Consider the following 220,571-nt stretch of genomic DNA (forward strand, 5'->3'; position numbering starts at 1 on the left):
CGGAGCTGCTGGGTTCGGCCGAGACGGCCGACCGCGACAGCGACCACCAGTAGCCGAGCAGGATCACGCAGTAGAGCGAGCGGGCGACCGCCGGACCGATCCCGTCCGGCGGCCACTCGGCGTTCCACGAGACGGGGATCAGTGCGACCGCGAACGCGACCGCCACGAGCGCCGTCCGGCCCCTGGCCAGCAGGATCAGCATGCCGGGCCACAGCAGCATCAGGTAGTTGTGCCAGGCGATCGGGGAGAACAGCAGGCTGGCGGCGATCACCGCCCACATGGCCGAGCCCGTCGGGTCGACGTCGGCGCGTCGGCGCCCCAGCCAGGCGAGGGTGCCGATCAGCACGACCGCGCCGAGCAGCATGCCGGCGACGGCGGTGAGCGCGGGCGAGAACCCAGCAGCGTAGGCGAAGCGGACGGCGAGGCCGGGCAGCGACGCGTTGTCCACCGTGTTCGGGACGCCCTCGGTGAACGCGATCCGCAGCCATCCCCACGCGCTCGCCGGGCCGGCGACCGCCACCCCGAGGAGGCTCGCGCCGGCGGCCCCGTAGATGCCGGCTCGGAACTCCGGCCAGCGCCGCAGGACCGCCGGCAACAGCAGGATCGGCGCCAGTGACGGCTTCAACGCCACCGTCGCGCCGAGCAGCACCGCCCCCAGCAACGGCCGGTCGTGCCGCTGCGCGATCCAGCCGGCGACCAGCCCGACCAGCAACAACGGATAGATCTGCCCGAGCACGAGCGTGCCGTGCACCGGCGACGACGCGACCACGGCCACGAGCACCAACGCCGTCGCCGCCGGGTGCAGGCGCAGCTCCCGCGCCACCGCCCAGATGGCCCCGACCACCATCAGCAGCGTCAGCACCATCCAGATGCGGTACGCGGTGAGCGCGTCGAGCGCCGCGAACGGCGTGAGCAGCACCGACAGCAGCGGCGGGTTGAGGTTGCGCAGCTTCGCGCCCGTCACGTAGATGTCGCCGCCCTGGGTGAGGGCAACCGCGGAGTGCCAGAAGGTGTCGAAGTCGACGTGCAGATCACGCATGTCGGGCAGCGGCAGCATCGTCACCAGCGCATCGGGGTGCCGCACCGTCAGCACGACCGCGGTGACGAGCGAGGCCAGCACCACCACTCCGGCACTCACCTGGCCCACGACCGGCGGCAGCACAGCAGTAGGCCGGCGATCCTGGGACGGAGATTCCTGCGGCACGGTGTTCGACGGTATCCCGGTCGTGCCAGCGCCGCGGCACCGGACCCGGCCGTGGCCCGCCATGATGGGCGCATGCATCGGGTGCCGCGGCTCGTGGCGGCGATCGCGGCGCTGGCCGTCGTGCTGCTGACGGCGGGGTGCGCCCAGGTCGTCGCGGGCCGTGCCGTGGCCGTGGACGGCCCCGCCGGCACCGTGCCCACGCCGGTCCCGCTCATGCCCGGCGACGTCGACCAGCTCAGCAGCGCGATCGCCGAGCAGGTCCAGGGGTACTGGCGCACGGCGTTCCCGCAGGCGTTCGGCACGCCATGGCGAGACCTCGCCATCGTCCGGCCCGTGCACCCCGGCAACCCGTCCGAGCAGCGGCCGCCGTGCGTCGACGCCCTGCGCGAGGTCGAGTCGCAGGCCTTCTACTGCCCGCAGGCCGACGCCGTCATCTGGGACGCCGACCACCTGATCCCGAAGCTCGACGGCGACTTCGGAGCACCCGGCGTCGTCGTCGTGATCGCGCACGAGATCGGGCACGCGGTGCAGAACCGGTTGGGCGTGAGCGCTGCGGCCCGCGCCGACCCGCAGCGGTACCCGACGATCCTGCTCGAGGCACAGGCCGACTGCTACGCCGGCGTCGCGCTCGCCTCCTTCACCGACCGACCCGTCGCCGGCACCCGCATCGGCCCCGCCGAACGGGACGCCGCGCTCCTCGCCATGATCGGGTTCCGCGACCCGGTGGGCGTGTCACCCGGAGACCGGCGAGCACACGGCAACGCGTTCGACCGGGTCTCCGCGTTCCAGGACGGCTACCTGGGCTCCGCGCAGACATGCGCAGGCATGACGCTGGAGAACCGCGCCTTCACCCAGCGGCGGTTCGGGTCGGCCGAGGACGCCGCCCGTCGCGGTGACCTGCCGCTGCGCAAGCTGTTGACCGCCGTCGACACCGACGCCCGCGCCTGGTTCGGCTCGCTCGCGCCGACGTACGCCCCGTCGTGGGTGCCGCCGCCGCTGCAACCCCAGGCGAGCACGGCCTGCCCCGCCGAGGACGTGCGCGCGCAGGGGCCGGCGAGCTTCTGCCGGGCCGACGGGGGCGTGGCGATCGACCCGGACGCCGTCGCCACGGTCCACCGGTCGATCGGCGACTACGCCGCCGGTGTCGTCGTGGCCAGCCGCTACGCGCTCGCCCTCTGGGTCGCGCACGGAGGCGCCCCGACCGGGCCGGCCGCCGGTCGGGCCGCGCTGTGCCTGTCCGGGGCGTACACCGCTCGCTTGATCGACGCCACCGGCTCGTTCTCCCTGTCCCCCGGCGATCTCGACGAAGCCGTGCAGGCCCTCGTCGCCGACACCTGGGCCGGCCGCGACGCCGCAGGCGCCGCCGACCCGGCCGCCCACGGCTTCGACCGCATCGCCGTCTTCCGCGAGGGCGCGCAGGGCGGCCCGCAGGCGTGCATGACGGACTGACGCACTTCCGGCCGCCGTCGGCGTCGGCGTCGGCGTCGGCTCAGAAGAGCGCGCGGGCCAGCCCGCGCCGCGCCTTCGTGACCCGCGGATCGTCGGCAGGGAACAGCTCGAACAGCTCGACGAGGTGTTGGCGGGCGCGTTCCCGCTCGTCCCCCACCGTGCGCTGGACCAGCCCGAGCAGCCGGGCGAAGGCAGCGTCCACCCGGTCGGTGGCCACCTCGGTGTCGGCGGCGGCGAGCTGGGCGTCGACGTCGTCCGGCGCCGCGTCGGCCTTCGCGACGGCCGACGGGTCGGCCTGCTCCGCGCGAGCGAGGAACCGCACCTGCAGCAGTGCTGCGGCGGCGTCCTCGTTGGCCGGCTCGCTGTCGAGGATCTTCTGGTAGGCCTGCTCGGCCGCTGCGTAGTCGCCTCGCTCGATCGCGTCCTCGGCCGCGGTGAACCGGGGGTCCTCCGGCTCCTCGACGGGCTCGGCCGCGCCTGCGCCGCGCTCGGCCTCGGCAATGGCCGGCATGCGGTCGCGGAGGGCGTCGAGCAGCGCGCTGATCCACTGCCGGACCTGGGGCTCGGGCAGCGCACCGGTGAACGCGTCGAGGGGTTGCCCGCCGGCAACCGCGACGACCATCGGGATGGACTGGGCGCCGAACAACTGCGCGATGCGCTGGTTGGCGTCCACGTCGACCTTGGCGAGGATCCACGCTCCGTTGGCCGCAGCGGCGAGCCGTTCCAGCACGGGCGAGAGCTGCTTGCACGGCCCGCACCAGTCGGCCCACAGGTCGACGATGACCGGCACCTGCAGTGACCGCTCCACCACCTCGGTCTGGAAGGTCTGCTCGGTGACGTCCACGACGAACGCGCTGCCACCGGCGGCCGGCGGACCACCCGCGGCGGGCGGCCCCTGCTGCGCGGCGCGCGCCGTCGCTTCGGATCGCGCCTTGAGCGCGGACAGGTCCACCGCGCCGGCCATGGCCGACGAGAGAGCCGCCGACTGCGCGGCGCGTGCTCGCGGGTCAGGTCGGGTCACGACGCCTCCTCGCTGACGCTGGTCGGCGCCGTGCCCGGCGGTGCTGTGCTGAACGGTGCAGTCACGAGCTCGGTCACAGCTTCATCCTGGCACGCCCCGTCGATGGGTGCTCCGGGGCTCACCGGCGGACAGCGGCTACCCGTCGCCTGCCAGACCGATCGGGTCGACCGCGGGGAACGCACCGGCCAGCACCGCCGTCCGCAGGGGCAGGGCGAGCTCGAGGAGCCGCTCCGCCGCAGCTTCACCGACCGCGTCCCACGGCGGACTCGCGAGCTCGTCCGTGCGCGCCTCGATCTCGCGGCGCAGTTGTGCACCGGCGGCGGTGACGGCGGCACCACCCGGTTCGACCAGACCGCGGCCGGCCAACCGGACCGCCCCGGCCACCCATTCCTCCTCCGTCCACCCGCGCCAGGTGCGCCAGTTCGCCGGATCGCGCACCGCTGCACGTTCCGCCGGTGCGGCGGCCGCCACCAGCACCAGTGACTCGACGGGGTCGATCCCCGCCGTCAGGAGCGCGGCCACGTGCCCGTCGCCGCGCTGCTCGCGCAGCACGGTCTGCGCGTGCCACAGCGCCAGGTGCGGTTCCTCGGGCACCGGCAGGGCGGCGTTGGCGGCAGCCAGTGCCCGACCCGCGGTCGGCGCTGCGGCCGCGGCGGCCGTGGCGATCTCCGCGGCCTCGGCGAGCCCGCCGGAGGCGATCACGTCGGCTCCGAGTAGACGACGCAGCGCCACGTCGACCGCGGCCAGCCGGGCTGCGACGAACCGCTCCGGCGACGCCACCGCCCAGGCATCCGGCACTGCCCGGGCCACCCGGCCGGGGGCGAACCCGTAGAACAACGCCCCGACCACGTCCGGCCCCACCGCGCCCAGCGGGGCCGCCCGCTGGGCGAAGTAGCTCATCCAGAAACCCTTCGTGCCCAGCGCCGTGCAGTACTGCAGCGGCTCCGGTTCGAAGTAGGTCACGGCATGTATCGGTTCCAATGCCCGCCACATCCGCCGCGCGCGGAGTTGTCGCTGGTCGCCCACGTCGTTGTGCACGGGACGAAGCCTAGGACGCGGATCGACGGCCTCGCCTGCGTCACCCGATCCGGTCGACGCAACCGGCGGAAGATCCACGCAGCGTGCGCGACACGCCGTCACCGGACCGCAGGTGGATCACCGGTATAGCCGAGCACCGCAGGCCCCGACCGGTTCGTTCTCCATACGAGAGTGACCGCACGATCGCTCTGCGTACATGACCGTCTGGCGTCGCACGGCGCCCACGTCCCGGAGGACGACCCACGATGAGCCCCGACAACTCCGTCACCGACCGACTCCTCAGCGAGGCCCGCCGGAAGACCGCGCGCCAGGAGAGCTCGACCGTGGGCAAGGTCGCCGTGGCCCTCGGCGCGCTGGCCCTGCTCGGCAGCCCGATCTCGATCGTCGGCTGGGTGCTCGGCCTGGCCGCGGTGGGCACCGGGATCTCCGCCGTGAACCGCCCGGCGACCGCGCAGCTCGCGAAGATCGCGATCACCCTCGGCGTGCTCGCCATCCTGGTGGGCGTCTTCTTCTTCACGCTCAACATCGCCCGCAGCTGACGACGGCTGCCGACCGCGCGACCGCGGCGAGCCCGACGCTGGCACCCGGGCTCGCCGCGCCCGGTCAGGAGTCGTTGCGGCGCAACGCCTCCTCCACCCGGTCGACCTTGGCCGTGAGCTGGCCCGTCCAGCCCGGCCGGATGTCGGCCTTCAACACCAGGCTGACCCGCGACGACCGCGCCTGAACGGCCTCGACGGCGCGCTTCACCACCTCCATCCCCTCGTCCCAGGTCTCCGCCTCGATCGTCGTGAACATCGAGGTGGTCTCGTTCGGCAGCCCGGACTCGCGCACGACGCGGACGGCCTCGGCCACCGCCTCGCTGACCCCTGCCTGAGCGCCGTCGGCCGGCGCGATGCTGAATGCGAAGAGCATGCAGCCAGCCTGCCCGACGATCGGGGTCCACGAACATCGACACTGCTAATGTCGCTGGTCGTGGCCCCGCGCGATCCCCTGCCGTTCGACCCGATCATGCGAGCCGCCGAGCTGTGGGAGAAGCGGATCGGCCCCTCCCGGACGATGGCCGCCGTGACCAGCGTGATGCGCGCCCAGCAGATCCTGCTGAGCGCCGTGGACACCGCGCTGCGGCCGCACGGGCTCACGTTCGCCCGCTACGAGGCGCTGGTGCTGCTCACGTTCGCGCGAACGGGGAAGCTCCCCATGCGCGTGATGGGTGAGCGGCTCCAGCTGCACCCGACGAGCGTGACCAACATCGTGGACCGCCTCCAGGCCGACGGCCTGGCCCGGCGGACCCCGCACCCGACCGACCGGCGCGCCACCCTGGTGGAGATCACCGAGGCGGGCAGCGCCCGGCTCGAGAGCGCGACGGCGGCGGTGACGGGGATCGACTTCGGCCTCACCGGTCTCTCCGCCGAGGAGGAGACCACACTCACCGATCTCCTCGCGAAGGTGCGCAGGTCGGCCGGCGACTTCGGCTGACAGTCGCACCGCCGGGCTCACGGCTCACCACCGGCCGTGCCGTCGTCGCCATCGCCCGGCGCGGCCCGCGAGGGGCCGCCGCGGCGGCCTCCGTGCGACTGCCCGCCGGGCCAGCTGCGCATCGTGCGCCCCCTGCTGCGCCGGTCCGCGGCCCGCCGGCCGCCACGATGCGTGCTGCACCGCCCGGCCAGGTACCCGACCACCGCCACACCTCCCGACCCCACCAGCGTGCACACGTTGCAACCCAGGAGATCCACGACCGCCTCCTCACGACCTGTTGACGCACTGTTGCGTCAACGTCGTTGACAGTAGCCGCGACCCCCGACATTCTTGACGGCATGACCGAACAGACGATCGAATCCGCCGCCGCTCCGGGAGCGCCGACCGAGTCCACGCGGGGGTTCGCGATGCGCGCCGATCGAACGACCCCGCTGCGCGCGGCGCGGACCGCGGCCGGGCTGTCGCAGTCGGCCGCCGCCCGAGAGCTCGTCGCACTCGCGCAGGCGCGCGGAGCACCGGTGGCCGGCGCCGTCAGCCTCAAGACCCAGCTGTCCCGCTGGGAGAACGGCCACGCGCTGCCCGAGCCGCACTACCGCGAGCTGCTCGCCGAGCTGTACGGCCGCAGCGTCGCCGAGCTGGGCCTGGCACCCGCTGATCCGCCACCGGAGGGCGGGCTGAGAGCGCGCCTCGCCGCGGCGGCGGCCGTCGACGAGGCGGCGATCGCGGTCTGGCGCGAGCAGCTCGCGCTCACCGAGCGGCTCGACGCACAGCTCGGCGCAGCCGGATCGGCCGGTCCGCTGCAGGCGCTGGTGGCGCACCTCGATGGCGTCCTGATGCACCGCACCACCGCGGCGCACCGGCGGCCGGTCGCGGCCGTGCTGGCCGACGCGGCCGCCCTCGCAGGTGAGCAGGCGCTCGACACCGGCGACACCGACACCGCATGGACCACGCTGCGCACGTCGCACGCGGCGGCCGTCGAAGCAGCGACCGCCACCAGAGCGCGTGCCGCTGCGGGGTTGGCCGCCGTCCTCGTGGACGTCGGTGAGCCGGCCGCGGCTCTGGAGCTCATCGCGGAGGAGCCCGAACCGAGCGACGGGACGTCGGTCCACCTGGCGGTGGCGCGCGGCCTCGCCGCTGCGGCGAGCGGCGACCGCCCGGCATCTGAACGCGCGTTCCGCCGCGCCCGCACGCTGGCCGGGGCGGTCGACCAGGTGCATCCGGCGGCTCAGGTCACGGTGGACTTCTGCTGGGGCCACGCCCTGCTCGCGATGGGCGACGACGAAGCGGTCACCCCGCTGCAGCGCGCACTCGACGCGGGTCCGCCGACCGTTCGCGCCCGTGCCGGCATCCACGCGGACCTGGCCCTCAGCCTCGCCACCAGTGCACCCGAGAGCTCGGCCGAGCACGCCCGCGCCGCCGACGAGCTGGCCACGCGGATCGGTTCCACCCGCATCGCGGCGCGGCTACGGGCACGGTGACCCATGTCCGGAGCGACGACGTCCTCGCCGGCCCAGCATCAGCGGAGGGCGGCGCCCGCGGCCTGCTCGAGCTCGTCCGCCGCCGCGTACGGATCGAGTTCCCGGCCAGCCACCCGGGCAGCGAGGTCGGGCAACGCGCCGCGACCGCGCAGATCGCCGAACCGCACCCGCACCCGCTCCAGCGCGATGGCCTCGATCTCAGCAGCAGCGCGATCGCGGCGACGCCGCTCCCGCACGCCGTGCTCGTCGATCCAGGTGCGGTGGCGGTCGAGCTCGGCGACGAGCTGGTCGACACCGTCGCCACGGGAGGCGACGGTCCGCACCACGGCGGGCCGCCAGCCGCCGCCGGCGCCGGGATCCTCCGGGTTGCCGTCCTCGCGACCGAGCGACAGCATGTGCCGCAGGTCGCGCACGGTCTGGGCGGCACCGTCGCGATCAGCCTTGTTCACCACGAACAGGTCACCGATCTCGAGGATGCCGGCCTTCGCGGCCTGGATCCCGTCGCCCATGCCCGGCGCCAGCATCACGACGGTGGTGTCGGCCAGCGCCACCACGTCGATCTCCGACTGGCCGACCCCGACGGTCTCCACGAGCACCACGTCGAAGCCCGCGGCATCGAGCACACGCAGCGCCTGCGGGGTGGCCCACGCGAGCCCGCCGAGATGGCCGCGGGTGGCCATCGAGCGGATGAAGACCCCGTCGTCGGTGGCGTGCTCGGACATGCGCACGCGGTCGCCGAGCAGCGCCCCGCCGGAGAAGGGCGAGGAGGGGTCCACCGCCAGCACGCCGACGGTCCGGTTCTGCTTGCGCAACGCCGCCACCAGCGCCGACGTCGTGGTGGACTTGCCGACACCGGGCGGGCCGGTCAGCCCGACGACGTGCGCGTGCCCCGTGTGCGGGGCGAGCGCCGCCGCCACCTCGCGCAGCCGATCGTGCCGGCCGCCGCGGTCGGTGTCGACGAGCGAGATCAACCGGGAGACGGCGAGCGGCTCGCCCTTCCGAGCTCGTCGGACGAGCTCGGGCAGGTCCGGGCCGCTCCCCATCCCGGTGGGATCAGCTCGCGGCCGGCACGCGCAGGATCAGCGCGTCGCCCTGGCCGCCCCCGCCGCAGAGCGCGGCCGCCCCGACACCACCGCCACGGCGTCCCAGCTCCAACGCGAGGTGGAGGGCCAGCCGCGCACCCGAGGCCCCGATGGGGTGCCCGAGCGCGATCGCCCCGCCGTTCGGGTTGACCTTCTCGGGGTCGACCTCGAGCTTGCGGGTGGAGACGATGCCGACGGAGGCGAAGGCCTCGTTGATCTCGATGACGTCGAGGTCGGCCGGCGAGATGCCCTCCTTGGCGCAGGCGGCGATGATCGCGTTGGCCGGCTGCTCATGGAGGCTGGAGTCGTCCGGCCCGGCCACCATCCCCTGGGCGCCGATCTCGGCGATCCAGGCCAGGCCCAGTTCTTCGGCCTTGGCCTTGCTCATGACGACGACGGCGGCAGCTCCGTCGGAGATCGGCGACGACGAGCCGGCCGTGATGGTGCCGTCGGCGGCGAACGCCGGACGCAGCTTGGCGAGCCCCTCGGCAGTGGTGTCGGGTCGCACGCCCTCGTCGGTGTCGATCACGATCGGGTCGCCCTTGCGCTGCGGCACCGAGACCGGAGTGATCTCCTGGGCGAACAGACCGTCGGCGATCGCCTTTCCGGCCCGCTGGTGCGACGCGGCGGCGAAGGCGTCCTGATCCTCGCGGGAGATGCCGTACCGGGCGTTGTGCTTCTCGGTGGAGGCGCCCATCGAGACCTGGTCGAACGAGTCGTGCAGGCCGTCGTACGCCATGTGGTCGAGCATGGTGACGTCGCCGTACTTGAAGCCCGAGCGGGACTTGCCGAGCAGGTGCGGGGCCTGCGTCATCGACTCCTGTCCACCGGCGACCACGATCTCGGCCGCACCGGCACGGATGAGCTGGTCGGCGAGGGCGATGGCGTTGAGTCCCGAGAGGCACACCTTGTTGATCGTGAGCGCTGGCACGGCCATGCCGATGCCGGCGGCGACGGCGGCCTGCCGAGCAGGGATCTGGCCGGCGCCGGCGGTGAGCACCTGCCCCATGATCACGTAGTCGACCTGGTCGGGCCGCACGCCGGCCTTCTCCAGCGCACCCTTGATCGCGAAGCCGCCGAGCTGCGCGCCGGTGAAGTCCTTCAGGTTGCCGAGCAGCCGACCCATCGGCGTGCGGGCCCCATTGACGATCACGGTTCCGGACACGTTTCCTCCTGCGACTCCGACGGCCAGGTGAAGCGACGATACCCGCGGGTAGGAGCCCTTGCCGCGGTGACGAGGCGCACAACCCCGCAGCTCGCGCCGTTGCGGGTTAGTGTCCGCCCATGTCTGAAACCCTTGCCCGACACGGCGTGCTCGCGGTCGACCACGTCGGCATCGCTGTGCCTGACCTGGACGCGGCGATCGCCTGGTACGCCTCCACGTTCGGCCTGGTGGCCACGCACGTCGAGGAGAACGAGGAGCAGGGCGTCCGGGAGGCGATGTTGTCCCCCGAACACGGCGGCGACACCCAGATCCAGCTGCTCGCCCCACTGCGCGCGGACTCCCCCATCGGCAAGTTCCTCGATCGGAGCGGGCCCGGCATCCAGCAGATGGCGTATCGGGTGGCCGACATCGACGCCACCAGCGCGGAGCTGCGGGAGAAGGGTGTGCGCCTGCTCTACGACGAGCCGCGGCGGGGCACCGCGGATTCGCGGATCAACTTCGTCCACCCGAAGGACGCGGGCGGGGTGCTCGTGGAGCTGGTGGAGCCCGCCGCGGGGGCCACCGCGCACTGACGTGGCGACCACCACAGCAGAACGGCACCGGAGCGGTTACTATACTGCGCGGTAGCATTTGGGATGCCAAGCAACGACTGAGCCATCGGAGGCCGAGCCGTGCAGGAGATCCGCGACGCCATCCTCGCCGGGCAGTTCGACGCCGTGGGCGGTCTGCCCGTGCCCGACCACTACCGGGGCGTCACCGTGCACGCCGACGAGGCCGAGATGTTCGCGGGCATCCCGTCCCGCGACAAGGACCCGCGCAAGAGCCTGCACGTCGACGACGTGCCCACCCCGGAGCTCGGGCCGGGCGAGGCGATCGTTGCAGTGATGGCGAGCGCCATCAACTACAACACCGTCTGGACGTCGATCTTCGAGCCGGTGTCGACGTTCGGGTTCCTCAAGCGCTACGGCCGCGTGTCCGAGCTGACCAAGCGCCATGACCTGCCCTACCACGTCGTCGGCTCCGACCTGGCCGGCGTCGTGCTGCGCACCGGACCTGGTGTGAACCGGTGGAAGCCGGGCGACCGCGTCGTCGCGCACTGCCTCTCGGTGGAGCTGGAGGCCCCCGACGGCCACAACGACACGATGATGGACCCGGAGCAGCGGATCTGGGGCTTCGAGACCAACTTCGGCGGCCTTGCCGAGCTGGCGCTGGTGAAGGCCAACCAGCTGATGCCGAAGCCGGCCCACCTGAGCTGGGAGGAGGCGGCGAGTCCCGGCCTGGTCAACTCGACCGCGTACCGCCAGCTCGTCTCGGGCAACGGGGCCGGCATGAAGCAGGGCGACACCGTGCTCATCTGGGGTGCCTCGGGCGGGCTCGGCTCCTACGCCACCCAGTTCGCGCTCAACGGTGGCGCCACACCGGTCTGCGTCGTCTCCTCCCCCGCCAAGGCGGAGATCTGCCGGAAGATGGGCGCCGAGCTGATCATCGACCGGAGCGCCGAGGGCTACCGGTTCTGGAAGGACGAGCACACCCAGGACCCCAAGGAGTGGAAGCGGTTCGGCGCGCGGATCCGCGAGCTGACCGGAGGCGACGACCCTGACATCGTGTTCGAGCACCCCGGTCGCGAGACGTTCGGCGCCAGCGTCTACGTCGCGCGCAAGGGCGGCACGATCGTCACCTGCGCGTCGACGTCGGGGTACGAGCACTCCTACGACAACCGCTACCTGTGGATGAACCTCAAGCGGATCATCGGCTCGCACTTCGCGAACTACCGCGAGTCGTGGGAGGCGAACCGGCTCATCGCGAAGGGCCAGATCCACCCGACCGTCTCGAAGGTCTATCCGCTGGAGGAGACCGGCCAAGCGGCGCTGGACGTGCACACCAACAGCCATCAGGGCAAGGTCGGCGTGCTCGCGCTCGCGCCCGAGGAAGGTCTGGGCGTGACAGACCCCGAGTTCCGCGCCCGGCACATCGACGCCATCAACCGCTTCCGAGGCGTCTGATCAACGCGCACCTGATTGAGTGACGAACAACACCACGGTGAGCGGGCGTCCGCTCACGGGCGGTTGTTGACCGGTACGGTGACCGCCATGTCCGCAGATCCACACGAGCTGTCCGACGAGGCCGGCTTCGCGATCGTCCGGCGGGGCTACGACCAGGGCCAAGTCGACGCACACATGCGCCGGCTCGACGCCGAGATCAAGATCCTGCACACGGACCGGGCCGCTGCGGTGGCACAGGCCGAGGGGATGCAGCGCGAGCTGGAGGCGGCGAGAGCCCGCGCCGAGCGGTTGCGCACGCACCTGCAGAACCTCACCAGTCAGCCCTCCACGGTGCGGCACATGAGCGAGCGGATGCGCTCGATGCTGCGGCTCGCCGAGGACGAGGTCGACGAGATGCTGGCCCGCGCCGAGGCGCAGGCCGGGCAGCGCATCGCGGCCGCCGAACAGGCCGCCCGCGGCATCATCGCAGCGGCCGAAGCGGACGCGGACGCCGTGCGGGCAGCCGCCCAGGCCGACGTCGACGCCGCCATCGCCGGACACCACCGCGCGCGCGACGAGCTCACCGAGGAGCGTCGGGCTGCCGCCGTGCAGCACGAGGAGACCTCGGCCGGGATCGCCGACGAGCGCGAACGGATGCTCGCCGAGGTCGCTCAGCTCCGCGGCTCGGCGGAACGCGAGGCGGCCGAGCTGCGCAGTGCTGCCGAGCGCGAAGCAGCCGAGTTGCGCAGCGCCGCGGAACGCGAGGCGGCGGAGCTGCGGGCTGCGGCCACCGCCGACGCCGAGCGGATCCGGGCGGAGCTCGCGAGCGAGCAGGAGCGTGTGACGGCGGAGATCGCCGAGCGCCGGGCGGCGGCCGAGTCGGCCATCGCGGCGGCGGCGATCGAGGCCGAGGCGCGCCGCAGCAGCGCGTGGGCCGATTCGGAGTACCGCCGCGCGATGGTGGAGGAGGACTTCAAGATCGCGATGGATCAGCGGCGCAAGGAGGCTATCGCCGCACTCGGCACGCAGGTCAGCGACGCCCGCGGCGAGGCGGCGCAGCTGCGCAGCGTCGCAGCGGCGGAGGCCGAGGTGACGGTCGCGGCAGCGCGTCAGGAAGCAGCCGAGATCGTCGCGGAGGCTCGAAGGTCGCTGGAGGGTCTGACCGCCCTGCGCCAGCGCATCGCCCGGCAGTTGGGACAGGTCGGGGCGGAGCTCGACCAGTCGATCGCCGCACTGGGTCCGCTGCCGGAGGAGCGCTCGTCGGGCACGCCGGTCGAGTTCCCGGCGCCGAGCGCCTCCCCGGAGAAGGCGGGCGCGGAGAGCGAGGAGCCGTCGGCCGCGCGACGGCCGTCCCCGACCCGACGGCCACTGCGGCCCCAGGCAGCGCACCGCTGACACCTGCACGGTGTTGGTCGACGCCGATCGACACTGACCGGCGCTGGCCGACGCGAGCGACAGTGCCCACTGACGCCGATCGGCTGTGAGGCACCTGGCTCTGCTGCCTGCCCGGCACCGCTGCTCCGCCCGCACCCGTCCACGGGGCGCGCGTGCCAGGCCCGCGGCGGCACCCGCACGGGGGAGATCAGACTGGCCGAAGCTCTTTGATCCCACTCTCGGGGCTCGCTCTCGCGCTGCGATGCCGAAGCGCGAGCGACCGGCGTGCGCCGGGTCGCATGTAAGTGCCTCCCGGCGCGGCCCCGGATGCCTGCAACGGCTCGTCGCCAGCTCGTGGCACCCGGCCGCCTCGGCGCGGTCAGTGCCGCCCGGGGCGACGGCGCAGCCGTGCGGCCCAGCACGGGCTGTGCCAGTGCCGGCGGTCAGCCAGGGAGCCGTGCTCCTCGGCCGACCACACGACGACGTGGGCGATGCCGCGGGCGATCACCTGGTCGCAGCCGGGGCATCGGTAGTCCTTGGCCGCGGCGGTGCCGGTGACGGTGCGGACGTACCAGTCGCCGTCCGGGCCGGACTCGACGCGGGTGAACGCAGCCGACCGCAGCGGGACGTGGTGGCCCCGCTCGGGTCGGCGACGCACCATCAGCGCGCGGCGTAGTCCCGGAAGCCGTGCCCGGTCTTGCGGCCCAGCCGGCCAGCGGTGACCAGGTGCTCGAGCAGCGGGGCCGGGGCGAACCCGGACACCCGGAACTCGCGGTAGAGCGAGCGCTCGATGGCCAGCGAGACGTCGAGGCCGACGACGTCGAGCAGCTCGAACGGGCCCATGGGCAGCGCGCAGCCGGTCTTCATGGCGGCGTCGATGTCGTCGGCCGTCGCGTAGTGCGCCTCGAGCATCCGTACGGCGTCGTTGAGGTACGGGAAGAGCAGCGCGTTGACGATGAAGCCGGCGCGGTCGCCGCAGCTCACCGGCACCTTCCCGATGCGCTGGCAGATCGCGAGGACGGTCGCGGCGACGTCCGGCGATGTGGTGATCGGCGAGACGACCTCGACGAGCTTCATCACCGGCGCGGGGTTGAAGAAGTGCATGCCGATGACGTCGCCGGGGCGCGAGGTGGCTGCAGCGCACTCGACGACCGGCAGCGACGAGGTGGTGGTGGCGAGGATGGCGCCGGGCTTGCAGATCTCGTCGAGGGCGGCGAACACGGCGCGCTTGACGTCGAGTTCCTCCGCGATGGCCTCCACGACCAGGTCGACGTCGGAGAAGTCCTCGAGCCGGGTGGTGCCGCTGATGCGGCCCAGGGTCACGTCGCGCTCGTCCTCGGTGAGCTTGCCGCGGACGACGGCCTTGTCGAGTGACTTGCGGATGCCCGCGATCGCGCCCTCGACCTTGGACTCGCTGCGGCCACGGACGACGACGTCGAACCCGGCGGCGGCGAAGACCTGGACGATGCCGGACGCCATGGTGCCGGTGCCGACGACGCCGACGCGGGCGATGTCGCGCACGGTGGCGTCCTCGGCCACGGTGCCGGACGGGGTGAGCGCGTCGTCGACGACCTTCGGGGAGTGCGGGGCCTCGTAGGTGTAGAAGCCGCGGCCGCTCTTCCGACCGAGCAACCCGGCCGTGATCATCTGCTTGAAGACGGGGTTGGGCGCGTGCATGAGGTTGCGCGACTCGGCGTACATCGTCTCGAGGATCTCGTAGGCGGTGTCGAGGCCGATCAGGTCGAGCAGGGCCAGCGGCCCCATCGGGTAGCCGCAGCCGTAGCGCATGGCGGCGTCGAGGTCCTCGCGGCTGGCGTAGCGCTCGGCGTACATCTTCGCGGCGTGGTTGAGGTAGCCGAAGAGCAGCGCGTTGGCGATGAACCCGGCGCGGTCGCCGATCACGACGGGCACCTTGTCCAGCGTGGCCGCGAAGGCCTTGATGTCGTCGATGACGTCGGGCTCGGTGACGACCGTGCGGACGACCTCGACGAGCTTCTGCACCGGTGCCGGGTTGAAGAAGTGCATCCCGACGACTTTGCCGGGCCGGCCGGTGCGCACGGCCAGCTCGGTGACCGACAGCGACGAGGTGTTGGAGGCCAGCACGACCTCGGGGCGGCAGACCTTGTCCAGCTCGGCGAGGATCTGGGCCTTGAGCTCGAGGCTCTCCGGCACGGCCTCGACGACGAGGTCGGCATCGGCCAGGTCGGCGAGCGACGTGGTGGTCGTGATGCGACCGAGCAGGGCGTCGGCATCGTCCTGGCTGAGCTTGCCGCGGCCGACGGCCCGGCTGGTGGACGTGTCGAGGTGTTGGCGACCGGCCGCCACCGCCCGCTCGTCGACCTCCACGGCGATCACCTGCAGGCCCTTGCGGGCGAACACCTCGACGATGCCCGCGCCCATGGTGCCCAGGCCGACCACGCCGACCGTCCGGAACTCGCGTGCCACGCGTCTACCTCCGCCGTTGGGGGACGATTCGGCGGACATCATCCCATCCTCAGTGCTTGGTATGCCGAACGTGTGATGCCGGCCTCCCGGCTCAGCGGCCGCGCAGCAGCTTCACCGTGCGGAGCAGCAGACCGAAGCCCTTGCTGGTGCGCGCGAAGCTGGTGACGGCGATCGGCAGGGCGAACCGCTGCCGCGCCACCGACTGCGCGCGCGTGAACTCGCGCAGTCCGTCCTCGCCGTGGATACGGCCGAACCCGGACTCGCCGACGCCGCCGAAGGGCAGGCTCGGGATGCCGGCGAAGGAGATGACGCTGTTGATCGCGACCATGCCGCTGCGCAGCCGCGACGCGATCGCCTCGCCGCCGGACCTCGAGAACACGGTGGCGCCCAGCCCGTAGCTGGTGGCGTTGGCGCGGGTGACGGCGTCGTCGACGTCGTCGACCGTGTTGACGACGAGCAGCGGTCCGAACGTCTCCTCGGTGACGGCGCAGCTGTCCTCCGGAACGTCGACGATCACGACGGGGTCGATGAACGGTGCCCGCACCGACTCGGCCCCGCCGACGACCGCCTTCCCACCCTTGGCGAGCGCGTCCTCGACGTGCCGGCGCACGACCTCGACCTGCGAGCCCATCGTCATCGGCCCGAACGCCGCGCCCGGATCACCGCCGGGCCGCAGCTTCTCGGCCTTGGCCACCACGCGCCGGGTGAACTCCTCGGCCACGTCCTTCACCACGTACACGCGCTCGACGCCGACGCAGGTCTGCCCGGCGTTGGACATGCCGCCCCAGACGGCCGCGTCGGCGGCGGCTTCGAGGTCGGCGTCGGCCGCGACGATCAGCGCGTCCTTGCCGCCGCACTCCATGAGCACCGGGGTGAGCCGTTCGGCGCACGCCGCCATGATCTTCCGGCCGGTCGCCGCCGAGCCGGTGAACGCGATCTTCGCGATGCCGGGCGCCCTGCAGAGCGCCGCACCGGTGGCCCCGTGCCCGGTGACCACCTGGAACAGCGGCCGCCCGTCGACGATCTCGGCGAGCGAGTCGGCCAGCGCCACACCGACGCCGGGGGTGAGCTCGCTGGGCTTGAACACGACGGCGTTGCCGGCCGCGAGCGCGTAGGCGATGGAGCCCATCGGCGTGAAGACCGGGTAGTTCCAGGGGCCGATCACGCCGACCACGCCGAGCGGGACGTAGCGCAGCGTCGCCGCCTGGTTGGCCATCAGCATCCCGGACGACACCTTGCGCCGCCCGAGCACCTTCTCCGCGTGCTTGGTGGCCCAGTCGAGGTGGTCGATGGCGAGCACCAGCTCGAGCTTGGCGTCGTCGAGCGGCTTGCCCGTCTCGGCGCGCACGACCTCGGCGATGTCGTCGAGCCGGCGCACCAGCGCCTTGCGCCACTCCACCAGGCGCGCGCGGCGACCGGCGAAGCCGAGCTCGGTCCACCACTGCGCGGCGTCGACAGCTCTGGTGACGGCCGCCTCGACGGCCGCGGCGTCGTGTTCGGGGTAGGTCCCGACGACGTCTCCCGTGCGGGGGTCGAGCGACGTGAACGTCGCGGGCGCAGCAACCGGCGAGTCGGTGACGGTCATTACCGCAGGGTAACCGTTCCGCGGCGTCCCGGAAGGGCCGATCGCGGCCCGTCCGGGCCGTTACGGTGGGCTCCGTGCGCACGTTCCGCGTCTACCGTCCGACGCTGCCCGAAGGGCACTACCCGGGTCCTCCGCCCGACCAGCCGCACACCGAGGGTGTCGTCTTCAGCGACGGCACCTGCGTCACGCGGTGGATCGGCGACCATGCCGGCACCGAGGTGTGGGCCGACTTCGCCGACTTCGACCACGTGCACGGACACCCCGAGTACGGCTCGTACTACGTGTGGTTCGACGGGGTGGAGAGCGCCGCGCAGAACCCACAGCCGGGACCAGCCTGACGTGCGCAACCTGATCTTCGTCGACTGCGAGGCCGCCGGCCCCAGCGTGGTCTCCGGGGTGCTCGCCGAGTTCGGCGCCGTCCACTACGGCACCCGGCGGACGTTCCACGGGCGGCTGTTCGAGTGCACGCCGGATCCGGCGAACCCGGCCGTGCCGGTCGTCGGGGCACGGGTCGCCGAGGACGCCGACGTGGCGCGCGCCTTCGCCGACTGGCTCCAGGACGTCGCCGGGGGCGAGCGGGTCGCGTTCGTCAGCGACAACCCGGCGTTCGACTGGCAGTGGATCGCCGCGCTGTTCGACCGCGGCGGGATCGGCAACCCGTTCGGGCACAGCGCGCGCCGCATCGGCGACTTCTGGGCCGGGACCCGACGCGACTTCTTCGCCCGCCAGAGCTGGAAGGACTGGCGGCGGACCGCGCACGACCACAACCCCGTGCACGACGCGCTCGGCAACGCCGAGGCGTTCGAACGGATCCTGCAGGAGCTGCGCGGCCCGGAGTCGTCCTAGATCCTGACGGGGAATCCCGTGCGGCCGGCTCAGAACAGCCGCAGGTCGGTGCTCTCCACGCCGCGAAGGGCGTCGTAGTCGACGACGACGCAGCGGATGCCGCGGTCCTCGGCGAGGGTGCGCGCCTGCGGCTTGATCTGCTGGGCCGCGTACACACCCTGGACGGGAGCGAGCAGCGGGTCGCGGTTCATGAGCTCGAGGTAGCGCGTGAGCTGCTCGACGCCGTCGATCTCGCCGCGGCGCTTCACCTCGACCGCCACCGAGCCGCCGGTGGAGTCGCGGCACAGCAGGTCGACGGGCCCGATCGCCGTCATGTACTCGCGGCGGACCAGCGTGTACCCGTCGCCGAGGGTGCCGGGGTGGGCGGCGAGCAGCTCCTGGAGGTGCGCCTCCACGCCGTCCTTCACCAGGCCGGGGTCGACGCCCAGCTCGTGGCTGGAGTCGTGCAGCACCTCGTCGATGGTGATCACCAGCGACTCGTCGGCCTTGTTGCGCACCGTCCACACGCCCGGCTGCTCCTCCAGCCAGCACGGCGGGCTCATCCAGTTGAGCGGCTTGTAGGCGCGGTCGTCGGCGTGGATGCTCACCGACCCGTCCGCCTTGACGAGCAGCAACCGCGGCGCCATCGGCAGATGAGCGGTCAGTCGCCCCACGTAGTCGACCTGGCACCGAGCGATGACGAGACGCACCCGCGAGAGCCTAGCGGCGAGCCGGTGACCGACTGCCCGTTCCCCCACCTTGTGTCCTGGGCCACACTCGCCGGATGCGCAGACTGGCGATCCGGGCGGCCCGGCTGTTCGACGGCGTGACCTGCGCGTCGGACCCGATGGTGCTCGTCGAGGACGGCCGGATCACCTCCGTGCAGCACGGCGCCACCCCGCCGCCGGACGCCGAGCTGCTCGACCTGACCGGCGCCACCCTGCTGCCCGGGCTGATCGACCCGCACGTCCACCTCGGTTTCGACGCCGCGCCCGGTCCGATCGACCGGCTGGTCGCCCGCAGCGACGCCGAGGTGCTGGAGACGATGACCGTTGCAGCTGCCGCGCAGCTCGCCGCCGGCGTCACGACCGTGCGCGACCTCGGCGACCGCGACTACCTGGCAGTCCGGCTGCGGGAGGCGGGCGCCACCGCGCTCCCGACGATCCTCGCGGCCGGCCCGCCGATCACCTGCCCGGACGGCCACTGCGCAGCGTTCGGCACCGTGGTGGCCGGCGAGACCGCGCTGCGGTCGGCCGTGCGCGAGCGCGCCGACCGCGGTGCGGACGTCGTCAAGATCATGGCCAGTGGCGGCGGGATGACCCCGTCGACGCAGATGCACATGCCTCAGTTCACCTGCGCCGAGCTGGCCGCCGCCGTGGACGAGGCACATCGGGTCGGGCTGCCCGTCACCGTGCACGCCCACGCGCTGGAGGCCATCCGCAACGCGCTGGCCGCCGGCGTGGACGGGATCGAGCACTGCTCGTTCCTGACGGCGGATGGCGTCCACGCCGCCGAGGACGTCGTCAGGGAGCTGGTCGAGCGGCAGGTCCCGGTCACGTCCCCGCTGGGTCAGCGACCGATCGAAGGTGCCCCGCCGCCCCCGCCGGTGGTGCAGCGGAACATGGGCGCGATGCAGGCGGCGATGGCCGCGCTCTTCCGCCGCGGCGGCCGCGTCATGGCCGGTCCGGACGCCGGCATCGCCCCGCAGAAGCCGCACGGGGTGCTGCCGTATGCGCTCGTCGACATGGTGGGCGCCGGCCTCGACCCGGCCGCCGTGCTCCGGGCCAACACGTCCGTCGCGGCGGAGGCACTCGGGCTGCCCGCGAAGGGTCGGGTCGCGCCGGGCTGCGACGCCGACGTACTGGCCGTCGAAGGCGACCCGATCAGCGACATCACCGCACTGCTGACGCCCGTCGCGGTGCTCGTCGGCGGGCAGCGGATCCGCTGATCACGGCGTGTTGCGCGCCACCAGTGCCGCGCCGTGCGCAGCGAGCGCCGCACGCAGCTCCGGCGGCTCCAGTGCCTCGACCTGGTCTCCGAGCGCGACGAGCTCGTGGCCGGCGATCTCCACGGTCTCGACGTCGAGCTGCAGCTCGCGCCAGCCATCGGCATCGGCGGGACCGGCCGTCGCGATGGCGCGGACGGCCGCGTCCGCGTCGGTGACGTGGACGAGCCACTTGAGCCCGCGCGGCCCCACCCGCAACCGCACGGTGGCGCGCAGCATCTGGGCCTCGAAGCGGGCCGCCGCCTCCGCCCAGTGCTCGGCGAGGTCGAACCCGTCCGGCCGTTCGAAGTGCTCGGCGGTGCCCTCGGCGGTCGTGATCCGGTCGACCCGGTAGGTCAGGATCACCGGCGCGCGACCGCCGACGCTGCGCGCGACGACGTACCAGACCCCGGCCTTCGCGACCAGGCCGAGCGGCTCGATCAGGCGCTCCACCACATCGTCACCCTGACGAGAATTCCGCCGGTAGCCGATCCGCAGCCGCTGCTGCTCCCACACCGCCTCCGCGACCGTGGTCAGCTCCGGGGCCGCGCGCGAGCCGTGGAACCAGCCGGGCGCGTCCAGGTGGAAACGCTCGGCGACGGTGCGGGCGTGCTCGCGCAGGTCGGCGGGCAGCGTGGCCAGCAGCTTCGCCTGGGCACCGGCCAGCGCTGCGCTCATCCCCAGCTCGGCCAGCGCCTGCGGGGCGCCGACGGCGAAGAGCGCGGCCGCCTCCTGCGCGGTCATGCCGTCGAGGCGGGTGCGCCAGCCGTCGACGAGCCGGATGCCGCCACCGCGGCCCGGCTCGGTCCACACCGGCACGCCGGCCTCGGTGAGCGCGGCGATGTCGCGGTAGACCGTGCGCTCGGACACCTCCAGCTCGCGCGCCAGCTGAGCGGCCGTCGCGCTGCGCAGGCGCTGCAGCGTGAACAGCAGGGTCATCAGCCGGGACGCGCGCACGGCGTCAATACTCCCGCGTGTGGAGACGATCAGCAGCCGGCAGGTCTACGCCAACGCCTGGATGACCGTCCGCGAGGACGCCATCCGTCGACCCGACGGCTCCGATGGCATCTTCGGCGTCGTCGACAAGCCGACGGCGGCCGTCGTCATCCCGTTCGACGGAGAGCGGCTGCACCTGGTGGAGCAGTTCCGCTACCCCGTCGGGCAGCGGCGCTGGGAGTTCCCGATGGGCACCGCGCCCGACCGCGCCGAGCAGGACCCGGCCGAGCTGGCCGCGCGCGAGCTCGCCGAGGAGACCGGGCTCGTGGCGGGCCGCATGGAGCTGCTCGGCGACCTCGACATCGCGCCCGGCATGTCGAGCCAGCGCGAGCACGTCTTCCTCGCGACGGAGCTGACGTCCGGGCCCGCCCGCCGCGAGCACACGGAGCAGGACATGCGCACCGCGTGGTTCACCGTGGCGGAGTTCGAGGCGATGATCCGTGGCGGTGAACTGGTGGACGCGCAGACGCTGGCGGCCTACCTCTTGCTGAGGTTGCGCCGGGCTTAGGGGCTCAGACCGTCAGCACCAGCTTGCCCACCGTCCGGCCCAGCTCCCCCACCTCGTGCAACCTCCCCACCTCCGTCAGTGGGGCCGTCTGCGCCACCTCGACGCGCAGGGCACCCGTTGCGACCAGTGCCGTCAGCTCGTCGAGGCCGGCTCCGTCCGGCTCGACGAGCGGCCAGATCACCCGCACGCCCGGCTTCGACGGCAGCTCGCCGCCGAGGATCGTCACCAGCACCCCGCCGTCGCGCAGGACGGCGAGGGAGCGGTCGGCGACCTCGCCGCCGACGGCGTCGAACACGACGTCGACGTCCTCGACCTGCTCCTCGAACGGCCGGTCCCGGTAGTCGACGACCTGCTCCGCGCCCAGTGACCGCACGAACGCGTGCTTGCCGGCCGACGCGGTCGCCACGACGTGGGCGCCACGGGCCGCGGCCAGCTGCACCGCGAGGTGCCCGACGCCACCGGCGCCGGCGTGCACGAGCACCCGCTGCCCCTTCTCCAGGCCGGCGGCCGCGAGGGACTGCAGTGCCGTCAGCCCGGCGAGCGGCAGCCCCGCCGCCTCGACGACGTCGAGCCCGTCGGGGATGCGGGCGAACTGCCGCGACGGCGCCGTCACGTACTCGCCGTAGCCACCGCCCTCGTGCGGGAAGCGCGGCATGCCGAGCACGCGGTCGCCGACGGCGAACCGGGTGACACCGCCGCCCAGTGCGACGACCTCGCCGGCGACGTCCCAGCCGAGCACCCACGGCGCCGGGCCGAGCAGGCCGCCGACCCCGCCGCCTGCGCGGGTCTTCCAGTCGACGGGGTTGAGGGCAGCCGCCCGTACCCGCACCAGGATCTCAATCGGCTCGGGCTCGGGCACCGGCCGTCGCGCGGGCTGCAGCACCTCGGGGCCACCGGGTCGGACCGTTTCCATCACCAGCATCGATTCGCTCATGGCCAGCGCAACGGCGGCGCGATCGAGAGCAGTCCCGCACCAACGCTCTGAGACTTATGCTCTCCAGCTATGGATCCGGTGCGCCCGCTGCGGTACGTCGTCGCGGTGGCCGACGAGCTGAGCTTCGGCCGGGCCGCTCGCCGTCTCGGCATCGCGCAGCCCACCCTCTCCCGTGCCGTCCGGGCCTTCGAGGACGCGCACGGCGTGGTCCTGTTCGACCGCACCACCCGCAGCGTCGAGCCGACGGGCGCGCTGCGCGCCGCGATCGACGACTGGCGGGCCGCGATCGCCGCGGCCGACCGCGCGCTGGCCGCCGCGCGCGGCGAGACGGGCGGTGAGGTCCGCGTCGGGTACGTCCTCGGCGTGGCCAACGGGATCCTGCCCGCGGCGGTGCGCGCGGCCCGCGAGCGCGGCATCACGCTGGACCTCGCCCACCTCTCCGTCGACGAGCAGGTGGCGGCGCTGCGGCAGCGCCGCATCGACCTGGCACTGCTGCGGCTGCCGGCCGAGGTGGTGACGACCGCGCTGGTCGTGGTGCCGCTGCACGACGACGAGCTGGTGCTGTCGGTGCCGGTGGACCATCCGCTGGCGACGGCGCCCGAGCCCGTACAGGGAGCGCTGCTGCGCGCCGAGCCGATCGTCTTCTGGCCACGCGCGATAGCCGCCGGCCTGCACGACGCGATCAGCGATCAGTGGTTCCGCCGGCACGGCTTCCCGCTGCAGATCGTCGCCGAGACCAGGGACACGACGGCGTTGCTGGCCCTGGTCGCGGGCGGGCTGGGCTGCACGCTCGTCACCGCGAGCACGGCGGCGTCGATCACCAGGGCCGGGGTGGTGCACAAGCGGCTGGACGGCGCGCCGACCACCACCGTGGCCGCGGTGCACCGGCGCACCCCGGACGCGGCGACGGTGGCGGCATTGGCGGCGTTCCGCGCCGCCGCTCAGGCCTGACCGAGGACGCGCGGCGGCCGCGCGGTGCGTAGCGTCTGCCGCGTGTCCCTGTCCGCGACGCGCGGGCTGCTCCCGGTGAGCATCCCGCAGCACGTCGAGAACCTGCTGCGGCGATGAGGATCGTCGACGCGGCCGTCGTCGTGACGAGCCCCGGCCGCAACTTCGTCACGCTGCAGCTCCGCACCGACGCGGGCCTGACCGGCCTCGGCGACGCCACACTCAACGGCCGCGAGCTCGCCGTGGCCGCGTACCTGAGCGAGCACGTCGTGCCGCTCCTGATCGGCACGGACGCGCACGCGATCGAGCACACCTGGCAGTCGCTCTACCGCGGCGCGTACTGGCGGCGCGGGCCGGTCACGATGGCCGCGATCGCCGCCGTCGACGTCGCGTTGTGGGACATCAAGGCCCAGGTCGCCGGCCTGCCGCTCTACCAGCTGCTGGGTGGCGCGAGCCGCGACCGCGTCGCGACGTACGGGCACGCGTCGGGGCGCGATCTGCCCGAGCTCTTCGACAGCATCCGGGCCCGCCTGGCCGAGGGCTACCCGGCGGTCCGCGTCCAGACCGGGGTGCCGGGGCTGCAGCGCGTCTACGCGGTCGCGCAGCCCGACGCCGACACCGTGCTGCCCGTCGTCGAGGACTGGGACAGTGCCGCCTACCTGCGGCACCTCCCCGGCGTGTTCGAGTCGGTGCGGAACGAGTTCGGCCCCGACCTGCCGCTGCTGCACGACGTGCATCACCGGCTCAGCCCGCAGCAGGCGGCGCGGCTCGGCCGGGATCTGGAGCCGTACGACCTGTTCTGGCTGGAGGACGTCACCCCGGCCGAGGACCAGTCGGCGCTGCGGCTGGTCCGGCAGCACACCACGGTGCCGCTGGCGATCGGCGAGGTCTTCAACACCGTCTTCGACTACCAGACGCTGATCACCGAGCGACTGATCGACTTCGTGCGCTCCCCCGTCACGCACTTCGGCGGGATCACCGCGGTGAAGAAGCTCCTCGACCTCGCCGCCGTCTACGGCATTCGCAGCGGGCTGCACGGCCCGGCGGACATCTCCCCCGTCGGCATGGCGGCAGCGGTGCACCTCGACCTGGCCGTGCACAACTTCGGCATCCAGGAGTTCACCGGCCACCCGCCGGCGGCCGCCGAGGTGTTCCGGGGCGGCTACACCTTCCGCGACGGGCACCTGCACCCCGGGGAGGCGCCCGGCCTCGGCGTCACGCTCGACCTCGACGCGGCGGCTGCCTACCCGTATCGCCGCGCCTACCTGCCGGTGAACCGGCTCCACGACGGCAGCGTGCATGACTGGTGATCTCTCATGTTAGTCGCTAACATGTTAGCGACTAACACAGGGAGATGGCCATGAACACATCCGTGCTCGTCGTCGGCGCCGGCCCCACCGGCCTCGCCCTGGCCTGCGCACTCGCCGCGGCCGACGTGCCCGTGGAGGTCGTCGACCGGGCGACCGGGCCGGCCACCACGTCCCGCGCGCTGGGCCTGCAGCCGCGCGGGATCGAGGTGCTCGACCGGATCGGCGCGCTCGGCGACCTGCCCGAGCACGGGCGGGCGATCGAGCACACCGTGGTGCTGGTCGGCGGCCGGCAGTTCGCCGACCTGCGGTTCGCCGGCGCCGGACCGCTCGTCCGCCGGCGGGCGCTGATCGTGTCGCAGACCGAGATCGAGTCCCGGCTGCGCGCCCGGTTCGCCGAGCTGGGCGGCACGATCCGCTGGGCCGCCGGCGCGACCGGCCTGCACCAGGACGCCACCGGCGTCGACGTCGCGCTCGCCGACGGCAGCACGGTCCGCGCGGCGTGGGTCGTCGGCTGCGACGGCGCGCACAGCGCGGTGCGCGAGGCCGCCGGCATCGGCTTCCCCGGCGTGCCGCTGAACGAGCGCTTCCTGCTCGCCGACGTCCACGCCGACCTGCCGATCGACCGCGACTCCGTCACCGTGTGGCTCGAGGGCGACCGGATGCTCGCGGTCTTCCCACTGCCCGGCGCCGACCTGTGGCGGCTGATGGCGCCCGACCGGCGGCCCGCGGGCGGGCACCTCGCCGCTGCCGACGTGCGCGACGCGCTCGCCGCACTCCTCGAGTCCGACGCGGGGATCCCCCGCGCCGCGGTGGGCGCGGCCGAGTGGACCTCTGTCTTCGCCATCCACCGCCGGCTCGCGGACACCTACCGGGCCGGCCGGGTCCTGCTGGCCGGCGACGCCGCGCACGTGCACAGCCCGTTCGGCGGGCAGGGGCTCAACACCGGGATCGGGGACGCGGAGAACCTCGCCTGGAAGCTCGCGCTGGTCGCCTCCGGCCTGGCCGGCGAGCAGCTGCTCGACACCTATCAGGCGGAGCGGCGGCCCGTCGCGGCCGAGGTGTTGGCCGCGACCAGTGCGGCGACCGGGGTGGCACTGGGCGACAGCGCCCCCGCGCGGGCGCTGCGCCGGCTCGCCGTCCCGCTGCTCGATCACGACGTCGTGCAGCGCGCCCTCCTGGAGCGCGCCTCCCAGCTGCGGATCTCCTACCGGCACGGGCCGCTCGGCCGGCGGTTCGGCCGCGGACTGCGAGCGGGCGACCGCGTGCCGGACCTGCGCTGCACGCGCACCGACGGCACGCCGACGCGGCTGCACGCCGAGCTGGGCGACACCTGGGCGCTGCTCTGCCCCGCAGGCCTCGACGACATCCGAGCGGCCGTTGCCGAGCGCCTCCCCGTCGCCGTCCTGCGCGGCTCAGGGCGCGACGCCCTGCTCGTCCGCCCCGACGGGCACCTGGCGTGGCGCGGCCGCGAACCCCGCGGCATCGCGGAGTGGCTGACACGCGCACTCGGACCGGCCGTGGCGCCGCGGGTCGGAGCATCCGCCGCGTGACCCGACCCGATCGACACGCCGAGCGCCGCGCCCGCACCCGGGAGAACCTGCGCCGCCACGCCCTGCGCATGTTCCTGACCGAGGGCTACGAGGCCGCGACCGTCGAGCGCATCGCGGCCGCGGCCGGCGTCTCGCACATGACGTTCTTCCGGCACTTCCCGACGAAGGAGGCGGTCGTCTTCGCCGACGACTACGACGCGATGCTCGAGGCAGCGATCCTCGCGCGCCCGGCCGCGGAACCACCGCTCGAGGCGGTGCGGCGCGCGCTCGTCGGGGCGATGCGCGGGTTCGGGCCGGCCGAGATGGAAGCCGTCGCAGCCCGCACCCGGCTGGTCAAGGACACACCGGCGCTGCGCAACCGGATCTGGGAGAACGAGTACCGCGCCCAGCAGCACATCGCCGCGGCGCTGGCGCAGCGCGCCGGCCTCCCGGAGCCCGGCCTGCGGTTGTCGGTGCTGGCCGCGGCAGCGCAGGCAGCCCTGCTCACGGCGCTGTGGGCGTGGGCCGACGACACCGACGCGCAACCGCTCGCGGACGTCGTCGATGCGGCGTTCGCCGCCCTCATAAACAAGCAGTCTTGACTGTTTGTTTTCACTGAGGGACGCTCCGCAGGTGGCGACCCGGCAGAAGGAACGCAGCGAGACCACGCGTGCCCGCCTGATGGACGCCACCGTCGACTGCCTGGTCGAGCTGGGCTGGTCGGGCACCACGACCACGATCGTCGCCCAGCGTGCCGGTGTCTCCCGCGGCGCCCAGCTCCACCACTACCCGACCCGCACGGACCTCGTCGTCGCCGCCGTCGAGCACCTCGGCGCCGCCCGCTTCGCCGAGGCCCGCGCCGCGGCCGCCGCGCTGCCCTTCGGGCCGGAGCGCACCCGCGCGGTGCTCGACATGCTCGCCGAGCTGCACACCGGCCCGCTCTTCCGCGCCGCGCTGGAACTGTGGGTCGCCGCCCGCTCCGATCCCGACCTGCGGGCCGTCGTCGTGCCGTTGGAGGCCGAGGTCGGGCGCGACACGCACCGCCTGACCGTCGAGCTGCTGGGAGCCGACGAGACACGCCCCGGCGTCCGCGCGGCGATCCAGCAGACCCTCGACATGGTGCGCGGCCTGGGCATCTCCGCCCTGCTCACCGACGACTCCGCCCGACGCTCCGCGATGCTGGACGACTGGGCCCGCCAACTCGACACCCGCCTGGGAGGACGGCCCTGATGGACCTGCGAGAGACCGACGAGCAGCGGCTGCTGCGCTCCTCCGTCGCCGCCATGGCCGCCAAGTACGGCCACGACTACCTGCAGGAGAAGGCGCGCACCGGCGGGAAGACCACCGAGCTGTGGCGCGACGCCGGCGAGGCCGGCTACCTCGGCGTCGCCGTCCCGGCCGAGTACGGGGGCGGCGGGGCCGGCATGGTCGAGCTGGCGATCGTCGCCGAGGAGATCGCGGCGGCCGGCTGCCCGCTGCTGCTCATCGTGGTGTCGCCGGCGATCGCCGCGACCGTCATCGCTACCAGCGGCACCACGGACCAGAAGGAGCGGTGGCTGCCGGGGTTCGCCGACGGCACCGTCAAGATGTCGTTCGCGATCACCGAGCCCGACGCCGGCTCCAACTCGCACAAGATCACCACGACGGCTCGACGCGACCCGGCGGGCGGCTGGCGGCTCTCCGGCCGCAAGTACTACATCTCCGGCGTCGACGAGACCGACGCGACGCTCGTCGTCGCGCGGCTGGAGGGCGCGCAGGGCACGCTGCGGCCGGCCATGTTCATCGTGCCGACCGACTCGCCCGGCATGACCTACCAGCAGATCGACATGGCGTTCACGGCCGCCGAGAAGCAGTTCACCGTCTTCTTCGACGACGTGCACCTGCCCGACGACGCGCTGGTCGGCGGCGAGGAGGCCGGCCTGGCAGCCCTGTTCGCGGGCCTCAACCCGGAGCGCATCACCGTCGCCGCCTACTCCAACGGCCTCGCCCGCTACGCCCTCGACCGCGGCATCGCCTACGCGAAGGACCGCACCGTCTGGAAGACCCCGATCGGCGCCCACCAGGCGATCGCGCATCCGCTGGCCAAGGCGCACATCGAGGTCGAGCTGGCCCGCATGGCCACCACCCGCGCCGCCTGGTTCTACGACGCGGGCGACCACGCCGCCGCCGGCGAGGCCGCCAACATCGCCAAGTACGCCGCCGCCGAAGCCGCCATCAACGCCGTCGACGCGGCCGTGCAGGCGCACGGCGGCAACGGCATGTCCGTCGAGTACGGGGTGGGCACGCTGATCGGCGCCGTCCGCACCGCACGCATCGCCCCGGTGAGCCGGGAGATGATCCTCAACTTCGTGGCGCAGCACTCGCTGGGACTGCCGAAGTCGTACTGAACGGCGGTTGCGGACGAGCCGGCTACCCCAGACGCACGGGGAGCGCCGTCAGCCGGCGCACGCCCGGAAGCGGGAGCCACTGCGGTGCCTCCCCCGCGAAGCTGATCCGCGGGTAGCGCTCGAACAGCATCCGCAGGCCCACCTCGCCCTCCTGCCGCGCCAGCGCCGCCCCGAGGCAGTAGTGCGGCCCGTGCCCGAACCCGACGTGGCCGTCGCCGCGTCCGGCCGGGTGGCGGGTGACGTCGAGGCGGGTGGGGTCGTCGTAGGCGCGCGGGTCGCGGTTGGCCGCCACGAGCACGGGCTGGATGGCGTCGCCCTGCGGGATGGTGACGCCACCGATCTGGAGGTCCTCGGCCGCGTACCGCACGCGGGCGATCTGCACGGGACCGCTGGTGCGCATGAGCTCGCCGACCGCGGTGGTCCAGCCGGACGGGTCGGCCAGCAGCCGCTCCAGCTGCGGGCGCTCGCTCGTCATCAAGGCGTACGCGCTGTTGGCCAGCAGGTGGGCGGTGGTCTCGTGGCCGGCGAACACGAGCGTCAGGAGCATCGTGACGATCTCGACGTCGGTGAGCCGGTCGCCGTGCTCGTCGGTGGCGACGACGAGCGCGCTGAGCAGGTCGTCCTGCGGTTCCGCCCGCCGGCGGTCGGTGAGCTCGTGGCAGTGGGCGATCATCTCGGTGGCCGCGGCCGGGACCGCCTCGGGGTTCATCGAGACGAGCGTCGCACCCCAGCGGCGCCAGTTGGGCCGGTCGGCCTCGGGCACTCCCACCAGCTCGCAGATCACGGTGATCGGCAGCGGGTAGGTGTACTGCTCGAGCAGGTCGGTGTCATCTGCTCGATCCGACAAGCTGCGCTCGGCTGGGTCGGGCAGCCGATCGAGCAGATCGGCGGCGATCTCCTCCACGCGGGGTCGCAGCTCGCCGACCCGGCGCACCGTGAACGCGCGGGAGACGAGCTTGCGGAGCCGGGTGTGGTCGGCGCCGTCGTGGTCGATGATCGAGCCGGTGAGGTAGCCGATCGCGTCCTCGGGCATGCCGATCTGGCGCAGCTGGGAGGCACGAGCGTCCTGAGCCGCGCCCGGGATCCCCGTCGGGTCGACGCGGACGCGGGGATCCGCCATGACCTCGCGCACGTCGGCCTGCCGGGTCACGAGCCAGACGGGGTTGCCGTCGAGGGCGATCGCGCGGCGGACGGGCCCCTCCTCGCGGATCCGGTCGTAACCCGCGTACGGGTCCGCGACGAGCTGCGGATCGGTCATGGCGACGACAGCAGAGCCGGCAGCAGAGCCGGCAGGGGTGGTGGCAGGCGCGTTCATGGATCTCTCCTTCGTTCGGTCCGGGATCACCGGACGCGGCGACGCCATTCCTCGTCGATCAGCGCGACGAAGGACTGCAGGCCGGCGACGACCCCCGCACTCCCGGCGGACAGCGCGGCCGGGGACGGGTCGGCGGTCTCCAGTGCCGCCGCGACGGTGTGCGCCAGCAGGTCGGCCTGGACGGCCGGATCGGTGCCGGCGTCGGCGCTCATGAAGAAGCCGACGCCGACGGCCGTGAGCACGGCCAGCTGACCGTCGACGCTCAGGTCGGTGCGCAGGGCCCCGACCTCGCGGAGCCGGGTCAGGTAGCCGCGCTGCACCTCGGTGCGTCGGGCGGCGATCGCGCCGAGGGTCTCGCCGGCCTCGTGGACGAGCCGGCCGAGCACCTCCGCGTCACCGAGGTACAGCACGCGGGCGACGGGGTCGGCGGCGACGTCGAGGTACGACCCACGCAGCATCCGCGACGGGAGCATCTCGAGCGGGTCGGCCTCGATCCGCTCGATCAGAGCTGCGGACAGCCGCCGGTGAGAACGCAGGAGCACGGTCAGGAACAGCGCGTCCTTCGTGCGGAAGTGCAGGTAGACCGTGCCCTTGCCGATGCCGGCGTGCTTCGCGACGTCGTCGATCGTCACGCGCTGGTAGCCCCACCGCAGCAGCAGCTCGGCGGCGGAGTCGAGGAGTCGCTCCGCTCGCCCCGAGCCCGACTCGTTGACCAGAAACGCAGATTCGGTCACGAAGTCAGACTAGCGCGACCCGATCGTCCCGTCGACCTTCTGCATCCGCAGAGCTACCGTCGCAGGCATGGCCGACCACGAGCACATCACGGTCGAGCGCGACGGCGCGGTCGTCCGCATCACGATGAACCGCCCCGACCGCCGCAACGCGCTCTCCGAGCCCCACCTGCGCGAGCTGCTCGACGCGTTCGAGGCCGCCGGCCGCAGTGACGCCACCGGGATCGTCCTGGCCGGCGCCGGCCCGGCGTTCTCCGCCGGCCACGACTTCGCCGACGTCGCGGCCCGCGACCTGGCCGGCGTGCGGGAGCTGCTGCGGCTGTGCACGCGGCTCATGCAGACGATCCACGAGGTGCCGCAGGTGGTGATCGCCCGGGTGCACGCGATCGCGACGGCCGCCGGCTGCCAGCTCGTGGCCTCCTGCGACCTGGCCGTGGCCGCCGAGTCCGCCCGCTTCGCGCTGCCCGGCGGGAAGGGCGGCTGGTTCTGCCACACGCCCGCCGTGCCGGTGGCCCGCAGCGTCGGCCGCAAGCGGCTCATGGAGCTCGCGCTCACCGGCGACCCCATCGACGCCGCCACCGCCGCGGACTGGGGTCTGGTCAACTACGCGGTGCCCGACGCCGAGCTCGACAAGCACGTCGACGAGCTGCTCGCCCGCGCCACCCGCGGCAGCCGCTACGGCAAGGGCGTCGGCAAGCAGACGCTCTACGCGCACCTCGACCGGCCGGAGGACGCGGCCTACGCCGTCGCCGTCGAGGTCATGGCGGCCATGTCGCAGACCCCCGGCGCCCGCGAAGGCATGGCGTCGTTCCTGGAGAAGCGACCGGCCGTGTGGACGGACTGACCATCAGTCCGGCGCCGTGACCCCGAGCAGGTCCTGCGCGGAGCCGGCAGCGGGTGGCAGCGCGTTCAACGCGTCGACGATCCGCCGCTCCTCGAAGGTGAAGTGCGACTCCAGGATCGCGGCCAGGCCGCCGAGCTCGGCGCGGATGCGGCGCGCGTCGGCGTCCGTCGGCTCGGCGGGGATGCCTTCCACCAGGGCGGCGAGCTGCTGCAACAGCCCCGCGACCAGCTCGTGGTCCTCCTCCAGCTTCGTCACGATCGGCGCGAGCTCGGGGAACTCCGCGCGCAGCGCCGGGAAGGCGCCGGCGTCCTCGCCGCGGTGATGGCGCCCGACCGCCGAGCAGAACGACAGGCAGTGCGCGGCCAGCTGCCGCGGCCGCTCGGCCAGGTCCGCGTCCAGGTCGGCGGACAGCGCCGCCAGCTCGCCGCGCAACCAGCGATGGACCCGCACCATCTCCTCGCCGACGGCGACCAACCTCGCATGCGCGCCCACAGGACCAGCGTAGTGATCAGGGATCGCTAGTCTGTCGCGCGATGACCGACCGGCGGACCTTCCTCGCCGCGGCGCTGGTCGCGCCGCTGCTCGGCGCCTGCGCCCCGGCTGCGTCCGGCTCGACGCTGGAGCGGGCACGCCGCGACGGCGCGCTGCGGATCGGGATCTCCGGCGAGCGTCCCTTCGGCTACACCGACACCGACGGGCACGTGACCGGCGCCCAGCCGGAGGTCGCGCGGCTCGTGCTGCGCAGGCTGGGGATCGGCGGCATCGAGGCCGTCCAGGTGCGGTTCGACCGGCTCGTCCCGACGTTGCTGGCCGGGCAGTGCGACCTCGTCGCAGCCGGCATGACGATCACCCCGCAGCGGTGCGCGCAGGTGGCGTTCTCGCGGCCCGACTTCGTCTCGCCGCCGGCGTTCCTCGTACCGGCCGGCAACCCGCAGCGCCTGCGCACCTTCGACGACGCCGCGCGCCGCGGGATCCGGGTCGCGGTGCTGGTCGGGTCCGTCGAGCTGGACCGGTCGCGGGCGGCGGGTGTGCGCGAGGACCGGCTGGTGGTCGTCGACGACCAGCGCGAGCTGCTCGAGGCCATCACCGGCGGCCGGGCGCGCGCCGGCGTGATGACCGCGATCTCCCTGGCCGACGAGCTGCGGCGCAACCCGGGCACCGGGCTGGAGGTGACGCCGCCGATCACGGCGCAGAGCTCCGTGCCGCCCGCAGGCGGGTTCGCCATGCGGCCGGCCGACCTCGACCTGCGGGCCGCGTTCGACCGCGAGCTCGACGCTCTGCACGCAGGGGACGAATGGCTGCGCGTCGTGGCGCCGTTCGGGCTAGGCCCGGACAACGTTCCCCCCGCGTCGCTCACGACCGACGAGCTCTGCCGGGCGTAGCGCTCAGAGCTCGCGGATCACGCGCGCCGGTTTGCCCGCCACGAACGTCCGGTCCGGCACGTCGCGCAGCACCACGCTGCCCGCGCCGACCACCGCGTCCGCGCCGATGGTGACCCCGGGGCAGACGAGCACCCCGGCGCCGAGCCAGGCGTTGGCGCCGATCGTGATCGGCAGGGCCCGTTCCCAGCCGTCCCGGCGGCGGTCGTGGTCCTCCATCGGGTGGATCGCGGTGAGGAGCTGGCTGCCCGGCCCGATCCGCACGTCGTCGCCGATCGTGATCGGTGCATCGTCCATGAACAGGCAGTTGTGGTTCACGAAGGCGCGGGATCCGAGCCGGACGTGGCTGCCGTAGCTGCAGCGGAACGGCGGCAGCACGAGGGCGTCGGGACCGGCCGCGCCGAGCAGCTCCTCCAGGATGCGGCGCCGCTCGGCGTCCTGATCGGCGGTCGTGGCGTTGTACCGGTCGAGCGTCCGCCAGCACTGCCGCAGGCTCGCGGCGAGGTCGTCGTCGAGCAGGTACCACTCGCCACGGGCGAGGCGTTCGCGCTGATCACTCACCGGCGACCAGCATTGACGCGCGTGATGGGCCGGGTTCCGAGCGTCCTCCGATTCCGGTCATCAGAGGTCGGGGCGGTCTCGTGCCGGGTGTTGACCTGACCTCGAACCGCGCCCTCTACGAGCTGCACTGAGTTCCTTCCGGACGTCGACGATCATCCGCATCACGAGGTCGTCCGTGCGTGGTTCGCGAACCTGATGGCGGGCGCCGAACCGTTCACGGTGCCGACCATCGTATGGGGCGCGTTCCCACGGTTGGCGACCCACCGACCGATCCTCGTCCAGCCGACGACACTGAGGTCATGGTCGCGGCACGTGCCGCGGCCTTGCGCCATCATCGGGGTCATGGCGTTGCGCATCGGCGGTGTCCCGGTCCTCCTCAGCCCCTCGGACGTCGCGAGCGGCATCCGCGCCCTCGTGGGCTGGACCGACGACGCGGTGGAGCTGGTCGCGGACCTGCCGGCGCGAGTCGACCGCCTGCTCGGCGAGGCGGAGGCGTTGCTCGGGGAGATGCGCCGGCTCGCCGAGCGCGTCGAGCACGTGGCCGCGAGCGCCGAGCAGGTCGTGTCGACGGCGACGGCGGTCACGGCGGGGGCGGAGTCGGTGATCGCCCAGACCACGGAGTCGGTGCGGCAGGCCGACGAGGCGATCGCACAGGCCGCCCGGGCGGCTGCGGAGGCCACCGGGGTGCTGGCGCTGTACCAGCCGATCGCGGAGAAGGCGGCGCCGATGGCCCGGCAGTTCGTCGAGGAGTTCTCGACCGAGGAGCTGCACGCCGCCATCCGCATGGTCGACACGATCCCGCGGCTCACCGCGCACTTGGAGCAGGACGTGCTGCCACTCCTCGGCACGCTCGACCACGTCGGGCCGGACCTGCGCGAGCTGATCTCGCTGGTCACGGACGTGCGCAACGCGCTGGCGTCGGTGCCGGGGTTCCGGGGCTGGCTGCGCCGGGAGGAACCGCGGCCGGGGAACGGCTGACCGGTCGGGCTCAGACCCGGCGAATCCGAACCCGAACCTCGCGAACCGCCATCAGGTGCGCCAGATCCTTCGGGTCACTGGTGAGGATCACGTCGCCAGGACGGGCGAGCAATGCGATGTGCGCGTCGACCACGTCCACAGTGCCGCTTCTGCCCAGCAGCTCACCGAGCGGACGGGCGTCGTCCGGCGCAATGCCGATGGACTCCACGCCCGCGAGCAAACGAGCGAGACGCGCCTGCCGCGGGCCGCCCCGCCAGACCTGCGCCACGGCTCCGGCGCTGGTCAGCACCGGGACCTGCTGCTGCGCGGCATCCACCAGGAGGGCGCCGAGCACCCGGTCGGCACGCTCGAGCGCGACGAACGCTCCCGCATCTAGCAGGAGCCTCACGCGGCCGTGCCGGCCGCGTCATCACTCTCGAGAAGAGCCCTCGCGGCGGCGTGCTCCGATTCCGTGAAGGCACCGTCCTCGGCCTGCCACTCGTCGAGAGCCTCCATGAGCAGCTGATTGCGCAGCTTGTCGGCGACCGCCCCAGCCACCCATCCGGACACGCTGGACTTGGCGGCCTCCGCCGCTGCCCGCACAGCGGCGCCCAACTCGGCGTCCATCGTCACGGTGATGCGATCCAGCTCCACGACACCAGACTACTGCATACTGGAGTATGCAGTCACGGCAAACCGTGCGCCGCCCGCACCAGCGTGACGATCTCGTCCATCATCTCGGTGAGCTTGTAGTCCTTGGGCGTGAAGACCTGCGCGACGCCCTTGGCCCGCAGCGCCTCGGCGTCCTCCGGCGGGATGATCCCGCCGACGACGACCGGCACGTCGTCGGCACCGGCCGCGCGCAGCCCGTCGACGACGGCGGGGACGACCTCCAGGTGGGACCCGGAGAGCACGGACAGCCCGACGACGTGCACGCCCTCCTGCACGGCGGCCGCGACGATCTGCGCCGGGGTGAGCCGGATGCCCTGGTAGATCACCTCGAAGCCGACGTCGCGGGCACGCACCGCCACCTGCTCGGCGCCGTTGGAGTGCCCGTCCAGCCCGGGCTTGCCGACGAGCATGCGCAGCCGGGTGCCGAGGTCGTCGCCCGCGGCGCGGACCCGTTCACGGACGGCGGCGATCTCGGTGGCCGCCTCGCCGCTCACCGCGGCCGCCGACACACCTGTGGGGGCGCGGAACTCGCCGAACACCTCGCGCAGCGCACCGGCCCACTCCCCCGTCGTCACCCCGGCCTTGGCGCAGGCGATCGAGGCCTCCATCAGGTTGGTGTCGGTCTTCGCCGCGTCGCGCAGTGCGGCGAGCGACTCCTGCACCTGCGCGGCGTCGCGACCGGCCCGCCACTGCCGGATCGCGGCGATCGCGTCGACCTCGACCTGCGGGTCGACGGTCTCGATGGCCGCAGCACCCTCCGCCTGCAGCGGGCTGGGCTCGGTGGTGTCGAACTTGTTCACCCCGACGACGACCAGCTCGCCGGACTCCATCTTCCGCCGCCGCTCCGACAGCGCGGCCACCAGCTGGCCCTTCATGTACCCGGACTCGACGGCGGCGACCGCGCCACCCATCTCCTGCACGCGGTCGATCTCGGCCCGCGCGTTCTCCACGAGCTCCGCCACCTTGGCCTCGACGACGCGGCTGCCGTCGAAGATGTCCTCGTACTCGAGCAGGTCGGTCTCGTAGGCGAGCACCTGCTGCATGCGCAGCGCCCACTGTTGGTCCCACGGCCGCGGCAGCCCGAGCGCCTCGTTCCAGGCCGGGAGCTGCACGGCGCGGGCGCGGGCGTCGCGCGAGAGGGTGACGGCGAGCATCTCCAGCACGATGCGCTGCACGTTGTTCTCCGGCTGCGCCTCGGTCAGCCCCAGTGAGTTGACCTGCACGCCGTAGCGCAGCCGTCGCTGCTTGGGGTTCTCGACGCCGTAGCGCTCGCGGGTGATCTCGTCCCAGAGCCGGGCGAACGCGCGCATCTTGCACATCTCCTCGACGAACCGCAGCCCGGCGTTGACGAAGAAGGAGATGCGGGCGACGACGTCGCCGAACTCCTCGGCAGGCACCTGGCCCGAGTCGCGCACCGAGTCGAGCACGCCGATCGCCGTGGACAGGGCGTAGGCCAGCTCCTGCGCCGGCGTGGCCCCGGCCTCCTGCAGGTGGTAGCTGCAGATGTTGATCGGGTTCCACTTCGGGATGTTGGCCACCGACCAGGCGATCGTGTCGGTGATCAGCCGCATGCTCGGTGCCGGCGGGAACACGTAGGTGCCCCGCGACAGGTACTCCTTGACGATGTCGTTCTGCGTGGTGCCGGCCAGCGTCGCGCGCGGGGCACCATGCTCGTCGGCGACGGCGACGTACAGCGCGAGCAGCCACATCGCGGGCGCGTTGATGGTCATCGAGGTGTTGGCCTCGGCCATCGGGATGCCGTCGAAGAGCGTGCGCATGTCCCCGATGTGGCTCACCGGCACACCCACCTTGCCGACCTCACCCTTGGCCAGCTCGTCGTCGGGGTCGTAGCCGGTCTGCGTCGGCAGGTCGAACGCCACGGACAGGCCCGTCTGGCCCTTGGCGAGGTTGCGCCGGTAGAGCGCGTTCGACTTCTCCGCGGACGAGTGCCCCGCGTAGGTGCGGATCACCCACGGCCGGTCGCGTTCGTGGTCGCTCGGGTACGGCACGAGGGCACCTTCCGCCGTTGGTCGGGATACTTATCGTACTGTCTGGTAACCCGTCCGGCCGCCCCGGACGACGTCCGTCACACCCGAGATCGATCCAGCTCAGCTGATCCGGTGGTAGCGGGCGTCGACGATGCCGTACACGCCGTACGCGATCAGGCCCAGCGCCAGCGCGACCAGCAGGTACGGGCCGTACGGCTGTCCGGCGAGCCCCTTCAACGCCGCGTCGAGCCCGTTCGCCTGCTGGGGGTCGAAGCGGATCGCCGCGACCACGATCAGCACGCCCACCAGCACCAGCGTGAGGCCCTTCGCGACGAAGCCGATCAACCCGGTGCGGTCGGCGAACCGGTGCACCCGCAGCGATGGGGGCAGCGCGAGGTTCTCCATGAATCGGCGCGTCCAGCCGCTCCACACCGTCCAGCCGCCGACGACGGCCGTGCCCACGCCGACCAGCGCGACGAGCACCTGACCGCCCGGCAGCCCGAGCACACCGGCCGTCGCCTTCTCGGTGCCGCCGCCACTGCCGCCGACCAGCGTCGTCACGCCGAGCACCGCCAGCGTGCCCGACACGATCGCCTGCCCGCCGGTCTGCGCCCGGCGCATCAGCGTGGCGCGCCGTTCCTGCACCCAGGAGAAGCCGCGCACCGCCTCGTAGACCCGCCAGAGGGTGGCCGCGGCGAACCCGATCACCAGCACCCACAGCAGGACCAGTCCGAGCGGTTGGTGCGCCAGCGCCTCGAACGCGCCGGACTGGTCGGTGCGCTCGCTGGTGTTGCCGAACGCGAGCTGGATGGCGAGCACCGCGACCACCAGGTGCGTGACGCCGTAGGCGCCGATCCCGACCCGCGCCCCGAGGCGGACCGGCGCGCTGTCGACGACCTCGTCGACCTCCTCGGCAGCATCGTTCTCGCCGCCCCCGTCGGCCCGGTCCACCCGGTCGACCTCGTCCGCCTCGTCCGCCGCAGTCATCGGACCTCCCACCAGCACGGTGGCACGACCGTGCGGACCCCGCACGCGGTACTGCGCCGTCCGGCTCAACCACGTCACACACCCAGTGCGGTCCGCACACACGTCGCAGCATGGGTGAGGACCGCACTCGGTGTGTGAGGTCAACCCACCTCGGCCGGCACGCGCTCGGCGCGGCGCCGGCGGACCGCCCGCACCACCAGGACCCCGACCACCGCCGCGACGACGAGGCCCGTCGCCGTCGGCCCGACCAGGTGCGCGACGTGCCGGATCGCGGCCGACGCCGCGCTGCCCAACCCCACGTAGACGAGCGCCCAGGCGGCGGCCCCGACGACGGTGCAGCGGAGGAACCGGCCGACGTCCATCCGCAGGCTGCCCGCGATCACCGGCACCAGCGAGTGGGCGACGGCCAGGAACCGGGCCCCGACGATCGCGCGCGACGCGCCGCTCGCGACGAGGTCCTCCGCCCGCTGCCAGTTCGGCTCCCCGATCCACCGGCCGGCCCGCGACTCGCGCAGCCACGGCCCGGTGCGGCGGCCGATCAGGTAGCCCCCGGTCTGCCCGACGATCGTCCCGACCGTCGCGACGGCGGCCAGCGCGGCGAACTCCCACCCGCTGCCGACCGTCGTCGCGGCCGCGAGCAGCACCACCTCGCCGGGCGTGACCAGCCCGACCAGCGCCGTCGTCTCCAGCACGAGCAGCACGCCGACGACGGCGAACAGCTGCCAGGTGGGGATGGCGTCGAGCATGGCGAAGAAGGAGGCGAACCAGGAGTCCATGCGTCGAGCCTCGCCGGGCGGGCCCGTGCCGGACATCCGGTGATCGCCCTGAACGAGGTGGGGGAATCCCCCGTCAGGACGCGAGGAGCTTCGGCAGGTCGTCGAGCACCTTCCCGACGCCCGTCGGGCCGAGGCCGAGGAACCACACCTCGTCGTCGACCTGCTGGGCGTGCCCGGCCTTGACCGCACCCAACCGCGCCCACAGCTGCCCGTTGACGACGGCGCCCTGTGCCGTGTTGGCCGGCGGCCCGTAGCTGGAGTAGAAGATCCAGTCCGCGTCGGCGGTGTCGATGCGTTCCTCCGACACCTCGATCGCGAGCTCCGGGAAGTCCTGGGCCGGCGGGCGCCGCAGCCCGACATCGCGAAGCACGACGCCGAGCATCGACAGGTTCCCGTACAGCCGGATGCGACCGGGCTGGAAGCGCACCAGCGAGATCGTCGGCGGGTTCGGGCCGATCGCCGCCTTCACCGCGTCGACGCGGCGCTGGTAGTCGTTCAGTGCCCCGACGGCGGCGTCCTCCTTGCCCAGTGCCGTGCCGACGAGCAGGAAGTCCTCCTTCCACGGGAAACCCGGCCGGATGCTGAGCACGGTGGGCGCGATGGCCGACAGCTTGTCGTAGAGCTGGTCGACGCGCAGCTTGCTGCCCAGGATGAGGTCCGGCTTGGCGGCCGCGACGGCCTCGAGGTCGACCGTGCCGACGTCACCGACGATCGGCACGCCCTTGACCTTGTCGGCCAGGTAGGACGGCACCGTCCGGTTGGGCACGGCGATCGCCACGGGCGTGACGCCGAGCGACAGCACGCCGTCGAGCTCGCCGCTGTCGAGCACCGCGACCCGCTGCGGCGCGGCCGGGATGGTCGTGGTGCCGCGCGCGTGCGTGACCGTCCGGGGGAACACGCCCGGCCCGACGTCGGCCTTGAACTTGGCCGTCTCGGAATCGGCCGTCGCGAACAGGCGGCCGCCGGTCGCGACGTCGGCGTTGCCGGTGCCCGGGTCGGGCGGCGGGCCCGCGCAGGCCGCCAGGCCGAGCAGGACCACGGCCATGACCACGAGTTTCCGCACGGAAGGTGAACCTACCCTCAGGGCGTCGGCTCGCCCTCCACCCGGGCGATGTCGGCACCGAGGGAGCGCAGGTTCTCCACGAACCGGGGGTAGCCGCGGTCGATGTGGTCGACGTCCCAGAGCTGGGTGACGCCGTCGGCGCACAGTGCGGCGAGCGCGAGCCCGGCGCCGGCGCGGATGTCGCTCGCCCAGACCGGCGCGCTGGACAGCCGCGGCACGCCGCGCACCACGGCGTGGTGGCCGTCGGTGCGGGCGTCGGCGCCCAGGCGCACCATCTCGTCGACGAACCGGAAGCGCGACTCGAACACGTTCTCGGTGATCATGGACGTGCCCTCGGCGACGGCGGACAGCGCGATCGCCATGGGCTGCAGGTCGGTGGCGAAACCCGGGTAGGGCAGCGTCACGAAGTCGACGGCGCGCGGCCGGCCCGGCATCGCCACCCGGAACTCCTGGGCACCGAGGATGTCGGTGGTCGCGCCGGCCGAGCGCAGCTTGTCCAGCACGAGGTCGAGGTGGTGCGGGTCCACGCCGCGGACGGTGACCTCGCCGCGGGTCATCGCGGCGGCGAACGCCCAGGTGGCCCCGACGATCCGGTCGCCGATCACGCGGTGCCGGGTCGGCGCCAGCACGCTGACCCCGTGCACCGTCAGGGTCGACGAGCCGATGCCGTCGATCTTCGCGCCCATCTCGGCGAGCATCGTGCAGAGGTCGACGATCTCCGGCTCGCGGGCGGCGTTGTCGATGACGGTCGTGCCGTCCGACAGCACGGCCGCCATCAGGATGTTCTCGGTGGCACCGACGCTCGGGAAGTCGAGCCAGATCTGCGCGCCGGCCAGGTGCTCGGCCTCCGCGACGACGCGCCCGTGCTTGATCTCGGTGGTGGCGCCGAGCTTGCGCAGGCCGGCCTGGTGCATGTCGAGGGGCCGCTGCCCGATCGCGTCACCGCCGGGCAGGGGCACGACCGCGCGCCGGCAGCGCGCCACCAGCGGGCCCAGCACGCAGACCGAGGCCCGCAGCCGCGACACCGACCGGTAGTCGGCCTCGGCACCCAGCTCCGCGGGCACGTCGATGGTGACGGTGTCGCCGTCGACCGTCACGGTGCAGCCGAGGCTGCGCAGCACGTCGGCCATGAGCGGCACGTCGAGGATCTCGGGGCAGTTCGTGATCGTCGTGGTGCCTTCGGCCAGCAGCGCCGCCGCCATCAGCTTCAGCACGCTGTTCTTCGCTCCGACCACGTCGACGGCGCCGACGAGGCGGGCGCCGCCACGGATCGCGAAATGCTCGACCACGGGTGCCGACGGTATCCCCCCGGCCGCATGTGCCGGTGCCCGGCCGTGCCCTGAACTGCAGAGGTTAGGCTCACCTCATGCGTCGTTCGTACAGGTTCTCCCGGGTCGCGGTCGCCGCCGCGCTCACCGCCGCCCTCGCCGCCTGCGGGGCCGCGCCGTCCGGCGCCGGCCAGCCGGCCGCCGCCGGGTTCCCCGTCACGCTGACCGACGTCTACGGGCAGGTCACCGTCCCGAAGCAGCCGGTGCGGGTGGCGGCGCTCGACCAGAGCTACGTCGACGCCACGATCGCGCTGGAGACCCCGGTCGTCGCGTTCACCAGCTACCGCGGCGTCGGCGACGAGCTGCCCGCCTACCTCGGCGCCGACGTCGCGAAGTACGCGGCCGGCGCGAAGTCGGTGGGCACCCTGTCCGCGCCGAACCTGGAGATGATCGCCGCCGCGCAGCCCGACCTCATCGTCTCCGCCAAGGTGCGCCACGGCGACCAGCACGAACGGCTCGTCGGGATCGCGCCGACCGTGTTCAGCGAGTCCACCGGCCCCACCTGGAAGGAGAACATCCGGCTGCTCGGCAAGGCGCTGGGCAAGTCGGCGCTCGCCGACCAGAAGATCGCCGCCTACGAGCAGCGCGCCAAGCGCATCGGCGACGCGGTGCGCGCCAAGCTGGGCCGCAACCCCACGGTCTCGCTGGTCCGCTTCGCCGGCGAGCCGACCGTGCGGCTGTATTCGAAAACGTCGTTCCCCGGCACCGTCCTGACCGACGCCGGCTTCGCCCTGAACGCGACCGCGTCGGCGGTGCCCGCCGGCAAGATCTCCGCCGACGTCAGCCAGGAGAACCTCCTCCAGCTCGACGCCGACCACCTCTTCCTCTCCACCGCGCGCGACGAGAACGGCGCGTCCGCGGCGCAGAAGGCCGCCAGCGCGGCGAACCCGCTGTGGAACCGGCTCACCGGCGAGAAGACCGACGTCCAGGACCTCACCTGGCTCACCGCCGTCGGCCTGCAGGGCGCCGGCGCGATCCTCGACGACGTCGCGAAGACCTTCGGCGTGGCCGCGGACTGACCTGCGGTCAGCCGATCCCCCGCATCGCCCGCTCGACCACCGCGAACAGCGTCGCACGGTCCGCCCCGTCGCGCGCCTGCAACGACATCCCGTACTGCACGGTCGTGACGTACGTGGCGAGCGCTGCGGGGTCGGCGTCGGGCGGGAGGTCGCCATCGGCGATGCCGCGGGCGAACCGCTCGCGCACGGCCTCCGTCGTGGCCCGACGGGCCTCCGCGAGGAAGTCGTGGATGCCCTGCGAGCTGGGCGTGTAGGTGATCGCGCCCAGCACGATCAGGCACCCCGGCGGGTTGCCGGGCGCGGTGTAGCTGACGGCGTTGGCGCGCAGCATCGCCTCGACGGCGGCCAGCGCGGTGGGACCGCCGGCCAGCGCGGCGAACGCCGGCCCACCCTCGATCTCCTCGTAGCGCGCGACCGCCTCGCGGAACAGCTGCTCCTTGCTGCCGAAGGCGGCGTAGAGGCTCGGCGGGCGGATGCCGATGGCGGCGGTCAGGTCGGCGACCGAGGTGGCCTCGTAGCCGTGCTCCCAGAACATCTCCATGGCGAGCTGGAGCGCCGCGTCGCGGTCGAAGCCCCGCGGACGTCCCTTCTGTAGCACTCGCTAAGGATATCAGCTACGGTCTTTAGCGACCGCTAAAGAAAGGGATGACCATGGGGAACCTGACCGGGCGCGCGGCGCTCGTCACGGGCGGCAGTCGCGGGATCGGCGCGGCGATCGCCCGCCGGCTGGCCCGCGAGGGCGCCGACGTCGCGATCACCTACGTCGCCGCCGCGGACCAGGCCGACCAGGTCGTGCGCGACGTGACGGCACACGGCGTGCGCGGCGTCGCACTGCGCGCGGACAGCGCCGACCCCACCCAGGTACGGGGCGCCGTCGACCGTGCCGCCGCCCAGCTGGGCCGGCTCGACGTGCTCGTCAACAACGCGGGCGTCTTCCCGTTCGGGCCGTTCGAGGACGTCAGCGCAGCCGAGCTCGACCACGTCATCGCCGTGCACGTGCGCGCCGCGTTCGTCGCAGCGCAAGCCGCATCGGCGCACCTCGGCGAGGGCGGGCGGATCATCACCATCGGCAGCAACCTCGCCGACCACGTCTCCCACCCGGGCGTGGCGCTCTACGCGATGACGAAGTCCGCGCTGACCGGCCTCACCCGCGGCCTCGCCCGCGACCTCGGCCCGCGCGGCATCGCCGTCACGGTCGTGCACCCCGGCTCGACCGACACCGACATGAACCCGGCCGACGGCCCGTCGGCGGGCGACCAGCGCGTACGCACGGCGTTGGGCCGCTTCCAGCGGGCGGAGGAGGTCGCCGCGACCGTCGCCCACCTGGCCGGGCCGGGCGGGGCCACCATCACCGGCACCGGGGTGCTCGTCGATGCGGGGGCGAACGCCTGAGGCCGGGCCGTACAGACCATCCGGCAACCCTCGGCCAGCAGGCGGCCGCCGACAGCGGTCACGACGTGGCACCGCCGCGCCGCAGGTGACCGTGATCAAGGGCAAAAGGTCGTTTTCCGAAGATCGAATGGCAACCTTTGGCCCTTGATCACCGCAACGGCGGGTCGGGCTCGCATCCGCAACCGCCGCCGGGCGGCGGCACCTGACCGGTCGCCCGCATAGGCTCGCCCCATGGCCGTGCACCTGACCAGGATCTACACGAAGACCGGCGACGACGGCACCACCGCGCTGGGCGACTTCTCCCGCGTCCGCAAGACCGACGTGCGGCTGGCCGCCTACGCCGACACCGACGAGGCGAACGCGGCCGTCGGGGTGGCGGTGACCGTCGGCGGCCTGGCCGACGAGGTGCTGGTGCCGCTGCGGCAGGTGCAGAACGACCTGTTCGACGTGGGCGCGGACCTGTGCGCGCCGATCGTCGAGAACCCGCAGTACCCGCCCCTGCGCGTCACCGAGGAGTACGTGACGCGGCTGGAGGGCTGGTGCGACGAGTTCAACGAGCGACTGCCCAAGCTCAGCTCGTTCATCCTGCCCGGCGGCACGCCAGGCGCGGCGTACCTGCACGTCGCGCGCACCGTCACGCGACGGGCGGAGCGGAGTGTCTGGGCGCTGCTGGAGACCGACGCCGAGCGCACCAACCCGCTCACGGCGAAGTACCTCAACCGGCTGTCGGACCTGCTGTTCATCCTCGGCCGCGTCGCCAACCCGGGCGGCGACGTGCTGTGGCGGCCGGGCGGTGAGTGAGCTGGCCGCGAACCCGGCCGAGGTTTCGTTGATCAAGGGCAAAAGGTTGCTGGTTGATCTTCGCGGGCGACCTTTTGCCCTTGATCACGGTGTCTCGTCGAGACACCGGCCCTTGTAGCGAACCAGGCGACCGGCGCCTATCCCGCCGTGACGCGCGCCGCGGCGGGTGCCCTGTCGGCGGCGAAGCGGTGCTCATCGGCGAACCGGGCCAGGCGCAGCGTGGCCCACGACTGGGGCAGGCTGTGCGCCTCGGCCGCGCGGACCGTCACATCTCGGGTAGCCGAGGAAGCGGCAAGCGCGCCGCCCACAACGACGGTTCGCGGGTTGGCCAGGCCCGGGCCGGCCGAGGAGTGCGCCGAGCATCCCGTTGATCAAGGGCAGAATGTTGCTGGTCGATCTTCCCGGACGACGTTCTGCCCTTGATCAACGCAATCCAGGCGGACCGACCCCTACCCCGCCCGCCGGTAGAACGCGGTGCGCCCGGGCGGCGCCGACTCCAGCCACGACAGGAACCCGGTGAGAACGCCGGGGGCCATGGCGAGCTCGATGTCGTGGCCGTCGATGCGGCAGTGCAGCACCGACGCCGCCTCCGGGATGGCGTAGGCCTCGCCGTCGAGGGGTGGGCGCCGGTCCACGATCTCCAGCGCGGTGCGGTCCAGCACCACGGACGGGCCGGGGCGAAGCGACGTCAGCCGGTACCAGGCCAGCTCGTCACCCCGGTAGCGGCCGACCCCGAAGTGCCAGCCGGCGCCGAGGTCCTGCCGAACGCCGGCGGGGCGGCGGCGCAGACACGCGTCCACACCACCGCCCCGCATGAGACGTACTCGCCGGTAGGCGAGGTATCCGAGGCACACACAGGCGAGCAGCAGCGCAATGCTGACGACGATCGCCGTTGGGCCCAACCTCGGCTCCCGATCTCCTACTCGACGCCCGCGGCCTTGAGCCGGGCCTGGGCGCGGGCCGCCGCGGCGGCCCCTTCGTCCTCGGAGGTGTCGGCGCGGTCCAGCGCCGCCCGGGCGCGGTCGACGTCGATCTCGCCGCCGATCTCGGCCGACTCGGCCAGGATCGTCACGCCCTCGGGCGTGATGTGCAGGAACCCGCCGTGCACCGCCACCGTGGTGGAGTTGCCGTCCGTGCCGTCGATCCGCACGATCCCGGCATCCTCCAGCTGCGCGAGCGTGGGCTCGTGCCCCGGGAGGACGCCGATCTCGCCGACCGTGGTGCGGGCGAAGACGAAGGTCGCCTCGCCCGACCACACCCGCCGCTCAACGGCGACGAGCTCGACCTTCATGTCTGCCATCCGCTCAGCTCTCCTCGAGCTTCTTGCGGTTCTTGTCGAGGTCCTCGAGGCCGCCGCAGAGGAAGAACGCCTGCTCGGGGACGTCGTCGAAGTCGCCCTTGGCGATCTTGTCGAACGCCTCGATGGTCTCCTTCAGCGGCACCGTCGAGCCCGGCTGGCCGGTGAACTGCTCGGCGACCAGCAGGTTCTGCGACAGGAAGCGCTCGATGCGACGGGCCCGGGCGACCGTCTGGCGGTCCTCCTCGGAGAGCTCGTCGATGCCGAGGATGGCGATGATGTCCTGCAGGTCGGAGTACTTCTGCAGGATCCGCTTGACCTCGTTGGCGACCCGGAAGTGCTCCTCGCCGATGTACTGCGGGTCGAGGATCCGGGAGGTCGACGTCAGCGGGTCCACCGCCGGGTAGATGCCCTTCTGCGAGATCGGGCGGGAGAGCTCGGTCGTCGCGTCCAGGTGGGCGAACGTGGTGGCCGGCGCCGGGTCGGTGTAGTCGTCGGCGGGCACGTAGATCGCCTGCATCGAGGTGATCGAGCGGCCACGGGTCGAGGTGATGCGCTCCTGCAGCTCGCCCATCTCGTCGGCCAGCGTGGGCTGGTAGCCCACGGCCGACGGCATGCGGCCCAGCAGCGTGGACACCTCGGAACCGGCCTGGGTGAACCGGAAGATGTTGTCGATGAAGAGCAGCACGTCCTGGTTCTGCTCGTCGCGGAAGTACTCCGCCATCGTCAGCGCCGACAGGGCCACGCGCATGCGGGTGCCCGGCGGCTCGTCCATCTGCCCGAACACCAGCGCGGTGTCGTTGATGACGCCCGACTCGGTCATCTCGGTGATGAGGTCGTTGCCCTCACGGGTGCGCTCACCGACACCGGCGAACACCGAGGTGCCACCGAAGTTCTTGGCGACGCGGGTGATCATCTCCTGGATGAGCACCGTCTTGCCGACGCCGGCGCCGCCGAACAGGCCGATCTTCCCACCCTGCACGTACGGGGTGAGCAGGTCGATGACCTTGATGCCGGTCTCCAGCATCTCGGTCTTGCCCTCGAGGTCGGCGAAGTTCGGGGCCTTGCGGTGGATGCCCCACAGGTCGCCGGTGATCTCCAGGTCGGGCTTGTCCAGGCAGTCGCCCAGCGCGTTGAACACGTGGCCCTTGACCTGGTCGCCGACCGGCACGGAGATCGGCCGGCCGAGGTCGGTGACCTCCTGGCCGCGCACCACGCCGTCGGTGGGCTGCATGGAGATGGCCCGGACGACGTTGTCGCCCAGGTGCTGGGCGACCTCGAGGGTCAGCTTCTTGGCCAGCTGGCCGAAGGTGACCTCGACGGTGAGGGCGTTGTAGAGGTCCGGCACGGCGTCACGCGGGAACTCCACGTCGACGACGGGGCCGGTGACGCGGACGACGCGCCCGGTGGTGGTGCTCGTGCCGGTCTCGGCGGTGGCGGTCATCACTCACTCCCTGTGCTGACGAGAGCGTCGGCGCCACCGACGATCTCACTGATCTCCTGGGTGATCTGTGCCTGACGGGCCTGGTTGGACTCCAGTGTCAGGGTACGGATCAACTCGTTCGCGTTGTCGGTCGCGGCCTTCATGGCCCGCTGCCGGTTGGCCGATTCCGACGCCGCCGACTCGAGCAGGGCGGCGAACAGGCGCGCGCCCACGTACTTCGGCAGCAGTGCGTCGAACAGGTTGTCGGCGTCCGGCTCGAACGTGTACAGCGCTCGCGGCTGGTTCGACTCCGCCTCTTCGCGGGTGGGGCCGGGCTCACCGGGATCGGTGTACTCGATCTCCATGGGCGCCATGCGCCGCGCCTGCGGCACCTGGGTGACCATGTTCTTGAAGGTCGTGTACACGAGGTGCAGCTCGTCGACGCTGCTCTCGTCCTCCTGGTCGGCCATGAACGCCGCGACGAGCGTGCGCGCCGCCTCGGCCGCGTTCTCGTAGCGGGGCTCCTCGGAGAAGCCCGTCCACGACGCCTCGACCTTGCGCCGACGGAACCGGTAGAAGTTCACACCCTTGCGCCCGATCACGTAGAGCACCGGCTCCTTGCCCTGCTCGCGCAGGAGCTGCTGGAGCTGCTCGGCCTCCTTGAGCACGTTGGCGTTGTAGCCACCGCACTGGCCGCGGTCGCTGGTGACGACCAGAACCGCAGCCTTCTTCGGCTCCTCCCGCTCGACGAGCAGCGGGTGGTCGAGCGCGGAGTTGGCGGCCAGCTCCGAGAGCACCGTGGTGATCTGCTCGGCGTAGGGCCGCGACTCCTCGACGCGGGCGCGCGCCTTCGCGATCTTCGACGTGGCGATGAGCTCCATCGCCCGCGTGATCTTCTTGATGTTCTGCGTCGACTTGATCCGCCGCCGCAGCACGCGAATCTGTGCCGCCATGAGTCTTCTACCTCAGCTCTTGGCCGGAGCGGGCTTGTTGACCTTGACCTTCTCCTGGTCGACCTCGTCCTCGTCGAGGGCCTTCTCCTTCGCTTCCCTCGGCACCACGGAGGAGCCGTCGGAGGCGGTGAAGCCCTTCTTGAACTCGTCGACCGTGCGGGTCAGGCGCTCCACGTTCTCGTCGGAGAGCTTGCCGGTGTCGCGGATCTCCGCGAACGCGCCCTCCTCGTTGCGGCGGACGTGCTCGAGGAACTCCTTCTCGAACCGCCCCACATCGGCGACCGGCACCGAGTCGAGCTTGCCCGTGGTGCCGAGCCAGATCGAGACGACCTGCTCCTCCACGGCGAGCGGCTGGTACTGCGGCTGCTTGAGCAGCTCGACCAGGCGGCTGCCGCGGCTCAGCGCGCGGGCCGAGGCGTCGTCGAGGTCGGAACCGAAGGCAGCGAACGCCTCCAGCTCGCGGTACTGCGACAGGTCAAGACGCAGCGAGCCGGAGACCGTCCGCATCGCGCGCACCTGCGCCGAACCACCCACGCGGGAGACCGAGATACCGACGTTGATGGCCGGGCGGACACCCTGGTTGAACAGGTCCGACTCGAGGAACACCTGGCCGTCGGTGATCGAGATGACGTTGGTCGGGATGTACGCCGACACGTCGTTGGCCTTGGTCTCGATGATCGGGAGGCCGGTCATCGAGCCGGCGCCCAGGTCGTCGGACAGCTTCGCGCAGCGCTCGAGCAGCCGGGAGTGCAAGTAGAAGACGTCGCCCGGGTAGGCCTCGCGGCCCGGCGGGCGGCGCAGCAGCAGCGAGATCGCGCGGTACGCCTCGGCCTGCTTCGAGAGGTCGTCGAAGATGATCAGGACGTGCTTGCCCTGGTACATCCAGTGCTGGCCGATGGCCGAACCGGTGTACGGGGCCAGCCACTTGAAGCCGGCCGGGTCGGAGGCGGGCGCCGCGACGATCGTCGTGTACTCCAGCGCGCCGGCGTCCTCCAGCGACTGGCGGACACCCGCGATCGTGGAGCCCTTCTGGCCGATGGCGACGTAGATGCAGCGGACCTGCTTCTTCGGGTCGCCGCTCGCCCAGTTCTCCTTCTGGTTGATGATCGTGTCGACGCAGACCGCGGTCTTGCCGGTCTTGCGGTCGCCGATGATCAGCTGGCGCTGGCCGCGCCCGATCGGCGTCATGGCGTCGATGGCCTTGATGCCGGTCTGCAGCGGCTCGCTCACCGACTGCCGCTCCATCACGGACGCGGCCTGCAGCTCCAGGACGCGCCGCTCCTCGGACTCGATGTCGCCGAGGCCGTCGATCGGGGCACCCAGCGGGTCGATGACCCGGCCGAGGAAGCCGTCGCCGACGGGCACCGAGAGGATCTCGCCGGTGCGGCGGACCTGCTGGCCCTCCTCCAGTCCGGCGTAGTCACCCAGGATGACCGCACCGATCTCGCGCTGCTCGAGGTTCAGCGCCACGCCGAGCACGCCGTCCTCGAACTCCAGGAGCTCGTTGGTCATCGCCGAGGGCAGGCCGGCGACGTGCGCGATGCCGTCACCGGTGTCGGCGATGGTGCCGACCTCCTCGCGGGAGGTGTCCGTCTCCAGCGACGAGACGTAGCTGGAGATCGCACTCCGGATCTCCTCCGGGGAGATCGTCAGCTCTGTCATGGCTGTCCGTCTTTCCTTCTCTTCGCGGAACAGAAAGTTCGTGGGCGGGTGCCGGCCGCGAGGCTCAGCTGGGCAGGGTGCGGCGCGCCGCGGCGATCCGGCTGGCCACACTGCCGTCGATCAGCTCGTCGCCGACCTTGACGACCAGACCGCCGAGGATCGACTCGTCGAGCTCGACCTGCAGGGAGATCGGCCGGCCGTACACGCGCGTGAGCGACTCGGCGAGCTGCTGCTCCTGCGCGGCCGAGAGCCGCACCGGGGTGCGGACGTGGGCGACGTAGCGGTCGCGCCGGGCCGCGGCGAGCTCGGAGAGCTGCTCGGCCTGCCGGTCCAGGGTGCGCCCCTGCGGGATGCGCACCGCCTGCTCCAGCAGCGTCGCGGTGACGGCGGACACCTTGCTCTTCTCGCCGCCCAGCACCTTCTTCAACAGCCCGACCCGACCCTCGACGGGCTGGGTGCGGTCGCCCAGCAGCTGCCCCAGCTGGGGCTCGCGGTCGAGGATGCGTCCGAAGCGGAACAGCTGGTCCTCGACGTCGTCGAGGGTGCCGTCCTTCTCCGCCACCCCGAGCACCGCGCGGCGGGCCAGCGCCTCCAGCGCGTCCTCCAGATCGGACGTGCGCGACCACCGCGCCGACACGATGTCGGAGAGCACGTCGAGCGCGGTGCGCCCGATCTTGCCGGAGAAGAGCTGGTCGGCCAGATGGCTGCGGGCCGCAGCCGGAACCGACGGGTCGGCCAGGTGCCGACGCAGCGCCGGCTCGGACACGACCAGGCGCAGCACGGCGAACAGGTCGTCGCCGAGGGTGGCCAGGTCGGCCGCCGTCGCGCGGTCGACGAGCGCGTCGAGGCGCTTGGTGGCCTCGGCCAGCGACTCCCGGCTGGCGGACTGCATGGCAGTCAGGTTGCCTCCGGCTGCCATCAGGCCCCTCCCCCGGTGGTTGATGCCGAAGACTCGGCCTTCGACCCGCGCTGCGTGAGATCACCCAGCTGTGCGAGGAACGCGTCGACCGAAGCCGACTTCCTGCTGTCGGCGGCGAGCTCCTCGCGCACCAGGCGCTCGGCCAGCTCCATGGACTGCCCGCCGATCTGGCCGCGCAGAGCACGCACCAGCTGGTCGCGCTCGGCGACGAGCTGGTCGGCCCCGCGCTGCTTCATGCGCTCGACCTCGGCCTTGGCCTGCTCGATCAGCTCTTCCTTGATGCGAGTGGCGTCGGCGCGGGCGTCGTCGCGCAGCCGGGCGGCCTCCTGCTTCGCCTCGTCGACAGCGGCGTCGTAGCGGCGCTGCGCCTCGGCGTTGAGGCGCTCGGCCTCTTCGCTGTCCTCGACCTGCTTCTGGACGACGTCCTGCCGGTCGGCGACCATCTTCGCCAGCATCGGCCGGACGTACTTCCACAGCGCCCAGGCGATGATGACGAACGCGACGATCTCGGCGATCTGGTTGAGCATCAGCTCGTCCCTCCCACCGACTGCTTGCCGGAGTCGGCGCTCGCGAGCTCGGCGAGGTAGCTCTCGATGGTCGACTTCCGTGCGCCGTCGGCCGCGATCGGCGTGCCCAGGATGCGCCCGGCCAGGTCGGTGGACAGGCCACCGATCTCGCTGCGCAGGCTGCCGACGGCGGCCGCACGCTGCTCCTCGAGCTGCGCGAGGCCCTCCGCCCGGATCCGGGCAATCTCCTCATCGGTCTCGGCGCGCAGCTGCTGGCGGATCTTCTCCGCCTCGGCGCGCGCCTCGTCCTTGATCCGGGTGGACTCGGCACGGGCCTCGGCGAGGGAGGACTCGTAGCGCTCCTTGGCCTGTTCCAGCCGCTTGGCGGCCTGGGCCCGGTCCTCGGCCTGCTTCTTCAGCATCTCCTCGCGCTCCTGCATGGCCTTGGCCAGCGGCGGCACGATGAACCTGTTGAAGATCCACAGCATCACGACGAAGATCAGCAGGCAGACGACGAACGTGGAGTTGGGCAGCAGGAAGATGTCGTTCGTGCCACCCTCGGCTGCCAACGTCATCGTTCTCACCCGGGGAGGCTGGCGCCCGTGACGAACACGAAGAGCGCCATGAAGGCCAGGTTGATGAAGTACATGCCCTCGCAGAGGCCGATGATCAGGAACATCGTGGTGTTCAGCCGGCCGGCGGCCTCGGGCTGACGCGCCACACCCTGGATCATCGACGCGCCGACCAGACCGTCACCGACGGCCGCGCCCAGGGCGCCACCGCCGAGAGCAAGACCACCACCGACCATGGCCAGACCCAGCAGCGTGGCCCGCGCGCCGGCCTCGTCGGCCGCAGCCTGCGCCAGCACCATCGTTGCGCTCATGTCTCTCCTCGTTCCTTCTCGTCGCGACCGACAGACCGGGCGCGGCGTTCCGTCCTACGTTGGTGGGGGAGCCCGTAGGCCCTAGTGGGCCTCGGCGTGGTCGTCACTTCCGACCGAGTCACTGAAGTAGATGATCGTGAGCAGCGTGAAGATCAGCGCCTGGATGACCCCGATGCCCAGGTCGAAGAGCTTCCAGAGCGCCGTCGGCGCCCAGTTGAGCCACCACGGGATCAGGCCGATGATCGAGACCATGATCCCGCCGGCGAAGATGTTGCCCCACAGCCGCAGGGCGAGCGAGATCGGCCGGCTGCCGAAGACGGTGATGACCTCGATCGGGACCATCGCGACGCCGCCGTGGGCGAGGTGGCCGAACCACTTGGCCGGGCCCTTGGCCCGCAGCCCCGCCACCCACACCCACACGATCACGAACAGCACCATCGCGTAGACGAGGTTCACGTCGGCCGTGGGCGGCGGCAGGTAGTGGTGGATCGGCAGGATCGCCAGCGAGTTGGCGACCAGGATGAACGCGAACGAGGTGACGGCGAGCGCGACCACGCCCTTCGGCGTGCGCAGGCCCATGCCGTCGCGCACCTGGCCCTGCACCCAGGAGGTGAGCGCCTCGAACGCGATCTGCAGGCCGGAGGGGCGGCCCTTCGTGGCGCGGCGGGCCATGTACAGGCCCGCGCCGGTGACGATCGCCGCCGCGACGAACGTCATGATGATCGTGTCCATGTTGAACTTCAGACCGGCGATCACCACGGTCCAGTGCACGCCTGGTTGGATGCCCTCTTCGGCCGCCAGGATGGCAGTCGTCATCTCTTCTTGATCTCCTTGATCAACGGCACCATCGAGCTCATGACGGCGACGAACTGGTAGATCGCGATGCCCGCGAACACCGCGACACCCTGCGGCCGGAAGAGCAGCGCGACCGCGAAGGCGAGCACGGTGATCACCGCGAGCCGACCCAGGACCGACCCGGTGAACCGGCCGCGCGAGGGCTTGGTGGCGGCGAAGTTCACCACCGCGCGCATCACCATGAACGAGTTGAGCAGGCCGAGCGCGAGGCCGACCACGCCGAACAGCGCGTACAGGCCGTAGCCCATGGGGATGCAGACCGCGAACGCGATCACGGCCACGACCGCTGCGATGACCGCCGAACGGCGCACCGTCGCCCGCGTGACGGGCGGCGTGTACGGCGTTTCCATCACCACCACGCGCTCACCTCGTTCCGACTCACGAGAACCTCTTCAGGATCGACCAGACGTACCAGCAGGCAGCGACGATCCCGAGGCCGAGGCCGACGAGTGCGAAGCCGGGGAAGGAGTGGAGGAACGAGTCGACGAGCCAGCCGAGTCCGAAACCCGCCACGACGCACGCGGCCATTCCGCCGCCCATCGCGAGCAGGTCACCCAGCTGTGGGCCATCGCCTGTAGCCACCTAGGACCGATGCTCAGACCGACGACCGGTACATCGTGCCGGCCGGGGAGTGAGTGATCACCAGAAGCTCCTCGCCTCTCTGCGTAAGTCTGGAAGGGGCTTGTCCACGGGGCCCGTCAGGGCCATGCTCGCGGTGACGCCGTGTGAACCGGTGCCAGCACGCGTGATGGCCGTACACCGGCCCGCGAAGGGGACGCTATCACAGCGTCAGCGTGCTGCCCTTCGCCCCCTGACCTGCGACAAACCACTGTCGGCCAGGTCACTCCGTCCCGCGTGTCCGGTTCGGATGGGCACCGTCGGCATTGACCCGGTCGGGTGAACGGGGCGCGCGTTCGGAGCAAGGCGGCGCAGCCGGGGGATGGCCGTGGCGAGCACGGCGAAGATCATCCCGATGCCGAGGGTCACCAGTACGAGCACGGGGTCGCCGATCAGGGTGAGCGCGACGGAGCCGAACGCGAGCAACCCGGCCCACAGGTAGATCAGCAGCACCGCGCGGCGCTGGCTGTGGCCGATCTCCAGCAGCCGGTGGTGCAGGTGCATCTTGTCCGGCGCGAACGGCGACAGGCCCTTGCGCGTGCGCCGCACCACCGCGAGCAGCAGGTCCAGGAACGGCACGAACACCACCGCTGCCAGCACGATCAGTGGGGAGAGCAGCGCCAGCAGGTTGATGGAGCTGCCGGAGCCGGACGGGCTCTGCTTGCCCGACGCGATCGTCGTGGCCGCGGCGAGCATCACGCCGATCAGCATCGAGCCCGAGTCACCCATGAAGATCCGGGCCGGGTTGAAGTTGTGCGGCAGGAACCCGAGGCAGGCGCCGGCCAGCAGGAACGCGATGAGCGCCGGCGAGTAGACCGACGGGTCGTTGCCGGCCACGGTGACCAGACCCAGCGCGAAGAGGCCGGTGGCGGTCGCGGCGATCGCGCCCACTCCCGCGGCGAGCCCGTCGAGCCCGTCGATGAAGTTCATGGCGTTGACCAGCGCGACCGTGAGCAGCACCGTCAGCAGGGCGCCCTGCTCCTGGCCCAGACTCACGTACTGCCCCTCCGGGCCGCCCCACGGCACCCACACCACGGTCCACTGCACGCCGAAGAACAGCAGCGTGCCGGTGGCGGTGATCTGGCCGGCGAACTTCGTCAGCGCATCCAGCTCGTAGCGGTCGTCGATGATGCCGACGACGCACAGCACGACGGCGGCGAGGACCGCGCCGAGCACTTCCTCGGTGTTGGTGTCGAACGCCAGCCGCAGCGCCGGCAGCTGGTAGGCGATCGCGACGCCGGCGAGCACGCCGCCGAGCATCGCGATGCCGCCCCAGCGCGGCGTCGGCGTGGTGTGCACGTCGCGACCCCGCGGCCATGCCACGGCACCCGCCTTGATCGCCAGCAGGCGCACGACCCCGACCAGCAGGAACGTGATGACGGCAGCGGTGAGCCCCGCCAGGAGGTACTCCTTGAGGAGGTACTCCTTGATCGGGAGGCCCATGGCGGGGCTACCGGCCGACTCAGCCGCGCGGGTACGCGGGCGCGCGGCTCACGAGCGCGGACACCTCGTCGGCCACCTTCGCGAGCTCCGCGTCGCCGGCCGGGGTGCCCTGCTCGGCCTTCACCGCGCGGGCCAGCAGCGAGCCGATCTCGGCCATGTCGCTCTCGACCATGCCCTGCGTGGTGACGCTCGGCGAGCCCACCCGCAGACCCGACGGCTTCATCGGCGGCGCCGGGTCGTACGGGATCGCGTTCTTGTTGAGCGTGATGCGGGCGGCGTCGCAGCGGCTCTCCGCCTGGTCACCGGTGATGCCGATGGGGCGCAGGTCGATCAGCGACAGGTGGGTGTCGGTGCCGCCGGACACCGCGCGCATGCCCTCGGCCTCCAGCGACTTGGCCAGCGCCTGCGAGTTCGCGATGACCTGCGTGGCGTACGCCTTGTACGACGGCTGCGCCGCCTCCTTGAGCGCGACCGCCTTCGCCGCGACGGCGTGCATCAGCGGGCCGCCCTGCGAGAACGGGAAGACCGCCTTGTCCAGCGCCTGCGCGTGCTCGGCGCGGGCCAGCAGCATGCCGCCGCGCGGGCCGCGCAGCACCTTGTGCGTGGTGGCCGTGACGACGTCGGCGAACGGGACCGGCGACGGGATGGCCTGGCCGGCCACCAGCCCGATGAAGTGCGCGGCGTCGACCATCAGCTTCGCGCCGACCTCGTCCGCGATCTCGCGGAAGGCGGCGAAGTCGATCAGGCGCGGGTAAGCGGTGGCGCCGGCGATGATCATCTTGGGGCTGTGCTGGCGGGCCAGGTCGCGGACCTGGTCGTAGTCGATGAGCTCGTCGTCCTCGCGGACGGTGTAGCTGACAGCGTTGAACCACTTGCCGGAGAAGCTGACCTTCGAGCCGTGCGTGAGGTGCCCGCCCTGCTTGAGGTCCATCGCCAGCACGGTGTCGCCGGGCTGCGTGAACGCCGCGTAGGCGGCGAAGTTGGCCGACGCGCCCGAGTGCGGCTGCAGGTTCGCGTGCTCCGCGCCGAACAGCTCCTTGGCGCGCGCGATGCCGATCTCCTCGGCGCGGTCGACGACCTCGCAGCCGCCGTAGTAGCGCCGTCCCGGGTATCCCTCGGCGTACTTGTTCGACAGCGTCGACCCGAGCGCCGCCAGCACCGCGGGGCTCGTCAGGTTCTCGCTGGCGATGAGCTGGAGTCCGCCGCGGAGGCGGTCCAGCTCGTCGAGCACGACCTCGGCGATCTCGGGGTCCTGCTGCTGGAGTGCGTCGAAGTCGGGGCCCCAGAAGGGAGTGGCGTCGGCGGTCACGGCCCAACGGTACGCGTCGGGCCCCACAGGACGTCACACAGGTTGCGCCCACCTCACACAGGTTGGCGGTGCAGGACGCCGCATTACCTTTCGGAGCACTGCTCTCGATACTTGTCACCGATCCGTATACGCTCGGCCGATGACCGCCAGCGGAGTCCGGGCGCGGGTGCGCGCCGAGCTGACCAAGGAGATCGCCGATGTCGCGCGGCGGCACCTCGCCGAGTCCGGGGCCGTCGGCCTGTCGCTGCGGGCCGTCGCGCGCGAGCTGGGCATGGCGTCGTCGGCCGTCTACCGCTACTTCCCGAGCCGCGACGACCTGCTCACCACCCTCATCGTCGACGCCTACGACGCCATCGGCGAGGCGGTGGAGGCCGCGGACCGGGCGGCGGGCCCCGACCTCATGGACCGCTGGCGCGCGGCCTGCACCGCCCTGCGCGCCTGGGGCCTGGCGCACCCGCACGAGTGGGCACTGGTCTACGGCTCCCCCGTGCCCGGCTACTCCGCGCCGCAGACCACCGTCGCGTCGGCGGCGCGGCTGCCGCTGGTGTTCGTCGGGATCATCCGGGAGGCGCTCGCCGCCGGCACGATCACCGACCCCGGCGAGGGCAGCGACACCACCCTGCGCACCGGCCTGAACACCGAGCTCGGACTGCCCGAGACGGACGACTCCTCCCTCGGCTCGCGCGCCGTGCTCGTGTGGAGCTCGCTGATCGGGACGATCACGTTCGAGCTGTTCGGCCAGTTCACCAACGTCGTCGAGGACCGTGACCGCTACTTCGCCGTGACCACCGACCGCCTCGCCGCACTCGTCGGCCTCGCTTAGGCGGGCGCCACCTCGCGGCCGATCACCTCGGCCACCTGCTCCGCGGAGACGTCGCCGGTGCGCAGCAGGCGCGGAACGTCGGCGGTGAGGTCCACGATCGTCGACGCGACCGGCTCGCCGGAGGGGCCGCCGTCCAGGTAGACGTCGACGAGGTCGCCGAGCTGCTCGCGGGCGTTCGCCGCGTCCGCCGCCGGCGGCTGCCCGGACACGTTCGCGCTGCTCACGGCCATGGGGCCGACGTCGCGCAGCAGTTCGAGAGCCACCGGGTGCAGCGGCATCCGCAGCATCACCGTGCCCTTGGTGCGGCCGAGGTCCCACGACAGCGACGCCGCGTGCGGCAGCACCACCGACAGCGGCCCGGGCCAGAACGCCTCGATCAGGTCCCGCGCCTCCTGCGGCACCCGGCCGACCAGGCCGTCGATCGTCGTCCAGGAGCCGACGAGCACGGGCACCGGCATGTCCGGCCCGCGCCGCTTCGCCGCCAGCAGCGCAGCCACTCCGGATGTGGAGAACGCGTCGCAGCCGATCCCGTACACGGTGTCGGTGGGCAGCACCACGAGCCGTCCCGCGCGGACGGCGCGGGCAGCGGCAGCGAGGCCCGCCACCCGGGAGTCGGGGACGGCGCAGTCGAACGTCTCGGCCATGGCCGGGAGCCTAGAACCGGCCCACCCGCACCCCCACACCCCCCGTCGAGAACGACGTTGTCGTGATCAACAGGGCTTGTTGATCACGACAACGTCGTTCTCGACGAATGGTTGGGCCGGCCTCAGCTCGGCAGAGGGGTGCGGCGGGCCGTGGCGAAGCGGGGGCGACCCGTCATGTCCGCGTGGTCCTCCACGTCCGTCAACACCTTGCGCCTGCGCAGCAGAGCTGGGACGGCCTCGCCGTGCGTGTCGTCGTGCTCGATGCCCAGGTGGCCGCCGTGCCGCAGCAGGCCGGCGGCGGCCGTGATCACCGCGCGCACGATCTCCAGCCCGTCCGGGCCGCCGAAGACGGCGGACGGCGGGTCCCACGCCACCTCCGGGGCGACCGCGGTGCCGTCGGGCACGTACGGCGGGTTGGACAGCACCAGGTCGACCCGCGCCTCCAGCTCCACCAGCAGGTCTGGCCAGCGCACGTCGGCGGCGTGCAGCGTGATCGAGGTGGCACCCGCCGCGACCTGGGCGGCGGCGTTGCGCCGCGCCCACGTCAACGCGGTCGCGTCGGCCTCCACGGCGTGCACCACCGCGTCCGGACGGGCGGCTGCGACGGCGAGCGCGAGCGCGCCGGTGCCCGTGCACAGGTCCACGACCAGCGGCGACGGCACGTCGGCGATGCGCGCGAGCCCCCACTCGAGCAGCAGCTCGGTCTCCGGGCGGGGCACGAACACACCCGGCCCGACGTCGAGCGTGATCGGCCCGAACGGCGCGGTGCCCATGATGTGCTGCAGCGGCTCGCGGGTGGCCCGGCGTTCGGCGAGGTGGCGCAGCTGCTCCGCGGTGGCGTGGTCGACCAGCGGCGTCAGCATCAGCTTCGTCCGCTCGGCGCCGACGACGTAGGCGGCGAGCAGCTCGGCGTCGACGCGCGGCGAGTCGATCCCGGCCGCGGCGAGCACCTTCTCGGCCTCGGCGATGGCCAGCCGCAGCGGCTGCCGAGTCACGTCACACACCTCCGGGCCCGTTCACACACGTTCGAACGTGTGTGAAGGGGCCCGCCGATGTGTGACGTCACTGCATGGCCTCCGCGCGGTCCGCCGCCGCCAGTGCCTCCAGCACGCCCGACAGCTCCCCGTCCAGAACCGTCGAGAGGTTGTAGGCCTTGTAGCCGATGCGGTGGTCGGAGATGCGGTTCTCCGGGAAGTTGTACGTGCGGATGCGCTCGGAACGGTCGACGGTGCGCACCTGCGCCTTCCGCCCCTCCGCCGCCGTCGCGGCGGCCTCGGCCTCGGCCAGCGCCTGCAGCCGCGACTTCAGCACCTCCATGGCGCGCGCCCGGTTCTGGATCTGCGAGCGCTCCTTCTGGCAGGTCACGACGGTGCCGGTGGGCAGGTGCGTGATCCGCACGGCGGAGTCGGTGGTGTTGACGCCCTGCCCGCCGTGCCCGGACGCCCGGAACACGTCGACGCGGAGGTCGTTCTCGTCGATCTCCAGCGGGGAGTCGTCGCCGGTGTCGGGGTAGACGAGCACCCCGGCCGCGGACGTGTGGATGCGGCCCTGCGACTCGGTGACGGGCACCCGCTGCACGCGGTGCACCCCGCCCTCGAACTTGAGCGTGGCCCACACACCCTCGGGGTCGTCGTCGCGCGACCGGATGATCAGGGTGGTGTCCTTCACCCCGCCCAGGTCGGACGTGACGGCGTCGAGCACCTCCACCTTCCAGCCGCGGGCCTCGGCGTAGCGCGTGTACATGCGCACGAGGTCGCCGGCGAACAGCGCCGACTCCTCGCCGCCCTCCCCCGACTTGACCTCCATGACGAGGTCGTCGCCGTCGTGCGGGTCGCGCGGGCGCATCAGCTCGGCGAGCTTCGTCTCCAACGCGGGGATGCGGGCGGCCAGCTCATCGGCCTCGGCGGCGAAGGCGGAGTCCTCCGCGGCCAGCTCGCGGGCCGCCGCGAGGTCGTCGCGGGCAGCGGCCAGCGCGCGGGCAGCGGCCACGACCTGGCCCAGCTCCGCGTAGCGCCGACCCAGCTTGCGGGCACGTCCGGGATCGGCGTGGATGGCGGGATCGGCGAGCTGCTCCTCGATCTCCGCGTGCTCCATGAGCAGCGCGTCGACCGAACGCTCACCAGCGGTTCCGGTGGTCATTGCGCGCCTCCTCTCCGTACCCGAACACGACGACGGCGCCCACCGATGATCGGTGGGCGCCGTGGTCGGAGCTACTTCTTCGCGGCGCGCTTGCCGTAGCGGGCCTCGAAGCGGGCCACGCGGCCACCGGCGTCGAGGATCTTCTGCTTGCCGGTGTAGAACGGGTGGCAGGCCGAGCAGATCTCGACGGTGATGTTGCCGCTGCGCTTGGTGCTGCGCGTGGTGAACTGGTTGCCGCAGTTGCAGGTGACCTGCGTCTCGACGTAGTCGGGGTGGATACCGGAGCGCACGATGGGTCCTCTCGATGTGGCCGCCGGGTCCCTGAGCAGGGTGAACCGGAGCCGGTACGTGTTCGGTTCATTGAACCACCGCGCCCGCCCCCGAATTCCACAGGGGCGGGCGGGAGGCGGTCAGTCGAGCTCGCTGCCAGGCGCGTTCTTCGCCACCTGCATGAGGAACTCGATGTTGGTGCGGGTCTTCTTCAGCTGGGTGAGCAGCAGGTCGATGGCCTGCTGGTCGTCCAGCGCCGAGAGCACGCGACGCAGCTTCACCATCACGGCGTACTCGTCGGGCGACATCAGCAGCTCGTCCTTGCGGGTGCTGGAGTCGCCGACGTCGATGGCCGGGAAGATGCGCTTGTCGGCGATCTTGCGGTCGAGCTTGAGCTCGGCGTTGCCGGTGCCCTTGAACTCCTCGAAGATCACCGTGTCCATCGTCGACCCGGTCTCGACGAGCGCCGTCGCGAAGATCGTCAGCGAGCCGCCGTCCTCGATGTTGCGGGCCGCGCCGAGGAACCGCTTCGGCGGGTACAGCGCCGTCGAGTCGACACCACCGGACAGGATCCGGCCCGACGCCGGCGCCGCCAGGTTGTAGGCGCGGCCCAGCCGGGTGATGTTGTCGAGCAGCACGACCACGTCGTGGCCCATCTCGACCAGGCGCTTCGCGCGCTCGATCGACAGCTCGGCGACCGTGGTGTGGTCCGTCGGCGGCCGGTCGAACGTGGACGCGATGACCTCGCCCTTCACCGACCGCTGCATGTCGGTGACCTCCTCGGGGCGCTCGTCGACGAGCACGACCATGAGGTGGCATTCGGGGTTGTTCGTGGTGATCGCGTTCGCGATGTTCTGCATGATCGTGGTCTTGCCCGCCTTCGGCGGCGACACGATCAGCGCCCGCTGGCCCTTGCCGACCGGCATGACCAGGTCGATCACGCGGGTGGTGAGCTTGTGCGGCTCGGTCTCCAGGCGCAGCCGCTCGTTCGGGTAGAGCGGGGTGAGCTTGGTGAACTCCGGCCGGTTGCGCGCCTGCTCGGGGTCCTGCCCGTTGATCGAGTCGACGCGGACGAGCGGGTTGAACTTCTGCCGGCTCTGCTCGCCCTCGCGCGGCTCGCGCACCGTGCCGGTGATCGCGTCGCCGCGGCGCAGCCCGTACTTGCGGACCATCGACAGCGACACGTACACGTCGGTCGGGCCGGACAGGTAGCCGGTAGTCCGCACGAAGGCGTAGTTGTCGAGGATGTCGACGATGCCGGCGACGGGCAGCAGCACGTCGCCGTCGCGCACCTCGGTGTCGACGGTGTTCTGGCCGCCGGCGCCGCCGGGGCGCTCGCGGTCGCGGCCCCGCCTGCGGTCGCGGAAGCGCCGCCCGCGGCGACCGCGGCCGTCGCCGTCCTCGTCGTCGTCATCGCCGGGGCGGTTGTCGCGCGGCCCGCGGTTGTCGTTCTGGCCGCCGGCCTGCGGCTGGTTGCCGCCCTGCTGGTTGCCCTGGTTGTTGCGGTTGCGACCGTCGCGGTTCTCGCCGCGGCCGCCCTGCTGGCGGTCGCCCTGCTCCGGCGCCTTCTCCTTCTCCGGGGCGACGGACGGGGCCTCGCCCGCGTCGGCGACGGATTCGGCGCGGCGGCGGCGCTGGCGGCGGCTCTGGCCGTCGGCGGGCTGCTCGCCCTGCTCGGCCGGCGTCTCCGCCGGGGCCTCGACGGGCGCGGCGGCAGGAGCCTCGACGGCCGGTGCCTCGGCGGCGGGCGCGGACCCGTTCGTGCTCGGCTCGGCGGCCGGCGTCGGGTCGGGTGCGCCTGCGGGGCGCGACGCGACGCGCCGGCGGCGGGTCGGGCGCTCGGCGGGCGCCTCTGCCGCAGCGGCGGGCGCAGCGGCGGGCGCAGCGGCGTTCTCGCTGGTGGCGGGCGTCGGGTCGGCCAGCGACAGCTGCCCGGACGGCTCCGCTGCCGCAGCCTTCGCCGGCTTCGCGGCCTTCGGCGCCTTGACGGCCGGGGCGCCGGCCTGGCGCTCCTTGATCGCGGCGATCAGGTCGCCCTTCCGCATGCCCGCGATGTCGGGGATGTTCAGCTCTCCGGCCAGCGCCCGGAGCTCGGCCAGCACCATTCCGGTGAGGCCACCCCGCTTCTTGGGTGCTGCAGGTGCCTCGGTGCTGACGAGATCGGTCTCGCTCAACGATTGTCCTTCCTGACCTACCGGGCGTCGGCCCGGGTCAGCGGATCTCACACTTCGCCCGGGCGGTGTGCCCAGGCGGTGCCGGTCAACGGATCGCGGGAGATGCGGCCGCACCGGCGCTGGCCGGCGATCACTGCGACGTCCGACGGGAGAAGGCCGCTCGGACCGAATGCCCGATCGCGCACACCACAGGTGGTGCGTGCGATACCCCGGTTGATTCGAGCCCGGCTCGAGTGGCCACGCAGGAGACGCGTGGATCGCCGTTGCGCCTGTGAGGGTAGACGGCCCGTCCCGTGGAGGGCAACAAGACCCCCCGGAGTCTGGTGATCAGCCGGTTTCCACGACGACGCCGGTGTTGTCGACGGGCAGCGGCAGGGCGGTGAAGCCGCCGATGTCGATGCCGTCGGGCACCGTCGCGTCACTGGTGAGCGCCAGCACCGTCGGGCCCGCGCCGGAGATGGCGGCGGGCACGCCGGCTGCGCGCAGCGCGTCGACGAGATCGGCCGATTCCGGGTAGGCGGGGCGGCGGTAGCCCTGGTGCAACCGGTCCTCGGTGGCCGCCATCAGCAGCGCGGGACGCTGCGTGAAGGCGAGCACGGCGAGTGCGGTGCGGCTGCCGGTGAAGGCCGCGTCGACCAGCGGCACCCGCTCGGGCAGCAACCCGCGCGTAGTGGACGTGAGCGACTCGACCCCCGCGACGAGAGCCACCGGACGGATGTCGCGGTGGACCTCGAGGGATACAGCGTGAAAGCGCTCCGCGGTATTCCCAGGGGTCTCCCAGGCGACCACGAACCCGCCGTACAGGCTCGCCGCCGCGTTGTCGGCGTGCCCTTCCATACCGGCGGTGACCTGCAGCAACGTGTCGCGCTCCGCCTCGGGATCACGCCCAGAGAGCACGATCGCGGCGACCGCACCGGCCACCGCGGCGGCGGCCGAGCTGCCCAGCCCGCGCGAGTGCGGGACCGCGTTGCGGCAGCGCAGCGCGATCCCGGCGGGCATGCTGCCGTCGTCGGTGGCGCCGCTCATGTTCCAGGCGGTGCGCATCGCGCGGACGACGAGGTGCCGCTCGTCGCACGGGACGGCGCCGGCGCCCTCCCCCGTCACCTCGACGCGGACGTCGGCGGTGTCGAGCGCGCTGACCTCGACCTCGTCGTACAGGCCGAGGGCGAGCCCGAGCGAGTCGAAGCCCGGTCCGAGGTTCGCCGACGACGCCGGCACCCGCACCAGCACCTCGCGCGGGGTGCCCATCAGGCGAGGTCCAGCGCCGCCGCGACCGCGGCCGGGTCGATCGGCACGACGTGCGGCTCGCCGGCCGCGAGCAGCGCGGTGTCGGGGTCCTTGAGGCCGTGGCCCGTGACCGTGCACACGACGAGCGAGCCGCGCGGCAGCGTCCCGTCGGCCGCGGACTGCAGCAGCCCGGCCACGCTCGCCGCCGACGCCGGCTCCACGAACACCGCCTCGCGCGCCGACAGCAGCCGGTACGCGTCCAGGATCTCGTCGTCGGTGACGGCCTTGAACTGGCCGTTCGACTCGTCGCGGGCGGTCACCGCGCCGTGCCAGGACGCCGGGTCGCCGATGCGGATGGCCGTCGCGATCGTCTCCGGGTGCCGCACCGGGGCGCCGTGCACCAGCGGGGCGGCGCCGGCCGCCTGGTAGCCGAACATGCGCGGGGCGGCGGCGATCAGGCCGTCGGCGAGGTAGCCGCGGTAGCCGGCCCAGTACGCCGTGATGTTGCCGGCGTTGCCGACGGGCAGGCAGTGCACGTCGGGCGCGCGGCCCAGCACGTCGCATATCTCGTAGGCGGCGCTGGCCTGGCCCGCGATGCGGGTGGGGTTCACCGAGTTGACCAGCGCGGCCACCGGGTACTCCGCCGAGGTCTTGCGGGCCAGCTCCAGGCAGTCGTCGAAGTTGCCCTGGACCTGCACGATCCGCGCGCCGTGCGCGACGGCCTGGGCCAGCTTGCCGAGCGCGATCTTGCCCTCGGGGACGAGCACGGCGCACGTCATGCCGGCCCGCGCCGCGTACGCCGCCGCCGACGCCGACGTGTTGCCCGTGGACGCGCAGATGACGCCCTGCGCACCGTCGGCCAGCGCCGCGGTGACCGCCATCGTCATCCCGCGGTCCTTGAACGAACCGGTCGGGTTGGCGCCGTCGACCTTCAGGAACACCTCGCAGCCCGTGCGCTCCGACAGGTGCGGCGCCGGCAGCAGCGGCGTGCCGCCCTCACCTAGCGTGACGATCTCCCACCCGTCCTCGACGGGCATGCGGGAGCGGTAGGCCTCGATGACCCCCGGCCATCGGGCAGAAGCCACATTCGTGCTGGTCATGCGCCTGCACCTTTCCTGCCCAGGTCCTCGACCCGCAGCACGCTCTCCACCCCGCGGACGGAGTCGAGGCCGGCCAACCGCTCCACCGTGGTGGCGAGCGCCTCCTCGGGGGCGGCGTGGGTGACCACGACCAGCCGCGCCGAGCCGTCCACCGTGCTGCCGTCGCCGGTCTGGCGGACGGCGGCGATGCTCACGCCGTGCCGGGCGAACTCGCCGGCGATCGCGGCCAGCACGCCGGCGCGGTCGGCGACGTCGAGGCTCACGTGGTAGCGCGTCGGCACGGCGCCGATCGGCTGCACCGGAAGGCTCGCGTAGGCCGAGTCGCGCGATCCGCGGCCCCCGACGACCTGGTTGCGGGCCACCGCCACCAGGTCGCCGAGCACGGCGCTCGCCGTGGGGGCACCGCCGGCACCCTGCCCGTAGAACATCAGCTGGCCGGCCGCCTCCGCCTCGACGAACACGGCGTTGAACGCGTCGTCGACCGACGCCAGCGGGTGCGCCGCCGGGATCATCGCCGGGTACACGCGCGCCGAGACGGCCTCCACCCCGCCCGTCTCGACCCGCTCGCAGATCGCCAGCAGCTTGATCACGCAGCCCATGCCGCGGGCCGCGGCGATGTCGGCCGCCGTGACGTGCCGGATGCCCTCGCAGTACACGTCCGCCGAGGTCACGCGCGTGTGGAACGCCAGAGAGGCGAGGATGGCGGCCTTCGACGCGGCGTCGTAGCCGTCGACGTCGGCGCTCGGGTCGGCCTCGGCGTAGCCGAGCCGGGTGGCCTCCTCCAGCGCATCGGCGTAGCTCGACCCCGACGCCGTCATCGCGGAGAGGATGAAGTTGGTGGTGCCGTTGACGATGCCCGCGACGCGGGAGATCCGGTCGCCCACCAGCGACTCGCGCAGCGGCCGCAGCAGCGGGATCGCCCCCGCGACCGCGGCCTCGTAGTACAGGTCGGCGCCCGACGCGTCCGCGGCCTCGGCCAGCGCCGCACCGTCCTCGGCCAGCAGCGCCTTGTTCGCCGAGACGACCGACTTGCCCGCCTTCAACGCCTCCAGCAGCAGCGTGCGCGCCGGCTCGATGCCGCCGATCACCTCGACCACCACGTCGACGTCGTCGCGCGTGACCAGGCCCTGCGCGTCGGTGGTGAGCAGCTCGCCCAGCTCGGGGTGCTTGTGCGGGCGGCGCACCGCCACCCCGGCCAGCTCGACGGGTGCGCCGATGCGGGCGGCCAGCTCGTCGGCCTGCCAGCGCAGCAGCCGCACCACCTCGGCGCCGACGGTGCCGCAGCCCAGCATCGCCACCCGGATCGGTTCGGGGCTCACGAGTCCACCTCCAGCCGGAACTGGTCCTCGATCGTCTCCCGGCGCAGCAGCACCCGGGCCTCCCCGTCGCGCACGGCCACCACCGCCGGTCGCGGCAGCCGGTTGTACGAGCTCGCCATCGCGTAGCAGTACGCACCGGTGCCGGCCAGCGCCACGACGTCGCCCGGGGCCAGGTCGGCGGGCAGCCAGCAGTCGCGCACCACCACGTCGCCGCTCTCGCAGTGCTTGCCCACCACGCGCGACAGCACCGCCTCGCCGGACCCGTCCAGCTCCGAGGAGCGCGACACCAGCCGGCAGTCGTACACGGCGTCGTAGAGGGCGGTGCGGATGTTGTCGCTCATCCCGCCGTCGACGCTGACGTAGCGGCGGCTGCCGTTCGACAGCGGCACGTCCTTGAGCGTGCCGACGGTGTACAGCGTGACGCCGCCCGGACCGGCGATCGCGCGCCCCGGCTCGACGGCGACCGCAGGCGCCTGGAGGTCCGCGGCCGCGCACTCGCGCTTGACGATCGCCCGGAGCTCCTCCGCGAGCGGCACCACGTCGAGCGGGGTCTCACTCGCGCGGTAGGCGATGCCGAAGCCGCCGCCCAGGTCGAGCGTGGTGAGCGCGACGAGCGCGTCGGAGCCGTGCTCCTTGTGCAGCTGCGCGAGGAAGCGCACGACGCGGTGCGCAGCCACCTCGAAGCCCTCGGTGTCGAAGATCTGGCTGCCGATGTGGCTGTGCAGCCCCACCAGCTCCAACCCGTCGGCGGCGAGCACCCGCCGCACGGCCTCCGCGGCGTCGCTCGCCTCGCCGCCGGCGATGGAGAAGCCGAACTTCTGGTCCTCGTGCGCGGTGGCGATGAACTCGTGCGTGTGCGCCTCGACGCCCACGGTGAGCCGCACCATCACCGGGGTGACCACACCGCGCTCGCGGGCGACCGCGTCCAGCCGGACGATCTCGGCGAACGAGTCGAGCACCACCCGACCCACCCGCGCGTCGACGGCCGCGGCGAGCTCCTCGGTCGACTTGTTGTTGCCGTGCAGCGCGATCCGCTCCGGCGGGAACCCCGCCCGCAGCGCAACGGCCAGCTCGCCGCCGCTGCACACGTCCATCGACAGGCCCTCGGCGGCGACCCAGCGGGCGATCTCCGTGCTGAGGAACGCCTTGGCGGCGTAGTGCACCGAATCGGCGCCGAACGCTGCCGCGAACTCGGCAGCGCGGGAGCGGAAGTCCGCCTCGTCGACCACGAACAGCGGGGTGCCGTAGGTCTCCACCAGGTCGCGGACGTCGACACCGGCGATCCGCAGCACGCCGTCGCTGCCGCGCGCCGCGTTGCGCGGCCACACCGACGGGGCCAGCTCGTCGAGCCCGGCGGCGTCGACCGGCCGCGGGCCGGCCGTCTCCGGCGGGGCCTGGATCCCGGCGTGCAGCGGCCCGGCCGGGTGCGCCCTGGTCACATCCGCTCCGGAGCGCTCACACCGAGCAGTTCCAACCCGTTCGCCAGCACCTGGCGGGCCGCGGCGCACAGCGCCAGCCGCGCCCGGTGCAGCTCGGTGATCTCCTCGTCGCCCATCGGCAGCACGCGGCACGAGTCGTAGAACTTGTGGTACGCGCTGGCCAGCGACTCCAGGTAGCGGGCGACACGGTGCGGCTCGCGCAGCTCCGCCGCCGAGGCCACGACCTCGGGGAACTCGCCGATCGTGCGGATCAGGTCGCCCTCGCGCGGGTGCGTGAGCAGCCCGTACTCCGTGCCGGCGGTCAGCCCGACGTCCGCTGCGTTGCGCTGGAGCGACGCCAGCCGCGCGTGCGCGTACTGGACGTAGAAGACGGGGTTGTCGTTGGTGCGCCGGGCCAGCAGGTCCAGGTCCACGTCGAGGGTCGAGTCGACCGACGAGCGGATCAACGAGTACCGCGCTGCGTCCACGCCGACCGCGTCGACCAGGTCGTTCATCGTGACGACGGTGCCCGCGCGCTTGCTCATCCGCACCGGCTGCCCGTCCTTGACGAGGTTGACCATCTGCCCGATCAGCACCTCGACGGTGCCGGGGTCGTCGCCGAACGCCGCGGCAGCCGCGCGCAGCCGCGCGATGTAGCCGTGGTGGTCGGCGCCCAGCATGTAGATGAGCAGGTCGAAGCCGCGGGCCCGCTTGTCGAGGTAGTACGCGAGGTCGCCGGCGATGTAGGCGGGCGTGCCGTCGGACTTGATGACAGGCCGGTCCTTGTCGTCGCCCTCGTCGGTGGACCGCAGCCACCACGCGCCGTCGGCGAAGTACAGGTTGCCCGACGCCTTGAGCCGCTCGACCGCGCGCTCCACCGCACCCGAGTCGTGCAGCGACTTCTCGTGGAACCACACGTCGAAATCGGTGCGGAAGGCGTGCAGGTCGCGCTTGATCTCGTCGAACATCAGCCCGACCCCGACCGTGCGGAACGTCTCGCGGCGCTGCCCGTCGGGCTGGTCGAGCACCCCCGGTGCCGCCGCCACCACCTGCGCGGCGATCTCGCCGATGTAGGCGCCGCCGTACCCGTTCTCCGGGGTCGGCTCGCCCTGCGCGGCCGCGATCAACGAATCCACGAACCGATCGATCTGGCCGCCGGCGTCGTTGAAGTAGTACTCGCGGGTCACCTTCGCGCCGCGTGCGGAGAGCACCCGGCCCAGCGCATCACCCACCGCCGCCCAGCGGGTGCCGCCCAGGTGCAGCGGGCCCGTCGGGTTGGCGGAGACGAACTCCAGGTTCACCACGCGGTCGGCCAGCTCCGCTCCCGTGCCGAACGCGGCACCGGCGGCCAGCGCGTCGGCGACGATGCCGCCCTGCGCCTCGGCGGCCAGGCGCAGGTTGATGAAGCCGGGCCCGGCCACGTCGGCGGCGGCGATGCCGTCGCGGGCGGCGAGGTCGTCGGCCAGCCACTGCGCGAGGTCGCGCGGCGCCACCCCGGCCTTCTTCGCGGTGCGCAGCGCGACGTTCGTAGCGTAGTCGCCGTGGTCGGGGTTGCGCGGTCGCTCGATGCCGACGTCGGCGGGCAGGGCGGAGAGGTCGAGCCCGCGCGCGGTGAGGACGTCGGTTGCGGCGGCCCGGACCAGGTCGGCGAGCAGGGCGGGGGTCACCGCCCGAGTCTAGAAGGTGGCACCTGTGTGACCCTCGGCACGCTGTGCCGGCTCGTCCCGCAAGCGCCGACCCGACGCCACCTCGTCCGTCGTGTGATGCGGGAGCGAGGCGGACGGGCACCCTTCACACCGTTCTCAGGTTGCGTTCCTAGAATCGCCGCGGGATCGGCAAGCGCCGTCCGGGTGACGGCTTGCAGACGGGACGGTTCATGGCCAGCGGCAAGACATCCAAAGCGGCGCGCCGCACCACCCCACCACCGCTCGCGAAGCGGAACTTCCCGTGGGGCGTCGTCACGGCCGTCACGGTGCTGGTCGCCATGGTCGCCGTCATCGGCACGTACGTGGTCATGCGGCAGGGCGAGCAGAAGGCCACCGCCGCCGCGCTCGCCCCGTTCACGCCGTCGGCTGCCAACCCGGACCCCTCGAAGGCCATCCCGGGCATCGTGATCAAGGAGTACGGGGGCGGGGTGCACGTCGGGCCCACCGAGAAGGTCGCCTACACCAACAGCCCGCCGTTCGGCGGCACGCACGACCAGGTGTGGGCGGCCTGCAACGGCGTCGTCTACAACACACCGGTCCGCAACGAGAACATGGTGCACTCGCTGGAGCACGGCGCGGTGTGGATCGCGTACGACCCGACGAAGGTCAGCGGCGCCGCGCTCGACACGCTGAAGGCCAAGGTCGCCGTCCCCTACACGGTCATGTCGCCCTACCCCGGGCTCGACCAGCCGATCTCGCTGCAGTCGTGGGGCCACCAGCTCAAGCTGGCCGACGCGAACGACCCGCGCATCGACCAGTTCATCACCGCCCTGCGCCTGAACGCCAACACCTTCCCCGAGCCCAACGCCACCTGCCAGGAGCAGCCGCAGGCGTTCAACCAGGACTCGCCTCCGCCCTACGAGCCGGCCCCCGCGCCGGGCACCCCGGGCACGCGCGCCGAGGTCGAGCAGGGCGCAGGCGTCGCTCCCGACGCGCCGGTCGGGCAGCCGACCACGCAGCCGACGAAGTGACGCAGACCGAGGTGCGGCAGACCGTCGAGGCCGGTCCCCGGACCGGCCCGTCCCGCGTGCAGAAGATCGTGATCGGCGCGGCCGTCCTGCTGACGGTGCTGCTCGTCGGCGTCGTGGCAGGCGTGCTGCTGCGTCTGCCAGGGCAACCGCAGCCCCCGCCCGGCGCCGACTCCGTCGACGTCGGGTTCGCGCAGGACATGTCGGTGCACCACACCCAGGCCGTGCAGATGGCGTCCTGGGAACGCGACCACACCACCGACCCCCAGCTCAAGCTGCTCGCCACCGACATCGAGGACACCCAGCACGGCCAGGTCGGCCGCATGCAGGGCTGGCTCGACCTGTGGGGCGCCGCCGCCCTGCCCACCGGGCGGTACATGACGTGGATGGCCGACGCACCCGGCCACGACCACATGGAAGCCGGATCCTCCGGGCCCGGAGTCACCCGCATGCCCGGCATGGCGACCTCGGACGACCTCAACCGGCTGCGCAAGAGCACCGGCACCGAGATGGACGTCATCTGGCTGCAACTCATGCTCCGCCACCACGAAGGCGGCGCGTCGATGCTCGCCTACGCCGCCGACCACGCCCAGCTCCCCCAGGTGCGCAACCTCGCCGCCCAGATGCTCTCCGCCCAGGCCTCGGAAGCCGACTACCTGCGCCAACTCCTCGCCCAACACGGCGGGACACCGCTGCCGAACTGACTAGCGGCGTGCGCTAGGCTGATCCAGGTACCGCCCCCGTAGCTCAGGGGATAGAGCACCGCCCTCCGGAGGCGGGAGCGTAGGTTCGAATCCTACCGGGGGCACCATCCGTTGACCTGCGGGTTCCCCGCGCGATATCGCGCGGGGACACGCCGCGTGGGATGGATCGTGGGATAGCTGGCTCTTAGCTTCGCCCCATGCCTTCTCGCAAGCGCCGCCGGCGTGGCCACATCGAGACCCTCCCGAGCGGGTCGCATCGCGCTGTCGTCTACGCGGGTACCCGCTGACCCGCCGGCCCCGCTACCTTCGCTCGGTCGTCGCGACGTACGACGAGGCCGAAAAGGAGCTCACCCGCCTGCAGGTCCAGGTCGACGAGGATCGGCACCCGAAGTCCAACATCACCGTGCGGCAGGCGGTCGAGCGCTGGATGGAGGTCGTCGAGCTGGAGGACACCACCCCGAGCGCTACGAGGACCTGATCCGGCTCTACGTCCTCCCGACGTTCGGCGACCTCCAGGCCGCGAAGCTCGATGCAGAGCCGCTGGAGCACTTCTACGCGTGGCTCCATCGCTGCCGGCAGATGTGCGGCGGCCGGCCACCGCGCGGCCACAGCTGCCGCCGCTCAGCACCAGCACGACCCGGAAGTGCCACTACATCATCCGCGGCGCGCTCGAACGGGCCGTTCGCTGGCAGCATCTTGGCGTCGACAAGGCCGCGATGGCTCTGGCTGACCATGCTCACCGGCCCGCGCCGAGGCGAGGTCTCAGCGCTGCGTTGGCGCCACCTCGACCTCGACCGCGACGTGCTCCACATCCACCACTCCAACGCGCAGCCGAAGGCCGGCCTCAAGGGGAAGGGCACCAAGACCCACCAGGCACGCAAGATCGCCATCGACGAGCACACGGTCTCGCTGCTGGCGACGCATCGGCAGTTGTTCGAGTCGCGCTGCGCCGAGCTCGGCGTCGCGCTCAGCCCCGATGCCTACGTCTTCTCCCCCGCGGTCGACGGCCGCGAGCCGTATCTCCCCCGGCGCGATCAGCCAGCGGTACCGCCGGCTTGCGATCCGCCTGGAGCTGCGGAGCACCCGCCTGCACTCGCTGCGGCACTACAGCGCGACCGAGCTCGTCGCCGCCGGCGTCGACATCCGCACCGTCGCCGGCCGACTCGGGCACGGCAGCGGCGGGGCGACGACCATCAAGGTCTACGCGGCATGGGTGAACGTGGCAGACCGGCGTGCGGCCGTCGCAATGGCGACGATCGTGCCGAAGCCAGTTCCGGCACCAGCTCGCCCTCGTGGTCCATACGAGTCAATCGCGGACGTACTGCGTGAACAGATCTCCTCCGGTGAACTGAGACCCGTGACCTGCTCCCGCCAGTTGCCGAGATTGCCATCGCGAATGCGGTGGCCGTCGGGACAGCTCACCGCCCTCTATCTCGCCTAAAGAAGCCGGCCTGATCGAGGTCACCCGTGACCGTCGAACCATTGTCGGGAGACAAATATCGGGCCTCGTATTGCAGCAGACCCGAGTGCAAGCTTATTTCGGCCCAGCTCCGACAACAAGGATGTCAATTTTCTCCTCGAGCACACCCTTGATGTACTCCTTAGTCGAGTCGGACGCCAGGTCCTTGAAGCACTCGCAGTCGCGCAGCGTGAGACCTGCGTCAACGCAGACCCACACCCCGCATATTCGAAGGAGACGAGCCGTCAGTTTGAACTTGTATGTCGGCCACCCTGCGACCGCAGCGACCTTGTCGGCCACCTGCCCGGCTAAAGCCTTCGCCAGCCTCTGCTCAAGACTGGAGCGACCCATCAGTTTTGCGACGAAGGCGGCCGCCTTGCCGAGGAGAGTTTTCGGCCCGTCAGCCGCCTGGTCAAGATAGGCAGCAGTAGTCGAGAGGCGCTCACAGAACCGGCGGTCCCCTCTTCGTCGCTGAAGTTCCTCCCACAACCGCTCGTTGAGGACTTCGGCCAGCTGATCCGCGACAGCCGCCGACCAACCGTCTTCAACCGCCTTCTCGCCAACATCGAAGGCCGCATCGAAGATCTTCCGCCTGAGTTCTCGTCCGCTTCCATCCCGGCCGGGCGGCATTGATCCAGAGGAGTGCCGGCCGACATCGCGACCACCAGATCGCCTACGCCCAATCGAAGAACCTGCTGAGGTCCCAATATCGGCAGAGCGACGCTGCGAAGGAATACGTCGCGAAAGATCCGACCACCCCGGAGCCGACGGAGGTGGCGCCATCACCCGCGCCCGTACGGACGAACGTCCTCGCCCCGACTGGCCCCGATGATGGTGACAGAACCGTGCCCGCCTCGCGCTCGACACAGGGTTTCTACATCGATTGCCGTCCTGGGTGATGCCTTCGCAGTACTTGACCCCGCCCGCCACAGGTCAAGCATCAACGCTAGGAATGATCAAAGTCACTACGCCAGTCGAGCCCTTTCATCATCCAGGAGATCTCGAAGATCAAGAATCAAACGAGAATGTCAAACCTGATCATTCAGGGCTGCGACAGGAAATGATCAGATCCTACCGGGGGCACCACGGTCGACAGGCCCGCTGCGGCAGCGGTTCGGCGATCAGGGCAGACGGTTGCCACTCGATCCTGTCGAGCGACCTCTTGCCGTGATCACCGAAGCTCAGCGGCGGCCGCCCACTCGTCCAGCAGCCGGCGCTCCTTCTCCGCCGGGAGACCGAAGGACGGGCTGCCGGGCGCGGGGCGGACCTCGCCGCCGCTCCGCAGCCACTCCCACGTGTCCTGCACGGTCTCCGCGAACGGGCGGGTGCGCAGGCCGGCGGCACGCGCCTGCGCGCCCGACACCGCCCAGAAACCCGCCGTGGTCGGCGCGTCCGGAATCCAGAACGGGAGCTCCGTCCAGGGCGCCGCGCCGTGCGACAGCAGGAACGCCTCGTCGATCCACACCGGATCGGCGGAAGCCCCGGTGGCCTGCACGCACGCGTCGACCAGCCCGCCCATCGTCGTGTTCGGCCCGTCGGCGACGGCGTTGTGCAGGCCGCCCGCCTTCGCCTCGACCTGGTCCAGCACGAACGCCGCGAGGTCCCGCGCGTCGATCAGCTGCAGGCCGCGGCCGGGATCACCCGGGGCCACCATCCGTCCGCCGGCGGCAGCGCGGGCGAGCCAGGCGGGCAGCTGGCCGAGGTTGTCGTGCGGCCCGACGATCGACCCGGCCCGCGCCACCAGGGCGGCGTCCCCGAACACCTGCTCGACGGCCAGCTCGCAGCCCCGTTTGTGGACGGCGAGCTTCGCGAGGTCGCTCGCATCGCCCTCCTGGTCCGCCCGCCCTGGCCAGGTCGGCGCCGACTCGTCCTGTCCCGGCGCCTCCCAGCTCCGGTAGACGGCCGTCGTGGAGACGAACGCGTAGGTGGGGGTCGCGTCGGCGAGCGCGCGAGCCGTGCGCAGGACGTGCCTCGGCACGACCCCACCCGGGGTCGACGACGGCGTCGAAGGTGCGGCCGGCGAGCTGCGCGAGGCCGTCGTCGCGTGACCTGTCCCCGCGCAGCGCCTCGACGCCGTCCGCGTCGGGGCCGGTCACGCCGCGGTTGAAGGTCGTGACGTCGTGCCCCCGGTCGAGGGCTTCGCGCACGGTCGCGCGCCCCACGAACGACGTCCCACCGATGATCAGCGCGCGCATGCCAGTCCCCATTCTTGACAACACTTGTTGTCGAGGCGACCATGGTGGAGGCCGTAAACAAGTGTTGTCAAGGAGCCGCCGTGCGAGGCCTGCCCGATGCGCAACGCGCCGAACTGACCGCCGCCGTCGAGCAGCTGGCGTGGACGACGGTGCGCACGACGCTCGACCTCCCTCCGGACGCCGGCCCGGACGTCGACCTTCCGGACGCCGAGCTGCGGAGCCGGTGGCTCGCCGCGGTCACCGCGCTGCTGGCCATCCGCGACAGCGCGGACCTGCTGGCCGGTTCGGCAGCGCTGTCCGCCGCCGAGCGCGGCGCCGACTACCCCGCCATCGGCGACGCGGCGGGCATGACGCGGCAGGGCGCCCGTCGCAAGTGGCCGGGACTGGCCGGCCTCAGCGACGTGCGCCAGCGCAAGATCGCCTGGTGGCAGCGCCACGGCGCCGAGTTCAGGGAGAGCGCCCGGGCGGTGCTGGCGTCGGACGGGCCGCGGCACGCGCTGCTGCGGGAACGGCTCGCCGACATCGAGCACGCCGACCCGGCTCAGCGGATGGACGCGTTCGACATGGCCCTGGTCGACGCCCACGCGGCGGCGATGAGCACCGTCCCTGGCGATCCCGCAGCAGAGCGGGCCAACGGGCTGCTCGCCGCGATGACGGCCGACGCCTACGCCGCCACCAGTCACGCGACGCCGTCGCTCGATCCACATCGGGCCTGCACCTCGGCCGCGTGCACGTCCGAGCCGCTCGTGGAGCTGTGGGGCACGGATCTCGGCGACCGACCCCTGCCGTTCTGCCGGGCCCACGCCGTCGCGGCGATGCAGCGCACGGGGATCCGGATCGTCGCCGCCTACGCGCCCGACGTCGCCCTGGACGTCTTCACCGAGGCGAGCTGAGGCCGTCCCGACGCTGCTCGAGGAAACGCCGCTCGGCATCGGTGGTGGTGAGCTCGATCGCCCGGTCGTACGCGGCCCGGGCAGCGGACGCGTCGCCGAGGCGGCGCAGCAGCTCGGCCCGGGTGGAGTGCAGGTAGCGGTAATTCCCCAGGTCCAGCGCGTCGACGACGGCGAGAGCCGCGGCAGGCCCGTCGGTCTCCGCGATCGCGACGGCGCGGTTGAGCGCGACCACCGCCGACCCGGTCTCCGCCAGGAGGGTGTCGTAGAGGCGGCGGACCTCGGACCAGTCGATCGGGTCCTCGGTCTGCAGCTCGGCGATCGCGGCCTGCAGCGCGTACGGGCCGCGGGCACCGCGAGCCAGCGCCAGGTCGAGCAGCTCCCGTCCCGCGCCGAGCTGCGCCCGGTTCCACAAGGCGCGGTCCTGCTCGGCGAGCGGCACGATCGCGCCGTCGCGGACGCGTGCCGCGCGCCGGGAGTCGTGCAGCAGCATGAGCGCCCGCAGCGCGGTGACCTGCGGTTGCGCCGGCAGGAGCTCGTCGAGCAGGCCGGCCAGCCGGATGGCCTCGGCGGCCAGATCGGCCCGGCCGTCGCCCCAGCCCTGGTTGAAGATCAGGTAGAGGACGGCGAGGACGGTGTCGAGCCGCCCGGGCAGCACCGCCTCGTCGGGCACCCGGAACGGGATGCCGGCGTCGCGGATCTTGGTGCGGGCGCGGGTGAGCCGCCGCTTCATCGTCTCCTCGGCGACGAGGAATGCCCGGGCGATCTCGTCCGTGTCCAGCCCGCCCACCGCGCGCAGGGTGAGCGCCACCCGCGCCTCGGGGGCCAGCGCCGGGTGGCAGCAGAGGAACACCAGCTCGAGGCGCTCGTCGGTGATCATCCCTACCTCCTCCGGCTCGTGCTCGACGGCTTCCGGCGGATCCAGGAGTCGCAGCTTCTCGGCGTGCCGCCGCTCGCGGCGCAGCAGGTCGATGGCCCGGTTGCGCGCGGTCGTGACCAGCCAGGCGCGCGGCACGTCCGGCACACCGTCGACGGGCCACCGCCGCGCCGCGATCGCGAACGCCTCCTGCGCCGCGTCCTCGGCGACGTGCAGGTCGCCGCAGAACCCGACGAGGGTCGCGACGATCCGCGACCACTCCTCGCGGAAGACCTGCTCGATCACCGGTAGTGCTCGGCCAGCGGCCGGACCTCCACGGAGCCGCCCATGCGGACGGCCGGGATGCGGGACGCCAGTTCGAGCGCCGAGTCCAGGTCGGGTGCCTCGATGAGGAAGAACCCGCCGAACACCTCCTTGGTGTCGGCGAAGGGCCCGTCGGTCAGCAGCCCGCCGGCGCGCATCGTCGTGGCCGTGGCGGCCGGCTGCAAGCGCTCCCCGTGCTGGACGCGCCCGTCGTCGCGCACCGCCAGGTACTCGGCGGTGATCGCCGCCCGCTGGGCGTCGTCGAGGCCGTCGTAGGCGCCGGGGCGCTCGTTGATCAGGAGTGCGTACCTCATCGGCCGCCCTTTCGCGCGTAGACCTGGCGCAGCGCACCCCCGCCCGCTTCCTCGCTCGACACCAGCTCCAGGTCGATGGGCGCGGTGGCGGCATCGAAGATCCGGTGCCCCTTGCCGACCACCAGCGGGAACACGACCAGCCGGAACTCGTCGACGAGATCGTGCGCGACCAGCTGGTCGACGACGCTACCGCTGCCGACCACGACCACGTCCTGGTGGCGGGCCCGCTCCCGCACGACGTCGAGGAGATCCCCGTCGAGCAGGGTCGAGTTGGCCCAGGCGCTGACGTCGGTGAGCGTGCGGGAGACGACGATCTTCTCCATGGCGGCGAGTGCGCGGGCGAAGTCGTCCTCGCGGCTGGCGAAGATCCCGCCCAGCAGCTCCCAGGTGGCGCGGCCGAGCACCTTCACCCCGGTCTGCAGCACGGTGCCCAGCCGGAACTTGTCGCCGGCGACGGCGTCGGGCCCGTAGCGGAACATCCAGCCCCCGTGCGGGGTGCCGTTGGAACCGTCGGGGTCCTCGGTGACCCCGTCGAGCGTGACGAACTCGCCGACGATGACCTTGGGCATGGTGTCCTCCTCCGTGGGGGTCGATTCACCAGGGGGACGAGCGGTCGTCGCGGCAGGGGACAGCTCAAGAATGTGAGCCGGATCACATCCGTCCTCCGAGCTCGGGATGCCGCTCCCCCGCGCGCGGAGGCCCGGACCTGCGCCGATGTGACCGGTGCGGGCATGCACCGCTCCCGAGTCACCGCAGGCCTGGGCGCGCGGCCGCGACGCTCGCCGCCGCGGGCGGCGTGCGTCCGACACCTGCAGGCTCAGACGTCCGCGATCCCGAGCCGCTCGGCGAGCATCCGGCGCCCGTCGTCGGTGACGGCGAGGGCCCTGCGGCGGCGCGTCGGCGCGAGCCAGCCCTGATCGATCAGCGCGCTGAGCAGCGTGGCGCCGAGGCGGCCGCCGAGGTGGTGGCGCTGCTCGCTCCAGTCGAGGCAGAAGCGCAGCAGCGGCCGGCGGGCGCCGTCGTTGCGCAGCGCGTCGACGTCGACGCCCAGCCCGGCGAGGACGGGACCGGCCGCAGGCCCGAGCCGGTACGGATGCGTGCGCAGGGGCGCGGAGATCGGGTCGTCGGGTCGGCGACGCGTGTCGGGCACGTCGTCGGTCGGTTCGAGGGCGCCCCGCTCGACGAGCGCCGCGGTGACGGCGACACCGGCGCGACCGGCGAGGTGATCGTAGCAGCTCCGGGCGTGCCGCAGCGCGGCTGCGTGGTTGTGTTCGCGCAGCGACCGGACCGGCCGCTGCGGTGCCAGCGCCATGAGCGCCTCGAGGGCCGCGGCGACCTGCCGGTTGGCGAGCCGGTGGTAGCGGTAGCGGCCGGAGCGCTCGACCTCGACGAGCCCGGCGTCGTGGAGCTGGGCCAGGTGCGCGCTGGCCGATGACGGCGAGACGCCTGCCTCGTCGGCGAGCACCGAGGCGGCGAGCGACCGCCCGTCGGCCAGCGCCGCGAGGATGCGGGCCCGCGCCGGCTCGGCGAACATCCGGGCGACCGCGGCGACGTCGTGGTCGGTCATGCCGTCGAGTGTCCCGCGCCGACGCTTCGGCCGCGGCTGAACTGTCCGCGGGCCAGACTCGAACGATGCAGAACCGTCCGACAGCGATCCTCGTCGTGATGTGCGCTGGCATGTTCCTGGTGCTCCTCGACGTCACCGTCGTCAACGTGGCGCTGCCGTCCATCGGCACCGACGTCGGCGCCGATGCCGCCGCGACCCAGTGGATCGTCGACGCCTACGCCGTGGCCATCGCGGCTCTGCTGCTCGCCTCCGGCACGCTCGGCGACCGGGTCGGCCACCGCCGCGTCGTCGTCGCGGGGCTGGTCGTGTTCGGCGCGGCGTCCGCCGCGTGCGGGCTCGCCCCGTCGACGGGCGTGCTGATCGCGGCCAGGGCCGCCCAGGGTGTGGGTGCGGCGCTGCTGCTGCCGGGCACGCTCGCCGTCGTCACCGACACGTTCCCCGACCGCGGCGCGCGCGCCCGTGCGCTGGGGATCTGGGCCGGGGTGTCGTCGCTCGCGCTGCCCGCCGGGCCGCTGCTCGGCGGCGGGCTGGTCAGCGCGGCCGGGTGGCGCTGGGTGTTCCTGGTGAACCTCCCGGTGGTGGCCGCCGCCGTGGTCGCGGTGCTGCGGCTCGTGCCGACCGGGAAGCGCCGCCCCGAGCGGCGCGCCGACCTGCCGGGGACCGCCCTCGCCGCGGCCGGGCTGGGTGCCGCCGTGTTCGCCGTCATCGACGTCGGGCACCACGGGTTCCAGGCCGCCGGGATCACGGCGCTGATCGTGGCACTGGGCTGCGCGACCGGGTTCGTGCTGCGCGAGGGCCGGGCGGACGACCCGATGGTGCCGCTCGGGGTCCTGCGCCGCCCGTCCTTCGCCGGTCCGAACGTCGCCGCCGGAACGATGAACCTGGTGCTCAACGGGTTCCTCTTCGTCACGACCCTGTTCCTGCAGCACGTCCTGCACGCCGACCCGCTCGCCGCCGGGATCGCGCTCCTGCCCATGTTCGTCCCGCTCGCGGTGCTCGCGCCCGTCGCGGGACGGGCGACCGCGCGGTGGGGCGCCCGGCCGCCGCTGGTCGTCGGCGCGCTGGTCGCCGCCGCCGGGGCCGCGTGGTTCGTCCGGGTCGATCCCGGCAGCGGCTACGCGGTCCTGCTGCCTGCGCTGCTCGGGCTCGGGATCGGCGCAGGGCTGTTCACCGCGCCGGTGGTGTCGGCGGCCGTCTCCGCCGTGCCCCCGGACCGGTCCGGCCTGGCCAGCGGCATCACCAACACCGCCCGCCAGGCCGGCACAGCACTAGGAGTCGCCGTGTTCGGCGCGGTCGCCGCCGCCACCGCGCCGGCCCCGCAGTTCGTCCAGGGGTTGCACGTGCTCGCCGTCGTCGGCGCGGTGGCGTGGCTCGCCGTCGCCGGGCTCGTCGCCGTGACCGTCAGACGATGACGGCCAGCGCGATCCCGGCGACCCCGCTGTCGTGCTCGGCGGGCCCGAACACGACCTGGTCGGCGCGGGCGGCCGCGCGCAGCGCCTCGGCGACCTCCGCGGCCAGCGTCCGGGCCGGGTCGGCCGGGGCGTCGAGCACCAGCGTCGCGATCCGCGCGTTGGCCGAGAGCCGCTCGCGGGAGCGCAGCACGCGCACCGCGTCCAGCATCGTGACCATCTGCTCGATCGCGCTGCGGTCCCCCACCCACGCCGGGTCCGGCTGCGGCCAGTCCGACACGTGGATGCTCGCGACACCCTCCGTCTCGGCGTAGAACCGCTGGTAGAGGTGCTCGGTGACGAACGGCGCGAAGGGCGCGAACAGGCCGAGCACCACGCGGTAGGCCGTCCAGAGCGTCCACCGGGCGCTGGCGCGATCGGCATCGGTGTGCCGTTCCGCATCGACGAACCGGTCCTTCACCATCTCGATGTACCGGTCGCACAGGATCGACCAGAAGAACCGGGACGCCGCCTTGTAGGCACCGGTGACGTCGAACCCGTCGAACGCCGCCGTGACCTGCTCGACGGTCTCGGCGAGGTGCGAGAGCAGCCACCGGTCGACGGCGGTGCACTCCGCCACCGGCAGGCTCGCCGGCTCGACCCCGTCCAGGTTGAGCTGGACGAAGCGCCCGACGTTCCACAGCTTGACCGCCAGCTTGCGGCCGGCCCGCACGTCCTTCTCCGAATAGCGCAGGTCGTGGCCGATCCGCGCCGAGGTGGCCCACAGGCGCAGCGCGTCGGCGCCGTAGCGGTCGATGACCTGGTCGGGCACGTAGCGGTTGAAGCCGTCGGCGGTCGTGGACTTCTCCAGGTCCCGCTTGGCGATCTTCTTGCCCTGCTCGTTCAGGCCCCAGCCGGAGATCATGACCGTGCGCCACGGCACGCGGCCGAACAGGAACTCCGACTGGACGACCGAGTAGAACAGCCAGGTACGGATGATCTCGAACGCCTGGACGCGCAGGCTCATCGGCGCAAGCGCAGGATCCGGCTCCCCGGTCGCCCACCCGTCGTTGATCTGCGGTGACAGCGACGACGTCATCCAGGTGTCCATGACGTCGCGCTCCGGCTCCAGGTCGGTGCCGCCGCAGTGCGGGCACGCGGCCGGGGCGTCGGTCAGCGGGTCGACCGGCAGCTGCTCCCGCTCCGCCAGGACGACCTCGGCACAGCTGCCGCAGTACCAGACCGGGAACGGGACGCCGTAGTGCCGCTGCCGGCTGATGTTCCAGTCCCACTTCAGCCCGTCGATCCAGTCCTCCAGCCTGCGCTTCATGAACGGCGGGATCCACGTCAGCTCGTCGGCGCGGGCGCGGAACCGGTCGCGGTGCTCCTGGACGGCGACGAACCACTGCGGGCGGATCTGGAACTCGACGGGCGTGAGGCAGCGCTCGTGGACGCCGACGACCTGCCGCAACGACGTGCTCTCCCCCAGCGCGCCCGCGTCCTTCAGCAGCTCGACGACGACGCTGCGCGCGTCCAGGACCGAGCGGCCGGCGAGCGGGCCGGCCAGCTCGTTCAGCCGCCCGTCGGGTTCGAGGACGATGCGCAGGTCGAGCTGGTCGCGACGCCACTTGGCGACGTCCTCCGCGTCGCCGAACGTGCAGACCATCATGAGGCCGGTGCCGAACGCCGGGTCGACCGACTCGTCGGCCCGGATCGGCACCTCGTGACCGAAGATCGGCACCCGGGCCGTGCCGCCGACGAGGTCGCGGTGGCGCTCGTCGGAGGGGTGGCAGTAGAGCGCGACGCAGCCGGGCAGCAGCTCCGGGCGGGTGGTGGCGATGACGAGCCCCTCCCCGAACGCGACCCGGTACATGCGGCCCTTGCGCTCGTGGTCCTCCACGTCGGCCTGCGCGAGGGAGGTGCGGCACTCGGGGCACCAGATGATCGGGTCGTTGCGGCGGCGGACCAGCCCGGCCTCGTGCAGGGTGACGAAGCCGGTCTGCGCGGTGCGCCGGCTGCGCTCGCCGATCGTCGAGTAGAGCAGCGACCAGTCGACCGACAGGCCGACCCGCCGCCACAGGTCCTCGTACCGTGCCGCGGTCGTCCGGGTCTCCGCCAGGCAGAGCTGCACGAACTCCGCGCGGGGCGTGTCGGCGGCCTTGATGCCGTACTTCTGCTCGACGTAGCGCTCGGTCGGCAGCCCGTTGTCGTCGAAGCCCATCGGGTAGAAGATCCGCTCGCCACGCATCCGCCGGTAGCGGACGACGAAGTCGGGCTGCGAGTAGCTCATCGCGTGCCCGACGTGCAGGTGCGACGCCGAGACGTACGGCGGCGGCGTGTCGACGCTGAATACGGGACCGGTGCCGGTGGGGTCGAAGCGGTAGATGCCGCGCTCCTCCCACAGGAGGCGCGCTTGCGTCTCGATGGCGGCGTGGTCGTACTCGTCTGCGTCCATGGTGGCGGCAGGTTAGCGTCGCAGCACAGCCTGTGACGTGCGATTTTCCTGCTCAGCGCTCGCGGGCGGCGCCGGCCGGCCACACCACGACGACGTCCATCCCGGCCTCCCGAGCCCGCCGCACGGCGTCGGCGGTGCCGCCGCGCCCGTCAGGAGGGGAGCCGTCCCAGACGGCGACGAGCCGCTGCACGTGCGCCAGCACATGATCGTTCGCGGCCTCGTAGGCGGCCCGGCACGACGCCGCGAACGGCATCGTCACGATCGAGCGGGCGGCCGCGACGAGCGCGTCGAAACCCGGCCGCTCGTGCGCGGCGACGCGTTCGGCGCGGTAGTCGGCGGCCGGCAGCACCACCTCGATCTCGCCGCCGGCGTCGAGGACGGTGCGGGCGAACACCCGGTCGGCCCCGCGAGCCAGGCAGGTCATGCCGAGCACCGGGCGGTCGATCCCGTCGAGCACGGAGCGGATGGCCGAGGCGACGACCGGTTCACTGTCCGCGGTGAGGTTCGAGTGCCCGGTGACGCCGATCCGCACGGTGGCCCTCCTGCCGACGTTGGCTGAAGTGCCCCAGCGTTGACGGGGTTGCCCGCGTCCACAACACCCGAAGGGAGAGGGTGGCAGGCTCGAGCTCATGACCGCGCCCATGCACGTGCCGCGCTTCTTCGTCCGCCAGCGCATCACCCTGATGGTGAACCGGTACGAGATCACCGCTGCGAACCCGGACGGGAGCGAGGGCGCCCTGCTCGCGTTCGCCGAGCAGAAGCGGATGAAGCTGAAGGAGGAGGTCGTCTTCTTCGCCGACACCGCCAAGACCCGGCCCGTGTTCTCCTTCAAGGCCCGGCAGCGCCTCGACGTGCGCGCAGAGCACGACGTCCGCGACGAGCACGGCACCCCCATCGGCTGGTTCAAGAAGGACTTCGGGAAGAGCCTGCTGCGCTCCACCTGGCACCTGTCCGGGCCTGGCTTCGACGCCGTCGGACAGGAACGGCGACCGGCGATCGCGATCCTCCGTCGCGTGTGGGACTTCATCCCCTACCTCGGCGACATCTGGGTGCCGTTCGTCTTCCACTTCGACTTCACCGACAAGGCGACCGGTCGGCCCGTCCTCAGCAGCGAGCGGAAGAAGACCATCCGCGACCGCTACGACGTCACCGTCCCCGACCCGCGCGTCGACTTCCGGCTCGCCGCAGCCATGGCGGTGGCGCTCGACGCGCTGCAGTCGCGCTGATCAGGGACCCAGCAGCGCCGTGGCGTCCTGCCACATCGTCGTCACGATCTCGCCGGCCGGCGCCACCTTGGCGAGCGCCGCGCTCTGCCCGGACCAGAAGTTGACGCGGTCGACGTCGCGTGGCGTGCCCGCCCGCCACTGCGCCACCAGCCGCCGCTGGTGCGGGTACGGCGCGGGTGGCGGGGCGTCCGGCGCCTCCCACGCGGCGACGTACGGGGTGCGGACCGCCCGGCCCAGCCGCCCCGAGTAGGCGCGCGTCGGCACCGTGCCCTCCGGCGCGAGGTCGGCCAACGCGGCCGACCACCGCTCGTCGATCCCCGCCTCCGGACTGCGCAGCAACGCCGTACCCACCTGCACCGCACTCGCGCCGAGGAGCAGCGCCGCCGCGACCCCGCGCCCGTTCGCGATGCCACCCGCGGCGATCACTGGCACCCGCAACCGGTCGGCCAGCCTCGGCACCAGCGCGAACAGGCCGACGACGGTGCGTTCGGCGTCGGCCGGATCGACGGTTCCGCGGTGCCCGCCGGCCTCCATGCCCTGCGCCACCACGGCGTCGGCGCCGGCATCCTCGGCCGCGAGCGCGTCGTCGAGGGTGGTGGCGACGGCGAACCAGGCGATGCCCGCGTCGTGCACGCGCCGCACGTAGTCCGCGTCGAACCTGCCCATGATCGACGAGACCACCGTCGGACGGGCCTCGAGCATCGCCTCGCACTGGTCTGTGAAGTCGGGAGCCGCAGGTGGCTCGGGACCCGGGTCGCCGAGAGTCGCGAGGAAGCGGGCGGCGTCGGCGACGCCCTCGTCGCTGGGGTCGTCGGGGATCCAGTTGTTCAGCTGGACGGGGCCCTCCGTTCCCGCGCGGAAGCGGCGCATCCAGTCCGCGATCTTGTCGGGGCCGTCCAGCAGCACGCCGTTCGCGCCCATCCCGCCTGCCTCGGCCACTGCGATCGACAGCTCCGGCGGGCACGCGCCGGCCATCGGGGCGGTGAGGATGGGCAGCCGCAGGTCGTAGCGGGCGCAGAACTCGGCTACTCGGGCTGGGATGGGCATGGGGGTGAGGGTAGGTGGTTGCGGTCGTTCGGTCTGGTTTCCGGGGCTCTGCCCCGGGCCCCGGCGCCTCCCTCCGGTGGAGCTTTTACGTGCCGGCTCCACCGTCGCTCGGTCGCCCTTCGGGATGCCACATCGCCGGTGGGGAGGCAAGCGATACCGCGGGCTTGCCTCCCCACCGGCGCTGCGGCCTTGCTGTGCACGCCCGACCGACGGTGGAGCCTCATTCGCGGGGATCCGGTGACTTCGCAGAGGTTCGGTGGTCCTCGCAGCAGTTCGAACCTCTGCGACGACGCCTCAGCTTCTGCGAGGATCCCCGATGCCGGCGGCGTGCTTGTCGCCCGGGGCTAAATGGTGTCTGACCTGCGATAATCGGCAGCAGTTCGAACCTGTGTTCGGGTAGAATCAAGGCATGACCGAGAACCCACTCGCCCAGGCCGCGAGCCTGATCGAGCAGGCGTTCACGGCCATTTCCGACAGCCCCGATCCCCTCGCCGCGCTCCTCGTTCTGGAGGGTGTGGCGCGCCAGGTCGACCGGGCGAAGGTCGCCGCTATCGCTGCCGTGGAGCGCGACGGCGTGTTGGCGGAGAAGGGCTACCGCACCACCCTTGCCGGGTTGAAGGATCTGCTCGGCTGGGACCACGACACCGCCCGCCGGCATGTCACCGTCGCCGAACACGTCGGGCCGCGGGTCGCGTTGGATGGCGAGCCGTTGGAGCCGGTGCTCCCGGCGACCGCGGCCGCGTTCACCGATGATGCGGCCACGATGCGGCATGTGGACACCATCGCCGCGCTGATGAACTCCCGGCCCGCGTCGCGGATCAGTCTCGCCGACCGGATCTCCATCGAGGCCAGCCTCGGTGAGGCCGCCCGCACCTTCACCCCGCGGGAAGTCCGGATCATGGGACTGGAGCTGCTCGCCGCCGCCGACGTGGACGGGCCGGAGCCGGATGAGCGGCCCGGCCGCAACGAACTGCAGATGGGTGCCAACGCTGATGGCAGCGGTTGGCTGCGTGGGCAGTTCGAGGACCCGTTGGCGTTCGCGGCGATCCGCACCGCGATCGAGGCCCGCACCCGGCCGACTCCCGAGAACCGGGGCACGACCGCGGCGGAGCGCAACGCGGCGGCCCTGGCGGAGATCTGCGGGTTCGCCCTCGACTTCGACGACACCGGCGAAGTCGCCGGAGAACGGCCTCGCCTGGTGGTCACCATCAACCTGACCGACCTGGAGAACCGGGCCCGCTCCGCCATGCTCGACACCGGCGGCCAGCTCACCCCCGGCCAACTGCGCCGCCTGGCCTGCGACGCCGGCATCCTCCCGGTGCTGCTGGACGAGCGCAGTGAACCGGTCGACATCGGCCGGGCCAGCCGCACCATCAGCCCCCGCCTGCGCCGTGCAGTTGCCGCCCGCGACGGCGGCTGCGCCCACCCCGGCTGCGACCGACCACCCTCCTGGTGCGAAGTCCACCACGTGATCGAGTGGCAACACGGCGGACCGACCGACCTACGCAACCTGGTCATGCTCTGCTGCCAACACCATGACCAAATCCACTCCACCGAGTGGCGCATCGACATGTCGTCCGGGAAACCGAGGTTCATCCCGCCACCCTGGATGACCGACCTCTGGGCCGCGCCATGACCAGGGCAGCACTGTGCCCAGCGCACGGTCTGAGGCTCCACCGTCGATCGGGCGTGCGCAGCAACGCCGCGCCGGTGGTCGGGGTGCAAACACGTCGTTTCGTTTGCGGCCCGGCCGCCGGTGTGGCATCCCGTCAGGGCGACCGATCGGCGGTGGAGCCGACCGCAGGTTTCCCGCTCCACCAGAGGAGGGCCGGGGTTCGGGGCGGAGCCCCGAGACACCACGGCATCCCGCAAGTTCAGGGGCTAGTTGGTGGCTGGGTCGCCGTCCAGCAGCGCGTCCAGCTTCGGGGGCAGGGCGTCGAGGAGGCCGGGGAGGCTCAGGACCGTGATGAAGCCGCCCATCGCGTCGAGGGCGGAGTCGCCGGTCGCGTCGATGTAGATGGCGCGGCCCTGGGTCGCGGCTCTGGTGGTGGCGTAGCTGGGGCTGGCCTTGATCTTCGCTTCCTGGCCGGGTTCGAACATGACCCAGATCAGGGCGTCGGCGTCGATCAGGTCGGGGCGTTCGAAGCTCACGTAGGCGCCGAAGTCGTCGCCGGAGAGCTTGTCGATCTCCGGGTTGACGGTGAGGCCGAGGTCGGTGAGCAGGCGGCCGCGCTGGTCCTTGGTGGCGTAGCCGTACCACTTGTCGGAGAACCAGCCCGCGGTGAGCGCGGTCCTGCCGGCGTACTGCGGGTGCACCGCCTTCACCTGGGCGATCTTGTCCTTGACGCCCTTGACCAGCGCCGCGGCCTCGGCCGGCTTGCCGAGGGCCTGGCCGATCACCTCGGTCTGGACGTCCCACGGGATCGCGTAGTTCGGCACGCCCGCCGGTTGGGCGATGGTCGGGGCGATGGCGCTGAGCTTGTCGTAGTCGCCCTGCTCGAGGCCGCCGTACAGGTCCAGGATCAGGTCGGGACGGTACGAGGCGACCTTCTCGAACTGGACGGTCTGCGAGCTCGGGATCACCGCCGGCAGCGGAGCCCCGTTCAGCTTCGCCGCCGCCCACGGGAAGAGGGCACCGGGCTTCTCGCCGTACCACTCCGACGTCGCGACGGGCACCGTGCCGAGCGCGAGCACGGCGTCCTGGTCGGTGTAGCCGAGGGTGACCACCCGGACCGGCTTGGCCGGGATCGTGGTGCTGCCGAACTTGTGCTGCACGGTCACCGGGAACGTCCCGCCCGCGGACGGCGACGCAGCCGGCGGCGCGGCCGCCCCGCCACATCCGGCCACCAGCAGCGCAGCGGCGGCGGCCACCGCGGCGAACGCGGTCCGCAGGCAAGATCGGGACATCGAGATCCTCTCCCAGGAGATCCAAGCAAGGCCAGCCTAACCAATCAGAGGAGAGTCCCCCTATGCCCCCACGCAGCGGCCCGGAGCGGCGCGCGAACGTGCTGGGCGCGCTCGCCCACCCCGTCACGGACTGCTGGGTGGCCACCGCGGGCACCGACGGCCCGCACCTCGTGCCGCTCACCCTCGCCTGGCTCGACGAGCGGATCGTGCTCGCGATGGCACCGAGCTCCCGCACCGCCCGCAACCTCACCGACAACGGCGTGGCCCGGCTCGGCATCGGCCCCACCCGCGACGTCGCCATGATCGACGCCGTCGTGGAACGCAGCATCGACGCGGCCGGCGAGCTGGCCGAGCGCTACGCCGCCGTCGCCGGGTGGGATCCACGGTCCCACCTGAACGTCCTCTTCGTCCTGCGCCCGGAACGGATCCAGGCCTGGCGGGAGGTCGACGAGCACCCCGGCCGCACCCTCATGCGCGACGGGACATGGCTGGTCTGATCAGGCGAAACCCGGCACCCACCGCTCGACGATCGCGCGCGCGGCGACGGTGACGTCGAGCTGGGCGAGGATGTTCATCCAGCCGCCCAGCACCCGCAGCACCAGCACGTGCTCGGCGGGCAGGTTGAGGGCGCGGGCGGTCTGGGTGAACGCGCGGTTGGTGGGGTTGGCCACGCGCGCGCCCTGGCGCGCCATCCAGGCCCGCGTGAAGTGGAACGCGGGCACGCGCAACGGGTCGGCGAGCGCCCCGATCCAGCGCAGCACGTCCGCCTCCTGCGCGCTGGGTGCCACGAAGCCCTCCCGCCGCAGCAACGCCATGAGCTGCTCCGACTCGCTGCGCGCGGTGTGCCGGAGGATCTCCACGAGCACCGGCGGGATGCCGTCGGGCAGCTGCGCGACCGCCCCGAAGTCGACCATGGCGAGCCGCCCGTCGGGTTGCACCATGAAGTTGCCGGGGTGCGGGTCGGCGTGCAGCAGGCCCAGCCGGCTCGGCGTGGAGAACATGGTCTCGATGATCGTGTGCGCCCAGCCGTCGCGACGGGCCTGCTCCGCGGCGTCCGCCGCCGGACGGCCGATGGAACGCCCCAGTGGCTCGCCCTCCACCCACCCCGTGACCAGCACCTTCGGCGCCGACGCCACCACCGCCGGCACCGAGACGGCCGGGTCGGCGGCGAACGCGGCCGCGAACGCGCGTTGCCGGTCGGCCTCCAGCCGGTAGTCGACCTCCTCCAGCATCCGCGCGCGCAGCTCCGCGATCAGGGCCTTCGCGTCGAGCCCCGAGAACACCGCGCCGACCAGGCGGGAGAACCGCTGCAGCTGGCGCAGGTCGGCGTCGAGCGCGACGTCGGCGCCCGGGTACTGCACCTTGACGGCGACGTCGCGGTCGGGCCGCCCGTCGCGCCCGCGCCACACGGCGCGGTGCACCTGCCCGATGCTGGCCGCCGCGACGGGCTCGTCGGCGAACTCGGCGAACCGCCCCCGCCAGCCGCTGCCCAGCTGCTCGGCGAGCATCCGGTGCACGTCGCGGACGGGCATGGGCGGGCCCGCGGTCTGCAGCTTCGCCAGCGCGTCGTGGTAGGGCCCGGCGAGCTCGGCGGGCACCATCGCGTCGTACACGGACAGCGCCTGGCCCAGCTTCATCGCGCCGCCCTTGAGCGTGCCCAGCACGGCGAACAGCTGCTCGGCGGTGCGCGCGGCAGCGGCCGCGGAGGCGTCCTCGTCCGGTCCGCGGACCAGCGAGCGACCCCAGCCGGCAACGGCCCGGCCAGCGATCGACAGCGGCAGCGACGCCAGCTGCGCGGACCGGCCGACACCCTGGGGGATCTCGTCGCGAGCCATAGGAAGATCAGGGTACGGACCGGATGACCTGCGCAGCACAGGCGTGCCACGATCTCCGACGTGCAGTTCGCGATCCTCGGCCCGCTCGCGGTCACCGGGGACGACGGCGCGCCGATCACGGTCGGCGGACCCCGCCCGCGCGCTCTGCTGGTGCTGCTCGCGATGGCGGCCGGACGCACCGTGGGCGTCGACCGGATCGTCGACGGCCAGTACGGCGAGCACCCGCCCGCCGGGGCCGCCAACGCGGTGCAGGCGCACGTGTCGCGGCTGCGCCGCGCGCTCGGCGGCGACGCGGTCGAGTTCGGCCCGGGTGGCTACCGGCTCGCCGTCGATCCCGACGACGTGGACGTGGCACGGTTCGCCCGGCTCGCCGCGGACGGGCGGGCGGCGCTGGCCGCCGGACGGCCCGCGGACGCGGCCCGTCTGCTGCGCGCCGCGCTGGCGCTCTGGCGGGGCGACCCGCTGTCCGACCTGCCGGATTCCCCGGCCACGGCCGCTGCGGTCGCCGGTCTCGCCGAGCTGCGCGTCGGCGCGGCCGAGGACCTCGCCGAGGCCGAGCTCGCGCTCCCGGGCGAGCCATCGATCGCCGAGCTGCGGGAGCTGGTGGCCGCGCACCCGCTGCGGGAACGGCTGCGCGGACTGCTGGTCCGGGCGCTGCACGCCGCGGGCCGGCAGGCCGAGGCCCTCGCCGAGTACGAGCGGGTCCGCCGGCTGCTGCGCGCCGAGCTGGGCACCGACCCGTCGCCGGAGCTGGCGGCCGTGCACCGCGCCCTGCTGCAGGCCGACCGACCGGCGGCCGGACCGCGCCGTCGGGTACCCGCCGCCGTCAGCACGTTCGTCGGACGCACCGCCGAGCTGGCCCGGCTCGCCGACCTCGCCGCCGGTGCGCGGCTGGTCACCGTGCTGGGGCCGGGCGGCACCGGCAAGACCCGGCTCGTCACGGAGTGGGCGCCGCGCACCGCCTGCTTCGTCGACCTCGCGCCCCTCACCGACTCCGCGCAGGTGCCCGCGGCGGCGCTGGTCGCGCTCGGCCTGCGCGAGCCGGGGTTCGGTGCGCCTGCCGACCCGGTCGGGCTGATCGGCACGGCGCTCGCCGCCGATCCGGCGGTGCTGGTGCTGGACAACTGCGAGCACGTGCTCGCCGGCGCAGCCGGCCTGGCGAGGGCGGTCCTCGGCGCCGCGCCGGACGCCCGCGTCGTGGCGACCAGCCGGGCACCGCTCGGTGTCACCGGCGAGACGTTGCTGCCGCTGACGCCGCTCCCGGTCGACGACGGCGCCGTCGAGCTGTTCGTCCAGCGCGCCGCGGCGGTGCGCCCCGGGTTCGCCCGCACTGCCGACGTCGACGCGATCTGCGCCGCCCTCGACGGGCTCCCGCTCGCGATCGAGCTGGCGGCCGCCCGGCTGCGGCAGCTGCCGGTCGGGGCGGTGGCACAGCGGCTGGCCGTCGACCCGTTCGGCCTGCTCGGACGCGGCGACCCGACCGTCGCCGAACGGCACCGCAGCCTCGCCGCCGTCGTCGAGTGGAGCTGGGCGCTGCTCAGCCCGGCCGAGCAGCAGCTCGCGGCGGCCTTCGCCGTGTTCTCCGGCGGCGCGACCCTCGACGCCGTCGAGGGCGTCTGCGGGCAGCGGATCGACGAGCTGGCGATGCTCGTCGACCACAGCCTCGTGACGACCGACGGGCAGCGCTACCGGATGCTGGAACCGATCCGGCGGTTCTGCGCAGACCGGCTGGCCGAATCCGGTGCGGAGCCACAGCTGCGGGCTGCACACGCCGCGTACCACCTGCGACTCGCGCAGGAGGCCGACCCGCACCTGCGCCGGGCCGAGCAGCTGGACTGGCTGGCCCGGCTGACCGCGGAGGAGGCGAACCTCGACGCGGCGCTGGCCTGGGCGGTCGAGCACGACCGGCCGACGGCGTTCCGGCTGGTCGCGGCACTGTCGGCGTACTGGTGGCTGTCGGGACGGGCCACCCGGGGCGCCGCCGCGGCGGCCGCGTTGATCGCCGGGCCGGTGCCCGACGGGGTCGACGAGGAGTACGTCTCCTGCGTCATGCAGGCGGCGCCGCGGGCAGGCGCCGAGCACTGGACGCGCGCCCGCGAGGTGCTGGCCACGCTCGACCACCCGCTGCGGTACCCGTTCGCCGCCGCGCTGTGGGGGATGACCGCGGGTCCGCCGGAGGAGGGCACCGAGAACTACACCGTGCGGCTCGGGGCCGACCCGTGGAACGACGCGCTCATGCACCTGTCGCAGGTGTTGCTGGGCGTGCTGCGCGGGAGCCCGGCCGACGGCGAACGCGAGATGGAGTCCGCGCTCGCCACGTTCCGTAGGCTCGGCGACCGCTGGGGCACAGCGCAGGCGCTGGACTGGCTCGCCGTCGTCGACGGGTGGCGCGGCCGCTGGGCGTCGGCGTACGCGCGCTGGAGCGAGGCGCTGGTGCTGCAGGGCGAGCTGGGCGCGGTCGACGAGTGCGCGCAGCTGCTGTGCCACCGCGCCGAAGCGCTGTTGCGTCACGGCGACACGGACGCCGCCGAGGCAGACCTCCGTGCGGCCGAGGACCTGCTGCGCCGCGCCGGGCGGGCCGCTCCCTCGGCCGAGGCGCGGCTGGGCCTGGCCGAGGTGACCGTGCGCCGCGGCCGGCCCGCCGACGCCGCCGCGCTGCTCGCGGAACTGCCGTCCGACGGGCCCGACGTCCGGTACGGCGTCCGCGTCGCGGTGGCTCTGGGCCGCCTCACCGCCGACCCCGAGCAGTTCCGGCAGGCGCTGGCGGACGGGATCGCGTCACCGCTGCGCTCCGACCTCGCCGACGCCGTCGAGGGCGCGGCGGGCGGGATGGCGAGTGGGGCACGCGCAGCGGAGCTCCTCGGCGCAGCGGCGACCATGCGCGGGCTCGCCATCGCCGGGGACCCCTACGTGGCGGCCACCACCGCAACGACCCGAGCCGAGCTGGGCGAGGAGGGCTTCGCCGAGGCCTACGCCCGCGGCGCAGCGCTGGACCGGGCGGCAGCCGACCGCCTGGTTGCCGACCTCCTGTCCTGAAATCGCTGTCAGTGCACTGTCAGCGGCCGGTTCCAACCTCTGCTCATGACCAAGCTGCTGAACCAGACCGTGCTCATCTCCGGCGCCAGCATCGCCGGGCCGTCGCTGGCCTTCTGGCTGGAGCGCTACGGCGCGACGGTGACCGTGGTGGAACGCGCGCCGGCCCTGCGCCCGGGCGGGCAGGCGATCGACTTCAAGGGGGCGGTGCACCGCCAGGTGCTCGAGGCCATGGGTCTGTGGGACGCGATCGCGGCCCGGCAGACCGGCGGTCAGGACCAGACCGTCGTCGACGCCGACGGGCGGGCCCTCGCGGTGCTGCCGGGCGACGTCACCGGCGGGGAGCTGGAGATCCGCCGCGGCGACCTCGCGGAGATCCTCTACGAGGCGACGCGCGAGACCTGCGAGTACGTGTTCGGCGACGAGATCACCTCGCTGACCGAGACCGCCGACGGCGTGCACGTCACGTTCGCGAAGGGGGCGGCACGCACGTTCGACCTGGTGGTGGGCGCGGACGGGATTCACTCGGCGGTGCGGCGGCTGGCGTTCGGGCCGGAGGAGCAGTTCGTGACCTACTCCGGCTGGTACTACGCGCTGGCCGACCTGGGTGTGGCCGGCGACCACCTCATGTACAACGAGCCGGGCCGCATGGTCGCGATCGGCGGCTCCAAGGCGCCCGCGTTCTTCGTGTTCGCCTCGCCGCAGCTGAGCTACGACCGCTACGACGCCGAGCAGCAGAAGCAGGTGCTGCGGGAGGCGTACGCGGGCGGCCGGTGGCGGATCCCGGAGCTGCTGGACCGGCTACCCGAGGCGGCGTCGGTGTACGTGGACTCGATCAGCCGGGTCTCGATGGACCGCTGGTCGTCGGGCCGGGTCGTGCTGCTCGGCGACGCCGGGTACGGGTCGACGCTGGCCGGGTTCGGTTCCGGGCTGGCCGTCGTGGGCGCGTACGTGCTGGCCGGGGAGCTGCTGGCGGCCGACGGCGACCACGTCGTCGCGTTCCGCCGGTACGAGGAGGTCTTCCGCTCGTACGCCGGGGTGGGCGAGAAGGGCCGGCCAGGGGCAGTGCTCGCGCCGCGCACGCGGATGGGCATCCGGGCGCGCAACCTGATGCTGCGCACGGCCTGGATGATGCGGCTGACGCTGTGGATCACCGACCGCTTCGCCACGGCCGTGGAGCTGCGCGACTACCCCGCGCTGGCCCGATCCCGCCAGGTTTAACCCTCCGCTTGCCTGCAGGGGCTGCCGGTCTTACCGGTCGTTCCGTACCGTCGGAACCAGACACAGGAGACCGTGACCGGCGAGGGGGTGCTCGATGCGTCGCTTTCCCGCTGCGCTCTCCGGCACTGCCTCCGGGATCGGGTTCGGCCTGCTGACCTGGAGCATCGCCCACGTCGCCACGCTGATCGGCTTCGCGCACATCCACCCCGGCTTCGTCGTGCACTACCACGGCTGGGCCGGCCCGCTCGCGATCGCGGTGCTGATGCTCGCCGTCACGTCGCTGGTGGCGGTGGGCAGCGCGCTGCGGCACCCGCCGGCGCGGGTCGCCGGATGGCAGAGCGTTGTGCAGGGTGCGCTGGCACCTGCGGTGTTCGTCGGGGTCGAGTTCGCCGAGTTCCTGGCCGGCATGCACGAGGCGCCGCCGGCGGCGCTCCTGGTCATCGGGTCGCTCGTGCACGCGGCGATCGGTGCGGCGTCCCCGGTGCTGTGGGCGGTCTTCGTCGAGCGGGCACGCCGCCAGGCCGTGACGCCGTTCCGGACGATCCGGCCGGTCCGGCGCCTCGTCGTCCGCGCCGCCCAGCGGACGTGGACGAGCGCGTGGGAGCAAGGACCGTGGAGCAGCCGGGCGCCACCGGCCGGACGGGTGTGCCTCGCCGCCTGACGGCGGCCCCTCGTCCACCAGGCGCCCGTCGGCGCCTCGCCCTTCCGGGACCCTCCATGACCTCCACACCTGTCAACCCGATCACCCGGGCCCTCAAGAGGGGCCTGCGCACCGCGGTCGAGAACGCCAACCCGAACGCCGAGTCCGGGGTGCACATCGACCCGGTCACCGCGGCGCCCGACGAGCTGCCGCAGCAGACCGGTTCGGTGCTGCGGTCCACGCCGGAGATGCGGATGTTCCGGCGTGTGCTGCAGCTCGACGACCGCAGCGTCCGCGACTCCGTGCTGGACGACCTCGCCACCTACCACGACATCTCCACCGAGGAAGCGCGTCTGCGCGCCCTGCACTGGGAGGAGGAGAGCGTCGAGGAGTGGGAGGCCGTCAACGGTTCGGCGTCCGACGAGGCCCGTGTCGCGTTCTACCGCACCCAGCAGTCGTGGGGCTTCGACCTGCTGTGGTGGGCCTACCTGCAGTCGGAGGGCTACGCGGACCCCGCGAGCGTGCTGGCCTACCGCTGGCTGCAGCAGTACTCACCGGGTCGCCGGCACCTGGACTTCGGCTCCGGTGTGGGCGTCACCAGCCAGCTGTTCGAGGAGGGCGGCTGGAAGACGACGGCCGCCGATTTGTCCTCGACGCTGCTGGACTTCGCCCAGTTCCGGCTGCAGCGCCGCGGCCAGAAGGCCGAGTACATCGACCTCGCGGAGAGCGGGCTGCCGGCCGGCGAGTACGACGCGATCACCGCCATCGACACCCTCGCCCACGTCCCCGACCTGTACGGGACGGCGCGGCAGCTGCACGCCGCGCTGGGTCGCGGCGGCTACCTGATCGCGAACTTCGACATCCGCGAACCGAGCCGCGAGACGGTCTGGCACCTGTACGACGACGACCTGCGGGCCCGCTACGACCTGCAGCGGGCGGGGTTCGTGCCGGTCGCCGACCTCGGCTACGGGCTGGTGGCCTACCGCAAGGCCGCGGACGGGCGGACCCGCACGCTACTGCGCAACACGTTCGACTGGTTGACGCTGGTCAGCCCGCCGCGGCGGGCGTTGCGGGCGGTGACGCGGCCGGTGCTGCGGTTGCTGGGGAAGCTGCTGCGCCGCTGACCGGGTCGCCGACCCGGACCCTCCCGGAGCGCAGCACCGCGAACTTGGTGCCGAACACGACACCGCCCGTGGGGTCGCGCCGGTAGCGCGCGAACGCCCGCAGCGGCTCCGGGCCTGCCCGGCGGCCCGTCGCCGGGTCGACGAGGGTGACCGCGCACCGGGCGGCGAGCTTGGTCCAGCCCAGCTCGACATCGCCGACGCGCAGGCGGCGCAGCGCGTCCTCGGCGTACGCGGGTGCGCCGGCGACGACGATGTTGGGACGGAAGCGGGCCATCGGGAGCGGCGCGTCCAGCCGCGCGTTGAGGTCGGCGAGGCTCTCCTCGGCGATCAGGTGCACGGCGCTGGAGTCGGCGTACCCGGCGGTGCCGGGGATCGCCCCGTCGGTGACGCGGTCGTGCTCGGGCGGCGCGGCCACGAGCCGGCTCGGGCGGCCGAGCACCGCGCTCACCCACTCCGCGACGGCGTCGCCCTGGTCGATGCCGGTGAGGTGGTGCTTGAAGAGCACGATCGGCCGGCGCGGCCCGGCACGGTCGACGCTGACGGCGATCGGCTCGACGTCCGGCGCGGCGAGCGCGAGCACGCCGTCGTCCGCCCATGCCGGCCGGATCAGCGCCAGCCGGGGATCGGCGCGCTGCGTGCGGTAGACGCCGTCCGTATCGGTCACCAGGAACTGGCGGTCGCCGGCGAGACCGGCCGGCCCGACGTCCGCCGCCTCGTGCGCGATGCCCGCCGCGCCCTTCACGGTATAGCTGTACAGGGCGGTGACGCGCAGGTCGGGCACTCGGGCCTCCGGGTCGAACGGGCCGGTGCGCGGCTGCGCGGTGGCCCCTCCGGCCCGACGCTACCCGAGCAGCGTGAACGCGACCGCCGCGCCGATCGACGCGACCGTGCGGACGTGGTTGGCCACCATCCACCGCGGTCGGAACGCCCGCCACGCCTCGGCTCCGCCGCCGCGCGCCCGGTCGAGCGCGTTGTTGAGCGGGACGTTGACGACCATCGTCAGCCCGAACGTGGCGAGCACGTAGAGCACCGCACCGATCCACGCGAGCGGCGCAGCCGGCGTCGTCACGACCACCGCGACGCTGACGAGCGCCGTACCCACGAACACCAGCAGGAAGATCGGCCTCTGGATCACCCGGTTGATCGCCTGCATCCCCGCGACCGTCTGCTCGATCGGCAGCTGCTCGAGCGAGGCGACGATCGTCGTGGAGAAGATCAGGAAGATGCCGCCGATCAGGCCGGAGCCGATGGCGGCGACGAGGGCGAGGATCTGCGCGAGGGCCATGGCACGAGCCTGGCGAACCGGGCAGCGGCGCGGAATGGATATCGCTCGCACGGCCATCATCGAGCGTCTACGGTCGCGGAGGTGGCGGCGCTCGCGCGGTACAAGGACCTCTGCATCGACGCCGGGGACGCACCCCGCACGGCCCGGTTCTGGGCCGCCGCGCTCGGGCTGGACCTGGCCGGCGACAAGGGTGGCCCATGGCTCCTCACCGGGCCCACTCCCCAGCACGCGGTGTGGGTGAACCCGGTGCCCGACCCGCACACGGTGAAGCGGATGCACCTGGACGTGCACTGCGCCTCGATCGACGAGCTGGTGGCGCTGGGCGCGACGGTGGTGCGGGAGCTGCCGCGCTGGACGATCATGGCCGACCCCGAGGGCGGCGAGTTCTGCGCGTTCGTCCGGGCCGAGCCGCCGCAGCAGCGCCTGTACGAGCTCGTGCTCGACTCGACCGACCCGGTCCCGCTCGGCCGTTGGTGGGCCGAGGTGCTCGGCGCGGGCGAGGTCGAGGAGGACGCCGACTCGGTCGGCCTCGGCAAGGTCCCGGGCGCACCGTTCGAGTACCTCGTCGTGGGTGCCGTCCCCGAGCCGAAGACGATCAAGAACCGGGTCCACATCGACGTGGTGGTGGAGCCGGACGGTGGGCTTGCGGCGCTGGTCGAGCGGGGTGCGACCGTGCTGCGTGAGCGAACTCACGACACTCCGTGGACCACGCTCGCCGACCCGCAGGGCAACGAGTTCGACGCGTTCGAGATCGCTGCCGGCTGATCTCGGAACGATTACACCGAGTGGAGCAGTCCACCGGCCGTTCGTCGCGCGACGCGCCACGGTCGGCCGATCGAACCGGCCGTAGACGGGCATCTCGCCGGCGGGTTGCCTAGCGTTCCCTCTCGGATCCATGACGGCACGGTCACGGAATGGACACGGGGCACTCCCCAGCCCCGCCGGTACCCCCGAACCGGGCGTCCAACCGCGCCGTCGATCCGGAAGGCAGGACGTGGCTCGGCATCGCTCCCCAGGTGGCCGAGGCACGTACCCCGTCCCGACGGCGTCCGTCATCGGCCGCCACTCGCTGGACGACGGTACGCGCCAGTCGGTCGCCGAACTGCTCCGCTCGGCATCCGCAGTGGCGGTCCTGGACCGCCCCGACAGCGACGAGCCGGAGAGCTCCGCACCCCGGATCCCCGCACCGCGCGCCGGTGCCGGCATCGTGCGCCTGCCGGCCCCGGAGCCGGTGGACGAGTTCCCCGGCGAGTTCATCGACGTCACCACCGGCGAGCTGGAGGCGATGTTCGCCGAGCCGTCGGCGCCCGGCCCGACGCCCGCCGGGCTGTTCGAGCCCGCTGCGCCGCCGGACGAAGCACCCGAGCAGCAGCGCCGCGGCCGCCGGCTCGGCACCACCGCGGTGGCGATCGCGGGCGGCGCGCTGTCGATCCTGACGGCCACCGTGCCCGTCGACGCGTTCGCCGGCTACGGCGCGGCGGCGCTGACCGCCGACGCGTCGACCGACTCCGCAGAGGCGAGCACAACGGGCGCCGCGACCGACGCGCTGCCGCCCGTCGCCGACCCCGGCGGGATCGCCGCAGCCGTGGCGCAGGCCCACCAGCAGGTCACCGACCAGATCACGGCCGCGGAGGCCGGCCTGGAGGTGGCGCGCCAGAAGGCCGAGGCCGAGCGCGCGGCGGCCGCTGAGAAGGCGAAGGCCGAGGCGGCCGTCGCCACCCAGCGCAACTGCGGCGTCAGCGAGGCCGGGCTCGGGCCCGTCAAGCCGTTCGTGCGCACCGCAGCGCAGTTGCTGGGCTGCAAGTTCGGCAAGCCGACGATGTACGGCGTCGCGGGTCGCGGCGGCGTGTCCGACCACCCGGGCGGCAAGGCCGTCGACTTCATGGTCAACCGGTCCACCGGCGACGCGCTCGCCGCCTGCGCGCTCAAGAACAAGGCCGCGCTCGGCATCACGTACGTGATCTGGCGGCAGCGGATCAACTTCGGCCAGGGCTGGCAGGGCATGGAGGACCGCGGCGGCGTCACCGCGAACCACTACGACCACGTCCACGTCTCCTTCGGCAACGGGGCGAGCGGGACCTCCCTGCAGGGCTGCGGCTGATCTTCGGGGCTGACTGCGGCCGTTCGGCGCAACGCGCCGAGCACTTGTCTCACACTGCGTGTTGATACGTGCGCATAACGTGACGGTTTCGCTATCGTCCCTGCGCATCGACCCGGCTCCCCGCCGGACACCGGGCCACCTGGCCCGCCGGTTCTCCCCACCGGTCGTCCGCACGGGTCGTGCGCAGAGAAGAGGCACGTCGTGTCCCGGCACCGCTCCCCCGGCGGGCGCCACCGGGGCGCGGGCCGGCCGGTCGAGGGTCACGACCCGGTCGACATCGCGACCCGGCGCACCCGCAGCGCGCCCCGGCACCGTGCTGCGTCCGCGGTGCAGCACGGGATGGGTGCCGCGGCAGCGGGGGGTGTACTCGCGGCCATCGCGCCGACGATGCTGGTCGGCACCGCCATCGGCGGCGACGCCGCCGACGCGAGCACGTCGCTCGCCCTCGCCTCCGACGACCGCCGCGACGTGCCGCTCCCCCCGATCCGCGACGAGCTCGGCCGGCGCGTGCTGGCCAGCATCGCCCCGGTCACCGCGCCCGATGTCGAGCCGGAGCAGGCCACCGTCTCGTCCCTGATCAAGGCCGCCGGGCTCGACGACGCCGCCCAGAAGGCGGAGGAGGCGGTGCACTGCGCGGTCCGCCTGCCGCAGCTCGGCCTGGTCAAGCCGTGGGCGAAGGAGGCCGCCCAGTTCATCGCCTGCCTCTTCGACGAGCACGACGTGCTCGGCATCGGCGGCCGCGGACGCGTCTCGGACCACCCGCGCGGCCTCGCCGTCGACTTCATGACCCGCGGCGAGGACGGCGACCGCATCGCCCGCTGCGTCCTCAGGAACCAGGAGGAGCTCGGCGTCTCGTACGTGATCTGGAAGCAGCGGATCAACTATGGCCAGGGCTGGGAGCCCATGGAGGACCGCGGCAGCATCACGGAGAACCACTTCGACCACGTCCACGTGTCGTTCGAACCCCGCCCGGGCACCGGCACCCCGGACCCCACCGTCTGCTCAGGGTGAACGCCGCACGCCGCCGGTGAACCGCCGCCCGCGCCGGCCCGTGCCTGCCTAGCGTCGGGCGGCATGCACCTCTCCGAGCACACCCCGCCCCCGGCCCTGCTGCACGTCGGCGACCGCCGCTGGTGGTCCGACCCCGACGCGGCGGACGCCGCCGTCAGCGATCAGCTGCTGGCCGAGCGCATCGTCGTCGTCGCCGGCGAGCTCGACGACACCGCCGCGCACCGGCTGGTCTCGCGGCTCCTGCTGCTGGACGCCATAGACGCGCGCCGCGACATCACGCTGCACCTCACCGGCGCCGGCGGCACGACGGCCGCGGCGCTGGCCGTGCGGGACGTGCTCGGCCACGTCCGCGCCGACGTGGCCACGTGGGCCGTCGGCATCGTGTCCGGGGCCGTGCAGGTGCTGCTGACCGCCGGCACCCCCGGCAAGCGTTACGCGCAGCCGCAGGCGCGCATCCAGCTGCGCAGGCCTGCGCTCGGGGGCTCCGCGGGCATCCACGACGAGCTGCGCGCGCAGCTGACGGCACTGGCGGCCGGCGACGCCGGACGACCGGTCGCCGATCTGTCCGCCGACCTCGACGAGGGCCGCTGGTTCACCGCGGCGCAGGCGCAGGCCCACGGCCTGGTCGATCATGTCGGACGCGAGGTCGGGTAGCCGCCGCGCCGTCACGCAGCAGCCGCTACCGTGAGCCCGGTCACGAGCTTCTGCATCGATGGAGAATCCATGCGCGTCGGCGTGCTCACCGGGGGCGGGGACTGCCCCGGTCTCAACGCGGTCATCCGGGCGATCGTCCGCAAGGGCGTCCCCGAGTACGGCTACCAGTTCGTCGGTTTCCGCGACGGCTGGCGAGGCCCGCTCGAAGCCCTGACGAAGACCCTCGACATCCCCGCCGTGCGCGGCCTGCTGCCCCGCGGCGGGACCATCCTCGGCTCGTCGCGCACCAACCCGTTCGCCATCGAGGACGGCGTCGAGCGGATCAAGGCGAACCTGCAGAACCTCGGCGTCGACGCGCTGATCGCCATCGGCGGCGAGGACACCCTGGGCGTCGCCACGAAGCTGCACGAGCTCGGCGTCAACGTCATCGGCGTGCCCAAGACGATCGACAACGACCTGTCGGGCACCGACTACACGTTCGGGTTCGACACCGCGGTGAACATCGCGATGGAGGCGATCGACCGGCTGCACAGCACGGCCGAGTCGCACCACCGCGCGCTCATCGTCGAGGTGATGGGCCGCCACGCCGGCTGGATCGCGCTGCACGCCGGCATGGCGGGCGGCGCCAACGCGATCCTGATCCCGGAGGTCCGGTTCGACATCGAGCAGGTCTGCAAGTGGGTCGAGGCCCGCTTCCGGCTCGACTACGCGCCGATCATCGTCGTCGCCGAGGGCGCGCAGCCCAAGGAGGGCACCGACGTGCTGGTCAGCGGCGAGAAGGACGCGTTCGGGCACGTCCGGCTCGGCGGGGTGGGCGACTACCTGGCCAAGGAGATCGAGGCGCGCACCGGCAAGGAGGCCCGCACCACGGTGCTCGGGCACGTCCAGCGCGGCGGCACGCCGACCGCCCGCGACCGCTGGCTCGCCACCCGCTTCGGCCTGCACGCGATCGACGCGGTGTCGCAGGGCAAGTGGGGCCACATGACCGCGCTGCGCGGCACCGACATCGTCATGGTGCCGCTGGCGGAGGCGACCAAGCAGCTCAAGACCGTGGACCCGAGCCTGTACAGCGAGGCCGAGGTCTTCTTCGGTTAGGAGGGTGCTGAAAAGCTCCGGCCGTAGCGAGCGGCGTCCAGGTGGTGTCATCGCAAGGCGCGCGGATGCGGCGATACCGCTGTTGTATCGACGCATTCGCGCAACGCGGCGAGGGCGCCGCCTGGGCGTCGCGCAGTAGGCCCGAGCTTTTCAGCGCGCTCCTAGGGGGTGGCCGGGGCCGACCGCTTCTCCCGCCACGCCTGGTAGCGGCGGTAGCCTCGGCGCACCCGGGTCCACAGCAGCACGAGCAGCACGATCCCCAGCACGAGCAGCACGCCTGCGACGACGATCGCGACCTGCGGCGCCAGCACGGCCGCGGTCGTCACGCCGGCGACGGCGACGTCCTCACCGATGCTCACCCCGATGTTGGTGACGGGTTCCGGCGAGGTGTTGACGATGAGCCGCAACCCGCCCTTGACCAAGTGGCTGACCAGCGCGGCCGCGCCGCCGCTCGCGGCGAGGACGGCCTGGGTGAGGGTGGGCGCGTCGGGCACGGCGAGCAACCCGATGACCACGCCGACCGTGGGGCGGATCGCGGTGGAGATCGCGTCCCACAGCGAGTCGACGTACGGGATCTTGTCCGTGACGAACTCGAGCAGGTAGAGCACGGCAGCGACGATCAGCACGTCCCAGCGGGTGAACGCCTCGGGCACCATCTCGAAGCCGCCGAAGCGGCCGAGCAGCCCGAGGATGATCACGCACAGGTACGCGTTGACCCCGCTCGCCCACCCGCTGGCGAGCACGGCAGGCAACAGCTCCATCCCCACGCGGCCAGGTTAGCGCCGCTCAGGCCCACGGATCGGTGATCTCGCGCAGCGCGGTGAGCGCGCTGCGCATCTCGTCCATGCGCGCGTCACCCAGGTGAGCCCGCCACTCGGCCTCGATCTCGGCGACCACGTGCGAGGTGTGCGCGACGGCTTCGGCTCCACGGGCGGCGACGCGGACCAGCCGGGCGCGGCCGTCGGCGGGGTCCGGAACGCGCTGGACGTAGCCCTGCCGTTCGAGCTGCTCGACGAGGAATCCGGCGGTCTGCTTGGTGACGCCGGCCTGCTCGGCGAGGTCGGTGGTGCGACTTCCACCAGGGGCGATGCGCTGGAAGACACGGGCCTGCGCCGGGGTGATCGCGTAGCCGGCGGTGGCGAGCGCGGCGAACACGCGCTGCTCGAACGCGCGGTACGGGATGAACAGCAGGAGCCCGGTGTTGAGGTCCACCCCTTGACGATAGTACGAGAGACTGTCTTAATTTGGTCAGATTCTCTGACTTGTTGGAGCGGGACATGGACGCCGACACGATCTGGGCGACCGTCGCCACCGAGCGCCGGTACCTCGCCGACGTCCTCGACGGCCTGAGCGTCACCGACTGGGATCGGCCGTCCCTGTGCAGCGAGTGGCGCATCCGCGACGTCGTCGCGCACGTGGCGTGGACGCCGCAGCCGCCTGGTCCGTGGGACATGCTGACGGCGGCCGTCCGGCACCGGTTCGCGTTCAACGCGATGAACCGCGACATGGCGATCGGGTTCGCGCAGGAACGCACCCCGCAGCAGCTGGTCGACCAGCTGCGCCGCTACGCCGACGTCCACCGCAAGCCGTTCGTCACCACGATGGACAACCTGCTGTTCGACACGGTCGTGCACGTCCAGGACGTGGCGATGCCGTTCGGGATCGAGCACGCGGTGCCCGAACCGGTCACCACCGCGGCGCTGGACCGGGTGTGGGCGATGGGCTGGCCGTTCCACGCGCGGCGACGGCTGCAAGGCCTGCGGCTGGTCGCCACCGACACCGGCTGGACCGGCGGCGCGGGCCCGGTCGAGGTGCGTGGGCCCGCCCTCGCCCTGCTCCTGACGATGACCGGCCGCCCAGCGGGGCACGCGCAGCTCGATGGCCCCGGCGTCGCGGAACTGGCGAACCGCTAGACGATCCCCTGCCGCGTCGCGGTGTAGACGATCTCGGTGCGGCGGCGCACCTCGAGCTTGTCGCGGAGGTTGCGCACGTGGAACTTCACCGTGGCCTCGCTGATGACGAGCCGGCGGCCGATCTCGCGGTTGGACATGCCGACCGCGAGCAGGCGGAGCACCTGGTTCTCCCGCTCGGTGAGCGTGGCGCTGCCGAGGCTGCGCGGCGCGTCGGCGGTCCGCGGGTCGGCGCCGCGGAACAGCTCGGTGACCGGCGCGCTCGTGCCCGCCGGCGCGTCGAACACGCTCTCGCCGCGCAGCAGGGCGTGCGCGGCGCGCTGGATCTCGGCGGTGTCGGCGGTCTTGCGCAGGTAGCCGTGCACGCCGGCGCGCATCGCCCGCATCGTCACGGCCCGGTCGCGGCGGGCGGTGAGCAGCAGCACGCGCACGCCGCGGTGGCGTTCCAGCATGAGCCGGGCCAGGTCGATGCCGGCGGCGTCGCGGCCGAGGTCGAGGTCGACGATGAGCAGGTCCGGCGGGACCCGGTCGGCGACGACGAGCGCGTCGCGGGGGCTGGCGGCCTCTCCGACGACGGAGAGCAGCGGGTCCGCGGCGAACAGCTGGCGCAGGCCGTAGCGCACGATGGGCGAGTCGTCGACGACGAGCACGCGGGCGGCGCGGCGCGGCGCCTCGGCGGCCGAGCGGTCCAGGACGGTGATCCGGTTGCCGAGAGCGACGTCCGAACTCATGCAGCCTCCCAGGTCCCGGAGCACCAGTGCTGGCGGGAGCGTAGGTCGGCCCACGTTGCGCACACGTTGCACCGACCGCACGTGAGGTTGCCCCGCAGGTCCGGCTGGGTGAAGATGGGCCGGTCGCGGGGCCACGCAACCTCGGAGCACCCTTCATGACCGATGACGGTGAGCGGGACCCGTTCGCGCGCGCACGCGCCCTGAGCAGCACTTTCGAGGCCGTTCTCGCAGGTGATCGGGCTGCGCGCCCGCCCAGGCCGCTGATCTCGGCGTCGTGGGAGCGCAGCCTCGCCGCGCACGTCGACCCCGACAAGCACCTGCCGCCGATCGCGATCCCCGAGACCGACGTTCCTGAGCTGCGGAAGACGCATCCGCTCAACGAGGTGATGCCGCTGCTGCGCAACACGCTGGTGAGCATCGCCGACGAGGCCATGCACGTCATGCTGGTGACCGACGCCGACGGCACCATCCTGTGGCGGGAAGGAGCCGCGTCGCTGCTGCGGGTGGCCGACGACTCCGGCCTGGTGCCCGGGTTCAGCGTGGCGGAGGAGGCGATCGGCACGAACGCGATGGGCACCACGCTCGCCGTCGACGCGCCGGTGTCCATCCACTCCGCGGAGCACCTGGTCCGCACCTTCCACCGCTGGACGTGCGCGGCAGCTCCGGTGCACGACCCCGATACGGGCGCGATCCTCGGCGCGATCGACATCACCGGGCCGCTGCACACGGTGCACCCGGCGATGATGCAGCTGGTGGCCGCCACGGCCCAGCTCGCGGAGAACCAGCTGCGGGTGCGCCTGGCGATCGCCGACGAGCGGCTGCGGGTGCGCAACATGCCGCACCTGCGCAGCCTGCTGGGCCGGTCGGGGGCGCTGCTCAGCCCCAGTGGGCGGGTCATCGCCGGCGAGCCGTACGGGGGCTGGCCGGCGCGGGTGACGATCCGGCCGGACGCCGACACCGTCCAGCTCGCGGACGGCCGCGAGATGCTGATCGAGCGGCTCGCGGAGGGCTACCTGCTGCACGCGCCGCGCACGGCGGCGCCGTCCCGGCACCGTTCGGCGTTGTCGCTGCGGTTCATGGGCGAGCAGGCGCCGCGGCTGATCCTCGACGGCGAGGTCGTGCCGCTCACGCTGCGCCCGGCGGAGCTGCTCACCGTGCTCGCGCTGCACCCGGACGGCCTGACCGCGGAGCGGCTCGCGCTGGCCCTGTACGGCGAGGACGGCAACCCGACGACGGTGCGCGGCGAGGTGCTGCGCCTGCGCGGGCTGATCGGCGCGAACGTGCTGCGCACCCGCCCGTACCGGCTCGACGCCACCGTCGACTCCGACTTCGACGCCGTGCGCCGCGCCCTGCGCGCCGGCCAACCGCTGGAGGCGCTGCGCGCCGGCGCCGGCTCGCTCCTGCCCCGCTCCGACGCCCCCGAGATCCGCGAGCTGCGCGACGAGCTGGACGTCAACCTCCGCCGCGCCGCCCTCACCTCGGACGACCCCGACACCCTCGCCGAGTACTGCACCCACGCCGCAGGCCGCGACGACCTCGAAGCCCACGAGCTGGCACTGCAACTCCTCGCTCCCGACGACCCCCGCCGCTCCCAGCTGGAGTGCCGCTGCCGCTCCCTGCAGGCGGAGAGCTGACCGACTAGTCCTCGGGGCTCCGCCCCGAACCCCGGCCCTCCTCTGGTGGAGCGGGGAACGAGCGGGTCGGCTCCACCGCCGATCGGTCGCCCTGACGGGATGCCACAGCCCCAGCCCTGCGGCGTTGCTGCGCACGCCCGATCGACGGTGGAGCGTCACACCGTGCCGTGGGCACAGCGGTGCTCCGGTCATGGCGCGGCCCAGAGGTCGGTCATCCAGGGTGGCGGGATGAACTCCGGTTTCCCGGACGACATGTCTATTCGCCACTCGGTCGAATGGATTTGATCATGGTGTTGGCAGCAGAGCATGACCAGGTTGTCCAAGGCGGTGGCGCCGCCGTGTTGCCACTCGATCACATGATGGACTTCGCACCACGATGGTGGTCGATCACACCCGGGGTGGGCGCAGCCGTGGTCGCGCAGGGCAACCGCCCGGCGCAACCAGGGCGGGACCAGGCGGTGGGTGCGGCCGACGTCGAGGGGTTGGCTGTCGCCGTCGAGCACGACCGGGACGAGGTGGGCATCGCACAACAGGCGCCGCAACTGTCCGGGGGTCAGTTGTCCCCCGGTGTCCAGCATCGCTGTGCGGGCCCGGTCTTCCAGATCGTCGAGCCGGATGGTGACGGTGACCCGGGGGCGTTCCCCACCGACCTCGCCGGAGGCGCCGTGGTCGAGGACGAACCCGCAGATCTCCGCCAGAGCGGCGGCGTTGCGCTCCGCGCTGGTGGTGCCGCGGTTGTCGGGTGTGGGGCGGGTGCGGGCCTCGATCGCGGTACGGATCGCGGTGAACGCCAGCGGGTCCTCGAACTGCCCGCGCAGCCACCCCGACCCGTCGGGGTTGGCGCCCATGTGGAGTTCGTTGCGGCCGGGCCGCTCATCGGGTTCGGGCCCGTCCAGGTCAGCGGCGGCGAGCAGCTCTTGGCCCATGATGCGGACGTCGTGCGGGGTGAAGCTGCGGGCCGCTTCGCCGAGGCTGGCCTCGATCGCGATCCGGTCGGCGAGGCTGATCCGGGAGGCGGGGCGGGAGTTCATCAACGCGGCGATGGTCTCGACGTGCCGCATCGTGGCCGCACCATCGGTGAACGCCGCCGCGGTCGCGGGCAGCACCGGCTCCAACGGAGCGCCGTCCAGGGCGACCCGCGGCCCAACGTGTTCGGCGACCGTGACATGCCGCCGGGCGGTGTCGTGGTCCCAGCCGAGCAGATCCTTCAACCCCGCGACGGTGGTGCGGTAACCCTTCTCCGCCAGGGAGCCGTCGCGTTCGACAGCCGCGATGGCGGCGACCTTGGCCCGGTCGACCTGCCGTGACACGCCCTCCAGAACGAGGAGCGCGGCGAGGGGGTCGGGGCTGTCGGAGAGGGCCGTGAACGCCTGCTCGATCAGGCTCGTGGCCTGGGCGAGCGGGTTCTCGGTCATACCCCTGATTCTACTCGAACACAGGTTCGAACGATGGCCGATTATCGCAGGTCAAACGCCGTTTGGCGCTGGGCGCGAAGCACGCCGTCGGCATCGGGGATCCTCGCAGAAGCTGAGGCGTCGTCGCAGAGGTTCGAACTCCTGCGAGGACCACCGAACCTCTGCGAACTCACCGGATCCCCGCGAAAGAGGCTCCACCGTCGGTCGGGCGTGCACAGCAAGGCCGCAGCGCCGGTGGGGAGGCAAGCACGCGGTATCGCTTGCCTCCCCACCGGCGATGTGGCATCCCGAAGGGCGACCGACCGACGGTGGAGCCGGCCCGAAACAGCTCCACCGGAGGGAGGCACCGGGGCCCGGGGCAGAGCCCCGGACAGAACCTCAACCACCGAAGGCCGCACCCGAGACCACGGCCGAGACCGGTGAAGCCCCACCAAGTAACCCCTCCACCACCCCCCGAGGCCCAACGACCCCGACCGCGAGATACCGCAACTCCCCCCGCCGCACCTCCGCCAGGTACTCGTCATAGACCCGGGCCCGCGAAACCGCCGCGGGAACGTCGACGACAAGCACTTCCTCGGTAGCGACAGCCACGTCCCGCATCGCGACGAGCGAGGCCCCCGAGGCAGCGCGCACCGAACAACCGCCCCACGGCAGCCCAGGGTGGACGGAACCGCCGGCGTCCGTCGCGTCGGGTCCGAGGAGTCCGGCGACGCGCGGCGACGTGGCGGCCGCGACCAACGCCGCCGCGGTGGCGGCCGACGCCGGCGGCAGCGTCTCGTCGACGACGATCACCCAGGCGAGTCGGGCGTGTTCGGCCGGCTGGTCGGTGCGGATCTCGTCGGTGTCGAATCCCGGGTAGCTGGCGTAGACCGTGCGGCTCATGGCCGCAACGCTAATCATGAAGACGGGCGAGGAAGGCGAGATCCGTACGAAGTACGGATAGCGTGCCGCCATGACCCCTCTGGACGAACTTGATACGGCCATCCTGCGCGAGCTGCAGCGCGACGCACGGCGCACCAACCGCGACGTCGCCGCCGCCGTCGGGGTGGCGCCCACCACCGCCCTGGACCGCACCCGCGCGCTGCGTGAGCGCGGGGTGATCCGCGGCGCCCGGCTTGTGGTCGATCTCGCCGCGATCGGGCGGCCGGTGCAGGCGCTGGTGGCGGTGCGGATCCGGCCGCCGTCCCGGCCCGTCATCGAGGGGTTCCGCAACTGGGTGTCGCAGCTGCCCGAGGTGCTCGGGGTCTTCGTGACGACGGGCACGGAGGACTTCCTCGTGCACGTGGCAGTGGCCGACAACGAACGCCTCTACGCGTTCGTCATCGACCGGCTCACCCAGCGCCGCGAGGTCGCCGACGTGCGCACGTCCGTGGTCTACGAGCACCTGCAGGCGGGACTCACCGGGTCATGACCGCGCAGCCCGGCGTCGAGTTGATCACTCGACGGACGGAACGCGACGGGCACGTGTGATGACCGGGGCGGTGGACGGCACCGGCGAGTCGTACGCCGTGGAGCCGAAGTGGGCGGGCGGGATCGACCTGAGCTCCGTCGGCCGGGACAAGCGCGCCTCGTCGATCAAGAACGCGCGCACCGGTACCGGCCCGACGGCCACGCTGTACCTGTACTCCGGCAGCGCCGAGACCTGCTGGAAGCTGCATGCGACTGTCGCCCCCGGGGTCGGCAAGGCATTGCCACCCGGGGTCGACAACCACCTCGTACAACCTCTGCCCGTAGCCGCGGCTACTCCACCGTGACGCTCTTGGCGAGGTTGCGGGGCTTGTCCACGTCGCGGTCGAGCACGACCGCGGCGTGGTAGGCCAGCAGCTGCAGCGGGATCGACAGCAGGATCGGGTCGAGCTCGGGCTCGTTGCGCGGCACGACGATGGTGCGGTCGGCGATCTCGACGGGCAGCTCGCGGTGCGCCAGCGCGATCACCGGGCCCTTGCGTGCCTTGATCTCGGACAGGGTCGAGGTGTTCTTGTCGAGCAGGTCGTCGTCGGGGACGATCGCGACGGTCGGCATCTCGGGGCTGATCAGCGCGAGCGGGCCGTGCTTCAGCTCGGCCGACGGGTAGGCCTCCGCGTGCACGTAGGAGACCTCCTTCAGCTTCTGCGCGCCTTCCCGCGCCACCGGCCAGCCGCGACGGCGACCCACGAACATCACGCTCGCCGCCTGCGCGACGCCCTTGGCGACGTCGGCGATGTGGCCCTCGGTCTGCAGGATCTCGGTGATCTGCTCGGGCAGCCGCTGCAGGCCGGCGATGATCCGCCTGCCGTCGCTGGGCGAGAGGTCGCGCATGCGGCCGAGGTGCAGCGCGAGCAGCACGAACGCCGTCACCGTCGACGTGAACGACTTCGTGGCCGCCACCGACATCTCCGGCCCGGCGTGCAGGTAGATGCCGCCGTCGACCTGCCGGGCGATCGTCGAGCCGACGACGTTGATGATCCCGATGACCCGCCCGCCCTTGCGCTGCAGCTCCTGCACGGCGGCGAGGGTGTCGATGGTCTCGCCGCTCTGGCTCACCGCCACGTACAGCGTGTCGGGCTCGACGACGGGGTTGCGGTAGCGGAACTCCGACGCGGGCTCGGCGTTCGCCGGCACCCGCGCGAGGTCCTCGATGAGCTGCGCGCCGAGCTCGCCCGCGTAGCAGGCGGTGCCGCAGCCGAGGATCTTCACGCGCTTGATCTCGCGCGCCTCTCGCACGGTGAGGTTGAGCCCGCCGAGGTGCGCGGTGTCGAAGCGCTCGTCGAGGCGGCCGGAGAGCGCGCGGGCGATGGTGCGTGGCTGCTCGTTGATCTCCTTGATCAGGAAGTGTGCGTTGTCGCCGATCTCGGCGCCGACGACGTCCCAGTCGATGGTGGACGGCGACTTGGCGGTGGAGCGGTCGTCGATGGTGAAGGTGCGGTAGCCGGTCGCGGTGATCGTGGCCAGCTCGCCGTCGTCGAGGTAGACGACCTGGCGCGTGTAGCCGACGAGCGCCGCCACGTCGGACGCGACGAACATCTCCTTCTCGCCGACGCCGAGCAGCACCGGGCTGCCGTTGCGGGCGACGACGATGCGGTCGGGGTGCTCGGCGTCGAGCACGGCGAGCCCGTACGCGCCGACGACCTGGCGCAGCGCCTGCCGCACCGCCTGCTCGAGGTCCTCGGCACCGGCCTTGAAGGCGGCCGCGACCAGGTGCGCGACGGTCTCGGTGTCGGTCTGCGACGTGAACTCGACGCCGTCGGCGACGAGCTTGGCGCGCAGCTCGTCGGCGTTCTCGATGATGCCGTTGTGCACGACCGCGATGCGGCCGGCCATGTCGACGTGCGGGTGCGCGTTCTCCGGCGTCGGCTCGCCGTGGGTGGCCCACCGGGTGTGCCCGATGCCGGGCGCCCCCTTGAACCGGGCCGGTAGGTCGGCGGCGAGGTCGGCGACGCGACCCGACACCTTGCGCACCTTCAGCCCGCTGCGGGTGCTGACGGCGACGCCGGCCGAGTCGTAGCCGCGGTACTCGAGCCGGCCGAGGCCCTCGATCAGGATCGGGGCCGCGTCCTGCGGGCCGACGTATCCGACGATGCCGCACATGGGTCTTCCTCTCGATGGGGAGCGAGATCAGCCGTACACCATGCGACGCAGCTGGCGAGGCGACAGCTCCGGCGGGGCGAACCGCCGGCTCGCGAGCTCGGCGCCGAGCACGGTGAAGATCTGGTCGTTGGTGTGGCCGCCGCGCTGGAGCTCGGTGTGCCGGCGCTTGACGAACTCGCGCACCGGCTCCGCGAAGTACGCCACGACCTCGTCGACGACGCGGGCCGCCTCGCTCGAGCTGAGCGGGGTGGTGCGCGTCAGGTGGTCGACGAGATCGGCGTACGGACCGCGTGGCACGCGACGACTCTGCACCCTCCGGCCACGAAACGCCAATTTCCTGCCCGAAATCGGGCACAGATCTGGTTAGGTCGGCGTCATGGAGTTCCAGGACGTGGTCCGTCGCCGCCGCATGATCCGCACCTACACCTCGGAGCCGGTCTCCGCGGAGAGCCTCGCCCGCATCCTGGGCAACGCCGTCCGCGGCCCGTCCGCCGGCTTCTCCCAGGGCCAGGCCTTCCTCGTGCTCGACGGGGAGCCGCTCGCCCGCTTCTGGGCCGTGGCCGGCCACATGGCCGCGCCGACCGTACGGGCCGCCCCGCTGGTGATCGTCCCGCTCTCGTGCAAGCGCGCGTACCTGGACCGCTACGCCCGGCCGGACAAGGGTTGGACCGACCGCGACGAGTCCCGCTGGCCGGTGCCGTTCTGGCACATCGACACCGGCATGGCCACGCTGCTCATCCTGCAGACCGTCGTCGACGAAGGGCTGGGCGCGCTGTACTTCGGCCTCGCCCCGGACGCCGTCGCGCCGTTCCGCGCGGAGTTCGGCGTGCCCGACGACCACGAGCCGATCGGTGCCGTCGCGATCGGGCACCCGGCGCCGGACCCCGTCGTGACCTCGCCGTCGCGGATCCGCCGCCGCGACAAGGCCGATGTGGTGCACCACGGCCGCTGGTGACTATAATCCACAACCATGGTTGTTGAACTCAGGGACGAGTTCGTCCACGTCGCACACCGCATCGTCTGGTGCACCCTCGCGACCGTCGACGCGGCGGGCCGACCGCGCTCGCGCGTCGTCCACCCCGTGTGGGAGCGCGCGGGCGACGGCCTCACCGGCTGGCTCTACACCCGGCCCACGACGCCCAAGATCGGCCATCTACGACGCACGCCCTACGCGTCCTGCTCGTACTGGGACCCGCAGCACGAGGTGGCCGTCGCCGAGTGCGCGGCCGAGCTCACCGGCGACCCTGCGACCCGCCGGCACGTGTGGGACCTGGTCACCGGCCTGCCCGAGCCCATCGGGTTCGACCCGCGGATCATGGGTGTCACCGACGTCGACGACGAGGGCGTCCTGCTCCTGCGCCTCACCCCGTGGCGGCTCGCCACCGGCGGGAAGGCCTGGCGGGCGCCCGCGGCCGCCTGACCAGGCCGTCTACCGCCGGGCGAAGGCAGCCAACGCGGCCGCATCGGCGTCTGCGGAATAAATGGACGCCATGTCCACTTACCTCTCGGCATGGACATGAACAGGATCGGGATCGTCTTCGGCAGCCTCACCCCGCCGGAGCAGCTGGCGGAAGGCGCCGCCCTCGCGGAGCAGCTCGGCTTCGGTGAGCTCTGGTTCTCCGAGGACTGCTTCTTCACCGGCGGCCTGTCCGGGCTCACCCAGCTCCTCGCGGCGACGCGGTCGGTGCCGTGCGGGCTCGGCCTCGCCAGCGTCATGACCAGGCATCCCGCGATCCTCGCCATGGAACTCGCCGGGCTGACCCGCATGCACCCCGGCCGCGTGCGCGCCGCCGTCGGGCTCGGCAACAGCCACTGGCTGCGGCAGCTCGGGCTGCTGCCGGACCGGCCCCTCACCGCGGTCACCGAGACGTTCGACGTGCTGCGCGAGCTGCTCGACGGCGCCACCGTCGACCGCAGCACCAGCACCCACGAGCTCCACGACATCAGGCTGGAGTTCCCGCCCGCGCAGCCGCCGGAGCTGTGGATCGGCGCCGTCAACGAGCGCGCGCTCCGCGCGGCAGGTCCGCGGGCGGACGGGGTGCTGCTGTCGGTGCTCGCCGGCCCCACCTACGTGCGCTGGGCCAAGCAGCAGGTCGCCGCCCCGCGCCCGCTCACCGCGTTCGTACTCGCCTCCGTCGCGGACGACGACCGCACCGCCCGCGACGCCGTGCGCGACGCGGTCGGGTTCTTCCTGCGGGCCGAGGCGCACACCGCGCTCGTCGGGCGGTCGGCGCACGGTGCCACGATCCGCGAGCGGGTCGCGCGGCTCGCCGCCGACGAGCCGCTGGTCGTCGAGGACGCCTGGGTCGACGAGTTCGCCGTCGCCGGCACGGCCGACACCGTGGCGGCGCGGCTCGCGGAGCTGCGCGCCGCCGGGGCCGACTCGCTGGGCCTGTGGCTGTTCCCGCCCGAGCACCTCACCGACCAGCTCGAACGTCTCGCCGCGCTCGGCGGCTGACGTCAGCGGGTGCCCATGTCGACGGTCCAGTAGTGCCCTCCGGAGCCACCGGCGACGTGGCCGGCACCGGCCTCCGCCAGGCTGCAGTTCAGGATGAGGTTGCGGTGCCCCCAGTTGAACGGCGCGTCGTCCTGCATCCAGAACCGCACGGCCGCTTCGGCGGTGGGGAACCCGGTGGCCACGATCTCGCCCCGGCCGGCGTTGTAGCCGGCAGCGGCGATGTGGCCGCCGTCCTCCCAGGCCAGGGATCCGTTCGGGTCCTTGTGCATGTTCGGGAAGGTGTTCACCACGTCGATCGGCTGACCGGCGAGGTACTTCGTGTGCTCGAGGGCGACGCGTCCCAGCGCGCTCGACCGGGCGAACGGCGCCGGGCACGCCGCCATGGTGGCCCCCGACGTGTCACCGTGCGGCGGGTACTTCTCCGGGTGCAACCGCGCGTCGTTCACCGCGACGAGCAGCGGGTCCGGCGCCCGGCCCAGCCGCTTGATCGGCTTCGGCGACGGTGCGGGCGGCGGTGCGGGCTGAGGCCCGAACAGCGGCACGCACGACCCGTCGGGGTACTTCGGCCCCGGACAGTCGCCTTCCGTCACGACGGCGGCCGGGGCTGCGGCGAGCGCGGTCGCGGGCATCAGCGCGCCGCCGACGACCAGCGCGGCCGTCAGTGCCGCGGTCGCCAGCAGCCGAGGTGCAGGCAGCTTCCTCATGGTTCCTCCCAGGGCTCCCGAGGCGTCGGCCGACGCCGTCACAGGGGCACTCAGGGTGTGGGCACGAGGGTCGACCCGGCAGTTGCTCCTCGGTGAGGAAAGGCTTGCTCGGCGGCCAGATCACCGCCCGATCAGGCCGCCTCCGGCTCCAGGTTGCCCGCCACCCACAACTGCGCGTACGTCCCGCCCGCCGCGAGCAGCTCGTCGTGCGTGCCCAGCTCGACGATCCGCCCGCCGTCGAGCACGGCGATGCGGTCGGCGCGGGCCGCGGTGGCCAGCCGGTGCGCGACGACGAACGCGGTGCGCCGGGCCAGCACCCGGTCACCGGCCGCCAGCACCGCGGCCTCGGTGGCCGGGTCGAGCGCGGCCGTGGCCTCGTCGAACAGCAGGATGTCGGGGTCGGCAAGCTCGGCGCGGGCCAGCGCGATCAGCTGCCGCTGCCCCGACGACAAGCCCTGCCCGCGCTCCCCGACGGGCTGGCGGAAGCCGTGCGGGAGGCTGCGCACCAGGTCGAGCGCGCCGACCGCGCGCGCGGCCGCCTCGATCTCGGCGGGGGACGCGTCGGGCCGGGCGTAGGCGATGTTGGTGGCGACGTCGCCGGTGAACAGGTGCGGTTCCTGCGGCACGACGCCCAGCCGGTGGCGGTACTCGGAGAGCCGGTGCTGCCGCACGTCCACCCCGTCGACGAGCACGGCGCCGGCGCCGACGTCGTAGAAGCGGGCCAGCAGCTTCACCAGCGTCGACTTGCCGGCCCCGGTGGCACCGACCAGCGCCACCGTCTCGCCGGGAGAAACGGTGAGCGACACGTCGTCGAGGGCGGGCGGGCTGCCCGGGGCGTAGGCGAACGTGACGCCGCGCAGCTCGACCGCGCCCCGCAACCGCTCCGGCACGGGCACGGCGGCACCGTCGGGCACCTCAGGCACGGACGTGGGCGTGCGCAGCAGGTCGCCGATCCGGGTGAGCCCGATGCGCGCCTGCTGGTAGCCGTCGAACACCTGCGACAGCTGCTGGACGGGCGCGAAGAACATGGCGAGGTACAGCAGGAACGCGGTGAGCACGCCGGGCGACAGCTCGCCGCCTGCCACCCGCGCCGCGCCGACGGCCAGCACGGACAGCTGGGCGACGTCGGACAGCAGCGCCACGAACGGGAAGTAGGTGGCGATGAGCCGCTGCGCGCGGATGCGGGAGCGGCGGTAGGCGTCGCTGCGGCGGGCGAACCGGTCGGCCGAGCGCTCCTCGTGGACGTACGCCTGCGCGATGCGGACGCCGGTGACGTTCTCCTGCATGTCGGCGTTGACGACGCTGACGCGTTCGCGCGCCTCCGCGTAGGCGCGCGATGCGGAGCGGCGGAACAGCAGCGTCGCGACGACCAGCACGGGCACGGTGGCCAGCGCCACCAGCGCCAGCTCCACATCGGTGACGAGCAGTGCCACCGCCACCCCGACGACGGTCATCAGGCTCACCACGGCCTGCGCGAGCCCGGTCTGGAGGAACGTCGACAGCGCGTCGACGTCGGTGGTCATCCGGGTCATGATCCGGCCGGAGAGCTCGCGCTCGTAGTAGTCGAGCCCGAGCCGCTGCAGGTGCGCGTAGCTGCGCACGCGCAGCAGGTAGAGCAGGCTCTCCCCAGCCCGCGACGCCAGCACGGTCTGCGCCGCGACGAAGAACCAGTCGGCGGCCACCACGGCCACCGCCAGCAGCGCGGCGACCAGCAGCACCTGCTCGGACCGCGCCGTGATCCCGCCGTCGACGGCGAACCGGGCGACCGTCGGGAACGCGAGTCCGGCCAGCGCGTCGAGGGCCACCATGGCCAGCGCGGCGCCGAAGACGAACCGCACCGGGCGCAGCAGGCGGGCAAGCCGGAACCGCGGGTCCGGCGCCGTGGGATCGATCCCGCGCAGCGGCGGCACCTCGGTGGCCGGTGGCAGCTCCGCCACCCTGCGCAACAGCTCCGGCGAGGCCGGCATCGACATGGCCGCCGCTGCGATGCCGGGTCCGCCGCCGAGCGCCGGCGCGGCGGGACGCTGCGGGCCACCGCTCGGGCTCGCGACCTCGGGCCACAGCTCGGGCGTGGCCCCGTCCGCGACGGACACCGCCGCGTCCGACGTGCTCTCGGCGATGCCCATCAGCTCGCGGAAGAGCGCGTTGCGGGCCGTCAGCTCCGCCTCGGTGCCGACGTCGACGACGCGGCCGCCGTCGAGCACGGCGATGCGGTCGGCCAGCGCCAGCGTGGAGCGCCGGTGCGCGACGAGGATCGTCGTGCGCTCGGCGGTGAGGCCGCGCAGCGTCTCCAGGATGGCGGCCTCGGTGGCGGTGTCGACCGCGGACGTGGCGTCGTCGAGCAGCAGGACCCGCGGGTCGGTGAGCACCGCCCTGGCCAGCGCGATCCGCTGCCGCTGCCCGCCGGAGAGCGTGAGCCCGCGCTCGCCGACGAGCGTGTCGTAGCCGTCGGGCAGCCCGTCGACGAACGTGTCGACGCGGGCCGCGGCGGCGGCCGCGCGCACCTCGTCGTCGGTGGCGTCGGGGCGGCCGTAGGCGATGTTGGCGCGGATCGTGTCGGAGAACAGGAAGGCCTCCTCGAACACGATGCCGAGGTGGCGGCGCAGCTCCTGCAGGCGAAGCTGCGGCAGCGGCACACCGCCGAGGCGCAGCTCGCCCTGCTGCGGGTCGTAGAAGCGCGGCAGCAGCAGCGCCACCGTCGACTTGCCCGACCCCGCCGGACCCACGAGCGCCAGCGTCTCCCCCGGCTCGACGCGCAACGACACGTCGGACAGGACGGGCTCGCGGCGGCTGTAGCCGAACGTGACGCCGTCGAGCTCCACGGCGAGCGGCCCCGCGGGCAACGCCACCGGGTCGGCCGGGTCGACGACCTCGGGCTGGGAGTCGCGCAGCTCGTACACGCGCTCGGCGGCTGCGCGCGTGAGCTGCGCGCTGACCACGAGCGAGCCGAGGAGGCGGGCCGGCCCGGCGAGCTGGGCGACGTAGGTGACGAACGCCAGGAACGTGCCGATGCTGATCTCGCCGCGCAGCGCCAGCAGGCCACCGATGCCGATCACGCCGACCTGCCCCAGCATCGGCAGCAGCTGCAGCGTGGGGTTGAGCCGGGCGGTCATCCAGGCGGCGCGCATGCGCTCGGCGTAGAGCCGGCGGGCGCGGCCCTCCAGCGCGACGACCTCGCGCACCTCCTGCCCGAAGCCCTTCACCACCCGCACGCCCGTGACCGTCTCCTCGACGTGCTGGGCGATGTCGGCGGCCCGCTGCTGCGCCGACCACGTGGCCGGGAACAGCCGCCGCCGCGCCCGCACGACCAGCCAGCCGGCCAGCGGGAACAGCACCACCGTGAACAGCGTGAGGAGCGGGGAGAGCCACAGCATCGCCGCCACCGACACGACCGCCAGCACCAGCGAGCCGAGCGAGATCGGCGTGATCATCAACAGCCCCTGGACGAGCTGGATGTCGGTGTTGGCGCGCGAGACCACCTGGCCGGTGCGCAGCGCGTCCTGCTTCTCGCCGTCGAGCCGGGCGACGGCGGTGAACACCTCCTGGCGCATGTCGTGCTGCACGTCCAGCGCGAGGCGTCCGCCCAGGTAGCGGCGCAGGAACGCGGCCCCGAACCGGACGGCGGCGAGCACCGCGAACGCGAGCACCACGCTGCCGAGCACGGCCGTGGAGCCGGCCACCGCGTCGTCGACGGCCACGCGCGTGAGCAGCGGCCCGACGGCGTCGAGCCCCACCCCGAGCACGGACGCGGCGAGCGCACCGAACATCACCCCGCGATGCCGCAGGCAGGCGCGCAGGAGCCGGCGGATCCAGCCGAGCTCGGTGTCGGGACGAGGCACGACCTCCACGTTAATCGGTGACCCCGACAGAGATCGCGGACGGAGACGGCCGGCCGGCGTCGACGTGCTGGTGGTGGAGCGTGCGGCGGAGGTGGCGGCCTGGCCCGGCTGATCGACGCCACACACGGTCGGGCCCGTTCACACACGTTCGGACGTGTGTGAACGGGCCCGGCAGTGTGTGACGTCGTCCGGACCGCGGGAGACTGTCGCCGTGCTGATCGCGATCTACGCGCTCGCCGCCGTCGTCGTGATCGAGGGCGGCGCGCTGCTCGTGGTGGCGCGCCGGCTCGCCCGCGCGCGGGCGGAGACCGTCGAGCTGACGCGCCGGCTCAGCGCGCGCCGGGCGCTGCTCGCCGGCGGGCGGGAGGCGGTGCGCACGGTGTGGCAGACCGCCGACGTGCTGCGCCGCGAGGGCTTCGGCGCGGCGGTGCGGTCGTCGGTCGAGGAGCTGGCCGGGTGGGCGCTGGTGGAGCGGCCGGACCTCGCGCGGCTGGCCGTCAACGGGCGGGTGGCGATCCTGTTCTCCGACATCGAGGGCTCGACGGCGCGCAACGAGGAGGTCGGTGACCGGGAGTGGGTGCGGCTGATCGAGCGGCACGCCGCGCTCGTGCAGAAGCTCGTGCGCCGGCACGGCGGGCACGTCGTGAAGAGCCAGGGCGACGGCTTCATGATCGCGTTCGCGTCGCCTGACGAGGCCGTGCGCTGCGCGGTCGAGCTGCAGCAGGCGCTGCGCGAACGCTCCGACGGGATCCGGGTGCGCATCGGCATCCACGAGGGCACGTCCGTCCGTCGCGGGGACGACCTGTTCGGCCGCAACGTCGCCCTCGCCGCCCGCGTGGCCGCACTCGCCCAGGGCGGTGAGGTGCTGGTCAGCGAGGCGGTGCGGGACGCGGTGCCGGACGCCGGCTACGACGACGGGCGCGACGTCGAGCTGAAGGGGCTGCGCGGCACCCACCGCGTGTACGCCGTGAGTGTCGAAAACCGCTGACCGCGTTCGTGGACGGGGTGAGACCGGCACCCGGCCGGTCCGTGCACCGGAGGTTTCCGATGACGGCCACCTACACGTTCGACGTCTTCACGACCCTCGACGGCTACGGCTCCTACGGCGGCGACGGCGACTGGGGCGGCTACTGGGGCAAGCAGGGCCCCGAGCTGCTGGCGCACCGCCTGGCCTCGTTCGGGACCGAGCAGCGGATGGTGTTCGGCGCCAGGACGTTCCGCCAGTTCGTGCAGATGCTGGCGGAGAGCACCGCGGACTCGGATGTGCGCGACCCGTGGGTGACCCGGATGCGGAGCATGCCGGCCACCATCGTGTCGTCGACGTTGGACGGGCCGCTCGACTGGCCGGACGCGACGGTCGTGCGCGGCGACGCCGTCGAGGTGGTCACGCGGCTCAAGGAGGAGTCGGACGTGCCGTTGCGCTCGCACGGCAGCCTGTCGCTGAACTGGGCGCTCATGGCCGCCGGCCTGGTCGACCGCCTCCAGGTGACGATCTTTCCCGTGATCTCGGGCCGCACCGGGACGGACCCGGTGCTGGGCGGCGCGGCCGACTTCGACCTCGAGCTGCTCGAGCAGCGGACGCTGGACGGCAACATCCAGGAGCTGGTCTACCGCCCCACGCTGCACCTCCCGGTGACGGCCTGAAGGACTGATGCGGAGGGCGGATTGTCCGTTACCATCCGCCAGCCGCTCTGCTGCAGCAACGCCGCCGCACCCCCAGGGGAGACGCATGACGGACCAGACCGACTTCGCCGCGATCGTCGCCGAGACCGCCCGGCAGCGCCCGGACGACATCGCCCTGAGCTTCGCCGGGACCACCTGGACGTGGGCGCAGTTCGTCGACAGGATCCGCCGCAACGCCGCAGCCCAGCGCGCCGCCGGGCTGCGCCCAGGCGACCGGGTGGCGGTGCTCGACCTCAACCACCCGTCCTGCCTGGAGACGACGCTCGCGTGCGCCCAGGTGGGCACGGTCAACGCCGTCGTCAACTTCCGGCTCGCCCCGCCCGAGATCATCTACGTGATCAACGACGCGGGCGCGAAGATCCTCTTCATCGGCCCCGAGTTCGCCGGCGCGGTGGCGCAGATCCGCGAGAAGCTCCCGACCGTCGAGCAGGTGGTGCACGTCGGGGGCGACGGCGACGAGTACGAGGCGTGGCTCGCCGCCCAGGAGCCGGACACCGACCACTACGACGCCTCCCCCGACGACTGCTTCGTGCAGCTCTACACGTCCGGCACCACCGGCTTCCCCAAGGGCGCGCTGCTCACCCACCGCGGGATGCTCGCGCACGCCAGCAACGTCGCCGCCGACTTCGCGCTGGACCCGGGCTCGGTGGTGCAGGTGGCGATGCCGCTGTTCCACGTCGGCGGCACCAGCTACGCGCTGCTCGCGATGGCCCGCGGCGCCAGGATCTCGATGCTGCGCATGCCCGACCCGAACGCCGTGTGGGACATGCTGGAGCGCGAGCGGATCACCCACACGTTCCTGGTGCCGGCGCTGCTCGCCGTGATGGCGCAGGTGCCCGGCGCGGCCGAGCGGGACGTGAGCGCGCTGAAGGCGCTCTCCTACGGCGCGTCGCCGATGCCGCTGCCGGTGATGCGGGCGTGCCTGAAGCTGTTCCCCGGCGTGATGCACCAGGTCTACGGCATGACCGAGGCCTGCGGCGTCGTCAGCTCGCTCGGCCCGGAGGACCACGACGAGAGCCCCGCGGTCGCGCACCGCCTGACGTCCGCTGGCAAGCCCATCCACGGCGTCGAGATCGAGATCCGCGACCCCGCCACCGGGGAGCCGGTGCCCGTCGGCACGGCGGGCGAGCTGTGGGTGCGCACCGAGCAGCTGATGGCCGGCTACTGGCAGAAGCCCGAGGCCACCGAGGCCGCCATCACTGCCGACGGCTGGCTGCGCAGCGGCGACGGCGGGTACGTCGACGAGGACGGCTACTTCTACGTCACCGACCGGATCAAGGACATGATCATCAGCGGCGGCGAGAACATCTACCCCGCCGAGATCGAGCGCGTGCTGGCCGAGCACCCGACCGTCGGCGACGTCACCGTGATCGGCGTGCCCGACGAGAAGTGGGGCGAGGTGCCGAAGGCGATCGTCGTCCCCGCGCCGGGGCAGACCGTCGACCCGGAGGCGCTCCTCGCGTGGTGCCGTGAGCAGCTGGCGTCGTTCAAGTGCCCCAAGTCCGTCGACGTCATCGACGAGCTGCCGCGCAACCCGTCGGGGAAGGTGCTGAAGAAGGACCTGCGCAAGCCGTACTGGGAGGGTCGGGAGCGCCAGGTGGTGTAGGCACGTCACACACCGCTGGGCCCGTTCACACACGTCAGAACGTGTGTGAACGGGCCCAGCGGTGTGTGAGGTCGGGTGGGTTTGCCGAAACGACCACGTGACCGGCGTTGGCCGGGCAGTCTGCGCGGGTGGACCTGCACCGTCGCAACGCCCTGGTCGACCAGGGCTACTCGCTCAAGGAGCTCCGCCGGTTGCGCGGCGGCGGCCACCTGGACGCGATCCGCCGTGGCACCTACGTGCACGGGCCGCTGCCGCCCGACGCGCTGGAGCAGCACGCGCTCCGCGTGCGCGCGGCCGTCGAGCTGCTGTCGAGCGAAGCCGTGGTGAGCCACGTCTCCGCCGCGGTGCTGCACGGGTTGCCGATCTGGAAGCTCCCCCTCGACCGGGTCCAGATCACCCGGCCGGGGCGGTGCCGGGGCGGCCGCCGCGGCGAGCTGGTCCACGTGCGCACGAACTCCCTCGATCCGGGCGAGGTCGTCGACCTCGACGGCATCGCCGTGACCTCGGTCGAGCGGACGGTGCTCGACATCGCCCGCGCCTTCCCGTTCATGCAGGCCGTGGTCGTCGCCGACGGCGCGTTCGCCCGTGCCGGGACCGACCGGGAGCGGGCGTGGGGCCTGCTCGCGGCCATGCGCAGGTGGCCGGGTGTGCCGTCGGCCAGACGCGTACTGGAGTTCGCCGACGGGCGCAGTGGCGGGGTCGGCGAGTCGCGCAGCCGGGTCCTGATCGCCGCGGCCGGCCTGCCCACGCCGGGGCTGCAGTGGCCGGTTCCCGGCACGCCCTACGAGACCGACTTCGTCTGGTACGAGCAGCGGACCGTCGGCGAGTTCGACGGGCGCGTCAAGTACGGGCGCCTGCTGCGCACCGGGCAGGACCCCGGCGACGTGGTGTTCGAGGAGAAGCGCCGCGAGGACGTCATCCGCGACCAGGGCCTCGCCGTGGTGCGCTGGACCTGGGCCGAGCTGGACGCGTTCGCGCCGGTAGCACACCGCCTCCGCCTGCGGTTGCGCCGCCGCTGACGCGACGTCACACACCCGCGGGCCCCTTCACACACGTCCGGACGTGTGTGAACGGGCCCAGCCGTGTGTGACGTCGCCCGTCAGAGGTCGCGGAACGTCTCGATCCTTGCGCCCAGTTGGTTCAGCCGGTCGGCCAGCTGCTCGTACCCGCGGTTGATCACGTACACGTTGCGCAGCACCGACGTGCCCTTGGCCGCGAGCATCGCCAGCAGCACGACCACCGCGGGACGCAGGGCGGCCGGGCACATCACCTCGGCGCCCGACCAGCGCGTGGGCCCTTCGACGTAGACGCGGTGCGGGTCGAGCAGCGTCACCTTCGCGCCGAGCTTCGTCAGCTCGGTGAGGTAGAGGGCGCGGTTCTCGTAGACCCAGTCGTGGATCAGCGTCGAGCCGGTGGCGGTGGCCGCGATGAGGGCGAAGAACGGCAGGTTGTCGATGTTGAGGCCGGGGAACGGCATCGGGTGGATCTTGTCGATCGGCGCGTGCAGCGGCGCGGGGTGCACGACGAGGTCGACGAGCCGGGTCCGGCCGTTGTCGGCGGTGTACTCCGCCGACGTGTCGTAGCGCAGGCCCATGCCGGCGAGCACGGCCAGCTCGATCTCCATGAACTCGATCGGCACCCGCCGCACGGTGATCTCCGACGAGGTGACGATCGCGGCCGTGACCAGGCTCATCGCTTCGATTGGGTCCTCGGACGGCGAGTAGTCGACGTCACGCTTGATGTCGGGCACCCCGTGGACGGTCAGGGTGGTGGTGCCGACGCCGTCGATGCGCACGCCCAGCTCCTCCAGGAAGAAGCACAGGTCCTGCACCATGTAGTTGGGGCTGGCGTTGCGGATCACGGTCACGCCGTCGTGCCGGGCGGCGGCGAGCAGCGCGTTCTCGGTGACGGTGTCGCCGCGCTCGGTGAGCACGATCGGCGGGACCGGCCCGACGGTCCGGTCGACCCGGGCGTGGTAGCTCCCGTCGGTGGCGGTGACGGCTAGCCCGAACGGGCGCAGCGCCGTCATGTGCGGCTCGACGGTGCGGGTGCCGAGCGCGCAGCCGCCGGCGTAGGGCAGGGCGAACACGTCGTGCTCGCGCATCAGCGGACCGAAGAACATGACGACGCTGCGGGTGCGCCGAGCCGCCTCGACGTCGAGGTGGGTGAGGTCGAGCCGGGCCGGCGGCACGATCTCGAGGTCGTTGTCGGCGTTCAACCAGCGCCAACGGACCCCGATGCTGCCGAGCACCTCGAGGATGCGGTTGACCTCTTCGATCCGCGCGACGCGGCGCAGCACGGTGCGGCCCTTGTTGAGCAGCGATGCGCACAGCAGCGCCACGCCCGCGTTCTTGCTCGTCTTGACGGTGATCTCGCCGGCGAGCGGCTGCCCGCCGACCACGCGCAGGTGCATGGGCCCGGAGTGGCCGAGCGAGACGATCTCGGAGTCCAGCGCGGCACCGATGCGCCCGAGCAGCTCGAGCCCGAGGTTCTGGTTGCCCTGCTCGATCCGGTTGATCGCGCTCTGGCTGGTGCCGATGGCCGCGCCGAGCTGGGCCTGGGTGAGCCCGCGGTGCTTGCGCGCGTCGCGCACCAGCCGGCCGATCCGGGTGAGGTACTGGAGCGACGGTTCCACGGTGTCGACCATGCGGCGGAGCATATCTCACACATGAGATATCGCAGCCGGGACCCCGTCCGCGACGATCGCGGGCGACACACGATGACGCAGCGCGTCGAGCACGCGCAACCCGTGGGCCACGACCGGAGCGACCAGAACCCCCGCCTGCCCTATCGTGCGCCCATGAGCACCGGCAGCTACGAGAAGATCACCGCCGCCGACGGCGGCACCTTCGACGCCTACCGGGCCGGCGAATCAGGCCCCGGTGTACTGGTTTTCCAGGAGATCTTCGGCATCAACGACAACATCCGCGGCCTGTGCGACCGGCTCGCCGAGGCCGGGTTCCTGGCGCTGGCACCGGACGTGTTCTGGCGGATCGAGCCGCGGTTCGAGCGGGCCGACGAGTCGGGCATGGCCGAGGGCATGGCGCACGTCCAGCAGCTGGACTTCGCGCAGGTCGAGTCGGACCTGACGGCGACGATGGCACACCTGCTCGCGCTCCCCGGATGCAGCGGGAAGGTCGGCGGGGTCGGCTTCTGCCTGGGCGGCACGCTCGCGTTCCTCTGCGCGGCGGGCTGCCGCGTCGACGGCAAGGGCCCGGACGCGATGGTGTCGTACTACGGCTCGGCGATCGGCCAGCTGCTCGACCGCGCGTCGAGCATCGAGTGCCCGATGCTCTTCCACTACGGCGACGAGGACCCGTACATCCCGGCCGACCAGGTGGCCGCCGTGGAGGCGGCGATGGCCGACAAGGACGCGCGGTTCGAGCACTACGCCGCCGGCCACGCGTTCTCCAACTGGGACGCCCCGACCCTGTACAACGAGGCAGCCGCGGCGCAGGCATGGCCGAGGACGATCGCGTTCCTGCACGAGCACCTCGACGGGTGAGGTCTTGCCGTCGAGAACGACGTTGTGGTGATCAAAAAGCCCTGTTGATCACCACAACGTCGTTCTCGACGCGGGCATCGGCCAGCTCTCCAGCAGCGCCGGCGTCCACCGCTCCGCCCTCGGGCGCGACGCCCACCACGCCCGCGCGTACAGGCGCAGCAGCAGCGACGGGCGGGCCGCCCGTTCCGCGACGACGTGCCGGCGGTGCTCCTCGGCGGTGCGCCGCAGCTCCTCGGCGCGCAGGTAGGCCAGGTGTCCGTACGGGTCGATCATGATGACTCCTCGTCGTGTGCGGGACCGTCGTACGGGCGGGCCAGCCAGCGGGCCATGAACAGCCGCACCGGGCGCGACCCCGGCGGCCGCAAGGACGGGTCGGTGTTGCGCGGCTCGTACCGCCCGGCGATGGCGAGCAGCTCCTCCTTGAGCGCACGCAGTTCGTCGGGGGTGAGGTAGACGGCGGCCCCGCTGGAGCCGTTCGCCTCGCGCCACTCCTCCGGTTCCAGGCCGCTCCGGCGGAACGCCGCCTTCATCTGCTCCGCGACGTGGTCGATGAACGTCTCGGTGAGCGCCTCGGCGGCCAACGCGCCCTCCGGGTCCAGGCTGCGGGTGGTCCAGCTCTGCTCTCGCTGCAGCAGCCGCCACGGCTTCTCCCGGCCTGGCCCCTCCACCGCCTCGATGAACCCGTACTTGGCGAGCATCCCCAGGTGGTACGAGCAGCTGGCGACGCTCTCCCCGGTGAGCTCGGCGCACCTGGTGGCCGTGGCCGTCTCGTCGATGGCCAGCAGCTCCAGGATGGCCAGCCGCGTGGGGTGCGACATCGCGCGCAGGCGCTGCGGCTCGGTGATCAGGCCCTTCGGCTCCGGCATGTACTCAAGGTATCTTGCTCAAGGAACCTTTAGCAAGGTTTCTGAAGGTTGACTCGCGAGTAACTTGGGGATAGAGACAGCACATGCTGCTCTCGACGATCCTGCAGTACGGCGACGACCCGGTGCGCAACGCGAACACCGTCGTCGAGTGGGAGAAGGCCGGTCTCGACGTCGTCTGGGTCGCCGAGGCGTACAGCTTCGACGCGGTCTCCTTGATGGGCTACCTGGCCGCGAAGACCGAGACGGTGCAGATCGGCGCGGGCATCCTGCCGATCTACACGCGCACCCCCACGCTCACGGCCATGTCGGCCGCCGGCGTCGACGCGCTGTCCGGCGGCCGCGCGATCCTCGGCCTCGGCGCCTCGGGCCCGCAGGTCATCGAGGGCTTCCACGGCGTGCCCTACGACAAGCCGATCGCGCGCACGCGCGAGATCATCGAGATCTGCCGCAAGGTCTGGCGCCGCGAGCGCGTGGAGAACCAGGGGCTCTACCCGATCCCGCTGCCACCCGACCAGGGCACCGGCCTGGGCAAGCCGCTCAAGCTGATCAACCACCCCAAGCGCGCCGAGATCCCGATCTGGGTGGCGTCGCTGGGCGACAAGAACGTCGAGATGACCGCGGAACTGGCCAACGGCTGGCTGCCGCACGTGCTCATGCCCGAGAAGCTGCAGGACGTGTTCGGCGAGGCACTCGCGCGCGGCCTGGCCAAGCGGGCGCCAGAGCTCGGGCAGCTGCAGATCACCGGTGGCGGCATCCTGGCCACCGAGGAGGAGATGTTCGAGCCGGCCCGCCAGCTCGCCCGCGCCATGTTCGCCCTCTACATCGGCGGGATGGGCGCGCGCGGCCGCAACTTCTACAACACGATCTTCGCCCGGCAGGGCTTCGCGGACGAGGCGAAGCTCGTCCAGGACCTCTACCTCGACGGCAAGAAGGACGAGGCGGCGGCCGCGCTCCCGGACGCGTTCATCGACGGCGTCAGCCTGATCGGCCCGGAGGGTCACGTGAAGGAGCGGATCGCCGCACTCAAGGAGGCCGGCGTGACCCATCTGCACGTCAACCCGATCACCGCAGATCAACCGCGGTTGCTCGGGCGGGCGAAGGAGTGGATCTCCTGACTCCCAACCGGTGACGAAGGGGTCACGCGCAACCACGCTCCGCATCCAGTCACACTCTGCAGTGGACTGCGTCCGACACGGAAGTGTCCGCACCGAAGTGGAGCGTGTGTTGCCCGACCTCGCCATCGAGGCGTCCGATCGACCGCTGCGGTCGGACCAGTACACCTACGTCGAGACCCACGCCTGGTGGATGGGAACGTTCGGCCGGCACACCCACCTCACCGAGCACCGGCTGCGCCAGTGGGTCCCGGCCCGCACCGACCGGGAGTGGCTGCTGGTCCGCGAGCTGACTGGCGCGCAGCGGTGGCTGATCGGCTCCGCCGAGGAGGCGGCCGACGACGGGTTCGAGCTGCGCGACGTCGGTCCGGTCGGGCGGTTCGTCGCACGGCACGGCCGCTTCGAGCTGGACGGTGCCGCCGACGAGTTCGGCGAGCCGCCGTGCGCCCCGCCCCCGCCGCGTCGGGGCAGCTGGCAGGCTCCGACGCCGGCGTTCTTCGCCGACCTGCCCCGCGACCCCGACGAGCTGCGGGCCCGGCTCGTCGACGAGAACCCCGGCAACTGGTTCGGCCCGTTCGCCGCCGCGGTGAACGTGCTGCGCACCGCGCTCGTGCCGGCTTCGCTGCGCACCGCCCTCTACGGCGCGCTGCTCGGCCTGCCGGACGTCACCCGCCGGGACGGCGTCTGCGACGTCGACGGGCGCCCGTGCATCGCCGTCGTGCACGACGCCGGACGCACCTGCACCGAGCTGCTCATCGCGCCGGAGGACGGCCAGTTCGCCGGGGAGCGCGACACGCTGCGCACGGATTCACGGTTCGGTCTGCCCGCCGGCACCGTGATCAGCACCACCGCCGTCCGCACCTCGACGGTGGACGGGCTGGGCGAGCTGCCGCACTCGTGACCCGTGGGTCACACCCCGCCGCGGCGCGGTACCGGGCGATTCCGGCGAGGGCTAACCTGGGGTGCAGTCCTCGGCGAACGACGATGCGATCCGATCAAGGCGGTCCTCAGCGTGTCCACCAGTAGTACCTCATCCGGTCCGGCAACCGGCGGCGAAGCCGCGAGTACCTACGGCTCGGGGGGCCAGTTCGGCACCAACGAGTGGCTCGTCGAGGAGATGTACCAGCGCTTCCTCGACGACCCCGAGACCGTCGACCCGGCCTGGCACGAGTTCTTCGCCGACTACCGCCCCGAGTCCGACGAACCCGCGCAGAACGGCACGGCCACCGCCAAGCCCGCCGTAGAGCCGTCGAGCAACGGTGCCGCCGCAGCTCCGGCCGCCGCCCCGAAGGTCGAGCAGAAGGCGCCGGAGCGGCCCCGCCCGGCCACGCCGTCGGCGCCGAGCGCCGCCAAGCCGGCCGCCGGCTCCACCTCGCAGGCCGCGAAGCCGGCCGCCGCCGACTCCACGGGCACCAGCACCCCGCTGCGCGGCGCCGCCGGTGCCGTCGTCAAGAACATGAACGCGTCGCTGACGGTGCCCACCGCCACCAGCGTGCGCGCGGTGCCGGCGAAGCTCCTCGCCGACAACCGCGTCGTCATCAACAACCAGCTCAAGCGCACCCGTGGCGGCAAGCTCTCGTTCACCCACCTCATCGGCTTCGCCGTTGTGCGGGCGCTCGCCCAGTTCCCGGTGATGAACCGGCACTACACCGAGGTCGACGGCAAGCCGACCGTCGTCCAGCCCGAGCACGTCAACCTGGGCCTGGCCATCGACCTGCCCGGCAAGAACGGGCAGCGCTCGCTCGTCGTCGTCTCGATCAAGGCCTGCGAGACGATGACGTTCGCACAGTTCTGGGCGGCGTACGAGGACATCGTCCGCAAGGCCCGCGCGGGCAGCCTGACCGCGGAGGACTTCGCCGGCACCACGATCAGCCTCACCAATCCCGGCACGCTGGGCACCAACCACTCGGTGCCGCGGCTGATGACGGGCCAGGGCACGATCGTCGGCGTCGGGGCGATGGAGTACCCGGCCGAGTTCCAGGGCGCGAGTGCCGAGCGCCTGGCCGACATGGGCATCAGCAAGATCATCACGTTGACGTCCACGTACGACCACCGGATCATCCAGGGCGCCGAGTCCGGCGACTTCCTGCGCCGCGTGCACGCGCTGCTGCTCGGCGAGGACGGCTTCTACGACGAGATCTTCCGCTCGCTGCGCGTCCCGTACGAGCCGATCCGCTGGGTGCAGGACATCCCGGAGGGCCCGGTCGACAAGACCGCGCGCGTGCTGGAGCTGATCGACGCCCACCGCACCCGCGGCCACCTGATGGCCGACACCGACCCGCTGAACTACCGCCAGCGCCGCCACCCCGACCTCGACGTGCTCTCGCACGGCCTCACGCTGTGGGACCTCGACCGCGAGTTCGCCGTCGGCGGGTTCGCCGGCCAGCAGCGGATGAAGCTGCGCGACGTGCTCGGCGTGCTGCGCGACTCGTACTGCCGCACCGTCGGCATCGAGTACATGCACATCGCCGACCCGCAGCAGCGCGCCTGGCTGCAGGAGCGGATCGAGGTGCCGCACCAGAAGCCCAACCAGGCCGAGCAGAAGTACATCCTGTCGAAGCTCAACGCCGCCGAGGCGTTCGAGACGTTCCTGCAGACCAAGTACGTCGGGCAGAAGCGCTTCTCGCTGGAGGGCGGCGAGACCGTCATCCCGCTGCTCGACGCCGTGCTCGACACCGCGGCTGCGCACGAGCTCGACGAGGTCGTCATCGGCATGCCGCACCGCGGCCGGCTGAACGTGCTGGCCAACATCGTGGGCAAGCCGATCAGCCAGATCTTCCGCGAGTTCGAGGGCAACCTCGACCCGGGCCAGGCGCACGGCTCCGGCGACGTGAAGTACCACCTGGGCGCGGAGGGCAAGTACTTCCGCATGTTCGGCGACGGCGAGACCGTGGTGTCGCTGGCGTCCAACCCGTCGCACCTGGAGGCCGTCGACCCGGTGCTCGAGGGCATCGTGCGGGCCAAGCAGGACCTGCTCAACAAGGGCGACGGCGGCTTCACCGTCCTTCCGCTGATGATGCACGGCGACGCCGCGTTCGCCGGGCAGGGCGTGGTCGCGGAGACGCTGAACCTCGCGAAGCTGCGCGGCTACCGCACCGGCGGCACCGTCCACGTCGTGGTCAACAACCAGGTCGGGTTCACCACCGCGCCGGAGAACTCGCGCTCGTCGCAGTACTCCACCGACGTCGCGAAGATGATCGACGCGCCGGTCTTCCACGTGAACGGCGACGACCCCGAGGCGTGCGTCTGGGTGGCCAAGCTCGCCGTCGAGTACCGCGAGAAGTGGCACAACGACGTCGTCATCGACATGGTCTGCTACCGCCGTCGCGGCCACAACGAGGGCGACGACCCGTCGATGACGCAGCCGTCGATGTACGACATCATCGACGCCAAGCGCAGCGTCCGGAAGATCTACACCGAGTCGCTGATCGGCCGTGGCGACATCTCCATGGAGGAGGCCGAGCACGCGCTGCGCGACTTCTCCAACCAGCTCGAGCACGTGTTCAACGAGGTCCGCGAGCTGGAGAAGACCCCGCCGCGGCCCAGCCCCTCGGTGGAGCAGGAGCAGTCGATCCCGGCCGACCTCGACACGTCGGTGTCGATCGAGACCATCCACCGCATCGGCGACGCGCACGTCGAGCTGCCGGAGGGCTTCACCGTCCACCAGCGGGTCAAGCCGGTGCTGCAGCGCCGCCACACCGCGTCGCGCGAGGGCAACGTCGACTGGGCGTTCGCCGAGCTGATCGCGCTCGGCTCGCTGGCGATGGACGGCAAGCTCGTGCGCATCTCCGGGCAGGACACCCGGCGCGGCACGTTCGTGCAGCGCCACTCGGTGATCATCGACCGGAAGACCGGCGAGGAGTACTTCCCGCTGCGCAACCTGTCGCCGGAGCAGGAGCGGTTCCTGCCCTACGACTCGGCGCTCTCGGAGTTCGCCGCGCTCGGGTTCGAGTACGGCTACTCGGTGGCCAACCCCAACGCGTTCGTGGCGTGGGAGGCGCAGTTCGGCGACTTCGTCAACGGCGCCCAGTCGATCATCGACGAGTTCATCTCGTCCGGTGAGGCGAAGTGGGGCCAGACCTCCGACGTCGCCCTGCTGCTGCCGCACGGCCTCGAAGGCCAGGGCCCCGACCACAGCTCGGGCCGCATCGAGCGGTTCCTGCAGCTCTGCGCCGAGGGCTCGATGACGGTCGCGCTGCCCACCGAACCGGCCAACTACTTCCACCTGCTGCGCCGGCACGCCCTCGACGGCATCCAGCGCCCGCTCGTCGTGTTCACGCCCAAGTGGATGCTGCGGGCCAAGCAGGTCGTCAGCCCGCTGGCGGACTTCACCGGCGGCCGGTTCCGGCACGTCATCGACGACCCGCGCTACCGCGACCTCGACTCGCCCGCCCGCGACGTCCACACCGTGCTCCTGTGCAGCGGCAAGATCTACTACGAGCTGGCCACCGCCCGGGAGAAGAAGGAGCTCGACGGCGTCGCGCTCGTGCGTCTGGAGCAGCTCTACCCGATCGCCGACCGGCAGATCGCGGCCGTCCTCGACCGGTACCCCAACGCGGAGGACTTCCGCTGGGTGCAGGAGGAGCCGGCCAACCAGGGCGCCTGGCCGTTCCTGGGCCTGGAGCTGCCGGAGAAGCTGCCCCGGCTCGTCGGGATGAAGCGCGTCTCGCGGCGTCGCATGGCCGCCCCGGCCCCCGGCTCGTCGAAGGTGCACGAGGTGGAGCAGGCGGCCCTCATCGACGCGGCCTTCGAGCGCGCGGAGTAGACGTCGCATCGAGTGAACTCCTCCCGCGTCGATCGCGGGAGGAGTTCTCGTACCTCTGCGCGGCGGCGTGGCCGCGTCAGCGCGACTCGCCCTGCGCCCGTGCGGCGAGGGTGGCCATGGCGGCGGGTGGAACGTTGAGAGTGCCGCTACCCGACAGCTTGGTCAGCTCGTCCAGGGCGCGGGTGTAGGCGAGTCGGCGTTCCGCCTCGTTGTCGTTGTCGGCCGCGAGGTCGAGCAGTCGCAGGACCCGGCGGACGGCGGCGTGCTCGCCGGGTGCGAGCGTGGTGTCGCGGATGCGCCGTGCGGCCTCGCGGGCGGCGACCCAGCTGCGCCGGGCTCGGTCGACGGCGCTGGTGTACTCGCGGAGGGCGGCTACCGACCTAGGCGTTGCGGCGTCGAGGACGAGTGCCGCGGCGAGGTCCTCGACGAACCGCGCGGTGCTGGGCACGGAGACGTCCACGAGCGCGGGCAGACGCAGTACCTGGACGGCGTCGCTCTCGAAGGCCGCGTACTCGGCCCGTAGGGTGGCGAGGCGCCGCCGCGCGGCGCCGTGCGCCTTCGCCAGGTCGGCCGGCCCCATGACGACGGGTGGGGCCGGATCCTGACCACCGATCGCTTCCCTTCGTGTGAAGAACAAGATGGCCGTGACGCCGTAGAAGGCGATGAGCAGAGGCAGCACCGACAGGAAGTTGCCGGGCTTCACGACGAGCACGACCAGAGCTACCGCCGTGGTGACGAAGCTGAGCACTGTCACGAACGCCAGCAGCAGCGCGGCTTCTGTCCTGGTCGGCGGTCTGGGGGTCACGAGGCCAGCTCGCCTCGTGCAGCGGCGTCCAGCGCGGCCTGAGCCGGCTCGGGGACCCGGATCCGACCGGCTTCGGTCAACGCCCGCAGCTCGGCGCGGGCGAGGACGTACGCGGCGCGCCGCTCGGGTTCGCTGTCGCGGTCGAGCGCAGCGGTGAGCAGTTCCCTGATCCGGGTGACCGCAGCTCGGTCCGGCAGGGAGAGCGCGTCGAGGTCGATGCGGTGAGCGGCGTCCCGGGCTTCCCGCCAGGCTCGTTCGGTCTTCTCGACGGCGGCGATGAAGTCGGTCGCGTCGCGGGATCGGGGCGGCGCGTCGGTCCTGAGGGCCTGGGCGTGCGCGAAGGCGGCGACGAACGTGGCGGTGCTGGGCACGGTGACGTCGGCGAGGGCCGGCAGGCGCAGCACTTCCTGCGGATCGCACTCGTACGCGGCGTACTGGGTGCTGACCAGGTCCAGCCGTTGGCGCGCTCGACTCCAGCCCGCCTCGGCGGACCCGGGCCTGGGCCGTGCAAGGGTTGGTCCACGTTCGAACGCCACGAACAGCAGGCCGACCAGACCGATGAACACGCCGCCGATGCCGAGGGGCGTCCCGACGAGCACGAGCAGCGCGATCCCACCGGCGATCACGGCCAGCATGATGATCCGCGCGATCCACGCATCGCCCGCGTCCATCGTCCCCCCCACCAACCTGCGGTGAACCGCAGGACCCCGGCGCAATCCTTCCTCAGCCGCGGCGGATGCGCCACTGACGAGGACTCCCGCACGGGGCTCGCCGGGTAGCAGACCCGCTGGCCCACCAAGTGCGGTCAGCGCTTCTGCCAGCGCCCCGCGAACTCGCCCGGCTGCGGCGCCGGGCCCGGCAGCGGACGGTGCGCGGCGGGTGAGCGCAGCCCGTCGAGCATCATCGCGATGTAGCGCTCCCGCAGCTCCGCCGTGCGCGCCTCGTCGCGGCCGCGGACGGTGGCGAGCTCTTCGAACAGCACCCCCATGTCCTCAGGGACGAGGTCGGTCCGCAGCACCCCGGCGTCCTGCGCGCGCTGCAGCAGCGCGGTGACCAGCTCGCCCGAGCGACGGGCGAGCGCGCCCATCTCCTCCGTGGGGGTGAAGGTGCCGGCGAGCGAGATGGTCAGCGCGTGCGTGTCGGCCTCGACGATGCCGGCCACGAACTGCGCGAACGCCTCCCACGCGTCGTCGACCGCGAGCGCCTTCTCGGCGACGTCGATGTAGGTGAGCAGGCCGTCGTGGCAGAGCCGGCGCAGCAGGTCCTCCTTGCTGCCGTGCCGGCGGTAGAGGGCGCTGATGCCCACGCCCGCGCGCTCGGCCACCGCTGCGATCGGCGCCTCGGGATCGGCGACGAACACCGCGCGAGCGGCTTCCAGGATCAGTGAGTCGTTGCGGGCGGCCTGTGCGCGGCGCCCGTTCATCGGCTGGGCCATGTTCCTGAGTCTAGCACTTGACCGGAACGTTCTGTTCCGCTAACTTGATTGCAGAACAGTTCATTCCGTTCCAAGGAGCCGAGATGACCCTGACAGTCGAGACGCCCACGATCACCCGGGCGCCGCGCGCCGCCAACCGGACCCTCGGCTTCTCCGCCGTCCTCGCGATGTCGGTCATGGAGCTGCTCGACTCCACGGTCGTCTCGGTCGCAGCGCCGACCATCCGCGAGGACCTCGGCGGCACGTACTCGCTGATGCAGTGGCTGTCGGTCGGCTACACGCTGGCCATGGCGGCGCTGCTGCTGGTCGGCGGCCGCCTCGGCGACGTGGTGGGGCGGCGGCGCATGATGCAGATCGGCGTCACCGGGTTCACCGCGGCGTCGCTGCTGTGCGCGCTCGCCTGGACGCCGGACGTGCTGCTGGTCGGGCGGCTCCTGCAGGGCGCGGCGGGTGCGCTGATGATCCCGCAGGCGTTCGGGCTCATCCGCGACCTGTTCCCGCCGGCCGACGTGCCCAAGGCTCTCGCGGCGCTCGGTCCGGTGATGGGGATCGGCGCGCTGCTCGGCCCCGTGGTCGGCGGCGTGCTGGTGGAGGCCGACCTGTTCGGCACCGGATGGCGCGCGATCTTCCTGATCAACGTCCCGATCGGGCTGGCCGCGCTCGCCGTCGCCCGCCGCCACATCCCCGCCGTCGCGCCGACCGCCTCCGGTGCCCGCATCGACGTCATCGGCGCCCTGATCGCCGCTGCCGGTGCCGCGCTGCTGATCTTCCCGCTGGTGCAGGGTGCCGAGCACGGCTGGCCCGCCTACACCGTGCCGATGCTGGTCGTTGCGGTCGCGCTCTTCGCCGTCTTCGGTCGCCGTCAGGTCCGCCTGGTCCGCGCCGGTCGTACCCCGCTGGTGCAGCCGAGCGTCTTCCGCCACCGCGCCTACGTCGCCGGCGCCGGCTTCGCGGTCTGCTTCCTCGCCGCCATGGGTGCGCTGTTCACGATCGGTGTGATGCTGCAGATCGGCCTCGGCTTCAGCCCGCTGACCGCCTGCCTGGTGATGGCGCCGTGGGCGCTGGGCGCGGCGATCGGCTCCGGGGTCAGCGGCACGCTGATGGCGAAGCACGGGCGGAAGCTGCTGCACGTCGGCCTCGCGCTGATGGCCACCGGCATCCTCGGCCTGACCGCGGTCTACCAGCTCGCCGGCACCGACCTGGGCTTCCTCGACCTGCTCCCGGCCGTCACCGTCGGCGGGTTCGGCATGGGCATGATCTTCGTCCCGCTGTACGACATCATCCTGGCCGGCGTCGACGCGACCGAGCTCGGTTCGGCCACCGGGGTGCTGAAGTCGATCGACCAGATCGGCACCACGATGGGCGTCGCCGTCCTCGGCACGGTGTTCTTCCTGACGCTGGGCCCGATCCCGACGCCCGAGGCGGCCCTGCACGCCGGCACGGTCACGGCGTTCGGCGCGGTGACGCTGCTGGTGGTGGCCTTCGCGGTGGGCTTCCTGCTCCCGAAGCACGCGCGCCCGCACAGCTGAGGTTCCGCCGGGTAGGACAGCAAGGCCACCTTCAGGACGGATTCCGCCCTGAAGGTGGCCTTGCTGGCGTTTGCGGCCCGGCCTCCGTGCCCCACGTGCTCAGGCAGAACGGGTGGCCGGCCGGGTCGATCAACACGCGGAAGACGTCCGGCTCCGGCTGGTGGGGGGAGAGCACCGCGCCCGCTGCGACGGCCCTGGCCTGGGCGGTGTCCAGGTCGGGCGTGCTGAAGTCGAGGTGGCACTGCTGAGGGACGGCGGGATCGGGCCACGTGGGTGGTCGGTGGTCGGGATCCATCTGGAAGCCGACGCTCATCCCGTCGAGCTGGAGGTGGGCGAACACTGCAGTGGCGGAGACGATGCGGCCGCCGCCGATGCGCTGGTAGAACTCGGCGAGCTGGAGCGGGTCCGGGCAGTCGAGCGTCACGCCCCACGGTCGGGCGATCGGGTCGTTCCTCATGACGGGATGACCCGGCGGCGGCCCGATCCTCATCGGCGGACCGCACTAGCCTGTCCTCGTGTACTTCACCGACCGCGGCATCGAGGAGCTGGTCGCCCGCCGGGGCGAGGAGGAAGTGACGATCGAGTGGCTCGCCGACCGGTTGCGCGCCTTCGTCGACGCCAACCCCGCGTTCGAGGACTCGGTCGAGCGGCTCGCCAGCTTCCTCGCCCGTGACGACGGGTTCGACGACTGACCGGATCCGACTTCCTCGGGCTCGACGTCGCCGCCGCCCCACCCGGCGGCCGCGCCGAGTGGCTGGCCGCCGCGCTCCGGGCCGCCATCTCCGACGGCAGCCTGCCGCTCGGATCCCGGCTGCCGCCGACGCGGGTGCTGGCCGCGGAGCTGCAGGTCTCGCGCGGCACCGTCACCGAGGCCTACCAGCGCCTCGTCGACGACGGGCACATCGAGGGCCGCGGGCGGGCCGGCACCGTCGTCGTCGCCGCGCCGGTGGCGGCACCCCGGGTCGCGCCCGCCGTTCCGGCACGGCCGTCCGTCGCGGCACCCCACGACGCGATCTTCGACGAGATGCGCGCCGCACCCGCCCGGATCGACCTCTCCCCCGGCGTCCCGGACCTCGCCGCCTTCCCGCGGGCCGCGTGGCTGCGCGCCGAGCGGGCCGCGCTGGACGCGCTCGGCCCGGCCGACCTCGGCTACGGCGACCCGTCCGGCAGCCCCGCGCTGCGCCGCGCGGTCGCGGAACGGCTGGCCAGGACGCGCGGCGTCCGCGTCGACGCCGGTGACGTCGTCGTCGTGGCCGGGGTGGCGCAGGCGCTCGCGCTGCTGGCCCAGGTGCTGCGCGGGACCGGAATCGACACCATCGCCGTCGAGGACCCGGGCTCGCTCGGCACCCGGCAGCAGCTGCAGTCGTGGGGGATCGCGACGCCGCCCGTCCCCGTCGACGAGCGGGGCGCGCGGATCGATGCCCTGCACGCGCTCGACGCGCCGGCCGTGCTGCTCACCCCGGCCCACCAGTTCCCCACCGGCGTCGTCCTGGACGGGGAACGCCGGCGCGCGCTGCTGGCGTGGGCGGCCGACGGCGGGCTCGTCGTCGAGGACGACTACGACGCCGAGCACCGCTACGACCGCTCCCCGGTCGGTGCGCTCGCCGGGATGCTGCCCGACCAGGTCTGCTACACCGGCAGCGTCTCCAAGCTCCTCGCGCCGGCCATGCGGCTGGGCTGGCTGGTGGTGCCACGGCGGCTGCACGGTGCCGTGGTCGCGGCTCGCCGGCGGGCCGACCTCGGCAGCCCGGCCCTCGCCCAGCTCGCATTGGCGCAGCTCATGGACTCCGGCGAGCTGGACCGCAGCCTCCGCTTCGCCCGCACCCGACACCGCCGCCGGCGCGACGCGATGATCGCCGCGCTCCGCACGCACCTCCCCGACGCCGTCGTCCACGGCGCCGCCGCCGGCCTGCACCTGACGGTGACGTTCCCGCACTGCCCGCGCCCCGACGTCGACATCGCGCTGGCGGCCCTTGACGAGGGCATCAAGGTGCAGCCGCTGTCCTGGCACTGCCAGGAACCCCGCGACCCCGGCCTGGTCCTGGGCTACGCCAGCACCCCGACGGCAGCGATCCACGAGGCAATGACAACGCTGTCCCGCCTGGTCGCGTAGCGCCCCACCCCGCTCCGCGAGTTGGCCATCTCAACAGGGCGAGTCAGCCCGTTCGACAGGACGAGCTGTCCGCCTCACCCTTCTGAGAGGGCCAACTCGCCCTGTTGAAACGGCCAACTCGCCCTGTCAAGGCGGCCAACTCGCGGGGTCAGCGTCAGCGGCCGGGGAGTCTGAAGCGGCGGCGCACCGCCGCCAGGAGGGTGTCCAGGGCCTCGGAGACGGCCGCGTCGTGCGCGTCGAGGTCGGCGCCGCGGGCGCGGGGGTCGGGGCCGGGTTTGGGCCGCAGCTTCATCCACGACTCGGGCCAGAGCGCCTCCAGCGCTATCTCCCAGTGCAGGTCGACGACGAAGCGGGTGAGGGCGGCGCGCACCCCGGCGTCGGCGACGGCCCGCTCGAGGTCGACGAGCTGGGCGCGCAGGGCGGTGGCGCGTTCGGCGTCGCGGACGCGCAGGTCGTCGGCGACGGCGTCGAGCTCGGCGATGACGCGTCGGTAGTCCTCCGCGGCGGTCATGGCAGCTCCGGGACGATGACGACGCGGGGTGCGGAGTGCTGGCTGCGGTCGAAGAAGAGTCCGCGCCCCGGCCGCGACGACCAGTCGACGCCGAACGTGGGTGCGAGGGTGCCGAGGTCGTTGCCCTGGACGTCGAGGGCGACCCAGGCGCCGAGGTCGTCGGGGCTCGCGCCGAGGCTGAGCAGGCTGCGCAGCCGGGCGACGCTGCGCCACCACCCGATGACGTGGATGCCGACCTCGGGCCCGAACCGCAGCACGCGTTGCAGCGCCTCGGTTCCGCTGCGGCCGAGCAGTGCGTCGGCGGCGTCGGCCCCGTGCAGGACGACGAACGTGGTGCGCCGCTCGGCGCCCTGCTGCCGATCGGTGACGGACGCGGCGAGCGCGGCGATGCGGTCGGCGATCCCGGCCAGTTCGACGACCTCGACGGCGTGTCCGGCCGCGTCCTCGACGAGTCGGTCGGCACTGCTCGGGTCGACGAGCGGGGCGACGATCAGGTCGAGGCTGCCGGGCGCCCGCCCCCGCAGCACGGACGCCGTGGCCGCCCCGACGACGCGCAGCGCGTCGCGCGGGTCGGTGCCGAGCACCCCGAGGTTGCGGCCGGGCGCGTCCGGCAGCGGCGCGGCGGCCGGGCTGCCCTCGACGTCGATGTACTGCCCGACGAGCGCCTGCGGGACGTCGCCGGCGGGTAGATCGGCCAGCAGGTCACCGACCTGCGGGGATCGGCTGCCGTCGAACAGCCGCGGTTCGGGCCGCCCGGCACCGTACGCGGCGTGCAGCACCCGTTGCACCTCGTCGACGGAGCCCCGGCCAGTGGCGTCGGGGATGCGGACGATCTCGTTGCCGGGCCGGATGCCGGACTCGTGGTTGATCACGGCGTGCCAGCGCGGCAGGTCGAGCGCGACGTCGTTGAGCTCGGCCAGCACCTTCCGCGCCCGCGGCAGCGCGATGCGCAGCACGAACTGCTCGAAGATCGCCGAGCGCCCCCAGAACGCCTCGATGCCGGACACGTCCTGGCTGGCCAGCACGAGGTGGATCCCTTGCGAGCGGCCGCGCCGGGCGACGTCCTCCAGCAGCTGCAGCGCGGCCCGGGTGACGGCGTCGCGCTCGTTGAACAGGTACTGGAACTCGTCGATGACGGCGACGATCCGCGGCCACCGCCCGTCCGGGTCGGCCTCGCGCAGCTCCTCCAGCTTGGTGACCTCGTGCGCCTTCGCGACCTCGGACCGCCGCCGCATCTCGTCGGCGAGGAACTGCAGCAGGGCGAGCCCGAACTCGCGGTCGGTGTTGATGTTGACGCCGACGAGCCGGGCGTGCGGCAGCCAGGTTCGGTCCTTGCGGCCGGGCGCGAACTGGGCGAAGGAGACGCCCTCCTTGAAGTCGAGGAGGTAGAACTCGAGCTCGTCGGGGCCGTAGCGGGCGGCGAGCGAGCCGATCATGGTGAGCAGCAGGTTGGTCTTCCCGGTGCCGCTGGGCCCGCCGATCAGCGCGTGCGGGGACGCGTCGGCGAGCGCGAGGTCGACGGGCAGCACGTCAGCGAACCCGACGGGCGCGCGCAGCCCCGCCTTCGACGACGCGGTGCCCCAGTCGTGCTGGTCGGGCGGCAGCAGGTCGCGGAACGCGCTGACCCGGTGTCGCCACCGCTCGTGCTCCTCGCTGATCACCTGGCAGGCGGCGGAGACGTCGCGGGCGGGCAGTGCCGGGTCCAGCTCGACGGCGACGTGCTCACCCGTCATCGACGTGCGCGTGGTGCCGCCGCGGAGGTGGACGGTCTCCGTGCCCGGGTTGGCCTGCGTCGGCACGTCGACGAGCACGAGGTGCACCCCGCAGGCCGGCCCGCCGCGGGCGATGCGCTGCAGCTGGGCGTACTCCTCGTCGGGCAGGGCGCGGCCGTCGCCCATCAGCACGGCGACGATCCACGGCTCGTGCCGCACACCCGTCGCGGCGCCGAGGGCCTGCAGTGACGGGTACCCGTCGACGAGCAGACGGGTGTGGATGCGCCGGATGCGGTCGGAGAGCTGGTCCAGCAGCGGGGCGAGCCGGCCCGGGTGGTGGACGGTCAGCAGCTCGGTGCGGGTGAGCGGGTAGAGCCCGGGCAGCGCGCCGGCGAGCTGGCCGGTGTCCCACACGTGCACCGCGACGAGCCCGGGCCGGAAGTGCGACAGCACCCGCATGAGCAGGGTCTCGACGAGCGCCTCGGCCTCGCGGCGCCGGTCGGGGTCGGCGCTGATCCGCACGTGCCCCTCGTCGAGCAGCGGGACGGCGACGTCGAACGGGGTGCCGCTGCCGCCGATGCGTCCGGTGCCGATGCGCCACAGCCCGGGGACGGTGCCGAGGGCGTCAGCCTTGCCGAACTGGCCGAGCCACTCGGCCGGTGGGCGCCCCGCCGAGCCGGGCGCCGCGTCGGCGACGATCTCGTCGAGCTCGCGCGGGCCGTGCGCGAGCCAGGTGCCGAGCACGGCGTCCTCGTCCGCCGCGACGCGCTTGACGACGTCGGCGAGGCGCCGGTGACCGGGCGCGAGCAGCCGGGCCATGGCGGGGTCGGCGCGCGCAGCGGACAAGCCGGAGTCGCGCAGCCACAGCTCGGCGAGCGCGCTCATACGGGCGTGCTCGGCGGCGTCCTGCGCGCCCTCGGCAGCACCGAGCGCGCGCCCGACCGCGGCGCACAGGTTGTCGAAGGCGGCGGCGATCTCCTGCTGCCGCCGGTTGCGGCCACGCACTACCTGGTCACAGCCGGGCCGCGACGCCTTCTGCGGCGGTGATCGCGGCCTGCACGGCGCGCTGCGCGTCGCGGACGGCCTCCATCGCCTGGCCGTAGACGCCGAGCGCCTCCGACGCGTCGGCCTGCGGCGTGCCCGCGCAGGCGGCTTGCAGCTGGCCGCGCGCCTGTTCCAGCTGGGCGACGGCCTGCTGCAGGATGCCGTTGGCGTCCTGCGCGGTGTCGTTGGAGCCGCGGATCCCGGCGGCCGCGTCGCCGATGCTGCTGTCGCTCATGTGTGCTGGCTCCCGAGTGGGATCGTGCAGTGCGTTCCGGACGAAATCTACTCGCGCAGCCGTCCCCCCGCGCCGCGGCACTAGATCATCGCGACGAGCATCCCCGACATCGCCACGGCGCTCACGAGCTGAGCGCCGGCGACCGTGCGCGGGTGCCCGGTGCAGGCGATGCGGAAGCGGTCGACGCAGCGCAGCCCGTGCCAGGCGAAGTAGCCGGCGGCGACGAGCGCGACGACCGACACCATGACCAACCCGCTGCCGTGCGCATTGTGCCCGACCAGCATGAACAGCATCGCGCCGCTGCACAGGAGGTGATGGGTGACGTCTTCGTCGCGGGCCGCCAGCAGGAAGGTCCAGGCGGCGCAACCACCGAACACCGCGATCCACACGGCCAGCGGCACCGGGTCGCCGAGCGGGGAGAACATCGCGGCCATCCCGGTCGCGGCCGCCGCCGACGACGCCTCCCCGGCGCGTCCGGCGGGCACGGTGACCAACCGGTGCAGGTGCAGCAGGCCCACGACCAGGCAACCGATCGCCGCCGCCCCCGCGAACCACGCCACCTCGTGACGATAAGTCGACGAGCGGTGACTCAGCCATACGGTCCAGGGGTAGCAATCTGCGGCAGGATCGTCACCCATGCGGCATCTCGTGCGGGTGGGCGACGGGCAGCTCGAGTGGCAGGAGGCGCCCGACCCGGTCTGCGGGCCGACCGACGCCGTCGTCGCGCCGCTGGCCGTGGCCCGCTGCGACCTCGACCTGCCGATGGCGGCGTTCCCGCTCTTCGCCGGCCCGTACCCGGTGGGCCACGAGGTGGTCGGCGAGGTGCTCACGGTCGGCGACGCCGTGGGCCGGCACCGGCCCGGCGACCGCGTGGTCGTGCCGTTCCAGGTCAGCTGCGGGGCGTGCGGACCCTGCCGGGACGGGCGGTTCGCCGCGTGCGCCACGCACCGGGCGAAGGCCGGTGCCGCCTTCGGGTTCGGGCCTGCCGGCGGCGGGCACGGCGGCGCGGTGGCCGACCGGCTGCTCGTGCCCGGCGCCGACCACCTGCTGCACCCCGCACCGGACGGCGTTGATCCCGTCGCGCTGTGCACGCTGCCGGACAACGCGCTGGACGCCTACCGCGCGGTCAGCCCACCGCTCGCCGACCGGCCGGGCGCCGACGTCACCGTCGTCGGCGGGGACGCACCGTCGATCGGGCTGTACGCCGTGGCGTGGGCGGTCGCGCTCGGCGCGGGTCACGTCCGCTACGTCGACCGGGACCCGGCCCGGCTCGCCGTGGCCGCCCGGCTCGGCGCCGAGGCCGTCCCTCAGCCGGACGAGTGGCCGGCCCGGTTCGGACGCGCCGCGATCACGGTCGCCAACTCCGCCGACCCGGCCGGCCTGGAGTGCGCGCTGCGCTCGACCGACGACTACGGCGTCTGCACGCTCACCGCCGTGCAGTTCCAGCCGGTGCCGCTGCCGCTGCTCGCGATGTACACCCGCGGGGTCACGCTGGAGGTCGGCCGCGCGGACTCGCGCCGCCACCTCGCCGCGGTGCTGCGGCTGGTGTCGGCGGGTCGGTTCGACCCCGGCGTGATCGAACCGACCGTCGTCCCGTTCGCCGACGCCGCGCAGGCGTGGCTGACCCCGGCCACGAAGCTGGTGCTGAGCAACGGGGTGTGAATGGGTCTTGCCCCGCAGGCCCCGCTCGTTCGAAGGTGTCCTCTTCCCCACGAGGAAGGCGAACGGCGATGGCGCAAGTGGTACGGGCGGCGCTGGTGCAGACCAAGTGGACGGGCGACACCGCGTCCATGATCGACGTGCACGAGAAGTACGCCCGCGAGGCAGCACAGCAGGGTGCGCAGATCATGGGCTTCCAGGAGGTCTTCAACGCGCCCTACTTCTGCCAGGTGCAGGAGGCTGAGCACTACAAGTGGGCCGAGCCGGTGCCGGACGGGCCCACCACCCAGCGGATGGCGGCGCTCGCCAAGGAGCTGGGCATCGTGCTCGTGGTGCCTGTCTACGAGGTGGAGAGCTCCGGCTTCTACTACAACACAGCCGCCGTGATCGACGCCGACGGCACCGTCCTCGGCAAGTACCGCAAGCACCACATCCCGCAGGTCAAGGGCTTCTGGGAGAAGTTCTACTTCAAGCCGGGCAACCTCGGCTGGCCGGTCTTCGACACCGCGGTGGGCAAGGTCGGGGTCTACATCTGCTACGACCGGCACTTCCCCGAGGGGTGGCGTGCGCTCGGCCTGGCCGGCGCGCAGATCGTCTACAACCCCAGCGCCACCCACCGCGGGCTCTCGTCGTACCTGTGGAAGCTGGAGCAGCCCGCCGCGGCCGTCGCGAACGAGTACTTCGTGGCCGCGATCAACCGCGTGGGCATCGAGGAGTACGGCGACAACGACTTCTACGGCACCAGCTACTTCGTCGACCCGCGCGGCCAGTTCGTCGGCGACGTCGCGAGCAGCCACGACGAGGAGCTGGTCGTCCGCGACCTGGACCTCGGCATGATCGACGAGGTGCGCCAGCAGTGGGCGTTCTACCGCGACCGCCGTCCGGACGCGTACGGCCCGTTGACGGAGGCCTGATGTCCAAGGATCTCCTCGCGCGCACGCGGGCGGTGCTGCCGTCCTGGCTCGCGATCTACTACGAGGACCCGATCGAGATCGAGCGCGGCGAGGGCCGCCGCGTCTGGGACACCGACGGCCAGTCCTACCTGGACTTCTTCGGCGGCATCCTCACCACGATGACCGAGCACGCCCTGCCCGAGGTCACGAAGGCCATCGCGGAGCAGGCCGGCCGGATCATCCACAGCTCGACGCTCTACCTGAACACGCCGATGGTGGAGCTGGCCGAGCAGATCGCCACGGTGTCGGACATCCCGGACGCCAAGGTCTTCCTGACGACGTCGGGCACGGAGGCCAACGACACGGCGTTGCTGCTGGCCAGCTCGCTGCGCCGGTCGAACCAGATCCTGGCGATGCGCAACAGCTACCACGGGCGCTCGTTCTCGACGGTCGCGATCACCGGCAACCGGTCGTGGACGCCGACCACGCTCTCCCCGTTCCAGGTCTTCTACGTGCACGGAGGGCAGCGCTACCGCTCGCCGTTCGCGCACCTGCCCGACGGCGAGTTCATCGCCGCGTGCGTCGCGGACCTCAAGGAGGTGCTCGACCAGACCGGCGACGTCGCCGCGCTGATCGCCGAGCCGATCCAGGGCGTCGGCGGGTTCACGAGCCCGCCCGACGGGCTCTACGGAGCGTTCGCGGAGGTGCTGCGCGAGCGCGGCATCCTGTGGATCGCCGACGAGGTGCAGACCGGCTGGGGCCGCACCGGCGACCACTTCTGGGGCTGGCAGGCGCACGGCGCGACCCCCGACATCGTCACGTTCGCGAAGGGCGTCGGGAACGGCCTGTCGATGGGTGGGGTGATCGCGCCGGCCGAGATCATGGACTCGCTGGGCGCCAACTCGATCTCGACGTTCGGCGGCTCGCCGATCACGTCGGCGGGCGCGCTGGCGAACCTGCGGTACATGCTGGACCACCGGCTGCAGGCCAACGCGGCCCGGCAGGGCCCGCCGCTGTTCGAGGGCCTGCGCGCGATCGGCAGCCCGATCATCGGCGAGGTGCGCGGCAAGGGCCTGATGATCGGCGTCGACATCGTGCGACCCGGCACCACCGAGCCCGACGCGGCCGCGGCCACCGCCGTGCTGGAGGCGGCCAAGCGGCACGGCGTGCTGATCGGCAAGGGCGGCCTGCACGGCAACGTCCTGCGCATCGCGCCGCCGCTCACCCTGACCGCCGACGAGGCCGCGGAGGGGCTTCAGGCGTTGGTGGCATCGATCGAGGAAGTGACCCCATGAGCCGCACACTGATCACGAACGGGCTGGTCATCACCGCGTCCGACGAGCTGGCCGTCGACGTGCTGGTCGAGGACGAGAAGGTCGTCGCGCTCGGGACCGGGCAGAACTGGACCGCCGACACCACGATCGACGCGTCCGGCAAGTACGTGGTGCCCGGCGGCGTCGACGCGCACACGCACATGGAGCTGCCGTTCGGCGGCACGTTCGCCTCCGACACGTTCGAGACCGGCACCCGGGCCGCGGCCTGGGGCGGTACGACGACGATCGTCGACTTCGCCGTGCAGTCGATGGGGTCGTCGCTGCGCGAGGGCCTGGACGCCTGGCACGCGAAGGCCGAGGGCAACTGCGCCATCGACTACGCGTTCCACATGATCGTCGCGGACGTGAACGACGCGTCGCTGAAGGAGATGGAGGCGCTCGTCGGCGAGGGCGTGACCAGCTTCAAGCTGTTCATGGCCTACCCGGGCGTGTTCTACAGCGACGACGGGAAGATCCTGCGGGCGCTGCAGAAGGGCGCCGAGACCGGCGGATTGATCATGATGCACGCCGAGAACGGCATCGCGATCGACGTGCTGATCGAGCAGGCGCTCGCCCGCGGCAACACCGACCCGCGCTACCACGGCGAGGTGCGGCACGCGCTGCTCGAGGCCGAGGCCACGCACCGCGCGATCAAGCTCGCGCAGGTGGCGGGCGCGCCGATCTACATCGTCCACCTGTCCGCGGCGCAGGCGTTGGCGCAGGTGCAGGCCGCGCGCGACGAGGGGTTCAACGCGTTCGCCGAGACCTGCCCGCAGTACCTGTTCCTCTCCACCGACGACCTGGCGAAGCCGGGCTTCGAGGGTGCCAAGTACGTCTGCTCGACCCCGCTGCGGCCGGCGGAGCACCAGGCGGCGCTGTGGCGCGGGCTGCGCACCGACGACCTCTCCGTGGTCTCCACCGACCACTGCCCGTTCTGCTTCAAGGGGCAGAAGGAGATGGGCGTCGGCGACTTCTCGAAGATCCCGAACGGGCTGCCCGGCGTCGAGACGCGGATGGACCTGCTGCACCAGGGCGTCGTCGAAGGGCACATCTCGCGCAAGCGCTGGATCGAGATCGCCTGCGCCACGCCGGCGAAGATGTTCGGGCTCTACCCGCGCAAGGGCACGATCGCGCCCGGCTCGGACGCCGACATCGTGGTCTACGACCCGTCGGCGAAGCAGGTGCACTCGGCGTCGACGCACCACATGAACGTCGACTACTCGTGCTACGAGGGCCGCGAGACCACCGGCCGCGTCGAGACCGTGCTCTCGCGCGGGAAGGTGATCATCGGCGACGGGCAGTACCACGGCGCCAAGGGCGACGGCCGGTACCTGAAGCGGGACACCTGCCAGTACCTGCGCTGACAGCGCTGTGACACCCGCACGAAACAGCTCCCGTCGACGATGCACAGCATGATCCAGGAGGGCCCCATGGACATCGGGTTGGTGCTGCAGACCGATCCACCCGCCCAGACCGTCGTCGACCTGATGGTGCGCGGGGAGGCGTTGGGGTTCAGCCACGGCTGGACGTTCGACTCGCACGTGCTCTGGCAGGAGCCGTACGTGATCTACCCGCGGATCCTGGAACGCACGTCGCGGATGGTCGTCGGGCCGATGGTGACCAACCCCGGCACCCGCGACTGGACGGTCATCGCGTCCCTCCACGCCACGCTGAACGACATGTTCGGCAACCGGACGATCTGCGGCATCGGCCGCGGCGACTCCGCCATGCGCGTGCAGGGCCGGCCACCGACCACGCTCGCGCGGCTCGAGGAGTCGATGCACGTCATCCGTGAGCTGGCCGAGGGCCGGGCCGTCGACCTCGGCGGGACGCAGGTGCAGATCCCGTGGGTGCCGGCCGGCGCGCACCTGCCGGTCTGGATGGCCGGCTACGGGCCGAAGGCGCTGGACCTCGTCGGGCGGTGCGCCGACGGGTTCATCCTGCAGCTCGCCGACCCGTACCTCGTCGAGTGGACGGTGAAGACCGTGCGGGCAGCCGCGGCCGCCGCGGGCCGCCCGTCGCCGACGATCTGCGTCGCGGCGCCTGCTTACGTGAGCGACGATCTGGAGCACGCCCGCGACCAGTGCCGCTGGTTCGGCGGCATGGTCGGCAACCACGTCGCCGACCTCGTGACGCGGTACGGCGAGTCGGGCGCGGTGCCGGCCGAGCTGACCGGCTACATCAAGGGCCGCGACGGCTACGACTACAGCCACCACGGCCGCGCCGACAACGCCTCCACCAGCTTCGTCCCCGACGAGGTGGTGGACCGCTTCTGCCTGCTCGGGCCGCCCGCTGCACAGCTGGAGCGGCTGGCCGAGCTGGCCGAGCTGGGCGTCGACCAGTTCGCCGTCTACGCCATGCACGACGCGCGCGAGGAGACGATCGAGGCGTACGGCAGGTCGGTGATCCCGGGGGTGTAGGGCACGGTCGGCGGTGGCGCGGTCGGCGGTGGCACGGTCGGCGGTGGCACGGTCGGCGGTGGCACGGTCGGCGGTGGCACGGTCGGCGGTGGCACGGTCGACGCCGGCACAGTCGGCGGTGATCAAGGGCAAAAGGTCGTTCAGGAAGATCGACAAGCGACGTTTTGCCCTTGATCACCAACCGTCGGCGCGGCTCGGCCCGCACCGACCGCTCCGCACGCCCCGAGCGGCGCGTCGATCATGGGCAGAACGTTGCCGAGCAAGATCGAACAACGACGTTTTGCCCATGATCAACAGCAGCCTGGCCGGCGGCGTCCGCGAGTTCTCCGGAACGCCCACGAAGAGGCCGCCCACGTTGTTAGCGTCGCGGAGCCCAAGCCGACGACCCGACCGCGGAGGCCCCCGTGCGCACCTTGAGGATCGCCCCCGCGCTGGCTGCGGACACCTGGCACGCCGGCCACGACCCGTCCGGGCTCGTCCGCGTCGAGCTGGACGGACCGGGGCGCGGCGTGCGCGTCACGCTCGCCGAGGGGGCGCCCGGTCCCGAGGACGTGGGCGCGGCGGTGGTCGCGGCGTACAGCGACGCGGTGGTGGTGCGGATGTCGGCGTGGGCGATGGAGAGCTCGCTGCCCGCGCCGGTGCCGTACGACGAGCCGGCGGCCGAGCAGTTCGCCACCTTGCGGGACGCGCACCGCGAGCTGGCCGTGTTCCGGCGCCGGCTCGCCGAGCTGCGCGCGGTGCCGGTCACCGTCGAGACGGCGGGGGTCGCCGTCACCGTCCGCGACGGCCGCCCGGTCGACGTGCGCTTCACCCGGGTCCACGCCGACCTGGCCGACGCCATCGCCGCAGGCCTGCAGGCCGCGCTCACCGCCGTCGCGGAACAGCCGGCGGCCGCACTGGCGCGCTGCCCGGCCCTGCGAGCGGTGCTCGGCACCTCGCGGCTTCCGCTGCCGTTCGCGCTGTGACGTTGTGCGGCAGCATGGAGACATGCGCACGATCGGCAACGTCCTGTGGCTGGTGCTCGCGGGCTGGTGGCTCGCGCTCCTGTACGCCCTCGCCGGGGTGCTGGCCTGCATCCTGATCATCACGATCCCGTTCGGCATCGCGTCGTTCCGCATCGCGGGGTACGCGCTGTGGCCGTTCGGCCGAACGATCGTCATCTCGGGCAACGCCGGGGTGTTCTCCCTGATCGGCAACGTCATCTGGATCGCCCTGTTCGGCTGGGGCCTGTTCCTCGGGCACCTGTTCGCCGGCCTGCTGCTGATGCTCACGATCATCGGCATCCCGTTCGGCATCGCGTCGATCCGGCTGGCGGTCGTGGCCCTGATCCCGCTCGGCACCCGCATCGTCGACACCCACGACGCAGCGCTGCCGTCGTACTCGCGCGGCTGACCGCAATCCGGTAGCGGCGTTACGCATCCTGTATCCGTGGGCGAGACGATCCGGCAGTCCGACCTGCGCAGGAACACTGCTGCGATCCTGCGTCGGGTCGCGGCGGGCGAGTCCTTCACGGTCACCGTGCACGGGCGAGCGGTAGCCGACCTGGTGCCACATCAGCGGGAACAGCCGAAACGCCGATTCGTCCCGCTCGCAGAGATCAACGCGCTGCTGGCCATGGACAACCCCGATCCCGTCCTGTGGCGGCAGGACATGGAACGAGCCGAGGCGGAGACCTTCGCCGAAGACGACTGGGACGATCCGTGGGAACGCGCCCAGCGACAGCAGGAGGAGCGGCGGAACCAGCAGTGAGCTCCTCCCTCGGAGGTCTCCTGCTCGACACCCACACGCCCGCCGGTTCGACCTGCTCATCGCGGCAACTGCAGTTCGCCATGGCTTGTCCCTCGCCACCCGCAACCCCGATGACTTCCGCCACCTGGAACGCGCACTGACCGTGATCCCCGTGAAGGACTGATCACACCGTCCTGATCGTCGCCATCATGGCCATGTCCTCGTGTTCGAGGTTGTGGCAGTGGAAGACGAACCGGCCGCGGTGGTCGGTGAACCGCACCGCCACCTCCACCACCTCGCCCGGCCGCAGATCGACCGTGTCCTTCCAGCCCTCGTCGAACTCCCCCGGCCCACGGGGTCCACGGCGCAGCACCTGGAAGGCGTCGAGGTGGACGTGGACGGGGTGGTGGACATCGGTGACGAACCGCCAGATCTCGGTCTCGCCGAGCGGGATGTCGGCGATGGAGGCGTCCGGGTCGAAGGTGTGCCCGTTGATCGCCCAGCCGGCGTGCGAGCCGACGGAACCGCGGGTGAAGGTGAACTGCCGCACGGTCGCGCCGGCCGCCGGCACCAGCGGTTCGACCGCGGAGAGGGTGGCCGGCACCGTGCTGTCGTCGCGCGCGGTGCGCACGACCCGGAACCGCATGACGTCGGTGGTCGGGCCGACGCCGGCCGCGTTGGTCACCGTGACGGTGGTGCCGACCGGCAGCACCGAGAAGTCGACGACCACGTCGAACCGCTCCCCCGGCGCGACGTCGAGGTAGGTGTGCTCGACGGGCGCCGCGAGCAGCCCGCCGTCCGACCCGATCTGCACGATCGGCAGGTCGGGCGATCCGGGGACGGTCAGCGCGAGCCGGTAGCGCCGCGCGTTCGACGCGTTGAGCACCCGCAGCCGGTACCGGGCGGCGTCCACCTCGTGCTCCGGCCACGGTGCCCCGTTGACGAGCACGACGTCGCCGAGCACGCCCTCCATCCACTGGTCGGTGACTCCCGGCAGCCGCCGCATGGCCTGGTCGAGGCCCGGGTAGGCGAACGAGCCGTCGGCGTTGAACGAGCGGTCGCAGATCATCAGCGGCAGCTCGCGGTCGCCGCGCGGCAACGGCAGGGCGTCCTCGACGTCGTCGCGGACGATGTGCATGCCGGCGAGCCCGCGGTAGACGGCCGGACCGGTGAAGTCCATGCGGTGGTCGTGGTACCAGAGCTGAGCCGCGCGCTGCGTCATCGGGTAGTGGTGCGCCCGCTCGTCGGGCACCGGGTCGCCGGGCATCTCGTGGTGCATCCAGCCGATCCCGTGGTCCCCGACGGGCAGGGTGAGGTCGAGCGGCCAGCCGTCGCTGTCGGCGGGGGTGTGCCCGCCGTGCAGGTGGGTGACGGACGGGACGGGCAGCTCGTTGCGGTACCGCACGACGATCGGGCGGCCGCTGCGCGTCTCGAACGTGGGGCCGGGGAAGATCCCGTCGTAGCCGAGCACCGGGGTGCGCAGCCCGGGAAGGATCTCCAGGTCGGCGACGCGCTGGGTGATGCGGTAGAGGTCGGCGCCGCCCTCCGTGCCGACGGGTCGCGCGACGGGCGGGATCGGCAGCGGCACGCTGAACGGGGCCGGCAGCCGTGCCGCACCGGCGACCTGCCGCCCGGTGTTCCATCCGCGCGGTCCTCCGCACGCGACGAGTCCGGCACCGGCGGCGGCGCCCCCGAGCAGGCCGAGGAACCCGCGCCGCGACACGCCCCTCACGACCGCCCCCGCGCCGCCGCGGGCGTCCACACCAGGAAGCCGGAGAGCAGGGAGAGCGTCACGATCGCGACGCCGAGCGGGACGTGGAACTGCAGCTCGCGGGCGTAGCCGAAGCCGATCTGGAACCCGATGAGCAGGAACAGCGCGACGGCCCCGAGCGGCACCCAGAGCCGGCCGCGCGCGGCGATCGCGTAGGCGATCGCGGCGCCGATCACCAGCATGTCCCAGGCGGCCAGGACGCTGCCGATCGTGCCGTGCACGGTGATCGCATCGATGTCGCCGGTGAGGAACATGCCTGCCCAGATCGGCTGGCTGAGCACAGCCACCACGTGCACCGTCACGACGGCGCGCAGCAACCACAGCGTGACCCGCGGGCGACGCACCACGGGTGGGGTCAAGGTTTCCACGATCCATGACGTTATATGTAGACGGCCTACTTATGAACCGGGGACATCCCCTGCTCGACCCGGATGTTGGACCCCGGCAACATAGGTAGAATCCCTACTCGTGCGACCCGACTCCGTCCGCGGCCACCTCGACGGGCTGATCCTCTCCGTGCTGGAGGGCGGCCCGCTCCACGGCTACGCGATCATCGAGGCGCTGCAGGCGCGCAGCGGCGGCGCGCTCGACCTGCCCACCGGCACGGTCTACCCCGCCCTGCGCCGGCTGGAGCGCGCCGCGCTGCTCTCCGGCAGCTGGAGCACCGTCGGCGGGCGGGAGCGGCGCACGTACACGCTCACCCGGGCCGGCCGGCACGCGCTGGCGCGTCAGCGCGACGAGTGGACCGAGTTCGCCGCCGTCGTCGAGGCCGTGCTGCGGCCTCGTGGAGCAGTGGCGTCATGACCGCGCCGGTGCTCGACGCCTACGTCGCGCGGCTCGGTCGTGCGGTGCACGGTCCGGTGCGGGTCCGCCGCAGCATCCTGCGTGAGGTCCGCGAGGGCCTCACCGACGCCGCGGAGGCCCACGTGGCCGGCGGCCTCGACCCTGGCGCCGCGCAGGCACGGGCGGTGGCCGAGTTCGGCACCGTCGACGAGCTGGCCGAGCTCTACCAGGCCGAGCTCACCGTGCGCCGGGGACGCGCCACGGCGCTGTTCGTGATGCTGGTCTTCCCCGGAATGGTGCTGGCCTGGGACCTGTTGTGGCGCGCGGGCGTCAGCTGGGACCGGGAGCCCGGGCCGGCCGAGCTGGCGATCGTCCGCACGCTGTCCACGATCGTCGACACCACCTCGTTGACCACCGCAGCGGCCGCCGCCGTCATGTTCGCGCTCACCTTCCTCCGCGCCGCCCCCACCCGCCTGCTCACCGGGCTCGTCGGCGCCGCCGCCGGGCTCGGCGCGCTGGTCACCGCCGGGCTGTCGGCGGTGATGAACGTCGTCGGCGGCCACGCCGTGGGCGCCGCGGTCGCCGCACCGGGGCCGGCACTCGTGGCCTACGCGGCCAGCACGGCCGTGCTCGTCGTGTCCGTCGTCATCGCCGTACGCACCCTGCGCATCGCCGTCGCCTGAACCTGGTCTGCCAGATGTGGCCGGCACGCACGAACGGCACCTCCCCCGACGATCTCGGGAGGAGGTGCCGTTCGGTCGCTGCTACTTCTTGGTGCCGTAGTCGGCGAGCGACTTGCCGTACTTGTCGGCGGTCGCCTTCGTGACGACGACGGCGTCCTTGTCCTCGGCGGCCGACTTCTCGAGCACGGTCAGCCCGGCCGGCACGGCTGCCTTGAGGGCGGTGTAGACCTCCTCGGCGGACTTCTGCGGCGCCTTCTTGTCGATGTACTGCAGCGCGGTGCCGGTGTACTCGGGGATCAGGTCGATCGAGCCGTCCTTGAGGCTGGGGAAGTAGACCTCACGGCTACCGATGCCGAACTTGCGGTTCACCGTGAAGCCCTTGGCCTCCAGCGTCTGCGCGTAGATCTCGGCGAGGACGCGGCTCTCCGGGAAGTCGGCGGAGCCGATGATGATCGAGCCACCACCGCCGGCCGCCGGGGCGCCGCCGGCCAGGCCGTTCGAGGTGAGCCAGTCCTTGGCCACCGGCCCGACGTCCGGCTTGTCCGCTCCGCCCAGCTTGGCGTTGAGCCCGATCAGGCCGTCGGTGGTGAGCTTGGCCGACACCGCGTTGAGCGCCGCGGACACGTCCGGGGTCGCCTTCGCCTTGTTGATGAGCGGGACGACGTTCTGGGCCGCGAAGTTGTTCTTCGGGTCCTCGAGGACGACGAAACCCTTCTCCTTGATCGTCGGGTCGGTGGTGAACAGGTCGGCGGCCTGGACCGTGCCGTCCTCCAGCGCCTTCACGGTGAGCGGGCCACCGGTGTCGAGAGCCTTGAACTCCTTGAAGTCGCAGCCGTAGGTCTCGCTGATGCCCTTGAGCCCGTCGGCGCGCCCCTCGAACTCCGGCGGACCGCCGAACACGAGCTGCTCGCAGGCGGGGCCGCCACCGCCGCCGGCGGCCGGCGCCGAGCCACCCCCACCGCACGCGGTGAGAGCGAATGCGCTGATGGCAGCCACTCCGGCCGCGATGATGGTTCGTGTCTTCATCGTTCTGCTCCAACGGTGTCGGGGGTGGAGTCGGTGGGGGCGACAGCGGCCTGCAGGCGGCTGTCGGTGGTGGGGATCTCGGCGACCGGGCTGCGCCGGGATCCTCCGCGGCTGCGCAGGCCGGGGGACACGACGTAGCGCTGCGCGAGCGCGAGCACGCCTTCGACGACGAGCGCGAGCACGACGATGAGCACCGCACCGGCGACGGCCTTGCCGTTGTCGCCGGACTTGAGGCCGTCGATCAGGTAGCGGCCGAAACCGCCGAAGCTGACGTACGCCGCGACGACGGCGGTGGCGATGACCTGCAGGGCGGCTGCGCGCAACCCGCCCATGATCAGCGGCAGGGCGTTGGGCAGCTCGACCTTGACGAGCACCTGCGACTCGCGCATCCCCATGCCGCGGGCGGCGTCGACGACCGAGCGGTCGACGTTGCGGATGCCCGCGTAGGTGCCGGCCAGCAGCGGCGGGATGCCCAGCACCGCCAGCGCCACCACCACGGGGAGGAGCCCGATGCCGACGGCGAGCACGAGCAGCGTCAGCAGGCCCAGCTCGGGCAGCGCGCGCAGTCCGTTGGCACCGCCGACGATCAGGAACCCGCCGCGGCCCGTGTGCCCGACCCAGGCCCCGATCGGGACCGCGATCACGATCGCGACGAGCAGCGCCAGGCCGCTGTACCCCAGGTGCTGCAGCAGCCGGGTGGGGATGCCACCCGACCCGCGCCAGTTGTAGGAGTCGGTGAGGAACTCGAGCACCTCGTTCATCGCGTCGCCCGATCCCAGGGAGCGGCGAGCCTGCCGAGGGCCAGCAGCGCGAGGTCCGCGACCAGCGCCAGCACCACCGTCGTCACGATGCCGGTGATGATCTCGGTGGGGAAGTTGCGCTGGTACCCGTCGGTGAACAGGCCGCCGAGCCCACCCACCCCGATCAGCGCACCCACGCTCACCAGGCTGATGTTGGACACCGTGGCTACCCGCAGCCCGGCGACGAGCACCGGGATCGCGAGCGGCAGTTCCACGGAGAAGAACCGCTTGCCCGGCCGGTAGCCCATGGCGGTGGCCGCGGCCACGACGACCGGCGGCACCGCGGCGAGCGAGTCGGCCACCGAGCGCACCAGCAGCGCGACCGTGTAGATGGCGAGCGCCACCATGATGTTGATCGGGTCGAGGGTCTTGGTGCCGAGGATCGACGGCAGCACGATGATCAGCGCCAGCGACGGGATCGTGTAGAGCAGACCGGCGGCCGGTACGAGCACCGCACGCGCAGCCGCGTTGCGGCTGGCCAGCCAGCCCAGCGGGATCGCCAGCACGAGCGCCACGACCACGGGGACGACCGCCAGCACGATGTGGTCACGCAGCAGGCCGAGGATCAACCCGGCGTTGCGCGGTATCCAGTCCCAGAGCATCGAGGCCTCAGCCCGCCGCGTCCACGGACGTCGCCGCGCGCTGGCGCTCCAGCGCCTGCAGCACGTCGTCGGCGGAGATCGCGCCGGCGACGCGGCCCTCCCCGTCGACCGCCACGCCCTGGCCGGAGGGCGACGAGAGCGCCGCGTCGAGCGCGCTGCGCAGCGTGCCGGATGAGGTGTCGTGCAACGAGCCGCCCGGCACGACGTTGGCGGCCTCGGCGGCGAGACCGCCCGGCAACCAGCCGTTCGGCCTCTGCTCGGAGTCGACGACGAGCCGCCAGCCCTCCGCGGCCGCCGCACCCAGCTCGACGGTGCGCAGCTCGCCCAGCGGCACCTCCGCCGAGGTGAAGCCGAGCCCGCGGTAGCCGCGGTCGCGGCCGACGAACCCGTCGACGAACCGGTCGGCCGGGCGCGCGAGCAGGGTGCCCGGCTCGTCGTACTGGGCGAGCTTGCCGCCCACCCGGAACACCGCGACCTTGTCGCCGAGCTTGATCGCCTCGTCGATGTCGTGGGTGACGAACACGATGGTCTTGCCCAGCTCCGACTGCAGCCGCAGCAGCTCGTCCTGCAGGCTCTCCCGCACCACCGGGTCGACCGCGGAGAACGGCTCGTCCATCAACAGGATCGGGGGGTCGGCGGCCAGCGCCCGCGCCACGCCGACGCGCTGCTGCTGGCCACCGGACAGCTGGGCGGGATAGCGCCTGGCCATGCTCGCGTCGAGCCCGACGGTCTCCATCAGCTCGGTGGCCCGATCCCGGGCCTTCGCCTTCGACCAGCCCAGGAGCATCGGGACGGTCGCGATGTTGTCGACGATCGTGCGGTGCGGGAACAGGCCGGCGTTCTGGATCACGTAGCCGATGCCGCGGCGCAGCTCCGCCGGATCGGTGGACGTGATGTCCTTCCCGTCCACCTGGATGGTGCCCGCCGTGGCGTCGATCATCCGGTTGATCATGCGCAGCGACGTGGTCTTGCCGCAGCCCGACGGCCCCACGAACACCGTGACCTTGCCCGCGTCGACCTTCAGATCGAGCGAGTCGACGGCCACCGTGCCGTCCGGGTACTGCTTCGTCACGCCCAGGAACTCGATCACTCGAGAGCTGCCTCCAGGATCGTCGACGACCATTCGCCGGGCGTCGTGTGACGGGCAGGCTAGCCTCCCGCACCGACAAAGTGCGACGTCCGTGACTGATCCGCGACTCAGCACGAGACGTCGTTCACAATCGGGCGATGGGCACGAACGATCTCCTGGAGCCGGTTGTTGTAGACGGCCGGCATCTGCGCCGATCCGAGGTCGTGGCCGTCGCGCGCAACCGTCCACCGGTCCACCTGCACCCCGGCGGGCGCGCCCGCGCGCGGGACGCGGCCGAGCTCGGTGCCCGGCTCGCCGTCGCCCGTCCGATCTACGGGCGGTCGACCGGGGTCGGGGCCAACCGCGTCGAGGTCGTCGCCCCCGACGACACCGAGCACGGCCTGCGCATCCTGCGCAGCCACGCCAGCGGGGCCGGTGAGCGGGAGCCCGTCGAGCGGGTCCGGGCGATGATGCTCGTGCGGCTCAACCAGCTCGCCGCCGGTGGCGCAGGCGTCGACCCGCAGGTGCTCGACGCGCTCGCGGACGCCCTCGACGCGGGCGCCGTGCCGACCGTCCACCAGCTCGGTGCCATCGGCACCGGCGACCTCACCGCGCTCGCGGAGCTCGCGCTCGCGTTGTGCGGCGACCGGCCGTGGCCCGTCGGCTCGGCTCCCGTCGTGCCGTTGACCAGCGCGGACGCGCTCGCGTTCATCTCGTCCAACGCGGCGACGATCGGCGAGTCGGTGCTCGCCCAGGCCGACCTCGACGCGCTGCTGCGGGCCAGCGAGGTCGTCGCGGCGCTGTCGTTCGTGGCGCTGGGCGGGGCCGCCGAGGCGTACGGCTCACCCGTGCAGAACGCGCGGGCACACCCCGGCCAGCTGCTCGTCGCGACGCGGATGCGGCGGCTCCTCGGGTTCAGCCCCACGTCACGGGCGGGGCGCCGGCTGCAGGACCCGTTCAGCCTGCGCGCGGTGCCGCAGGTGCACGGCACCGCCGTCGACGCCGTCGAGCGGCTCGGCGTGGTGCTCGACGTCGAGTTGAACGCGCGCGCCGAGAACCCGCTGATCGACGCGGCCACCGGCGACGCCTGGCACAACGCCAACTTCCACACCGGCTACCTCGCGCACGCCCTCGACTCGGCGCGCGCGGCCGTCTACCCGGTGGCCGAGCTGTCGGCGGCGCGACTCGGCGACCTCGTGGACCCCGAGTTCACCGGCCTCGCGGCGTTCCTCGCCGACGGGCCGCCCGGCAGCTCCGGGGTCATGGCGCTGGAGTACGTCGCGCAGGACGGCGTGGCGTCGCTGCGGCACACCACCCTGCCCGCGACGCTCGGCAGCGCCGTCATCTCCCGCGGCCTGGAGGACCACGCCAGCTACTCGCCGCACGCCGCCCGCCTCGCCACCGTGTGCGTGCCGGCGCTGCGCACGGTGCTCGCCACCGAGCTGGTCGCGGCCATCCGCGCGATCGGGATGGCCGGCGGGCTCCCGTCCGGGCACGCGCTCACCACGGCGTACGAGCAGGCCAGGACGGCGTTGAGCGACGACACGCGCGACCGCCCGCTGACGGCCGACCTGGCCGCGGCCGGGGTCCTGCTGGACGGCTTGGGCACCCTCCGCTGAGGTGTGAAGGCGCGCGCCGGGTGACCTCACACAGGTAGTGGCCACCTCACACAAGGCCCAACCTGTGTGCGGTGGCCGCGCGCTGTGTGACGTCCGCGCAAGAGCGCCACGCCGGTGAAGCGGGCGTGCCGAGGGCAGCGTGCCGCCGTCCAACCCGCGACCCCACACATCCCGTGGCCCGTTCACACACGTTCGGACGTGTGTGAACGGGCCTGTCCGTGTGTGACGTCGGCCGCGGCGGCCTAGGCTGGACCCGTGGAGCGCCGACGCCGGGCGACGTTGAAGGACGTCGCGGCCGCCACCGGGCTCTCGACGGCCGCCGTCTCGTACGCCCTGCGCGGCCTGCAGGTCCCCGTCGAGACGCAGGAACGGGTGCGGGCCGCGGCCCGCGAGCTCGGCTACGAGGCCAACCCGATCGCACGGGCGCTGGCCAGCGGCCGCACGGGGACCGTCGGCGTGCTGTGCGGCTCGCTGGACGACCTGTGGCAGCAGAGCCTCGCCGCGGCGCTGTCGCGCGGGCTGATGGAGCACGACCGGCACGCGATCATCGCCGACTCCGCCGGCGACCCCGGCCGCGAACGCATGCTCGCGCTGCGGCTGCGCGACCAGCAGGTCGACGGCGTCCTCGCGTCCCCGCTCGACCCGACCGCCGAGTTCTGGGGCGACATCTCCGCCGAGATCCCCGTCGTCACGATCGGCGACGCCATGCCGGCCGCGCCGAAGGCCGGCTGCGTGCTGTTCGACAACCGGTACGGCGTCGCTACCGCGCTCGGGCACCTCGCCGATCTCGGGCACCGCCGGGTCGCGCTGCTGCGGCACGCCGCGCTTCCCACCACCCCCGACCGGCCCGCCGACGCGTTCGCGCTCCAGCGCGGCGCCGAGCTGGGCCTGGACGTGGTCGTCGTGTCGTCGCCGGCGTCGGTGGCCGGGGCGGCGGCGGCCGTCGAGCCGGTGCTGCGCGCCGACGACGCGCCGACCGCGCTGTTCTGCCTGTCCGACTCGATGGCCTACGGCGGCTACCTCGCCGCGCACCGGCTCGGCCTCGACGTGCCGCGCGACGTCTCCGTCCTCGGCTACGACGACCACGAGACGGCGGAACTGGTGGTGCCGGCGCTCACCACGTTCCGGTGGGATGCGGACGGCATCGTCGCGGCGGCCGTCGCCCAGCTGGTGGCCGCCATCGACGGCTCGGGCGAGCACCGCACCCAGGTGTTCCGGCCCGAGCTGGTGGCCAGGGCCTCGACGGCGCCCGTTCAGACGCCGAGCGGGCGCAGCTCCTCGGTGTAGCTGACCGACACGCGGCTCAGCACGCCGTCGTCGTCGACCGAGTACTGGCCGACGCGGTCCAGCGGCGGCGAGTAGGCGTGGATCGACACGGCCTGCGTGTCGGTGCCGGACATGCGGTGGATGCGGTCGGGACCGAACGTGAAGCTCTCCCCGACCCGGTAGTCGCGGGCGGCCGGGGTGCCGCCGAGGCGCGGGGTGGTCTCGCGGACGACCCCGGACACGACCGTGACCGCGCCCGACGAGTCGCCGTGGTCGTGCCAGCCCGTGTCGTCGGTCTCGTTCCAGCAGAGCAGCCACACGTCGACGTCGTCGTCGCGGCGCAGGTTGACGTAGTGCCGGCGGCCGGGGGTGAGGTCGACGAGGTGCTGCCACTCCTCGGGCTGAGCGGCCAGCTCCTCCGCGCACGCGCGCAGCTCGTCGACGGTCATCGAGCGCCTCCCTCGAAGTTTAAGCGATTCAGTGATGCGCTTCAGTTAAGCGTTTAAGCGCAGGCTGGTCAAGAGTGGCGGGACGGGAGACTCGAACGTCCGGGCTAGACCAGCAGCGCCGAGGCGGGGGTGGCGAGGCGCCCCCCGGCCAGCACGACGCGCAGGTCGGCGGGCGGCAGGGAGCGGGAGAACAGCCAGCCCTGGTACGCGTCGACCCCGATCCCGCGGAGCACGTGGAACTGCTCGGCGGTCTCCACGCCCTCGGCGACCGTGGTGCGGTTCATCGCCTTGGCCATGTCGACCACCGCGCGGGCCACCGCGAAGTCGGCGGGGTCGTCGGCGATGCCCGTGACGAACGCGCGGTCGACCTTCACGACCTGCGCGGGCAGGGTCTTGAGCCGCGCGAGGGACGAGTAGCCGGTGCCGAAGTCGTCGACGGCGAACCGCACCCCGCGCGCGGCGAGCTCGCCCATCGCGGCCAGCGCGTGCGGCGCGAGCGCCACCAGGCTCGTCTCGACCAGCTCCAGCATGAGCCGGTCCCAGGCGAGACCGGTCTCGTCGACGATGTCGGTGACGGTCGAGAGGAAGTCGGGGTCGCCGGGGAGCAGCCCGGCCAGGTTGACGGCGACCGCGGGCGGGCGCCCGTCGACGCCCACGGGCCAGCGGGCCGCCTCCTGCGCGGCGCTGCGCAGCACCCACAGGTCCAGCTCGCGCAGCAGCCCGCTGCGCTGGGCGACGGGCAGGAAGTCGGCGGGCGACACCATGCCGCGCTCCGAGTGCGGCCAGCGCACCAGCGCCTCCGCGGACCGGACGGTGCCGTCCGGCGCCACGACCGGCTGGTACTCCAGCGTCAGCCCGTCGTCGGCGATGGCCGCCCGCAGCTCGGCCTCCAGCTCCAGTGCGCGCATGGCCGAGTCGACGACGCCGTCGGTGGCGGTGCCGATGGCGCCGCGCTCCTGCCGCCGCTTCGCGTCGTGCATCGCGACCTCGGCGAACCGCAGCAGGTCGGCGGCCCGCACGTCACCGGACGGGACGGGCGTCGCCACGCCCACCGACGCCGTGACCACGACCGGTCGCTCGTGCACGGTGATCGTGGTGCGCAGCAGGTCGGACACCAGCTTCGCGAACTGGTCGACGCCGCCGACGGCCAGGTGGTCGGCGCAGACGACGACGAACTCGTCGCCGCCCAGCCGGGCGGCCGTGCATCCTGCGGGCAGCTCCCGCTGCAGCCGCCCGGCGAGCTGCACCAGCAGGCCGTCGCCGGCGTCGTGGCCGAGGGAGGAGTTGACGCGCTGGAAGTCGTCGAGGTTGCCGCACACCACCGCGACCCGGTCGCGCCCGGGCCCGGCGAGGTGCCGGTCGAGCAGGGCGAGGATCGCGGCACGGTTGGGCAGCCGGGTCAGCTCGTCGACCGTGCCGACGCGTCGCAGCTGCTCCGCGGCCTGCGCGGCCTGGCGGCGCTCGCTCGTGTCGGTGCACACCATCAGCCAGAACCAGCCGCCGTCGTCGCTCGCCGTCGTGGAGACGGCCAGCTCGCACCACACCGTCGTGCCGTCGCCGCGCCGCAGCGGCACCTCCTCCACGCGGTAGCCGTAGCGCGCACCGGGCGGCACCGGCCGCAGCCAGCTAGGGAGGCTCCCGGCGAGCGGCTCGGCCTGCGGTTCGGCCGTGAGCTCGGCGGCGACGAGCCCGCGCAGCTGGTCGAGCGGGCGACCGAGCAACGTGGCGAGCTCGGTGCTCGCGTCCACCACGACCCCGCCCGAGTCGATCACCGCGACGCCACCGGGCACGAGCGCCATGAGGTCGGCGAACCGGCGCGCCGCCTGCTGCACGCGCGCGTCGGACAGCCGGTGGGTCGACACGTCGCGCACCACCCCGACCAGCCGCACCGGCGCCCCGTCCGGCGTGTACTCCACCTCGGCCCGGCAGGACAGCACGCGGTCGCCGGGCAGCCGCAGCTCGGCGTACCGGTCGCCGCCGCGCTCGCCGTCGCGCAGCTCCTGGTACAGCGCGGCGATCAGGTCGTCCTCGAGCGCCGGCACACCGGCCAGCAGGTCGACCCCGGACGAGCGGTAGAGCTCCTCCAGCGACGCACTGCGGTTCAACTCGCCGGCCGACAGCTCCATGCTCCACATCCCCACCTTCGCCAGCCGCTCCAGCTCGGCGATCCAGCCGTCGGTGCGGGCATCGGGACGTGCATCGCGAGCGGTGCGCTCGACGAGCACGACGATCGTCAGCTCCGTGTCGGGCAGCGGCACCCGCACGACCCGGACGCGCGCGGTGCCCTCGTCGGCGCGCACCACGAGCGCGTCGGTGTCGGGGCCGATGGCGAGCATGTCCAGCCGCATGCCGAACAGGTCGACGCGGTCGCCCACGAGCGCCACCAGCGCCGGGTTGGCCCGCACGATCCGCCCGAACGCGTCGCAGACCGCACTGGGCGGTTCGGGCAGCTCCAGCGTCTCCGCGATCGGGCCGTCACCGAAGACCGCTTCGCGCAGCACGGGCAGCGACCCCGAGCGCGGCCCCTCGGCAGCACGGGCCGAGTTGGCCCGGCCGGCCTCGGCGACGGCCTTGGCGAGCCGGCTCGCGAAGATCGACGCCGGCTGCCCGCTCCCGCCGCCGAGTGCCGCGTTCCGGGCCCGGCGGTACTCGGTGAACCGCGCGGTCTCGGGGAGGACGGGCTCAGCCCCGCAGGGGTCGGTGGCGGGCTCGTCGCCCTGGCCGTCTCCGCTGCGCTGACCGAGCTCGTTCACGCGAATCTCCAGAGGGTGGGGCGTCGTGCGTCACACCCTTCAACGACCCCGAACGAGTCACGATCCGGTCACTTCCCGATCGGCCTACGCCGCCGGGAGTGAGCGAATCCCCTGGTCAGCACGCTACGTGACAGTAACCACTCGGCCGTGGACAAGTGTCCAGGAAACCGCCCGGTAACACGTGACGCTCCGTCAGTGTTCGGTGACAGCCGCCTCGGCGACCGCCCGCGACACGGCGGGCGCGACACGCGGATCGAACGGGCTGGGCACGATCCGGTCGGCCGCCAGGTCCTCGCTCGCGACCGCGAAGATGGCCTCCGCGGCGGCCAGCTTCATCGCCTCCGTGATGCGGCGCGCGCCCGCGTCGAGTGCACCGCGGAACACGCCGGGGAACGCCAGCACGTTGTTGATCTGGTTCGGGAAGTCGCTACGGCCCGTCGCGACGATCGCCGCGTAGCGGGCGGCCACGTCCGGGTGCACCTCGGGGTCGGGGTTGGACAGCGCGAACACCATGGCCTCCGGCGCCATCGTCGACAGGAGCTCCTCGGGCAGCTTCGCGCACGACAGACCGACGAACACGTCCGCGCCGGCCAGCGCCTCGGCCGGGCCACCGGTGAGCCCTCGCGGGTTGGTCTCGGCGGCCAGCAGCGCCTTCTCCCCCGTGACGCCGGCCCGACCGGCCACGACGATGCCGCGCGAGTCGAGCACCGTGACGTCGACGACGCCGGCCGCGCGCAGGATCCGCGCGCACGCCACCCCGGCGGCGCCCGCGCCCGAGATCACGACGCGCAACGACGCCAGCGCGCGCCCCTGCACCGCCGCGGCCCCGCGCAGGGCCGCGAGCAGCACGATCGCGGTGCCGTGCTGGTCGTCGTGCATGACGGGGCAGTCGAGCGCCTCGATCAGCCGCCGCTCCAGCTCGAAGCAGCGCGGCGCCGCGACGTCCTCCAGGTTGACCGCGCCGAAGCTGGGCCGCAGCCGCACCAGCGTCTCGACGATCTCGTCGACGTCGGTGGTGTCGAGCACCAGCGGGATCGAGTCGAGCCCGCCGAACGTCTTGAACAGCGCCGACTTGCCCTCCATCACGGGAAGGGCGGCGCGTGGCCCGATGTCGCCGAGGCCCAGCACGGCAGTGCCGTCGCTCACGACGGCCACCAGCCGGCTCGTCCACGTGTAGCGGGCGGCGAGCGCGGGCTCGGCGGCGATCGCGCGGCTCACCTCGGCCACGCCCGGCGTGTAGGCCACGGCGAGGTCGCGCGCGTCGCGCAGCGGGGAGGTGAGCGCCGTGCCGAGCTTGCCGCCCTCGTGGGCGGTGAAGATCTCGTCGTGGGTGGGCGCGGAGACGGTGCGGTCGGGCAGCGTGGTCATTGCAGGATCCTCAGTGCGGTGGTGGGTGCGCGCGGGGCGCACTCTCCGGGCACCGGAGCCCGCAGGGTGAGGCGGCATCGTCGCGGTGCCGGACGGCCACTCGGCGGCTCCGCGGGATGTCGCGGGCACCGGCCGAGGTTCGGCTGTCGGGTACCCGGCCCATCCTAACGGGTGGGACGGTCGACCGCCCGGAGGTTCTCGTCACCCGCGCGGCTCGTGCAGGACGGCGGCCGCGTGCTCGCCGATCACCGCGGCGAGCCGCTGCGGCGCACCGAGGTGCGCGCCGTGGCCCTGCCCGTCGAGCACGACGGTCCGCGCGCGGGGCAGGACCGCCTCCAGCGCGCGGATCCGCGCACCGAGGTGCGCCGGGCTGCGGCTGCCCCCGATCAGGACCACGGGCTGCGCGATGCCCGCGTACGCGTCGAGCCGCACGCCCAGGTCGGCGACGGCGCGGGCGTCGTCGAGCTGGTGCGGGGCGAACCGGCGCATCCGCGGGACGGCGGCGATCGCGAGTGCCGCACCGTAGGCCTGCCAGGCCGGCACGCGGACGATGTCGCGCAGGAAGACCGCCATCGCGCCCACCGTGGTGCGGGCGGCCCTGGCCCGGGCGAGCGGCGTGTCCCACTCACCCGGGCGGGTGTGCACGACCGGCTCGTAGAGGGCGGCGCCGGCGAACCGGGCCGGCGAGGCGACGAGTGCCTCCAGCGCGACGACGCCGCCGGACGAGTGCCCGACCAGCAGCACCGGCTCGCCGATCGCCTCCGCCAGTGCGACGACGTCCGCGGCCTCCTGGGCGACGGTGCACGGGCCGGCGAGGTCGTCGCGGTACTGGCGGCGGTGCAGCCGGACCACGCGATGGCGCGCTTCGAGGGCGTCGGCGACGCGTTGCCAGGTGGCTCCGTCGTCGAGCCCGCCGTGGACGACGAGCACGGCCGGGCCGGCGCCCTGGTCGAGGGCCCGCACGTCGGCCCCTGTGACGAACGGTCGAGCCATACCGGACCTCCTTTAGCGGCGCTAAGGCAATTTAGCATCGCTAGAGTCCAGGTGTGAAGGAGCGGCTGAACCGGGAGGTCATCGTCGACGCGGCCGTGCGCCTGCTCGACACCGTCGGGCTCGACGGTCTGACGGTGCGCCGCTGCGCAGCCGAGCTGGGCGTGCAGAACCCGGCGCTGTACTGGCACTTCCGCGACAAGCGCGACCTGCTCGACGCCGTCGCCGACGCGATCGTGCGCTCCGCGGGCATGGGGGCGCCGCTCGCGGACGAGACCTGGTCGGACTGGCTGCTGCGCCGCGGCCGGGCCTACCGCGCGGCTCTCTCGGCCCACCGCGACGGGGCGCGCATCGTCGCGAACGCCCGGATGGGCCCGGACACCGTCCGCATGCTGGAGCGGGAGCTGTCCGCCATGGTCGCGCTCGGGTTCACGCCGGTGCTGGCGCTCCGCACGATCACGACCGTCGCCCAGTACGTCACCGGCTTCGTGCTCCAGGAGCAGACGCAGCGGGACGACGTGCCGGAGGGCGGGCTCGGCACGCTGGCCGAGGTGCTGCGGGCGGAGCCGACCGACACGCTGCTGACCGCGATCCGCGAGGGCGGCGACCCGTTCGGCGCGCACACCTTCGACCACGGCTTGCGGGTCATCATCGACGGCACGGCCAGCGCGCTGGAGGCGCTGTGACTCAGCGAGGTCGGCGAGCGCCCCGCAGCAGGTCGACGGTGAACACGGCAAGCGCCACCCACACCAGCACGAAGCCGACCCAGCGCCCGGGCGGCATCACCTCGCCCATCACCAGCACGCCCCACAGGAACTGCAGGATCGGGTTGATGTAGAGCAGCACGCCCAGCACGGTGAGCGGCACCCGGCGGGCCGCCGCCGCGTACAGCAGCAGCGGGACCGCCGTCACGGGCCCGCCCACCACGAGCAGCAGCGCGTGCCCGACGCCGAGCGCCGTGAACGTGCCGGCGCCCGAGACCTCGAACCCGACCGCCACCGCCACCGCGATCGGCGCCAGCGCCAGCGACTCGGCGGTGAACCCCGGCACGGCGTCCATCGGCACCGTCCGCTTGACCAGGCCGTACACGCCGAACGACGTGGCCAGCCCCAGCGCGATCCACGGTGGCGCCCCGTTCTCCACCGCGATCACGGTGACCGCGACCAGTGCCAGCGCCACCGCAGCCCACTGCACCGGCCGCAGCCGCTCGTGCAGCACCACGACGCCGAGCAGCACGTTCACCAACGGACTCATGAAGTAGCCGAGTGCGGCCTCCACGACGTGCCCGACGAAGACCGCGTAGATGTACAGGCCCCAGTTCACCGCGATCAGCAGGCCGGCCGCGCTCGTCATGGCCCAGCTGCGGGCCGACATCGCCCGCACGTCGCGCCAGCCGCGCACAACCGACAGCACCACGACCATCAGCACCGCCGTCCACGCGATGCGGTGCGCCAGCACCTCCACCGGCGCGGACGGGGCCATGAGCGCCCAGAACGCGGGGAACAGCCCCCACATCGCGTACGCGGTGACGGCGGCGGCCACCGCCCGCCCGTCGAGCGCGGTCGAGGTCCGTTGCGTGGCCACCACCCGTCCAGCACAGCACCCGCGGCGGCCGCACGCACGCGGGTTGTCCCAGCCGTACTGTCGACGTGTGCGCGTGGCGGCTCGGGTGGTGCTGGTCGATCCCGCCGGCCGGGTACTGCTGTTCCGCGGGTTCGACCCGGCCCGGCCGGGCGCGACGTGGTGGTTCACCGTCGGCGGCGGCGTGGAGCCCGGGGAGGACCTGCGCGCCGCTGCGCTGCGGGAAGCGCGCGAGGAGACCGGTCTCGACCTCGCCGAGCTGCGCGGGCCCGTCTGGCGGCGCCTGGCGAACTTCTCCTTCGACGGGCGCCGGTACGAGGCCGAGGAGTGGTTCTTCACCGCGACGGCCACCGGCCCCGTCGACACCAGCGGGTTCACCGAGCTGGAGGCGCGCACGGTCGTCGAGCACCGCTGGTGGAGCGCGGCCGAGCTGCGGGCCACGTCGGAGGTCTTCTACCCCGCCCGGTTGCCCGAACTGCTCGACGGGCTCCCCGACCACCCCGACGGGCCGCCGCTGCTCCTCGACGACCGCGAACCCGCGCCTTAGGGTCGGTCGGTGCCCCACGTGTTCCTGCTGCGCCACGGCGAGACCGAGTGGTCGCTGTCCGGCCAGCACACCGGCCGCACCGACATCCCGCTGACCGAGCGCGGTCGCAAGCTCGCCGTCGACGCGGGCAACCTGTGGCGCACCCTGCACCACGACGCGTCCCCGGTGCGCGTGCTGTCGAGCCCCCGCGCCCGCGCCCGCGACACCGCGGAGCTGGCCGGGCTCAAGGTCGACAGCTACGACGAGCGGCTGGTCGAATGGGACTACGGCGACTACGAGGGCCTCACCACGCCGCAGATCCGCGAGTCGGTGCCCGACTGGACGGTGTGGACGCACCCCTGCCCCGGCGGGGAGACGGCCGAGCAGGTCGGGGCACGCGCCGACGACGTGATCGCGGAGGTCCGCAGCGCCGACGGCGATGTCGTGCTCGTCGGTCACGGGCACTTCAGCCGCGTGCTGATGGCCCGCTGGATCGGCCTGCCCGCCGCGGAGGGCGTGCGCGTGACGATGGACCCGGCGTCCTGGTCGGTGCTGGGCGACGAGCGCGGCGTGCCGAGCCTGAAGCGGGTGAACCTGGGAGTTCCGAGATGAGTGTGCGCCGGGTCGAGCCGCGCGACGTGCCCGCCGTCGTCGAGCTCGTGTACGCGCTTGCCCGCTACGAGCGCGAGCCCGACGCCTGCCACCTCACCGAGGAGCAGCTGCAGGCGGCGCTGTTCGCGCCGGCACCGGCCCTGTTCGGGCACGTCGCCGAGGCGGACGGGCAGGTGGTCGGCTGCGCGCTGTGGTTCCTGAACTTCTCGACCTGGACCGGCGTGCACGGCATCTACCTGGAGGACCTGTTCGTCCTGCCCGAGCACCGCGGATCGGGCCTGGGTCGCGCCCTGCTGGCGGCGCTGGCCGCCCTCTGCGTCGAACGGGGCTACGGGCGGCTCGAGTGGTCGGTGCTGGACTGGAACGAGCCGTCGATCGGGTTCTACCGGTCGTTGGGCGCGGTCGGGATGGACGAGTGGACGACCTTCCGGCTGGCCGGCGACGCCCTCGCCGCCCTCGGCTCTAGTCCTGCGGCAGATCCATCGACCACGTCCGCGCCGGCTCGCTGAGCAGCAGCAGGAACGTGCCGGCCACCACGAGCCCGGTGACCACCCCCAGGACCAGCTCCCGCGACGGCCCGATCAGCGAGTAGACCACCGGCAGCAGCAGGAGCTGGATCACGATCGCGGGGGTGCGGGCCCAGCGCCGGCCCGTCACGAGCCCCCAGGCGACGAACCCGAGCGCGGCCGCACCGAGCACGAACAGCGCTGCCTCGCCGACGACGGAGCCGACGGGCAGATCGGCCGTGCCGCTGCCGGTCAGCAGCACCACGGTGGCGATCAGGCCCGCCAGCGCCTCGGCTGCCACTCCCGCCCCGGCGAGGCGCACCTGACGAGGAGTCCCGATCGCGTCCACGGAGCCGAGGATAGGCCCGCGCCGAGGTGCGCCTGGCGGGGTACGAGCGGCGGATCCGTCCGGCGTCCTGCGTTGCGCCGAGCGTCGGATCGAGAGTGGCCAGTCCGGATTCAATGCGTGATCGGCAATGACACAGACGGCAACGTGTCGTCGTCCAGGGAGGCCGCTCGTCGCAGGTACAGCGGCAGGCGTCACCCCTGCGGGTGATGTCGACCGCCATTCACCGATGCACGTGGACCGTCGAGCCCACCGGGGGTCGCACCTGGGCAAACAGTGCCCCAAGGTGGTGCCTGCGCAAGAGTTCGGGTGCGGGGAGGTTTCCTGCACGGTCGATCGGGAACCCGCAAGCGGGAATCCGGTTGGCGGGACGGGGCTCGATCGCTCATCGTGATAACGGCGGCACGTTGCAGTAACCGATCGTGTCGCATGTCGTTGCGAAGAGCAGGTGAGTGTCTTCACCCACCACCGATGCTCTGGCCCTTGAAGATCGAGGGCGCTCGTGAAATCATTCACAAGCGCGGAAACACCGTGATGGACAGACGATCGGCGCGACCCCGATCGCGCAAGTACGAGGAGCTAAGCAACATGGACTGGCGTCACCGCGCTATCTGCCGCGACGAGGACCCGGAGCTGTTCTTCCCCGTGGGGACGAGCGGCCCGGCCCTGCTGCAGATCGCTGAAGCCAAGACGGTCTGCCGACGCTGCCCCGTGGTCAGTGACTGCCTCGCCTGGGCTCTCGAGAGCGGCCAGGACGCAGGCGTCTGGGGTGGGATGAGCGAGGACGAGCGCCGCACGCTGAAGCGCCGCAACTCGCGTACCCGGGCCCGCACGGCCTGAGCAGCGCCCAGCTCGACCGCTCGGTAGCACAACCAACTGAACTCACGCAGTATCGAACACTGCACGAAGAGACAGACTCCCCACTGCGGGCCCGAAACCGGACACCACCCGGTTCCGGGCCCGCAGTCGTTCCTCGGGGGCACGAGGGGGCTCCCGCGGGGACCGAAGACCCGCCATATTTCTGCGACCGCGGGCCTGCGGTCACTGGAGAAGGTTACCGACCCCGCATCGAGAGCCTGATGACGGCCTCGGTTCCGCCGCCCGCACGTGGCCGGACCTGCAGCGGAGAGCCCAGCTCCGAATCCAGCAGCGTTCGGACTATCTGGAGGCCCAGACCGGTCGACGCCTCGACGTCGAAGCCCTCCGGCAGCCCGTGCCCGTCGTCGGCGACGACCACGTCGAGCGCCGCTCCCGAGCGGCGCGCCGACACCACGACCTCCCCCGCCACCCCCGGGTCGTACGCGTGCGCGAGCGCGTTGTGCACCAGCTCGGTGAGCACGAGCACCAGGGGCGTGGCCATCTCGGCGGGCAGGGTGCCGAAGCTGCCGTCGCGGCGCACCTTCGCGCGGACGTCCGCGGTGGCGCCGTCACCGATCGCCGGCAGCACGCGGTCGATCAGCTCGTCGAAGTCGACCATCTCGGCCACCGACGCCGACAGCGACTCGTGCACCAGCGCGATCGAGTTCACCCGCCGCACGCTCTCCTCCAGCGCGCGGCGGGCCTCCGGGATGCCGGCCGTGCGGCGGGCCTGCAGGCGCAGCAGCGCCGCGACCGTCTGCAGGTTGTTCTTGACGCGGTGGTGGATCTCGCGGATCGTCGCGTCCTTCGACAGCAGCGCCTCGTCGCGGCGGCGCAGGTCGGTGACGTCGCGGACGAGCACGAGCGCGCCGGCCGCGTCACCCCGCGGACGCAGCGGCAGCGCGCGCACGAGCATCACCGCTCCGCGGGCCCGGATCTCCATGCGCTGCGAGTACCGCCCGTCGAGCGCTGCCCCGATGCGCGAGGCCACCTCGGCGGCGTCGAACGGGTCCTGGACGAGGGCGCGCGTGGCGTGCCCCAGCGACAGGCCCACCAGGTCGCTCGCGTGCCCCATGCGGTGGTACGCCGAGAGCGCGTTGGGGCTGGCGTAGGCGACGAGCCCCAACGCGTCGAGGCGGATCAGGCCGTCGCCGGCGCGCGGGCTCGTGTTCGTGCCGACGCCCGACGTCTTCGGCGGGAACGTGCCGTCGGCGACCATCTGGCAGAGGTCCGACGCGCTCCCCAGGTACGCGATCTCCAGCGGGCTCGGCACCCGCGGCATCGCCAGGTTGGTGTCGCGCGACAGCACCGCCACCACCTTGCCCGCCAGCCGGACCGGGATCGTCTCCGACCGCACCGGCACCTCCAGGTGCCAGCGCGGGTTCTCGTCCCGGCAGATCCGCCCCTCGACCACCGCCCGGTGCAGCTGCGGGTTGTCCTCGCCGCTGGACTTCGCCCCGACCATGTCCTCGGGGTGCGCCGTCGGCGCCGTCGTCGGACGGGCCTGCGCCACGCACAGGTACGTGCCGGGCGTCGCGGGGAGCGGGATCCACAGCAGGAAGTCGGCGAACGCCATGTCCGCCATCAGCTGCCACTCGGCCACCACCCGCTGCAGGTGGTCCACCACGGCGCCGGGGAGTTCGGTGTGCTCGGCGAGCAGCTCGCTCAAGGTGGTCATCGCCGTCATCCAACCACGTGGGAGGATGGACGCAGATCACTCAGGAGAGGAGTCACCATGTCGAAGCGTGCCCGCAAGCGCCGCGACCGCAAGAAGAACGCCGCGAGCCACGGCAAGCGGCCCAACACCTGAGTCGCGCACAGCCTCCGAACGGCACTCCTGCTCGCAGGGGTGCCGTTCGTCGTGTCGGGGCCGGAGCGGGCCGGGCTGGGTTCTCGGTGAAGGGGAAGCTGGCGGCCGCGACAGCGGGTGAGCGAACGGCGTAGCCGGCGGCACTCGACGCGGACGTCACACACCGTTGGGCCCGTTCACACACGTTCGAACGTGTGTGAACGGGCCCAACCGTGTGTGAGGTCGGCGTTCGCGTCCCCGCCGCCGATACCGGCCCGAACCCCGCACAGCCGACGGCCCGGCGTCCGAGCGCCCCGTCTCCCGACCGGGCGCGGCCTCAGAAGCTCTGGCGCTCCACCCGCGTGGCGCGGACCTCGACCGTCGTGCCCGTGGCCGTCTGCTCAACGGTGACCTCGGCCTGCTCCAGCACCGCGGTGCGGATCTGCTGGCGCAGGCGGTCGCGCAGGCTCTCGGGGGCGTGCTCGCCGCCGCACTTCTTGCCGAGCAGCTCCTTCAGCTTCTCGTCGATGCCGTACTCGCCCAGGCAGGGGGCGCACTCGTCCAGGTGCTGGGCGAGGAGGGCGCGGCGTTCCTGGTCGCACTCGTTGTCGAGGAACAGCCACACCTCGGCGAGCACTTCGGAGCAGTCCGTGTCGTGATGATCGCCGCAACTCATGACCCGACCTCCTGCTCGCCTCGGAGGAACCCGCGCTCCCGCGCGGTGTCGGTCAGCATGTCACGCAACTGGCGCCGACCGCGATGCAACCTCGACATCACGGTGCCGATGGGGGTGCCCATGATGTCGGCGATCTCCTTGTAGGCGAACCCCTCGACGTCGGCGAGGTAGACCGCCATGCGGAAGTCGTCGGGCAGCTGCTGCAGCGCAGCCTTCACGTCGTTGTCGGGGAGCCGGTCCAGCGCCTCCATCTCGGCCGACGGCAGCCCCTGCGACGTGTGCTCCCCGGCCTGGGCGATCTGCCAGTCGGTGATCTCGTCGGTGGGCGACTGCTGCGGCTGGCGCTGCCGCTTGCGGTAGCCGTTGATGTAGGTGTTGGTGAGGATGCGGTACAGCCACGCCTTGAGGTTGGTGCCCTCACGGAACGTGCGGAACGCCGAGTACGCCTTCAGGTAGGTCTCCTGGACCAGGTCCTCGGCGTCGGAGGGGTTGCGCGTCATCCGCAGCGCGGCCCCGTAGAGCTGGTCGAGGAGGGGCATGGCGTCGCGCTCGAAGCGCGCCGCCCGCTCCTCCGCCGTCTCCGTGCTCTCGACAGCCTGCTCCTGAGGCTCGATCTCGGCGGTCTGCTCGGTGCCCGGCAACGTGCTCCTCTCGCGCCTGACCGCGGCGAACGCCCCGGCCACGTCCTGCTGAGAGCCTACGCGCCTTGCCCGGACGCGGCCCGCGGGAGGCGCCTCCATCACTGCATGCGTCACGAACCCGTCAACAAACGACCGGGTCGGGTGATTCCCTGGATCGCCTCAGGTCAGCGGCTTGCCGAGCTGTTCGAGGTCGAACTCCCCTGCGTGCACGCCCTTCACGAACGCATCCCACTCGGCCGCCGTGTAGACGTGCGGCTCGACGGACGGGTCGTCGGCCGGGCGGATCGCCGCCCCACCGTCGGGGAGGCGGGCGACCTCGATCGCGTCGGGGGCGTCGCCGGTGCGCTGCCACACGACGCCGTCGGGCACGCGAGCGGTCACAGCTCGCCCGCGCGCACTGCGGCGAGCAGCGCGTGCCAGGCCGGCCCCGAGTAGACGTGCGGGGTGAGGGTGCGGTCCTTCGTGTCGCGGACGGCGACGCCGGTGGCCACCGGAGCGACCTCGACGCATCCGTTGCCGTCCTCGCCGTCACCGCTGAAGCTGCTCTTCCGCCAGGCGAGCCGCTCGACGTGCATGGCTGCCGTCCCTTCCCCCTCAGGTCGCTGCGGCGATGTCCCGCAGGAGGTCCAGCGAGTCCGCCGGGTTCAAGGCCAGGGTACGCAGCTGGTCGAACTTCCTCCTCGCCATGGCGACTCCCCTTTCGTCCTCCACGAAGGCGGCGCCGAGCGCGTGCTCGACGAAGACCATGTCCGGCTCGTCGAGCTCTCCGAAGCTCAGCACGGTGAAGCCCGACGCCAGCGCGGCGTGCGGACCGGGATGGGCGGGCAGCACCTGCAGCGTCACCGCCGGCAGGGTGGCGGCCTCGGCGATGTGAGCCAACTGGGCGTCCATCACGTCGGGATCGCCGACCGGGTTGCGCAGCGCCGCCTCGCCGGCCACGGCCACGAGTCGCAGCCGCCGTTCGGTGTCGGTGAGCCGTTGCTGGCGGATCATCCGCACTTCGAGCGCAGCCTCGAGTTTGCCGGCCGACCAGCTCTGCTGGTTCGAGGAGAACAGCGCCCGGGCGTACTCACGGGTCTGCAGCAGTCCCGGCACGTAGCTCGGGGCGAAGTCCTGCACCAGCGCGGCGTCGGTCTCGAACTGCACGTAGTTGAACTTGTCACCCAGCCCGTACTGCTTCCACCACGGCTTCTCCCGCGCCTCCTTGACCAGCTCGAGCGTCTCCGCCCAGCGGGCGCCGCCGACGTCGTAGAGATCGAGCATGCTGCGTGCCAGGTGCGAGTCGAGGCCCTGCCGGGCGCCCTCGATGCGGGTCAGCTTGCTCACCGAGCAGTCCAGCGCCGGCGCCGCCACCTCGATCGAGAGCCCCGCCTCCTCCCGCATCCGCCGCAGCCGCCGCCCGAGGATCCGCTGCCTGACCGTGCCGCCAGTCACCCGTGCCCCCCGTCACCGATCACGGACGCATGGTGACATGACCGCGGCCGAAGTGACTGAGTCACTTCTGCCCGGACGGAACTGACCCACGGCTCGTCACCGTGGGTGTCCCCCGGAAGAGGAGACGCCCATGGATCCCATCGCCGCCGAGCTCGCCCGCGCCCCGAAGCTGTGCGAGCGGCTGCGGGCCGAGCACGTCGCCGGGCCGGACGGGCGGTGCGTCGGCTGCCGGTCGGCCGTCCGTATCGCGCCGCGCTGGCCGTGCCGCATCGCCACGCTCGTGCTGCGTGCGACGGAGTGACCGTCAGCCCCAGCCGGGCCCGCCGCCGCCCCACTCGGCCGGGGCGACGTCGCGAATGGTCCGGGTGAACTGCCATCGGTGGCCGGCCAGGTCGACGACCGTGCACTCGCGCTCGCCGTACTCGCGGTCGACGGGGGCCTCCAGCACCTGCGCGCCGTACGCGCGGGCACGCTCGAAGGCGGCGTCGACGTCCGCGACCCGCACCTTGATCTCATGCGTGACGGCGCCATCGGGAGGCTGCCGCTCGCCGCTGGCATCCGCGACGATCACCGCCCCGTCGTCGCCGACCTGCAGCTGCGAACGGTGGTCGACACCGACCCGTACGCGCTCGACGAACCCGAACGCGTCGGCGAGCCAGTCGACGGCGGCGCGGACGTCGGGATACACGAGCACGGGAACGATCGTCGGAGGAGGAGCAGAGCGGTTGATCATGGGCGGTTCCCTTCCGTGCGGGTCGCGCCAATACTCTGCGCACGTGGCAGGAAAGGGCACCCCGGCGACCGCCGCGCTGACCAGGGCGAAGATCGCGCACACGCTGCACTCCTACGAGCACGGCAGCGACGCCGCGTACGGGCCGGAGGCCGCGGAGGTGCTCGGCCTCGACCCCGCCCACGTGTTCAAGACGCTCGTGGCCGAGGTCGACGGCACGCTCACCGTGGGCGTCGTGCCGGTCTCGGCGATGCTGGACCTCAAAGCGCTCGCCGCCGCCGTCGGCGGGAAGCGGGCCAAGATGGCCGACGTCGCCGCTGCGGAACGCGCCACCGGCTACGTCGCCGGTGGCATCTCGCCGCTGGGGCAGAAGAAGCGGTTGCGCACGGTGATCGACGCCTCGGCGGAGACGCTGCCGTCGATGTACTGCAGCGCCGGGCGGCGCGGCCTGGAGGTGGAGCTGGCGCCGGCCGACCTGGCCGCGCTCACCGGGGCCCGGTTCGCCCGGATCGCGACGGAGTAGCGGCGGCCAGGTTGCGGTGATCAAGGGCAAAAGGTCGCCGACGAAGATCAACCAGCGACATTCTGCCCTTGATCACCGCCACCTCGCCGCGGCAGGGCTGCTCCGTGTGACCTGCCGCGCGATCGGCGCGAGGTCGACGTGCCGCACGCCGCCGATCCGCCCCACCGGCAGGAGCACGCCCTCGTAGAGCGCGTCGTCGTCGGTGCAGGCGAGGTAGGCGACGAGGTTGGTCGGGCCGGTGGCGACGGCGGCATAGGCGACATCGGGGTGCCGCGCCAGCGCGGCGGCCGCCCGCTCCAGCGACTCCGGGGCGACGGTGAGCCACATGATCGCCTCCGTCGACGCGCCGAACAGCCGCGGCTCGACGTCCACATCGAACAGCAGCGTGCCGCGTTCGCGCAGCTCGGTGACGCGGCGCGCCACCGTCGTCGGCGACCACCCCGTGGCAGCGGCCAGCGCGGACCAGCCGACGCGCCCGTCGCGGGCGAGCAGTTCGAGGACGCGCCGATCGGGCGCGGAGAGGACGGTCGGTTCCGCTGCGCCGACCTGCGGCGCTCCGGGGCGCAGCGCCGCCACCTCGTCGTCGGTCAGCGCGGCCAGCCGGCGCGGCCAACCGTCCACGCCCGCGACGGCCCGCAGCAACCGCTGCGCCGTGACCTCCATGATCCGCGGGGACCGCGGCATCGTGGCGAGGACGAGCTCGTCGGCGGAACGGGTCAGGCAGGTCAGCTCGGCGCCACCGGACACGATCGCGACCCACGTCGTGTCCGCGCGGGCAGCGAGCACCTCGGCGATCCGGGTGGCCGCCGCCGGGAGGCACCGCAGGCGCACCAGCCACTCCGACTGTCCCAACGCGCGGGCCGCAGGCACCCCGACCACCCGCAGGAGCCCCGCGGCTCGCAGGCGGTGGTAGCGGCGGGCGAGCGTGCGGTCGGTGCTGCCCAGCACCTCGGCGATCCGCCCGAACGACGCGCGGGCGTCTATCTGGAGGGCGTGCACCAGCCGCCGATCCAGTGCGTCGAGGGTGACGGGTTCCACCGGCGAAGCGTAGATCCGTGTCGCGAACCTGCACGGATGCCACGACCGATGGCGGTGGCGCCGGCGGCCGTCGCACGGTGGGCCCATGATCGTCACCTTGGACCCCGTCGCGACCACCTCCCGCGTCACCGCCGCGATGCGGGCCGTCGAGTCCGACCGTCCCGACCGGCTCTTCAGCGACCCGTTCGCCGCCACCCTGGCCGGCGACGCCGGCCGCGAACTCGCCGCACGCATGGGTGCCGGCGACACCATCGCCGTCCGCACCCACTTCATCGACGACGGGGTGCTCTCGGCGAGCGCGCCCCAGCTCGTGCTGGTCGCGGCCGGTATGGACACCCGCGCCTGGCGGCTCGACCTGCCCGCCGGCAGCACCGTCTACGAGATGGACCGGCCCGCCGTCCTCGACCTCAAGGCCCACCTCCTCGCCGGTGCCGCGACGCGTGCCGCGCGCGTGCCCGTCGGGGCCGATCTGACCGGCGACTGGTCCACCGCCCTGCACGCCGCCGGTCACGACCCCGACCGGCCCACGTGCTGGGTCGTCGAAGGCCTCACCCAGTACCTGCCGGAACGCGCTCTGCTGGACCTCCTCGACGCCGTCACCGCCCGGTCGGCAGCCGGCAGCCACCTGCTGCTCGATGTCGTCGGCGCGACGCTGCTGCGCGACCCGTCCGCCGCCCCGCTGCTCGCCGCGATGGCGGCGCAGGGCAGCCCGTGGATCTTCGCCACCGACGACCCGGCGCCGATGCTCGTCGAGCGCGGGTGGACGTGCGAGGTCCGTGGGTTCGCGACGTACACGGCCGAGCTGGGTCGGGAGGCCGGCCTCCGCGGTGACGAGCTGGGATTCCTCGTCCACGCCACCGTTTGACCCGCTCCCTGCGCCGGCGCAGGGTGCGGTGATGGAGATCAACGGACGGACCGCGCTCGTCACCGGGGCCGCGGCAGGGGCCGGGCGCGCGATCGCCGGCGCGCTGGAGTCCGCCGGTGCCCGCGTCGTCGGCGCCGACCTCACGCCGGACGCCGGGATCCGCCTCGACGTCACCGACGACGCCGCGCTCGTCGCCGCACTCGAAGACGTCCGGCCCGACATCCTGATCAACAACGCGGGAGGCGGCGGGCACGTCCTGCCGCACTACCCGGACGCGTCCGTCGCCGAGTGGAGCGGTTGGCTGGACCTCAACCTGCGCGCGCCGATGCTCGCCACGCAGGTCGCGCTGCGGTGCGGCGCCGGAGCCGTCGTCAACGTCGCGTCGATGGCGGGGCTCGGCGCCGAACCGCACCCGTCGCCGGAGTACGCGGCCGCCAAGGCCGGCCTGATCCGCTTCACCACCTCGCTCGCCGACCCGCGCGTCAGCTGTCTCGTACCGGGCTGGATCCGTACCGAACGAGCCGAAGCCGAACTCGCCGCCATGACCCCCGACGAACGCGCCGCCGCCCCCGTCCCGATCAGCCTCGACGCCCTGTGCACGGCCGTGCTGCAGCTCGTCACCGGCCCGGGCAGGGTGCTGGTCCTGCCGTAGCGCGCGCCCCGCCCACCGGCGAGTCGCGCATTCCGCCGGGCGAGTCGCGCGTTCCGACTCGGCGAGTTGTGCGTTCCGCCGGGCGAGTTGTGCGTTCCGGGCCCGGCGAGTCGCGGATCTCGTGACGGCGAGATGCGATTACGGACAGCGAACCCGACGAGTTCGGGCACGACGAGCCGGCCGACGACGCGACGCACCCGTCGCGCCGCCGCACAGCGGTTGGCAGCCCGCGGTCCGAGACCGACGACTCGCCCGGCCGCGAACCACGACTCGTGGAGCCGGAACCCGGCGGCGCCGTCGCCGGAACCGCAGCTCGCCGACGTGGAACCCACGACTCGCCGGACCGAGATCCGCAACTCGCCCGGCCGAACGCGCAACTCGCCCGGACGGAACGCACGACTCGCCCCGCGGAACGCGCAACTCGCCCGACGGAACGCACGACTCGCCCCGCGGAACGCGCAACTCGCCCCGCGGAACGCACGACTCGCCCGGCATAACGCGCAACTCGCCCTCGCCGGCAGCGGGTTCACGGCCGCGTTCGGGGTGACCGTCGGCATGACCGCACTGGCCGCCGCCGGCGCGTGCCGCGGCTCAGCGCAGCGGCGGGCGGCCCGCGCTGATCCACTCCTCGTACTGGTCCTCGAGCTTGTACTGGTTCACCCAGCGATCCCGGCTCGCGCCGAGCTCCGACTCCGCGAACTCCAGCGCCGCGCGCGGAGTGGTCCGAAGGCCGACGTCGCGGCCGAACCCGAACCTCTCGTTCTTGTTGAGGTGCGGCATGTCCTCGAGGCACGGCCGCGAGAACTCGTCGTAGGTCTCGACGACCTCGAACACGGTGACCATCAGCCCATGGGGCTCGTCCGGGGGGAGCCATGGCCCCACTGCCACGAAGGCGATCCCCGGCGGCCCGGACGGGACGTAGCCGAGGAACTGGTTGATCATCTGACCGGCACGCAGGGCACGGATGGCGCGCTGCTCCGCGATGCTCGTGATCATCCCAGCACCAGCGGCAGCCACGCCGCGACGGCGGCGCGGAGGCCGGGCATGTCCGACTTCAACGAGTGGTCGCCGCGCAGCACCACCACCGCGCGGTTGCCGACGGGCTCGGGCACGCCGAACGGGTCGTTCGCGCCCTGCACGACGAGGATCGGCACGATCGGCTCCTCCAGCTCGGGCAGACGCGACTTCTCGGGCCGGCCCGGCGGGTGCTCGGGGAACGCGAGGCAGAGCACGCCGACCGCGCCGCCCTCCGTCGCCGTGCGGCAGGCCACCCGGGCACCAGAGCTGCGGCCACCGAACAGCACCGGCAGCTCGCCGCGCTGCGCCTCGACGACGGCGAGCCACGCCGCGTCCAGCTGCGCGGCGGGCGCGGGGGCGCGCCGACCGGCGACCCGGTACGGCTGCTCGACCAGCCCGACCGACACGCCGGCGTCGAGGGCGACCCGGGTGGCGGCCTGGAGGTCCGGTGCGGTGATCCCGCCGCCTGCACCGTGGCCGAGCAGCAGCAGCGCGCGCGGATCGGCCGCCTCGTGCCGGGTGACGCGGGCGGGCCCGTGCGGCGTGGCGACCTCGACCGGCGCGACGGTGGCGGTCATGCCGGGTTCGGTCCGCCGAGGAGGTCGAGCTGCAACGGCTCCCGGACGTCCTCCGGCGGCAGCTCGGCCAGCAGCTCCGGGCCGTTGTTGCGCACGCTGTTGACCAGCGGCGACACCGGCCGCAGCTCCAGCGCCGCGATCACCTCGTCGGACGGCGGGGCGAGCAGTGCGGCCACCGCGTCGTCCTTCGCGGACAGGTCGGGATCGAGCCACGTGTCCCACGCCGACGGCGGCAGCACCAGCGGCATCCGGTCGTGCACCTGCGACAGCACGCCCACCGCGGCCGTCGTCAGCACGGTGGCCGTGACGAGGCCTTCGGGGTACTCGTTGTCGGGGTCGTCCTTCGGCTTCCAGAACTCCCACAGCCCGGCCATCGCGAGCGACGACCCGTCGCGGTAGTGCGTGTAGTACGGCTGCTTGTGCCCAGAGTTCGACCCTGCACCGCGCTGCCACTCGAACCAGCCGTCGGCCGGGATCAGGCAGCGCCGCGACGCCATCGCGCGCCGGAACGCCGGCTTCTCCGCCGCCGACTCCGACCGCGCGTTGATCATCCGGGCGCCGCCCTTCGGGTCCTTCGCGAAGAACGGCACGAACCCCCACCGCACCACCCGCAGGCTCCGCTCGGTGGTGTCGGGATCGGGCGTGCCCTCGGCGTCGCGCGGGTGCCTCTCGACGACGGCGACGATGTTCTTCGTGGGCGCGACGTTGTAGTCGGCCTGCACCTGCCCGTCGGTCGCGTCGACGGCGTGGAACTCGTCGGCGAGATCGGTGGGTGCCTTGATGGACGCGTACCGGCCGCACATGGCTCCATCTTCCCACCGAGGCCCGACAGTTCGCCGGGGCGCGGTTCAGGCCGGGGCGTGCTCGTCCAGCCACCTGTGCAGCTGGGCGACGTCCGTGAACTGCGCCGGACGCAGCGCCAGCCGGTGCACGCCCAGCTCGGCGTACAGCTCGGGCGCACGGGCGTCCGCCTCCGTCAGCGGCATGGCCGTGATCTCGAGCTCCCCCAGCCGGGCCGGGCGCTCCACCTCCGCCGCGGCCTTCGCCAGGCCGGCGAGGTCGCCGGCGAGGTCCGCAGGCGTCCCGTTGCCGTAGAAGCCGTGGGCGCGCTGCACCGCCCGCCGGTAGGCGCCGGGGCTGCGCCCGCCCACCACCACCCGGATCCCGGACGGGCGGGGGTGCGCGTCCACGGCGGCGAAGGTGACGAACCGGCCGTCGAACGCGGGCTCCGGCGCGTCCCACAGCGCCGTCATGGCGTCGAGGTACTCGTCGGTGCGCGCGCCCCGGTCGGCCATCGGCACGCCGACGGCGTTCATCTCGGCCGCCAGCCACCCCGCGCCGACGCCGAGGACGAACCGCCCACCGGACACCGCGTCCAGGCTGGCGGACTGCTTGGCCAGCACCAGCGGGTTGCGCTGCGGCAGGATGACGATCGCGGTGCCGAGCGTGATCCGGCTCGTCACGGCGGCGACGTGCGCCAGGTGCACGAGCGGGTCGACGATCGGGGTGGTGGCGTCCATGGGCGCATCCGGCCCGGTCGGCAGCACCACGTGGTCGTGCGCCCACCACGACTCGTACCCGGCGTCCTCGGCGTGCTTCGCCAGTTCCGTGACGGCGCCCACCGGCGCCGAGTTGAGACCCTGCACTCCCCGTCGCATCACGCCACCTCCAGCACGGCCTTGCCGGCGACGCGGCGCTCGCGCAGCGCCGTCGCGGCCTCCGCGGCCCGGTCCCATGGGCCCTGCCACCCGATCTGCGGATCCAGCCGGCCCGCCGCGACGAGCCGGGCGAGCGCCTCGATGTCGGGCCCGACGCCGTCGGTGAACGTCCCGACGGTGAACACCTCGACGGCCCGTCGGCCGCCGCGGATCCGCTCGGCCTCGAAGTCGAACGTCGTGGGCTCCCCGCCGGCCTGCCCGACGGCCAGCGCCAGCCCGTCGACGGCGAGCGCCGAGACGGCGGCGGCGAGCATCGGCCCGCCGACGTTGTCGACGACGGCGTGCACCGGTTCGAGACCGTCCAGGTCGTGGACGATCTCGGCGGCTCCGAGCTCGACCAGCCCGGCCGCCCGCTCCGGCGCCCCCACCTGCGCGACGACGTGCGCCCCGGCGAGCGCGCCGAGCTGCACGGCGAACCGGCCGACACCGCCGGCCGCACCGGTCACGAGCAGCCGCCGCCCGAGCAGCGTGCCGAACCGGCGCAGCGCCTGCAGCGCGGTCACGCCCGCGCCGGGCAGCGCAGCGCCGCCGACGAACGTCACCCCACCCGGCAGCACGCCGACGTCCCTGGCCGGGACCGCCCGCTGCGTCGCGAACGCGCCGCCGATGGCGAACGTCGCCACCCGCGATCCGACGGCGGGACCGGATCCGTCCGCCGCCGGGACGACGACCGTTCCGGCGGCGTCCACACCCGGTACCCCACCAGGGCCGTAGACGGAATCGGGGTAGTCGAGGTCGAGCCGGTTGAGCGCGACCGCGTGCACGTCGATCAGCACCTGGTCGGGCGCCGGGACGGGATCGGGGAGTTCGACCCGGCGCAGCGCGGCCGGCGCTTGCGGGTCGTGGACGAGTGCCTGCATGGTGATCACGGTCGACGCGCTGACGCGTGGTGTCCAAGACCCGTTCGCATACCCTTTCGGAATGCCCGACGCCGAGGGCGCGCACCTGCGCGACCTGCGCTACTTCCTCACCGTCGCCGACGAGCTGAGCTTCACGCGCGCCGCGGCCGCGCTGTTCCTGGCGCAGCCGGCGCTGTCGAAACGGGTCCGGGCGCTGGAGACGGGGCTCGGCACCGAACTGTTCACCCGCGGGCACCGCAGCATCGCGCTGACGCCCGCAGGCGCGGCGCTCGTGCCCCACGCCCGGCGGATCGTCGACGAGTGGGCCACGGCCGTGGCGGGGCTGCGGGCGGCCGGGCACACGCTGACCGTCGGCTTCCACACGCGCATCGCCCGCGGACTGGTGCCCGCGATCACCGCGGCGATGGAGGAACGGCTCCCCGGGTGGCGGCTGCAGTTCCGGCAGGTCCCGTGGGGTGATCCGACGGTCGGGCTCGGCGACGGCACCGTCGACGTCGCCATCGCGTGGCTGCCGGTGCCCGGCGACGCGTACGCGCACCGCGTGGCTGCCACGGAGGAGCGCTGGGTCGCCCTGCCGGCGGCACACCCGCTGGCCGCGCACCTCGAGGTGCCGTTCGCGCACCTGCTCGCCGAGCCGTTCGTCGCGCTGCCCGCCTCGTCGGGGCCGATGCGCGAGTTCTGGCTGGCCGCGGACCAGCGCGCCACGCCTGCCCGGGTCGGCGCCGAGGCCGCCACGGCCGAGGAGGCGTTCGAGGCCGTCGCGGCCGGGTCCGGGGTGGCGCTCGTCGCCGCCGGCAACGCCGCCCTCTACCGCCGCGACGACGTCGTGTGCCGGCCGGTCCCCGACCTGCCACCCGCCGAGCTGGCGGTGCTGTGGCGGCGCACCGACACCCGCACGGCCGTCACGGTGGTGGCGGACGCGGCCTGCTTGTGCGTGGCGGAGGGGGGTCCTCGCAAAGGTTGAGGTGTCGTCGCAGAGGTTCGATCTCCTGCGAGGTCGCCCCTACCTCTGCGAGGTGCCAGCAGGCCCCGTTGACCCGCCGATCGTGGCGGCCCTGTCTCCCCGGTCCGGCGCCGAACGCGCCCTACGGTGCGGTGATGGGTGACGTGCACCTCCGCGACCTGCGGTACTTCGTCACGGTCGCCGAGGAGGGCAGCTTCACGCGCGCCGCCGCAGACCGGTTGTTCGTGTCGCAGCCGGCCCTGTCGAAGCAGATCCGGCAGCTGGAGAGCCGGCTGCGGGTCGAGCTGTTCACCCGCGGCGCCCGGGCCGTGACGTTGACGGCGGCCGGCGAGGCGCTGCTGCCCAGGGCGCGCGAGCTCCTCGCCGGGTGGGAGGAGGCGCTGACCGCGGTCACCGCGGCCGCGGAGGCGGCGCTGCGCACCCTCACCGTCGGGCTGCACGCCCGCACCGCGCCGGGGCTGCCGACGGCGGTCGCCCGCGTCGTCGACGAGCGGTTGCCCGGGTGGCGTGTCGAGTTCCGGCAGGTCACGTGGGACGACCCGGCGACGGGCCTGCTGGGCGAGCTGGTCGATCTGGCGATCGCGTGGCTCCCGGTGCCCGACGGGCAGGGTCTCTCGGCCCGCATCGTCGCCCGCGAGGACCGCTGGGTGGCGCTGCCGGCGGCGCATCGGCTGGCCGGGGCGGCGGAGGTCGAGTTCACCGCGCTCGTCGACGAGCCGTTCGTGGCGCTGCCCGTGACGGCGGGTCCGATGCGCGAGTTCTGGCTCGGCACCGAGCAGCGCACCACCCCCGCGAAGATCGCCACGGAGGCCCGGTCGGCGGAGGAGATGTTCGCCGCGGTCGCGGCCGGTACGGGTGTCGTGCTGCTCTCCGCGACGAACGCCGTCACCTACACCCGCCCCGGTGTCGTGACGCGGCCTGTGCGCGGGCTGCCGCCCAGCGAGCTGGCGGTGCTGTGGCGCTCGGCGGACCGGCGTCCCGGGGTGCGGGTGGTGGCCGAGGCCTGCGCGAGGTACGCGCGGTGAGCGGCTCGGCGTCCGTTGATCATGGGCAAACCGTCGCTTCCGAATTGATCCAGGACCACGTTTTGCCCATGATCAACGCCACTCCGAGGCCACGTGGGAACATGGGCACCGTGAGCGAGCACTGGCAGGCCCCCGCGGCCGACGGCCCCGTGTCCGGCCGCGTCGAGGTCCCCGGATCGAAGTCGGTGACGAGCCGCGCACTGCTGCTCGGGGCGCTGTCCGGCGGCCCGGCCACCGTCTCCGGGGCGCCGGCCTCGCGCGACACCGCGCTGATGGTCGGGGCGCTGCGCGCGCTCGGCGTGCCCGTGGAGGTCGACGGGCAGCGCGTCGCGATCGGCGCCCACGACGGCTTCCGCGCCGGCGCCGTCGACTGCGGGCTGGCGGGCACGGTGATGCGGTTCGTGCCGCCGGCGGCCACGCTCGCGTCCGGCCCGGTCGTCTTCGACGGCGACCCGCGGGCACGGGAGCGGCCGATGGCCGTCGTGCTCGACGCGCTGCGCGCCCTCGGCGCCGACGTCGACGGCTCGGCACTGCCGTTCACGGTGCGCGGCACCGGCGGGTTGCCCGGTGGCGAGGTCGTGGTGGACGCGTCGGCGTCGTCGCAGTTCGTGTCGGGTCTGCTGCTGTCGGGGGCCCGGTTCGAGAAGGGCCTGGTGGTGCACCACGACGGCAAGCCCGTGCCGTCGCTGCCGCACATCGAGATGACCGTCGACATGCTGCGCCTGGCCGGGGTGGCCGTCGACGAGGGCGAGCCCAACACCTGGCGGATCGCGCCGGCCCCCATCGCGGCCCGCGACTGGACGGTGGAACCCGACCTGTCCAACGCCGCGGTGTTCCTCGCCGCCGCCGCGATCACCGGCGGCAGCGTCACGGTGGCGGGCTGGCCGGAGGAGTCCACGCAGCCCGGCACGGAGATCCTCGCGGTGCTCGCGCAGGCCGGCGCCAGGATCGAGCCCGGCCCCGACGGCATGACCGTCCACGGGCCGGACGTGCTCGCGCCGATCGACGTCGACCTGCACGACGCCAGCGAGCTCACCCCCACGGTCGCGGCCGTCGCCGCGCTCGCCGACGGCGTCTCGCGCATCCGCGGGGTCGGGCACATCCGCGGCCACGAGACCGACCGCATCGCCGCGCTCGTCGCCGAGCTAACCGCCCTCGGTGGGCTGGCCCAGGAGACGCCGGACGGGCTGGAGATCCACCCCGCACCGCTGCGCGCGCACCCGGAGCGGCCGTGGCAGGCCTACGCGGACCACCGCATGGCGACGGCGGGCGCGCTGGTCGGGCTGGCCGTGCCCGGCGTCGTCGTCGACGGCATCGACGCCACCACGAAGACGTTCCCGGACTTCCCCGCGCAGTGGGCCGAGCTGGTGAACTGAGCAGTTGAGCAGGCGAACGGACGTCGACGAGTCCGACGTCCGCGTGCGCCCCGGCCGGGGTACCCGGCCGCGCAGCAAGCGCCGGCCGCAGCACGCCGACGCCACCGAAGCCATGGTCACGGTGGTCGACCGCGGCCGCTGGCGCTGCGCCCTCGGCGGTGACCCCGGCCGGCCGGTCACCGCCATGCGGGCCCGCGAGCTGGGCCGCACCCCGATCGTCGTGGGCGACCGGGTCGGGCTGGTCGGCGACCTGTCCGGGGCACCCGACACGCTCGCGCGCATCGTCCGCGTCGCCGACCGCAGCACGTCCCTGCTGCGCACCGTCGACGACACCGACGCCACGGAACGGCTCGTCGTCGCCAACGCCGAGCAGCTCGTCGTCGTCACGGCGGTGGCCGACCCGGAGCCGCGCACCGGCTTCGTCGACCGCTGCCTGGTCGCGGCCTACGCGGGTGGGCTCGCGCCGGTGCTGTGCCTGACCAAGACCGACCTGGCCGATCCCGAGCCGTTCGCCGCGCACTACCGCGACCTCGACATCCCGGTGCTGCGCACCCGCCGCGACCAGGCCCCCGACGAGCTGGCCGGGCTGCTCGCCGGCCGGGTGTCCGCGCTCGTCGGGCACTCGGGGGTGGGCAAGTCGACGCTGGTCAACGCGCTCCTGCCGGACGCAGAGCAGCGCACGGGCACCGTCTCCGGCGTCGGCAAGGGCCGGCACACCACCGTCGCTGCCGTCGCGCTGCCGCTCGACGGGCCCGACAGCGGCTGGGTGATCGACACCCCGGGCGTGCGCTCGTTCGGACTCGCCCACGTCTCCCCCGACGACGTCATCGACGCGTTCGACGACCTCGCCGAGGCGAGCAAGGACTGCCCGCGCGGCTGCGGCCACCTCGGCCCACCCGCGGACCCCGAGTGCGCTCTGGACGCTCTCGTCGCGGCCGGGGAGCTGCGCCCCCGCCGCCTCGAGGCCCTGCGTCGCGTGCTGGTGGCGCTGCGCTGAGACCGGGCCGTTACCTGCCCGGTCCCACGGTCGTTGAGTGCGCAGGACACCGTCGGGTGACGGTGAGCGGAGGCTGCCGACATGCGCACGCTCGTGGTCGGACTCGCGGTGCTGCTGCTGGCCGGTTGTTCGTCCGCCGTCGACGCGGCCCCGGTGCACCTGCCGCGCTACGGCTCGCTGTCCGAGCTGGTCAACGGCGTCGCCGAGCGCCAGCGCACCGAGCAGTCGGCGCGGATCAGCCTGCGCGGCGAGATCACCGGCGGCCAGTCCACCCTGCAGTTCACCGGTGAGGGCGTGCTGCGCGGCAGCGGCAACGACGTGTCGGTGAAGTTCACGCAGGTCGTCACGCAGCGTGGCGCCGACCCGCAGGAGACGGGCTTCGTGGTGCTGCCCGACGCGCTGTACCTGCTGCAGCCCGGCCGGCAGAAGGCGGCCAAGCCGTGGACCAAGGTGGACCGCACCTCCACCGACCCGGACGACCAGCGCCTGCTCGCGCTCTCCTCGACCCTCGTGGACAGCGCCGACCCGGCCCGCACCCTCTCCCGCTACGCCGACGCCACGAGCATCAGCGACACCGCCGACGACGTCATCGAGGGCGATCCGGCCGTGCGCTACACGATCGTCGTCGACCTGGCGAAGGCCGCGGCCACCCAGCCCGACGCGGAGGCGCGCAAGCAGCTGCAGCAGCAGGTCGCGGCCGGGCTGACCACGCTCACCAGCAACCTGTGGGTCGATCGCGACTCCCGCCCGGTGCGCACCGTCGTGCGGCAGGACCTGCCCGGCATCGGCACGTTGTCGATCATGGGCAGCTACCGCGACTGGGGCCGTCCCGTCGACATCGAGGCGCCGCCGAAGGCGCAGGTGCGCTGACCCCGGCCGCAGTGGAAAGCTGACGGCATGACGGAGGGGACCGGGCCCGCGGACGCGGTCCCGATGCGCATCGGCAACGCGGAACGCAACGCCGCCATGAAGGCGCTCGACGAGCACCTGAACGCCGGGCGGCTCGGCGTCGAGGAGTACGCCGACCGCACTGCGGCCGCCGCCGGCGCGACCGTGGCGTCGGAGCTGCAGGCGCTGTTCACCGACCTGCCCGCCCCGCACCCCGACCTCGGCGGCACGGTCGACCTCGTCAAACCTGCGGCAGCGCCGGCCACCCGGGACGCCGGCACCGTGGCGCACCGATCGCCGAACCTCCTCGAGACGTGGGGCGGACGCGTCGTCGCCGTCACCCCGATCGTGGCGCTGGCGCTGTTCTTCATCACCGGCCACTGGTGGTTCTTCCTGCTCATCCCCGCCATCGGCGCGCTGGTGTACGGCGGCCACCACGACCGCGACGACAGGCGCCGGGATCGGCGCCGTTAGCGCCGCAGCCACCGCCTGACGAGCGGCAACGCGATGCCCGTGGCGACCATGGCCAGGCTCACGTACATCGCGTACTTGTCGACGAGCAGCACCGCGTCGACGGCGTCCTGACCCAGCGCGTAGCCGAGCCCCGCGACCGCGGCGGTGGTCAGCACGGCACCGACGAGGTCGAGCAGCAGGAACGTGCGGAGCCGGACACCGGTCCACCCGGCGACAGCGAACACCACGGCGCTGGGGATGCCGGGCAGCCCGGCGAGCACGATCGCGACCCGGACCGTCCACGGGTTCAGCTCAGCTGCGCGGCGGCGCACCCGCTCGCTCGTCGCGAACATGCCGACGATGCCGGCGCCCCACTGCCGGCCGGCCCACCAGGTGATCCAGTCGAACTTCACCATGCCGACCGCGCCGGCGACGACGACCAGCCACAGCGGGACGTCGCCGATCCGGGCGATCGCCGCCGCCGCGCCGATCGCGATCTTGTCGCCGGTGAGGAACTCCAGCAGCACCGGCTGCGTGGCCAGCAGGAACGGCTTCAGCGGGCGGATGGCCATGCCGATCCCGACGACGGCGACGACGGCCGCCACCAGCATCAGGTCGGTCGTGGTCGCCTTGCCCTGCCACGGCGTGCGGCGGGTGAACGGCAGTTCGGAGGTCTGCGTCGTCATGCACTGAGCGTGCGCGCGCCGGACGTCCGGACGGTACGTGCGGCTGTCATGGATCGACCATGACAGCGGGCACGCCAGAATGTCCGGTGATGAGCCGCTACCTCAGTCCCCGGCTGGTCGTGCTGGCCGTGCTGGCGTCCAGCTTCGCGTGGGTGCTGGTGTTCCCGGTGCGGCTCACCCGGCCGCCCACGCCGGCGCTGACCGTCGTGTACGGCGCCGGCCTGGTGCTGTTCGTCGCGGCGCAGGCGGTGGTGCTGCGCGCGGCCGTCAGCCTCGATCAGCCCAGGCGGACCCGGCTGCGCGCGATCTCCGGGCTGGTGGTCGTGGCGCTCGCGCTGTGGTGGCCGGCGTTCGCGTGGGCCGAGCCGGACCGCACGCCGTGGGCGTGGCTCGCCGGGTTCGCGGCCGGCGCGGCCGTGCTCGCCCATCCGGCGGCGGGCGCCGGGACGGCGATCGGGCTGGCGGCCGCGGCGGCGGTCGGCGCCGCCGTCTTCGGCGGCTCGCTGCCGGTGAACGTCGCCGTCGTGCTGGGCATCGCCGTCGCGCTGTGGCTCGCCGGGCTCGTGCTGGTGTGGTTGCTGCGGCTGCTCGCCGAGGCCGAGGCAGGCCGCGCCGCCGAGGCGGACCTCGCGATCGCCCAGGAACGGCTGCGGGTCAGCCGCGAGCTGCACGACGTGCTGGGACACCGGCTGGGGATCATCGCGCTCAAGGCCGAGCTGGCCGGCGACCTCGTCACCAGCGACCCGGCCCGCGCCGCTGCGGAGAACGAGCAGATCCGCGAGCTGGCGGCCACCACCCTCGCCGAGGCCCGCCGGGCCGTGCACGGCGAGACGGTCGCCGACCTGGCCACGCAGCTCGCGTCGGCCGAGCTGGTGCTCGGGTCGGCGGGGATCGACACCGCAGTGGATGTCGACGCGTCCGCACTGCCCGTCGGTACGTCGCGCCTGCTGGCGGCCGTCGTCCGGGAGGCGGTGACGAACGTGCTGCGACACAGCGCCGCGCAGACCGTGTCGATCACCTACGCGCACCCCACACTGAGGATCGTGAACGACGGCGCGCAGGGCGACCCCACGATGTCCGGCACCGGGCTCGCCTCCCTGGCCGCCCGGTGCGCGGCCGCGGGTGCGCGGCTCGTGGCGGGTCCGGTGGACGGCGGGCGGTTCGAGGTCAGGGTGGAGCTCGCCCCGTGATCCGGGTGCTGCTGGCCGACGACGAGGACCTGATCCGCGAGGCGCTGGTCGGGCTGCTGGACCGGGAACCCGACATCGAGGTCGTCGCCACCGCGGCCGACGGGCGGCAGGCCGTCGAGCGCGCACTCGCCACCCGGCCCGACGTCGCCGTCGTCGACCTGCAGATGCCCGGCCTCGACGGGATCGGCGTCATCGCCGAGCTGGGGCGCCATCTGCCCGGCTGCGCGGGCGTGATCCTCACCGGGCACGGCCGGCCGCACCTGCTGCGCCAGGCCCTGTCCAGCGGCGCCCGCGGCTTCCTCGCCAAGGGCGCGCCGGGCTCGGCACTGGCCGACGTCGTCCGGCGCGTCCACGAGGGAAAGCGCTACGTCGACCCGATGCTCGCCGCCGACGCGCTCACCGCCCCGCCGTCACCGTTGACGCCGCGGGAGGCGCAGGTGCTCGCGGCCGCCGGGGCGGACCGGCCGGTCGGGGAGGTCGCGCGGACGCTCTTCCTCTCCCCCGGCACCGTCCGCAACTACCTCACGGCGGCGACGGCCAAGCTCGGCGCCGGCTCACGGGCGGAGGCGCACCAGCTCGCCAGGGAGAACGGCTGGCTCTAACGCAGCTCCACCAGGAACGCCACCTCGGACGGGTCGTACCAGGCCAGCTCATGGTCCTCCGCCTCGCCGACGAGGAACTCGGCGTCGAGGTCGCCCAGGTCGGCCTGGTCGACGGCCGCGGCGGCCTGCCGCACCGCGTACTCCGCGTCCTCGGCGTCGACGTGCACCGCAGCGACCTTCTCGAACGGCACCGAGCCGCTGATCCGCACGGCGCCGTCGTCGAGGTCGGGGCGCAGCGTGACGTCGTCCAGGTCGGCCGACACCACGACCCGTCGGGCCGGGGTGGTGTCCTCACCCAGCCCGAACTCGACGGCGAGCAACCGCAGCGACGCGCGCGCGGCCTCGTTCATCGCGGCGTACTCCAGCTCCTCGTCGTCGCCGCTGGTGTAGGCCTCGCGCAGGCGTGGCGTGAGCGCGAACGCGGTGCCCCCGATCGGGTCGAGCACCCCGTTCTTGACGAGGGAACGCAGCATCGGCCACGTGGCCGGGACGTAGACCCTCATGCGACCGTGCCCAACAGTTCCTCCAGCGACTCGTCCACCATGCCGGCCAGCACGTCGACGTCGGACATCGCGTCGCGGTCGCCGTTGAACCCGTAGTACACCCCACCGTCGTACGACGTCAGCCCGATGGCCAGCGCCTGCCCCTTCGCGAGCGGCACGACGGGGAACATCTCCTGCATCCTCGCCCCCGCCGCGTACAGCGGGAACTGCGGGCCCGGCACGTTCGTGACGACCAGGTTGAAGATCCGTCGCGAGATCCCGCTGGCCGCCCGCGCGCCCAGGGCGTGCAGGGTGGGCGGGGCGAACCCGCCGATCCGCACCAGCGCGTCGGCGCTCACCGACTGGCCGCCCGACGTGTGCTCCAGCATGGCGTGCGTGACGTGGTGCAGCCGCACCACCGGGCTCGGCTCCCCGACGGGCAGGTCCACCAGGAACGACGAGACGCGGTTGCCCAGGGACCCCGACGACGTCGGCACGTCCGGTTCGCCGCGCACCGACAGCGGCACCATCGCGCGCACCGACGCGCTCGACGTGACCGGCTCGCCGCGTGTCATCAACCAGTTCCGCAGCGCCCCGGAGATGACGGTGAGCACCACGTCGTTGACGGTGCAGCCGTGCGCCGCGCGGATGCGGCGGTAGTCCTCCAGCGAGTTCCGCGCGATCGCGAAGCGGCGCTGGGTGGAGATCGGCACGTTCAACGGGGTGCCGGGCGCGCGCCGGCTCGCCGCCCACGCCATCGACACCAGCTGCCCGGCGGCCCCGGCCACCTTGCCGACGGTGGCCACCGCGTCGCCCGCCGCCGAGCGCAGGTTCTCCACGATCGCGCCCGGCCGCGCCACCGACTCGGCGAGCGCGTCGAGCACCAGCTGCGAGTCGGTCGGCTCGTTGCGCGGCATCCACAGCTCCTCGGCGATCGGCCGCTGCTCGGCCGAGACGTCGAGGATGACCTGGCCGATGTCGAACGCGCTGATCCCGTCGACCATCGCCTGGTGGGTCTTCGTGAGCACCGCGACCCGGCCGCCGTCCAACCCCTCGACCAGGTACATCTCCCACAGCGGGCGGGTGTGGTCGAGCGGGCGCGACATCAGACGCGCCACCAGCTCGGTGAGCTGGGCGTCCGAGCCCGGCTTCGGCAGCGCCGAGCGGCGCACGTGGTACGCGACGTCGAAGTCGACGTCGTCGATCCACACCGGACGGGCCAGGTTGCCCGGCACGTGCCGCACCTTCTGCCGGTAGCGCGGCACCATCGCGATCCGCTGCTCGACCAGCTCGACCAGGCGCTCGTAGGTGAAACCGGCGTCCGTCTGCTCGAACAACGCGACCGCACCGACGTGCATCGGGGTGGTAGGGGCCTCGAGGTAGAGGAAGGACGCGTCCAGGGCCGACAGCCGGGGCGGCATAGGTTGAATCCTATGCGTTCGCCGAAGGACACGTTCATCACCGTGTACGGGCGCAAGCCCGTGCTCGAGGCGCTGGACGATCAGTCCCTGGCCATCGACAAGATCATCGTGGCCGACAACGCCCAGGGCGACCCCGTCCGCGCCATCCTCGCCGCCGCCCGGCGCCGCGGCGTGCCCGTGCAGCGCGCCACCGCCCAGCGCGTGAAGGTGCTCGCCGGCAACGGCAAGCACGACCAGGGGGTCATCGCCGACGTCGTCGCCCCGCGCATGGCGCCGGTCGAGGACTTCCTCGACGCGCTCGGCGACGGGCCCGCCGCGCTGCTCGTGCTCGACCGGCTCACCAACCCGTCCAACGTCGGGATGATCCTGCGCACCGCCACCGCCGCGGGCCTCGACGGCGTGGTGCTGCCCCGGCGCGGGCTCCCGTCCATCGACCCGTTGATGATCAAGGCGTCGGCCGGGGTGGCGTTCCGGGCACCCGTCGTGCGCTGCGGCACCGTCGAGGACGGGTGCGCGACGCTCGCCGACGCCGGGTTCGTCGTCTACGGGCTCGACGCGGGCGGCGAGTCGCTGCTCACGGCCGAGCTGCCCGACCGCGTCGCGCTGGTGCTGGGCAACGAGACCAACGGGCTCTCCGAGACCGTCCGCGAGCTGCTGCACGGGGTGCTGGCCATCCCGATGCCCGGGGAGGTGGAGTCGCTGGGCGTGGCGAGCGCGGGCGCGGTGGCGGCCTTCGAGCTGGCGAGGCGAAGGCACGGCCTGGGATGAGCGAGCCGGATCGGTGACACTGCAACCATGAGGGACGTGGACGCGCTACCCGTGACCGCCGACGATCCGATGTGCGCGCTGCGCGGCGTGCTCGACCGGGTGGGCGACAAGTGGAGCGCACTGGTCATGCAGCTGCTGCGGGACGGATCGCGGCGGCACTCCGAGCTGCAGCGCGGGATCGACGGCATCTCCCAGCGCATGCTCACCCACACCCTGCGCGGGCTGGAACGGGACGGGCTGGTCACCCGCACCGTCACCCCGAGCACGCCGCCGCAGGTCCACTACACCCTCACCGACGTCGGGACGACCCTCTCGATCGAGGTCGCCGGGTTGATCAGCTGGGCCGAGCGCAACCGCGAGTACCTCGACGCCAGCCGCCGTCGCTTCGACGCGCGGCCCGACGATCACGCGGTGAAGAATCCGTGGGCCGCGGTCACGTCGGCGTAGTAGCGCCAGAACTCGGCCAGCCGGCCCTCCTCCATGCGCATCACGTCGACCACGGTCTGGCCGAACGTGCGCGCACCCTTCCGGCCGCTGATCCGCACGAGCGACGTGACGTACGTGTCGTTCGCCGTGATCGCCGTGATGTCCTGGGTGAAGTGCGGTCCGGCGGCGGCGAAGAACACCTTCCAGAACTCCAGCACGGCGTCGACGCCGACGTAGGTGCCGGAGAGATCGGACTGGCCCCACTCGTGCCAGACGATCCCCGGCGTCCAGGCTTCTCTGATCGCGCGGACGTCGCCCTGTCCGAGTTTCTCGTGCGAATCCACCACGAACCGCACGTTCGGATGCGGATCCGGTCCGATCTCGGCGAGGATCGCCATCACGACTCCTTCGTCATTTCTCGGCGCGTATCGTGTTCACGATCTCACCGATCCCTGTGATCTCCATGCGGACCTCGTCGCCGTCGACGAGGAACTGCGGCGGCTGCATCGTGAACCCGATTCCGGCGGGCGAGCCGGTGAGGATGATGTCGCCCGGCCGGAGTGTGCAGAACTCGCTGACCGACGCGATCAGATCCGCGACGGCGAAGATCATGTCCGCCGCCGATCCGTCCTGGCGGAGCTCGCCGTTGACCCACGTACGGAGGCGGGCCGCGGCGGGATCGCCGAACTCGTCGGGGGTCACCAGCCACGGACCGGTCGGGCAGAACGAGTCGTAGCCCTTTCCCCGCAGGACCTGCATGTACAGCGGGCTGATCGCGCTCTCCCCGAGGAACACGTCCCGCGCGGTCACATCGTTGGCGATCAGGTATCCGCCGACGTGGTCCAGCGCTTCCGCCCGCGGGATCCGCCGGCCACCGCGACCGATGACGACGCCCAGCTCGCACTCGTAGTCCAGCATCGCGGTCTCGTGCGGCACGACGATGTCGTCGCGCGGTCCGGTGACGGACGTGCCCGGCTTCGGGAACAGCACGGGCCTGGTCGGCGCCGTCGACTCGCCGAACTGCGCGAGGTGGTCACGGTAGTTGCCGCCGACGGCGATCACGGCTCCCGGTCGCGGCACCGGCGGGCCGAGCCGGGTGGCGGCGAGCGGCACCGTCGCCGGGCCGTCCGGGACCCGCGCGTGCGGACGACCTGCGAGCGCCGGCAGGAGCCCCAGCACGGCGTTCATGTCGGGCGCGGCCACTCCGTGCGCGGCGAGCAGCGGACCGAGCGGGACGATCGTCTCCTCGTCCCGCAGCAGGCCGGGCTGCTCTGCGCCCACCGGGCCGAAGCTGACGAGCTTCATCCGTCGATCGCCATCAGCTGCTGCGCCGGCACCCCGGACTCCAGCCGGGCCAGCATCGCGTCGGGGTCGAAGTCGATCCCGAGCGGCTGGGCGCGCGTCGTGAGGGTCGCGAGGAACGCGTTGACGTCGTCGTTGTCGTCGAAGACGTCGACCTGCAGCTCGACGTTGTTGCCGTCGGGGTCGCGGTAGTACAGCGACACCGTCGGCCCGTGGTTGACGCACCACCACGGGTCCATGCCGGCCGCCTTGAGCCGCCGGTAGTTGCCCAGGAGCACCTCGAGTGAACCGTAGGTGAAGGCCATGTGGTGCATTCCGACGGTGTTCGGGGGACGCTCCTCGTAGTCCTGCGCGTTGAGCAGCGCGACGCGGTGGTGCTCATCGTCGTAGGTGAGCAGACACATCGGCCCGAATTCCGCCTGGACCCGTGCGCCGAGCAATTGGACGTAGAAGTCGCGCATCTCCGCGGTGCGATTGGTCTGCAGCACCACGTGGGCGAACTTGGTGGGCGAAATCGTCATGCCTGCATGGTGCGGGGCACGTCCTGACCGGGGAAGACGGCACAAAAAGGTGCGGTCGGCACATCGACGTGCCCTGATGAATCGTTTCAACCGCGATCTCGACTCGCCCGTACCCCTCGCCTAGCCTGAGCGCATGGTCCAGCGTCGTCTCCCCCGTCCCGCCGAGCTGCGCGAGCTGCTGCGGCCCGCCCCGTTCGTCCGCGACGCGACGGAGCGGCGGCTGCGCCGCGCCGCCAGCATCGGCGACCTGCGCGCGATCGCCCGCCGCCGCACGCCCCGGGCGGTCTTCGACTACACCGACGGCGCCGCCGACGGCGAGCTGTCGCTGAACCGGGCGCGGGCGGCGTTCGCGCGGGTCGAGTTCACCCCGGCGGTGCTGCACGACGTCAGGCAGGTCGACCTGAGCCGCACGATCCTCGGGAAGCGCTCGACGCTGCCGCTCGCGCTCGCCCCCACCGGCTTCACGCGCATGATGCACACGGCGGGCGAGCGGGCCGTCGTCGCGGCGGCCGAGAAGGCCGGCATCCCGTACACGCTCTCGACGGTGGGCACCACCACCATCGAGGACGTGGCGGCGGCCGCCCCGAACGCCCGCCGCTGGTTCCAGCTCTACCTGTGGCGCGACCGCGCGTTCGGCAAGGACCTGGTCCAGCGCGCCGCCGACGCCGGCTACGACACGCTCATGCTCACCGTCGACACCCCGGTGGGCGGGAACCGGCTGCGCGACGTCCGCAACGGCCTCACGGTGCCGCCGGCGCTGTCGCTGCGCACGTTCCTCGACGGCGCACTGCACCCGAACTGGTGGTTCGACCTGCTCACCACCGAGCCGCTGGTGTTCGCGAGCCTGCAGTCCTCCGGCGGCACCGTCGCCGACCTGATCAACCGCGTCTTCGATCCCGCGCTCACCATGGCCGACGTCGAGTGGCTGCGCGGCACCTGGCCGGGCAAGCTCGTCGTCAAGGGCATCCAGAGCGTCGACGACGCCGTGCGCGTCACCGATGCCGGCGCCGACGCGGTGCTGCTGTCCAACCACGGCGGGCGCCAGCTCGACCGCGCCCCCGTGCCGATCGAGCTGGTGGCGCCGGTGCGCGAGGCCCTCGGCGATCGCGCGGAGGTGCTCGTCGACACCGGCATCATGCACGGCGCTGACGTCCTGGCCGCGGTCGCGCTCGGCGCCGACGCCGCGCTCGTCGGCCGCGCCTACCTGTACGGGTTGATGGCCGGCGGCGAGGCCGGCGTGAGCAAAGCGATCAGCATCCTTACCGGAGAGATGACCCGAACGCTGCAGCTCATGGGGCTGAACAGCGTCGACGAGCTGCGCCCCGAGCACGTACGAATTCGTCCTAATGGGTGACGTTCCGCGCTGCGCGTCCCGCGGGATGGGTGCACGGTGGGTCCATGGGATTGATGGACAAGGCCAAGGAACTCCTCGGACAGCACGACGACAAGGTCGACCAGGGCATCGACAAGCTCGGTGAAGCTGCCGGGCAGAAATGGGGCCATCAGGACCAGATCAACCAAGGGGCCGAGCACCTGAAGCGCATGACGGGGCAGGGCGACACCACCGCCGCACCGCCGCCGGCCCCGGAGGGTGAGGCGCCGCCCCCGCCCCCGCCTCCGCACTGACCCGTCCCCCTCCCCACTGGAGCCCCGGAACCGCCGGTTCCGGGGCTCCCGAACGTTCAACGCCGCCGCAGCCCGTTGAGCACGAGAGCCAGCAGTCGCTCGGCGTCGTCCGGGGCCTCCTGCGCGGCCGCCGAGACGGCGCTGACCAGTTTCAGCACGTCCGCCGCCGGGACGTCAGGGTCGACGACGCCCGCCCGGGCCGCCCTCGCGAGCAACTCGGAACCCACCTCGAACAGTTCGGCGTGCCAGCGCGCCACCGTGGCCGTGTCGCGATCGAGTGCCGAGCTCAGCATCGCGGCGGAGAGCCCGCGGTAGGTCAGGCCGTGCACCATCGTCGCGCGCAGCCAGGTGACCAGCGCCTCGAACTCGTCGTCGGCCACGAGCAACCGCCGACCGAGCGCGACCAGCTCCTCGATCTGCCCGGCGAGCACCACCTCGACCAGGTCGATCCGGGTCGGGAAGTGGCGGTACAGCGTGCCGCTGGCCACCCCGGCCCGGCGCGCGATCTCGTCCAACGACGCGTCGACGCCCGACTCGGCGAAGACGATCCGCGCCTGCTCGACGAGCTCGTCGTAGTTGCGACGCGCATCCGCGCGCCGCGGCCGCTCGGCCACAGGACAACCTCCTTGCTAACCGGGGACACAGTCCGTTACGGTCCCCGCGTAACCGGACCATCTCTCATGTTAGTGGGGAAGCCATGGCACTGTCCGCACAGGACCGGCTCGACATCACCGATCTGATCAGTCGGCACGGCCACCTCTGCGACGCCGGCGAGCTCGAGCGCATGGACGAACTGTTCACGTCCGACATCGTTCTCGACGTGCACGACTTCGGCCTCGGCACGCTGACCGGCCTCGACGCGATCCGCGAGGCATCGCTCGCGATGGGCCCGGCCAACCCGGTGGGCCACCACGTCACCAACATCGTCATCACGGGGATCGACGACCACTCCGCGCGGGTCCGGTCCAAGAGCCTGGGAGTCCACGCGGACGGGACAGCCGGCAGCGCCACGTACGACGACGACGTCGCACGCGGGGCCGACGGCTGGCGGATCACCCGGCGCACGATCCGGGCCCGCCGGACCCCGCTCGGCGGCCGCACCGGCGCCGGCCCGCGCGAGGTCCTCGACCGCTTCCGCACCGTCGTCCTGGAGCAGTCCGTCGAGGGCCTGCGCGAGGTCTACGCCGCCGACGCGGTGCAGGAGTTCCCCTTCGCCTTCCCCGGCGTGCCGACCCGGCTGGAGGGCCGGGACGCGATCGTCGACTGGATCGCCGCGCTGTGGGCGTCCAGCCCGCTGCGGTTCACCGGCTTCCGCACGCTCGCCCTGCACCCCACAACGGCACCCGACACGATCATCGTCGAGCAGGAGTCGCTCACCACCGGCGGCCCCGCCGGCGACGTGGCGCTGCCGAACATCATGGTGTTCACCGCGCGCGGCGGGCAGATCGTCCACCTGCGCGACTACGTCAACGTGCTGGCCGCGGCCGAAGCCACCGGACGCGAGCTCCACGCCGGGTAGGGTCCGTACGGGTGATCACCACCGCCCTGCCCGCCGAGGCGGTCGCGCTCACCCTGCTGGCCGCGCTGCTGCACGCCGTCTGGAACGCCGTCGCCCACGCGGTGCCCGACCGGCTCGTCGGGTTCGCGATGATCGGCACGTCCTGTGCGGTCGTCGGCGGGATCGGGGCGCTGCTGCTGGGCCCGCCACCGGCCGCGGCGTGGCCGTACGTCCTCGGGTCGGCCGCCCTGCACGTGGTCTACAACCTTCTGCTGTGGGCCGGCTACCAGCTCGGCGAGTTCAGCCAGGTCTACCCCGTCGCGCGCGGCACGGCGCCGTGGGTGGTCGCCGTGATCGAGCTGGCACTCGGCCGCACCCTCCCGGCCGCGCAGCTCGTCGGCGTCGCCGTGATCTCGATCGGGCTGCTCAGCCTCGCCGTCGACGGCGGCCGGGTCGCCCGTTCGACGCTGCCTGCGCTCGGCGCCGCCGTGGCCACCGGGATCTGCATCGCCGGCTACACCGTCGTCGACGCCGCCGCGGTCGCCACCACGCCGGTGCCCGTCTACGCGTCCTGGTTGTTCCTGCTGCAGGGCGCGGCCATGCCGGCGATCGCGCTGGCCCGGCGGAAGCGGGCGCTCTTCGCGCAACCCCGGTCCGCGGTGCTCGCCGGACTGGGCGGCGGGGTCGTCTCGGTCGCGGCGTACGGGCTCGTGCTGGTGGCCCAGACCAGCGGAGCCACCGCCGCCGTCGCGGCGCTGCGCGAGACCAGCATCATCGTCGGCGCGCTGATCGGCACGGTGTTCCTCGGCGAGCGGTTCGGGCGCCGCCGGGTGATCGCTGCTGCGGTCGTCGCGGTCGGCATCGTCCTGGTCAACGTGTGACCGGATCCGTCGACGTCGAACGGTACGGCGTCAGGCGTCGCCGAACCGCGTCGGACCGGGCAGCTCGGCCCGCATCATCGCCCACATGTCCCGCTCCGCACCGCCGTCGTGGGCGCCGCGACTGCACCGCATGCACTACGAGCCCGACCCCGGCGACCACCCGATCCCCGCACCCGCACCCGACGTCCGCCGCCCGGCCGCGCTGGGCCGGACCTCGGACAAGGTCCTGGAGAACCAGCTCGGCGACATCCTGCGCACCGCCCTGGAAGTGCTCGACGGCCGCCGCCCACCGACCCAGCTCAGCTCCGGGTTCACCCGGCGCGCGCTGCGGTACTGGCGGGCCGCCACCGTCACGCACGCGCGCACCGCCACCCCGCCCCGGATCACCCGGATACGGATGGACCGCCCGCAGGCGAACGTCGCCGAACTCGTCGCACTGGTCAACTTCAGCGGCCGCTACCGGGCCCTCCCCGCCCGCTTCGAACGCGGCCCCGACCGGGTGTGGCGCTGCACGGACATCCGCCTGCTGTAGCCGCCGCGAGTCGCCCGTCTCAGGACGGCGAGTTCGCCGGTTCAGTACGGCGAGTTGCCCCTTTCAGCACGGCGAGTTGCCCGTCTCAGCAGGGCGAGTTGCCCGCTCCGGTACGGCGAGTTGCCCGTCCTGGTACGGCGAGTTGCCCACTTCGGTACGGCGAGTTGCCCCTCCTGGTACTGCGAGTTGGCCGGTTCAGCAGAGCGAGTCGGCCCGGTCGACAGGACGAGCCTCGCCGTCGGCGGCGGATTACCGGTCGGCCGGCCTTCGGAACGCGGGACTCGCCGCCCGCCGACGCCGGATCGGCCAACTCATCCTGCCGAAACGTCCGACTCGCCGTACCAGGACGGGCAGCTCGCCGTACCGAGACGGGCAACTCGCCGTACCAGGACGGGCAACTCGCCCGGCCGGGTGTGCACGCGCCGAGCCGCGACACCCCACAGGAACCGTCCTGCGGGCGCGCGGAACCGGGCCCTTGGAGCGACCGTCCGGGCTCAGTCCTGGCGAGCTACGGCCGCGCGACCGAGGGGGAGCCGTGGCACTGCTTGTACTTGCGTCCCGACCCGCACGGGCACGGCTGGTTGCGGGACGGCTCCTGCCGCCCCTCCGAGCGCCGGCCGGGGCGGGGCCCGGAGCGCACGGCCTGCCCGTCCTCGGACGGCCCGCTGTAGCTCAGCGCGTCGGGCGCCGGGCCGCCGCGACCACCGAACGCCGTGGGCAGCACGGTGGTGGGCTCGTCCGGCGCGGCGTGGCGGCCCCGCGGTCGCGTCGGCGCAGGTGCAGGTGCCTGCTGCGGCGCGCGGACGACCGGCTGCGGCGCGGTGGTGGGCTCGGCGTCGGCGGCGGGCGCCTCGGCCGGGGTGTCGGCCGCGGGTTCCTCCTCGGCGGGCTGCACCCGGACGTTGAACAGGTGCGCGAGGGTCTCCTCCTTGATGCCCTCGAGCATCCGGTTGAACATCTCGAAGCCCTCGTTGCGGTACTCGATGAGCGGGTCCCGCTGGGCCATCGCGCGCAGGCCGATGCCCTCCTTGAGGTAGTCCATCTCGTAGAGGTGCTCGCGCCACTTGCGGTCGAGCACCTGCAGCAGCACCTGCCGCTCCAGCTCCCGCATGCCGCCCTGCGCGCCGATGATCTCGTCGATCTCCCGCTCGCGGGCCGCGTAGTGGTCCTTGGCGTCGGCCAGCAGCTCGGAGAGCAGCACGTCCTTGGTGATGTCGTCGTGCTCCTCGCTCTCGGCGAGGTCCTGCCAGCGGATCGACGGCGGGTAGAGCATCCCCACCGCTGTCCACAGCTTGTCGAGGTCCCAGTCCTCGGCGTAGCCCTCGGCCGTCGCACCGTTGACGTACTCGGTGATGACGTCCTCGAGCATGTGCTCGATCTGTTCCTTGATGTTCTCGCCGTTGAGCACGCGCCGCCGCTCGTCGTAGATGACGGTGCGCTGCTGGTTGAGCACCTCGTCGTACTTGAGGACGTTCTTGCGGATCTCGAAGTTCTGCTGCTCGACCTGGGTCTGCGCGCTGCGGATGGCCTTGGTGACCATGCCGGAGTCGATCGGGAGGTCGTCCGGCAGGTTGAACCGGTTCATGATCGACTCGACGACCTGGCCGTTGAACCGGCGCATGAGCTCGTCACCGAGGGAGAGGTAGAACCGCGACTCGCCCGGGTCGCCCTGCCGGCCGGAGCGGCCGCGCAGCTGGTTGTCGATGCGCCGCGACTCGTGCCGCTCGGTGCCCAGCACGTAGAGCCCGCCGGCGGCGCGCACCTCCTCGGCCTCCGCCGCGACCTGCTTCTTCAACCGCTCGACGGTGTCGTCCCACGCCGCCTCGTACTCCTCGCGGGTCTCGACGGGGTCGAGCCCCCGCTCGCGCAGCTCGAGGTCGGCGAGGAACTCGGGGTTGCCGCCCAGCATGATGTCGGTACCGCGGCCGGCCATGTTGGTGGCGACGGTGACGGCGCCGGCGTGCCCGGCCTGCGCGACGATCGCGGCCTCGCGCTCGTGGTGCTTCGCGTTGAGCACCTCGTGCGGCACCCGCAGCCGCTGCAGCAGCTTGGACAGGTACTCCGACTTCTCCACGCTCGTGGTGCCGACCAGCACCGGCTGGCCGTTCTGGTAGTGCTCGGCGATGTCGGCGGCGACGGCGGCGAACTTCGCCTCCTCCGTCTTGTAGATCAGGTCCTTCTGGTCGACGCGCTGCATGGGCCGGTTCGTGGGGATCGTGACCACGCCGAGCTTGTAGATCTGCGCCAGCTCCGCGGCCTCGGTCTGCGCAGTACCGGTCATGCCGGAGAGCTTCGTGTAGAGCCGGAAGTAGTTCTGCAGGGTGATGGTGGCCAGCGTCTGGTTCTCCGCCTGGACCTCCACCCCCTCCTTGGCCTCGATGGCCTGGTGCATGCCCTCGTTGTAGCGGCGGCCGGCCAGCACGCGGCCGGTGAACTCGTCGACGATCAGCACCTGGCCGTCGCGGACGATGTAGTCCTTGTCCTTCTTGAACAGCTCCTTGGCCTTCAGAGCGTTGTTCAGGTACCCGACGAGCGGGGTGTTCGCGGCCTCGTACAGGTTGTCGATGCCGAGCTGGTCCTCGACCAGCGCCACCCCGTCCTCGGTGACGCCGACGGCGCGCTTGCGCTCGTCGACCTCGTAGTGGATGTCCTTCTTGAGCATCGGCGCCATCCGCGCGAACTCCTGGTACCACCGGCCGCTCTGCTCGGCCGGCCCGGAGATGATCAGCGGGGTGCGCGCCTCGTCGATGAGGATGGAGTCGGCCTCGTCGACGATCGCGAAGTTGTGGCCGCGCTGCACCATGTCGGCGGCGTTCCAGGCCATGTTGTCGCGCAGGTAGTCGAAGCCGAACTCGTTGTTGGTGCCGTAGGTGATGTCGCAGGCGTACTGCTCGCGGCGCGTGGCGGGCGGCATCTCGGCGAGGATCACGCCGACGGTGAGGCCCAGGAACCGGTGGACCCGGCCCATGTTCTCCGAGTCGCGCTTGGCCAGGTAGTCGTTCGTCGTGACGACGTGCACGCCGAGACCGGAGATCGCGTTCAGGTACACCGGCGCGACCGAGGTGAGGGTCTTGCCCTCACCGGTCTTCATCTCCGCCACGTTGCCCAGGTGCAGCGCTGCACCACCCATGAGCTGGACGGGGAACGGGCGCTGCCCCAAGGTGCGCTTCGCCGCCTCGCGGACCACGGCGAACGCCTCCGGCAGCAGGTCGTCCAGCGACTCGCCGTCGGCGTACCGCGCGCGGAACTCGTCGGTCTTGGCGCGCAGCTCCGCGTCGGTGAGGTCGATGTAGTCGTCCTCGATCGAGTCGATGTGGTCGGCGGCGCGCGCCAGGCGCTTCACCAGCTTCGCCTCACCGGCACGGAGCAGTCGGGTCAGCAGTGCCACAGGTCGACCTCATTCACGGTGCGGTGCGGAGACATCCGGCTCCAGGGTAGCGAAAGCCAACCTGCGCCTTTACGCACAACGGCGGAAGGGCGGCGGCCGTTCCCCGTGGGTCCGGCCGCCGCCCTTCCGGGGGACGGGGATGTGGATGTCTACGTGCCCAGGCGGATCACGCCGTAGTCGTAGCCCTTGCGGCGGTAGACCACGCTGGGTTCGCCGCTCTCCTGGTCGGCGAACAGGTAGAAGTCGTGACCCACCAGCTCCATCTGGGACAGGGCGTCGTCGACGCTCATCGGTTCGCAGGTGTGGACCTTGCGGCGCACCACCCGGCCGGGTACGGGTTCCCCGTCGGCCAGGTACTCGTCGTGGTCACGCGGTGCCGGGACGTACGCATCGGTCTCCGGCTCGGGCTCTGCCTCGGGAACTGCGGCGGTGACCTCGGTGGTCTGCAGCTCGTCGAGGAGCATCGTGCCGCCGCGGGTGGCGGAGACGCGCGCCCGGCGTCCGGTCACGCGGCGACGGTCGTGCGAGCGGCGCAGCCGCCCTTCCAGCTTGGCGACGGCGGTGTCGAGCGCGGTGTAGAAGTCCGGGGCGCACGCCTCGGCACGGGCCACTGCCCGCCGGCCGCGTCCGGTGATCTCCACGCGCTGACAGCTCTTGGACTGGCGACGGTTGGGCTCGTGGAAGAGCTCCACCTCCAATCCCACGATCCGGTGGTCGTACCGTTCCAGGCGGGCGACCTTCTCGTTGACGTGTACCCGGAAATGATCCGGCACCTCGACGTTCCGGCCGGTGACGACGATCTCCACGCAGACTTCCCTCGCTTTCGGCGTCGGGTTGCTTCGCTGGCAGACCGCGCCCGGGGGCAGATCCCCGAGCGCTCGACGAGCGATCCTCCTGTCGGGACTCGTAGGGGGACTCGGTGATGCGCAGCACGGTAACGCGCATCACGGTTCGGCAACAGGGCATCGCCCGAACTAATCCCGGGGAGAGTGGATGCGCCGAACGACATTTGACGTTGGTCCGTCCGAAGGTACGATTTCTCCCCCTGTTCACGCCGGGTCCGGGGCGGTCCGGCGGCGCGGAGTGGCGTCGCAGAGCACCAGGGCGGCGCTCACGGCGGTGCCCGCCTCGGCGAGTGCCGAGCTGCACGCCTGCAGCGTGGCGCCGGTGGTGACGACGTCGTCGACGAGCAAGACCACCGCGCCCGGCGGCGGCAGCCGCTCCGGGCGAACGAGGACCCGGCCGGCGAGGTTGGCCGCGCGCTGCTCCGCGTCCAGACCGACCGACTCCTGTGCCCGCCGATCCAGGCGCAGCGCCGCAGCGACGTGCACGCCCGGACGGGTCGCGGCCACCTGACGGCACAGCCGGGCCGTGTGGTCGCCGCCGCGGGACCGCGCCACCGCCTGACGCGACGGGGCGGGCACCAGCCACCACCCGTCCGGCACGGGTGGGAGCCGGTCGATGGCGGCACCGAGCAGCCCGGCCAGCGCCGCCGCGAGGTCGCGGCGGTTGCGCTCCTTGTAGCGCAGCAGCGCGTGCCGCAGCGGCCCGCGGTAGCGGCCGACGGCCAGGACCGGCGGCCCGTGCGCCAGCACCGGCACGGTGGGTGGCCCGAGCGCCGCCGCACACGTCGCACACCACGGCGACGTGCCCGCCCGACACCCCGCGCAGCCACCGGGAAGCAGGAGATCCACGAGTGCACCCATGGGCGGAGCATCCCGCGACGCACCGACAAAACCGCACGTCACACACCGTTGGGCCCCCTCACACACGTCCGAACATGTGTGAACGGGCCCAGCGGTGTGTGAGGTCGAAGGGCCTCAGCCCGGGTAGGACGGGACCGCGCCGGCCGCGCCGGACAATTGCTGCCGCCACGCGTCCTGCAGACCCCGCTCGAACGTCCACACACCGGTCTGGTCGGTGACGAGCAGGGGGCGTTCCGAGCTGACGGCGAGGGCGGTGAGCGGCTGGGTGAGGTTGGTGGACGGCACGTCCGACAGGGCCAGGCCGTCGACGCCGACCTGGGCGATCAACCGGTCCGGGTTGCGGGTGATCGCGACGATGGAGTCGGTGGTGCGCCAGTCCGCCGACACGACGGAGCCCAGCGACTGGCCGCGCAGCTGCCGCACCTCGGTGATCGCGACGGTGCCGTCGAGGCCGCGGGCGACGGCGCCGACGTACAGGCCGCCGTCGACGACGGCGAGCACCCGCACCCCGTCCCGTGAGAGCCGCAGGGTGGTGACGGGGCCCAGGCCGGTCAGGTCCTCGGCGTCCACTTCGGCGGCCTTCGGGGAGCCGTCCTGCTGCAGCCGCACGCGCAGCAGGTGCCGCCCGTCCGCGACGGTCCAGACCTCGTCGGAGCCCGGTGTCCAGGTGGGGCGGGTGAGGCTGCCACCGGTGACCTCCACCGGGTTGACGACGCCGTCGGCGAGCTGGCCGAGCTCCAGCCGCACCGCACCACCTACGCGGGCGACGACGGCCAGCCGCTGCCCGTCCAGGCCGATCGCGGCGGACTCGACGGCCATCCCACCGTTGCCGGCGGGCCCGGGGATCGGCGCCGCCGGCACCGGCCCGGAGAGGGTGCCGATCCGCCCGCCGGTGGTGATCAGCGCGGGCGAGCCGGGCGCGGCCGCGATGTCGCCGACGAGGTCGGTGACGTCCTCGCGGCTCCATTCCGCCCGGTCGGCGACCAGCGGTTCGCCGTCGATCAGGATCCGCACGCGCAGCACGTTCAGCTCGGATAGCGACAGCACGATCTGGGCCGCGATGAGCCGGCGGGCGGCGTCGTCGGGCGGGGCGATCCGGGTCAGGTCGACGACGACGGCGCTGTCGGCGCCGGCCGCGACGTTGGCGCGCAGCTCGGCGCCGGACAGCAGGGTGGCCGCGGCCCCGCGCAGCGACGAGGACGGCCCGCCGATCAGCATGTCGACGACGCGGGCCGGTTGCGTGCGCGACGGCACGGCCGGCAGGTACCGCAGGTCGGAGACGGCGAGGCGGCGCGCCGGGTCCACGAACCAGACGGGTACGGCCTTGTAGTTGCCGCGGAAGTCGTCGAGCCCGACGACCACACCGGCGGGCAGCCGGGCGATCCGCCACTGGCCGTCGCGCTGCACCATCTGGAGGTCGACCGAGTACTGTCCGACGTCGGACTCGAACGCCCCGGTCTGCGGGACGAGCCGGCCGACCCGGGTGCCGCGGATGCGGACGGTCGCGGTGCCCGCCGGCTGGTCCTCGACGGTGACGGGCACGGTGTCGATCTGCCCCTCCAGCACGGTCAGGGCCTCGCCGTCGTTCCAGTCCTGCGCGGCCTCAGGCGTGAGGAAGCGGCGGGCCGCACCGTGCCGGTCCGAGCTGGACGACGCGGCGGTGACGAAGCCGCGGGCGATGTCGAGCACGTTCGCGCCGGCCACCGGTGCGGGCGGCGGAGCCACCTCGTCGCCGGCGCCGACCTGGCGCACCACCTGCACCGGAAGGTTGGCGGGCACGCCGGCGCACGCGGACGCACCGGCGAGCAGCACCGCGCCCACCGCAGCCGTGACCAGGCGCCTCACGTCCGCTCCACCCCCGACTCCACCTCGTCCGGTTCCACGACGACCGGCCACCCCAGCGGCGGGGTGGGCACCGACGTGCGCGGCCCGGCCGGTTGGTCGCCGCGGTCCGGGGCCAGCGGCAGCGGGCTGGAGACGAGCATCGAGCCGGGATCGCGCGGCAGCGTCAACCGGAACGCCGCACCCTCCCCCGGCTCACCCCACGCCTGCAGCCACCCGCCGTGCAGCCGCGCGTCCTCGACGGCGATGGACAGGCCGAGCCCGCTGCCGCCGCTGCGCCGCGCCCGCGACTCCTCGGCCCGCCAGAACCGGTTGAACACGAGGTTCGCCTCGCCCGGCCGCAGCCCGACGCCGTGGTCGCGCACCAGCACCGCGACGGCGTGGTCGTCGGCGCGCAGCGTGATCTCGACGGGCCGGCCCTCACCGTGGTCGATCGCGTTGGCGACGAGGTTGCGCACGATCCGCTCGACGCGTCGCGGGTCGACCTCGGCGTAGATGCCGGCGGGCAGGTCCAGTTCGAGCGGGGTCTCGGCCTCCTCGGCGATGCCGCGGACCAGCTCGACCGCGCGCTCCACGACGCCGCGCATGTCGACCCGTTCGGCGCCCAGCTCGGCCACGCCGGCGTCGAGGCGGCTGATCTCCAGGAGGTCGGCGAGCAGCGCCTCGAACCGGTCCAGCTCCGCCACCAGCAGCTCCGAGCTGCGCCGCAGCGCCGGCAGCAGCTCCGCGCGGGACGCGTAGAGCACGTCGGCGGCCATCCGCACCGTGGTCAGCGGCGTGCGCAGCTCGTGGCTGACGTCGGAGGTGAACCGGCGCTGCAGCGCGCCGAACTCCTCCAGCTGCCGGAACTGCGTCTGGATGCTGCCCGCCATCTCGTTGTACGACTCGCCGAGCCGGGCCACCTCGTCCTCGCCGATGACGGGCATGCGCTCGTCGAGGTGGCCTTCGGCGAAGCGCTCGGCGATCTCCGCCGCCTGCCGGATCGGCCGCACCACCTGCCGCGTGACGATGCTCGCGATGCCGGCGAGGAGCAGCAGCAGGATCAGGCCGCTCACGATGAGCGTGCTCTGCACCAGCCCCAGCGTGCGCTGCTCGTCCACCAGCGGGAACAGCAGGTAGAACTCGAGCTCGCCGTTGGCGGTGCGCACCGGCTGCCCGATCACCAGCGTCGGGACGGGGGTGCCCGCGTCGTCGATGGTGACGTACTTGCGCGACAGCGTGCCGCGGGCGACGTACGCGCGCAGGTCGGCCGGCACGTCCTCGATCGGCCCCGCCGACACCCCGGGCCCGGTCACCCGCGGTCCGGTCGTCAGGGCCGCACGGAACTCGCCTGCGCCCGGCGACGCCGGCTCGTCCGACGTGCTCACCGTGGTGAGCCGGTCCAGCGCCTTGTTCAGGTCGCCTGCGGCGCCCTCACGGTCCGGGTCGACCCCGGCGAGCTCGCGCTCCAGCAGGCTGCGCGCCGAGTCCGCGCGGTTGAGCGTGTCGGCTTCCTTCGCGGCCAGCGTCTGGGACGCGATCTGCGTCTGCAGCGTCAACCCCAGCACCACGACGACCGCCGTCGACAGCGCCAGCGTCGAGATCACCACGCGGACCTGCAGCGACCGGCGCCAGACCGCGTTGAACGCGTCGGAGACCTCGTTGCCCAGCCGCCGCACCTGGTCGAACGCTCGGACGAGCCGGCCGCGCAGGCTCACGGTCGGGCGCAGCTCACGGTGCTGATCACGGGGGGCCGGCCTTGTACCCGACCCCGCGGACCGTCAGCACCACCTCGGGGTGCTCCGGGTCGCGCTCGACCTTCGACCGCAGCCGCTGCACGTGCACGTTGACCAGGCGGGTGTCGGCGGCGTGCCGGTAGCCCCACACCTGCTCCAGCAGCACCTCGCGGGTGAAGACCTGGCGCGGCTTGCGGGCCAGCGCCACCAGCAGGTCGAACTCCAGCGGGGTCAGCGCGATCGGCACGCCGGCCCGCTCCACCTGGTGGGCGGGCACGTCGATCGACACGTCGCCGATGGCGAGCTGCTCGGCCGGCTCGGCCTCGGTGCGCCGCACCCGGGCGCGGATCCGCGCCACGAGCTCCTTCGGCTTGAACGGCTTCACGACGTAGTCGTCGGCGCCGGACTCCAGGCCCAGCACGATGTCGACCGTGTCGCTCTTCGCGGTGAGCATCACGATCGGCACCCCGGACTCGGAGCGGATCGCGCGGCACACGTCGATGCCGTTCATGCCGGGCAGCATCAGGTCCAGCAGCACCACGTCGGGACGCAGCTCGCGCACCGCGGGCAGCGCACGGGTGCCGTCGCCGACCACCGCGGTGTCGAAACCCTCTCCCCGCAGCACGATGGTGAGCATCTCGGCCAACGCCGGGTCGTCGTCAACCACCAGAACGCGCGACTTCATCCCGTCAGCATCCCATCACGGCGCGACACGCCTGCTCAGGGCTCCCCGATGCGGTTCGCGAGCGCCTCGATGTCGAGGTTCGCGGCACCGTCGACGACCGTCCACGGCGACCGCCAACCGGCCGCGGCGAGGCCGCGGTAGACCTGTCCGGCGCGCGCCTGCAGCCCGTCGTCGGCCTCGTACGTGTCGCGGGCGCGGCCAGGATCGGCTGCGGCACGGGCCTCCGCGCGGGCCCCCGCGACGGACCCCGGCACGGCCAGCAGCAGCTGGTGGTCGGGCCGCGGCACGCCGAGCTCGTCCTCCAGCTCGCCCACCCACGCCGCGAACTCGCCGTCGGCGTCCTCGTGCAGGCGGGCGGCCCCGTACGCGGCGCTGGAGGCGGTGAAGCGGTCCACGAGCACCACGTCGTGCTCGGTCAGCGCCTTCTCCAGCTCAGGGGCGGCGGCGCGCCGGTCCAGCGCGTAGAGCAGCGTCATCGCCGGCACCGATCGCTGCACCGCGGTCAGCCGCCCGTACAGCCCTTCGCGGACGAGGTGGGCGTGCTCGTCGACGTCGTAGCGGGGGAACGCGAACCGGGCGACCCGGCGGCCGCGGCCGGCCAGCTCGGCGGTCAGCCCGTCGGTCAGCGTGCGCTTCCCGGCGCCGTCGATGCCCTCGACGACGATGAGTCGGCCCATGCGCGGAGGTTACGACACCCGCTGATCAGCTCCGCCGGTGCCGCGGCGCGTCCTCGTCCGGCGGCGGAGTGGCCGGCGGTGACGCGTCCGGTTCGGGGCGCGGCGTGTGCGCGGGCGGAGGCAACGGCGGCACCACCGGCTGCAGGTCGGTCACCGGCTCGACCGGTTCCACGGCCTGGGGTGGGGTCAGCGGTCCCAGCGGCGGCATGACGAGCGCAGGCGCCAGCACGGGTGCCGGCGCTGGCGCCGGCGGCGGGCCCGGCGGCGGGCCGGGCGGAGGGCCGTGAGGTGGCCGCGGCGGCGGGCCGGACCACCGCTGGGCCGGGCCCGGCCCGACGGGCGGGCGCAGCCGAGGATCCGGCGGCCGCCCCACCGGCGGCCGGGCAGCCGGCTGCGGGCCGGCAGGTGCCCGCACGACCGGCATGGGCACGGTCGCGGGCTCCGCCGCAGGTTCCGGCCGGGGCGGCACGGCGCGCTGCATCTCCGTCGCCGGTTCGACCGGCGCCGCGTCCGCCGGTGCCTGTTCGGCCGCCGCGACGGGCTGCGCGGCGGGCGGCTCGGCAGCCGGTTCCTCCTCCGGCTCGACGTCCTCGTCGGCCGCCTCCTCGTCCTCCGGCTCCTCCTCGGGCACCGGCGCGACGACGGTCTCCGGCTCGGCCTTCCCGGCGCTCTTCCTGGCGGGCTTCTTCGCGGGCTTCTTCGCCGGCTTCGGCTCGGGTGGCGCCTCCACGACGGCAGGTTCGTCGTCCTCGCCGTCCTCGTCCTCGTCGGCGTCGCCGGGTGCGACCACCGCCTCGCGCAGCACCGCGAAGGCGAGCCAGCCGATCACCACCGCCCAGAACCCCGCCCCGGCGAGCTTGGCCGCGCTGACCGCGATCTGCCCGTGCTGCCCCGTCGAGAAGGTCAGCCCGATCGCGGCGATCCAGCACAGCAGGGCGAGCCCGACGAGCACGAGACCGTTGTCCAGCCCGCGCCGGAACACGACGGCGAACGCCACCACCGCGATGCCGTAGACGACGGGGAGCACCAGGTCGGGCAGGCGGACGGCCTCGGCGAGGAACTCGTGGAGCAGGAACAGGTCGTCGGCGCCGATGACGGCGCTGATCAGACCCGCGGTGAGGAACATCCCGGCGCCCGGGCGCCGGGTCGCCCGCAGCACCGCGGCCGCGAGCAGCGCGGCGGTGGCAGCCACCGGCCACAGCAGCACCACGAGGTTGGAGAACCACCCCGCGTACACCGGGCCCTTGTAGACGGACGTCGGATCACGGCTGAGCGCGTCGAAGCGGACGTCGAACGCCCCGGCGAGGCCGATCGTGGCGACGACCGCCACCGCCGTCAGCACGAGGACGGCGCCGACGCCGATCAGGAGCGAGCGCACGTCGCGGAACGGTTTGGCGGTCACAGGCATCGACCCCATGGTGCCCGTGCGCCCCGCTCATCGGCACGGCGACTCGGCACACCGACGGGTGATCCACCGCTCCCGGCGACCATCACTCCCCGTCGCGGTAGCGGTGCCCGTTGCGGCGGTGCCCGTTGACGGGCCGCTGGGCGTGCCCGTTCATCGGCGGCGGCGTGTGCTCGATGCCGTTGCGGGGCGGGGGCCCGTCGGGCCGGCGGCGCCTACGGACAGCGACGGTCTCCGAGTCGATCGCCTCGGGACGGCGGGCGCGGTGGACGGCGGTCGCGTCGTCCACGCGGGCCTGCGGCTGGCGGGCGGGGCGCCGGTGCGCGGGCAGCGGGGTGTCGTCGCGCGCCCGCCGCGGCGGCACCACGGCGATCGGGCCGGTGGCCACGTCGTCGGCCGGGGAGCTCGGCATGGCGACCGGCGCGCCCGCGGCCAACCGCGGACGGGTGCGGCGCGGCGGCACGTCGGAGCGCTCGTCGTCGAGGACGGGACGGCGCAGGTCAGCGGTGCGCCGGTGCTCGCCGGAGTCGCCGCCGTCCGCCGGGACGGGCTTGGCGGCGCGGGCGCGCATCAGCGGCAGGAGCACCTGCGCGACCACGCGGATCGTCGCGTAGGTCCAGACGGCCGTGCCGACCATCTTCGCGCCGTCCTCCATGAGCAACGGCATGTCGACGCCCACGGAGTCGAGCGCGTCGGAGATCGCGGAGACGCCCCAGAACCCCATGGCCGCGACGAACGCGAGGATCGTCCAGCGCAACCGGTGCCGGTACACCCACAGCACCGCGAGGATCGCCACCGTGTAGAGGACGGGCGGGATCTTCTGCGAGATCCCGAACTGCGCGCGGATCGTCTCGTGCAGCAGGAAGCCGTCGTCGATCGCCATCACCGCGGTGATCAGGCCCAGGTACAGCAGCATCGCGGCGTCGGAGCGGTGGCCGCCGAGGCGGCGCAGCAGGCCGCTGGCGAGGAGCGCGCAGCTGGCGGGCACCTGCCACAGCGTGATCGTGAGGTTGGCGTAGGACCCGGAGTAGTTGGGCGCGCCGACGACCGTCACCGGTTCGCGGCTCAGGTCGCGGAACTCGATGCCGAGGAGATCGGCGTAGAACGAGGCCAGCGCGGTCACGATCACGGCGGCGACGGCCGCGATCACGATGCCGATCAGGATCGGTCTCAGATCGCCACCCGACGACCGAAGGGTCGGCTTCCGTTTCACAACCGTTCACACTAAGTGCGGGGGCCGGGGGAGTGTCGAGAACTCCACGATCCGGTGACGGCGAGTGGTGGCCGTCGTGCGGCCGCTGCACATGTCAGCGGGCGACCACCGGTGTTCGCACACCGGCAGCCGCCCGCCGCAAGTTCGCTCTGCGTGACCAGCGCCACGGATCAGTAGCGGTAGTGCTCCGGCTTGAACGGGCCCTCGACGTCCACGCCGATGTACTCGGCCTGGTCCTTGGTGAGCTTGGTCAGCTCGCCGCCCAGCGCCAGCACGTGGATCTTCGCGACCTTCTCGTCGAGGATCTTCGGCAGGCGGTAGACGTCGTTGTTGTACTCCTCGTGCTTGGTGAACAGCTCGATCTGGGCGATCACCTGGTTGGAGAAGCTGTTGCTCATCACGAACGACGGGTGGCCGGTGGCGTTGCCCAGGTTCATGAGGCGGCCCTCGGACAGCACGATGATCGAGTGCCCGTCCGGGAACACCCACTCGTCGACCTGCGGCTTGATGTTGATGCGGATGATGCCCGGGATGCGGCCCAGGCCGGCCATGTCGATCTCGTTGTCGAAGTGGCCGACGTTGCCCAGGATCGCCTGGTGCTTCATGCGCTTCATCAGGTCGGTGGTGATGATGTCCTTGTTGCCGGTCGTCGTGATGACGATGTCGGCCTGCTCGATCACCTTGTCCAGCGTGGCGACCTGGTAGCCCTCCAGCAGGGCCTGCAGCGCGCAGATCGGGTCGACCTCGCTGACGATGACGCGGGCGCCCTGCCCGGCCAGCGCCTCCGCGGAGCCCTTGCCGACGTCGCCGAAGCCGCACACCACGGCCACCTTGCCGCCGATCAGCACGTCGGTGGCCCGGTTGAGGCCGTCGATCAGCGAGTGTCGGATGCCGTACTTGTTGTCGAACTTCGACTTGGTGACCGAGTCGTTGACGTTGATCGCGGGGAACAGCAGCAGGCCCTGCTCGGCGAGCTGGTAGAGCCGGTGCACGCCGGTGGTGGTCTCCTCGGTGACGCCGCGGATGTCGGACGCGACCGTCGTCCACCGCTTGCCGTCCTCGGCCAGCGAGCGGCGCAGCGTGTCGAGGATGATCCGGTACTCGTCGGCGACGGTGATGTCGTCGTCGTCCACGGTCGGCACGACGCCCGTCTTCTCGAACTCGACGCCCTTGTGCACGAGCAGGGTGGCGTCGCCGCCGTCGTCGAGGATCATGTTCGGGCCCACGACGTTGCCGGCCTCGTCACGGAACTTGAACAGCTGCTCCGTGCACCACCAGTAGTCCTCCAGCGTCTCGCCCTTCCAGGCGAAGACGGGCACGCCCTGCGGCTCCTCCGCGGTGCCGTGCGGGCCGACGACCGTGGCGGCCGCCGCGTGGTCCTGCGTGGAGAAGATGTTGCACGACACCCAGCGCACGTCGGCGCCGAGGCTGACGAGCGTCTCGATGAGCACCGCGGTCTGCACGGTCATGTGCAGCGAGCCGGCGATCCGCGCGCCGTGCAGCGGACGGGCCTCCGCGTACTCGCGGCGCAGCTCCATCAGGCCGGGCATCTCGTTCTCCGCGAGGCGGATCTCCTTGCGGCCGAACTCGGCGAGCCCGAGGTCGGCGATGGCGAAATCGATCCCGTTGCGCGTCTGCAGCTTGTCCGCGACGGCTGTCTCAACGGTCATGGGGTGGGAACTCCCTGGTCGACGTGTCTGTGAGCGACTACGACGCCGACGAGGAGCACGCAAGGGCCTCCTCGACAGCGGAGGCGCCCTTGTACGTGAAGCGAACAGGCCGAGCGTGGCGGACCCTGCCGGACCCGTCGCAGCGCCCCTCGACCCGTTCCCAGGATAGCCCCGGCGCGACCGCTCGGTCACGCCCGGGTGACGGCGAGAACGCCGCACGCGTGGCGCGGGTCACAGCCGCAGCTGCAACGCCGGCCGCTCGCCACCGCATCGCACGGGCATGAGGATCTCGACCCAGTTCACCCGGATCGCCTGCGGCGCCGCGGCCGCCGGCGTCCTCCTGCTCGGCGGCGCGGGCACCGCGCTCGCCCAGGAGCAGACCCCGGCGCCCGGCCCGCCCGGCACGGCCATCCCGCAGGCCGCCCCGGGCGGCGCGCCCGGCACGCAGCTGCCCGCCCGGCCCGCGGCGCCCGCACCGCGGCCGTCGGGCGCACCCGGCACGGCGCTGCCCGGTGCGCCGGCACCGCAGGTGACCGCCGTGCCGGAGGGGGCGCCGGAGACCGGCGGCGGCCCGGCTGATCCGGTGCCCGTCGCCGCGCTGGTCGGGGCCGGCGCGCTCGTCGTCGCGGTCGCGGCGGGCGCCGTGACGGTCGCGGTCCGGCGTCGCCCGTGACGCTCCGGTCGGTGCTGCTCGCCCTGCTCCTCTGCGGGGTGTCGGCGGCGTGCGCGCCGGCCGCAGAGCCGGTGGTGCTGACCGGCACCGCGGTGGCGGCGCCGACCGGCCACGAGCCCGTCCACCTCGACGTCGACGCCATCGGCGTGCACGCCGACGTGATCCGGCTCGGGCTCGCCCCCGACCGCACCGTCGAGGTGCCGCCGCTCGGCTCGCCCGACGTCGGCTGGTACTCCTACTCTCCCCCGCCGGGCGACCTCGGGCCGGCCGTGCTGCTCGGCCACGTGGACGCGGCGGCCACCGGGCCATCCGTGTTCCACGACCTCTCGCGGTTGCGCCCCGGCGACGGCATCGCCGTGCGCCGGGCCGACGGATCGACGGTCCGGTTCCGCGTCGACGACGTCGCGCAGTACCCGAAGGCCCGGTTCCCCACCGCGGCCGTCTACGGGAACATCGACCACGCCGGCCTGCGGCTGATCACCTGCGGAGGCGCCTTCGACCGCGGCCGGCGCAGCTACCTCGACAACGTGGTCGTCTACGCTTCCGCCGTGCCCGAGGGGGCCGGGTGACACCCGAGGACGAGGCGGCGTTCGAGGCGTTCGTGCTGGCCACGGGCCCGGAGCTGGTGCGGTTCGCGCGGCGGCTCACCCTCGACCACCACCGCGGCGAGGACCTCGTCCAGGAGGTGCTCGCCCGGTTCGGCACGTCGTGGACGTCGGTGTCGCGGGCGCACGACCTGCGCGCCTACGCCTACCAGGCCGTCGTCAACGAGTTCCTGTCGTGGCGCCGCAGGCGGTGGTGGGGCGAGCGGCCCGCCGCCGACGTCGGCGACCGTTCCGCGGTCCCGGGCCCCGACGACGACGTGCTGGCGGACACCGCGTTCCGCGACGCGCTCGCCGGCCTCCCGCCGGCGCAGCGCGCCGTGCTCGTCCTGCGCTACCACCTCGACCTGCCCGACGCGGCCATCGCCGCCACCATGGGCTGCCGCGAGTCCACCGTCCGCTCGCACGCGCGGCGAGCGCTCGCCGCGCTGCGCCCCGACCCACGCCTGACCACCGGGAGGAGGGCCCGATGACCGACCACGACGATCCGCACGCCGAGCTGCGGGCCGCCTTCGCCGACCCGGCGCTCGACACCGCGGTATCGCGGGAGGCGCTGCTCGCCGGCGTCCAGGCGCGGCGGCGCGCCATCCAGCGTCGGCGCCGCACCGTGACCGTCGCCGCGGCGGTGGCCGCCGTCGTCCTCGTGCTGGGCGGTACCGGGCTGCTCGTGCGCGGGGTCGGGCCGGCCACTCCGGTGCTCCCGGCCGGCCCGGGTGGCGCCCCAGCGCCGGTGACGTCGTCCGCCGTGCCGTCTCCGGCGCCGTCCACCGGGCCGGACGCGCCTGCGCCGTCACTGCCCCCGTTGACCACCCGGCCGCAGCCGCCCGGCCCCGCGACGAGGGAACCCGTGGTGGCCCCGCGCGCCCCGGCAGGCTCACCCCAGCAGGTGGTCCCGCAGCAGTGACGCGGCGGCGTCCGCCCGGCCGTTGGCGGCGAGCAGCCCGGCCGGGGCGACGGCGAAGTCGGCGTCGACGGCGACCGGGGCGTCCCCGAACGCGGGCGCGAGCTCGGAGTCGGCGCGCAGGGTGCGCTCGACGGCGGTCAGCCCGGCCGCGGCGCGCTGCCGGAACACCCCGCCCGTGAGCACGACGAGCCCGACGTCGCGGGCCGCGTCGGGGTGGGCGCGCACGTGCCGGCGGACGGCGACGACGGCGGCCAGCGCCGCGATGCGCCGGTCCTCCGCGGCGCTGCCCGCGTCGCGCGGCACGTACCCGGTCTCGCTGGTCATGCGCGTGACGGTGCCGGTGAGCAGGTCGGCCTCGACGGGGTCGACGAGCCCTTCGGCCTGCGCGCCGAGCAGCACCCCGGCCGCGGCGGCGCGCACCCCGAGATCACCTTCGACGGTGTGCACCGCGGGGCCGGCTCCGGGCTGCGCGGAGTGCACGTCGGTGGTGGCGCACCCGACGTCGACGAGCAGCACCCGGGTCCGGCGGATGCGGGCCAGCTCCGCGGCCGCGTGCGCGACCACGTCGGACGTAGCGGCGCGCACGATCCGGCGGAAGCGCGGCGCCGTGGCCGGGCCCCGACCGCCGAGGCTGTGCCGCCGGTAGAGCTGCGCCAGCGCGGCCCGCGCCGGCTCCGGCACGATCTCCCCCAGCCGCGGGCTGACGTTGTCGCAGGCCACGACGGTGCGCCCGGTGCCGCGCAGCACGGCCACGGCGTCGGTGCGGGCGGCGACGTTGCCGGCCAGCACGATCGGGTAGCGGATGCGCGAGGCCGCGAGCCGTCCCGCGTTGTGCAGCAGGACGCTCGGGTCGTCGCCGTCGGCACCGCCCATGAGCAGCACCACGCCCGGGCGGGCGGCGCGCAGTGCCCGCACGTCGGCCGGTTCGAGCGGCCCGGCGTGCACGTGGACGACGTGCGCGCCCGCCGACAGCGCGACCCGGTGCCCGGCCTCGGTGGTGGCCAGGGTCTCCGTGCCGACCGCGGCCAGCCGCAGCCCGCCCCCGGCGGACGAGCAGGCCAGCAGCTCGGGCCCGGGCGCGCCGGCCCCGTCGGCGGCCGAGACCGCGCGCACGGCGGCGTCCATGCCGGCCAGCACGTCGCCGGCGGTGGTGGGGTGCTCGGCGAACCCGGCCAGCCCACCGTCGTGCTGGACGAGGGCCGCCTTCGTCCACGTGGAGCCCACGTCCAGGCAGACCGCTGCGATCCGTGCACGGGGTGCCACGCAGCGAGCGTAGGCACTGGCGCCGCGTGAGGGAACGTCGGCGACGCACCTCGGCGGCCCGGACGCCGCCTGGCGGCGTTGCCGATCCGCTCGAGTACGCCAGGTACGAGTCACGGACCGGCGCCTTGCCAGCCGACGCCCGGATCCACCGATCTGCGCACCGACGTTCCCTCACGCGACACCAGCATGGCAACTGGCCCCTTCTCCAGGTAATTTCGGTGACCCGCGAGACCCCTGGAGCGCAGATGCTCGGACTGATGCAGGATCGCCCGCTCGTTCTGACGCACGTCTTCCACCGCGCCGAGCAGCTGTTCGCGCACAAGACCGTGGTCACGGCCGGCGCGGGGGCGGTCGAGACGACCACCACCTACGGCGAGCTGTGCGCGCGCGTGCGGCGGCTCGCCACCGTGCTGGACGACCTCGGCGTCAGCGCCGACGGCCGCGTCGGCACGTTCTGCTGGAACACCGCCCGCCACCTCGAGCTGTACCTGGCCGCGCCGTGCACGGGCCGCGTGCTGCACACCCTCAACATCCGGCTGTTCCCCGAGCAGTTGGTGTACATCGCCGAGCACGCCGAGGACGAGATCGTCTTCGTCGACCGTTCGCTGCTGCCGCTGCTGTGGCCGCTCGCCGACAAGCTGACGACCGTCCGCACGTTCGTCGTGATCGACGACGGCGCCGACGTGCCGATCCCGGACGACCCGCGCGTGCGCGACTACGAGCAGCTGCTGGCCGCGGCGGAGCCGTTCGCGGGCGAGTTCACGATCGCGGACGAGAACTCGGCGGCCGCGATGTGCTACACGTCCGGCACGACGGGCAACCCGAAGGGCGTGGTGTACAGCCACCGCTCGGCGGTGCTGCACTCGCTCGCCACCCTGTTCGCCGACGGGCCGGCGCTGTCCGAGCGGGACGTGGTGCTGCCGGTGGTCCCGATGTTCCACGCCAACGCCTGGGGCCTGCCCTACGGTGTGCTGATGGCCGGATCGTCGCTGGTCATGCCCGGTCCCAACATGACGCCGCAGGCCATCGTGTCGATGCTGGAACGGCACCGGGTCACCGTCACCGGCGGGGTGCCCACCATCTGGATGGGCATCCAGCCGATGCTCGCCGACCACGACCTCTCGCACCTGCGCGCCATCCTCTGCGGCGGCTCCGCCGTGCCGAAGGCGCTGTCGGAGGCCTACCGCGAGGCGATCGGCGTACCGATGATGCACGCGTGGGGCATGACCGAGACCAGCCCGATCGCCACGATCGCCGGGACCCGGTCCCACCACGACGACCTGACCGAGGACGAGCGCGACGACGTCCGCGCCCGCCAGGGCTTCCCGGCGCCGCTCGTCGAGCTGCGCATCGTCGACCCGGAGACCGGTGAACCGCAGCCGTGGGACGACGTCGCCACGGGCGAGGTGCAGGCCGCCGGGCCGTGGATCGCGAAGGAGTACTACCGCGGCGAGGGCGGCGGCGCGCAGTTCACCGAGGACGGCTGGCTGCGCACCGGCGACGTCGCCTCCGTCGACCGGTACGGCTCGTTCCGGCTGGTGGACCGCACGAAGGACCTGATCAAGTCGGGCGGCGAGTGGATCGGCTCCGTCGAGCTGGAGAACGAGATCATGGCGCACCCGAAGGTGGCCGAGGCCGCCGTCATCGCGGTGCCGCACGAGAAGTGGGTGGAGCGGCCGCTCGCCTGCGTCGTCGTCAAGGAGGGCGAGACGCTCACCGCGGAGGAGGTCATCGAGTTCCTCACGCCGCGGGTGGCGAAGTGGTGGCTGCCCGACGCCGTCGAGTTCATCGACGAGGTGCCGAAGACGAGCGTCGGGAAGTTCTCGAAGAAGACGCTGCGCGAGAAGTTCGGCGGCTACCAGGTGGCGGGACCCGCGACGCACGACGGTTGATGCAGATCCGGGACGCCACCGTCGCCGACGCCGACGCCATCGCGCGAGTCCACGTCGCGTCGTGGCAGGCCGCCTACCGCGGGCTGCTCCCCGACGCCGTGCTGGACGGCCTGTCCGTCGCCGAGTCCACGCAGAACTGGGCGGAACGGCTGGCCGGCACGCAACCGGGGGCCCACATCCTGGTGGTGGAGGACGAGGGTGTCATCGGTTTCGCGGCGTTCGGGACGCGGCCGGAGGGCGCACCCGGCGAGCGGCACCTCTGGGCGATGTACCTCGACCCGGCGCAGTGGGGCCGCGGAGCCGGACGTCCACTGCACGCGGCGATGGTCGACCGGATGCACGCGGCGGGCGTCCACAGCGCCACGTTGTGGGTGCTCCGCGGCAACGAGCGGGCCATCCGCTTCTACGAGCGGGCCGGCTGGTCGTTCGACGGCACGAGCAAGCTGGAGGTCGGGCCGGGCGGCGTCGAGCTGCCCGTCCTGCTGATGCGACGCCCCATCGGATCCGACACGACGTGAGCGTTCGTACCGGTCGGGGCGCCGGTGAGGCATCCTGGAGTCCGTGACGCGGCGTGACGGACCCGGGAGCGACCCGCTCGCGGCGCTGGCCGCCCGCGTCATGGAGCAGCCGCTGTCGCGGTGCGGGGCGTCCCGCGTGCTCGCCGTGGACGGCCGCTCCGGCGCCGGGAAGAGCTACTTCGCGGCCATGCTGGCCGACGCCTTCGGCGATGCACCGGTCGTGCACATGGACGACCTGACCCCCGGCTGGGACGGCCTGGAGACCGCCGTGGACGTCCTGCTGCAGAACGTGCTGCTGCCACTCTCCGTGGCCACGCCCGTGCGGTACCGGCGCTGGGACTGGCACCACGACCGGTGGAGCGACGAGGACACCGAGCTCGGCGTGCCGGAGGTGCTGGTCGTCGAGGGCGTCGGGGCGTGCGCCCGGGCCGTCGAGCACTTCGCGATGGTGTCGTTCTGGGTGGAGGCACCCGACGACGACCGGTACCGGCGGGCCATCGACCGCGACGGCGACACGTTCCGCGACCAGTGGGATCGCTGGGCCGCCCAGGAGGAGGCGCACTACGCGCGCGAGGGCACCCGCGAGCGCTGCACGCACGTCGTGGACGGGTTGCGGGACTGGTCCCGCGAGGTCAGCGACTGGCCGTGAGCCGCACTGCCCCGAAGCGCGGCCTGCCCGGTCGACGCGTCGAGAACGAAGTTGTGGTGATCCACAGGGCTTGTTGATCACCACAAGTTCGTTCTCGACGCGTGCCGGGCGAAGATCACCCCGCGAGCGTCGCGGCCAGCTCCCGCACCTGCCGCGGGAGGTCCGCGCGGGCGGCGTCGCGCGCCGCGGGATCGCTGCCCGTCCACGTCACGACGAGCCGGGCGCCGTGCCCGGTGCCCTCCCCCAACCGCCACTCGACGCCGTCGGCGCCCGCCGGCAGCAGCGGCTCCACCACCTCGGCGGGCCGGACGAGCTGGCGCTCCACGCGCACCTGCCAGCCGTCCGGGACCGCGCGCACCGCGGGCTCGTCCAGGCCGAACTCGGCGAGGTAGCGCTCGTGCAGGGCCTCGTGGTCCAGGGCGTGCTCGTCGACGGGCTTGCCGTCGAGGTCCAGGTCCAGCGCGGCCAGGCAGGTGTCCCAGCCGGCGGCGAAGCTCGCCGCGCCGGCGTGGTCGTCGAAGGTGTGCACGAGGTGCAGCACGGTGCCGGGACCGTCGGGCGCCAGCTCGAACCGCAGGTGGTCGTCGCCCCAGGTGAAGGCCACGACGCGCGGCGGATCGAGGTCGGTGACCGTGCCGTCGGGGCCGAACCCGAACGTCACGGCGCCGCCCACGCGCAGGTCGATCTCCACGGTCGACGGGAACCACGCGGCCAGGCCGGCAGGCTCGGTGACGGCCTGCCACACGCGGTCGACGGGATGGGCGAGCCGGCGTTGCATCCGCAGCACCGACCGTCCGTCCACGTTCTCCAGGGTGGTCATCCTTCGCGTCCCTTCTGCTCGTCGAGGTGACGTTCGAGCAGGTCGAGCCGCTGCGACCACATCCAGCGATAGGGCGCGAGCCATTCGTCGACCTCGACCAGCGGCGCCGGGTCGAGCTCGTACCAGCGCCGCTGGGCGTCGGAGCGCACGCGCACCAGCCCGGCCTCGCGCAGCACGCGCAGGTGCTTGGAGGTGCCGGGTTGGGAGAGGCCCAGCTCGGCGGTGAGCTCCCCGACCAGCCGCGGGCGTTCCCGCAGCAGGTCGAGGATGCGCCGCCGGACGGGCTCGGCGAGGACCTCGAACGTCACCCGCCGAACATACCGCTCTGGCTATATAACCGCAATGGCATGTTCAGCTCTCGATGCCGAGTCGCGAGTGCGCGCGCCCGTACGCGAAGTACACGACCAGCCCGATCACCATCCACACGACGAACCGCAGCCACGTCTCGACGGTCAGGTTCAGCATCAGCC

At 72.9% G+C, this 220,571-nt stretch carries 234 protein-coding genes, 1 tRNA gene, 1 pseudogene and 1 riboswitch (3 of these 237 only partly in view); of the genes and pseudogenes, 105 read left to right on the top strand and 131 right to left on the bottom strand.

What is annotated here, in order from left to right:
* Positions 1-53, top strand: partial view of a 1,4-alpha-glucan branching protein GlgB gene (gene glgB, locus ACQEVB_RS01310; protein ID WP_432980040.1) — the end only. The gene continues 2,383 nt to the left of window position 1, outside the view; only the last 53 of its 2,436 coding nucleotides appear in the window; its start codon lies off the left edge, out of view; its stop codon occupies positions 51-53.
* On the opposite strand, the gene ACQEVB_RS01315 is transcribed toward glgB, so the two are convergent.
* On the bottom strand, positions 1-1,138 hold the 5' portion of the coding sequence (locus ACQEVB_RS01315; protein WP_432963652.1) for a glycosyltransferase family 87 protein. The gene continues 53 nt to the left of window position 1, outside the view; the window shows 1,138 of its 1,191 coding nt (coding positions 1-1,138); its start codon is at positions 1,136-1,138; its stop codon lies beyond the left edge, outside the window. The two genes, glgB and ACQEVB_RS01315, sit on opposite strands and share 106 nt — an antisense overlap.
* 138 nt (positions 1,139-1,276) lie before the next feature.
* On the opposite strand from ACQEVB_RS01315, the gene ACQEVB_RS01320 reads away from it, so the two are divergent.
* Positions 1,277-2,653: a neutral zinc metallopeptidase gene (locus ACQEVB_RS01320; RefSeq protein WP_432963655.1), complete on the top strand. Its 1,377-nt coding sequence runs from the start codon at positions 1,277-1,279 to the stop codon at positions 2,651-2,653.
* 40 nt (positions 2,654-2,693) lie between these two features.
* Here the strand turns inward: ACQEVB_RS01320 and ACQEVB_RS01325 are convergent, their stop codons facing one another.
* On the bottom strand, positions 2,694-3,617 hold the full coding sequence (locus ACQEVB_RS01325) for a tetratricopeptide repeat protein (protein ID WP_432980043.1): 924 nt from the start codon (positions 3,615-3,617) through the stop codon (positions 2,694-2,696).
* A 192-nt stretch (positions 3,618-3,809) separates the two neighbouring features.
* A complete protein-coding gene (locus ACQEVB_RS01330; RefSeq protein ID WP_432980046.1) occupies positions 3,810-4,667 on the bottom strand; it encodes an SCO6745 family protein in 858 nt (285 codons plus the stop codon).
* A 290-nt stretch (positions 4,668-4,957) separates the two neighbouring features.
* Between ACQEVB_RS01330 and ACQEVB_RS01335 the strand changes: the two genes are divergently transcribed.
* Positions 4,958-5,251, top strand: a complete 294-nt coding sequence (locus tag ACQEVB_RS01335) for a hypothetical protein (RefSeq protein WP_432963658.1) — start codon at positions 4,958-4,960, stop codon at positions 5,249-5,251.
* A gap of 64 nt (positions 5,252-5,315) precedes the next feature.
* On the opposite strand, the gene ACQEVB_RS01340 is transcribed toward ACQEVB_RS01335, so the two are convergent.
* Positions 5,316-5,624, bottom strand: coding sequence for a thiamine-binding protein (locus ACQEVB_RS01340; RefSeq protein ID WP_432963661.1), 309 nt, complete (start codon positions 5,622-5,624; stop codon positions 5,316-5,318).
* Between the two features lie 48 nt (positions 5,625-5,672).
* Between ACQEVB_RS01340 and ACQEVB_RS01345 the strand changes: the two genes are divergently transcribed.
* Complete coding sequence (locus ACQEVB_RS01345) at positions 5,673-6,188, top strand: MarR family winged helix-turn-helix transcriptional regulator (protein WP_432963664.1); 516 nt, start codon at positions 5,673-5,675, stop codon at positions 6,186-6,188.
* Positions 6,189-6,205: 17 nt separating this feature from the next.
* Here the strand turns inward: ACQEVB_RS01345 and ACQEVB_RS01350 are convergent, their stop codons facing one another.
* Positions 6,206-6,445 (bottom strand): hypothetical protein, encoded by a 240-nt coding sequence (locus ACQEVB_RS01350; protein ID WP_432963667.1) that lies wholly within the window; start codon positions 6,443-6,445, stop codon positions 6,206-6,208.
* Between the two features lie 81 nt (positions 6,446-6,526).
* Here ACQEVB_RS01350 and ACQEVB_RS01355 point away from each other — a divergent pair, with 81 nt between their 5' ends.
* A complete protein-coding gene (locus tag ACQEVB_RS01355) occupies positions 6,527-7,666 on the top strand; it encodes a helix-turn-helix domain-containing protein (protein WP_432963670.1) in 1,140 nt (379 codons plus the stop codon).
* A gap of 38 nt (positions 7,667-7,704) precedes the next feature.
* Here ACQEVB_RS01355 and meaB read toward each other — a convergent pair whose 3' ends face one another.
* Both meaB and ACQEVB_RS01365 read right to left on the bottom strand, forming a co-directional pair.
* A complete protein-coding gene (gene meaB / locus ACQEVB_RS01360; RefSeq protein ID WP_432963672.1) occupies positions 7,705-8,709 on the bottom strand; it encodes a methylmalonyl Co-A mutase-associated GTPase MeaB in 1,005 nt (334 codons plus the stop codon).
* A 10-nt stretch (positions 8,710-8,719) separates the two neighbouring features.
* Positions 8,720-9,913, bottom strand: coding sequence for an acetyl-CoA C-acetyltransferase (locus ACQEVB_RS01365; RefSeq protein WP_432963675.1), 1,194 nt, complete (start codon positions 9,911-9,913; stop codon positions 8,720-8,722).
* Positions 9,914-10,032: 119 nt separating this feature from the next.
* Here ACQEVB_RS01365 and mce point away from each other — a divergent pair, with 119 nt between their 5' ends.
* The 3 genes from mce to ACQEVB_RS01380 all read left to right on the top strand — a co-directional run bounded on the left by mce (position 10,033) and on the right by ACQEVB_RS01380 (position 13,290).
* Positions 10,033-10,485, top strand: a complete 453-nt coding sequence (gene mce, locus ACQEVB_RS01370; protein WP_432963678.1) for a methylmalonyl-CoA epimerase — start codon at positions 10,033-10,035, stop codon at positions 10,483-10,485.
* A 99-nt stretch (positions 10,486-10,584) separates the two neighbouring features.
* Positions 10,585-11,916 carry a crotonyl-CoA carboxylase/reductase gene (gene ccrA / locus ACQEVB_RS01375; RefSeq protein WP_432963681.1) on the top strand — a complete coding sequence of 444 codons (1,332 nt, stop codon included), beginning with the start codon at positions 10,585-10,587 and terminating at the stop codon, positions 11,914-11,916.
* 87 nt (positions 11,917-12,003) lie between these two features.
* Positions 12,004-13,290: a hypothetical protein gene (locus ACQEVB_RS01380; RefSeq protein WP_432963684.1), complete on the top strand. Its 1,287-nt coding sequence runs from the start codon at positions 12,004-12,006 to the stop codon at positions 13,288-13,290.
* A 358-nt stretch (positions 13,291-13,648) separates the two neighbouring features.
* On the opposite strand, the gene ACQEVB_RS01385 is transcribed toward ACQEVB_RS01380, so the two are convergent.
* The 3 genes from ACQEVB_RS01385 to ACQEVB_RS01395 form a co-directional block, all read right to left on the bottom strand.
* Positions 13,649-13,930 (bottom strand): hypothetical protein, encoded by a 282-nt coding sequence (locus tag ACQEVB_RS01385; protein WP_432963687.1) that lies wholly within the window; start codon positions 13,928-13,930, stop codon positions 13,649-13,651.
* A complete protein-coding gene (locus ACQEVB_RS01390; protein ID WP_432963690.1) occupies positions 13,930-15,714 on the bottom strand; it encodes a 3-hydroxyacyl-CoA dehydrogenase family protein in 1,785 nt (594 codons plus the stop codon). Before ACQEVB_RS01390 ends, ACQEVB_RS01385 begins: the two co-directional genes overlap by 1 nt.
* A gap of 91 nt (positions 15,715-15,805) precedes the next feature.
* Positions 15,806-17,299 carry an aldehyde dehydrogenase family protein gene (locus tag ACQEVB_RS01395; RefSeq protein WP_432963693.1) on the bottom strand — a complete coding sequence of 498 codons (1,494 nt, stop codon included), beginning with the start codon at positions 17,297-17,299 and terminating at the stop codon, positions 15,806-15,808.
* 74 nt (positions 17,300-17,373) lie between these two features.
* Here ACQEVB_RS01395 and ACQEVB_RS01400 point away from each other — a divergent pair, with 74 nt between their 5' ends.
* Positions 17,374-17,637, top strand: a complete 264-nt coding sequence (locus tag ACQEVB_RS01400) for a hypothetical protein (protein ID WP_432963696.1) — start codon at positions 17,374-17,376, stop codon at positions 17,635-17,637.
* Between the two features lies 1 nt (position 17,638).
* Complete coding sequence (locus ACQEVB_RS01405) at positions 17,639-18,145, top strand: 3'-5' exoribonuclease domain-containing protein (protein WP_432963699.1); 507 nt, start codon at positions 17,639-17,641, stop codon at positions 18,143-18,145.
* Positions 18,146-18,174: 29 nt separating this feature from the next.
* Here ACQEVB_RS01405 and nucS read toward each other — a convergent pair whose 3' ends face one another.
* Positions 18,175-18,834, bottom strand: coding sequence for an endonuclease NucS (nucS, locus tag ACQEVB_RS01410; protein WP_432963702.1), 660 nt, complete (start codon positions 18,832-18,834; stop codon positions 18,175-18,177).
* 74 nt (positions 18,835-18,908) lie between these two features.
* Here nucS and ACQEVB_RS01415 point away from each other — a divergent pair, with 74 nt between their 5' ends.
* The gene (locus tag ACQEVB_RS01415; RefSeq protein WP_432963705.1) at positions 18,909-20,072 is read left to right on the top strand and encodes an amidohydrolase family protein; all 1,164 of its coding nucleotides are present in this window, start codon (positions 18,909-18,911) and stop codon (positions 20,070-20,072) included.
* Here ACQEVB_RS01415 and ACQEVB_RS01420 read toward each other — a convergent pair whose 3' ends face one another.
* The gene (locus tag ACQEVB_RS01420) at positions 20,073-21,065 is read right to left on the bottom strand and encodes a helix-turn-helix transcriptional regulator (RefSeq protein WP_432963708.1); all 993 of its coding nucleotides are present in this window, start codon (positions 21,063-21,065) and stop codon (positions 20,073-20,075) included.
* 19 nt (positions 21,066-21,084) lie between these two features.
* On the opposite strand from ACQEVB_RS01420, the gene ACQEVB_RS01425 reads away from it, so the two are divergent.
* Positions 21,085-21,612, top strand: a complete 528-nt coding sequence (locus tag ACQEVB_RS01425) for an NUDIX domain-containing protein (RefSeq protein WP_432963711.1) — start codon at positions 21,085-21,087, stop codon at positions 21,610-21,612.
* Between the two features lie 4 nt (positions 21,613-21,616).
* On the opposite strand, the gene ACQEVB_RS01430 is transcribed toward ACQEVB_RS01425, so the two are convergent.
* On the bottom strand, positions 21,617-22,534 hold the full coding sequence (locus tag ACQEVB_RS01430; protein ID WP_432963714.1) for an NADP-dependent oxidoreductase: 918 nt from the start codon (positions 22,532-22,534) through the stop codon (positions 21,617-21,619).
* 81 nt (positions 22,535-22,615) lie between these two features.
* On the opposite strand from ACQEVB_RS01430, the gene ACQEVB_RS01435 reads away from it, so the two are divergent.
* The 6 genes from ACQEVB_RS01435 (at position 22,616) to ACQEVB_RS01460 (ending at position 28,720) form a co-directional block, all read left to right on the top strand.
* Positions 22,616-23,497 (top strand): LysR family transcriptional regulator, encoded by an 882-nt coding sequence (locus ACQEVB_RS01435; protein WP_432963717.1) that lies wholly within the window; start codon positions 22,616-22,618, stop codon positions 23,495-23,497.
* A gap of 113 nt (positions 23,498-23,610) precedes the next feature.
* Positions 23,611-24,804, top strand: coding sequence for a D-mannonate dehydratase ManD (manD, locus tag ACQEVB_RS01440; RefSeq protein ID WP_432963720.1), 1,194 nt, complete (start codon positions 23,611-23,613; stop codon positions 24,802-24,804).
* 50 nt (positions 24,805-24,854) lie between these two features.
* Positions 24,855-26,354 carry an FAD-dependent monooxygenase gene (locus ACQEVB_RS01445; protein WP_432963723.1) on the top strand — a complete coding sequence of 500 codons (1,500 nt, stop codon included), beginning with the start codon at positions 24,855-24,857 and terminating at the stop codon, positions 26,352-26,354.
* A complete protein-coding gene (locus tag ACQEVB_RS01450) occupies positions 26,351-26,935 on the top strand; it encodes a TetR/AcrR family transcriptional regulator (RefSeq protein ID WP_432963726.1) in 585 nt (194 codons plus the stop codon). Before ACQEVB_RS01445 ends, ACQEVB_RS01450 begins: the two co-directional genes overlap by 4 nt.
* Before the next feature lie 79 nt (positions 26,936-27,014).
* Complete coding sequence (locus tag ACQEVB_RS01455) at positions 27,015-27,563, top strand: TetR/AcrR family transcriptional regulator (RefSeq protein WP_432980049.1); 549 nt, start codon at positions 27,015-27,017, stop codon at positions 27,561-27,563.
* Positions 27,563-28,720, top strand: coding sequence for an acyl-CoA dehydrogenase family protein (locus ACQEVB_RS01460; protein WP_432963729.1), 1,158 nt, complete (start codon positions 27,563-27,565; stop codon positions 28,718-28,720). The genes ACQEVB_RS01455 and ACQEVB_RS01460 overlap by 1 nt, the downstream gene beginning before the upstream one ends.
* Positions 28,721-28,742: 22 nt before the next feature.
* Here ACQEVB_RS01460 and ACQEVB_RS01465 read toward each other — a convergent pair whose 3' ends face one another.
* Both ACQEVB_RS01465 and ACQEVB_RS01470 read right to left on the bottom strand, forming a co-directional pair.
* Positions 28,743-30,035, bottom strand: coding sequence for a cytochrome P450 family protein (locus tag ACQEVB_RS01465; RefSeq protein WP_432963732.1), 1,293 nt, complete (start codon positions 30,033-30,035; stop codon positions 28,743-28,745).
* A 26-nt stretch (positions 30,036-30,061) separates the two neighbouring features.
* Positions 30,062-30,769, bottom strand: a complete 708-nt coding sequence (locus tag ACQEVB_RS01470) for a TetR/AcrR family transcriptional regulator (RefSeq protein ID WP_432963735.1) — start codon at positions 30,767-30,769, stop codon at positions 30,062-30,064.
* A gap of 67 nt (positions 30,770-30,836) precedes the next feature.
* On the opposite strand from ACQEVB_RS01470, the gene ACQEVB_RS01475 reads away from it, so the two are divergent.
* Positions 30,837-31,610, top strand: a complete 774-nt coding sequence (locus ACQEVB_RS01475) for an enoyl-CoA hydratase-related protein (RefSeq protein WP_432963738.1) — start codon at positions 30,837-30,839, stop codon at positions 31,608-31,610.
* 3 nt (positions 31,611-31,613) lie between these two features.
* On the opposite strand, the gene ACQEVB_RS01480 is transcribed toward ACQEVB_RS01475, so the two are convergent.
* Positions 31,614-32,102 (bottom strand): hemerythrin domain-containing protein, encoded by a 489-nt coding sequence (locus tag ACQEVB_RS01480; protein ID WP_432963741.1) that lies wholly within the window; start codon positions 32,100-32,102, stop codon positions 31,614-31,616.
* A 41-nt stretch (positions 32,103-32,143) separates the two neighbouring features.
* Here ACQEVB_RS01480 and ehuB point away from each other — a divergent pair, with 41 nt between their 5' ends.
* Positions 32,144-32,992 (top strand): ectoine/hydroxyectoine ABC transporter substrate-binding protein EhuB, encoded by an 849-nt coding sequence (gene ehuB / locus ACQEVB_RS01485; RefSeq protein WP_432963744.1) that lies wholly within the window; start codon positions 32,144-32,146, stop codon positions 32,990-32,992.
* A gap of 3 nt (positions 32,993-32,995) precedes the next feature.
* Here the strand turns inward: ehuB and ACQEVB_RS01490 are convergent, their stop codons facing one another.
* Positions 32,996-33,550, bottom strand: coding sequence for a sugar O-acetyltransferase (locus ACQEVB_RS01490; protein ID WP_432963747.1), 555 nt, complete (start codon positions 33,548-33,550; stop codon positions 32,996-32,998).
* Positions 33,551-33,892: 342 nt separating this feature from the next.
* Between ACQEVB_RS01490 and ACQEVB_RS01495 the strand changes: the two genes are divergently transcribed.
* On the top strand, positions 33,893-34,528 hold the full coding sequence (locus tag ACQEVB_RS01495) for a hypothetical protein (RefSeq protein WP_432963749.1): 636 nt from the start codon (positions 33,893-33,895) through the stop codon (positions 34,526-34,528).
* 10 nt (positions 34,529-34,538) lie between these two features.
* Here the strand turns inward: ACQEVB_RS01495 and ACQEVB_RS01500 are convergent, their stop codons facing one another.
* From ACQEVB_RS01500 to murA, 7 genes are all read right to left on the bottom strand, one after another.
* On the bottom strand, positions 34,539-34,916 hold the full coding sequence (locus tag ACQEVB_RS01500) for a hypothetical protein (protein ID WP_432963752.1): 378 nt from the start codon (positions 34,914-34,916) through the stop codon (positions 34,539-34,541).
* Complete coding sequence (locus tag ACQEVB_RS01505) at positions 34,913-35,161, bottom strand: hypothetical protein (protein WP_432963755.1); 249 nt, start codon at positions 35,159-35,161, stop codon at positions 34,913-34,915. The genes ACQEVB_RS01500 and ACQEVB_RS01505 overlap by 4 nt, the downstream gene beginning before the upstream one ends.
* 32 nt (positions 35,162-35,193) lie before the next feature.
* Positions 35,194-37,188, bottom strand: coding sequence for a protein meaA (locus tag ACQEVB_RS01510; protein ID WP_432963757.1), 1,995 nt, complete (start codon positions 37,186-37,188; stop codon positions 35,194-35,196).
* 99 nt (positions 37,189-37,287) lie between these two features.
* Entirely contained in the window at positions 37,288-38,154 is an 867-nt protein-coding gene (locus tag ACQEVB_RS01515) for a DUF1206 domain-containing protein (protein ID WP_432963760.1), read from the bottom strand.
* A gap of 140 nt (positions 38,155-38,294) precedes the next feature.
* The gene (locus ACQEVB_RS01520) at positions 38,295-38,930 is read right to left on the bottom strand and encodes a DedA family protein (RefSeq protein WP_432963762.1); all 636 of its coding nucleotides are present in this window, start codon (positions 38,928-38,930) and stop codon (positions 38,295-38,297) included.
* Between the two features lie 73 nt (positions 38,931-39,003).
* Entirely contained in the window at positions 39,004-39,993 is a 990-nt protein-coding gene (locus ACQEVB_RS01525) for an ABC transporter substrate-binding protein (RefSeq protein ID WP_432963765.1), read from the bottom strand.
* A gap of 17 nt (positions 39,994-40,010) precedes the next feature.
* A complete protein-coding gene (gene murA, locus ACQEVB_RS01530; RefSeq protein ID WP_432963768.1) occupies positions 40,011-41,282 on the bottom strand; it encodes a UDP-N-acetylglucosamine 1-carboxyvinyltransferase in 1,272 nt (423 codons plus the stop codon).
* A 77-nt stretch (positions 41,283-41,359) separates the two neighbouring features.
* Here murA and ACQEVB_RS01535 point away from each other — a divergent pair, with 77 nt between their 5' ends.
* On the top strand, positions 41,360-42,340 hold the full coding sequence (locus tag ACQEVB_RS01535; RefSeq protein WP_432963770.1) for an ABC transporter substrate-binding protein: 981 nt from the start codon (positions 41,360-41,362) through the stop codon (positions 42,338-42,340).
* A 7-nt stretch (positions 42,341-42,347) separates the two neighbouring features.
* On the opposite strand, the gene ACQEVB_RS01540 is transcribed toward ACQEVB_RS01535, so the two are convergent.
* Positions 42,348-42,938: a TetR/AcrR family transcriptional regulator gene (locus ACQEVB_RS01540; protein WP_432963773.1), complete on the bottom strand. Its 591-nt coding sequence runs from the start codon at positions 42,936-42,938 to the stop codon at positions 42,348-42,350.
* 53 nt (positions 42,939-42,991) lie between these two features.
* Between ACQEVB_RS01540 and ACQEVB_RS01545 the strand changes: the two genes are divergently transcribed.
* Positions 42,992-43,732 carry an SDR family NAD(P)-dependent oxidoreductase gene (locus ACQEVB_RS01545; RefSeq protein ID WP_432963776.1) on the top strand — a complete coding sequence of 247 codons (741 nt, stop codon included), beginning with the start codon at positions 42,992-42,994 and terminating at the stop codon, positions 43,730-43,732.
* A gap of 231 nt (positions 43,733-43,963) precedes the next feature.
* Positions 43,964-44,533: a cob(I)yrinic acid a,c-diamide adenosyltransferase gene (locus ACQEVB_RS01550; protein WP_432963779.1), complete on the top strand. Its 570-nt coding sequence runs from the start codon at positions 43,964-43,966 to the stop codon at positions 44,531-44,533.
* A gap of 137 nt (positions 44,534-44,670) precedes the next feature.
* Here ACQEVB_RS01550 and ACQEVB_RS01555 read toward each other — a convergent pair whose 3' ends face one another.
* The 15 genes from ACQEVB_RS01555 to glyA form a co-directional block, all read right to left on the bottom strand.
* Positions 44,671-44,802, bottom strand: a complete 132-nt coding sequence (locus tag ACQEVB_RS01555; protein WP_432963782.1) for a hypothetical protein — start codon at positions 44,800-44,802, stop codon at positions 44,671-44,673.
* A gap of 180 nt (positions 44,803-44,982) precedes the next feature.
* Positions 44,983-45,435, bottom strand: coding sequence for a DUF2550 domain-containing protein (locus ACQEVB_RS01560; protein WP_432963785.1), 453 nt, complete (start codon positions 45,433-45,435; stop codon positions 44,983-44,985).
* Between the two features lie 17 nt (positions 45,436-45,452).
* The gene (locus ACQEVB_RS01565) at positions 45,453-45,833 is read right to left on the bottom strand and encodes a F0F1 ATP synthase subunit epsilon (RefSeq protein WP_432963788.1); all 381 of its coding nucleotides are present in this window, start codon (positions 45,831-45,833) and stop codon (positions 45,453-45,455) included.
* Between the two features lie 4 nt (positions 45,834-45,837).
* Positions 45,838-47,274, bottom strand: coding sequence for a F0F1 ATP synthase subunit beta (gene atpD / locus ACQEVB_RS01570; protein WP_432963791.1), 1,437 nt, complete (start codon positions 47,272-47,274; stop codon positions 45,838-45,840).
* On the bottom strand, positions 47,274-48,206 hold the full coding sequence (locus ACQEVB_RS01575; RefSeq protein WP_432963794.1) for a F0F1 ATP synthase subunit gamma: 933 nt from the start codon (positions 48,204-48,206) through the stop codon (positions 47,274-47,276). Before ACQEVB_RS01575 ends, atpD begins: the two co-directional genes overlap by 1 nt.
* A 12-nt stretch (positions 48,207-48,218) precedes the next feature.
* The gene (gene atpA / locus ACQEVB_RS01580; protein WP_432963797.1) at positions 48,219-49,868 is read right to left on the bottom strand and encodes a F0F1 ATP synthase subunit alpha; all 1,650 of its coding nucleotides are present in this window, start codon (positions 49,866-49,868) and stop codon (positions 48,219-48,221) included.
* Between the two features lie 64 nt (positions 49,869-49,932).
* Complete coding sequence (locus ACQEVB_RS01585) at positions 49,933-50,760, bottom strand: F0F1 ATP synthase subunit delta (RefSeq protein ID WP_432963800.1); 828 nt, start codon at positions 50,758-50,760, stop codon at positions 49,933-49,935.
* Between the two features lie 26 nt (positions 50,761-50,786).
* Positions 50,787-51,314, bottom strand: coding sequence for a F0F1 ATP synthase subunit B (gene atpF, locus ACQEVB_RS01590; protein WP_432963803.1), 528 nt, complete (start codon positions 51,312-51,314; stop codon positions 50,787-50,789).
* Positions 51,314-51,868 carry a F0F1 ATP synthase subunit B gene (locus tag ACQEVB_RS01595; protein WP_432963806.1) on the bottom strand — a complete coding sequence of 185 codons (555 nt, stop codon included), beginning with the start codon at positions 51,866-51,868 and terminating at the stop codon, positions 51,314-51,316. The genes atpF and ACQEVB_RS01595 overlap by 1 nt, the downstream gene beginning before the upstream one ends.
* 5 nt (positions 51,869-51,873) lie before the next feature.
* Entirely contained in the window at positions 51,874-52,176 is a 303-nt protein-coding gene (gene atpE, locus ACQEVB_RS01600) for an ATP synthase F0 subunit C (protein ID WP_432963809.1), read from the bottom strand.
* A gap of 81 nt (positions 52,177-52,257) precedes the next feature.
* Positions 52,258-52,992, bottom strand: a complete 735-nt coding sequence (gene atpB / locus ACQEVB_RS01605; RefSeq protein ID WP_432963812.1) for a F0F1 ATP synthase subunit A — start codon at positions 52,990-52,992, stop codon at positions 52,258-52,260.
* Positions 52,989-53,390 (bottom strand): hypothetical protein, encoded by a 402-nt coding sequence (locus ACQEVB_RS01610; RefSeq protein ID WP_432963814.1) that lies wholly within the window; start codon positions 53,388-53,390, stop codon positions 52,989-52,991. The genes atpB and ACQEVB_RS01610 overlap by 4 nt, the downstream gene beginning before the upstream one ends.
* A 19-nt stretch (positions 53,391-53,409) precedes the next feature.
* Complete coding sequence (locus ACQEVB_RS01615; protein WP_432963817.1) at positions 53,410-53,613, bottom strand: AtpZ/AtpI family protein; 204 nt, start codon at positions 53,611-53,613, stop codon at positions 53,410-53,412.
* Between the two features lie 207 nt (positions 53,614-53,820).
* The gene (locus ACQEVB_RS01620) at positions 53,821-55,092 is read right to left on the bottom strand and encodes a glycosyltransferase family 4 protein (protein WP_432963820.1); all 1,272 of its coding nucleotides are present in this window, start codon (positions 55,090-55,092) and stop codon (positions 53,821-53,823) included.
* A gap of 19 nt (positions 55,093-55,111) precedes the next feature.
* Positions 55,112-56,401, bottom strand: coding sequence for a serine hydroxymethyltransferase (gene glyA, locus ACQEVB_RS01625; RefSeq protein WP_432963823.1), 1,290 nt, complete (start codon positions 56,399-56,401; stop codon positions 55,112-55,114).
* Between the two features lie 139 nt (positions 56,402-56,540).
* Here glyA and ACQEVB_RS01630 point away from each other — a divergent pair, with 139 nt between their 5' ends.
* The gene (locus ACQEVB_RS01630; RefSeq protein ID WP_432963826.1) at positions 56,541-57,224 is read left to right on the top strand and encodes a TetR/AcrR family transcriptional regulator; all 684 of its coding nucleotides are present in this window, start codon (positions 56,541-56,543) and stop codon (positions 57,222-57,224) included.
* Here ACQEVB_RS01630 and ACQEVB_RS01635 read toward each other — a convergent pair.
* From ACQEVB_RS01635 to argS, 10 genes are all read right to left on the bottom strand, one after another.
* Positions 57,221-57,868: an L-threonylcarbamoyladenylate synthase gene (locus tag ACQEVB_RS01635; RefSeq protein ID WP_432963829.1), complete on the bottom strand. Its 648-nt coding sequence runs from the start codon at positions 57,866-57,868 to the stop codon at positions 57,221-57,223. The genes ACQEVB_RS01630 and ACQEVB_RS01635 overlap by 4 nt on opposite strands.
* Before the next feature lie 122 nt (positions 57,869-57,990).
* Entirely contained in the window at positions 57,991-58,863 is an 873-nt protein-coding gene (gene prmC, locus ACQEVB_RS01640) for a peptide chain release factor N(5)-glutamine methyltransferase (protein ID WP_432963832.1), read from the bottom strand.
* Between the two features lie 67 nt (positions 58,864-58,930).
* Positions 58,931-60,007 (bottom strand): peptide chain release factor 1, encoded by a 1,077-nt coding sequence (prfA, locus tag ACQEVB_RS01645; protein WP_432963835.1) that lies wholly within the window; start codon positions 60,005-60,007, stop codon positions 58,931-58,933.
* Between the two features lie 71 nt (positions 60,008-60,078).
* Positions 60,079-60,297, bottom strand: coding sequence for a 50S ribosomal protein L31 (gene rpmE / locus ACQEVB_RS01650; protein ID WP_432963838.1), 219 nt, complete (start codon positions 60,295-60,297; stop codon positions 60,079-60,081).
* A 120-nt stretch (positions 60,298-60,417) separates the two neighbouring features.
* On the bottom strand, positions 60,418-62,451 hold the full coding sequence (rho, locus tag ACQEVB_RS01655) for a transcription termination factor Rho (protein ID WP_432963841.1): 2,034 nt from the start codon (positions 62,449-62,451) through the stop codon (positions 60,418-60,420).
* 327 nt (positions 62,452-62,778) lie between these two features.
* Positions 62,779-63,699, bottom strand: a complete 921-nt coding sequence (gene thrB, locus ACQEVB_RS01660) for a homoserine kinase (protein WP_432963844.1) — start codon at positions 63,697-63,699, stop codon at positions 62,779-62,781.
* The gene (gene thrC / locus ACQEVB_RS01665) at positions 63,699-64,778 is read right to left on the bottom strand and encodes a threonine synthase (protein ID WP_432963847.1); all 1,080 of its coding nucleotides are present in this window, start codon (positions 64,776-64,778) and stop codon (positions 63,699-63,701) included. The genes thrB and thrC overlap by 1 nt, the downstream gene beginning before the upstream one ends.
* Positions 64,775-66,070 carry a homoserine dehydrogenase gene (locus ACQEVB_RS01670; RefSeq protein ID WP_432980052.1) on the bottom strand — a complete coding sequence of 432 codons (1,296 nt, stop codon included), beginning with the start codon at positions 66,068-66,070 and terminating at the stop codon, positions 64,775-64,777. The genes thrC and ACQEVB_RS01670 overlap by 4 nt, the downstream gene beginning before the upstream one ends.
* Positions 66,071-66,093: 23 nt before the next feature.
* On the bottom strand, positions 66,094-67,536 hold the full coding sequence (gene lysA / locus ACQEVB_RS01675) for a diaminopimelate decarboxylase (RefSeq protein WP_432963850.1): 1,443 nt from the start codon (positions 67,534-67,536) through the stop codon (positions 66,094-66,096).
* A complete protein-coding gene (argS, locus tag ACQEVB_RS01680) occupies positions 67,533-69,182 on the bottom strand; it encodes an arginine--tRNA ligase (protein ID WP_432963853.1) in 1,650 nt (549 codons plus the stop codon). Before argS ends, lysA begins: the two co-directional genes overlap by 4 nt.
* 209 nt (positions 69,183-69,391) lie before the next feature.
* Between argS and ACQEVB_RS01685 the strand changes: the two genes are divergently transcribed.
* From ACQEVB_RS01685 to ACQEVB_RS01695, 3 genes are all read left to right on the top strand, one after another.
* Positions 69,392-70,192 carry a DUF3105 domain-containing protein gene (locus ACQEVB_RS01685; RefSeq protein ID WP_432963856.1) on the top strand — a complete coding sequence of 267 codons (801 nt, stop codon included), beginning with the start codon at positions 69,392-69,394 and terminating at the stop codon, positions 70,190-70,192.
* The gene (locus tag ACQEVB_RS01690; RefSeq protein WP_432963859.1) at positions 70,189-70,893 is read left to right on the top strand and encodes a DUF305 domain-containing protein; all 705 of its coding nucleotides are present in this window, start codon (positions 70,189-70,191) and stop codon (positions 70,891-70,893) included. Before ACQEVB_RS01685 ends, ACQEVB_RS01690 begins: the two co-directional genes overlap by 4 nt.
* A gap of 32 nt (positions 70,894-70,925) precedes the next feature.
* Positions 70,926-71,000 (top strand) — tRNA-Arg (locus ACQEVB_RS01695).
* Between the two features lie 655 nt (positions 71,001-71,655).
* On the opposite strand, the gene ACQEVB_RS01700 is transcribed toward ACQEVB_RS01695, so the two are convergent.
* Positions 71,656-71,976 carry a hypothetical protein gene (locus tag ACQEVB_RS01700; protein WP_432980713.1) on the bottom strand — a complete coding sequence of 107 codons (321 nt, stop codon included), beginning with the start codon at positions 71,974-71,976 and terminating at the stop codon, positions 71,656-71,658.
* Here ACQEVB_RS01700 and ACQEVB_RS01705 point away from each other — a divergent pair.
* Complete coding sequence (locus ACQEVB_RS01705; RefSeq protein ID WP_432963862.1) at positions 71,870-72,334, top strand: tyrosine-type recombinase/integrase; 465 nt, start codon at positions 71,870-71,872, stop codon at positions 72,332-72,334. The two genes, ACQEVB_RS01700 and ACQEVB_RS01705, sit on opposite strands and share 107 nt — an antisense overlap.
* A gap of 93 nt (positions 72,335-72,427) precedes the next feature.
* On the opposite strand, the gene ACQEVB_RS01710 is transcribed toward ACQEVB_RS01705, so the two are convergent.
* From ACQEVB_RS01710 to ACQEVB_RS01720, 3 genes and pseudogenes are all read right to left on the bottom strand, one after another.
* A complete protein-coding gene (locus ACQEVB_RS01710) occupies positions 72,428-72,982 on the bottom strand; it encodes a hypothetical protein (RefSeq protein ID WP_432963865.1) in 555 nt (184 codons plus the stop codon).
* A 541-nt stretch (positions 72,983-73,523) separates the two neighbouring features.
* Positions 73,524-74,330 carry a reductase gene (locus tag ACQEVB_RS01715; protein WP_432980716.1) on the bottom strand — a complete coding sequence of 269 codons (807 nt, stop codon included), beginning with the start codon at positions 74,328-74,330 and terminating at the stop codon, positions 73,524-73,526.
* 25 nt (positions 74,331-74,355) lie between these two features.
* Positions 74,356-74,559: pseudogene (locus tag ACQEVB_RS01720) on the bottom strand (NAD-dependent epimerase/dehydratase family protein); the annotation flags it as partial.
* Between the two features lie 68 nt (positions 74,560-74,627).
* Here ACQEVB_RS01720 and ACQEVB_RS01725 point away from each other — a divergent pair.
* Positions 74,628-75,440 carry a hypothetical protein gene (locus ACQEVB_RS01725; RefSeq protein WP_432963868.1) on the top strand — a complete coding sequence of 271 codons (813 nt, stop codon included), beginning with the start codon at positions 74,628-74,630 and terminating at the stop codon, positions 75,438-75,440.
* On the opposite strand, the gene ACQEVB_RS01730 is transcribed toward ACQEVB_RS01725, so the two are convergent.
* From ACQEVB_RS01730 to ACQEVB_RS01745, 4 genes are all read right to left on the bottom strand, one after another.
* Complete coding sequence (locus tag ACQEVB_RS01730; RefSeq protein ID WP_432963871.1) at positions 75,424-76,599, bottom strand: RNA polymerase sigma factor; 1,176 nt, start codon at positions 76,597-76,599, stop codon at positions 75,424-75,426. The two genes, ACQEVB_RS01725 and ACQEVB_RS01730, sit on opposite strands and share 17 nt — an antisense overlap.
* Positions 76,596-76,931, bottom strand: coding sequence for a YciI family protein (locus tag ACQEVB_RS01735; protein ID WP_432963874.1), 336 nt, complete (start codon positions 76,929-76,931; stop codon positions 76,596-76,598). Before ACQEVB_RS01735 ends, ACQEVB_RS01730 begins: the two co-directional genes overlap by 4 nt.
* Entirely contained in the window at positions 76,928-77,500 is a 573-nt protein-coding gene (locus tag ACQEVB_RS01740) for a dihydrofolate reductase family protein (protein WP_432963877.1), read from the bottom strand. The genes ACQEVB_RS01735 and ACQEVB_RS01740 overlap by 4 nt, the downstream gene beginning before the upstream one ends.
* Before the next feature lie 248 nt (positions 77,501-77,748).
* On the bottom strand, positions 77,749-78,498 hold the full coding sequence (locus tag ACQEVB_RS01745; RefSeq protein WP_432963880.1) for a helix-turn-helix domain-containing protein: 750 nt from the start codon (positions 78,496-78,498) through the stop codon (positions 77,749-77,751).
* Positions 78,499-78,563: 65 nt separating this feature from the next.
* On the opposite strand from ACQEVB_RS01745, the gene ACQEVB_RS01750 reads away from it, so the two are divergent.
* Positions 78,564-79,910 carry an MFS transporter gene (locus tag ACQEVB_RS01750; protein ID WP_432963883.1) on the top strand — a complete coding sequence of 449 codons (1,347 nt, stop codon included), beginning with the start codon at positions 78,564-78,566 and terminating at the stop codon, positions 79,908-79,910.
* Here ACQEVB_RS01750 and ACQEVB_RS01755 read toward each other — a convergent pair.
* Both ACQEVB_RS01755 and ACQEVB_RS01760 read right to left on the bottom strand, forming a co-directional pair.
* The gene (locus tag ACQEVB_RS01755; protein WP_432963886.1) at positions 79,900-82,341 is read right to left on the bottom strand and encodes a valine--tRNA ligase; all 2,442 of its coding nucleotides are present in this window, start codon (positions 82,339-82,341) and stop codon (positions 79,900-79,902) included. The genes ACQEVB_RS01750 and ACQEVB_RS01755 overlap by 11 nt on opposite strands.
* A 52-nt stretch (positions 82,342-82,393) precedes the next feature.
* Positions 82,394-82,873 (bottom strand): hypothetical protein, encoded by a 480-nt coding sequence (locus ACQEVB_RS01760; protein WP_432963889.1) that lies wholly within the window; start codon positions 82,871-82,873, stop codon positions 82,394-82,396.
* Positions 82,874-82,970: 97 nt separating this feature from the next.
* Here ACQEVB_RS01760 and ACQEVB_RS01765 point away from each other — a divergent pair, with 97 nt between their 5' ends.
* Positions 82,971-83,567 (top strand): hypothetical protein, encoded by a 597-nt coding sequence (locus ACQEVB_RS01765; protein ID WP_432963892.1) that lies wholly within the window; start codon positions 82,971-82,973, stop codon positions 83,565-83,567.
* Here the strand turns inward: ACQEVB_RS01765 and ACQEVB_RS01770 are convergent, their stop codons facing one another.
* Positions 83,568-84,614: an NAD(P)H-dependent flavin oxidoreductase gene (locus tag ACQEVB_RS01770; RefSeq protein WP_432963894.1), complete on the bottom strand. Its 1,047-nt coding sequence runs from the start codon at positions 84,612-84,614 to the stop codon at positions 83,568-83,570.
* Positions 84,615-85,023: 409 nt separating this feature from the next.
* Here ACQEVB_RS01770 and ACQEVB_RS01775 point away from each other — a divergent pair, with 409 nt between their 5' ends.
* On the top strand, positions 85,024-86,250 hold the full coding sequence (locus ACQEVB_RS01775; RefSeq protein WP_432963897.1) for a DUF222 domain-containing protein: 1,227 nt from the start codon (positions 85,024-85,026) through the stop codon (positions 86,248-86,250).
* Positions 86,251-86,495: 245 nt separating this feature from the next.
* On the opposite strand, the gene ACQEVB_RS01780 is transcribed toward ACQEVB_RS01775, so the two are convergent.
* Positions 86,496-87,521, bottom strand: a complete 1,026-nt coding sequence (locus ACQEVB_RS01780) for an ABC transporter substrate-binding protein (protein WP_432963900.1) — start codon at positions 87,519-87,521, stop codon at positions 86,496-86,498.
* Positions 87,522-87,583: 62 nt separating this feature from the next.
* On the opposite strand from ACQEVB_RS01780, the gene ACQEVB_RS01785 reads away from it, so the two are divergent.
* Positions 87,584-88,018, top strand: a complete 435-nt coding sequence (locus ACQEVB_RS01785; protein WP_432963903.1) for a pyridoxamine 5'-phosphate oxidase family protein — start codon at positions 87,584-87,586, stop codon at positions 88,016-88,018.
* Here the strand turns inward: ACQEVB_RS01785 and ACQEVB_RS01790 are convergent, their stop codons facing one another.
* On the bottom strand, positions 88,019-89,356 hold the full coding sequence (locus ACQEVB_RS01790; protein WP_432963906.1) for an ABC1 kinase family protein: 1,338 nt from the start codon (positions 89,354-89,356) through the stop codon (positions 88,019-88,021). It abuts the gene before it with no gap.
* A 60-nt stretch (positions 89,357-89,416) separates the two neighbouring features.
* Between ACQEVB_RS01790 and ACQEVB_RS01795 the strand changes: the two genes are divergently transcribed.
* From ACQEVB_RS01795 to ACQEVB_RS01810, 4 genes are all read left to right on the top strand, one after another.
* Positions 89,417-92,392, top strand: coding sequence for a BTAD domain-containing putative transcriptional regulator (locus tag ACQEVB_RS01795; protein WP_432963909.1), 2,976 nt, complete (start codon positions 89,417-89,419; stop codon positions 92,390-92,392).
* Between the two features lie 54 nt (positions 92,393-92,446).
* Positions 92,447-93,610 carry an FAD-dependent monooxygenase gene (locus tag ACQEVB_RS01800; RefSeq protein WP_432980055.1) on the top strand — a complete coding sequence of 388 codons (1,164 nt, stop codon included), beginning with the start codon at positions 92,447-92,449 and terminating at the stop codon, positions 93,608-93,610.
* Between the two features lie 94 nt (positions 93,611-93,704).
* Complete coding sequence (locus tag ACQEVB_RS01805) at positions 93,705-94,271, top strand: hypothetical protein (RefSeq protein ID WP_432963912.1); 567 nt, start codon at positions 93,705-93,707, stop codon at positions 94,269-94,271.
* Positions 94,272-94,327: 56 nt separating this feature from the next.
* Positions 94,328-95,374, top strand: a complete 1,047-nt coding sequence (locus ACQEVB_RS01810; RefSeq protein WP_432963915.1) for a class I SAM-dependent methyltransferase — start codon at positions 94,328-94,330, stop codon at positions 95,372-95,374.
* On the opposite strand, the gene ACQEVB_RS01815 is transcribed toward ACQEVB_RS01810, so the two are convergent.
* A complete protein-coding gene (locus ACQEVB_RS01815) occupies positions 95,298-96,146 on the bottom strand; it encodes an MOSC domain-containing protein (RefSeq protein ID WP_432980058.1) in 849 nt (282 codons plus the stop codon). The two genes, ACQEVB_RS01810 and ACQEVB_RS01815, sit on opposite strands and share 77 nt — an antisense overlap.
* A 69-nt stretch (positions 96,147-96,215) precedes the next feature.
* Positions 96,216-96,659, bottom strand: coding sequence for a DUF1772 domain-containing protein (locus ACQEVB_RS01820; RefSeq protein WP_432963918.1), 444 nt, complete (start codon positions 96,657-96,659; stop codon positions 96,216-96,218).
* A gap of 81 nt (positions 96,660-96,740) precedes the next feature.
* On the opposite strand from ACQEVB_RS01820, the gene ACQEVB_RS01825 reads away from it, so the two are divergent.
* From ACQEVB_RS01825 to ACQEVB_RS01845, 5 genes are all read left to right on the top strand, one after another.
* The gene (locus ACQEVB_RS01825; RefSeq protein ID WP_432963921.1) at positions 96,741-97,424 is read left to right on the top strand and encodes a VOC family protein; all 684 of its coding nucleotides are present in this window, start codon (positions 96,741-96,743) and stop codon (positions 97,422-97,424) included.
* 358 nt (positions 97,425-97,782) lie between these two features.
* Entirely contained in the window at positions 97,783-98,760 is a 978-nt protein-coding gene (locus tag ACQEVB_RS01830; RefSeq protein ID WP_432963924.1) for a hypothetical protein, read from the top strand.
* Between the two features lie 201 nt (positions 98,761-98,961).
* The gene (locus ACQEVB_RS01835; RefSeq protein ID WP_432963926.1) at positions 98,962-99,771 is read left to right on the top strand and encodes a hypothetical protein; all 810 of its coding nucleotides are present in this window, start codon (positions 98,962-98,964) and stop codon (positions 99,769-99,771) included.
* A 63-nt stretch (positions 99,772-99,834) separates the two neighbouring features.
* Positions 99,835-100,425 carry an ATP-dependent Clp protease proteolytic subunit gene (locus ACQEVB_RS01840; RefSeq protein WP_432963929.1) on the top strand — a complete coding sequence of 197 codons (591 nt, stop codon included), beginning with the start codon at positions 99,835-99,837 and terminating at the stop codon, positions 100,423-100,425.
* 69 nt (positions 100,426-100,494) lie between these two features.
* Positions 100,495-101,520 carry a 6-phosphofructokinase gene (locus ACQEVB_RS01845; protein WP_432963932.1) on the top strand — a complete coding sequence of 342 codons (1,026 nt, stop codon included), beginning with the start codon at positions 100,495-100,497 and terminating at the stop codon, positions 101,518-101,520.
* Positions 101,521-101,681: 161 nt separating this feature from the next.
* On the opposite strand, the gene ACQEVB_RS01850 is transcribed toward ACQEVB_RS01845, so the two are convergent.
* Together ACQEVB_RS01850 and ACQEVB_RS01855 are read right to left on the bottom strand one after the other, a co-directional pair.
* On the bottom strand, positions 101,682-102,281 hold the full coding sequence (locus tag ACQEVB_RS01850) for a DUF4126 domain-containing protein (RefSeq protein WP_432980061.1): 600 nt from the start codon (positions 102,279-102,281) through the stop codon (positions 101,682-101,684).
* Positions 102,282-102,306: 25 nt separating this feature from the next.
* Positions 102,307-102,732 (bottom strand): MarR family winged helix-turn-helix transcriptional regulator, encoded by a 426-nt coding sequence (locus ACQEVB_RS01855; protein WP_432963935.1) that lies wholly within the window; start codon positions 102,730-102,732, stop codon positions 102,307-102,309.
* Between the two features lie 65 nt (positions 102,733-102,797).
* On the opposite strand from ACQEVB_RS01855, the gene ACQEVB_RS01860 reads away from it, so the two are divergent.
* On the top strand, positions 102,798-103,433 hold the full coding sequence (locus tag ACQEVB_RS01860; RefSeq protein ID WP_432963938.1) for a maleylpyruvate isomerase family mycothiol-dependent enzyme: 636 nt from the start codon (positions 102,798-102,800) through the stop codon (positions 103,431-103,433).
* Here the strand turns inward: ACQEVB_RS01860 and ACQEVB_RS01865 are convergent.
* The gene (locus ACQEVB_RS01865; protein WP_432963941.1) at positions 103,430-104,161 is read right to left on the bottom strand and encodes a response regulator; all 732 of its coding nucleotides are present in this window, start codon (positions 104,159-104,161) and stop codon (positions 103,430-103,432) included. The genes ACQEVB_RS01860 and ACQEVB_RS01865 overlap by 4 nt on opposite strands.
* A 155-nt stretch (positions 104,162-104,316) precedes the next feature.
* On the opposite strand from ACQEVB_RS01865, the gene ACQEVB_RS01870 reads away from it, so the two are divergent.
* Positions 104,317-105,795, top strand: a complete 1,479-nt coding sequence (locus tag ACQEVB_RS01870; RefSeq protein WP_432963944.1) for a GAF domain-containing protein — start codon at positions 104,317-104,319, stop codon at positions 105,793-105,795.
* A 188-nt stretch (positions 105,796-105,983) separates the two neighbouring features.
* Here the strand turns inward: ACQEVB_RS01870 and ACQEVB_RS01875 are convergent, their stop codons facing one another.
* Positions 105,984-107,210, bottom strand: a complete 1,227-nt coding sequence (locus ACQEVB_RS01875; RefSeq protein WP_432963947.1) for a DUF222 domain-containing protein — start codon at positions 107,208-107,210, stop codon at positions 105,984-105,986.
* Between the two features lie 378 nt (positions 107,211-107,588).
* Positions 107,589-108,092 (bottom strand): DUF2000 family protein, encoded by a 504-nt coding sequence (locus tag ACQEVB_RS01880; protein ID WP_432963950.1) that lies wholly within the window; start codon positions 108,090-108,092, stop codon positions 107,589-107,591.
* A gap of 70 nt (positions 108,093-108,162) precedes the next feature.
* Here ACQEVB_RS01880 and ACQEVB_RS01885 point away from each other — a divergent pair, with 70 nt between their 5' ends.
* Both ACQEVB_RS01885 and ACQEVB_RS01890 read left to right on the top strand, forming a co-directional pair.
* Positions 108,163-108,621, top strand: coding sequence for an Lrp/AsnC family transcriptional regulator (locus tag ACQEVB_RS01885; RefSeq protein WP_432963953.1), 459 nt, complete (start codon positions 108,163-108,165; stop codon positions 108,619-108,621).
* A 58-nt stretch (positions 108,622-108,679) separates the two neighbouring features.
* Entirely contained in the window at positions 108,680-108,964 is a 285-nt protein-coding gene (locus ACQEVB_RS01890) for a hypothetical protein (protein WP_432963956.1), read from the top strand.
* On the opposite strand, the gene glmS is transcribed toward ACQEVB_RS01890, so the two are convergent.
* Together glmS and ACQEVB_RS01900 are read right to left on the bottom strand one after the other, a co-directional pair.
* The gene (gene glmS, locus ACQEVB_RS01895; protein WP_432963959.1) at positions 108,951-110,777 is read right to left on the bottom strand and encodes a glutamine--fructose-6-phosphate transaminase (isomerizing); all 1,827 of its coding nucleotides are present in this window, start codon (positions 110,775-110,777) and stop codon (positions 108,951-108,953) included. The genes ACQEVB_RS01890 and glmS overlap by 14 nt on opposite strands.
* A gap of 27 nt (positions 110,778-110,804) precedes the next feature.
* Positions 110,805-111,074 (bottom strand): hypothetical protein, encoded by a 270-nt coding sequence (locus ACQEVB_RS01900; RefSeq protein WP_432963962.1) that lies wholly within the window; start codon positions 111,072-111,074, stop codon positions 110,805-110,807.
* A 79-nt stretch (positions 111,075-111,153) separates the two neighbouring features.
* Here ACQEVB_RS01900 and ACQEVB_RS01905 point away from each other — a divergent pair, with 79 nt between their 5' ends.
* The 3 genes from ACQEVB_RS01905 to ACQEVB_RS01915 all read left to right on the top strand — a co-directional run bounded on the left by ACQEVB_RS01905 (position 111,154) and on the right by ACQEVB_RS01915 (position 113,235).
* Positions 111,154-111,732, top strand: coding sequence for a nitroreductase family protein (locus ACQEVB_RS01905; protein ID WP_432963965.1), 579 nt, complete (start codon positions 111,154-111,156; stop codon positions 111,730-111,732).
* 15 nt (positions 111,733-111,747) lie between these two features.
* A complete protein-coding gene (locus ACQEVB_RS01910; RefSeq protein ID WP_432963968.1) occupies positions 111,748-112,197 on the top strand; it encodes a pyridoxamine 5'-phosphate oxidase family protein in 450 nt (149 codons plus the stop codon).
* A 90-nt stretch (positions 112,198-112,287) separates the two neighbouring features.
* Positions 112,288-113,235: an LLM class flavin-dependent oxidoreductase gene (locus tag ACQEVB_RS01915; protein WP_432963971.1), complete on the top strand. Its 948-nt coding sequence runs from the start codon at positions 112,288-112,290 to the stop codon at positions 113,233-113,235.
* 2 nt (positions 113,236-113,237) lie between these two features.
* Here the strand turns inward: ACQEVB_RS01915 and ACQEVB_RS01920 are convergent, their stop codons facing one another.
* Both ACQEVB_RS01920 and ACQEVB_RS01925 read right to left on the bottom strand, forming a co-directional pair.
* The gene (locus tag ACQEVB_RS01920; protein ID WP_432963973.1) at positions 113,238-113,939 is read right to left on the bottom strand and encodes a CAP domain-containing protein; all 702 of its coding nucleotides are present in this window, start codon (positions 113,937-113,939) and stop codon (positions 113,238-113,240) included.
* A 131-nt stretch (positions 113,940-114,070) separates the two neighbouring features.
* Positions 114,071-117,706 (bottom strand): ABC transporter ATP-binding protein, encoded by a 3,636-nt coding sequence (locus ACQEVB_RS01925; protein ID WP_432980064.1) that lies wholly within the window; start codon positions 117,704-117,706, stop codon positions 114,071-114,073.
* 283 nt (positions 117,707-117,989) lie between these two features.
* Between ACQEVB_RS01925 and ACQEVB_RS01930 the strand changes: the two genes are divergently transcribed.
* From ACQEVB_RS01930 to ACQEVB_RS01945, 4 genes are all read left to right on the top strand, one after another.
* Positions 117,990-118,766 carry an adenylate/guanylate cyclase domain-containing protein gene (locus tag ACQEVB_RS01930; RefSeq protein ID WP_432963976.1) on the top strand — a complete coding sequence of 259 codons (777 nt, stop codon included), beginning with the start codon at positions 117,990-117,992 and terminating at the stop codon, positions 118,764-118,766.
* A gap of 59 nt (positions 118,767-118,825) precedes the next feature.
* Positions 118,826-119,422 (top strand): dihydrofolate reductase family protein, encoded by a 597-nt coding sequence (locus ACQEVB_RS01935; protein ID WP_432963979.1) that lies wholly within the window; start codon positions 118,826-118,828, stop codon positions 119,420-119,422.
* An 85-nt stretch (positions 119,423-119,507) separates the two neighbouring features.
* Positions 119,508-121,067 carry a long-chain-fatty-acid--CoA ligase gene (locus ACQEVB_RS01940; protein ID WP_432963982.1) on the top strand — a complete coding sequence of 520 codons (1,560 nt, stop codon included), beginning with the start codon at positions 119,508-119,510 and terminating at the stop codon, positions 121,065-121,067.
* A 128-nt stretch (positions 121,068-121,195) separates the two neighbouring features.
* Positions 121,196-122,086 (top strand): type IV toxin-antitoxin system AbiEi family antitoxin domain-containing protein, encoded by an 891-nt coding sequence (locus ACQEVB_RS01945; protein ID WP_432963985.1) that lies wholly within the window; start codon positions 121,196-121,198, stop codon positions 122,084-122,086.
* A gap of 80 nt (positions 122,087-122,166) precedes the next feature.
* Here ACQEVB_RS01945 and ACQEVB_RS01950 read toward each other — a convergent pair whose 3' ends face one another.
* Positions 122,167-123,714, bottom strand: coding sequence for a helix-turn-helix domain-containing protein (locus ACQEVB_RS01950; protein ID WP_432963988.1), 1,548 nt, complete (start codon positions 123,712-123,714; stop codon positions 122,167-122,169).
* Between the two features lie 153 nt (positions 123,715-123,867).
* On the opposite strand from ACQEVB_RS01950, the gene ACQEVB_RS01955 reads away from it, so the two are divergent.
* Positions 123,868-124,572, top strand: coding sequence for a dienelactone hydrolase family protein (locus ACQEVB_RS01955; RefSeq protein ID WP_432963990.1), 705 nt, complete (start codon positions 123,868-123,870; stop codon positions 124,570-124,572).
* Positions 124,573-124,620: 48 nt separating this feature from the next.
* On the opposite strand, the gene ACQEVB_RS01960 is transcribed toward ACQEVB_RS01955, so the two are convergent.
* A complete protein-coding gene (locus tag ACQEVB_RS01960) occupies positions 124,621-124,845 on the bottom strand; it encodes a hypothetical protein (RefSeq protein WP_432963993.1) in 225 nt (74 codons plus the stop codon).
* On the bottom strand, positions 124,842-125,438 hold the full coding sequence (locus ACQEVB_RS01965; RefSeq protein ID WP_432963996.1) for an ArsR/SmtB family transcription factor: 597 nt from the start codon (positions 125,436-125,438) through the stop codon (positions 124,842-124,844). Before ACQEVB_RS01965 ends, ACQEVB_RS01960 begins: the two co-directional genes overlap by 4 nt.
* A gap of 83 nt (positions 125,439-125,521) precedes the next feature.
* On the opposite strand from ACQEVB_RS01965, the gene ACQEVB_RS01970 reads away from it, so the two are divergent.
* From ACQEVB_RS01970 to ACQEVB_RS01980, 3 genes are all read left to right on the top strand, one after another.
* Positions 125,522-126,553 (top strand): LLM class F420-dependent oxidoreductase, encoded by a 1,032-nt coding sequence (locus tag ACQEVB_RS01970; RefSeq protein ID WP_432963999.1) that lies wholly within the window; start codon positions 125,522-125,524, stop codon positions 126,551-126,553.
* Between the two features lie 109 nt (positions 126,554-126,662).
* Entirely contained in the window at positions 126,663-127,451 is a 789-nt protein-coding gene (locus ACQEVB_RS01975; RefSeq protein WP_432964002.1) for a hypothetical protein, read from the top strand.
* Between the two features lie 216 nt (positions 127,452-127,667).
* Complete coding sequence (locus ACQEVB_RS01980; RefSeq protein ID WP_432980067.1) at positions 127,668-131,315, top strand: multifunctional oxoglutarate decarboxylase/oxoglutarate dehydrogenase thiamine pyrophosphate-binding subunit/dihydrolipoyllysine-residue succinyltransferase subunit; 3,648 nt, start codon at positions 127,668-127,670, stop codon at positions 131,313-131,315.
* 76 nt (positions 131,316-131,391) lie between these two features.
* Here ACQEVB_RS01980 and ACQEVB_RS01985 read toward each other — a convergent pair whose 3' ends face one another.
* The 3 genes from ACQEVB_RS01985 to ACQEVB_RS01995 form a co-directional block, all read right to left on the bottom strand.
* Positions 131,392-132,120, bottom strand: a complete 729-nt coding sequence (locus ACQEVB_RS01985) for a hypothetical protein (protein ID WP_432964005.1) — start codon at positions 132,118-132,120, stop codon at positions 131,392-131,394.
* A complete protein-coding gene (locus tag ACQEVB_RS01990) occupies positions 132,117-132,791 on the bottom strand; it encodes a hypothetical protein (RefSeq protein ID WP_432964008.1) in 675 nt (224 codons plus the stop codon). The genes ACQEVB_RS01985 and ACQEVB_RS01990 overlap by 4 nt, the downstream gene beginning before the upstream one ends.
* Before the next feature lie 134 nt (positions 132,792-132,925).
* Positions 132,926-133,555 carry a TetR/AcrR family transcriptional regulator gene (locus ACQEVB_RS01995; protein ID WP_432964011.1) on the bottom strand — a complete coding sequence of 210 codons (630 nt, stop codon included), beginning with the start codon at positions 133,553-133,555 and terminating at the stop codon, positions 132,926-132,928.
* Positions 133,556-133,638: 83 nt separating this feature from the next.
* Here ACQEVB_RS01995 and ACQEVB_RS02000 point away from each other — a divergent pair, with 83 nt between their 5' ends.
* Positions 133,639-135,084 (top strand): MFS transporter, encoded by a 1,446-nt coding sequence (locus ACQEVB_RS02000; RefSeq protein WP_432964014.1) that lies wholly within the window; start codon positions 133,639-133,641, stop codon positions 135,082-135,084.
* A 31-nt stretch (positions 135,085-135,115) separates the two neighbouring features.
* Here ACQEVB_RS02000 and ACQEVB_RS02005 read toward each other — a convergent pair whose 3' ends face one another.
* Positions 135,116-135,541 carry a VOC family protein gene (locus tag ACQEVB_RS02005; RefSeq protein WP_432964017.1) on the bottom strand — a complete coding sequence of 142 codons (426 nt, stop codon included), beginning with the start codon at positions 135,539-135,541 and terminating at the stop codon, positions 135,116-135,118.
* A 58-nt stretch (positions 135,542-135,599) separates the two neighbouring features.
* Between ACQEVB_RS02005 and ACQEVB_RS02010 the strand changes: the two genes are divergently transcribed.
* Positions 135,600-135,776 (top strand): DUF6104 family protein, encoded by a 177-nt coding sequence (locus ACQEVB_RS02010; RefSeq protein ID WP_432964019.1) that lies wholly within the window; start codon positions 135,600-135,602, stop codon positions 135,774-135,776.
* The gene (locus ACQEVB_RS02015; RefSeq protein WP_432980070.1) at positions 135,773-137,197 is read left to right on the top strand and encodes a PLP-dependent aminotransferase family protein; all 1,425 of its coding nucleotides are present in this window, start codon (positions 135,773-135,775) and stop codon (positions 137,195-137,197) included. The genes ACQEVB_RS02010 and ACQEVB_RS02015 overlap by 4 nt, the downstream gene beginning before the upstream one ends.
* Positions 137,198-137,351: 154 nt before the next feature.
* Here ACQEVB_RS02015 and ACQEVB_RS02020 read toward each other — a convergent pair whose 3' ends face one another.
* The 4 genes from ACQEVB_RS02020 to ACQEVB_RS02035 all read right to left on the bottom strand — a co-directional run bounded on the left by ACQEVB_RS02020 (position 137,352) and on the right by ACQEVB_RS02035 (position 141,259).
* Positions 137,352-137,708, bottom strand: coding sequence for a hypothetical protein (locus ACQEVB_RS02020; protein WP_432964022.1), 357 nt, complete (start codon positions 137,706-137,708; stop codon positions 137,352-137,354).
* Positions 137,705-140,425 (bottom strand): FtsK/SpoIIIE domain-containing protein, encoded by a 2,721-nt coding sequence (locus ACQEVB_RS02025; RefSeq protein WP_432964025.1) that lies wholly within the window; start codon positions 140,423-140,425, stop codon positions 137,705-137,707. The genes ACQEVB_RS02020 and ACQEVB_RS02025 overlap by 4 nt, the downstream gene beginning before the upstream one ends.
* Before the next feature lie 7 nt (positions 140,426-140,432).
* Positions 140,433-140,699 (bottom strand): hypothetical protein, encoded by a 267-nt coding sequence (locus ACQEVB_RS02030; protein WP_432964028.1) that lies wholly within the window; start codon positions 140,697-140,699, stop codon positions 140,433-140,435.
* 80 nt (positions 140,700-140,779) lie between these two features.
* On the bottom strand, positions 140,780-141,259 hold the full coding sequence (locus ACQEVB_RS02035) for a DUF5134 domain-containing protein (RefSeq protein ID WP_432964031.1): 480 nt from the start codon (positions 141,257-141,259) through the stop codon (positions 140,780-140,782).
* A gap of 76 nt (positions 141,260-141,335) precedes the next feature.
* Between ACQEVB_RS02035 and ACQEVB_RS02040 the strand changes: the two genes are divergently transcribed.
* From ACQEVB_RS02040 to ACQEVB_RS02075, 8 genes are all read left to right on the top strand, one after another.
* Entirely contained in the window at positions 141,336-142,361 is a 1,026-nt protein-coding gene (locus tag ACQEVB_RS02040) for a zinc-dependent alcohol dehydrogenase (RefSeq protein WP_432964034.1), read from the top strand.
* Positions 142,362-142,429: 68 nt separating this feature from the next.
* Positions 142,430-143,272: a nitrilase-related carbon-nitrogen hydrolase gene (locus tag ACQEVB_RS02045; protein ID WP_432964037.1), complete on the top strand. Its 843-nt coding sequence runs from the start codon at positions 142,430-142,432 to the stop codon at positions 143,270-143,272.
* Positions 143,272-144,546 carry an aspartate aminotransferase family protein gene (locus ACQEVB_RS02050; protein WP_432964040.1) on the top strand — a complete coding sequence of 425 codons (1,275 nt, stop codon included), beginning with the start codon at positions 143,272-143,274 and terminating at the stop codon, positions 144,544-144,546. The genes ACQEVB_RS02045 and ACQEVB_RS02050 overlap by 1 nt, the downstream gene beginning before the upstream one ends.
* A complete protein-coding gene (hydA, locus tag ACQEVB_RS02055; protein WP_432964043.1) occupies positions 144,543-145,928 on the top strand; it encodes a dihydropyrimidinase in 1,386 nt (461 codons plus the stop codon). The genes ACQEVB_RS02050 and hydA overlap by 4 nt, the downstream gene beginning before the upstream one ends.
* Before the next feature lie 66 nt (positions 145,929-145,994).
* Positions 145,995-146,984, top strand: a complete 990-nt coding sequence (locus tag ACQEVB_RS02060; RefSeq protein ID WP_432980073.1) for a TIGR03842 family LLM class F420-dependent oxidoreductase — start codon at positions 145,995-145,997, stop codon at positions 146,982-146,984.
* 404 nt (positions 146,985-147,388) lie between these two features.
* On the top strand, positions 147,389-147,949 hold the full coding sequence (locus ACQEVB_RS02065; RefSeq protein WP_432964046.1) for a hypothetical protein: 561 nt from the start codon (positions 147,389-147,391) through the stop codon (positions 147,947-147,949).
* A gap of 22 nt (positions 147,950-147,971) precedes the next feature.
* Entirely contained in the window at positions 147,972-148,376 is a 405-nt protein-coding gene (locus tag ACQEVB_RS02070; protein ID WP_432964048.1) for a YccF domain-containing protein, read from the top strand.
* Between the two features lie 36 nt (positions 148,377-148,412).
* Positions 148,413-148,733: a type II toxin-antitoxin system Phd/YefM family antitoxin gene (locus ACQEVB_RS02075; protein WP_432964051.1), complete on the top strand. Its 321-nt coding sequence runs from the start codon at positions 148,413-148,415 to the stop codon at positions 148,731-148,733.
* A gap of 163 nt (positions 148,734-148,896) precedes the next feature.
* Here the strand turns inward: ACQEVB_RS02075 and ACQEVB_RS02080 are convergent, their stop codons facing one another.
* Together ACQEVB_RS02080 and ACQEVB_RS02085 are read right to left on the bottom strand one after the other, a co-directional pair.
* A complete protein-coding gene (locus ACQEVB_RS02080; RefSeq protein WP_432964054.1) occupies positions 148,897-150,444 on the bottom strand; it encodes a multicopper oxidase family protein in 1,548 nt (515 codons plus the stop codon).
* Positions 150,441-150,842 (bottom strand): hypothetical protein, encoded by a 402-nt coding sequence (locus ACQEVB_RS02085; RefSeq protein ID WP_432964057.1) that lies wholly within the window; start codon positions 150,840-150,842, stop codon positions 150,441-150,443. Before ACQEVB_RS02085 ends, ACQEVB_RS02080 begins: the two co-directional genes overlap by 4 nt.
* Before the next feature lie 109 nt (positions 150,843-150,951).
* Between ACQEVB_RS02085 and ACQEVB_RS02090 the strand changes: the two genes are divergently transcribed.
* Together ACQEVB_RS02090 and ACQEVB_RS02095 are read left to right on the top strand one after the other, a co-directional pair.
* A complete protein-coding gene (locus ACQEVB_RS02090; RefSeq protein WP_432964059.1) occupies positions 150,952-151,287 on the top strand; it encodes a PadR family transcriptional regulator in 336 nt (111 codons plus the stop codon).
* Positions 151,284-151,949 carry a permease prefix domain 1-containing protein gene (locus ACQEVB_RS02095; RefSeq protein WP_432964062.1) on the top strand — a complete coding sequence of 222 codons (666 nt, stop codon included), beginning with the start codon at positions 151,284-151,286 and terminating at the stop codon, positions 151,947-151,949. The genes ACQEVB_RS02090 and ACQEVB_RS02095 overlap by 4 nt, the downstream gene beginning before the upstream one ends.
* Before the next feature lie 81 nt (positions 151,950-152,030).
* Here the strand turns inward: ACQEVB_RS02095 and ACQEVB_RS02100 are convergent, their stop codons facing one another.
* The 4 genes from ACQEVB_RS02100 to ACQEVB_RS02115 are packed head-to-tail and all read right to left on the bottom strand — an operon-like array spanning position 152,031 to position 155,500.
* Positions 152,031-152,975, bottom strand: coding sequence for a glycine betaine ABC transporter substrate-binding protein (locus ACQEVB_RS02100; RefSeq protein ID WP_432964065.1), 945 nt, complete (start codon positions 152,973-152,975; stop codon positions 152,031-152,033).
* Positions 152,972-153,736 (bottom strand): ABC transporter permease, encoded by a 765-nt coding sequence (locus ACQEVB_RS02105; RefSeq protein ID WP_432964068.1) that lies wholly within the window; start codon positions 153,734-153,736, stop codon positions 152,972-152,974. Before ACQEVB_RS02105 ends, ACQEVB_RS02100 begins: the two co-directional genes overlap by 4 nt.
* The gene (locus ACQEVB_RS02110; protein WP_432964071.1) at positions 153,733-154,377 is read right to left on the bottom strand and encodes an ABC transporter permease; all 645 of its coding nucleotides are present in this window, start codon (positions 154,375-154,377) and stop codon (positions 153,733-153,735) included. The genes ACQEVB_RS02105 and ACQEVB_RS02110 overlap by 4 nt, the downstream gene beginning before the upstream one ends.
* A 7-nt stretch (positions 154,378-154,384) precedes the next feature.
* The gene (locus tag ACQEVB_RS02115; RefSeq protein ID WP_432964074.1) at positions 154,385-155,500 is read right to left on the bottom strand and encodes an ABC transporter ATP-binding protein; all 1,116 of its coding nucleotides are present in this window, start codon (positions 155,498-155,500) and stop codon (positions 154,385-154,387) included.
* Positions 155,501-155,604: 104 nt separating this feature from the next.
* On the opposite strand from ACQEVB_RS02115, the gene ACQEVB_RS02120 reads away from it, so the two are divergent.
* Both ACQEVB_RS02120 and ACQEVB_RS02125 read left to right on the top strand, forming a co-directional pair.
* Complete coding sequence (locus ACQEVB_RS02120; protein ID WP_432964077.1) at positions 155,605-157,065, top strand: aromatic amino acid ammonia-lyase; 1,461 nt, start codon at positions 155,605-155,607, stop codon at positions 157,063-157,065.
* A gap of 255 nt (positions 157,066-157,320) precedes the next feature.
* Positions 157,321-158,352, top strand: coding sequence for a LacI family DNA-binding transcriptional regulator (locus ACQEVB_RS02125; RefSeq protein ID WP_432964080.1), 1,032 nt, complete (start codon positions 157,321-157,323; stop codon positions 158,350-158,352).
* On the opposite strand, the gene ACQEVB_RS02130 is transcribed toward ACQEVB_RS02125, so the two are convergent.
* The 4 genes from ACQEVB_RS02130 to ACQEVB_RS02145 all read right to left on the bottom strand — a co-directional run bounded on the left by ACQEVB_RS02130 (position 158,319) and on the right by ACQEVB_RS02145 (position 163,894).
* On the bottom strand, positions 158,319-158,780 hold the full coding sequence (locus ACQEVB_RS02130) for a cysteine dioxygenase (RefSeq protein ID WP_432964083.1): 462 nt from the start codon (positions 158,778-158,780) through the stop codon (positions 158,319-158,321). The two genes, ACQEVB_RS02125 and ACQEVB_RS02130, sit on opposite strands and share 34 nt — an antisense overlap.
* Positions 158,781-158,884: 104 nt before the next feature.
* Positions 158,885-161,533: a putative bifunctional diguanylate cyclase/phosphodiesterase gene (locus ACQEVB_RS02135; RefSeq protein WP_432964086.1), complete on the bottom strand. Its 2,649-nt coding sequence runs from the start codon at positions 161,531-161,533 to the stop codon at positions 158,885-158,887.
* 192 nt (positions 161,534-161,725) lie between these two features.
* On the bottom strand, positions 161,726-162,901 hold the full coding sequence (locus ACQEVB_RS02140) for an NAD(P)-dependent malic enzyme (protein ID WP_432964089.1): 1,176 nt from the start codon (positions 162,899-162,901) through the stop codon (positions 161,726-161,728).
* Positions 162,902-163,102: 201 nt separating this feature from the next.
* The gene (locus ACQEVB_RS02145) at positions 163,103-163,894 is read right to left on the bottom strand and encodes an alpha/beta fold hydrolase (RefSeq protein ID WP_432964092.1); all 792 of its coding nucleotides are present in this window, start codon (positions 163,892-163,894) and stop codon (positions 163,103-163,105) included.
* A gap of 53 nt (positions 163,895-163,947) precedes the next feature.
* Here ACQEVB_RS02145 and ACQEVB_RS02150 point away from each other — a divergent pair, with 53 nt between their 5' ends.
* Entirely contained in the window at positions 163,948-164,577 is a 630-nt protein-coding gene (locus ACQEVB_RS02150; RefSeq protein WP_432964094.1) for a TetR/AcrR family transcriptional regulator C-terminal domain-containing protein, read from the top strand.
* A gap of 1 nt (position 164,578) precedes the next feature.
* On the opposite strand, the gene rarD is transcribed toward ACQEVB_RS02150, so the two are convergent.
* On the bottom strand, positions 164,579-165,475 hold the full coding sequence (gene rarD, locus ACQEVB_RS02155) for an EamA family transporter RarD (protein ID WP_432964097.1): 897 nt from the start codon (positions 165,473-165,475) through the stop codon (positions 164,579-164,581).
* A 73-nt stretch (positions 165,476-165,548) separates the two neighbouring features.
* Here rarD and ACQEVB_RS02160 point away from each other — a divergent pair, with 73 nt between their 5' ends.
* The 3 genes from ACQEVB_RS02160 to ACQEVB_RS02170 are packed head-to-tail and all read left to right on the top strand — an operon-like array spanning position 165,549 to position 167,119.
* Positions 165,549-166,019, top strand: a complete 471-nt coding sequence (locus ACQEVB_RS02160) for an NUDIX hydrolase (protein ID WP_432964100.1) — start codon at positions 165,549-165,551, stop codon at positions 166,017-166,019.
* Positions 166,020-166,028: 9 nt separating this feature from the next.
* Positions 166,029-166,610: an acid phosphatase gene (locus ACQEVB_RS02165; protein WP_432964103.1), complete on the top strand. Its 582-nt coding sequence runs from the start codon at positions 166,029-166,031 to the stop codon at positions 166,608-166,610.
* Positions 166,607-167,119, top strand: a complete 513-nt coding sequence (locus ACQEVB_RS02170; protein WP_432964106.1) for an N-acetyltransferase family protein — start codon at positions 166,607-166,609, stop codon at positions 167,117-167,119. The genes ACQEVB_RS02165 and ACQEVB_RS02170 overlap by 4 nt, the downstream gene beginning before the upstream one ends.
* Here ACQEVB_RS02170 and ACQEVB_RS02175 read toward each other — a convergent pair.
* Entirely contained in the window at positions 167,073-167,465 is a 393-nt protein-coding gene (locus ACQEVB_RS02175) for a hypothetical protein (protein WP_432964109.1), read from the bottom strand. The two genes, ACQEVB_RS02170 and ACQEVB_RS02175, sit on opposite strands and share 47 nt — an antisense overlap.
* Positions 167,466-168,050: 585 nt before the next feature.
* On the opposite strand from ACQEVB_RS02175, the gene ACQEVB_RS02180 reads away from it, so the two are divergent.
* A complete protein-coding gene (locus tag ACQEVB_RS02180) occupies positions 168,051-168,302 on the top strand; it encodes a WhiB family transcriptional regulator (RefSeq protein ID WP_432980076.1) in 252 nt (83 codons plus the stop codon).
* Positions 168,303-168,516: 214 nt separating this feature from the next.
* Here ACQEVB_RS02180 and ACQEVB_RS02185 read toward each other — a convergent pair whose 3' ends face one another.
* Entirely contained in the window at positions 168,517-169,998 is a 1,482-nt protein-coding gene (locus ACQEVB_RS02185) for a sensor histidine kinase (RefSeq protein ID WP_432964112.1), read from the bottom strand.
* 57 nt (positions 169,999-170,055) lie between these two features.
* On the opposite strand from ACQEVB_RS02185, the gene ACQEVB_RS02190 reads away from it, so the two are divergent.
* Positions 170,056-170,130 (top strand): 50S ribosomal protein bL37, encoded by a 75-nt coding sequence (locus tag ACQEVB_RS02190; RefSeq protein WP_374112102.1) that lies wholly within the window; start codon positions 170,056-170,058, stop codon positions 170,128-170,130.
* Positions 170,131-170,446: 316 nt separating this feature from the next.
* Here ACQEVB_RS02190 and rsrA read toward each other — a convergent pair whose 3' ends face one another.
* Genes rsrA through ACQEVB_RS02215 form a run of 5 tightly spaced genes read right to left on the bottom strand, consistent with a single transcriptional unit; the run spans position 170,447 to position 172,860 of the window.
* The gene (rsrA, locus tag ACQEVB_RS02195) at positions 170,447-170,785 is read right to left on the bottom strand and encodes a mycothiol system anti-sigma-R factor (protein ID WP_432964115.1); all 339 of its coding nucleotides are present in this window, start codon (positions 170,783-170,785) and stop codon (positions 170,447-170,449) included.
* A complete protein-coding gene (locus tag ACQEVB_RS02200) occupies positions 170,782-171,525 on the bottom strand; it encodes a sigma-70 family RNA polymerase sigma factor (protein ID WP_432964118.1) in 744 nt (247 codons plus the stop codon). Before ACQEVB_RS02200 ends, rsrA begins: the two co-directional genes overlap by 4 nt.
* Positions 171,526-171,585: 60 nt before the next feature.
* Positions 171,586-171,807 carry a DUF397 domain-containing protein gene (locus ACQEVB_RS02205; protein ID WP_432964121.1) on the bottom strand — a complete coding sequence of 74 codons (222 nt, stop codon included), beginning with the start codon at positions 171,805-171,807 and terminating at the stop codon, positions 171,586-171,588.
* Positions 171,804-172,001 carry a DUF397 domain-containing protein gene (locus ACQEVB_RS02210; protein WP_432964124.1) on the bottom strand — a complete coding sequence of 66 codons (198 nt, stop codon included), beginning with the start codon at positions 171,999-172,001 and terminating at the stop codon, positions 171,804-171,806. The genes ACQEVB_RS02205 and ACQEVB_RS02210 overlap by 4 nt, the downstream gene beginning before the upstream one ends.
* 19 nt (positions 172,002-172,020) lie before the next feature.
* A complete protein-coding gene (locus ACQEVB_RS02215) occupies positions 172,021-172,860 on the bottom strand; it encodes a helix-turn-helix domain-containing protein (protein ID WP_432964127.1) in 840 nt (279 codons plus the stop codon).
* Positions 172,861-172,990: 130 nt separating this feature from the next.
* On the opposite strand from ACQEVB_RS02215, the gene ACQEVB_RS02220 reads away from it, so the two are divergent.
* Positions 172,991-173,161, top strand: a complete 171-nt coding sequence (locus ACQEVB_RS02220; RefSeq protein ID WP_432964130.1) for a hypothetical protein — start codon at positions 172,991-172,993, stop codon at positions 173,159-173,161.
* Positions 173,162-173,164: 3 nt separating this feature from the next.
* Here the strand turns inward: ACQEVB_RS02220 and ACQEVB_RS02225 are convergent, their stop codons facing one another.
* Entirely contained in the window at positions 173,165-173,554 is a 390-nt protein-coding gene (locus ACQEVB_RS02225; protein ID WP_432964133.1) for a VOC family protein, read from the bottom strand.
* An 82-nt stretch (positions 173,555-173,636) separates the two neighbouring features.
* Between ACQEVB_RS02225 and ybaK the strand changes: the two genes are divergently transcribed.
* On the top strand, positions 173,637-174,113 hold the full coding sequence (gene ybaK / locus ACQEVB_RS02230; protein ID WP_432964136.1) for a Cys-tRNA(Pro) deacylase: 477 nt from the start codon (positions 173,637-173,639) through the stop codon (positions 174,111-174,113).
* 72 nt (positions 174,114-174,185) lie between these two features.
* Here the strand turns inward: ybaK and ACQEVB_RS02235 are convergent, their stop codons facing one another.
* Positions 174,186-175,151 carry an Lrp/AsnC family transcriptional regulator gene (locus tag ACQEVB_RS02235; RefSeq protein ID WP_432964139.1) on the bottom strand — a complete coding sequence of 322 codons (966 nt, stop codon included), beginning with the start codon at positions 175,149-175,151 and terminating at the stop codon, positions 174,186-174,188.
* Positions 175,152-175,236: 85 nt separating this feature from the next.
* Between ACQEVB_RS02235 and ACQEVB_RS02240 the strand changes: the two genes are divergently transcribed.
* Together ACQEVB_RS02240 and ACQEVB_RS02245 are read left to right on the top strand one after the other, a co-directional pair.
* Entirely contained in the window at positions 175,237-176,016 is a 780-nt protein-coding gene (locus ACQEVB_RS02240; RefSeq protein WP_432964142.1) for a class I SAM-dependent methyltransferase, read from the top strand.
* Positions 176,017-176,047: 31 nt separating this feature from the next.
* Complete coding sequence (locus tag ACQEVB_RS02245) at positions 176,048-176,668, top strand: SDR family NAD(P)-dependent oxidoreductase (RefSeq protein WP_432964145.1); 621 nt, start codon at positions 176,048-176,050, stop codon at positions 176,666-176,668.
* Between the two features lie 591 nt (positions 176,669-177,259).
* Here the strand turns inward: ACQEVB_RS02245 and ACQEVB_RS02250 are convergent.
* Genes ACQEVB_RS02250 through ACQEVB_RS02270 form a run of 5 tightly spaced genes read right to left on the bottom strand, consistent with a single transcriptional unit; the run spans position 177,260 to position 180,841 of the window.
* The gene (locus ACQEVB_RS02250; RefSeq protein WP_432964148.1) at positions 177,260-177,664 is read right to left on the bottom strand and encodes a hypothetical protein; all 405 of its coding nucleotides are present in this window, start codon (positions 177,662-177,664) and stop codon (positions 177,260-177,262) included.
* A complete protein-coding gene (locus tag ACQEVB_RS02255; protein WP_432964151.1) occupies positions 177,661-178,263 on the bottom strand; it encodes an alpha/beta hydrolase family protein in 603 nt (200 codons plus the stop codon). The genes ACQEVB_RS02250 and ACQEVB_RS02255 overlap by 4 nt, the downstream gene beginning before the upstream one ends.
* Positions 178,260-179,066 (bottom strand): SOS response-associated peptidase, encoded by an 807-nt coding sequence (locus tag ACQEVB_RS02260; RefSeq protein WP_432964154.1) that lies wholly within the window; start codon positions 179,064-179,066, stop codon positions 178,260-178,262. The genes ACQEVB_RS02255 and ACQEVB_RS02260 overlap by 4 nt, the downstream gene beginning before the upstream one ends.
* A 45-nt stretch (positions 179,067-179,111) precedes the next feature.
* Positions 179,112-179,921: a TIGR03619 family F420-dependent LLM class oxidoreductase gene (locus ACQEVB_RS02265; protein WP_432964157.1), complete on the bottom strand. Its 810-nt coding sequence runs from the start codon at positions 179,919-179,921 to the stop codon at positions 179,112-179,114.
* Positions 179,921-180,841 carry a zinc-binding dehydrogenase gene (locus tag ACQEVB_RS02270; protein WP_432964160.1) on the bottom strand — a complete coding sequence of 307 codons (921 nt, stop codon included), beginning with the start codon at positions 180,839-180,841 and terminating at the stop codon, positions 179,921-179,923. Before ACQEVB_RS02270 ends, ACQEVB_RS02265 begins: the two co-directional genes overlap by 1 nt.
* A 61-nt stretch (positions 180,842-180,902) precedes the next feature.
* Here ACQEVB_RS02270 and ACQEVB_RS02275 point away from each other — a divergent pair, with 61 nt between their 5' ends.
* The 6 genes from ACQEVB_RS02275 to ACQEVB_RS02300 all read left to right on the top strand — a co-directional run bounded on the left by ACQEVB_RS02275 (position 180,903) and on the right by ACQEVB_RS02300 (position 186,565).
* Positions 180,903-181,805, top strand: a complete 903-nt coding sequence (locus tag ACQEVB_RS02275; protein WP_432964163.1) for a LysR family transcriptional regulator — start codon at positions 180,903-180,905, stop codon at positions 181,803-181,805.
* 134 nt (positions 181,806-181,939) lie between these two features.
* On the top strand, positions 181,940-182,830 hold the full coding sequence (locus tag ACQEVB_RS02280; protein WP_432964166.1) for a LysR family transcriptional regulator: 891 nt from the start codon (positions 181,940-181,942) through the stop codon (positions 182,828-182,830).
* A gap of 110 nt (positions 182,831-182,940) precedes the next feature.
* A complete protein-coding gene (gene aroA, locus ACQEVB_RS02285; RefSeq protein WP_432964169.1) occupies positions 182,941-184,206 on the top strand; it encodes a 3-phosphoshikimate 1-carboxyvinyltransferase in 1,266 nt (421 codons plus the stop codon).
* 4 nt (positions 184,207-184,210) lie between these two features.
* On the top strand, positions 184,211-185,203 hold the full coding sequence (gene rsgA, locus ACQEVB_RS02290; protein ID WP_432964172.1) for a ribosome small subunit-dependent GTPase A: 993 nt from the start codon (positions 184,211-184,213) through the stop codon (positions 185,201-185,203).
* A gap of 81 nt (positions 185,204-185,284) precedes the next feature.
* Complete coding sequence (locus tag ACQEVB_RS02295; RefSeq protein ID WP_432964175.1) at positions 185,285-186,073, top strand: hypothetical protein; 789 nt, start codon at positions 185,285-185,287, stop codon at positions 186,071-186,073.
* 27 nt (positions 186,074-186,100) lie between these two features.
* Complete coding sequence (locus tag ACQEVB_RS02300) at positions 186,101-186,565, top strand: DUF1707 SHOCT-like domain-containing protein (protein WP_432964178.1); 465 nt, start codon at positions 186,101-186,103, stop codon at positions 186,563-186,565.
* Here ACQEVB_RS02300 and ACQEVB_RS02305 read toward each other — a convergent pair.
* Positions 186,562-187,230 (bottom strand): DedA family protein, encoded by a 669-nt coding sequence (locus ACQEVB_RS02305; RefSeq protein ID WP_432964181.1) that lies wholly within the window; start codon positions 187,228-187,230, stop codon positions 186,562-186,564. The two genes, ACQEVB_RS02300 and ACQEVB_RS02305, sit on opposite strands and share 4 nt — an antisense overlap.
* 89 nt (positions 187,231-187,319) lie before the next feature.
* Here ACQEVB_RS02305 and ACQEVB_RS02310 point away from each other — a divergent pair, with 89 nt between their 5' ends.
* Both ACQEVB_RS02310 and ACQEVB_RS02315 read left to right on the top strand, forming a co-directional pair.
* On the top strand, positions 187,320-188,420 hold the full coding sequence (locus ACQEVB_RS02310) for a sensor histidine kinase (RefSeq protein WP_432964184.1): 1,101 nt from the start codon (positions 187,320-187,322) through the stop codon (positions 188,418-188,420).
* Positions 188,417-189,022 (top strand): response regulator, encoded by a 606-nt coding sequence (locus tag ACQEVB_RS02315; protein WP_432964187.1) that lies wholly within the window; start codon positions 188,417-188,419, stop codon positions 189,020-189,022. The genes ACQEVB_RS02310 and ACQEVB_RS02315 overlap by 4 nt, the downstream gene beginning before the upstream one ends.
* On the opposite strand, the gene ACQEVB_RS02320 is transcribed toward ACQEVB_RS02315, so the two are convergent.
* Positions 189,019-189,525 (bottom strand): DUF6912 family protein, encoded by a 507-nt coding sequence (locus ACQEVB_RS02320; protein WP_432964190.1) that lies wholly within the window; start codon positions 189,523-189,525, stop codon positions 189,019-189,021. The genes ACQEVB_RS02315 and ACQEVB_RS02320 overlap by 4 nt on opposite strands.
* Positions 189,522-190,925: a WS/DGAT/MGAT family O-acyltransferase gene (locus tag ACQEVB_RS02325; RefSeq protein WP_432964193.1), complete on the bottom strand. Its 1,404-nt coding sequence runs from the start codon at positions 190,923-190,925 to the stop codon at positions 189,522-189,524. The genes ACQEVB_RS02320 and ACQEVB_RS02325 overlap by 4 nt, the downstream gene beginning before the upstream one ends.
* A 12-nt stretch (positions 190,926-190,937) precedes the next feature.
* Here ACQEVB_RS02325 and ACQEVB_RS02330 point away from each other — a divergent pair, with 12 nt between their 5' ends.
* Both ACQEVB_RS02330 and ACQEVB_RS02335 read left to right on the top strand, forming a co-directional pair.
* Entirely contained in the window at positions 190,938-191,693 is a 756-nt protein-coding gene (locus ACQEVB_RS02330) for a TrmH family RNA methyltransferase (RefSeq protein WP_432964196.1), read from the top strand.
* A gap of 27 nt (positions 191,694-191,720) precedes the next feature.
* Positions 191,721-192,140 carry a winged helix-turn-helix transcriptional regulator gene (locus tag ACQEVB_RS02335; protein ID WP_432964199.1) on the top strand — a complete coding sequence of 140 codons (420 nt, stop codon included), beginning with the start codon at positions 191,721-191,723 and terminating at the stop codon, positions 192,138-192,140.
* On the opposite strand, the gene ACQEVB_RS02340 is transcribed toward ACQEVB_RS02335, so the two are convergent.
* From ACQEVB_RS02340 to ACQEVB_RS02350, 3 genes are read right to left on the bottom strand one after another with little or no spacing between them, the layout of a single operon-like run.
* Positions 192,098-192,517 carry a nuclear transport factor 2 family protein gene (locus ACQEVB_RS02340; RefSeq protein ID WP_432964202.1) on the bottom strand — a complete coding sequence of 140 codons (420 nt, stop codon included), beginning with the start codon at positions 192,515-192,517 and terminating at the stop codon, positions 192,098-192,100. The genes ACQEVB_RS02335 and ACQEVB_RS02340 overlap by 43 nt on opposite strands.
* Before the next feature lie 13 nt (positions 192,518-192,530).
* A complete protein-coding gene (locus tag ACQEVB_RS02345; protein ID WP_432964205.1) occupies positions 192,531-193,424 on the bottom strand; it encodes a fumarylacetoacetate hydrolase family protein in 894 nt (297 codons plus the stop codon).
* Positions 193,421-193,942, bottom strand: a complete 522-nt coding sequence (locus ACQEVB_RS02350) for a VOC family protein (RefSeq protein ID WP_432964208.1) — start codon at positions 193,940-193,942, stop codon at positions 193,421-193,423. The genes ACQEVB_RS02345 and ACQEVB_RS02350 overlap by 4 nt, the downstream gene beginning before the upstream one ends.
* 133 nt (positions 193,943-194,075) lie before the next feature.
* Here ACQEVB_RS02350 and ACQEVB_RS02355 point away from each other — a divergent pair, with 133 nt between their 5' ends.
* Positions 194,076-195,296: an alpha-hydroxy acid oxidase gene (locus tag ACQEVB_RS02355; protein ID WP_432964211.1), complete on the top strand. Its 1,221-nt coding sequence runs from the start codon at positions 194,076-194,078 to the stop codon at positions 195,294-195,296.
* 44 nt (positions 195,297-195,340) lie between these two features.
* The gene (locus tag ACQEVB_RS02360) at positions 195,341-195,568 is read left to right on the top strand and encodes an antitoxin (RefSeq protein WP_432964214.1); all 228 of its coding nucleotides are present in this window, start codon (positions 195,341-195,343) and stop codon (positions 195,566-195,568) included.
* A 56-nt stretch (positions 195,569-195,624) separates the two neighbouring features.
* Here the strand turns inward: ACQEVB_RS02360 and ACQEVB_RS02365 are convergent, their stop codons facing one another.
* A complete protein-coding gene (locus tag ACQEVB_RS02365; protein ID WP_432964217.1) occupies positions 195,625-196,182 on the bottom strand; it encodes a TetR/AcrR family transcriptional regulator in 558 nt (185 codons plus the stop codon).
* An 83-nt stretch (positions 196,183-196,265) separates the two neighbouring features.
* On the opposite strand from ACQEVB_RS02365, the gene ACQEVB_RS02370 reads away from it, so the two are divergent.
* The 3 genes from ACQEVB_RS02370 (at position 196,266) to ACQEVB_RS02380 (ending at position 198,479) form a co-directional block, all read left to right on the top strand.
* A complete protein-coding gene (locus ACQEVB_RS02370; RefSeq protein WP_432964220.1) occupies positions 196,266-197,087 on the top strand; it encodes a nuclear transport factor 2 family protein in 822 nt (273 codons plus the stop codon).
* Positions 197,088-197,098: 11 nt separating this feature from the next.
* Positions 197,099-197,947 carry an EamA family transporter gene (locus ACQEVB_RS02375; protein WP_432964223.1) on the top strand — a complete coding sequence of 283 codons (849 nt, stop codon included), beginning with the start codon at positions 197,099-197,101 and terminating at the stop codon, positions 197,945-197,947.
* A gap of 85 nt (positions 197,948-198,032) precedes the next feature.
* The gene (locus tag ACQEVB_RS02380) at positions 198,033-198,479 is read left to right on the top strand and encodes an Rv3235 family protein (protein WP_432964226.1); all 447 of its coding nucleotides are present in this window, start codon (positions 198,033-198,035) and stop codon (positions 198,477-198,479) included.
* 508 nt (positions 198,480-198,987) lie between these two features.
* On the opposite strand, the gene secA is transcribed toward ACQEVB_RS02380, so the two are convergent.
* From secA to ahcY, 10 genes are all read right to left on the bottom strand, one after another.
* Positions 198,988-201,867 carry a preprotein translocase subunit SecA gene (gene secA / locus ACQEVB_RS02385; protein ID WP_432964229.1) on the bottom strand — a complete coding sequence of 960 codons (2,880 nt, stop codon included), beginning with the start codon at positions 201,865-201,867 and terminating at the stop codon, positions 198,988-198,990.
* Between the two features lie 149 nt (positions 201,868-202,016).
* On the bottom strand, positions 202,017-202,673 hold the full coding sequence (hpf, locus tag ACQEVB_RS02390; RefSeq protein WP_432964232.1) for a ribosome hibernation-promoting factor, HPF/YfiA family: 657 nt from the start codon (positions 202,671-202,673) through the stop codon (positions 202,017-202,019).
* A gap of 243 nt (positions 202,674-202,916) precedes the next feature.
* A complete protein-coding gene (locus tag ACQEVB_RS02395) occupies positions 202,917-203,573 on the bottom strand; it encodes a ComF family protein (RefSeq protein WP_432964235.1) in 657 nt (218 codons plus the stop codon).
* Positions 203,574-203,687: 114 nt separating this feature from the next.
* The gene (locus ACQEVB_RS02400) at positions 203,688-205,418 is read right to left on the bottom strand and encodes an LpqB family beta-propeller domain-containing protein (protein ID WP_432964238.1); all 1,731 of its coding nucleotides are present in this window, start codon (positions 205,416-205,418) and stop codon (positions 203,688-203,690) included.
* On the bottom strand, positions 205,415-207,112 hold the full coding sequence (mtrB, locus tag ACQEVB_RS02405) for an MtrAB system histidine kinase MtrB (RefSeq protein ID WP_432964241.1): 1,698 nt from the start codon (positions 207,110-207,112) through the stop codon (positions 205,415-205,417). Before mtrB ends, ACQEVB_RS02400 begins: the two co-directional genes overlap by 4 nt.
* A 25-nt stretch (positions 207,113-207,137) precedes the next feature.
* Positions 207,138-207,815: an MtrAB system response regulator MtrA gene (gene mtrA, locus ACQEVB_RS02410; protein ID WP_432964244.1), complete on the bottom strand. Its 678-nt coding sequence runs from the start codon at positions 207,813-207,815 to the stop codon at positions 207,138-207,140.
* 35 nt (positions 207,816-207,850) lie between these two features.
* Complete coding sequence (locus tag ACQEVB_RS02415) at positions 207,851-208,492, bottom strand: dTMP kinase (RefSeq protein ID WP_432964247.1); 642 nt, start codon at positions 208,490-208,492, stop codon at positions 207,851-207,853.
* A gap of 25 nt (positions 208,493-208,517) precedes the next feature.
* The gene (locus ACQEVB_RS02420) at positions 208,518-209,900 is read right to left on the bottom strand and encodes a hypothetical protein (RefSeq protein ID WP_432964250.1); all 1,383 of its coding nucleotides are present in this window, start codon (positions 209,898-209,900) and stop codon (positions 208,518-208,520) included.
* 82 nt (positions 209,901-209,982) lie between these two features.
* Positions 209,983-211,047, bottom strand: coding sequence for a hypothetical protein (locus ACQEVB_RS02425; protein ID WP_432964253.1), 1,065 nt, complete (start codon positions 211,045-211,047; stop codon positions 209,983-209,985).
* Positions 211,048-211,280: 233 nt separating this feature from the next.
* On the bottom strand, positions 211,281-212,780 hold the full coding sequence (gene ahcY / locus ACQEVB_RS02430) for an adenosylhomocysteinase (protein WP_432964256.1): 1,500 nt from the start codon (positions 212,778-212,780) through the stop codon (positions 211,281-211,283).
* A gap of 74 nt (positions 212,781-212,854) precedes the next feature.
* Positions 212,855-212,937, bottom strand: a riboswitch (S-adenosyl-L-homocysteine riboswitch).
* Positions 212,938-213,060: 123 nt separating this feature from the next.
* Here ahcY and ACQEVB_RS02435 point away from each other — a divergent pair.
* From ACQEVB_RS02435 to ACQEVB_RS02450, 4 genes are read left to right on the top strand one after another with little or no spacing between them, the layout of a single operon-like run.
* Positions 213,061-213,453, top strand: coding sequence for a hypothetical protein (locus tag ACQEVB_RS02435; RefSeq protein WP_432964259.1), 393 nt, complete (start codon positions 213,061-213,063; stop codon positions 213,451-213,453).
* A complete protein-coding gene (locus ACQEVB_RS02440) occupies positions 213,450-214,022 on the top strand; it encodes a class F sortase (RefSeq protein ID WP_432964262.1) in 573 nt (190 codons plus the stop codon). Before ACQEVB_RS02435 ends, ACQEVB_RS02440 begins: the two co-directional genes overlap by 4 nt.
* Positions 214,019-214,528: an RNA polymerase sigma factor gene (locus tag ACQEVB_RS02445; RefSeq protein WP_432964265.1), complete on the top strand. Its 510-nt coding sequence runs from the start codon at positions 214,019-214,021 to the stop codon at positions 214,526-214,528. The genes ACQEVB_RS02440 and ACQEVB_RS02445 overlap by 4 nt, the downstream gene beginning before the upstream one ends.
* Complete coding sequence (locus ACQEVB_RS02450) at positions 214,525-214,959, top strand: hypothetical protein (protein ID WP_432964268.1); 435 nt, start codon at positions 214,525-214,527, stop codon at positions 214,957-214,959. Before ACQEVB_RS02445 ends, ACQEVB_RS02450 begins: the two co-directional genes overlap by 4 nt.
* Here ACQEVB_RS02450 and ACQEVB_RS02455 read toward each other — a convergent pair.
* Positions 214,930-216,222, bottom strand: a complete 1,293-nt coding sequence (locus ACQEVB_RS02455) for a glutamate mutase L (RefSeq protein ID WP_432964271.1) — start codon at positions 216,220-216,222, stop codon at positions 214,930-214,932. The two genes, ACQEVB_RS02450 and ACQEVB_RS02455, sit on opposite strands and share 30 nt — an antisense overlap.
* 245 nt (positions 216,223-216,467) lie before the next feature.
* On the opposite strand from ACQEVB_RS02455, the gene ACQEVB_RS02460 reads away from it, so the two are divergent.
* Genes ACQEVB_RS02460 through ACQEVB_RS02470 form a run of 3 tightly spaced genes read left to right on the top strand, consistent with a single transcriptional unit; the run spans position 216,468 to position 219,281 of the window.
* Positions 216,468-218,114, top strand: coding sequence for a long-chain fatty acid--CoA ligase (locus tag ACQEVB_RS02460; RefSeq protein WP_432964274.1), 1,647 nt, complete (start codon positions 216,468-216,470; stop codon positions 218,112-218,114).
* Complete coding sequence (locus tag ACQEVB_RS02465; protein WP_432964277.1) at positions 218,114-218,632, top strand: N-acetyltransferase family protein; 519 nt, start codon at positions 218,114-218,116, stop codon at positions 218,630-218,632. The genes ACQEVB_RS02460 and ACQEVB_RS02465 overlap by 1 nt, the downstream gene beginning before the upstream one ends.
* Before the next feature lie 43 nt (positions 218,633-218,675).
* Complete coding sequence (locus ACQEVB_RS02470; protein ID WP_432964280.1) at positions 218,676-219,281, top strand: uridine kinase family protein; 606 nt, start codon at positions 218,676-218,678, stop codon at positions 219,279-219,281.
* A 115-nt stretch (positions 219,282-219,396) separates the two neighbouring features.
* Here ACQEVB_RS02470 and ACQEVB_RS02475 read toward each other — a convergent pair whose 3' ends face one another.
* The 3 genes in view from ACQEVB_RS02475 to ACQEVB_RS02485 are tightly spaced (at most 43 nt apart) and all read right to left on the bottom strand, a layout consistent with a single transcriptional unit that may run on beyond the window.
* Complete coding sequence (locus tag ACQEVB_RS02475) at positions 219,397-220,101, bottom strand: SRPBCC family protein (RefSeq protein WP_432964283.1); 705 nt, start codon at positions 220,099-220,101, stop codon at positions 219,397-219,399.
* Complete coding sequence (locus ACQEVB_RS02480; protein ID WP_432964286.1) at positions 220,098-220,409, bottom strand: ArsR/SmtB family transcription factor; 312 nt, start codon at positions 220,407-220,409, stop codon at positions 220,098-220,100. The genes ACQEVB_RS02475 and ACQEVB_RS02480 overlap by 4 nt, the downstream gene beginning before the upstream one ends.
* Before the next feature lie 43 nt (positions 220,410-220,452).
* Positions 220,453-220,571 carry the end of an amino acid permease gene (locus ACQEVB_RS02485; protein WP_432964289.1) on the bottom strand. Its footprint extends 1,378 nt past the window's final position, so the window shows 119 of its 1,497 coding nt (coding positions 1,379-1,497); its start codon lies off the right edge, out of view — the gene reads right to left on this strand; the stop codon is at positions 220,453-220,455.

This window comes from Pseudonocardia sp. CA-107938 (assembly GCF_050936315.1).
In the GTDB taxonomy this organism is placed as follows: domain Bacteria; phylum Actinomycetota; class Actinomycetes; order Mycobacteriales; family Pseudonocardiaceae; genus Pseudonocardia.

Bases quoted from the DNA above. Each gene is read 5' to 3' on its own strand.
- ACQEVB_RS01320 (WP_432963655.1), top strand. From the start codon at position 1,277: ATGCATCGGGTGCCGCGGCTCGTGGCGGCGATCGCGGCGCTGGCCGTC.
- ACQEVB_RS02350 (WP_432964208.1), bottom strand. From the start codon at position 193,942: ATGACGATTTCGCCCACCAAGTTCGCCCACGTGGTGCTGCAGACCAAT.
- atpB (WP_432963812.1), bottom strand. From the start codon at position 52,992: ATGACGACTGCCATCCTGGCGGCCGAAGAGGGCATCCAACCAGGCGTG.
- ACQEVB_RS01745 (WP_432963880.1), bottom strand. From the start codon at position 78,498: ATGACCGACCACGACGTCGCCGCGGTCGCCCGGATGTTCGCCGAGCCG.
- ACQEVB_RS01860 (WP_432963938.1), top strand. From the start codon at position 102,798: ATGGACGCCGACACGATCTGGGCGACCGTCGCCACCGAGCGCCGGTAC.
- ACQEVB_RS01780 (WP_432963900.1), bottom strand. From the start codon at position 87,521: ATGTCCCGATCTTGCCTGCGGACCGCGTTCGCCGCGGTGGCCGCCGCC.
- ACQEVB_RS01710 (WP_432963865.1), bottom strand. From the start codon at position 72,982: ATGCCGCCCGGCCGGGATGGAAGCGGACGAGAACTCAGGCGGAAGATC.
- ACQEVB_RS02360 (WP_432964214.1), top strand. From the start codon at position 195,341: ATGGGATTGATGGACAAGGCCAAGGAACTCCTCGGACAGCACGACGAC.
- ACQEVB_RS02305 (WP_432964181.1), bottom strand. From the start codon at position 187,230: ATGACGACGCAGACCTCCGAACTGCCGTTCACCCGCCGCACGCCGTGG.
- ACQEVB_RS02395 (WP_432964235.1), bottom strand. From the start codon at position 203,573: ATGGGTGCACTCGTGGATCTCCTGCTTCCCGGTGGCTGCGCGGGGTGT.
- ACQEVB_RS01850 (WP_432980061.1), bottom strand. From the start codon at position 102,281: ATGGAGCTGTTGCCTGCCGTGCTCGCCAGCGGGTGGGCGAGCGGGGTC.
- ACQEVB_RS01925 (WP_432980064.1), bottom strand. From the start codon at position 117,706: ATGTTCGGTGCGCTCGCCGCGTCCGTGCTCGGGGTGGGGCTCGACGCC.
- rsrA (WP_432964115.1), bottom strand. From the start codon at position 170,785: ATGAGTTGCGGCGATCATCACGACACGGACTGCTCCGAAGTGCTCGCC.
- ACQEVB_RS02320 (WP_432964190.1), bottom strand. From the start codon at position 189,525: ATGAGGGTCTACGTCCCGGCCACGTGGCCGATGCTGCGTTCCCTCGTC.
- ACQEVB_RS02420 (WP_432964250.1), bottom strand. From the start codon at position 209,900: ATGCCTGTGACCGCCAAACCGTTCCGCGACGTGCGCTCGCTCCTGATC.
- ACQEVB_RS02145 (WP_432964092.1), bottom strand. From the start codon at position 163,894: ATGGCTCGACCGTTCGTCACAGGGGCCGACGTGCGGGCCCTCGACCAG.
- ACQEVB_RS02415 (WP_432964247.1), bottom strand. From the start codon at position 208,492: ATGGGCCGACTCATCGTCGTCGAGGGCATCGACGGCGCCGGGAAGCGC.
- ACQEVB_RS01345 (WP_432963664.1), top strand. From the start codon at position 5,673: ATGTCGCTGGTCGTGGCCCCGCGCGATCCCCTGCCGTTCGACCCGATC.
- ACQEVB_RS02180 (WP_432980076.1), top strand. From the start codon at position 168,051: ATGGACTGGCGTCACCGCGCTATCTGCCGCGACGAGGACCCGGAGCTG.
- ACQEVB_RS01430 (WP_432963714.1), bottom strand. From the start codon at position 22,534: ATGCTGGTGATGGAAACGGTCCGACCCGGTGGCCCCGAGGTGCTGCAG.
- ACQEVB_RS02450 (WP_432964268.1), top strand. From the start codon at position 214,525: ATGACCGACCACGACGATCCGCACGCCGAGCTGCGGGCCGCCTTCGCC.
- atpE (WP_432963809.1), bottom strand. From the start codon at position 52,176: ATGAGCGCAACGATGGTGCTGGCGCAGGCTGCGGCCGACGAGGCCGGC.
- ACQEVB_RS01460 (WP_432963729.1), top strand. From the start codon at position 27,563: ATGGACCTGCGAGAGACCGACGAGCAGCGGCTGCTGCGCTCCTCCGTC.
- ACQEVB_RS01325 (WP_432980043.1), bottom strand. From the start codon at position 3,617: ATGGCCGGCGCGGTGGACCTGTCCGCGCTCAAGGCGCGATCCGAAGCG.
- ACQEVB_RS01775 (WP_432963897.1), top strand. From the start codon at position 85,024: ATGACCGAGAACCCACTCGCCCAGGCCGCGAGCCTGATCGAGCAGGCG.
- ACQEVB_RS01940 (WP_432963982.1), top strand. From the start codon at position 119,508: ATGACGGACCAGACCGACTTCGCCGCGATCGTCGCCGAGACCGCCCGG.
- ACQEVB_RS02295 (WP_432964175.1), top strand. From the start codon at position 185,285: ATGCGCACGCTCGTGGTCGGACTCGCGGTGCTGCTGCTGGCCGGTTGT.
- ACQEVB_RS02355 (WP_432964211.1), top strand. From the start codon at position 194,076: ATGGTCCAGCGTCGTCTCCCCCGTCCCGCCGAGCTGCGCGAGCTGCTG.
- ACQEVB_RS01620 (WP_432963820.1), bottom strand. From the start codon at position 55,092: ATGGGCCTCCCGATCAAGGAGTACCTCCTCAAGGAGTACCTCCTGGCG.
- manD (WP_432963720.1), top strand. From the start codon at position 23,611: ATGAGGATCGTCGACGCGGCCGTCGTCGTGACGAGCCCCGGCCGCAAC.
- ACQEVB_RS01845 (WP_432963932.1), top strand. From the start codon at position 100,495: ATGCGCGTCGGCGTGCTCACCGGGGGCGGGGACTGCCCCGGTCTCAAC.
- ACQEVB_RS01905 (WP_432963965.1), top strand. From the start codon at position 111,154: ATGGAGTTCCAGGACGTGGTCCGTCGCCGCCGCATGATCCGCACCTAC.
- ACQEVB_RS02095 (WP_432964062.1), top strand. From the start codon at position 151,284: ATGACCGCGCCGGTGCTCGACGCCTACGTCGCGCGGCTCGGTCGTGCG.
- ACQEVB_RS01740 (WP_432963877.1), bottom strand. From the start codon at position 77,500: ATGCCCAAGGTCATCGTCGGCGAGTTCGTCACGCTCGACGGGGTCACC.
- ACQEVB_RS01585 (WP_432963800.1), bottom strand. From the start codon at position 50,760: ATGCAGTCCGCCAGCCGGGAGTCGCTGGCCGAGGCCACCAAGCGCCTC.
- ACQEVB_RS01435 (WP_432963717.1), top strand. From the start codon at position 22,616: ATGGATCCGGTGCGCCCGCTGCGGTACGTCGTCGCGGTGGCCGACGAG.
- ACQEVB_RS02210 (WP_432964124.1), bottom strand. From the start codon at position 172,001: ATGCACGTCGAGCGGCTCGCCTGGCGGAAGAGCAGCTTCAGCGGTGAC.
- ACQEVB_RS02255 (WP_432964151.1), bottom strand. From the start codon at position 178,263: ATGACCGCCACCGTCGCGCCGGTCGAGGTCGCCACGCCGCACGGGCCC.
- ACQEVB_RS02060 (WP_432980073.1), top strand. From the start codon at position 145,995: ATGGACATCGGGTTGGTGCTGCAGACCGATCCACCCGCCCAGACCGTC.
- ACQEVB_RS01765 (WP_432963892.1), top strand. From the start codon at position 82,971: ATGACCGCGCCCATGCACGTGCCGCGCTTCTTCGTCCGCCAGCGCATC.
- ACQEVB_RS01565 (WP_432963788.1), bottom strand. From the start codon at position 45,833: ATGGCAGACATGAAGGTCGAGCTCGTCGCCGTTGAGCGGCGGGTGTGG.
- ACQEVB_RS02330 (WP_432964196.1), top strand. From the start codon at position 190,938: ATGCGTTCGCCGAAGGACACGTTCATCACCGTGTACGGGCGCAAGCCC.
- ACQEVB_RS02325 (WP_432964193.1), bottom strand. From the start codon at position 190,925: ATGCCGCCCCGGCTGTCGGCCCTGGACGCGTCCTTCCTCTACCTCGAG.
- ACQEVB_RS02020 (WP_432964022.1), bottom strand. From the start codon at position 137,708: ATGACCGCCGCGGAGGACTACCGACGCGTCATCGCCGAGCTCGACGCC.
- ACQEVB_RS01445 (WP_432963723.1), top strand. From the start codon at position 24,855: ATGAACACATCCGTGCTCGTCGTCGGCGCCGGCCCCACCGGCCTCGCC.
- ACQEVB_RS01875 (WP_432963947.1), bottom strand. From the start codon at position 107,210: ATGACCGAGAACCCGCTCGCCCAGGCCACGAGCCTGATCGAGCAGGCG.
- thrB (WP_432963844.1), bottom strand. From the start codon at position 63,699: ATGGGCACCCCGCGCGAGGTGCTGGTGCGGGTGCCGGCGTCGTCGGCG.
- ACQEVB_RS01395 (WP_432963693.1), bottom strand. From the start codon at position 17,299: ATGACCGTCACCGACTCGCCGGTTGCTGCGCCCGCGACGTTCACGTCG.
- ACQEVB_RS01735 (WP_432963874.1), bottom strand. From the start codon at position 76,931: ATGAGGTACGCACTCCTGATCAACGAGCGCCCCGGCGCCTACGACGGC.
- ACQEVB_RS01335 (WP_432963658.1), top strand. From the start codon at position 4,958: ATGAGCCCCGACAACTCCGTCACCGACCGACTCCTCAGCGAGGCCCGC.
- ACQEVB_RS02380 (WP_432964226.1), top strand. From the start codon at position 198,033: ATGTCCCGCTCCGCACCGCCGTCGTGGGCGCCGCGACTGCACCGCATG.
- ACQEVB_RS01880 (WP_432963950.1), bottom strand. From the start codon at position 108,092: ATGAGCCGCACGGTCTACGCCAGCTACCCGGGATTCGACACCGACGAG.
- ACQEVB_RS01755 (WP_432963886.1), bottom strand. From the start codon at position 82,341: ATGGACGCAGACGAGTACGACCACGCCGCCATCGAGACGCAAGCGCGC.
- ACQEVB_RS02245 (WP_432964145.1), top strand. From the start codon at position 176,048: ATGGAGATCAACGGACGGACCGCGCTCGTCACCGGGGCCGCGGCAGGG.
- ACQEVB_RS02040 (WP_432964034.1), top strand. From the start codon at position 141,336: ATGCGGCATCTCGTGCGGGTGGGCGACGGGCAGCTCGAGTGGCAGGAG.
- ACQEVB_RS01545 (WP_432963776.1), top strand. From the start codon at position 42,992: ATGGGGAACCTGACCGGGCGCGCGGCGCTCGTCACGGGCGGCAGTCGC.
- ACQEVB_RS02220 (WP_432964130.1), top strand. From the start codon at position 172,991: ATGGATCCCATCGCCGCCGAGCTCGCCCGCGCCCCGAAGCTGTGCGAG.
- ACQEVB_RS01455 (WP_432980049.1), top strand. From the start codon at position 27,015: ATGGACGCCACCGTCGACTGCCTGGTCGAGCTGGGCTGGTCGGGCACC.
- ACQEVB_RS02250 (WP_432964148.1), bottom strand. From the start codon at position 177,664: ATGATCACGAGCATCGCGGAGCAGCGCGCCATCCGTGCCCTGCGTGCC.
- ACQEVB_RS01885 (WP_432963953.1), top strand. From the start codon at position 108,163: ATGACCCCTCTGGACGAACTTGATACGGCCATCCTGCGCGAGCTGCAG.
- ACQEVB_RS01630 (WP_432963826.1), top strand. From the start codon at position 56,541: ATGACCGCCAGCGGAGTCCGGGCGCGGGTGCGCGCCGAGCTGACCAAG.
- ACQEVB_RS01955 (WP_432963990.1), top strand. From the start codon at position 123,868: ATGAGCACCGGCAGCTACGAGAAGATCACCGCCGCCGACGGCGGCACC.
- ACQEVB_RS02115 (WP_432964074.1), bottom strand. From the start codon at position 155,500: ATGGTCGTCGACGATCCTGGAGGCAGCTCTCGAGTGATCGAGTTCCTG.
- ACQEVB_RS01865 (WP_432963941.1), bottom strand. From the start codon at position 104,161: ATGAGTTCGGACGTCGCTCTCGGCAACCGGATCACCGTCCTGGACCGC.
- ACQEVB_RS02475 (WP_432964283.1), bottom strand. From the start codon at position 220,101: ATGACCACCCTGGAGAACGTGGACGGACGGTCGGTGCTGCGGATGCAA.
- ACQEVB_RS01920 (WP_432963973.1), bottom strand. From the start codon at position 113,939: ATGAGGAAGCTGCCTGCACCTCGGCTGCTGGCGACCGCGGCACTGACG.
- ACQEVB_RS02170 (WP_432964106.1), top strand. From the start codon at position 166,607: ATGAGTGTGCGCCGGGTCGAGCCGCGCGACGTGCCCGCCGTCGTCGAG.
- ACQEVB_RS02300 (WP_432964178.1), top strand. From the start codon at position 186,101: ATGACGGAGGGGACCGGGCCCGCGGACGCGGTCCCGATGCGCATCGGC.
- ACQEVB_RS02275 (WP_432964163.1), top strand. From the start codon at position 180,903: ATGCCCGACGCCGAGGGCGCGCACCTGCGCGACCTGCGCTACTTCCTC.
- ACQEVB_RS01990 (WP_432964008.1), bottom strand. From the start codon at position 132,791: ATGGACGCGGGCGATGCGTGGATCGCGCGGATCATCATGCTGGCCGTG.
- ACQEVB_RS02120 (WP_432964077.1), top strand. From the start codon at position 155,605: ATGGGCACGAACGATCTCCTGGAGCCGGTTGTTGTAGACGGCCGGCAT.
- ACQEVB_RS01705 (WP_432963862.1), top strand. From the start codon at position 71,870: ATGCCTACGTCTTCTCCCCCGCGGTCGACGGCCGCGAGCCGTATCTCC.
- ACQEVB_RS01575 (WP_432963794.1), bottom strand. From the start codon at position 48,206: ATGGCGGCACAGATTCGCGTGCTGCGGCGGCGGATCAAGTCGACGCAG.
- ACQEVB_RS02140 (WP_432964089.1), bottom strand. From the start codon at position 162,901: ATGACCACGCTGCCCGACCGCACCGTCTCCGCGCCCACCCACGACGAG.
- ACQEVB_RS01870 (WP_432963944.1), top strand. From the start codon at position 104,317: ATGACCGATGACGGTGAGCGGGACCCGTTCGCGCGCGCACGCGCCCTG.
- ACQEVB_RS02000 (WP_432964014.1), top strand. From the start codon at position 133,639: ATGACCCTGACAGTCGAGACGCCCACGATCACCCGGGCGCCGCGCGCC.
- ACQEVB_RS02130 (WP_432964083.1), bottom strand. From the start codon at position 158,780: ATGACCGTCGACGAGCTGCGCGCGTGCGCGGAGGAGCTGGCCGCTCAG.
- ACQEVB_RS01550 (WP_432963779.1), top strand. From the start codon at position 43,964: ATGGCCGTGCACCTGACCAGGATCTACACGAAGACCGGCGACGACGGC.
- ACQEVB_RS01520 (WP_432963762.1), bottom strand. From the start codon at position 38,930: ATGGACTCCTGGTTCGCCTCCTTCTTCGCCATGCTCGACGCCATCCCC.
- atpF (WP_432963803.1), bottom strand. From the start codon at position 51,314: ATGCTCAACCAGATCGCCGAGATCGTCGCGTTCGTCATCATCGCCTGG.
- ACQEVB_RS01340 (WP_432963661.1), bottom strand. From the start codon at position 5,624: ATGCTCTTCGCATTCAGCATCGCGCCGGCCGACGGCGCTCAGGCAGGG.
- thrC (WP_432963847.1), bottom strand. From the start codon at position 64,778: ATGACCAGCACGAATGTGGCTTCTGCCCGATGGCCGGGGGTCATCGAG.
- ACQEVB_RS01535 (WP_432963770.1), top strand. From the start codon at position 41,360: ATGCGTCGTTCGTACAGGTTCTCCCGGGTCGCGGTCGCCGCCGCGCTC.
- ACQEVB_RS01890 (WP_432963956.1), top strand. From the start codon at position 108,680: ATGACCGGGGCGGTGGACGGCACCGGCGAGTCGTACGCCGTGGAGCCG.
- ACQEVB_RS01415 (WP_432963705.1), top strand. From the start codon at position 18,909: ATGCGCAGACTGGCGATCCGGGCGGCCCGGCTGTTCGACGGCGTGACC.
- ACQEVB_RS02030 (WP_432964028.1), bottom strand. From the start codon at position 140,699: ATGAGCGACAGCAGCATCGGCGACGCGGCCGCCGGGATCCGCGGCTCC.
- ACQEVB_RS02105 (WP_432964068.1), bottom strand. From the start codon at position 153,736: ATGAACGAGGTGCTCGAGTTCCTCACCGACTCCTACAACTGGCGCGGG.
- atpA (WP_432963797.1), bottom strand. From the start codon at position 49,868: ATGACAGAGCTGACGATCTCCCCGGAGGAGATCCGGAGTGCGATCTCC.
- ACQEVB_RS02340 (WP_432964202.1), bottom strand. From the start codon at position 192,517: ATGGCGATCCTCGCCGAGATCGGACCGGATCCGCATCCGAACGTGCGG.
- ACQEVB_RS01805 (WP_432963912.1), top strand. From the start codon at position 93,705: ATGCGTCGCTTTCCCGCTGCGCTCTCCGGCACTGCCTCCGGGATCGGG.
- ACQEVB_RS01980 (WP_432980067.1), top strand. From the start codon at position 127,668: ATGTACCAGCGCTTCCTCGACGACCCCGAGACCGTCGACCCGGCCTGG.
- ACQEVB_RS01685 (WP_432963856.1), top strand. From the start codon at position 69,392: ATGGCCAGCGGCAAGACATCCAAAGCGGCGCGCCGCACCACCCCACCA.
- ACQEVB_RS01670 (WP_432980052.1), bottom strand. From the start codon at position 66,070: ATGCTGGGCTGCGGCACCGTCGGCGCCGAGGTGGTGCGGCTGCTGCGC.
- atpD (WP_432963791.1), bottom strand. From the start codon at position 47,274: ATGACCGCCACCGCCGAGACCGGCACGAGCACCACCACCGGGCGCGTC.
- ACQEVB_RS01785 (WP_432963903.1), top strand. From the start codon at position 87,584: ATGCCCCCACGCAGCGGCCCGGAGCGGCGCGCGAACGTGCTGGGCGCG.
- ACQEVB_RS02045 (WP_432964037.1), top strand. From the start codon at position 142,430: ATGGCGCAAGTGGTACGGGCGGCGCTGGTGCAGACCAAGTGGACGGGC.
- ACQEVB_RS01515 (WP_432963760.1), bottom strand. From the start codon at position 38,154: ATGACTGCGGCGGACGAGGCGGACGAGGTCGACCGGGTGGACCGGGCC.
- ACQEVB_RS01380 (WP_432963684.1), top strand. From the start codon at position 12,004: ATGTCCGCAGATCCACACGAGCTGTCCGACGAGGCCGGCTTCGCGATC.
- ACQEVB_RS02370 (WP_432964220.1), top strand. From the start codon at position 196,266: ATGGCACTGTCCGCACAGGACCGGCTCGACATCACCGATCTGATCAGT.
- ACQEVB_RS01935 (WP_432963979.1), top strand. From the start codon at position 118,826: ATGACGGCCACCTACACGTTCGACGTCTTCACGACCCTCGACGGCTAC.
- ACQEVB_RS01970 (WP_432963999.1), top strand. From the start codon at position 125,522: ATGCTGCTCTCGACGATCCTGCAGTACGGCGACGACCCGGTGCGCAAC.
- ACQEVB_RS01385 (WP_432963687.1), bottom strand. From the start codon at position 13,930: ATGGTGCGTCGCCGACCCGAGCGGGGCCACCACGTCCCGCTGCGGTCG.
- ACQEVB_RS02270 (WP_432964160.1), bottom strand. From the start codon at position 180,841: ATGCAGGCACTCGTCCACGACCCGCAAGCGCCGGCCGCGCTGCGCCGG.
- ACQEVB_RS01355 (WP_432963670.1), top strand. From the start codon at position 6,527: ATGACCGAACAGACGATCGAATCCGCCGCCGCTCCGGGAGCGCCGACC.
- glmS (WP_432963959.1), bottom strand. From the start codon at position 110,777: ATGTGCGGCATCGTCGGATACGTCGGCCCGCAGGACGCGGCCCCGATC.
- ACQEVB_RS01820 (WP_432963918.1), bottom strand. From the start codon at position 96,659: ATGGCCCTCGCGCAGATCCTCGCCCTCGTCGCCGCCATCGGCTCCGGC.
- ACQEVB_RS02240 (WP_432964142.1), top strand. From the start codon at position 175,237: ATGATCGTCACCTTGGACCCCGTCGCGACCACCTCCCGCGTCACCGCC.
- ACQEVB_RS02335 (WP_432964199.1), top strand. From the start codon at position 191,721: ATGAGGGACGTGGACGCGCTACCCGTGACCGCCGACGATCCGATGTGC.
- ACQEVB_RS02460 (WP_432964274.1), top strand. From the start codon at position 216,468: ATGCTCGGACTGATGCAGGATCGCCCGCTCGTTCTGACGCACGTCTTC.
- hydA (WP_432964043.1), top strand. From the start codon at position 144,543: ATGAGCCGCACACTGATCACGAACGGGCTGGTCATCACCGCGTCCGAC.
- ACQEVB_RS01960 (WP_432963993.1), bottom strand. From the start codon at position 124,845: ATGATCGACCCGTACGGACACCTGGCCTACCTGCGCGCCGAGGAGCTG.
- ACQEVB_RS01950 (WP_432963988.1), bottom strand. From the start codon at position 123,714: ATGGTCGACACCGTGGAACCGTCGCTCCAGTACCTCACCCGGATCGGC.
- ACQEVB_RS02185 (WP_432964112.1), bottom strand. From the start codon at position 169,998: ATGACCACCTTGAGCGAGCTGCTCGCCGAGCACACCGAACTCCCCGGC.
- ACQEVB_RS02200 (WP_432964118.1), bottom strand. From the start codon at position 171,525: ATGGAGGCGCCTCCCGCGGGCCGCGTCCGGGCAAGGCGCGTAGGCTCT.
- ACQEVB_RS02050 (WP_432964040.1), top strand. From the start codon at position 143,272: ATGTCCAAGGATCTCCTCGCGCGCACGCGGGCGGTGCTGCCGTCCTGG.
- ACQEVB_RS01750 (WP_432963883.1), top strand. From the start codon at position 78,564: ATGCAGAACCGTCCGACAGCGATCCTCGTCGTGATGTGCGCTGGCATG.
- ACQEVB_RS01965 (WP_432963996.1), bottom strand. From the start codon at position 125,438: ATGCCGGAGCCGAAGGGCCTGATCACCGAGCCGCAGCGCCTGCGCGCG.
- ACQEVB_RS01495 (WP_432963749.1), top strand. From the start codon at position 33,893: ATGGCGTTGCGCATCGGCGGTGTCCCGGTCCTCCTCAGCCCCTCGGAC.
- ACQEVB_RS02310 (WP_432964184.1), top strand. From the start codon at position 187,320: ATGAGCCGCTACCTCAGTCCCCGGCTGGTCGTGCTGGCCGTGCTGGCG.
- ACQEVB_RS02070 (WP_432964048.1), top strand. From the start codon at position 147,972: ATGCGCACGATCGGCAACGTCCTGTGGCTGGTGCTCGCGGGCTGGTGG.
- ehuB (WP_432963744.1), top strand. From the start codon at position 32,144: ATGACCGACCGGCGGACCTTCCTCGCCGCGGCGCTGGTCGCGCCGCTG.
- ACQEVB_RS01810 (WP_432963915.1), top strand. From the start codon at position 94,328: ATGACCTCCACACCTGTCAACCCGATCACCCGGGCCCTCAAGAGGGGC.
- prfA (WP_432963835.1), bottom strand. From the start codon at position 60,007: ATGACCACCGGAACCGCTGGTGAGCGTTCGGTCGACGCGCTGCTCATG.
- ACQEVB_RS01910 (WP_432963968.1), top strand. From the start codon at position 111,748: ATGGTTGTTGAACTCAGGGACGAGTTCGTCCACGTCGCACACCGCATC.
- meaB (WP_432963672.1), bottom strand. From the start codon at position 8,709: ATGGGGAGCGGCCCGGACCTGCCCGAGCTCGTCCGACGAGCTCGGAAG.
- mtrA (WP_432964244.1), bottom strand. From the start codon at position 207,815: ATGAAGTCGCGCGTTCTGGTGGTTGACGACGACCCGGCGTTGGCCGAG.
- ACQEVB_RS01635 (WP_432963829.1), bottom strand. From the start codon at position 57,868: ATGGCCGAGACGTTCGACTGCGCCGTCCCCGACTCCCGGGTGGCGGGC.
- ACQEVB_RS02345 (WP_432964205.1), bottom strand. From the start codon at position 193,424: ATGAAGCTCGTCAGCTTCGGCCCGGTGGGCGCAGAGCAGCCCGGCCTG.
- ACQEVB_RS02100 (WP_432964065.1), bottom strand. From the start codon at position 152,975: ATGAAGACACGAACCATCATCGCGGCCGGAGTGGCTGCCATCAGCGCA.
- ACQEVB_RS02005 (WP_432964017.1), bottom strand. From the start codon at position 135,541: ATGAGGAACGACCCGATCGCCCGACCGTGGGGCGTGACGCTCGACTGC.
- ACQEVB_RS02260 (WP_432964154.1), bottom strand. From the start codon at position 179,066: ATGTGCGGCCGGTACGCGTCCATCAAGGCACCCACCGATCTCGCCGAC.
- ACQEVB_RS02280 (WP_432964166.1), top strand. From the start codon at position 181,940: ATGGGTGACGTGCACCTCCGCGACCTGCGGTACTTCGTCACGGTCGCC.
- ACQEVB_RS01330 (WP_432980046.1), bottom strand. From the start codon at position 4,667: ATGTGGCGGGCATTGGAACCGATACATGCCGTGACCTACTTCGAACCG.
- ACQEVB_RS02265 (WP_432964157.1), bottom strand. From the start codon at position 179,921: ATGCGACGGGGAGTGCAGGGTCTCAACTCGGCGCCGGTGGGCGCCGTC.
- ACQEVB_RS02110 (WP_432964071.1), bottom strand. From the start codon at position 154,377: ATGCTCTGGGACTGGATACCGCGCAACGCCGGGTTGATCCTCGGCCTG.
- ACQEVB_RS01790 (WP_432963906.1), bottom strand. From the start codon at position 89,356: ATGGCTCGCGACGAGATCCCCCAGGGTGTCGGCCGGTCCGCGCAGCTG.
- ACQEVB_RS01595 (WP_432963806.1), bottom strand. From the start codon at position 51,868: ATGACGTTGGCAGCCGAGGGTGGCACGAACGACATCTTCCTGCTGCCC.
- ACQEVB_RS01475 (WP_432963738.1), top strand. From the start codon at position 30,837: ATGGCCGACCACGAGCACATCACGGTCGAGCGCGACGGCGCGGTCGTC.
- ACQEVB_RS01915 (WP_432963971.1), top strand. From the start codon at position 112,288: ATGGACATGAACAGGATCGGGATCGTCTTCGGCAGCCTCACCCCGCCG.
- ACQEVB_RS01465 (WP_432963732.1), bottom strand. From the start codon at position 30,035: ATGAACGCGCCTGCCACCACCCCTGCCGGCTCTGCTGCCGGCTCTGCT.
- ACQEVB_RS02435 (WP_432964259.1), top strand. From the start codon at position 213,061: ATGAGGATCTCGACCCAGTTCACCCGGATCGCCTGCGGCGCCGCGGCC.
- ACQEVB_RS01995 (WP_432964011.1), bottom strand. From the start codon at position 133,555: ATGGCCCAGCCGATGAACGGGCGCCGCGCACAGGCCGCCCGCAACGAC.
- mce (WP_432963678.1), top strand. From the start codon at position 10,033: ATGTCTGAAACCCTTGCCCGACACGGCGTGCTCGCGGTCGACCACGTC.
- ACQEVB_RS01840 (WP_432963929.1), top strand. From the start codon at position 99,835: ATGCACCTCTCCGAGCACACCCCGCCCCCGGCCCTGCTGCACGTCGGC.
- ACQEVB_RS01770 (WP_432963894.1), bottom strand. From the start codon at position 84,614: ATGCCCATCCCAGCCCGAGTAGCCGAGTTCTGCGCCCGCTACGACCTG.
- ACQEVB_RS02465 (WP_432964277.1), top strand. From the start codon at position 218,114: ATGCAGATCCGGGACGCCACCGTCGCCGACGCCGACGCCATCGCGCGA.
- ahcY (WP_432964256.1), bottom strand. From the start codon at position 212,780: ATGACCGTTGAGACAGCCGTCGCGGACAAGCTGCAGACGCGCAACGGG.